This is a genomic window from Streptomyces sp. NPDC107498 (genome assembly GCF_055582805.1).
In genome coordinates this window covers 341,695-561,375 of the sequence record NZ_JBVJPE010000002.1, presented here as the reverse complement: position 1 = coordinate 561,375, position 219,681 = coordinate 341,695, and the positions used below count along the sequence as shown (strand labels likewise).

194 protein-coding genes and 5 pseudogenes (1 of these 199 only partly in view) are annotated in these 219,681 nt (G+C 71.8%); 87 read left to right on the top strand and 112 right to left on the bottom strand.

Going from position 1 to position 219,681, the window contains the following annotated elements:
- The 6 genes from ACZ66Z_RS05730 to ACZ66Z_RS05705 all read left to right on the top strand — a co-directional run.
- A partial coding sequence (locus ACZ66Z_RS05730; RefSeq protein ID WP_469932725.1) for a molybdopterin cofactor-binding domain-containing protein occupies positions 1–402 on the top strand: 402 nt, incomplete at its 5' end.
- A gap of 146 nt (positions 403–548) precedes the next feature.
- A complete protein-coding gene (locus tag ACZ66Z_RS05725) occupies positions 549–1,061 on the top strand; it encodes a molybdopterin-dependent oxidoreductase (RefSeq protein WP_469932724.1) in 513 nt (170 codons plus the stop codon).
- Between the two features lie 110 nt (positions 1,062–1,171).
- Complete coding sequence (locus tag ACZ66Z_RS05720) at positions 1,172–1,558, top strand: TOBE domain-containing protein (protein ID WP_469932723.1); 387 nt, start codon at positions 1,172–1,174, stop codon at positions 1,556–1,558.
- Positions 1,559–1,656: 98 nt separating this feature from the next.
- Positions 1,657–2,469, top strand: a complete 813-nt coding sequence (gene modA / locus ACZ66Z_RS05715) for a molybdate ABC transporter substrate-binding protein (RefSeq protein ID WP_469932722.1) — start codon at positions 1,657–1,659, stop codon at positions 2,467–2,469.
- A gap of 91 nt (positions 2,470–2,560) precedes the next feature.
- Positions 2,561–4,498 (top strand): ABC transporter permease, encoded by a 1,938-nt coding sequence (locus tag ACZ66Z_RS05710; protein WP_469932721.1) that lies wholly within the window; start codon positions 2,561–2,563, stop codon positions 4,496–4,498.
- A 31-nt stretch (positions 4,499–4,529) separates the two neighbouring features.
- Positions 4,530–5,198, top strand: coding sequence for a pyridoxine/pyridoxamine 5'-phosphate oxidase (locus tag ACZ66Z_RS05705; protein WP_469932720.1), 669 nt, complete (start codon positions 4,530–4,532; stop codon positions 5,196–5,198).
- A 16-nt stretch (positions 5,199–5,214) separates the two neighbouring features.
- On the opposite strand, the gene ACZ66Z_RS05700 is transcribed toward ACZ66Z_RS05705, so the two are convergent.
- The 5 genes from ACZ66Z_RS05700 to ACZ66Z_RS05680 form a co-directional block, all read right to left on the bottom strand.
- Positions 5,215–6,438, bottom strand: coding sequence for a molybdopterin molybdotransferase MoeA (locus ACZ66Z_RS05700; protein ID WP_469932719.1), 1,224 nt, complete (start codon positions 6,436–6,438; stop codon positions 5,215–5,217).
- 168 nt (positions 6,439–6,606) lie between these two features.
- Positions 6,607–7,026, bottom strand: coding sequence for a TOBE domain-containing protein (locus ACZ66Z_RS05695; protein ID WP_469932718.1), 420 nt, complete (start codon positions 7,024–7,026; stop codon positions 6,607–6,609).
- A 333-nt stretch (positions 7,027–7,359) separates the two neighbouring features.
- Positions 7,360–8,367, bottom strand: a complete 1,008-nt coding sequence (locus ACZ66Z_RS05690) for a Dyp-type peroxidase (protein WP_469932717.1) — start codon at positions 8,365–8,367, stop codon at positions 7,360–7,362.
- 220 nt (positions 8,368–8,587) lie between these two features.
- Positions 8,588–9,073, bottom strand: a complete 486-nt coding sequence (locus ACZ66Z_RS05685) for a molybdopterin-dependent oxidoreductase (RefSeq protein ID WP_469932716.1) — start codon at positions 9,071–9,073, stop codon at positions 8,588–8,590.
- 366 nt (positions 9,074–9,439) lie between these two features.
- Entirely contained in the window at positions 9,440–10,057 is a 618-nt protein-coding gene (locus ACZ66Z_RS05680) for a molybdopterin-dependent oxidoreductase (protein ID WP_469932715.1), read from the bottom strand.
- A 395-nt stretch (positions 10,058–10,452) separates the two neighbouring features.
- Here ACZ66Z_RS05680 and ACZ66Z_RS05675 point away from each other — a divergent pair, with 395 nt between their 5' ends.
- From ACZ66Z_RS05675 to ACZ66Z_RS05665, 3 genes are all read left to right on the top strand, one after another.
- A complete protein-coding gene (locus ACZ66Z_RS05675; protein ID WP_469932714.1) occupies positions 10,453–11,607 on the top strand; it encodes a class I SAM-dependent methyltransferase in 1,155 nt (384 codons plus the stop codon).
- A gap of 227 nt (positions 11,608–11,834) precedes the next feature.
- Positions 11,835–12,641 carry a class I SAM-dependent methyltransferase gene (locus ACZ66Z_RS05670; protein WP_469932713.1) on the top strand — a complete coding sequence of 269 codons (807 nt, stop codon included), beginning with the start codon at positions 11,835–11,837 and terminating at the stop codon, positions 12,639–12,641.
- Positions 12,642–12,970: 329 nt separating this feature from the next.
- Positions 12,971–14,722 (top strand): IS1182 family transposase, encoded by a 1,752-nt coding sequence (locus ACZ66Z_RS05665; protein ID WP_469932712.1) that lies wholly within the window; start codon positions 12,971–12,973, stop codon positions 14,720–14,722.
- Positions 14,723–14,757: 35 nt separating this feature from the next.
- On the opposite strand, the gene ACZ66Z_RS05660 is transcribed toward ACZ66Z_RS05665, so the two are convergent.
- The 9 genes from ACZ66Z_RS05660 to ACZ66Z_RS05620 form a co-directional block, all read right to left on the bottom strand.
- Positions 14,758–15,858 carry a hypothetical protein gene (locus ACZ66Z_RS05660; RefSeq protein ID WP_469932711.1) on the bottom strand — a complete coding sequence of 367 codons (1,101 nt, stop codon included), beginning with the start codon at positions 15,856–15,858 and terminating at the stop codon, positions 14,758–14,760.
- A 76-nt stretch (positions 15,859–15,934) separates the two neighbouring features.
- Positions 15,935–18,016, bottom strand: a complete 2,082-nt coding sequence (gene fxlM / locus ACZ66Z_RS05655; protein WP_469932710.1) for a methyltransferase, FxLD system — start codon at positions 18,014–18,016, stop codon at positions 15,935–15,937.
- Positions 18,017–18,032: 16 nt separating this feature from the next.
- Positions 18,033–19,301 carry a lanthionine synthetase C family protein gene (locus tag ACZ66Z_RS05650; RefSeq protein ID WP_469932709.1) on the bottom strand — a complete coding sequence of 423 codons (1,269 nt, stop codon included), beginning with the start codon at positions 19,299–19,301 and terminating at the stop codon, positions 18,033–18,035.
- Positions 19,298–22,327: a lantibiotic dehydratase gene (locus tag ACZ66Z_RS05645; RefSeq protein WP_469932743.1), complete on the bottom strand. Its 3,030-nt coding sequence runs from the start codon at positions 22,325–22,327 to the stop codon at positions 19,298–19,300. The genes ACZ66Z_RS05650 and ACZ66Z_RS05645 overlap by 4 nt, the downstream gene beginning before the upstream one ends.
- A 179-nt stretch (positions 22,328–22,506) precedes the next feature.
- The gene (locus ACZ66Z_RS05640) at positions 22,507–22,680 is read right to left on the bottom strand and encodes an FxLD family lanthipeptide (protein ID WP_399753668.1); all 174 of its coding nucleotides are present in this window, start codon (positions 22,678–22,680) and stop codon (positions 22,507–22,509) included.
- Between the two features lie 140 nt (positions 22,681–22,820).
- Positions 22,821–23,066, bottom strand: coding sequence for a hypothetical protein (locus ACZ66Z_RS05635; protein WP_469932708.1), 246 nt, complete (start codon positions 23,064–23,066; stop codon positions 22,821–22,823).
- A 386-nt stretch (positions 23,067–23,452) separates the two neighbouring features.
- On the bottom strand, positions 23,453–23,614 hold the full coding sequence (locus ACZ66Z_RS05630) for a hypothetical protein (protein WP_469932707.1): 162 nt from the start codon (positions 23,612–23,614) through the stop codon (positions 23,453–23,455).
- A gap of 124 nt (positions 23,615–23,738) precedes the next feature.
- On the bottom strand, positions 23,739–24,128 hold the full coding sequence (locus tag ACZ66Z_RS05625) for a hypothetical protein (protein WP_469932706.1): 390 nt from the start codon (positions 24,126–24,128) through the stop codon (positions 23,739–23,741).
- A gap of 131 nt (positions 24,129–24,259) precedes the next feature.
- Complete coding sequence (locus ACZ66Z_RS05620) at positions 24,260–24,784, bottom strand: ATP-binding protein (protein WP_469932705.1); 525 nt, start codon at positions 24,782–24,784, stop codon at positions 24,260–24,262.
- A gap of 131 nt (positions 24,785–24,915) precedes the next feature.
- On the opposite strand from ACZ66Z_RS05620, the gene ACZ66Z_RS05615 reads away from it, so the two are divergent.
- The gene (locus tag ACZ66Z_RS05615) at positions 24,916–26,160 is read left to right on the top strand and encodes a helix-turn-helix transcriptional regulator (RefSeq protein WP_469932704.1); all 1,245 of its coding nucleotides are present in this window, start codon (positions 24,916–24,918) and stop codon (positions 26,158–26,160) included.
- A gap of 49 nt (positions 26,161–26,209) precedes the next feature.
- Here ACZ66Z_RS05615 and cutA read toward each other — a convergent pair whose 3' ends face one another.
- The 3 genes from cutA to ACZ66Z_RS05600 all read right to left on the bottom strand — a co-directional run bounded on the left by cutA (position 26,210) and on the right by ACZ66Z_RS05600 (position 29,081).
- A complete protein-coding gene (gene cutA, locus ACZ66Z_RS05610) occupies positions 26,210–26,536 on the bottom strand; it encodes a divalent-cation tolerance protein CutA (RefSeq protein ID WP_469932703.1) in 327 nt (108 codons plus the stop codon).
- Positions 26,537–26,719: 183 nt separating this feature from the next.
- The gene (locus ACZ66Z_RS05605) at positions 26,720–27,898 is read right to left on the bottom strand and encodes a cytochrome P450 family protein (protein ID WP_469932702.1); all 1,179 of its coding nucleotides are present in this window, start codon (positions 27,896–27,898) and stop codon (positions 26,720–26,722) included.
- A gap of 4 nt (positions 27,899–27,902) precedes the next feature.
- Entirely contained in the window at positions 27,903–29,081 is a 1,179-nt protein-coding gene (locus tag ACZ66Z_RS05600) for an MAB_1171c family putative transporter (RefSeq protein ID WP_469932701.1), read from the bottom strand.
- A gap of 245 nt (positions 29,082–29,326) precedes the next feature.
- On the opposite strand from ACZ66Z_RS05600, the gene ACZ66Z_RS05595 reads away from it, so the two are divergent.
- Both ACZ66Z_RS05595 and ACZ66Z_RS05590 read left to right on the top strand, forming a co-directional pair.
- Entirely contained in the window at positions 29,327–29,551 is a 225-nt protein-coding gene (locus tag ACZ66Z_RS05595) for a hypothetical protein (RefSeq protein ID WP_469932700.1), read from the top strand.
- Between the two features lie 411 nt (positions 29,552–29,962).
- Entirely contained in the window at positions 29,963–30,808 is an 846-nt protein-coding gene (locus ACZ66Z_RS05590) for a helix-turn-helix domain-containing protein (protein WP_469932699.1), read from the top strand.
- A 47-nt stretch (positions 30,809–30,855) separates the two neighbouring features.
- On the opposite strand, the gene ACZ66Z_RS05585 is transcribed toward ACZ66Z_RS05590, so the two are convergent.
- Positions 30,856–31,299 carry a Secondary metabolite protein gene (locus ACZ66Z_RS05585; RefSeq protein ID WP_381422092.1) on the bottom strand — a complete coding sequence of 148 codons (444 nt, stop codon included), beginning with the start codon at positions 31,297–31,299 and terminating at the stop codon, positions 30,856–30,858.
- A gap of 430 nt (positions 31,300–31,729) precedes the next feature.
- On the opposite strand from ACZ66Z_RS05585, the gene ACZ66Z_RS05580 reads away from it, so the two are divergent.
- The 9 genes from ACZ66Z_RS05580 (at position 31,730) to ACZ66Z_RS05540 (ending at position 38,773) form a co-directional block, all read left to right on the top strand.
- Complete coding sequence (locus ACZ66Z_RS05580; protein WP_389669791.1) at positions 31,730–32,056, top strand: transcriptional regulator; 327 nt, start codon at positions 31,730–31,732, stop codon at positions 32,054–32,056.
- Position 32,057: 1 nt separating this feature from the next.
- Entirely contained in the window at positions 32,058–33,077 is a 1,020-nt protein-coding gene (locus ACZ66Z_RS05575; RefSeq protein ID WP_469932698.1) for a hypothetical protein, read from the top strand.
- Complete coding sequence (locus ACZ66Z_RS05570) at positions 33,077–33,775, top strand: ATP-binding protein (RefSeq protein ID WP_469932697.1); 699 nt, start codon at positions 33,077–33,079, stop codon at positions 33,773–33,775. Before ACZ66Z_RS05575 ends, ACZ66Z_RS05570 begins: the two co-directional genes overlap by 1 nt.
- A gap of 118 nt (positions 33,776–33,893) precedes the next feature.
- A complete protein-coding gene (locus ACZ66Z_RS05565) occupies positions 33,894–34,460 on the top strand; it encodes a WhiB family transcriptional regulator (protein WP_469932696.1) in 567 nt (188 codons plus the stop codon).
- Positions 34,457–35,518 (top strand): DUF2637 domain-containing protein, encoded by a 1,062-nt coding sequence (locus tag ACZ66Z_RS05560; protein WP_469932695.1) that lies wholly within the window; start codon positions 34,457–34,459, stop codon positions 35,516–35,518. Before ACZ66Z_RS05565 ends, ACZ66Z_RS05560 begins: the two co-directional genes overlap by 4 nt.
- Before the next feature lie 101 nt (positions 35,519–35,619).
- Complete coding sequence (locus tag ACZ66Z_RS05555) at positions 35,620–35,844, top strand: hypothetical protein (RefSeq protein ID WP_469932694.1); 225 nt, start codon at positions 35,620–35,622, stop codon at positions 35,842–35,844.
- Positions 35,841–36,506, top strand: a complete 666-nt coding sequence (locus ACZ66Z_RS05550) for a plasmid mobilization protein (protein ID WP_469932693.1) — start codon at positions 35,841–35,843, stop codon at positions 36,504–36,506. The genes ACZ66Z_RS05555 and ACZ66Z_RS05550 overlap by 4 nt, the downstream gene beginning before the upstream one ends.
- Positions 36,506–38,260: a relaxase/mobilization nuclease domain-containing protein gene (locus ACZ66Z_RS05545; RefSeq protein WP_469932692.1), complete on the top strand. Its 1,755-nt coding sequence runs from the start codon at positions 36,506–36,508 to the stop codon at positions 38,258–38,260. The genes ACZ66Z_RS05550 and ACZ66Z_RS05545 overlap by 1 nt, the downstream gene beginning before the upstream one ends.
- A gap of 108 nt (positions 38,261–38,368) precedes the next feature.
- Positions 38,369–38,773 carry a hypothetical protein gene (locus ACZ66Z_RS05540; protein WP_469932691.1) on the top strand — a complete coding sequence of 135 codons (405 nt, stop codon included), beginning with the start codon at positions 38,369–38,371 and terminating at the stop codon, positions 38,771–38,773.
- A gap of 161 nt (positions 38,774–38,934) precedes the next feature.
- On the opposite strand, the gene ACZ66Z_RS05535 is transcribed toward ACZ66Z_RS05540, so the two are convergent.
- Positions 38,935–39,897: a hypothetical protein gene (locus ACZ66Z_RS05535; RefSeq protein WP_469932690.1), complete on the bottom strand. Its 963-nt coding sequence runs from the start codon at positions 39,895–39,897 to the stop codon at positions 38,935–38,937.
- Between the two features lie 251 nt (positions 39,898–40,148).
- Here ACZ66Z_RS05535 and ACZ66Z_RS05530 point away from each other — a divergent pair, with 251 nt between their 5' ends.
- On the top strand, positions 40,149–41,126 hold the full coding sequence (locus ACZ66Z_RS05530) for a hypothetical protein (protein ID WP_469932689.1): 978 nt from the start codon (positions 40,149–40,151) through the stop codon (positions 41,124–41,126).
- A 167-nt stretch (positions 41,127–41,293) separates the two neighbouring features.
- On the opposite strand, the gene ACZ66Z_RS05525 is transcribed toward ACZ66Z_RS05530, so the two are convergent.
- Positions 41,294–41,623 carry an esterase gene (locus tag ACZ66Z_RS05525; protein ID WP_469932688.1) on the bottom strand — a complete coding sequence of 110 codons (330 nt, stop codon included), beginning with the start codon at positions 41,621–41,623 and terminating at the stop codon, positions 41,294–41,296.
- Positions 41,624–41,692: 69 nt separating this feature from the next.
- Positions 41,693–42,436, bottom strand: a complete 744-nt coding sequence (locus ACZ66Z_RS05520) for an SPDY domain-containing protein (protein ID WP_469932687.1) — start codon at positions 42,434–42,436, stop codon at positions 41,693–41,695.
- Between the two features lie 224 nt (positions 42,437–42,660).
- Between ACZ66Z_RS05520 and ACZ66Z_RS05515 the strand changes: the two genes are divergently transcribed.
- Positions 42,661–42,924 carry a hypothetical protein gene (locus ACZ66Z_RS05515; RefSeq protein ID WP_469932686.1) on the top strand — a complete coding sequence of 88 codons (264 nt, stop codon included), beginning with the start codon at positions 42,661–42,663 and terminating at the stop codon, positions 42,922–42,924.
- A 4-nt stretch (positions 42,925–42,928) separates the two neighbouring features.
- On the opposite strand, the gene ACZ66Z_RS05510 is transcribed toward ACZ66Z_RS05515, so the two are convergent.
- From ACZ66Z_RS05510 to ACZ66Z_RS05385, 26 genes and pseudogenes are all read right to left on the bottom strand, one after another.
- Entirely contained in the window at positions 42,929–43,417 is a 489-nt protein-coding gene (locus ACZ66Z_RS05510) for a hypothetical protein (RefSeq protein WP_469932685.1), read from the bottom strand.
- Between the two features lie 56 nt (positions 43,418–43,473).
- The gene (locus tag ACZ66Z_RS05505; RefSeq protein ID WP_469932684.1) at positions 43,474–44,412 is read right to left on the bottom strand and encodes an SPDY domain-containing protein; all 939 of its coding nucleotides are present in this window, start codon (positions 44,410–44,412) and stop codon (positions 43,474–43,476) included.
- Between the two features lie 132 nt (positions 44,413–44,544).
- Positions 44,545–45,396, bottom strand: coding sequence for a winged helix-turn-helix transcriptional regulator (locus ACZ66Z_RS05500; RefSeq protein WP_469932683.1), 852 nt, complete (start codon positions 45,394–45,396; stop codon positions 44,545–44,547).
- Positions 45,393–46,061, bottom strand: coding sequence for a hypothetical protein (locus ACZ66Z_RS05495; RefSeq protein ID WP_469932682.1), 669 nt, complete (start codon positions 46,059–46,061; stop codon positions 45,393–45,395). Before ACZ66Z_RS05495 ends, ACZ66Z_RS05500 begins: the two co-directional genes overlap by 4 nt.
- Positions 46,058–46,534 (bottom strand): hypothetical protein, encoded by a 477-nt coding sequence (locus ACZ66Z_RS05490; protein ID WP_469932681.1) that lies wholly within the window; start codon positions 46,532–46,534, stop codon positions 46,058–46,060. Before ACZ66Z_RS05490 ends, ACZ66Z_RS05495 begins: the two co-directional genes overlap by 4 nt.
- The gene (locus ACZ66Z_RS05485) at positions 46,531–47,325 is read right to left on the bottom strand and encodes a glycosyl hydrolase (RefSeq protein WP_469932680.1); all 795 of its coding nucleotides are present in this window, start codon (positions 47,323–47,325) and stop codon (positions 46,531–46,533) included. The genes ACZ66Z_RS05490 and ACZ66Z_RS05485 overlap by 4 nt, the downstream gene beginning before the upstream one ends.
- Positions 47,322–47,939 (bottom strand): DUF4913 domain-containing protein, encoded by a 618-nt coding sequence (locus tag ACZ66Z_RS05480; RefSeq protein ID WP_469932679.1) that lies wholly within the window; start codon positions 47,937–47,939, stop codon positions 47,322–47,324. The genes ACZ66Z_RS05485 and ACZ66Z_RS05480 overlap by 4 nt, the downstream gene beginning before the upstream one ends.
- Before the next feature lie 93 nt (positions 47,940–48,032).
- A pseudogene (locus ACZ66Z_RS05475) lies at positions 48,033–48,938 on the bottom strand (DNA cytosine methyltransferase); the annotation flags it as partial.
- Between the two features lie 121 nt (positions 48,939–49,059).
- Positions 49,060–49,233 (bottom strand): annotated as a pseudogene (locus ACZ66Z_RS05470) (DNA cytosine methyltransferase); the annotation flags it as partial.
- A gap of 1 nt (position 49,234) precedes the next feature.
- Positions 49,235–49,816 (bottom strand): hypothetical protein, encoded by a 582-nt coding sequence (locus ACZ66Z_RS05465; protein ID WP_469932678.1) that lies wholly within the window; start codon positions 49,814–49,816, stop codon positions 49,235–49,237.
- A gap of 41 nt (positions 49,817–49,857) precedes the next feature.
- Positions 49,858–51,030, bottom strand: a complete 1,173-nt coding sequence (locus tag ACZ66Z_RS05460) for a DnaB-like helicase N-terminal domain-containing protein (protein WP_469932677.1) — start codon at positions 51,028–51,030, stop codon at positions 49,858–49,860.
- The gene (locus ACZ66Z_RS05455; protein ID WP_469932676.1) at positions 51,027–51,257 is read right to left on the bottom strand and encodes a hypothetical protein; all 231 of its coding nucleotides are present in this window, start codon (positions 51,255–51,257) and stop codon (positions 51,027–51,029) included. Before ACZ66Z_RS05455 ends, ACZ66Z_RS05460 begins: the two co-directional genes overlap by 4 nt.
- Positions 51,254–53,042, bottom strand: a pseudogene (locus ACZ66Z_RS05450) (type IV secretory system conjugative DNA transfer family protein). Before ACZ66Z_RS05450 ends, ACZ66Z_RS05455 begins: the two are co-directional and overlap by 4 nt.
- 93 nt (positions 53,043–53,135) lie before the next feature.
- Positions 53,136–54,236 carry a hypothetical protein gene (locus ACZ66Z_RS05445; RefSeq protein ID WP_469932675.1) on the bottom strand — a complete coding sequence of 367 codons (1,101 nt, stop codon included), beginning with the start codon at positions 54,234–54,236 and terminating at the stop codon, positions 53,136–53,138.
- Between the two features lie 252 nt (positions 54,237–54,488).
- Positions 54,489–55,766: a hypothetical protein gene (locus tag ACZ66Z_RS05440; RefSeq protein ID WP_469932674.1), complete on the bottom strand. Its 1,278-nt coding sequence runs from the start codon at positions 55,764–55,766 to the stop codon at positions 54,489–54,491.
- A gap of 183 nt (positions 55,767–55,949) precedes the next feature.
- Positions 55,950–56,447: a hypothetical protein gene (locus ACZ66Z_RS05435; RefSeq protein ID WP_469932673.1), complete on the bottom strand. Its 498-nt coding sequence runs from the start codon at positions 56,445–56,447 to the stop codon at positions 55,950–55,952.
- Between the two features lie 26 nt (positions 56,448–56,473).
- On the bottom strand, positions 56,474–57,238 hold the full coding sequence (locus tag ACZ66Z_RS05430; RefSeq protein ID WP_469932672.1) for a hypothetical protein: 765 nt from the start codon (positions 57,236–57,238) through the stop codon (positions 56,474–56,476).
- Between the two features lie 96 nt (positions 57,239–57,334).
- A complete protein-coding gene (locus tag ACZ66Z_RS05425) occupies positions 57,335–58,225 on the bottom strand; it encodes a hypothetical protein (RefSeq protein WP_469932671.1) in 891 nt (296 codons plus the stop codon).
- Positions 58,226–58,349: 124 nt separating this feature from the next.
- A complete protein-coding gene (locus tag ACZ66Z_RS05420) occupies positions 58,350–59,048 on the bottom strand; it encodes a hypothetical protein (RefSeq protein WP_469932670.1) in 699 nt (232 codons plus the stop codon).
- A 21-nt stretch (positions 59,049–59,069) separates the two neighbouring features.
- The gene (locus ACZ66Z_RS05415; RefSeq protein WP_469932669.1) at positions 59,070–60,575 is read right to left on the bottom strand and encodes an ATP-binding protein; all 1,506 of its coding nucleotides are present in this window, start codon (positions 60,573–60,575) and stop codon (positions 59,070–59,072) included.
- 27 nt (positions 60,576–60,602) lie between these two features.
- Positions 60,603–61,055, bottom strand: a complete 453-nt coding sequence (locus ACZ66Z_RS05410) for a DUF6238 family protein (protein ID WP_469932668.1) — start codon at positions 61,053–61,055, stop codon at positions 60,603–60,605.
- 36 nt (positions 61,056–61,091) lie between these two features.
- The gene (locus tag ACZ66Z_RS05405) at positions 61,092–62,558 is read right to left on the bottom strand and encodes an SCO6880 family protein (protein WP_469932667.1); all 1,467 of its coding nucleotides are present in this window, start codon (positions 62,556–62,558) and stop codon (positions 61,092–61,094) included.
- A gap of 133 nt (positions 62,559–62,691) precedes the next feature.
- Entirely contained in the window at positions 62,692–64,089 is a 1,398-nt protein-coding gene (locus ACZ66Z_RS05400; RefSeq protein ID WP_469932666.1) for an SCO6881 family protein, read from the bottom strand.
- Positions 64,090–64,116: 27 nt separating this feature from the next.
- A complete protein-coding gene (locus ACZ66Z_RS05395) occupies positions 64,117–64,806 on the bottom strand; it encodes a hypothetical protein (RefSeq protein WP_469932665.1) in 690 nt (229 codons plus the stop codon).
- Positions 64,806–65,114: a DUF6112 family protein gene (locus tag ACZ66Z_RS05390; RefSeq protein WP_469932664.1), complete on the bottom strand. Its 309-nt coding sequence runs from the start codon at positions 65,112–65,114 to the stop codon at positions 64,806–64,808. Before ACZ66Z_RS05390 ends, ACZ66Z_RS05395 begins: the two co-directional genes overlap by 1 nt.
- 89 nt (positions 65,115–65,203) lie before the next feature.
- A complete protein-coding gene (locus tag ACZ66Z_RS05385; protein WP_469932663.1) occupies positions 65,204–66,349 on the bottom strand; it encodes a C40 family peptidase in 1,146 nt (381 codons plus the stop codon).
- Positions 66,350–66,927: 578 nt separating this feature from the next.
- Between ACZ66Z_RS05385 and ACZ66Z_RS05380 the strand changes: the two genes are divergently transcribed.
- Positions 66,928–67,674: a DNA-methyltransferase gene (locus ACZ66Z_RS05380; protein ID WP_469932662.1), complete on the top strand. Its 747-nt coding sequence runs from the start codon at positions 66,928–66,930 to the stop codon at positions 67,672–67,674.
- A 98-nt stretch (positions 67,675–67,772) separates the two neighbouring features.
- On the opposite strand, the gene ACZ66Z_RS05375 is transcribed toward ACZ66Z_RS05380, so the two are convergent.
- The 4 genes from ACZ66Z_RS05375 to ACZ66Z_RS05360 all read right to left on the bottom strand — a co-directional run bounded on the left by ACZ66Z_RS05375 (position 67,773) and on the right by ACZ66Z_RS05360 (position 73,057).
- Positions 67,773–68,708 carry a DUF5655 domain-containing protein gene (locus tag ACZ66Z_RS05375; RefSeq protein WP_469932661.1) on the bottom strand — a complete coding sequence of 312 codons (936 nt, stop codon included), beginning with the start codon at positions 68,706–68,708 and terminating at the stop codon, positions 67,773–67,775.
- 281 nt (positions 68,709–68,989) lie between these two features.
- The gene (locus ACZ66Z_RS05370) at positions 68,990–70,480 is read right to left on the bottom strand and encodes a UvrD-helicase domain-containing protein (RefSeq protein WP_469932660.1); all 1,491 of its coding nucleotides are present in this window, start codon (positions 70,478–70,480) and stop codon (positions 68,990–68,992) included.
- Positions 70,473–72,626 (bottom strand): ATP-dependent nuclease, encoded by a 2,154-nt coding sequence (locus tag ACZ66Z_RS05365; protein WP_469932659.1) that lies wholly within the window; start codon positions 72,624–72,626, stop codon positions 70,473–70,475. The genes ACZ66Z_RS05370 and ACZ66Z_RS05365 overlap by 8 nt, the downstream gene beginning before the upstream one ends.
- 191 nt (positions 72,627–72,817) lie before the next feature.
- Positions 72,818–73,057 carry a helix-turn-helix domain-containing protein gene (locus tag ACZ66Z_RS05360; RefSeq protein WP_469932658.1) on the bottom strand — a complete coding sequence of 80 codons (240 nt, stop codon included), beginning with the start codon at positions 73,055–73,057 and terminating at the stop codon, positions 72,818–72,820.
- 508 nt (positions 73,058–73,565) lie between these two features.
- Between ACZ66Z_RS05360 and panD (ACZ66Z_RS05355) the strand changes: the two genes are divergently transcribed.
- Complete coding sequence (panD, locus tag ACZ66Z_RS05355; RefSeq protein ID WP_469932657.1) at positions 73,566–73,991, top strand: aspartate 1-decarboxylase; 426 nt, start codon at positions 73,566–73,568, stop codon at positions 73,989–73,991.
- Between the two features lie 428 nt (positions 73,992–74,419).
- Complete coding sequence (locus tag ACZ66Z_RS05350) at positions 74,420–75,853, top strand: transglycosylase family protein (protein WP_469932656.1); 1,434 nt, start codon at positions 74,420–74,422, stop codon at positions 75,851–75,853.
- Here the strand turns inward: ACZ66Z_RS05350 and ACZ66Z_RS05345 are convergent.
- Entirely contained in the window at positions 75,734–76,714 is a 981-nt protein-coding gene (locus tag ACZ66Z_RS05345) for a DMT family transporter (protein WP_469932655.1), read from the bottom strand. The genes ACZ66Z_RS05350 and ACZ66Z_RS05345 overlap by 120 nt on opposite strands.
- A 238-nt stretch (positions 76,715–76,952) precedes the next feature.
- Between ACZ66Z_RS05345 and ACZ66Z_RS05340 the strand changes: the two genes are divergently transcribed.
- From ACZ66Z_RS05340 to ACZ66Z_RS05330, 3 genes are all read left to right on the top strand, one after another.
- Positions 76,953–77,675: a (2Fe-2S)-binding protein gene (locus ACZ66Z_RS05340; protein WP_469932742.1), complete on the top strand. Its 723-nt coding sequence runs from the start codon at positions 76,953–76,955 to the stop codon at positions 77,673–77,675.
- Between the two features lie 60 nt (positions 77,676–77,735).
- Positions 77,736–79,220: an SDR family NAD(P)-dependent oxidoreductase gene (locus ACZ66Z_RS05335; protein ID WP_469932654.1), complete on the top strand. Its 1,485-nt coding sequence runs from the start codon at positions 77,736–77,738 to the stop codon at positions 79,218–79,220.
- A 328-nt stretch (positions 79,221–79,548) separates the two neighbouring features.
- Positions 79,549–79,719 carry a hypothetical protein gene (locus ACZ66Z_RS05330; protein WP_382868442.1) on the top strand — a complete coding sequence of 57 codons (171 nt, stop codon included), beginning with the start codon at positions 79,549–79,551 and terminating at the stop codon, positions 79,717–79,719.
- An 87-nt stretch (positions 79,720–79,806) separates the two neighbouring features.
- Here ACZ66Z_RS05330 and ACZ66Z_RS05325 read toward each other — a convergent pair whose 3' ends face one another.
- Genes ACZ66Z_RS05325 through ACZ66Z_RS05315 form a run of 3 tightly spaced genes read right to left on the bottom strand, consistent with a single transcriptional unit; the run spans position 79,807 to position 82,686 of the window.
- Entirely contained in the window at positions 79,807–81,234 is a 1,428-nt protein-coding gene (locus ACZ66Z_RS05325) for a lipase maturation factor family protein (protein WP_469932653.1), read from the bottom strand.
- A 22-nt stretch (positions 81,235–81,256) separates the two neighbouring features.
- Positions 81,257–81,808, bottom strand: coding sequence for a DUF1990 family protein (locus tag ACZ66Z_RS05320; protein WP_469932652.1), 552 nt, complete (start codon positions 81,806–81,808; stop codon positions 81,257–81,259).
- Positions 81,805–82,686: a YndJ family protein gene (locus ACZ66Z_RS05315; RefSeq protein WP_469932741.1), complete on the bottom strand. Its 882-nt coding sequence runs from the start codon at positions 82,684–82,686 to the stop codon at positions 81,805–81,807. Before ACZ66Z_RS05315 ends, ACZ66Z_RS05320 begins: the two co-directional genes overlap by 4 nt.
- Before the next feature lie 208 nt (positions 82,687–82,894).
- On the opposite strand from ACZ66Z_RS05315, the gene ACZ66Z_RS05310 reads away from it, so the two are divergent.
- The 3 genes from ACZ66Z_RS05310 (at position 82,895) to ACZ66Z_RS05300 (ending at position 87,834) form a co-directional block, all read left to right on the top strand.
- A complete protein-coding gene (locus tag ACZ66Z_RS05310; protein WP_469932651.1) occupies positions 82,895–84,061 on the top strand; it encodes a DUF6777 domain-containing protein in 1,167 nt (388 codons plus the stop codon).
- Between the two features lie 154 nt (positions 84,062–84,215).
- Entirely contained in the window at positions 84,216–86,195 is a 1,980-nt protein-coding gene (locus ACZ66Z_RS05305; RefSeq protein WP_469932740.1) for a SpoIIE family protein phosphatase, read from the top strand.
- A 247-nt stretch (positions 86,196–86,442) separates the two neighbouring features.
- A complete protein-coding gene (locus ACZ66Z_RS05300) occupies positions 86,443–87,834 on the top strand; it encodes a wax ester/triacylglycerol synthase family O-acyltransferase (RefSeq protein WP_469932650.1) in 1,392 nt (463 codons plus the stop codon).
- Here ACZ66Z_RS05300 and ACZ66Z_RS05295 read toward each other — a convergent pair.
- From ACZ66Z_RS05295 to ACZ66Z_RS05285, 3 genes are all read right to left on the bottom strand, one after another.
- On the bottom strand, positions 87,797–89,488 hold the full coding sequence (locus ACZ66Z_RS05295; protein ID WP_469932649.1) for an alpha/beta hydrolase: 1,692 nt from the start codon (positions 89,486–89,488) through the stop codon (positions 87,797–87,799). The two genes, ACZ66Z_RS05300 and ACZ66Z_RS05295, sit on opposite strands and share 38 nt — an antisense overlap.
- Before the next feature lie 148 nt (positions 89,489–89,636).
- On the bottom strand, positions 89,637–90,950 hold the full coding sequence (locus tag ACZ66Z_RS05290) for a sensor histidine kinase (RefSeq protein WP_469932648.1): 1,314 nt from the start codon (positions 90,948–90,950) through the stop codon (positions 89,637–89,639).
- Entirely contained in the window at positions 90,947–91,624 is a 678-nt protein-coding gene (locus ACZ66Z_RS05285) for a response regulator transcription factor (RefSeq protein WP_469932647.1), read from the bottom strand. The genes ACZ66Z_RS05290 and ACZ66Z_RS05285 overlap by 4 nt, the downstream gene beginning before the upstream one ends.
- Before the next feature lie 204 nt (positions 91,625–91,828).
- On the opposite strand from ACZ66Z_RS05285, the gene ACZ66Z_RS05280 reads away from it, so the two are divergent.
- The 4 genes from ACZ66Z_RS05280 to ACZ66Z_RS05265 all read left to right on the top strand — a co-directional run bounded on the left by ACZ66Z_RS05280 (position 91,829) and on the right by ACZ66Z_RS05265 (position 96,112).
- Positions 91,829–92,620 (top strand): LytR/AlgR family response regulator transcription factor, encoded by a 792-nt coding sequence (locus ACZ66Z_RS05280; protein WP_469932646.1) that lies wholly within the window; start codon positions 91,829–91,831, stop codon positions 92,618–92,620.
- A gap of 70 nt (positions 92,621–92,690) precedes the next feature.
- The gene (locus tag ACZ66Z_RS05275; RefSeq protein WP_469932645.1) at positions 92,691–93,095 is read left to right on the top strand and encodes a hypothetical protein; all 405 of its coding nucleotides are present in this window, start codon (positions 92,691–92,693) and stop codon (positions 93,093–93,095) included.
- Between the two features lie 10 nt (positions 93,096–93,105).
- Positions 93,106–94,851 (top strand): sodium/solute symporter, encoded by a 1,746-nt coding sequence (locus ACZ66Z_RS05270; protein ID WP_469932644.1) that lies wholly within the window; start codon positions 93,106–93,108, stop codon positions 94,849–94,851.
- A 52-nt stretch (positions 94,852–94,903) separates the two neighbouring features.
- Positions 94,904–96,112 (top strand): histidine kinase, encoded by a 1,209-nt coding sequence (locus tag ACZ66Z_RS05265; protein WP_469932643.1) that lies wholly within the window; start codon positions 94,904–94,906, stop codon positions 96,110–96,112.
- A 17-nt stretch (positions 96,113–96,129) separates the two neighbouring features.
- Here ACZ66Z_RS05265 and ACZ66Z_RS05260 read toward each other — a convergent pair whose 3' ends face one another.
- From ACZ66Z_RS05260 to ACZ66Z_RS05250, 3 genes are all read right to left on the bottom strand, one after another.
- Complete coding sequence (locus tag ACZ66Z_RS05260) at positions 96,130–96,627, bottom strand: hypothetical protein (protein WP_469932642.1); 498 nt, start codon at positions 96,625–96,627, stop codon at positions 96,130–96,132.
- 201 nt (positions 96,628–96,828) lie between these two features.
- Positions 96,829–97,269, bottom strand: a complete 441-nt coding sequence (locus tag ACZ66Z_RS05255; protein WP_469932641.1) for a PaaI family thioesterase — start codon at positions 97,267–97,269, stop codon at positions 96,829–96,831.
- A 4-nt stretch (positions 97,270–97,273) separates the two neighbouring features.
- Positions 97,274–97,837: a sigma-70 family RNA polymerase sigma factor gene (locus ACZ66Z_RS05250; RefSeq protein WP_469932640.1), complete on the bottom strand. Its 564-nt coding sequence runs from the start codon at positions 97,835–97,837 to the stop codon at positions 97,274–97,276.
- A gap of 261 nt (positions 97,838–98,098) precedes the next feature.
- On the opposite strand from ACZ66Z_RS05250, the gene ACZ66Z_RS05245 reads away from it, so the two are divergent.
- Positions 98,099–99,316 carry a CapA family protein gene (locus ACZ66Z_RS05245; RefSeq protein ID WP_469932639.1) on the top strand — a complete coding sequence of 406 codons (1,218 nt, stop codon included), beginning with the start codon at positions 98,099–98,101 and terminating at the stop codon, positions 99,314–99,316.
- Between the two features lie 134 nt (positions 99,317–99,450).
- Here ACZ66Z_RS05245 and ACZ66Z_RS05240 read toward each other — a convergent pair whose 3' ends face one another.
- Positions 99,451–99,912 carry a universal stress protein gene (locus ACZ66Z_RS05240; protein WP_469932638.1) on the bottom strand — a complete coding sequence of 154 codons (462 nt, stop codon included), beginning with the start codon at positions 99,910–99,912 and terminating at the stop codon, positions 99,451–99,453.
- 105 nt (positions 99,913–100,017) lie between these two features.
- Here ACZ66Z_RS05240 and ACZ66Z_RS05235 point away from each other — a divergent pair, with 105 nt between their 5' ends.
- Positions 100,018–100,878, top strand: coding sequence for a polysaccharide deacetylase family protein (locus ACZ66Z_RS05235; RefSeq protein WP_469932637.1), 861 nt, complete (start codon positions 100,018–100,020; stop codon positions 100,876–100,878).
- An 84-nt stretch (positions 100,879–100,962) separates the two neighbouring features.
- Here ACZ66Z_RS05235 and ACZ66Z_RS05230 read toward each other — a convergent pair whose 3' ends face one another.
- Complete coding sequence (locus tag ACZ66Z_RS05230) at positions 100,963–101,622, bottom strand: class F sortase (protein ID WP_469932636.1); 660 nt, start codon at positions 101,620–101,622, stop codon at positions 100,963–100,965.
- Positions 101,623–102,012: 390 nt separating this feature from the next.
- Here ACZ66Z_RS05230 and ACZ66Z_RS05225 point away from each other — a divergent pair, with 390 nt between their 5' ends.
- Entirely contained in the window at positions 102,013–102,540 is a 528-nt protein-coding gene (locus tag ACZ66Z_RS05225) for a hypothetical protein (RefSeq protein ID WP_469932635.1), read from the top strand.
- Between the two features lie 101 nt (positions 102,541–102,641).
- On the opposite strand, the gene ACZ66Z_RS05220 is transcribed toward ACZ66Z_RS05225, so the two are convergent.
- The 3 genes from ACZ66Z_RS05220 to ACZ66Z_RS05210 form a co-directional block, all read right to left on the bottom strand.
- Positions 102,642–103,199: a hypothetical protein gene (locus ACZ66Z_RS05220; protein ID WP_469932634.1), complete on the bottom strand. Its 558-nt coding sequence runs from the start codon at positions 103,197–103,199 to the stop codon at positions 102,642–102,644.
- A gap of 163 nt (positions 103,200–103,362) precedes the next feature.
- The gene (locus ACZ66Z_RS05215) at positions 103,363–104,127 is read right to left on the bottom strand and encodes a bestrophin-like domain (RefSeq protein ID WP_469932633.1); all 765 of its coding nucleotides are present in this window, start codon (positions 104,125–104,127) and stop codon (positions 103,363–103,365) included.
- A 121-nt stretch (positions 104,128–104,248) separates the two neighbouring features.
- Complete coding sequence (locus tag ACZ66Z_RS05210; RefSeq protein ID WP_469932632.1) at positions 104,249–104,995, bottom strand: hypothetical protein; 747 nt, start codon at positions 104,993–104,995, stop codon at positions 104,249–104,251.
- Between the two features lie 542 nt (positions 104,996–105,537).
- On the opposite strand from ACZ66Z_RS05210, the gene ACZ66Z_RS05205 reads away from it, so the two are divergent.
- Both ACZ66Z_RS05205 and ACZ66Z_RS05200 read left to right on the top strand, forming a co-directional pair.
- On the top strand, positions 105,538–106,350 hold the full coding sequence (locus tag ACZ66Z_RS05205; RefSeq protein WP_469932631.1) for an SAM-dependent methyltransferase: 813 nt from the start codon (positions 105,538–105,540) through the stop codon (positions 106,348–106,350).
- A complete protein-coding gene (locus tag ACZ66Z_RS05200; protein ID WP_469932630.1) occupies positions 106,347–108,518 on the top strand; it encodes a putative bifunctional diguanylate cyclase/phosphodiesterase in 2,172 nt (723 codons plus the stop codon). The genes ACZ66Z_RS05205 and ACZ66Z_RS05200 overlap by 4 nt, the downstream gene beginning before the upstream one ends.
- A 216-nt stretch (positions 108,519–108,734) precedes the next feature.
- Here the strand turns inward: ACZ66Z_RS05200 and ACZ66Z_RS05195 are convergent, their stop codons facing one another.
- Positions 108,735–109,613, bottom strand: coding sequence for a LysR family transcriptional regulator (locus tag ACZ66Z_RS05195; protein WP_469932629.1), 879 nt, complete (start codon positions 109,611–109,613; stop codon positions 108,735–108,737).
- A gap of 201 nt (positions 109,614–109,814) precedes the next feature.
- Between ACZ66Z_RS05195 and ACZ66Z_RS05190 the strand changes: the two genes are divergently transcribed.
- The 4 genes from ACZ66Z_RS05190 to ACZ66Z_RS05175 all read left to right on the top strand — a co-directional run bounded on the left by ACZ66Z_RS05190 (position 109,815) and on the right by ACZ66Z_RS05175 (position 114,867).
- Positions 109,815–110,441 carry a succinate dehydrogenase gene (locus ACZ66Z_RS05190; RefSeq protein WP_469932739.1) on the top strand — a complete coding sequence of 209 codons (627 nt, stop codon included), beginning with the start codon at positions 109,815–109,817 and terminating at the stop codon, positions 110,439–110,441.
- 1 nt (position 110,442) lies between these two features.
- Positions 110,443–112,389 carry a fumarate reductase/succinate dehydrogenase flavoprotein subunit gene (locus ACZ66Z_RS05185; protein WP_469932628.1) on the top strand — a complete coding sequence of 649 codons (1,947 nt, stop codon included), beginning with the start codon at positions 110,443–110,445 and terminating at the stop codon, positions 112,387–112,389.
- Positions 112,386–113,135, top strand: coding sequence for a succinate dehydrogenase/fumarate reductase iron-sulfur subunit (locus tag ACZ66Z_RS05180; RefSeq protein WP_469932627.1), 750 nt, complete (start codon positions 112,386–112,388; stop codon positions 113,133–113,135). Before ACZ66Z_RS05185 ends, ACZ66Z_RS05180 begins: the two co-directional genes overlap by 4 nt.
- Before the next feature lie 280 nt (positions 113,136–113,415).
- Positions 113,416–114,867: an MFS transporter gene (locus ACZ66Z_RS05175; RefSeq protein WP_469932626.1), complete on the top strand. Its 1,452-nt coding sequence runs from the start codon at positions 113,416–113,418 to the stop codon at positions 114,865–114,867.
- Between the two features lie 73 nt (positions 114,868–114,940).
- On the opposite strand, the gene ACZ66Z_RS05170 is transcribed toward ACZ66Z_RS05175, so the two are convergent.
- Positions 114,941–117,301 carry an ATP-binding cassette domain-containing protein gene (locus tag ACZ66Z_RS05170; protein ID WP_469932625.1) on the bottom strand — a complete coding sequence of 787 codons (2,361 nt, stop codon included), beginning with the start codon at positions 117,299–117,301 and terminating at the stop codon, positions 114,941–114,943.
- Between the two features lie 181 nt (positions 117,302–117,482).
- A complete protein-coding gene (locus ACZ66Z_RS05165) occupies positions 117,483–118,748 on the bottom strand; it encodes an MFS transporter (RefSeq protein ID WP_469932624.1) in 1,266 nt (421 codons plus the stop codon).
- A 631-nt stretch (positions 118,749–119,379) separates the two neighbouring features.
- Here ACZ66Z_RS05165 and ACZ66Z_RS05160 point away from each other — a divergent pair.
- The 17 genes from ACZ66Z_RS05160 (at position 119,380) to ACZ66Z_RS05080 (ending at position 141,221) form a co-directional block, all read left to right on the top strand.
- The gene (locus tag ACZ66Z_RS05160; protein ID WP_469932623.1) at positions 119,380–120,120 is read left to right on the top strand and encodes a TauD/TfdA dioxygenase family protein; all 741 of its coding nucleotides are present in this window, start codon (positions 119,380–119,382) and stop codon (positions 120,118–120,120) included.
- 20 nt (positions 120,121–120,140) lie between these two features.
- Complete coding sequence (gene panD, locus ACZ66Z_RS05155; protein ID WP_469932622.1) at positions 120,141–120,575, top strand: aspartate 1-decarboxylase; 435 nt, start codon at positions 120,141–120,143, stop codon at positions 120,573–120,575.
- Positions 120,572–121,957, top strand: a complete 1,386-nt coding sequence (locus tag ACZ66Z_RS05150; RefSeq protein ID WP_469932621.1) for a DUF6002 family protein — start codon at positions 120,572–120,574, stop codon at positions 121,955–121,957. The genes panD (ACZ66Z_RS05155) and ACZ66Z_RS05150 overlap by 4 nt, the downstream gene beginning before the upstream one ends.
- Before the next feature lie 42 nt (positions 121,958–121,999).
- Positions 122,000–123,244, top strand: coding sequence for a hypothetical protein (locus ACZ66Z_RS05145; protein ID WP_469932620.1), 1,245 nt, complete (start codon positions 122,000–122,002; stop codon positions 123,242–123,244).
- The gene (locus ACZ66Z_RS05140) at positions 123,241–124,386 is read left to right on the top strand and encodes a hypothetical protein (RefSeq protein ID WP_469932619.1); all 1,146 of its coding nucleotides are present in this window, start codon (positions 123,241–123,243) and stop codon (positions 124,384–124,386) included. The genes ACZ66Z_RS05145 and ACZ66Z_RS05140 overlap by 4 nt, the downstream gene beginning before the upstream one ends.
- A gap of 42 nt (positions 124,387–124,428) precedes the next feature.
- Positions 124,429–125,304, top strand: a complete 876-nt coding sequence (locus ACZ66Z_RS05135; RefSeq protein ID WP_469932618.1) for a methyltransferase domain-containing protein — start codon at positions 124,429–124,431, stop codon at positions 125,302–125,304.
- A gap of 73 nt (positions 125,305–125,377) precedes the next feature.
- Positions 125,378–126,607 (top strand): MFS transporter, encoded by a 1,230-nt coding sequence (locus tag ACZ66Z_RS05130; protein WP_469932617.1) that lies wholly within the window; start codon positions 125,378–125,380, stop codon positions 126,605–126,607.
- A gap of 76 nt (positions 126,608–126,683) precedes the next feature.
- On the top strand, positions 126,684–127,562 hold the full coding sequence (locus ACZ66Z_RS05125; RefSeq protein WP_469932616.1) for an alpha/beta fold hydrolase: 879 nt from the start codon (positions 126,684–126,686) through the stop codon (positions 127,560–127,562).
- A gap of 203 nt (positions 127,563–127,765) precedes the next feature.
- Positions 127,766–127,969: a DUF6229 family protein gene (locus ACZ66Z_RS05120; protein WP_123456731.1), complete on the top strand. Its 204-nt coding sequence runs from the start codon at positions 127,766–127,768 to the stop codon at positions 127,967–127,969.
- 270 nt (positions 127,970–128,239) lie between these two features.
- Complete coding sequence (locus ACZ66Z_RS05115; protein ID WP_469932615.1) at positions 128,240–131,113, top strand: type 2 lanthipeptide synthetase LanM family protein; 2,874 nt, start codon at positions 128,240–128,242, stop codon at positions 131,111–131,113.
- A gap of 153 nt (positions 131,114–131,266) precedes the next feature.
- Positions 131,267–131,689, top strand: a complete 423-nt coding sequence (locus ACZ66Z_RS05110; protein ID WP_469932614.1) for a YjbQ family protein — start codon at positions 131,267–131,269, stop codon at positions 131,687–131,689.
- Positions 131,690–132,098: 409 nt separating this feature from the next.
- Positions 132,099–136,847, top strand: a complete 4,749-nt coding sequence (locus tag ACZ66Z_RS05105) for a DUF6531 domain-containing protein (protein WP_469932613.1) — start codon at positions 132,099–132,101, stop codon at positions 136,845–136,847.
- A 79-nt stretch (positions 136,848–136,926) separates the two neighbouring features.
- Positions 136,927–137,448: an SMI1/KNR4 family protein gene (locus ACZ66Z_RS05100; protein WP_469932612.1), complete on the top strand. Its 522-nt coding sequence runs from the start codon at positions 136,927–136,929 to the stop codon at positions 137,446–137,448.
- A gap of 392 nt (positions 137,449–137,840) precedes the next feature.
- Positions 137,841–138,125, top strand: coding sequence for an ATP-binding protein (locus tag ACZ66Z_RS05095; protein ID WP_469932611.1), 285 nt, complete (start codon positions 137,841–137,843; stop codon positions 138,123–138,125).
- Positions 138,074–138,562, top strand: a complete 489-nt coding sequence (locus tag ACZ66Z_RS05090) for a TetR-like C-terminal domain-containing protein (RefSeq protein ID WP_469932610.1) — start codon at positions 138,074–138,076, stop codon at positions 138,560–138,562. The genes ACZ66Z_RS05095 and ACZ66Z_RS05090 overlap by 52 nt, the downstream gene beginning before the upstream one ends.
- A 522-nt stretch (positions 138,563–139,084) precedes the next feature.
- Positions 139,085–140,461: a nucleobase:cation symporter-2 family protein gene (locus tag ACZ66Z_RS05085; protein WP_469932609.1), complete on the top strand. Its 1,377-nt coding sequence runs from the start codon at positions 139,085–139,087 to the stop codon at positions 140,459–140,461.
- A gap of 61 nt (positions 140,462–140,522) precedes the next feature.
- On the top strand, positions 140,523–141,221 hold the full coding sequence (locus ACZ66Z_RS05080; RefSeq protein ID WP_469932608.1) for a transcriptional regulator: 699 nt from the start codon (positions 140,523–140,525) through the stop codon (positions 141,219–141,221).
- A gap of 69 nt (positions 141,222–141,290) precedes the next feature.
- On the opposite strand, the gene ACZ66Z_RS05075 is transcribed toward ACZ66Z_RS05080, so the two are convergent.
- Complete coding sequence (locus ACZ66Z_RS05075) at positions 141,291–141,953, bottom strand: deoxynucleoside kinase (protein WP_469932607.1); 663 nt, start codon at positions 141,951–141,953, stop codon at positions 141,291–141,293.
- A gap of 365 nt (positions 141,954–142,318) precedes the next feature.
- On the opposite strand from ACZ66Z_RS05075, the gene ACZ66Z_RS05070 reads away from it, so the two are divergent.
- Positions 142,319–142,807: a phosphatase domain-containing protein gene (locus ACZ66Z_RS05070; protein WP_469932606.1), complete on the top strand. Its 489-nt coding sequence runs from the start codon at positions 142,319–142,321 to the stop codon at positions 142,805–142,807.
- A 196-nt stretch (positions 142,808–143,003) separates the two neighbouring features.
- Here ACZ66Z_RS05070 and ACZ66Z_RS05065 read toward each other — a convergent pair whose 3' ends face one another.
- The gene (locus tag ACZ66Z_RS05065; RefSeq protein ID WP_469932605.1) at positions 143,004–143,228 is read right to left on the bottom strand and encodes a dodecin; all 225 of its coding nucleotides are present in this window, start codon (positions 143,226–143,228) and stop codon (positions 143,004–143,006) included.
- Positions 143,229–143,508: 280 nt separating this feature from the next.
- Between ACZ66Z_RS05065 and ACZ66Z_RS05060 the strand changes: the two genes are divergently transcribed.
- The 3 genes from ACZ66Z_RS05060 (at position 143,509) to ACZ66Z_RS05050 (ending at position 146,712) form a co-directional block, all read left to right on the top strand.
- Positions 143,509–144,759 carry an extracellular solute-binding protein gene (locus tag ACZ66Z_RS05060; protein WP_469932604.1) on the top strand — a complete coding sequence of 417 codons (1,251 nt, stop codon included), beginning with the start codon at positions 143,509–143,511 and terminating at the stop codon, positions 144,757–144,759.
- 139 nt (positions 144,760–144,898) lie between these two features.
- A complete protein-coding gene (locus tag ACZ66Z_RS05055; RefSeq protein WP_469932603.1) occupies positions 144,899–145,699 on the top strand; it encodes a GNAT family N-acetyltransferase in 801 nt (266 codons plus the stop codon).
- Positions 145,696–146,712, top strand: a complete 1,017-nt coding sequence (locus tag ACZ66Z_RS05050) for a lysophospholipid acyltransferase family protein (RefSeq protein ID WP_469932602.1) — start codon at positions 145,696–145,698, stop codon at positions 146,710–146,712. Before ACZ66Z_RS05055 ends, ACZ66Z_RS05050 begins: the two co-directional genes overlap by 4 nt.
- Here the strand turns inward: ACZ66Z_RS05050 and egtD are convergent.
- Genes egtD through egtA form a run of 4 tightly spaced genes read right to left on the bottom strand, consistent with a single transcriptional unit; the run spans position 146,607 to position 150,902 of the window.
- A complete protein-coding gene (egtD, locus tag ACZ66Z_RS05045) occupies positions 146,607–147,572 on the bottom strand; it encodes an L-histidine N(alpha)-methyltransferase (protein WP_469932601.1) in 966 nt (321 codons plus the stop codon). The two genes, ACZ66Z_RS05050 and egtD, sit on opposite strands and share 106 nt — an antisense overlap.
- Positions 147,569–148,321, bottom strand: coding sequence for an ergothioneine biosynthesis protein EgtC (gene egtC / locus ACZ66Z_RS05040; protein WP_469932600.1), 753 nt, complete (start codon positions 148,319–148,321; stop codon positions 147,569–147,571). Before egtC ends, egtD begins: the two co-directional genes overlap by 4 nt.
- Positions 148,321–149,646, bottom strand: a complete 1,326-nt coding sequence (gene egtB, locus ACZ66Z_RS05035; RefSeq protein WP_469932599.1) for an ergothioneine biosynthesis protein EgtB — start codon at positions 149,644–149,646, stop codon at positions 148,321–148,323. Before egtB ends, egtC begins: the two co-directional genes overlap by 1 nt.
- Positions 149,643–150,902 (bottom strand): ergothioneine biosynthesis glutamate--cysteine ligase EgtA, encoded by a 1,260-nt coding sequence (gene egtA, locus ACZ66Z_RS05030; RefSeq protein ID WP_469932598.1) that lies wholly within the window; start codon positions 150,900–150,902, stop codon positions 149,643–149,645. The genes egtB and egtA overlap by 4 nt, the downstream gene beginning before the upstream one ends.
- Positions 150,903–151,102: 200 nt before the next feature.
- Between egtA and ACZ66Z_RS05025 the strand changes: the two genes are divergently transcribed.
- Both ACZ66Z_RS05025 and ACZ66Z_RS05020 read left to right on the top strand, forming a co-directional pair.
- Complete coding sequence (locus ACZ66Z_RS05025) at positions 151,103–151,933, top strand: TIGR02452 family protein (RefSeq protein WP_469932597.1); 831 nt, start codon at positions 151,103–151,105, stop codon at positions 151,931–151,933.
- A gap of 76 nt (positions 151,934–152,009) precedes the next feature.
- On the top strand, positions 152,010–152,180 hold the full coding sequence (locus ACZ66Z_RS05020; protein ID WP_469932596.1) for a hypothetical protein: 171 nt from the start codon (positions 152,010–152,012) through the stop codon (positions 152,178–152,180).
- 63 nt (positions 152,181–152,243) lie between these two features.
- On the opposite strand, the gene ACZ66Z_RS05015 is transcribed toward ACZ66Z_RS05020, so the two are convergent.
- The 4 genes from ACZ66Z_RS05015 to ACZ66Z_RS05000 all read right to left on the bottom strand — a co-directional run bounded on the left by ACZ66Z_RS05015 (position 152,244) and on the right by ACZ66Z_RS05000 (position 156,089).
- The gene (locus ACZ66Z_RS05015; protein ID WP_469932595.1) at positions 152,244–153,662 is read right to left on the bottom strand and encodes a flotillin family protein; all 1,419 of its coding nucleotides are present in this window, start codon (positions 153,660–153,662) and stop codon (positions 152,244–152,246) included.
- A gap of 82 nt (positions 153,663–153,744) precedes the next feature.
- Complete coding sequence (locus ACZ66Z_RS05010) at positions 153,745–153,975, bottom strand: hypothetical protein (RefSeq protein WP_469932594.1); 231 nt, start codon at positions 153,973–153,975, stop codon at positions 153,745–153,747.
- 14 nt (positions 153,976–153,989) lie between these two features.
- Positions 153,990–154,697 (bottom strand): alpha/beta fold hydrolase, encoded by a 708-nt coding sequence (locus tag ACZ66Z_RS05005; protein ID WP_469932593.1) that lies wholly within the window; start codon positions 154,695–154,697, stop codon positions 153,990–153,992.
- A gap of 81 nt (positions 154,698–154,778) precedes the next feature.
- On the bottom strand, positions 154,779–156,089 hold the full coding sequence (locus ACZ66Z_RS05000; protein ID WP_469932592.1) for an MFS transporter: 1,311 nt from the start codon (positions 156,087–156,089) through the stop codon (positions 154,779–154,781).
- Positions 156,090–156,244: 155 nt separating this feature from the next.
- On the opposite strand from ACZ66Z_RS05000, the gene ACZ66Z_RS04995 reads away from it, so the two are divergent.
- The 3 genes from ACZ66Z_RS04995 to ACZ66Z_RS04985 all read left to right on the top strand — a co-directional run bounded on the left by ACZ66Z_RS04995 (position 156,245) and on the right by ACZ66Z_RS04985 (position 158,982).
- Positions 156,245–157,279 carry a LacI family DNA-binding transcriptional regulator gene (locus ACZ66Z_RS04995; RefSeq protein WP_469932591.1) on the top strand — a complete coding sequence of 345 codons (1,035 nt, stop codon included), beginning with the start codon at positions 156,245–156,247 and terminating at the stop codon, positions 157,277–157,279.
- 98 nt (positions 157,280–157,377) lie between these two features.
- Positions 157,378–157,647 carry a hypothetical protein gene (locus ACZ66Z_RS04990; RefSeq protein WP_469932590.1) on the top strand — a complete coding sequence of 90 codons (270 nt, stop codon included), beginning with the start codon at positions 157,378–157,380 and terminating at the stop codon, positions 157,645–157,647.
- Between the two features lie 147 nt (positions 157,648–157,794).
- Positions 157,795–158,982: a thiolase family protein gene (locus ACZ66Z_RS04985; protein WP_469932589.1), complete on the top strand. Its 1,188-nt coding sequence runs from the start codon at positions 157,795–157,797 to the stop codon at positions 158,980–158,982.
- 100 nt (positions 158,983–159,082) lie between these two features.
- On the opposite strand, the gene trxA is transcribed toward ACZ66Z_RS04985, so the two are convergent.
- Both trxA and ACZ66Z_RS04975 read right to left on the bottom strand, forming a co-directional pair.
- Positions 159,083–159,448, bottom strand: a complete 366-nt coding sequence (gene trxA, locus ACZ66Z_RS04980; RefSeq protein WP_469932588.1) for a thioredoxin — start codon at positions 159,446–159,448, stop codon at positions 159,083–159,085.
- Between the two features lie 220 nt (positions 159,449–159,668).
- On the bottom strand, positions 159,669–160,856 hold the full coding sequence (locus tag ACZ66Z_RS04975; protein WP_469932587.1) for a spore photoproduct lyase family protein: 1,188 nt from the start codon (positions 160,854–160,856) through the stop codon (positions 159,669–159,671).
- 677 nt (positions 160,857–161,533) lie between these two features.
- Between ACZ66Z_RS04975 and ACZ66Z_RS04970 the strand changes: the two genes are divergently transcribed.
- The gene (locus ACZ66Z_RS04970; RefSeq protein WP_469932586.1) at positions 161,534–162,040 is read left to right on the top strand and encodes a TspO/MBR family protein; all 507 of its coding nucleotides are present in this window, start codon (positions 161,534–161,536) and stop codon (positions 162,038–162,040) included.
- Between the two features lie 122 nt (positions 162,041–162,162).
- On the opposite strand, the gene ACZ66Z_RS04965 is transcribed toward ACZ66Z_RS04970, so the two are convergent.
- Positions 162,163–162,420 carry a DUF6479 family protein gene (locus ACZ66Z_RS04965; protein ID WP_469932585.1) on the bottom strand — a complete coding sequence of 86 codons (258 nt, stop codon included), beginning with the start codon at positions 162,418–162,420 and terminating at the stop codon, positions 162,163–162,165.
- A gap of 161 nt (positions 162,421–162,581) precedes the next feature.
- Here ACZ66Z_RS04965 and ACZ66Z_RS04960 point away from each other — a divergent pair, with 161 nt between their 5' ends.
- Positions 162,582–162,800: a hypothetical protein gene (locus ACZ66Z_RS04960; protein WP_469932584.1), complete on the top strand. Its 219-nt coding sequence runs from the start codon at positions 162,582–162,584 to the stop codon at positions 162,798–162,800.
- Positions 162,801–162,851: 51 nt separating this feature from the next.
- On the opposite strand, the gene ACZ66Z_RS04955 is transcribed toward ACZ66Z_RS04960, so the two are convergent.
- Entirely contained in the window at positions 162,852–164,846 is a 1,995-nt protein-coding gene (locus ACZ66Z_RS04955) for a hypothetical protein (protein ID WP_469932583.1), read from the bottom strand.
- A gap of 209 nt (positions 164,847–165,055) precedes the next feature.
- Complete coding sequence (locus ACZ66Z_RS04950; RefSeq protein WP_469932582.1) at positions 165,056–166,357, bottom strand: NAD(P)/FAD-dependent oxidoreductase; 1,302 nt, start codon at positions 166,355–166,357, stop codon at positions 165,056–165,058.
- 379 nt (positions 166,358–166,736) lie between these two features.
- Between ACZ66Z_RS04950 and ACZ66Z_RS04945 the strand changes: the two genes are divergently transcribed.
- Complete coding sequence (locus tag ACZ66Z_RS04945) at positions 166,737–168,179, top strand: dihydrolipoyl dehydrogenase family protein (protein ID WP_469932581.1); 1,443 nt, start codon at positions 166,737–166,739, stop codon at positions 168,177–168,179.
- A 7-nt stretch (positions 168,180–168,186) separates the two neighbouring features.
- Here the strand turns inward: ACZ66Z_RS04945 and ACZ66Z_RS04940 are convergent, their stop codons facing one another.
- A complete protein-coding gene (locus ACZ66Z_RS04940) occupies positions 168,187–168,813 on the bottom strand; it encodes a TetR/AcrR family transcriptional regulator (protein WP_469932580.1) in 627 nt (208 codons plus the stop codon).
- A gap of 164 nt (positions 168,814–168,977) precedes the next feature.
- On the opposite strand from ACZ66Z_RS04940, the gene ACZ66Z_RS04935 reads away from it, so the two are divergent.
- Together ACZ66Z_RS04935 and ACZ66Z_RS04930 are read left to right on the top strand one after the other, a co-directional pair.
- The gene (locus ACZ66Z_RS04935) at positions 168,978–170,381 is read left to right on the top strand and encodes a purine-cytosine permease family protein (RefSeq protein ID WP_469932579.1); all 1,404 of its coding nucleotides are present in this window, start codon (positions 168,978–168,980) and stop codon (positions 170,379–170,381) included.
- 110 nt (positions 170,382–170,491) lie between these two features.
- Positions 170,492–172,159 carry an amidohydrolase gene (locus ACZ66Z_RS04930; RefSeq protein WP_469932578.1) on the top strand — a complete coding sequence of 556 codons (1,668 nt, stop codon included), beginning with the start codon at positions 170,492–170,494 and terminating at the stop codon, positions 172,157–172,159.
- 238 nt (positions 172,160–172,397) lie between these two features.
- Here the strand turns inward: ACZ66Z_RS04930 and ACZ66Z_RS04925 are convergent, their stop codons facing one another.
- From ACZ66Z_RS04925 to ACZ66Z_RS04915, 3 genes are all read right to left on the bottom strand, one after another.
- A complete protein-coding gene (locus ACZ66Z_RS04925) occupies positions 172,398–173,063 on the bottom strand; it encodes a DUF305 domain-containing protein (RefSeq protein ID WP_469932577.1) in 666 nt (221 codons plus the stop codon).
- 88 nt (positions 173,064–173,151) lie between these two features.
- Positions 173,152–173,550 (bottom strand): DUF6153 family protein, encoded by a 399-nt coding sequence (locus ACZ66Z_RS04920; RefSeq protein WP_469932576.1) that lies wholly within the window; start codon positions 173,548–173,550, stop codon positions 173,152–173,154.
- A 96-nt stretch (positions 173,551–173,646) separates the two neighbouring features.
- Entirely contained in the window at positions 173,647–173,991 is a 345-nt protein-coding gene (locus tag ACZ66Z_RS04915) for a tetratricopeptide repeat protein (protein ID WP_469932575.1), read from the bottom strand.
- Positions 173,992–174,095: 104 nt separating this feature from the next.
- Between ACZ66Z_RS04915 and ACZ66Z_RS04910 the strand changes: the two genes are divergently transcribed.
- Positions 174,096–175,061: a pirin family protein gene (locus ACZ66Z_RS04910; RefSeq protein WP_469932574.1), complete on the top strand. Its 966-nt coding sequence runs from the start codon at positions 174,096–174,098 to the stop codon at positions 175,059–175,061.
- Between the two features lie 24 nt (positions 175,062–175,085).
- Here the strand turns inward: ACZ66Z_RS04910 and ACZ66Z_RS04905 are convergent, their stop codons facing one another.
- Positions 175,086–176,147, bottom strand: coding sequence for a zinc-binding dehydrogenase (locus ACZ66Z_RS04905; RefSeq protein WP_469932573.1), 1,062 nt, complete (start codon positions 176,145–176,147; stop codon positions 175,086–175,088).
- Positions 176,148–176,393: 246 nt separating this feature from the next.
- Here ACZ66Z_RS04905 and ACZ66Z_RS04900 point away from each other — a divergent pair, with 246 nt between their 5' ends.
- Positions 176,394–179,609 carry a bifunctional cytochrome P450/NADPH--P450 reductase gene (locus ACZ66Z_RS04900; protein ID WP_469932572.1) on the top strand — a complete coding sequence of 1,072 codons (3,216 nt, stop codon included), beginning with the start codon at positions 176,394–176,396 and terminating at the stop codon, positions 179,607–179,609.
- Between the two features lie 71 nt (positions 179,610–179,680).
- Here ACZ66Z_RS04900 and ACZ66Z_RS04895 read toward each other — a convergent pair whose 3' ends face one another.
- The 19 genes and pseudogenes from ACZ66Z_RS04895 to ACZ66Z_RS04805 all read right to left on the bottom strand — a co-directional run bounded on the left by ACZ66Z_RS04895 (position 179,681) and on the right by ACZ66Z_RS04805 (position 203,670).
- Positions 179,681–180,307 carry a TetR/AcrR family transcriptional regulator gene (locus ACZ66Z_RS04895; RefSeq protein WP_469932571.1) on the bottom strand — a complete coding sequence of 209 codons (627 nt, stop codon included), beginning with the start codon at positions 180,305–180,307 and terminating at the stop codon, positions 179,681–179,683.
- Between the two features lie 114 nt (positions 180,308–180,421).
- Positions 180,422–182,613, bottom strand: a pseudogene (locus ACZ66Z_RS04890) (ATP-binding SpoIIE family protein phosphatase).
- A 181-nt stretch (positions 182,614–182,794) separates the two neighbouring features.
- The gene (locus ACZ66Z_RS04885) at positions 182,795–183,661 is read right to left on the bottom strand and encodes a phytanoyl-CoA dioxygenase family protein (protein WP_469932570.1); all 867 of its coding nucleotides are present in this window, start codon (positions 183,659–183,661) and stop codon (positions 182,795–182,797) included.
- 46 nt (positions 183,662–183,707) lie between these two features.
- Complete coding sequence (locus ACZ66Z_RS04880) at positions 183,708–185,384, bottom strand: sodium:solute symporter family transporter (protein WP_469932569.1); 1,677 nt, start codon at positions 185,382–185,384, stop codon at positions 183,708–183,710.
- Complete coding sequence (locus ACZ66Z_RS04875; protein ID WP_469932568.1) at positions 185,381–185,605, bottom strand: hypothetical protein; 225 nt, start codon at positions 185,603–185,605, stop codon at positions 185,381–185,383. The genes ACZ66Z_RS04880 and ACZ66Z_RS04875 overlap by 4 nt, the downstream gene beginning before the upstream one ends.
- 387 nt (positions 185,606–185,992) lie before the next feature.
- Entirely contained in the window at positions 185,993–187,357 is a 1,365-nt protein-coding gene (locus tag ACZ66Z_RS04870) for an NAD(P)/FAD-dependent oxidoreductase (RefSeq protein ID WP_469932567.1), read from the bottom strand.
- 52 nt (positions 187,358–187,409) lie between these two features.
- A complete protein-coding gene (locus ACZ66Z_RS04865; RefSeq protein ID WP_469932738.1) occupies positions 187,410–188,459 on the bottom strand; it encodes a dihydrodipicolinate reductase in 1,050 nt (349 codons plus the stop codon).
- Positions 188,460–188,812: 353 nt separating this feature from the next.
- Positions 188,813–189,892 (bottom strand): phosphotransferase family protein, encoded by a 1,080-nt coding sequence (locus tag ACZ66Z_RS04860; protein WP_469932737.1) that lies wholly within the window; start codon positions 189,890–189,892, stop codon positions 188,813–188,815.
- The gene (locus tag ACZ66Z_RS04855) at positions 189,892–191,133 is read right to left on the bottom strand and encodes an acyl-CoA dehydrogenase family protein (RefSeq protein ID WP_469932566.1); all 1,242 of its coding nucleotides are present in this window, start codon (positions 191,131–191,133) and stop codon (positions 189,892–189,894) included. Before ACZ66Z_RS04855 ends, ACZ66Z_RS04860 begins: the two co-directional genes overlap by 1 nt.
- A 29-nt stretch (positions 191,134–191,162) precedes the next feature.
- Positions 191,163–191,945: an SDR family oxidoreductase gene (locus tag ACZ66Z_RS04850; protein ID WP_469932565.1), complete on the bottom strand. Its 783-nt coding sequence runs from the start codon at positions 191,943–191,945 to the stop codon at positions 191,163–191,165.
- A gap of 3 nt (positions 191,946–191,948) precedes the next feature.
- Positions 191,949–193,628 carry a class I adenylate-forming enzyme family protein gene (locus ACZ66Z_RS04845; RefSeq protein ID WP_469932564.1) on the bottom strand — a complete coding sequence of 560 codons (1,680 nt, stop codon included), beginning with the start codon at positions 193,626–193,628 and terminating at the stop codon, positions 191,949–191,951.
- 42 nt (positions 193,629–193,670) lie between these two features.
- Positions 193,671–195,221, bottom strand: a complete 1,551-nt coding sequence (locus ACZ66Z_RS04840; protein WP_469932563.1) for a long-chain-fatty-acid--CoA ligase — start codon at positions 195,219–195,221, stop codon at positions 193,671–193,673.
- 102 nt (positions 195,222–195,323) lie between these two features.
- On the bottom strand, positions 195,324–196,580 hold the full coding sequence (locus ACZ66Z_RS04835; RefSeq protein ID WP_469932562.1) for an aspartate aminotransferase family protein: 1,257 nt from the start codon (positions 196,578–196,580) through the stop codon (positions 195,324–195,326).
- 17 nt (positions 196,581–196,597) lie between these two features.
- Positions 196,598–197,713 carry a Zn-dependent alcohol dehydrogenase gene (locus tag ACZ66Z_RS04830; protein ID WP_469932561.1) on the bottom strand — a complete coding sequence of 372 codons (1,116 nt, stop codon included), beginning with the start codon at positions 197,711–197,713 and terminating at the stop codon, positions 196,598–196,600.
- Between the two features lie 29 nt (positions 197,714–197,742).
- Positions 197,743–199,101: an NAD-dependent succinate-semialdehyde dehydrogenase gene (locus ACZ66Z_RS04825; RefSeq protein WP_469932560.1), complete on the bottom strand. Its 1,359-nt coding sequence runs from the start codon at positions 199,099–199,101 to the stop codon at positions 197,743–197,745.
- Positions 199,102–199,127: 26 nt separating this feature from the next.
- Positions 199,128–199,832, bottom strand: coding sequence for a transporter (locus ACZ66Z_RS04820; protein WP_469932559.1), 705 nt, complete (start codon positions 199,830–199,832; stop codon positions 199,128–199,130).
- A complete protein-coding gene (locus tag ACZ66Z_RS04815; RefSeq protein WP_469932558.1) occupies positions 199,829–201,223 on the bottom strand; it encodes a flavin monoamine oxidase family protein in 1,395 nt (464 codons plus the stop codon). The genes ACZ66Z_RS04820 and ACZ66Z_RS04815 overlap by 4 nt, the downstream gene beginning before the upstream one ends.
- Positions 201,207–202,142: an alpha/beta fold hydrolase gene (locus ACZ66Z_RS04810; protein WP_469932557.1), complete on the bottom strand. Its 936-nt coding sequence runs from the start codon at positions 202,140–202,142 to the stop codon at positions 201,207–201,209. The genes ACZ66Z_RS04815 and ACZ66Z_RS04810 overlap by 17 nt, the downstream gene beginning before the upstream one ends.
- Positions 202,135–203,670: a flavin-containing monooxygenase gene (locus ACZ66Z_RS04805; protein WP_469932556.1), complete on the bottom strand. Its 1,536-nt coding sequence runs from the start codon at positions 203,668–203,670 to the stop codon at positions 202,135–202,137. The genes ACZ66Z_RS04810 and ACZ66Z_RS04805 overlap by 8 nt, the downstream gene beginning before the upstream one ends.
- A 614-nt stretch (positions 203,671–204,284) precedes the next feature.
- On the opposite strand from ACZ66Z_RS04805, the gene ACZ66Z_RS04800 reads away from it, so the two are divergent.
- Positions 204,285–205,733 carry an APC family permease gene (locus ACZ66Z_RS04800; RefSeq protein ID WP_469932555.1) on the top strand — a complete coding sequence of 483 codons (1,449 nt, stop codon included), beginning with the start codon at positions 204,285–204,287 and terminating at the stop codon, positions 205,731–205,733.
- On the opposite strand, the gene ACZ66Z_RS04795 is transcribed toward ACZ66Z_RS04800, so the two are convergent.
- Positions 205,730–206,338 (bottom strand): helix-turn-helix domain-containing protein, encoded by a 609-nt coding sequence (locus ACZ66Z_RS04795; RefSeq protein ID WP_469932554.1) that lies wholly within the window; start codon positions 206,336–206,338, stop codon positions 205,730–205,732. The two genes, ACZ66Z_RS04800 and ACZ66Z_RS04795, sit on opposite strands and share 4 nt — an antisense overlap.
- Before the next feature lie 228 nt (positions 206,339–206,566).
- Between ACZ66Z_RS04795 and ACZ66Z_RS04790 the strand changes: the two genes are divergently transcribed.
- The 3 genes and pseudogenes from ACZ66Z_RS04790 to ACZ66Z_RS04780 form a co-directional block, all read left to right on the top strand.
- Positions 206,567–207,031 (top strand): hypothetical protein, encoded by a 465-nt coding sequence (locus ACZ66Z_RS04790; protein WP_469932553.1) that lies wholly within the window; start codon positions 206,567–206,569, stop codon positions 207,029–207,031.
- A 51-nt stretch (positions 207,032–207,082) separates the two neighbouring features.
- Positions 207,083–208,318, top strand: a complete 1,236-nt coding sequence (locus ACZ66Z_RS04785; RefSeq protein ID WP_469932552.1) for a PucR family transcriptional regulator — start codon at positions 207,083–207,085, stop codon at positions 208,316–208,318.
- Between the two features lie 323 nt (positions 208,319–208,641).
- A pseudogene (locus tag ACZ66Z_RS04780) lies at positions 208,642–208,808 on the top strand (pirin-like C-terminal cupin domain-containing protein); the annotation flags it as partial.
- A 119-nt stretch (positions 208,809–208,927) separates the two neighbouring features.
- Here the strand turns inward: ACZ66Z_RS04780 and ACZ66Z_RS04775 are convergent.
- Positions 208,928–209,389 carry an RrF2 family transcriptional regulator gene (locus ACZ66Z_RS04775; RefSeq protein WP_469932551.1) on the bottom strand — a complete coding sequence of 154 codons (462 nt, stop codon included), beginning with the start codon at positions 209,387–209,389 and terminating at the stop codon, positions 208,928–208,930.
- 221 nt (positions 209,390–209,610) lie between these two features.
- Between ACZ66Z_RS04775 and ACZ66Z_RS04770 the strand changes: the two genes are divergently transcribed.
- Complete coding sequence (locus ACZ66Z_RS04770; RefSeq protein WP_469932736.1) at positions 209,611–212,298, top strand: FAD/NAD(P)-binding protein; 2,688 nt, start codon at positions 209,611–209,613, stop codon at positions 212,296–212,298.
- A gap of 352 nt (positions 212,299–212,650) precedes the next feature.
- Here ACZ66Z_RS04770 and ACZ66Z_RS04765 read toward each other — a convergent pair whose 3' ends face one another.
- Both ACZ66Z_RS04765 and ACZ66Z_RS04760 read right to left on the bottom strand, forming a co-directional pair.
- Entirely contained in the window at positions 212,651–213,277 is a 627-nt protein-coding gene (locus ACZ66Z_RS04765; RefSeq protein ID WP_469932550.1) for an aldehyde dehydrogenase family protein, read from the bottom strand.
- A gap of 95 nt (positions 213,278–213,372) precedes the next feature.
- Positions 213,373–215,109, bottom strand: coding sequence for an amidase (locus tag ACZ66Z_RS04760; RefSeq protein WP_469932549.1), 1,737 nt, complete (start codon positions 215,107–215,109; stop codon positions 213,373–213,375).
- A 173-nt stretch (positions 215,110–215,282) separates the two neighbouring features.
- On the opposite strand from ACZ66Z_RS04760, the gene ACZ66Z_RS04755 reads away from it, so the two are divergent.
- From ACZ66Z_RS04755 to ACZ66Z_RS04740, 4 genes are all read left to right on the top strand, one after another.
- Positions 215,283–216,005, top strand: a complete 723-nt coding sequence (locus ACZ66Z_RS04755) for a TetR/AcrR family transcriptional regulator (protein ID WP_469932548.1) — start codon at positions 215,283–215,285, stop codon at positions 216,003–216,005.
- A gap of 434 nt (positions 216,006–216,439) precedes the next feature.
- Complete coding sequence (locus ACZ66Z_RS04750) at positions 216,440–217,798, top strand: alkaline phosphatase (protein ID WP_469932547.1); 1,359 nt, start codon at positions 216,440–216,442, stop codon at positions 217,796–217,798.
- A 235-nt stretch (positions 217,799–218,033) separates the two neighbouring features.
- Complete coding sequence (locus tag ACZ66Z_RS04745; protein WP_469932546.1) at positions 218,034–219,401, top strand: glutamate decarboxylase; 1,368 nt, start codon at positions 218,034–218,036, stop codon at positions 219,399–219,401.
- Between the two features lie 199 nt (positions 219,402–219,600).
- Positions 219,601–219,681, top strand: partial view of a S8 family serine peptidase gene (locus tag ACZ66Z_RS04740; protein WP_469932545.1) — the 5' portion only. Its footprint extends 3,654 nt past the window's final position; the window shows 81 of its 3,735 coding nt (coding positions 1–81); the start codon lies at positions 219,601–219,603; the stop codon falls past the right edge of the window.

Here is a 219,681-nt window from a genome sequence, read left to right as displayed (position 1 = left end):
CGGATCCTGCGCAGCGTGCACGCGGCCGACGCCGGGAAGGTGATGAACCCGATGCAGTGCCGGGGCCAGGTCGAGGGCGGGGTCGCGCAGGCCCTGGGCGCCACGCTCTTCGAGACCGTCCGGGTCGACGAGCGGGGCGAGGTCACCACCGCCGCCTTCCGCCGCTACCGCCTCCCCCAGTACGCCGACGTGCCGCGCACCGAGGTCCACTTCACCGAGACGTCCGACGCGATCGGCCCGCTCGGCGCCAAGTCGATGAGCGAGAGCCCCTTCAACCCGGTGGCCCCCGCCTTCGCGAACGCCCTGCGCGACGCCACGGGCATCCGCTTCACCGAGCTGCCGGTGACCCGCGACCGCATCTGGCTCGCCCTCGACCGGCAGCGCAGGGGAGTCGGCCGATAGCCCAGGCGATTGTGAGAGATCAGCTCGTAGAAAGGCCACAGATGCGACGAGAATCATAGATTCATGTGGCAATTACGGTTCCCTGATCCGGCGGCCGGGTAGCACTGCGCGCAGCCGCAGCACCGACCGCCGCGAGGGGACCCCCGATGATCCGACCGAGCGCCGCACCTCAGGCCATGCCCGTCACCAGGCCTACACCTCCCGGCTCCTTCGAGCTGTGGGGGGAGGTGCTCCATTCCGTTACGCTCACCGTCGCCGATCTGCGCGAGGGGTGGGACCAGCACCGGGCCGAGGTCGCCTTCGACTGCGCCACGGCAGGGCCGCAGCACCACACCTTCACGGGCCCGCTGCTGCGCGAGGTCATGGCCGTGGCACGCCCCGGCTTCGACCCCGCCCGCCGCAAGGAACGCTCCCGCTTCCTGGTGTCCGTCAGCGGCGGCGACGGGCACCACACCGTCCTGTCCTGGGCGGAGATCGACGCCGACTTCGGCAACGCGCCCGTGCTGCTCGCGACCCGCATGGACGACGAGGATCTCGAGGCCACCGGCACCCAGCTCGTCGTCCCGTCCGACCGCTGTGGCGCCCGGTACGTCAGCGCGGTCACCGGTATCTGGATCGGCTCCCACCGGCTTCCCGGCACCCCTCCGTCCGAGGGCTGAGATCACCGGGCGGCATTCGCCGTTGATTCCTCCAAGTGGAGTCTCATTCGCGATGGAGGGTCCTACGGGTTTGTTGCAGATGAGAGCCATGGAGCCCTACGGTGTCGCATATGCAGTCCTACACCATCGGGCAGGCCGCTCGTCTGCTCGGCGTGAGCCCGGACACCGCGCGACGCTGGGCGGACGCGGGCCGGGTCGCGACCCACCGCGACGAGAGCGGCCGGCGCGTCATCGACGGCAAGTCGCTGGCCGCGTTCTCCGTGGAGATCGCGCAGGGTGACGACGATGCGTCGTACACGACGGCGCGCAACGCGTTCCCGGGCATCGTCACGGCGATCAAGCTCGGTGACATCGCGGCCCAGGTCACCATCCAGGCCGGGCCGCACCGGCTCGTCTCTCTGCTGACTCGTGAGGCCGTGGAGGAGCTGGGACTGGAAGTCGGCATGCAGGCCACCGCCCGCGTGAAGTCGACCAGCGTGCACATCGACCGCACCTGATCCCCTGACCCCTCACGCAGTACCGCAGGAGCTTCGGCCGTCGGCGCGGCCGGCCTCTCACCGCACCTTCCGTTCGTCCCCAAGGAGTCCAGACCCTCATGTCCCTCACCCTCACCAGACGCCGCACCGCTGCCGCCGTCCTCACCGCCGCTCTGCTGGTGCCGCTCGCGGCCTGCTCGTCGAGCGACGACACCAAGAAGGACACCGGCGGCACGACCGCCTCCGGCTCGGTGAGCGCCGCGCCGTCGGCGAACCTGACCGTCCTGGCGGCCGCGTCCCTGACGGACGTGTTCAAGACGGCCGGTACCGCCTACGAGAAGTCCCACCCGGGCACGAAGATCACCTTCTCCTTCGCCGGCTCGCAGGAGCTCGTCGCCCAGGTCGCCCAGGGCTCTCCCGCCGACGTCCTGGTCACCGCCGACACCAAGAGCATGGACAAGGTCAAGGCCGACACGGGCACCCCGGCGGTCATCGCGAAGAACCGGCTCGTCATCGCCACCGGCAAGGGCAACCCCTTCAAGGTCGACGAGCTGAAGGACCTCGCGGACACCAAGCTCAAGGTCGTCCTCGCCGCCCCGGAGGTGCCGGCGGGCAAGTACAGCAAGAAGGTCCTCGACGCCCAGAAGATCACCGTGAAGCCGGTCTCCCAGGAGCCCAACGTCCGCGCGGTGCTCAGCAAGGTCGAGCTGGGCGAGGCCGACGCCGGACTCGTCTACAAGACCGACGCCGAGAGCGCCAAGGACAAGGTCGACGCCGTCGAGATCCCCGACGCCCAGAACGCCGTCGCCCAGTACCCGGCCGCCACCCTGAAAGACTCGAAGAACGCCGAGGCCGCCGCCGCGTTCGTCACCTGGCTGTCCTCGCCCGAGGGGCAGAAGATCCTCCAGGACGCCGGCTTCCAGAAGCCGTAACCGACCGGGATCGCACAGATCGCAAGAGGCTGCCTGTATCGGGGGAACGGGCAGCCTCTCCGCTTTTCTCCTCATGTCTTCGGGACCATCGATGAAACGAGTAGGTGTACGAACCACGGGCGCGCGTCCGCCCCTCACCCTGGCGCTGCCCGCGCTGGCGGCCGTGGCGTTCCTGACCCTCCCGCTGGTCGGCATCCTCGCGCGGACCGAATGGGGCGAGCTCGCCGGCCACCTGAGCTCACCGGGCACCGTCCAGGCGCTGAAGCTCTCGCTGCTCGTCTCGTTCTGGGCGCTCGGCCTCTCCCTTCTGCTCGGCGTCCCGCTGGCCTGGCTCCTCGCCCGGGTGTCCTTCCCCGGCAAGGCCCTCGTCCGCTCGCTGGTGCTGCTGCCGATGGTGCTGCCGCCCACCGTCGGCGGTGTGGCGCTGCTGCTCGCCTTCGGGCGGCGCGGGCTCCTCGGGCCGTGGCTGGAGTCGACGTTCGGCATCACGCTGCCGTTCCACACCTCGGGCGCCGTCCTCGCCGCGACCTTCGTGGCCATGCCGTTCCTGGTCATCAGCCTGGAGGGCGCGCTCGGCGGACTGCGGCCGCGTTACGAGGAGACGGCGGCCTCCCTCGGCGCCTCACCGGTCCGGGTCTTCTTCACCGTCACCCTGCCCATGGTCGCGCCCGGCGTCATCGCGGGCGCCGCCCTGACCTGGGCACGCGCGCTGGGCGAGTTCGGCGCGACGATCACCTTCGCCGGGAACCTGCCCGGCACCACCCAGACCCTTCCCCTCCAGGTCTACCTGCTGCTGCAGGACGCGCCGGAAGCGGCGACCTCCGTCTCGCTGCTGCTGCTCGCCATCGCCATGGCCGTACTCGTCGCCCTGCGCGGACGATGGACCGGCACCCCGAGTGAGCGGGTACGGGCCACGACCACTCTCCCGGACGCCGCGGACCCGACCCCCGACGAGCCGCTGGCAGAGGTCGCCTTTCCCGCCCCCTCCGGCGAACGTTGGTCCCTGCACGCCGAGGTCACCGGCTTCACCCACCTCACTCTCGACGCCGAACCGGGCACCACCATCGCCGTCGTCGGCCCCAACGGCGCCGGCAAGACCACCCTCCTCCGCGCCCTCCTCGGCCTCACTCCCCGCGCCCACGCCGAACTCCGCCTCGGCTCCGTCGACGTCACCGGCCTGCCCCCGCACCGCCGCCGGGTCGCCTGGGTGCCGCAGGACGGCGCCCTCTTCCCCCACCTGACGGCACTCGCCAACACCGCCTACGGCCTGCGCGCCCAGGGCGTCCCGCGCGCCGAGGCCCGGCGCGAGGCCCGGACCTGGCTCGACCGCCTCGGCGTCGGCCACCTGGGGCACAGGAAGCCGGCGCAGCTCTCCGGCGGCCAGGCCCAACGCGTCGCCCTCGCCCGGGCGCTGGCCGCCCGGCCCCGGCTCCTCGTCCTCGACGAACCGCTCGCCGCCCTCGACCAGACCACCCGCGCCCACGTCCGCCACACCCTGCGCACGCACCTCGCGCGCTTCGGCGGCGTCTGCCTCATCGTCACCCACGATCCCGTCGAGGCCGTCTCCCTCGCCGACCGCGTCCTCGTCCTCGACGACGGGCGCGCTCTCCAGGACGACAGCCCCGCCGAAGTCACCCGGCACCCGCGCTCCCCGTGGGTCGCCCGGATGCTGGGCCGCAACGCCTGGCCCGGCAAGGTCACCACGGACGGCCTCGCGCTCGACGCGGGCGGCACCCTGGTGACCGCCGACCCGCTGGAGCCCGGCACCGAAGCCGTGGCCGTCATCGCCCCCGAGGCGGTGTCGGTCCACCGCGAGAAGCCGGCCGGCAGCCCTCGTAACGTCTGGCCCGGCACCGTACGCGAGATCACCACCAGCGGCAGCCGCCTCCGCGTTCTCGTCGTCTCCGACGAGGCCCCCGACCTCATTGCCGAGATCACCCCCCAGGCCGCCGCCGAACTCGGCCTCGCCGACGGCGTCCCCGTCTGGACCAGCGTGAAGGCAACCGAGACGACGGTCGTCGCCCTCTGAACGTCCAGACCCCGGAGATTGCGAGAAGGACATGACGAAAAGCGACGCCCGCTCCGTGCGCGACTGGCTGCGTGCCATCGAGGTCTTCGCCCGGCCACTGCCCGAGTTCGCGCCGGACCAGGCCCCCTCGGAACCCGTGCCGCTGTTCCTGGCATGGCTGAGGGAGGCGGTCGAGGCCGGCGTTCCCGACCCGCACGCCATGACCCTGTCCACGGTCGACGAGACCGGAGACCCCGACGCCCGCGTCCTCATCCTCAAGAACGTCGACGCCTCGGGCTTCCAGTTCGCCATGCACGCCGCAAGCCCGAAGGGCATACAGCTCGCGGGTACGCCGCGCGCCGCGCTCACCTTCTACTGGGCGGAGTTCGGCCGTCAGGTCCGCGTCCGCGGCGCGGTCCGGCCGGAGTCCGCGGGCCGCTCGGCCGCCGACTTCCTCGCCCGCTCGGCCACGGCCAGGGCGGAAGCCCTGCTCGGCCGGCAGAGCCGCTACCTGACCGATCCGGAGGAGCGCGACCGCGCTCTCGAGGAGAGCCTGGCCCGGGTGGAGGCCGACCCCGGTCTCCTCGACCCGGCCTGGACGCTGTGCACCGTCGTCCCGGACGTCGTGGAGTTCTGGCAGGCCGCCGCGACCCGCGTCCACGTCCGGCTGCGCTACGAGCGGGAAGCCGCCGGCTGGCAGCGACGACAGCTCTGGTCCTGAACCGAGGACCTCGGCATCATCCACGGGGCAGCAGCAGCGGTGCCGGACTTCCGTCGGCCCAGTGTGGTCCGATCGCGGCCAGTGCGTCTCCGATCGCGGCGCCGCGCAGGAAGGCGGCGCGATGCCCCGCGGCGATCCGGCAACCCTCGTCGGTCCACGAGACGGGCACGAGACGTGTGTGCCCCGGTGCCACCTTGGCTTTGCCGTGCACAGGCATGAGGGGAAGCCGGGGGAGCGCGCGGCCGGAAAGGCCGGCGACGAGAGGGCCGAGGAGAGTCCGGGCGGCGACCAGTGCCGCGTACGGATTGCCCGGCAGGCCCACCACCCAGCGTTCCCCGGGAAGTTCGGCGAGCAGCATGGGGTGGCCGGGACGGCAGGCGACCGTGTCGACGACCATACGTGCGTCGCTGTGGGCGAGGAGATGCCGTAGCTGGTCGGTGGTGCCGACCGAGGTGGAGCCGGTGACCACGATGACGTCGGCCCCGTCGTGACCGTGGACTTCACGTGCCAGCCGACCGCGGGGGTGGTCGGGCACGTGGCACAACGCGGTCGTCTCGCCCCCGAGTTCGGTGACGAGGTCGGGAAGGAGGGGGCCGAGTGCGTCGCGGACCCGCCCGGGTCCGGGGACACCGGCGTGGTCCAGTTCGTCGCCGGTGACCAGGACGGCGACGTGGGGCCGGGGCCGTGCCGGCAGGGTGTCGTGACCGGCGGCAGCGGCCAGCCCGACGAGTGCTGGCTCGATGCGGGTCCCGGCAGGAGCGAGACGGTCGCCGACCGCAGCGTCCTCACCGGCGCGCCGAATGTGGCGGCCTTCCGAGGGGGCGGAGCCGGACACTTGGCCGCGGGCGATCGTCGCGACCTCCAGTGGCACGACCCCGTGAGCGCCGGGCGGGACGAGAGCTCCCGTGGAGATGCGGACGCACTCGCCGGGTGCGAGGGTCCCCTGCCACGCCGTGCCCGCGCGCGCTGTTCCCCGGATGGTCCAGGGTGGAGGCCCGGACACGGCGTAGCCGTCCATGGCTGCGGTGTCGAAGGCGGGGTGGGGGCTGAGGGCGAGGAGGTCGCCGGCGAGCGTGAGCCCTGTGGCGTCGCCCAGAGGTACGCGGAGCGGGGGCACAGGACGTGCGGCGCGGTGGGCGCGTATACGGGCCTCTTCCCACGGCACCGCTTGCGGATGCTGCGATGCTCCCACGGTGGGCGGGAACGGTTCGGCCACGGCGGAGACGGTTACGGGAGGCATGGTCTCCACACTCCACGGCCGGTGTTTCCGGTCGCGGCCGGCCTCATGTCCCCGACACGCCGATCGGCTCACAGGCCGCGGGGACGGGCCGTGAGCTGCCCGTCTTCCGTACACCGACGAGGGCCGTGTCCCATCCGGGAGCACGGCCCTCGTCGTACAGCGGAAGGATCAGGCGGCGGAGAGGGAGATCTCGGTCGACTTGATCAGGGCGACGACGGACGTGCCGGCGTTCAGGCCGAGGTCCTCGACGGCGTCCTTGGTGATGGCGGCGGTCAGTTCCCCGCCCTCGACGGAGACCTTCACCGAACCCATGGCGCCACCGGTCGAGACCTCGGTGACGGAGCCGGCGAGCTGGTTGCGGATGGAGATGCCCTCGACCGGGCCGGTCGCGAGGGCGACCTCGGTGGACTTCACGAGGGCCTGGACCGCGGAACCCTCGGCCAGACCCAGGTCCTTGACGGCGTCGGCGGTGATGGCCGCGGTGATGTCCTGGCCGCCGGCCAGGCGCACCTTCACCGAGGCCATGGCCTCGCCCGTGGTGACGGCCGTGACGGTGCCGGGAAGCTGGTTACGGATGGACAGGGTCATGGAAACACGCCTCACAAAGCCAGAAAAAGAGCAGGAGTCACTTCCGTGACTTGCGTCGTCTCCATCGACGCTACCGGAAGGAGAAACGACTGCGGTGACCCGCGTCTCATCCACCAGCCGAACGGACGCATTGAGCTTGCTTATTCGATAAATGATCGAAGAAGCGTGCCCCTTCCAGTCATCCCTGCCCCGACCTGCGGATACCTTCTCTGCCGACCTCCCAGGGAGCCTGTGAGGGGGCTTAGGGGAAGCAGCTGCGCCCCTTTCGCATCGTCATTGGTTCCAGCTGCCAGTCGGCATCTGGGATTTCGGCCCAGTTGCGAGGAGGCAAGGTCATTCGTCCAAAAGGGTTTGGGCGATGAACCCACCCGGGCGCACGCCGCCGGGAACGGCGAACACCGCTGACGTCTCGTGCACCACATAGCGCGACAGGGCGTCGCTCCGCGACAGCCGACGCTGGACGGGGATGAAGGCGGTACGTGGGTCCTGCTGCCAGGCGGTGAAGAGCAGCCCGGCGTCCGGAGTGCCGTCCGGCCGGATGCCGTCGTGGTACGACCAGCTGCGGCGGAACATGGCGGCGTCGCCGTGGGCGGCCGGGGCGGCCAGCCGAATGTGAGCGTTGGCGGCGATCACCGGAACGCCGTCGGGCCGGACCGCCACCAGGTCGACGGGGGTGCGTTCGGTGCCGCCGGTCAACGGGGCGCCATCCGCTGCGCGTCGGCCCAGGGCCTGCTCACGGTGGTCCTGGGGCAGGGTGTCCCAGTGGTCGAGCAGCATGCGGATGCGGCGGACGACGACGTACGAGCCGCCCACGAGCCACGGCGGGGCGCCCGCCCCGGAGGGGATCAGGGCGTCGCGCGGGTCGGGGTTGTTGGTGCCGTCGATCTGCCCCATCAGGTTGCGGCGGCCGTCGGCGGCTGTGAAGCCGGTCATCGTCCAGCGCAGGCGGGCCTCGCCGTGGGCGAGGCGTTGGAGCGTGCGCAGGACGTGGGCAGCGACCTGGGCGTCGTCGGAGGCGATCTGGGCCAGGAGGTGTCCGCCGCTGCGCGCGGGCACCAGCTCGTCGCCGGGGAAGGCGGGGAGAGCGGTGAGCGCTTCGGGTCGTGCCGTCTCCAGGCCGGGCCGGTCGAAGAAGCCGGGGCCGAGGCCGATGGCGAGGGTGAGGCCGGCGGGGTCGGTGCCGGCGAGGACCCCCGTCTCGGCCGCCCTCGATCCCGGTGGCTCGTTCTTCGGGTCGGGTGCTTCCCCCTGCGTGAGGCGCTCGGCAGCAGACGTCCAGCGCAGCAGCAGCGCCGCCGCCCGGCCCCGGTCGGTGTCGGCACGGAGGTCGAACGCCGCCATGCGCACATGACGCCGACGGGGTGTCAGGACGCCTGCCTGGTGCGGCCCGTGGAACGGGATCGTCGTGCCACCGGCAGGGTTTCCGCCGCTGCCCCGGAGGGCTGCCGCAGCAGCGCCTCCCGCCGCGAGCGCGGCGCCGGCGGCCGTACCGAACAGCACGCGGCGCGAGACCCCGACGCGGGGAGAGGGGCCGACGCCCGGCCCGCCGTCTCCGCCGGTGTCAGCCGCCGACACGTGCGGACCCGGAGCCGCCGTCGACGAGCGCGTCCACGGTCCCGACCCAGAGCTGGTTCAGCTCGGAGACGTACCGGCCGCCGCGTGTGTCCTGCGGGACCACCAGACGCGGACCTTCCGCCGCGTCGAACGGCTTTCCGTCCTCCGAGACCGCCAGCAGGATGCGGGACTTGGCGAAGCCGGGGTCGAGCTCGGCCCAACCGAAGACGGCCCGGTAGTCGCCGCCGCCGGTCGCCGCGACGACGCCGCGCAGCTGTCCGTTCTTCTTCGACTCGTCGAAGCGCGGCTGCGCGTCCTTGAGGACGTCGTGCAGCAGGACGCCCTGGTAGGTGTGCTTCTGACGGCCCTTCGCGCTGGTGTACTCCACCTGCACGGACACCTGCGGCCGAGACCGCAGGTCGGCGAGGGTGACGGTGTACGGCTTGTCCACCTGACCCGCGATCCGCACCTCGCCGGGAGCCAGTGGGGCCACGGACGCACTGGTACCGGCACTCGGGAGCGTGGTCTGTGGAGCAACCGACCCGGCCTGCTTTGCGGAAGTGCCGTCGGAGCACCCGGCGAGCAACGAGATGGCCATACCGGTACCGACGACATATCCGGCCCATGGCGCGCGACGGTTCATGACGAGACTCCCTCCCCGCGGTTGCACCTGATGCACAGATGCGCCCTCCCTCAGCCCCGTAGGCTGGCGAATACTCGCTGAAAGATACCTATGGAACGGCAGATGTCACCGCCGCGCGAAGGGGTTCTGGGAATCCTCCACACTGGCTTTCCCGGTATCGGAGGAAGCCACATCCATGCGGATCGAACGGTCGGAGGCCTGGTGTGCCTGCCGGTCCTACTCGTCCTCCTGGTACGAGTGACGCTGCTCCGCCCAGGGGTCGGCGACGTTGTGATAACCACGCTCTTCCCAGAAACCACGGCGGTCCTGAGTCATGTACTCGAGACCGCGGAGCCACTTCGGCCCCTTGTAGCCGTAGAGGTGAGGCACGACGAGACGGAGCGGGAAGCCGTGCTCGGCGGTGAGGGGTTCACCGTTGCGATGGGTGGCCAGAAGGGTCCGCTCGGAGGCGAAGTCGTCGAGACGCAGGTTGGCGCTGTAGCCGTACTTGGCCCACGCCATGACATGCGTCACCTCAGGGGCGGGCGGCGCGAGCCCGAGCAGCGCGGAGGCCGGCACGCCGAAGAACTCGTGCCCGAGGGTCGTGGTGCCGGAAGCGCAGTGCAGTTCGGCGGTGATCGTGGTGGTGGGCAGGGCCTTGACCTCGTCGAACGTCCAGACGTGCTTGTCGCCCGTGGCGGTGGCGCCGAAGACCTGAAGATTCCAGCGATCGGCGCGGAACCGGGGGACGGGGCCGTAATGGGACACCGGCCAGCCCTTCACCACGCGCTGTCCGGGAGGCACGGCTTCGTCTTCCATCACGGACCTCGCACTCGTCTCGTTCCGGATCCGCATCGGCGAGATGCGGCCAGCTACTCGCCTTGCAGATGTGCCCCTAGATGGCCCTTTGCCCTCTTGGATGATCCACTGTACCGACGCCCCGCGGGAGGGATGTTTTCTGTGTCTGGATCCAATCGTCTCGGCGGGTCGGCGGCTGCTTGACTGGCTTGCGTCGGCCCCGAGGCGGAGGAGTGGCTCTCGCCGTCTCCGGCCGGTCGGCCAGAAGGGCCCTGCGTGCTGTTCGCGGTGTTCGGCGCGCAGGGGCCCTTTCCGGTTCCCCTGCCGATGTGCCCGGCGCGACGGCCGCAGATCCGGCGCGAGGCACCCTGGCATATGCCTGCTTTCAGGCGCATCCTTGCAACAGATGCCACTGTAAATATCCTGAGTGGCTCGAAAGTGAGGAGAGTGCGATGGCGGTGGTCGTGGTGCGAGACCGGGAGACGGAGGACTCGAAGAGGGTCGATGGAGTCCTCGCCGCAGAGGGTCTGACCATTCGCCACGCCGAGGCCGGTCCGCCGCCGACCATCGACCTGAGTGGCGTCGAAGGCCTGATCGTTCTGTCCGGGCCCGCCTCCCCGGATCTCACCGAAGGGGCCCTGCTCCGGGCCGCCCTCGCGGCGACGGTGCCGGTCCTCGCCCTCGGCCCGGGTGCCCGCCATCTCGCCGACCCGCACGGTCGTGGCACGGAAGGCCCGGCCGCCTCGCCCGCCCGTGGAAGGGTCACGCTGACCACGTCCGCGGACCTCGACCCCCTGTTCACGGGCAGCGGTCCGCTTCCTGAACTCCCTCCCGCAGCAGACCCCTTCGCCGCACCGGCCGATGCCGTCACGCTGGCCGTGTGCGATGGAGCCACACAGCAGGCGTTCCGCCTCGGGAACAGCGCCTGGGGCGTCCGGTTCTTCGCCGCGGCGCTGCTCGACCCCTGGGGCGAGGTCCTCCTGCGCCGGTTCGCGGCGCTCGTGACGGCCCGTGCCGAGCACACCGCCACCCGCGCCTTCTTCACCCACCGCGCGGAGGCCTGGGAGGAGCGCTTCGCCTACCAGGCGCCGGCGTACGAGGCGGCGGTGGCGCGGATGAAGCTGGAACCGGGCGCCCTGGCCCTGGACCTCGGCTGCGGGACAGGGCGAGCCATGCCCGCGCTGCGGAAGCAAGTCGGCCCCGCAGGGCGGGTGGTGGGCATCGACGTCACGCCGGCCATGCTGGCCTCGGCCGCCCGGTACGCCCGTGGCCGCCACGGCCACCTCCTGGCCGCAGACTGCAATCGGCTCCCCCTGCCCGACCGTTCCGTGTGCGGCATCTTCTCCGCGGGCCTCCTCGACCACCTTCCCGCCCCGCGCACCACACTTCTCGAGTGGGCCCGCGTCGGAACGCCCGGAGCCGTCCTGCTGCTGTTCCACCCCTCGGGCCGCGCCGAACGCGCCGCCCGCCACAACCGCCCCCTCGACCCCGACGACCTGCTCGCGGAGGAAAACCTGCGCCCCGCGCTGGAAGGGACGGGCTGGCAGCTCGACGAGTACGAGGACGCCGCGGGCCACTTCCTGGCCCGCGCCGAGCTGCCTGGATGACCCGCCTCACGCCAGTGGTCGACCGGCACTGTCAAACCTCCTAGCGGCAAATACCCACTGGGACGGACGAACATCCAGGCATTCGTGAGGCCATTGTGCGATTCAGGCCGCAGATGCAGGATGGGAGATGCGGGCGTCGGCGCGGAGGCGCCCGCACAAGCCGCCCCAGGTCGGCCCACCCCGCCCTCCGCATCCGCTGTTCCTGCTCACGAGGCGAGGTCAGACAGATGACGACACGTACCCACGACGGCAGTGCCGGTGACGTCGACTACGGCACCATCGGCTCCGGCTACTCCACCTATCGCCGCCCGGACGGGCGCATCGCCCGCTTCATCGCCAGAGCCCTGGGAGGCGGCCGAACCGTCCTCAACGTCGGCGCCGGCGCCGGCTCGTACGAGAACATCGGCGGCACGGTGACCGCCGTCGAGCCGTCGGCCTCCATGCGGGCCCAGCGCCCGACCGGGCTCCCCCCGGCCGTGGATGCCGTCGCCGAGAACCTGCCCTTCGCCGACGGTTCCTTCGACGCCGCGATGACGCTGTTCAGCGTCCACCAGTGGAGCGACGTCACGGCAGGTCTGCGGGAGATGCGCCGCGTCACCAGCGGCCCCGTGGTGATCCTGACCTGCGACCCGACCCTCGTCCGGGACTTCTGGCTGTACGAGTACGCGCCCGAGGTCCTCGACACCGAAGCCCGCCGCTACCCGTCCGTCGACGAGATCGTGGCCGCTCTGGGCGGCGACGCCACCATCGAGGCCGTGCCCATCCCGCTCGACTGCACCGACGGATTCAACGAGGCGTACTACGGACGCCCCGAAATGCTCCTCGACCCCGCCGCCAGGCAGGCGTGCTCGGCCTGGAGCTTCGTCGACGACAACGCCCGCGAACACTTCGACCGCACACTCCGCCGCGACCTCGAAGCGGGAGTCTGGGACGAACGCTTCGGCCACCTGCGCACTCGCCCGACCTACGAAGGCTCACTCGTCGTCATCCGTGCCACTCCAGAGGGGCGACCGACCGTGCTGTCGGAGGGCTGAAGCCGTCGCTCTGGCAGGTGGGAGAACCAGCCAACTTCGCAAACAGCGAGCATCTCAGAAAAGGGTGAAGGGAGGCGGCCGCGGGTGAGATAGAGCTCATCGATGAGGAGGGCCGGCCAACGCTGCTTAAACCGTGTTCCATGTGGTGAGGCCCGCTGGCTCAACCACCGCTACGAGCTTCATCCCCGCGACTCCCTGGCGTTTCTCGGTCTCGCCGAAGCCGTCTGCTGCTACAAACGGCTCCTCAAACTGACCATGCAGGACATGGTCTCAGCTTGACTCTGTCGGGGATCTTGGAGTTGCCCGGTGCGTCGGCGTGATTGGTGGGCATGCTCGGGGTGTTCCGAGAGCCTATGCAGTTGTCGAGGTGCCTGTTGTCGCTCCGTCCTCGTTCGGGTGAGCAAGTTCCGCTTCTGACCGCACAGATCGCGCGGGCGAGCAACCCGGGCGGTACGGCGGCGATGTGGGTGAGAGACCGCCTGGACGGGCTGTGGCGTGACGAGGACTTCGCTGACGGGTATCCGCGTGACGGGCGTCCGGGTCTCTCGCCTGCCCAGCTGGCCACTGTCTGTGTGCTGCAGTTCGTGCTCGGTCTGTCGGACCGGCAGGCCGCCGAGGCGGTGCGCTGTCGCATCGATTTCAAGTACGCCATGGCCATGGAGCTGGACGATCCCGGCTTCCACCACAGTGTGCTGGCCGACTTCCGCGACCGTCTCACCGAGGGCGATCGCGCCGACCGCCTCCTCGACGTCGCGCTGGCCCGCCTGAAGGAGGCCGGTCTGGTCCGCGAACGCACCACACAGCGCACCGACTCCACCCACGTCCTGGCCGCGGTGCGCGACCTGACCCGGCTGGAGATGGTCACCGAGGCGGTCCGCGCCGCACTGGAAGAAGTCGCCGGCACCATCCCCCATATGCTGGACGAGCTGGTCGACGAAGACTGGGGGCGCCGCTACGGCCGCCCGGTCCGCCTGGGCAAGAACCCCACCAAGCCCAAGACCAGGATCCTTGCCACGGGAAACGACGCCGTCCGGCTCCTGGAACACCTCTACCGGCACAGTGCGGACCGCGCGTCGGGCCCTCGTGTCCAGGCCCTGCGCCAGATCATGGTGCAGAACTATCACCTCGACGCCGCGGGCCACCTGCGCTGGCGCACCGCCGTGACCGAAGCCGGACCCGGGCTGCCGCCCTCGTCCCGGGCGATCGTCTCCCCATACGACACCTCGGCCCGCTATGCCCGCCACGGGCACATCATCAACTGGAAGGGGTTCTCCGCCCATCTGACCGAGACCTGTGCTCCCGACGGCCCCAACGTGATCACGGACGTGGCCACCACCGCGTCCACCACCCACGACAGCAACGTCCTGCCCGGCATCCACGCTCGCCTGCACCGCCGCGGCCTGCTGCCCGCCGAGCACCTGGTCGACAGCGGCTACACCTCCCTGCCCCACTTGGAACAAGCCGCACGCGACCACCAGGTCACCGTCTCCGGGCCGCTGCGGGGTAATCCCACCCGGCAACACCGCCAAGGCGAGGGCTTCGCCCGGGACGACTTCCACATCGACTACGACCATCAGCAGGTCACCTGCCCCCAGGGGCAGGTCAGCCAGGGCTGGCACGGCCCCTACCCGACATCCTCGCCCACCGCGGCCCCGCTGATCGTGGCCAGGTTCACCAAGAGCCAGTGCCAGCCCTGCCCGGCCCGCGCACAGTGCACCACCTCCCGCGAAAGCACCCGCACCGTCGGCTTTCCCCCGCGAGAACTCCGCGACCTGCAACTCCGTATCCGTGCCGAGCAACAGACACCCGAGTGGAAGACCCGCTACGCGGTCCGCTCCGGAGTGGAAGGCACGGTCAACGAGTTCGCCCACGGCCACGGTATGCGCCGCTGCCGCTACCGAGGACAGAGCAAAACCCACGTCCAGCACGTCCTGACCGCCATCGCCATCAACATCGAGCGCCTGAGCGGTCTCTCACCGACCGAGGAAGCGCCCCCTCCCCGCCGGCCGACCGCCTTCCAGAGTTACCTCGACCAGCGTGAGATCCCCCGGCCAAAATCCTGGCGCACCCTGGGCACCTGACCTCGGCAACTCCAAGATCCCCGACAGAGTCAAGCTCAGTGCGGTCGAGCCACGCTCCTCCGGATCACTCTGTTGCTGACCCGGAGAGCTCGCCCCAGTCGGGCAGCCGAGGACGTGGGCAGTTCACCGCTCTCCAATGCACACGCGTGAAGAAGATCGCGCGCATGTCCCTCCTTCTCGGGGGACACCAGAGCCATGAAGCGGGCGTTCGTCAGACACTCGCGGGCGGCGTATCCGTCGGCGGAGTGGATGGTTCGGCTGTACAGCTCCTCGGTGACACGGTGCGCCGCGCGGCTGTCGGGTTGGGCGCAGAGGTCCAGGACGGTCAGCCCGAGCCGAGTATCGAAGACGGTCATGCCGATCTCGGGTTCGCGCTGTGTGTAGGTGTCCACCAGCTCGGCGAGCAGGCCGTCGACGGGACGGCGTACGGCTCGGTGACACATCACTGTCAGGCAGGAGGTGATGGCGTTCTCCCAGGGCTCGCCGGGAGCCGTCTGGGCCAAGAGGCCGACGGCGTGGCCGGGATCGCTGCCAAGAGCGGCGAGTACGGCGACCTGTCGACCGTCCAGCATCCGCAGTCCGATGCCGCTGTGCTTTTCGATGTGGGCCAGGGCTTCGGTCCAGCGGCCGGCGGCGGTGAGGGTGCGGGTGCCGTCGGCCAGGATCACCCGCCACAGCCAGGCGCGTACCTCGTCGCGATCGGCGTTGCCGGTGGTCAGGGCGGCAGGGATGTGGATGCCCTCGAACTGGGCGGCGGTGGCGTTGCTGACGGCGTCGAAGAGGGCGAGGAGGCGGTGGCGGCCGTCGTCGGTGTTGCCAGCGCGGATCTGGAGGCGGGCGAGGTTGACCACCGGTTCCAGGGCCCGGATGGCGGTCATGCCGGGGAGGGGCGCGGCGTGGAGGTAGGCGGCGGCGTGCTGGTGACACCACTCCCGTGCGAGATCGGGGAGGCCGAGGTCGGAGGCGAGGAGCGCCGCCTGGTTGTAGACCGCGGACGCCAGGCCCTGGTCCGCCTTTGCTTCTGCTGTGGTGGAGAGTTCGACCAGGGCGCGGATGCGCTGAGGGAGGGGCAGACAGGCGGGGCGGAAGCGGGAGATGAGGGGGAAGCGCCGGGTTATGGGGTCGTACGGATCCATGAGGTCTCCCTGAGAGGGAACGGTACGAGGGAGCATGGCGGGGCCCGCCGCCGGGTGGCGGGCCCCGCATCGCGGTCTACTGCCAGGCGACGAGGACGCGGTTCAGCGGCGTGTCGAGGACGAACACGTCGGGCCGCTGCTCGACCGGGGGCGCGTCGAGCGGAAGGAGTTCGAACGTGGCTTCCCGGTCGCGGTACTCGCGGTCCCAGGTACGGATGGCGTCGGCCACCTTGGAGGTCAGCTTGTCGCTGCCGGGGCCGTGGCCGATGACGCCGAACTCCCAGAGCTTGTCGCCCTCGGGCGTCTTCTCGTCCAGCAGGCGCCGGGCCAGGTAGGTGAGCGCGCCCCTGTCCACGGCGGCCGTGGCCGACGGGTAGGGGTCGTCGGTGAGGACGGTGCCCTTGGCGTTCTGCGGGAACAGCATCCGGATCAGGCCGGAGGGCACGGAGCAGGAGACGAACAGCTCCATCCACTCCGGGCTCTCCATGGCGCGGACCTTCATCCCGGTCCACTCCTCGATCCGGGGCTGTTCCAGGACGCCGACGAGGGCGTCGGCGTCGATCTGCTGTCCGGCGGGGGCCTGGAGGCGCACGGTGCTCTGCGTGGAGAGGGGGATGAGGCGGCGGTCGTCGTCGGCGATGCCGCGCCGCAGCGGCATGAAGGTGTTCATTTGCGAGCCGGACGAGATCCAGCGGCCGTCGCGCTCCTCGTAGACGATGGAGCGCGAGACGCTGCCCTTGAGCCGCTGCGGGGTGACGAGCCGGCCGCCGGGGGCGAGTTGGTCGAGCCAGGCGGGCGGGATGCCGTGCGCGCCGACCGTGGCGATGATCCGGTCGTACGGTGCTCCCTCGGCGTGGCCGAGGGCTCCGTCACGGGTCAGGGCCTCGACGTTGGTGAAGCCGGCGTCGGCGAGGTGGGTGCGGGCGCCTTCGACCAGGTCGTCGTCGACGTCGAGGGTGGTGACGTGCCCGTCGGGGCCGACGAGGTGGCCGATGAGGGCGGCGTTGTAGCCGGTGCCGGCGCCGAGTTCGAGGATGCGCTCGCCGGGCTGGGCCTGGAGCTGGTCCAGCATGAGGGCGACGACGCTGGGCTGGGAGGCGCAGGAGATCGACGTGCCGTCGGAGTCGTACTTGATGTTCACCGGCGCGTTGGCGTAGGCGTCGGTGAGTGGCGCGTCGGGGACGAACCGGTGCCTTGGGACGGTACGCAGGGCGTTTTCGACCTCGGGGGTTCGGGCGTGGCTCTCGGCCTTGATCTGGTCGACCAGGGCGTTGCGCAGGCGCGCGGCCTCGGCGTCGGGTGTGGTGAGTGTGTCGGTGTTCACCGCGCTGACGCTATCGGCGGCGGAACTGTTCGCCTGGGTGGACGCGGTGTTGTCACTCGATCCCATGACTGCCTCTCGTGCGATGTGGAACAGGGTGTGCTGGTCTGCGGAGGGCAGGCCGGCGCGGTTGGCGTGAAAGATCACGTGGTGGGCCATGACGGCGCGCAGTCCGCGGGTCAACTCGCCCTGCGCGGCGAGGTAGGTGAGGGTCGTGCCCGCCCGTTCGAACGCGGCGATCCACTCCGCGTGGCCGTCGAGCGGACCGCCTGCGCGGCACAGGCTGCGCGCCTCGGTGGACATCAGCTTCCGCATCGCTGGCAGCAGGACGGCAGACCGCTCGGGGGCCGGCCCGCCGGGGAGAGGGCGCAGCTCGGCGGCCTTGCTCCACACGTCGCCTTGCTCGAACCAGTCGAGATTGGCGGCGCGCATCATGCTGCTCATCAGCAGGATGCTCGTCTCGGCCCGTCCCAGGCGCCCGGGGCCGGGCTGATGGGTGAGGAGGTGGCGGCTGTCCTCGTGGAAGAGGTTGTGTGCGGCCGTCATGGCGGCCTGGCCTCCGAAGGCGTCTGTCTCCGGCTCGTAGATCCCGGTCGTCCAGGAGCTCGCGATGCCGTCGGCGACCAGGTCGTCCAGCAGCTTCTCTACGGCAGGCACCGGGCGTTCGGCCAGGTAACGGAGCGGCCAAGGCTGCTTATTCATGTACCACCAGCCGCTGAGCTGCCGGTCGGCCTCCGCCTCGTGCATCGCGGGGGCGAGGCGTTCGGCGATGGCGGCTCGCGCCCTCTCCCGGTCGGGGAAGGTGATCTGGTGCTGTTGCCAGTGGTCGGCGGGCATCCGGGTCCTCTCGGGGTCAGGCGATGAGCAGGAAGGCGTCCCAGCCGGTGCGGGGCGGCGTGGTGCCGGAGGCGGCGAGGGCTCCCAGCGCGGTGCCGGCGGCGCCGTCCAGGAGTCCGGGACCGGTAGCGCTGTTCACGAGGGTGGCGCTCGCTTCCTTGATGGCTGCGCCTGGCGGCAGCAGCGTGGAGAGCAGGGCGGGCAGAGTGGCGCGAAGCTGTGTGGCGGTCTCGGGGGTGGCGTCGGCGGCCGTACGGGCGGTGAGGTGGGCGAGCCCGGCGAAGCCGTGGCAGAGACCGGTGTCCGTGGTGGCCCGCAGTTGTGCAGGGTCGGTGAGGGAGTCCAGGAAGGCGCTCTCGGCGGCCGCCCGCCGGGTGGAGTCCCCGAGTGCCAGGGCGGCGAGCTGCTGGGCGCGCGCCAGACCTGCGGTGCCGTAGCACCAGGAGGGACGCCGGGGCGCCGTGGGGGCGAGGCGACCGGTGCGTAGCTCGTCGCGGGTGACCCAGTACGGCCATCTCCGGCTCTGCGGGGTGTTCGTCTCCCAGCGGTCGAGCCAGGACAGGATGGTGCGCATGGCCTCGTGGTGGCCGTTCACGGTGGTGCCGCGGCAGGCGGAGAGCGAGAGCAGGGCCAGGACGGAACCGATGCCGTGGGCCATGCCTGTGTTGCCGTGGCCGCCGGGGAAGCGTTCGTCCCGCCGCCCGGAAGGTCCGGTGAGCGTCCACCATCCCGGGAGGACATCCCCGTCGTGGGTGATGGGTTCGACCAGGCGCACGCAGTACTCGAGGACCAATCGCAGCGTCGGGCCTACGGGGTCGCGGCGCAGGAGGTAGCGACCGAAGCCGGCCAGTCCGCGGATGGCGTCGAACTCGGCGAGCGCCGGGAACTGCCCGGCGTCGATCCTGCGGTGCGCGGCGTCCAGGCGCACGCGGACGTCGGCGAGCACCTGCCGGTCCAGCAGGTCGAGATCGCGCTCGTAGGCGCCGGGGAGGCCTTCGGCGGTGCAGGCCAGGACGTGAGCGAGTGCGGGAGCGCCGTAGAAGGGGTGGCTGTCAGCGCCGCTGGTGAACGGCCGACGGGCGGCGGCCGCCAGCCAGTCGTGGGCGCGCTGCCAGGGACCGAGGCCGTGCGCGGCCCGCTCGATGTGGAGCAGGGCGATGCCGATCGGGCCGAGGGCCAGATGCTGCCGGGTTCCTTCGGCGGTCACAGCGGCAGGTGCGGTGTCGGGGTGGGCCAGGAGGTCCGCGATGCCCGTGGACAGTGCCAGAGCCGTGGGGTCGTTCACTGCGGCCTCCCCGACCGGGCCTTGAAGGCCAGAGCGGCGGCGCGGGCGAGGTAGAGACAGATCTCCTCCTCGGGGAAGTTCACCGCCACGTGCCGTACGAAGTGGGTGTGCAGTAGCGAGGTCAGGGCATCGTCCAGGGCGACGCCTTCGGTGTGCGGGCCCGGCAGGTGGGCCCGGTAATCGGTAAGAGCGGCAGCGCGGTCGGCCCATCCCGCCACGATCGCCGCGCCGCCAGGGACGGCGCGGAGCGCCGCCCAGTCGCCGTGCGGGTCGGCGAGGCGGACGGCTTCGGCGAACTGCGGCCGGGGGATCGGCTCCGGTGCCCGGTGCGGAATGTGGTCGATCAGCCAGCGCGCGCCGGCCTCCGCGCTGCCGAGGAACGCCGAGGTGATCGCGAACGTGTGCGCAGCCACCAGCGTGCGCTGCTGTGGGCGCCGGGGCTGGAAGAGCTGGGCGACCACGGCGCGCGAGTCCGCCTGGAACACCTTCTCGGCGGCGTCCCACGCCGGCCCGGAGCCCCAGCGGCCCATCTCCCGGTAGGAGGTGGGGTACCGCAGGTCCGCCAGCAGTCCGGCCGCCTGCAGTTCGGCGGCCCAGGTGCTCACCGTGCGGGCAGTGTCGGCGAAGTCGCCCGGGCCCGCCAACGCGATGCGCAGGCGAAGGTGCTGGTCGGGGTCGCGGAAGCGGACGAACCACCACGGCGGCGCGCCGAGTCGGCGGATGAGGTCGGGGACGTGCCGGGCCAGGATGGTGTCCTGGCGGCGCAGGTCCCCGTACAAGGAGGCCAGCAGCACCGAGGACGTCCCTGGCATCTGCGTCTGGGCATGCGAGAGCGTGCGGGCTGGGTTGGGCTGGGGCAGTGACGGCCACGTGGTGGGCCGGGTTGCCTTGAGGGGGACGACGATGTCATGGGCCCGCCCCTGGCTCCAGCCGTACGCCTCCGGCTGGGGCGCTTCAGTGAGCACCGCGGCGGAAGTGCGGTCGAGATGCTGGCGCAGCAGACTCCGGTGGGAGGGCTGGGCGAGATCGAGGGGGAGCAGCCGGTCGTCCTGAACGATCTGTACGTGCTGGGGCAGGCGCCAGCGGTTGCGCCACCCGACCAGGGCGAGGCTCCATTCCGCGGTGGGACGGTCCCGGCCGGGCAGGTCGGCCGCATTCAGCTGCCACCGGGCCGGGGCGATCACGGTTCGGCCGTAGCGCAGGCGCGGGAGGAACGGCATGGCAGCGGCGGCGCCCCAGTCGAAGACCGTGACCTGGGCGCACTGGGCGCGGGAGATCTCGGTGAGCAGCCGGGCCAGGGGCGGGGTGTGCTCGGTGAGGTTCAGCGCGTGCATCCCCACGGCCTCGATGCGGCGGCCGAGACCGGGGGCGGCCAGGTACATCCGGCGGCCGTCGCAGCCCACCGCGAGGTCGGCCGGGGTGAGCACGCCGGGAGCGGGTTCCCGGTGCTCTTGGAGGCTAATGAGGAGCGGCAGGACGCGAGGGGTCCGGGTGACGTGCGCGGTGTCGGGCAGGAGCGGGGGGAAGGAGAGCTGGGCGGGATCGGTACCGGCATCGGCCGTGGGCAGATCGGCCAGTTCTGCGCACAGCGCCTCTCGTGCGGAGGGGGCAAGGACGCTGGCGAAGCGGCCGGTGCCCACCCCGACCCCGCGGGACACGCTCATGACCTCCAGGGTGAATCGGCCGCTTCGCGCCTCCTCGACGCTCCTCGCGTGCAGCCGCACGCCGACCTCCAGGTGCGGCGGCACCCGCGGTTCCTCCGGCCCTGCGTCCAGGGCGGTCACCAGCTCGTCGGTGAGCACCACTTCGTCGCGTCCATCCAGCGCGGCGGTCTGGACGAGCCGGACCAGCACGTCGTCGCGGGAAGAGATACGCCGGCGGCGGGCACCCGCCGGGGTGCCCGGATACCCGTCGGGATAGCCGATCCCGCTGTCGGCGACCACATCGAGCAGCGGCACCAACGTGCCGATGCCGTAACGCTCGTAGAACCGCTGGTGATACTCCCCCCACCCCCGGGTTCCATACGGGCGGGCGCTGAGACGCGTGAGCACGGTCGCGGCACGCTCGACTTCGCGCGCCACCTCGTCCGGAAGCCGAAGCTGCGCATCGAGGCGGAGGTCGAGCGCCAGGGGGTGCCGACGAAGGCCCGGCACCATCTCCCGCATCCGGGCCGCTACCGCTTCTCGGTCGGCCGCAGAGTTGCACTGCCGCAGCCCCGCATGGACGGCGTGCAGGTCCCGGATCGCCTGGGTCAGTGGGGCGAGGGCATCGCCCTGGGCCTCGTCGAGCTGCGCAAGGACGTGCGCCAGGGCATCGGTCTCGGTGGCCGGCGCCTGGAGGTTGGTGATGAGCGCGTCTCGCCGGATGAGCCCTGCCAGTAGCCCGTGTACCCGCTCGGGCATCACGCCGGGGAACTCCGCCTCAAGCTTCTCGGCCAGGGCCTCGAACCTGATCGGCGCTTCCGCTGCGGCGAGGACACTGCGTACCGGGGCAGACAGCTCGATCGCCGCCTCCACCGCCCGGCGCCGACCGGGCCGCCCGTCGTGCTGGTACGGGACGATCAGGTGGCCGTCCCGTACGAAGGCTGTGCTGTTGACCACGACGGACAGGAGCGGCAGCAGCTCCCCGCTCTTCTCCAGCTGCTCGACCAGCCGGGACAGCCACTCGGCGCCGGCTCGCGCGACGACCACATGGTCCTTGCCCCAGACGGCATCCGTCCGATCGCCGAAGGTGGTGGTGGTGACGCCGGCAAACAGACCGAACGGGGTGGGCCTGCGCCCTGCTCGAAGGAGGTAGCGGGCCAGGGAGAGCCCGATGCGCCGTACCTCGCGCCCGGAGGGCGCCGTGGCCGTGCACAGTGCCTCGACCTGGGCGCCCAGGTCCGGGCTGGCGTGCTGCACGGCCTCGGCCAGAGCGGACTCGCTCCAGACGGTGCGCACCCAGGCGAGACGGTCAGCCGTGGTCTCTTCCTCCCCGGCAGCGGTGAGGGAACGGTCGTCGAAGCTCGGGAAGAAGAGCTCGGCCATGGCCGGCCGCGCGACGGCGCGAACGACAGCGATCGCGCTCGCCCGGAATGCCGGTGGTGCGGTCACGGGTACCTCCTTGAGCCGGACAGGGGAAGGGGCGGCTGGGGCCGCCACGCCATCGACGTGACGGCCTCAGCCAGTCAGGCCGGGCGGCCAGATTCAGGCCGGGCGGCAGTGGATCAGGCGACACCCGTGGTGCAGGCACCGCAGGTGCTGCCGCAGTTGTCGTCGGTCAGGTTGGTCAGCCCGGCGGCGTCGGACACCTCCAGCAGGCCGACGTTCAGGGTGAACCCGTCCTCCTGGGGTGCGGCCTCCTGGGCCTGAGTGGTGCTCTGGGCGACGTTGCGCGTCATGACAACTTCTCCTTTTGTGGCGACTGTTCGGACTTGCAGTTGCTGCCAGGGTTCTGACCGGCGGAGCGGAGACGAAGGGCTACGCGGCCGCTCAGGACCTGGCCGACCCGACGCGGAGTCGCGTCGGGAAGCTCTGGCTCCTAGCTGGAGTTCGGTAAGACGATCGCGGGCGGCGATGCATGGGGGATGGTGGTCGTGTCGATCTCGTAGTCGACGAGCTCACGCACAAGCTGTTGAACCACCATCTGATGGACGCACGGGTCTCTGAGCAGCGCGAAGTGCTGGTCGAGCAGGATGCGGCCGGACTGGGAGTAGAGGGTGCCGCGCACCCCGACGAGCGGGGCCTCGCGGACCCGCAGGACGGTGGCGGCCCCACGCAAGGGCACGCAGCTGGAGAGTGCGCGGCCGGCATCCGTCACGCACATCGGAGGAACCGTCGTCCGAATCGGCTCCCCTCGGTGGGCGCTCAGCACGTCGGGCCGCGTGTTGAGGACCCACAGGGTGCCTCGATCATCGGTGTCGGGTGCCTGGCCGCAACCTGCGCACCGCATCGGTTCGGACATGGTGTGGATCTGGCGAGGAGAGTGGTGGTCGCCCCAGATCACGGGGCCCGTACGGTGGCCACTCCACCGCTCGATCAGGAGGCCCGTGGCCGTCCGGTCCTCAGGCGTCTCGCCGGTGTATCCGATCCGGCCGTCGCCGTCGAAGACGACTTCGACCGCAGCCGGAAGCTCACCGTCGCACGGAGCCACGAAGACGCCGCCATGTACTGTCACGACGTGCGTCCCTCGTCCGAGGTGACCACGGCGACGGGATTGGTGTCCGACGGTGCGTGCGAGCGCACCCTGCCGCGGGCGACGCGCTCGCCGGCCACGACGAGGACCGCGATGGAGATAACGATCGCGGCGGTGAGCACACTCTCGAAGAGCGACATGTGCAGTTTCCTCGGTGTCTGGGGAGTGGTGGGAAACGAGGCTGGCGTCCAGTTCGGCGCCGCTGCCATTCCCTGAGGTGGGTCGCCTGGCGGTGCCGTACTGGAGAGTGAGCCCCGCCCCGGGCTACGTGTACGGTCCACGCGGGGAGCACGGCCCGGCAGCAGACCGAGGGCGGGAGTGAGGAGTGGCTGTGTCGGTCACGTCCAACGCAGCCAGCAGGTCAGCGGCCGCCATCGCCAGATGCCGCAGGTGTGCACGATCGGTGATGAAATCGCCGACGGGGATCCCGCGCTGCTTTCTGACCGCCTCGGCGAGAGCGACGGCGTCCGCGATGTCCGGGTACGGCGGCAGCCACTCGCGCCTCTTGGCGATGGAGATCAGACGGGCAACCATCCGGTCCAGACGCGTGACGGCACGGCCAATCTCGGTCACCTCGCGAGATGCCGGTCCCGGTGAGCGGCGGCGCATGAATCCGAGCAGCCTGTTCCCCCGCCGTCTAGTGGTCAGGTTCACCGGGCCAGACGGTGCACCGAGAACCTCGTCCAGGTCATTCGCCAAGTCTTCGTCGTGGAGGAAACGAGTCTCCAGCGAGGTGATAACGTCTCGCGCCCCGGCTGCGAATGCGGTTGGTGTTAATCCTGTGCTCATGCCGCCACCGACCTGTCGTCCCCCGGCTCGTACCGAAGGACGCACCAGGTCATCCCGACGGCGATGCCCCACGTGTCCGCCAGCGTGGCCACAAGGAACATCCCGCGCCCGGACTCATCGTCCAGGCCGGCCTCCCGGACGACCGCTCGCGCTTTGCTCTCGGTGGAGACCGCGATCGCGACCCGGTCGTTCGTCGCCACAGCGCGGAGAGAGACCTCGCCGCGCCCGTGGGTCACGGCGTTGGTGACCAGCTCCGAGACAAGAAGAACCACGTCGTCAACCGTCTGGTCGGGAACACCCGACGTCCGAAGGAAGGCCGCCGCCGACTGTCGGATGCCCGACACCCGCTCCGGCGCCGGGAGGAACGTTGCCTGGAAGGTGCTGGGCGTCGCAGACAGAGCACCGCGAGCGTTTGCGCCCCGGCGCTTGTCCTGCGCCGAAGCCACCGTCGCCGCACGGGTCGCGGCCTTGGAGCTATCCATGTCCCCGCCGAACGGGGGTGTCTCCTGGAGCCTGGTCATGTCCCCTATCGCACCGCGGTGAGAAGGCGTCCACCAGGGGAAACTGACGGGGGAAAAATCTGTCAAGGGGGGAAAGCGAAGGGGGAGATGGGGCCATGATTGGCTTCCGTCCCCGGACAGAGGTCACACTCATGCGAGTAGATCCGTTTGCCTTACGGCTCCGTCAGCTCCGCAAGAAGGCTGGCCTGACCCAGGACCAGGAGGCTGATGCGATCAACGCTGCCTCTGGCCGACCCACTGTGACCCGCCGCGAGATCAGCCGCTGGGAGCAGTCCGAGAACATCCCTACGAACCACACGCTCGGACACATTGCGATGGTCTGTGGTGTCCCCTTCGAGGAGCTGCAGCGGGAGGCCAAGGCCGCCCGTGCTCGGCGGAGGAAGGCACGCCGCCATGACGAAGAGGATCCGGATGACATGAAGCGCCGCACAGTGCTGGAGGGCGCCCTCATCGGCGCGAGCGCGGCTGCCGAACCCTGGCAGCGGCTGGCCGCTGTTCTCCAGCGAGGAAGCAGAGTCGACGAGGCGTCCGCGGCCACTTTGATCGACCGTGCCGCCGACCTGCATCTCCAGGAGCTCAACCTGAGCCCACGCCACCTCCAGTACAAGGTTGAAGCGCACCTCGACGCGATCACCGCGGTCCTCTCCCAAGCCGGCCGGCACGAACGCGCCCTCACCATCGCCGCCGGAGAAACAGCGGCTCTCGCCGGCTGGGTAGCGTGGGACCTGGGTGAGCACGCGAAGGCAGACGCCTACTACAAGGTCACCGAGAAGTGCGCGACAACTGCTGGCCACCCGCCACTGCGCGCCCTGGCCCTCGCGTACGCCAGCTACGGCGATCACGCTCCCGTGAACAAGCTGAGGTACTTGCGTCAGGCAGCTCAAGATGTACGGGGCCGCGGCAACGCCGCTGCCGCCGCGTGGGTACACGGGAGATACGCCGAAGAGGCGGCACAGCTCGGTGATGAGACCCAGGCTCTCCATGCCTTGGGACGGGCGCAGTTTGCTTATGACTTTGCGGACCACACCAGCGAACAGGCGTGGGTCCGTTTCGTAACCCCTTACCGAATGGATTCGTTGGCCCTCTCGGTGTACGGCCAGCTGCAGCGGTCGGAGCTGACCACCACGGCGGACGGCGCACTCGCCCGGCTGGGGGACGACCTGCCGGACGGAGGCGTGGTCGTCCTCGGCGACCTCGCCATGGCTCTATTGCGCGGAGGTGACGTGGACCAAGGGGTCGACGTTGCCAGGAAGTTCGCGGCCGCCGCCCAAGCCAAGTCCACCACCATGGGCAGGGAACGCGCACTCGCCATCGCAGGATCACTCCCCAGCGATCAACGGGAGCTCGCCCACCACCTGCGACAGCTCGCGGCCTGAGCCCTTGGGCCTCGGCACGCCGACAGGCCCAGGGCTCGAACTTCCCTCCTTAAGCCAGCGTGGTCTCCTCGACCACCCAGGACAGGTACGCCTCCGACCCGCCGCTCACGGGGAGGGTGATCCACTCCGGGACCTCGTACGAGTGCTTCTCGGCCACCCACGCGGCTAGCTCGGGGAGCCGGTTCGTCGTCGTCTTGTACGAGATGCGCCACTCCTGAGCGGTCTCGATGCTGCCCTTCCAGCGGTAGACCGCGGTGAAGGCCGGGTCGATGTGCGCGCAGGCGGCCACGCGAGACTCAACGGCCCCCAGCGCCAGGGCCTTCGCCTTCTCCTCGTCGTCGATGGTCGTCTGCGCGATCACGATCTCGGTTGCCATGCGGCTGCTCCTCCTTGGACGGTATGCCTCGACCCTACCCATGCGGTCAGAGACATGATCGGCCTCGGCCAAGGCTTCAAAAGACTTCACCTTGGCCGAGGCCGACCTAGTTGCTGAGCTAAGACAGGAGGAACACGAGAGCTGGTAGGAAAACCGCCATACCCGGAGGCACCCTTCATTGCCTCACACCAGAACAGGCAAAGATTCCAGACCGCGGACCAGTCGGGTCCGTCGCCAGTTCAGCTGATCCACCGGTACGGCAAGACGGATTCCGGGGAATCGAGTCAGCACCGCTCGCAGGGCGATCTCCACCTCGGCCTTGGCCAGGGGAGCACCCACACAGCGGTGGATGCCGTGGCCGAAGACGAGGTGAGCAGCCGCGTCCCGGTCCAGGTCGAGCCGGTCCGGTTCCGGGAACCGCTTCGGGTCTCGGTTGGCCGCCCCAAGGACGATCTGGACCGGGGCGCCGGCCGGGATGTCGGTACCGCCGAGCGTGAGGGCTTCCATGGTGAACCGGAAGGTGGCCGTACTCACCGCGGAGTCGAAGCGGAGCAGTTCGTCCAGCGCGGCAGGGATCTCATCCGAATTCGCCCGAAGGCGATCCAGCTCGCCTGGGTGCTGGAACAGCGCCAGGAAGACGTTGCCCAAGGCGTTGGTGGTGGTCTCGTGTCCGGCTACGAGCAGCAGCACGGCCAGGGAGACGAGTTCCTCCTCGCTCAGGTGGTCGTCTCCGTCACGAGCAGAGATGAGCCGGTCGAGAAGGGAGTTGCCCGGGTTCCGGCGCTTGGCGGCGATGAGCCCCGTCATGTAGTCGGCCACGAAGTGGGAGGCCGCGTCGATGATCTCGGGCTCTCCCGCCGCGAAGAGCTGCGCGGACCAGCGCTGGACATCGGACCGGTCGGCCTGCGGAACTCCGAGCAGCTCGCAGATCACGATGACCGGTAGCGGCGCCGCCAGGCCGGTCACGAAGTCGAACGGTTCTCCGGCCGGCCACTGGTCCAGCAGCTCGTCGGTGAGCCGGGAGATGAACGGGCGCAGCTCCCCGACGGCCCTGGTGGTGAATGCCTTGGTCACCAGCTTGCGCAGCCGGGTGTGCTGGGGCGGGTCGCTGGCCAGCATGGTGTGAGCAACCGCGGGATGCAGACGGCGTCGTGACCCCTTGTCCGCGAAGAACGCAGCCGTGTCCTTCGAGAGCCGAGCGTCGCCGAGAGCTTCTCGGGCTTCCGCGTAGCCGGTGACCAGGTAGCTGGAACGCCCGCCGGAGCCGGCGGGTATGGGCTGTACCGGGCTGGTGGACCGCATGGTCGCATAGGCCGGATAAGGATCCCGGAGGAAGTCGGCGTCCTGAGTCGGGTCGGTCATGACTTCAGGCTCCAACGGGTTCCGGTCGGCCGTCTACGACGACACGCCCGACACGGCCGGCGTAGGCGTCCGCCACGAGGAGGAGCCATTCTGTGTCCGCACGCAGGTCCCTGCGGGAGGCGACCTCCACCGACGGCGGGGCGACATCGTCGGCGACCCGCCCGGCCTTCAGACCGGCGAGCGCCGCCTCCACAACGGCCGCCTCGACTGCCGCGGCGCCTCGCTCCGTTCCGGCGTCGACGGTGCTCTGTGCAGTTTCCTGCACCCCGAGGGGCCGGTACGGCCGCAGAGCGAGAATGCCGTCGCTGATCTCGATGACCCGTCGTTGGAGCAGGAAGTCCGAGTCGGCCGACACGTCATCGACGGGTACGGGCGAGAGGACGATGTGCGGCATCGCGGTCGACAGGTCCTGCCACAGGGGACCGAGCGTCTCGAAGGACCGTACCTCCCAACGTCTGCGGCGGGCCTGGCTGATCGGGTAGGCCACGGCGGGCAAGGTCAGACCGAGGCAGATCAACAGAACGGCGAGCACCGGCGCAGTCACGCTGAAGGCACACCTGCCGACGAGCGATGAGCACTCCGAGCGACTGTCGATGAGGCCCAGCCCCAGGCCCAGGTCGACGAGTCGCGTCGCCTTGTAGGCGACGTAGACCAGAGCGAAGACACAACCCGCCGCTGCCGTCCGAAGACCTATTCGGACACTGCCTCGACGTGTCGAGTTCGACTGCCGTACGGCCTGCACCAGGAAGTCGACGACCGCGAAGCCGAGGCAGGAGACGTAGAGGAACAGGTAGAGCGCGTACACCTGCGGAGAACGGTGGGTCATCTGCTCATAGGCGAACAGGAAGGTCATGCCGAAGATCGCCACGATGAGGGAAGCACAGCGCACTCGGATGCGTCGCCGAGCTTCCGGAGGGTCGAGGTTGAGCTGGAACGACACGGCCAGGACCGCCGTGGCAGCCGCCAACGAAGCGCAGTTGCTCAGCAGCCGGGCGACGTGCGGCACGAGCGCCTCGACAGTGTCCTCGACGAGCGGCGCGTAGGAGGCGAAGGCCAGGGCGAACGAGATGAGAAGCGCGCCCATGCTCCACGTGCCCGTCGGGCGCGGCGTCCCTCGGCCGAGTACCCAGTAGCCGGCAGCCGCAGCGAGCAGGAAAGCCATGCCAAGGAAAACAGCGTTCATCGGCCGAACCGACCTCTCTTGAAGGGTTGGGCGAAGAGGGCGTCCCAGCTGTCCGGTCCCTTTTCAGGCCGGAGCGAAGGAGACTCGCGGTCGAGGTAGATGCGGCGGCGGATGACCGACGCCATCGTCTCTGCCTGACGTTCGTCGGGGGTCGAGTAACTCGTACGTCCAGACATGCGTAGCACCAGGGTGGGGTTCACTCCGAGGGCCCGAGCTGTACCTGTGTCGACCTCCAGGCTTCCTGGGTGATCGCAGTACACGTGGCACAGCTCGTGCGTGAGGATGTGCCGCTGATGGTGGACGGACGTGCCCTCTTCATAGAAGAGGAGGTCGGCCGACGGGGTTTCGAGCCTTATGCCGCAGGGCGCGTCAACTGGGCCGAGCGTGTTCAGAGGCTTCAAGATGATCGGTTTCCCACGGCGGTCGGCTATCGCATCGCACAATTCACGCGTGCTGAAGCGGTGCGGTAGGCGCAGGAGATCGACCTGTTCCTCGCACCAGTTACGCAGTCGACTTTCGTCGACTTGCGGCAAGGGCATGGTGATTCCCCTCGGCCTCGACTGTGAGCCACATTGCTGGTGAACGGCAGCAAGAGGATGCCAAGGGGAAGCAGGAACCCGCGCTTCCCGGAACTACGAGTTCCGATTACGGAAGGTGAGTCGGAGGGGGCCGTGGTGACGTGGAGGATGCGCCTCTTCGTCTTGGCCGATGTGATGTGAGGCCGACCGTCCCGGGCCAACGTGCCGAACCATCAGGTTGATTGAAGAATCGATTACCCGTTATGTCTGACTACGCTGAATGACTGATTCATGATCCTTTGCTGGCGATTCGGGATGTGTTGTGTTGCATGTCACCTTGCTGTGGGACTTAAATTCCTAGCCATGAACTCCCGGGGCGGGCAGGTTGAGGGCGGCGATCCCGACGGTGAATCCCTTCCCGCGTTGCTGCGATCGTGGCGGAGGCGTACGAATCCCCGAGGGATTCCGGGCCTCGCAACCTCGGGGAGAAGGGGTGAGGGGCTGACGCAGCGTGACGTAGCTCGCCTGACGGGGGTGAGTGAACGCTGGTACGGTGCGCTGGAGCGTGGCACCGCAGCCGAATATTCAGCCGACTTTCTCGACCGGCTTTCGTCCGCGCTTCGACTGAGCCCCGCGGAACGCCGTGCTCTGTACCTGAAGGCGGTCGGCCGTCTGCCGGCCCTTGGCCCGCTGCCGGAATCGGGTTCGATGGAAGAGGTGGACAAAGGGCTGCTCCAGCAGTTCTTGGACAATCAAGTCCCCGCTCCCGCCTTCGCGACGGATCTCGCATGGAACGTGATCGGCCACAATCGGCCGCTGCTGGAGTGGTTCCCCTGGGCCACCTGCCGGGCCAACCAGATGAGGTGGACTTTTCTGGATCCGGAGGCTCGTGAGCAGCTCGTGAACTGGGAGCAGGACTGGGCGCGCCCTCTTCTGGGGCAGCTTCGCTATGAGCGGGCCCATCACCCGAAGAACAAGGCGCTGCTGAAGCTGGAGCGGGACATCCTCGCGGGGTCGTCGGCTGCGCGGAAGATGTGGGATCGACGCGAGGTGGTCGCACACTCCCACGGTGCGCTGTGCCGGCTCAGGCTTCCGTGTCACCAGGGGCGAGAGGTCGCTGTTCGCATCGTCGCCTTACGGCCGATGCGCAGCGACCTTCTCCGCGTGATCGTGCTGATGGAAGACCGTCGAGAGGCAGGCGGTGCCTGATCGAGCCACATGGTTGAAGCGTGCCGTGGCTCGGGCGGACGCCGAACTCACTCGTCGTCGAGCAGCCCCGAGTCGTCCGACTCCGACATCCCCTCAAGCCGACGGGCCTGCTCGATCACGGTGCTCAGCATGTTCAAGCTCGATGCGCTGAGTCCATTGGCGCGCAAGGCGACCCGGCGCACGCCTTGGTCGCGCATGGCGGCAACCACCTTGATCTCCGCATCCTGCCGCTCGGTCTCCTCGCCGTCGAGGAAGTAACTCGGCTTCACTCCGAAGAACGCGGCCAGCGCTCGGATGGTGTCCCTCTTCGGGTTCTTGTTGACCCCGGTGCGGAGCTGCTGGATGGCACTCGCGGAGATGGCCGCGCCGGAGGTGTCGCGGATGCCCTGCGAGACCTCCGCGTACGTGTACGGACCACGCCCCTCCGGGTGCACCTCTCGGAAGAGGTGGTCGAGCAGCTCCGCGAAGGTGCGCTCGTCTCTCTCGGTCATCTCCTGCCCTTCGTCATGGCAGCCATCCTATCCACTCCAGTGGTGATCGGGCCTAATGCCCCCTTGCGTGCCGACACTGCGGTTGACGACGGAACGCCACTGCGGTGTACGTTTATCCCGAGAGTCGTCCAGTTTGGTGTTCCGTGCCTGGTTGGAGTGGGTGTGGAGAGGATGGACTTGTGCCGGGGGTGCCCATATGGTTCTGGTCCCCGCGCAACCGGATCGTTTGCCGAGGGCAGAGTGGGAGGGGAGGGGCGATGCACGCACACGGGCCGTGAGCCCGCAGGGGTAAAGGAGACCGGCGCCCGGGAGCTACCAACTCCCAAGCGCCGGGCCGACACCCCGAGAGGTGCCGATTCACATCACGCGGACGGCGGGGCTTTTGCACGAGAACCGCCGTACCGCGCTCCTACGAAAAACGGAGTATTGCATGCTCGCCATGCCGAGCGGAACCTTGGCCTGCCCGAACGCGGATCGCCAGCACCGCCTCGCCGCCCAGCTCACCGACATGATCCCGGGCGCGGCCACCATCCGGGTCAGCCTCAACGACCCGAAACAGAGGTGGCCCCATCTGCACGCCGTCGTCAAAGACGATGCGGGGAAGACCATCGAGGTGAGCCGCACCACCGCCAGGGTCGCGGCTCGTTGGATCCTGCGAGTCTGGCCTGAGGCGGATTGGGCGCGATCACACACCTTCCACTTCGCCGGCGCCACCCTCATCAGCAGCGATCTGACAGTCGCCGGTCGGGGCCGCTGACATGGCGCGGATACGAACCATCAAGCCGGAGGCATTCGTCTCCGAGTCGCTCGCCGAAGTGCGCGTCGAGGCCGAGCGGACCTTCTTCGGACTGCTCACCCAGGCCGACGACCACGGTCGCCACCGCGACAACGCCGCGATCATCGCCGGGCTCCTCTGGCCCCTGCGCGCCGAGCACACCGCGGTCCACGTCGAAGACGACCTCCACCAGCTCGCGACCGCCGGCCTGATCTGCCGGTACACCGGCTGCGACGGCCGCCAGTACCTCCACATCGTGACCTGGTCCGACCACCAGAAGATCGACAAGCCGAGCCAGTCGCGTCTGCCCTCCTGCCCGCAGCACCAGGCCGCCGACCGGTGCGCCCCCTGCAAGGGCTCCTGCACCAAGCCGACCGAGGGTTCGTCCACCACTCCCCGAGGACTCGCCGAGACCTCACCGAACGCTCCCCGAGCCCTCGACCTGCCAGCCAAGACCACATCGACGCCTCCCGGAGACATGGGTGGGGCCTTTGCCGACCGGCAGGAAGCCGCCGACAACGGGGGTGGCGCTCTTAGCCAGGTCGGAACGAAGAGCGCAGGTCAGGAGGCATTCTCCGAGGGCTCCCCGAACCTTCCCCGAAGCGTCGGCGAGGGCTCGGCGCCTGGATCTAGGATCTTGGATCCTGGATCTCTTGTCCCTACGGGGCGCACGGCGCCCGCAGTCGGCGTCTCGGCCAACCAGCTCGTCGGCGAGTACGTCGCCGCCTGCGACGAGCGCCCGCCCAGCGACGTGATCGGACACCTCGGCCGGATCACCAAGAAGCTCCTGGGGGAGGGCATCGCGCCAGAACACATCAGGGCCGGGCTGGCGAACTTCGCGACCAACCCCAAGCACCCGAGCGTGCTGACCAGCATGGTCAACGAGGCCATGAACGCCCGATCCGGCGGCTTGGCACGACCGGGAATCCGGCCTAACGTGCCCGCCCACCAGGCGTGGACCAACCCGTCCAACGCCGCTGCCGCCTACGCCGAGGAGCTGTGATGCGCACCCGTCATCGCGAACCGCAGACCCTCGGTGAGGGAACCCTGGACCGGATGGCCCGGATCCTGGCCGCCCGCAACATCGACCCCGGCGCCGCACCGGCCCAGGAGCCCGAGACCGTCTCCCCGCTGGAGGCGCTGTCGGCCGGGATGCCCCCGCGCTACCGGGCCGCCGTCGCCGACCACCCCCAGGTCCTGGCCTGGGTCCAGGCCGTCGCCGAGGCCGCCGTCGCCCCCAACCAGGGAGCCAGGCGGCAGGTCACCACCGGTCCCAGCCTGCTGATGGCCGGCGTCGTCGGCGCGGGCAAGACGCACCAGGCGTACGGCGCGGTCCGGCGGCTGGTGCAGAGCGGAGTCGGCGTGCGCTGGCGCGCGACGACCGCCGCCGACCTGTACGCCGACCTGAGGCCCCGGCCCGGAGCCGACAGCGAGCGGGAGCTGGCCGCCGTCAGCCGCTGTCCGCTGCTGATCATCGACGACCTCGGCGCGGCCAAGGCCAGCGAGTGGGTCGAGGAAGTGACGTACCGGCTGATCAACCGCCGGTACAACTACGAGCTCCCGACCCTGATCACCACCAACCTGGCGATCAGGGACCTTAGGGCCCACCTCGGCGACCGCGTCATCTCCCGGCTCGCCCAGATGACCACCCGGGTCGAGTTCGAGCAGGTCGACCGCAGACGCCACCGTCTCGCAGCCTGACCCACTCCAGGCCGCCACGCCGGGCCGCGCCTTCCGCGCGCCGCCTCGAGTCCTTCCCCGACCCAGCGCACCTCTCCGCCGACGCCCCTGCGCGCGGAGAGCGATCGGAGCACCCCGCATGACCAGCACGACGCACAGCCCTGTCCGCCACCGGTCGCTCGGCGACCACACCTGGCGGGACCAGGCCGTCTGCCAGAGCACCGAGTACAGCCCGGTGGACCCCGACATCTTCTTCCCGGACCCCGATGAGACCAACAAGATCACCGCAGCGAAGGCGCTGTGCGGCCAGTGCCCGGTCCGCCGCGTCTGCCTGGACGCCGCCCTGGAATCCGGCGACGCCGACGGCATCCGAGGCGGACTGACTGAGGAGGAGCGCGGACCTCTGCACGAGAAGATCGCCCACCGCCTCGATTACAGTCGCGTCAACGACACCATCGCCGGTCGCGACATCCACCTCACCAAGGCCGAGCGCCGCGCGGTCATCCGCGCCGCCTACCGCCACGGGGTGACCGAGCAACGCCTGGCCTGGCTCCTCAAGATCACCGAGGAACACGCCCAGAAGCGGTACCGCGAACTCCGCCGCGCCCTGCGCAACCGAGATCTGAACCAGCCCGAGACGGCCACCGCCTCGTCCGAGGCCGGCGGCGAGCGCCTGGGCCGCGACGACTTCGGGACGGCGGCGTGACCACCAAGACCGCGCCGAAGACGGCGCACATATCCGGCTGGGACCGCGCGGTCGTCATCGCCCTCGGTGGCGCGGGATGCGCGCTGTCGTACGACGCGCTGCAGCAGATGGCCGTCGCCATCCACATCCGAGGCTTCCTCACCTACCTCTTCCCCTTGGTGATCGACGGGTTCATCGCCTACGGCGTCCGGGCGCTCCTGGTCCTCCGCGACGCGCCGCTGCGCGCCCGGCTCTACGTCTGGACGCTCTTCGGCACGGCCACCGCCGCCAGCATCTGGGCCAACGCGCTCCACGCGGTGCGGCTCAACGAGGACGCGGTCGCCCGCACCGGCCTCCGGCTCGGGGACACGGTGGTCGCGGTGCTGTCCACCATCGCCCCGCTCGCCCTGGCCGGAGCGGTCCACCTCTACATCCTCATCGCCCGGGGGCCGGTCAAGGGCAGTGACCGCGAGGACCTCGGTCACCCCGGTCACCCGGGTCAGGGTGACCGGCGCGCCGCCGTCGAGGTCACCCGGACTGACCGGGTCGGTCAGAACCGGTCGGCGGTCGGTCAGGGCAAGGCCGGTCAACCGGTCACCGCCCTGACCGGCCGGCCGCCGCTGGACAAGCAGGCTCCTGCCCTCCGGTCACTGACCGGGGACAGCGCCCCGGTGGGTAGCAGCAACACGGTCACCGATGACCGAGGCCAGTCGCACGAGGCTGCTGACCTGCCCGGACAGTCGGACTCGGCTCGGCCGGTCACTGACCGTCCCGACGCCACCGCCCCGGTCATCGGCGACCAGGACAGCTCGGCGGCGGTCACCACCCCGCCGGTCACGCCGCCGCCGGTCACTGACCGAGAGGCCCGGACACCCGGTGACCGGCGGCCTGACCCGGACACCGAGGAACTGCTGAAGATCGCCCGGTCAGCGGTCAGGGCCGAGGACAAGCTGACCCGCAAGGTGGTCGCCCAGGCGATCCGCGGTCAGCAGATCCCGCTCTCCAGCGACACCCTGACCGCCCTGATGGCCCAGCTCCGCGCCCAGCACGGACAGCCGGTCACCTCCACCCGGAACTGACCGGACACCCAGGGAGCGGGTGACCGAGCCGGTCACCCCAGCCGGTTACCCGCTCCTGATATCCGCCCACACCCCTCCAGAGCAGAAGCGGAGAACACCCGATGCGCACCCACCCGGCCACTCCCGCCGAAGTCGACTCCTGGCTGACCGTCCTTCACCAGCGCGGCCACCTCCACCGTGCCCAGTCCGGCCCCGACACCACCTGGATCGTGCAACGCGAGCAGCACGATCGCCCCTGGACCCTGCACGACCCTGTCCTGGCCATGGACTGGGTCGAGGAACTCGTCCGCGAAATCCAGCAGCAGGACCCGGAGACGAGCCGGTGACCACCGACGACCCGGCGGTGACCACCGCCGGACAGCAGCGTGACCCCACGACGGCTCCTGGCGGAGCAAGCTATCGCGTACGACGGTCCTACGGCCCGTCGTACGCACTTGCCCCCGCCCAGGAGGGCGGGGGAAGCCCGGCTGGTTCCCGAGCGAGGGCGCTCGGGGACCAGCCGGGCAACCGGCACCGGGGGGCGCCGGTCACCGGGGGAGAAGCCGACCGCGACGACCACCGCGAGCAGCCGAGCCCGAGCACGCCCGCCTTCCCCGACCGCAAGCCGCGTCGCCGCAGCCGCAATCCGAGCGAGCGCACCCGCAAGACGACCACCCGCCTCTCCGACGACGAGAAGGCCGAGATCGTCGCCGCCGCCGCGCAGCGCGGCGTCACCGTCGCCCGCTTTCTCGCCGCCGCCGGCCTCGCCGCCGCCCGCGGTTCGACCGCCCTGCACAACAACGAACGACTCGACGCGGACATCGATGAACTCGCCGCCCTGCGTACCGCCCTGGCCCGGATCGGTAACAACATCAACCAGATCGCCTACGTCCACAACGCCGGCGGACAGCCCCGCCCCGGTGAACTCGACCACGCACTGAGCGTTCTGACCCGGTCCCTCGGCCGCCTCGACGACGCGGCGAACGACCTGGTGAACAGGCGGCTGTGATGGTTCCCGACATCGGACGCGGCTCGCGCACCCACGGACTTCTCGTCTACCTCTACGGCCCTGGTAGGCGTGAGGAGCACACCGACGCGCATCTTGTCGGCTCCTGGGACGGGTTCGCCCCCGACCCCGGCCGCGATACCGACCCGCGCGTCACCCTCGCGCGCCTCACCGCCGCCCTCGACCTCCGTGTCAAGCAGGCCGGCGACCGCGCGCCGGCCAAGCACGTGTGGCACTGCTCGGTCCGGACTGCCCCCGGCGACCGGCGGCTTTCCGACGAGGAGTGGAACGCGATCGCCCAGCGCATTGTCCACGCCACTGGCATCGCCCCGGACGGTGATGCTGACGGCTGCCGGTGGATCGCCGTCCGTCACGCAGAAGACCACATCCACATCGTCGCCACCCTGGTCCGCGGTGACCTGCGCAATCCCCGCCTCAACTACGACTTCAATAAGGCCCAGGCCGTTTGCCGGCGCATCGAGGAGGAGATGGGCCTGCGCCGCCTCAACGCCGGCGACGGCACCGCAGCGAAGAACCCCACCAGCGCCGAGAAGTTCAAGGCCGAACGCACCGGCCGCCCCGAGACCTCCCGCGAGACGCTCCGCGAAGCCGTCCGCCAGGCCGTCGCGGGAGCACACGGCGAGAAGGAGTTCTTCACCCGGCTCCGCGAGGCGGGCCTGCGCGTGAAAGTGCGCCACGCCCCGTCCGGTGACGCGCTCGGTTACAACGTGGCCCTGCCCGGCGACCGCAACCGCCACGGCGAACCGGTCTGGTACCCCGGCTCCAAGCTCGCTCCCGACCTGTCCCTTCCGAAGATCCGCCTCCGGCTCGCTGACGGAACCACCGAGCGGGCAACGCCCGCTGCCACCGACGGTCGGGACTGGTCCCCGCCCGCCCGAGGACGACGGAGCGCCACTGGGATCGCCGAGTGTGCCGCCATCCTCCTCGACAGCGACGACGACGAAGCCGCCGCCCAACTCGTCGGCGTCGGAGAACTCCTGGACGCGGTCGCCCAGACCTCCCCGGCCGCCACCCGCGCCGAGCTGGCTGCCGCCGCCCGAGCCTTCGAGCGGGCGACTCGCAGCCACGTCCGAGCAGAGCACGCCGACATCCGGGCGCTCCGTTCGGCCGCACGGGGCATCGTCCAGGCCGGCGGCGCACTTGGCCGGGGCGAGGACGGCGGCACCACCGCCATGCTCGTCTCCACCCTCGTCCTGGTCACCCTCGTCGCCGCCCGCTGGCACTCCGCCCGCGGGCACGCCCAGCAGGCCCACGCCTCCCGACAGGCCGCCGAGCACCTGCGCGCCGCCTACCGTCAGGCCGCCACCACGCCGATGCGGGTGCTGCACGATCAAGGCCGTGCCCTCCCCGAGGCTCAGCGCCGGACACACGAGGCCACCCTCCGCGCGGCTCTGCCGGAGCAGGGCCTACGAGTAGATGGCATGCTGATGAAGACCGACGCCCTGGTCGCCACCCTCGCGCAGGCCGAGCAGGCTGGCCACGACCCCGAGGCCCTCCTGCAACAGGCCATCGACATACGCGAACTCGACACCGCCGAGAACGTGAACGACGTCCTGGTCTGGCGCCTGCGCCGCCTCGCCCAGCTCCCCGCCCACCCGGGCGAAGCCCCCCGTCGCCCACAGGCCGGCACCCGCCCGACCAGGACATCGGCCAACCGCACCAGCGAACGGAACGCACCCACAGCGGCGCCCCGCCCTGCCGTCTCTGACCCACGTAGCCGCCCACCGCGCCGCTGATCAGTCCGTCCGGAAGGCCGGCCACCGGCTGACCGGACTCCACGAAATGCCTGGACAGCCGGTTCCACCTGCTGTTACGGATGAAAACAGGAAGCCCTCGACCGGGAGATGACGCTCGTGCCCAGAACCACCGACCGCACCACGGAGCCGGCACCCGCACTGCCCATCCTTCCCACAGGGGCCGACCCCCTGCTGCAACTTCAGTACGAGATGCACCCGGCCGATGGCCCCGGCGCAACGCGCTGCATCAGCCACGCCCACGAACTCGCCCTCGGCGGCATGCCCGTGATGTGCTCGGCCTGCAGGGCCCGACGCGACTGGCTGCTCATCAGCCACAGCCGCAACGTCTGGATTCGCTGCCGGTGCAGCAACCAGTGGATCGAACCCGAGATCAGCCGCGCCGACTTCGACGCCCTGATCGATGGTCCGGACGGGACGACCTATCCGAGCGTCGAGGAGGGGCTGGTCGCGCTCGGGTTCGACGGGAGTTTCGTTGGCGCTTACCTGAACTAGGGACTGCTCCTCTTGGGCGGAGAGCTGAGGGGTGGCGGAACGGATCTCGCCTCGGCGGAGATGGCCTCGGATCGTGCGAGACGAACACAAGGCCGTTAGCGTCGGATTTCTGCTGGCGGTGTCACCATCTGCCTGGAGAGCCGAGAGATGCGCGGTACCTGTCACCGCCATGACGGCGGTACGGCACGGGCGTTGATCTCGATGAGCCGAAGCGCCACCGTGATGACGAATTGGCGGCAGAAGTCGAATTCGGTTTGATCCGGATCGTAACCGGGCTCCACGGAGTAGTGGGGCTCTTCTCTGGCGGCACCGTAGGTGTAGCCTACGGCGGGTGTGAGCTGGGTGAAGCGCTGGTACTGATGGAAGTCCACACCTAGTGCCATCAGGCGCATGCCCTCTTGCAAGGCCCGGGTCACATCGCGTGTGTGCGTGTATTCCCGAGCGAGGGTTTCTGCGGCGCGGGTGGGTGCTCCCCTTCGCGCTGCGTGATCTGGCTGGTGTAGGACCGCTTGCACTTGGGTGCGTGTTAGGGAGTGCTGGGGCATCCGGTTGCCGAAGCTGTAGGCGGAAAGACCACGAGACGTCCCGGCGTCGTTGAATTGATCGGTCATGAGCTGATCGAAAGCGACAACCAGCGTGCCCATTGCCTCCAGGCGATTTCCTTCTGCGTCAAGCTGGGCTGCCCGTTTCAGGTGTGCGCGGGTCTGGTCGTGCCGGACGACTTCGGCAAGGTCGATGTCGTCGAGAGCAAGGCCGAAGACGCGAGGGGTATTTTCTTCGAAAAAGTGAGAAACATCGGCTTTTACGTTGTTGATGGCCTGGGGGCCTGGGAATCCAGCCGTGTGCTTGAACCCGTTACGTAGATCATTCAGACGTTTTATGCCGTACTGGCCTCGGAGTTCCACTCCGTCAGGGAAAACGCTGGGATGTAGGCCCTCGAAGAACCGTTTGATGAACGGGTCGCGATCCTTTAGTACGGCGCCGAGGTGCTCGGCCGTGACGATGAGGAACATCTCCACGGCGTCGTGAAAGGTCAACACGGAAGTGAAGGAAAGGGGCTCGGGCAAGAGAGACTGTTCAATGCCTTGGCGGTGCAGCAGCCGGATGAAGGCCAGGTTCTTCATGTTCTGAGGCGAGATCGGCTTACTGATGTCAGCGCTCCCTGAAGTTGATACCAGCGTTCCAAGATGATTGTGACCCGCGAGATTGCCTGGTGTCTCAGTTTTTACAGCAGAGCACCTGCGGTCAAGTCCCTTGCTTCGGTGGCGTTCCTGTGCGGCAGAGCCAGGCCGGACTGGCAAGTCAAGCTGCTCGGCTTTGCGGCATCAGGAATGAGGCTGTACCCGGTCAGAGGTGGGCGTGTAGGGTCAGTGGGGTGACCGCAGATGCTGCTCCTGACCCACGTCGTCTCGGGGTTCCTAAGGAAGTTGTGGATGAGGGCGCACGCACCCTGCGCCATGCCTCCAGATCCCTGGGAGAGTTCGTTGAGAGTCTCGCCGAGGGAGAATCAACCGGCGGAATGTCGCTGGCTGATGGCGACTGGGTCAGTTCCTCGCATCACCGATACCGCACGGCGCGCCGCCGACTTTGGGTGTGGGCGGGTTGGCATACGCAGCTCATCCTCGGCAACGTCCTCGACCACGTTCAGGCGATCCAGCGGACACTGGTGGGTGAACCTGTGGCCATATGGTCACTTGTCTCGCTCTCTCGCGTCGTGCAAGAGGGTGTCGTTCGGATGTGCCATCTCTATGAAGCTGCGATAAGCCCGGAACAGCGTGCAGTGCGCATCGCGGCCGCATGGCTTAACGGGGCGCGGCAGCATCAGACTGCGGCCAAAGACGTAGGTGTCGGAGCGATCCCGGAGGCGGACCGAATCTGGGATTTCGCCGAGCGCACTGTCCAACGCGCCGGGATCAGCATCGGTCTGGACCATAAGAACCGTCCGAACTCCGCCGTACTGGGCGCTGTGAAAGCACCGTTCGCGGTGAACCTCACCGACATCGCCACGAAGCGGCCAACCCACCTTCCAGCTTGGTACCGCATATCCTCTGCCGCATCTCACAGCACCGTGTGGATGGTGGCTCAAGCGTCCAGCTTCGATGAGGACGGCCAGCCGGTCATGCGTGCCGATCCGGAGATAGTGACAGCAACGGTTCTGGCCGTTCTGGGAGCGTTCGAAGACCTTGTCGAGACACTGGGGACGTACCACGGCAAGGATCCACAGCAGGCGCTGCATGTCATCCGTCGACGAACGGTCGCCGTCCTTGATCGCCAACGCAGATGGCGACAGAAAGCGGAGGAAGATACCCGGTTCCTCCTCGATGACGGACGCGTCCAACGACCCCGTGCATGAGAAAGTTTGACGTTATTCATGACGACCTGCAGAGGCTCCTAGAGCACGTGGTCGTCGGCCATTGTGTCCTCCTCATTCGCCGGGATGAGCGTACGCAACACGCGGCTGGGCGTACGCCAAGGCCGCCCCTGCCTGATCGGCGAGGGGCGGCCTTCTGAGGTTCTCAGTCAGACCTCGGCAAGGCGGTTCGAGAGGTCGAGGGCGTCGGTCGCGAACGCGAGGGCGGCGCACAGGCCGGTCACTTCGTGGAGGGTCGGGTGGACCAGGCGTGGCCAGTCGTCCGGGGCGGCGGGCCAGGAGGCGAGGTGTACCTCGGTGGTGGCCAGGCCCAGGTGGGCGGTGACGTTCCAACCGGGGCGAGAGGCGGGCTCCCAGCGAAGGCGAATGCGGCCGAAGGAGAGCTTCGGGGTTCTGGCGGCGAGCCACGTGACGTCGAGTGGGCCGTCGTGTCGGGTGGAAACGCGTTGGACCAGTGCGCCGCGTACGCCGTCTGGCATGGGATGTGCGGCGAGGCTGTGTAGCGGGAGGGTGTGCGACGAGATGGAGGCCTCCGGAGAGAAGGGAGATCAGGTCCAGGTGAGGGCGTCGCGTACCGACGTGGGCAGGTAATCCTCTTGGCCGTCGTCGGGGATGAACGCCTTGCCGTCCAGGACGACGACCCTGGTCCCCACGTAGTGGGTGAAGGGAAAGTCGGGGTTGACGGCGAGGCGGATCGGCAGGGCGGGATCGAGGTCCTGGAGCTGGCGGAGCAGGTGGCCGACGGTCAGGTACTGGGGCAAAGAATCCTCCGGAAGCGGTACGGGAAGAGACGGAGAGTCAGGGAGCGTCGAGATGGAGCAGGCCCTGGAGGACCTTCGGCCTGGGCCAGTGAGCGAGGACGGGGCTGGCCGGCCAGGAGGGCAGGACCCGAGAGCAGGTGCCGGTGAGCGGGGCGGACCGAGGGTGCAGCTCGATCGCCGCTTCAGCAGGGGGGAGTGGGCGACGAGGGCGGCTACGAACCCGGCCACCGCCTCGGCGGGGGTGTGGGTACCGAACTCCTGGACCCACGCGTCGCCTTCGGCGGGTTGCACCTGGACCCGCCAGACGATGTCGCGTGTCCAGGCGGCGGGGTCCTCGGGGAGCCAGCCGACGTAAGCGCTGCCGTCTGGGCTCGTCGCGTGGACGTTGGCCTCCGGGGTGTCGACGACCGTCCAGTTGAGGGCGTGGAGGAGTTCGAGGACCGGCGTGGCGCAGTGGTCAGAGGAGAGCCAGTGGCGGACTCCCACGGAGGGGCCGACGACGGCCGGCTGGAGGGTGACGGAGGCGTTCACGGTTGGACGATCCCTTCGTTGACCTGCGGTTTTTCCCGACACCCGTACGTTGACATGGGGCGTGCCGAAGTCCGTAGTCGTTTCCGGAGGTGCCCCGTCTGCCGTGGGCGAACTGATCAGGGGCAGACGCCCAGAACGCCGGCGGCACGGGAATGGAACGACGGCCGAGGTTGTCGTACTCGAGTTACGGCAGCGGGCCGTACGGGACCGAAGGGGGAGCAGGGATGAAGGAGTCGGGCAGACATTGGGACGGGGCCGGGTTGGAGCGCAAGATCCGTGCCGCCGGGCGGCCGTGGACCGTGGGTGACATCTCGATGGTTGCCGACGGCCAGTGGGGCGTCGGCGCGCAGTCCGACAGATGGCCGGACGAGGACACGGTGGTGGAGCGCCGGGTTGCGGAAGGCCGGTACATCGAGCTGACGGTGGAGGAGCTGGCCCGCGTGGTGGGGCCCACCGAGGACGCTCACCACGACGAAGACCTTGCCTGACCGTTCAGCGGCGTGGCCCCCGTGAGGGCGCCGACGGCCCGACGACAGCAGCAGGAACAGGCTGGTCGGGCACGTGGCCCGGGGTATGTGAAGCGAGCTCCGAGCGGGCGACAGCGGCCCGGGACAGGTTCGCCGCCGGCACCCGGTCCGCAGGCGAGGCGGCTTCGCGTGCTTCGACCACACGCCGGATCGCCTGCACGTACGCACCGCTCTCCGCGAGCGCGACGCGAAGGTCGGCCGCCGAGCTGGAGAGCCGGTCCAACTCGTAGAAGGCCAGCACATACCCAGGTCGGGGCATGGCGTGCAGACGATCCTGGTGAACGACCACCGCATTGTCGGTGATGGCCAGAGCCGTACGGATGTGCATGGCCGAGCGCAGGAGCGGGTCGTCGCAGGGGCGACGGACCGCGAGGACTTCCAGGACCTCGGTGGGCTGGTCCCAGGCTTTCTCGATCATGGAAGTGGCCTGGTCGAGCGCGGTGGTGTCGGGCATGAAGGAATTCCTGCTGTCTGGAGGGGCGGGGTGCGTCCGGGAAGGTCCGGCAGGGGTCAGCGGCTGTGCCGGGGAGCCGACGAAGCGGCCGGCGGCCGGGCTGCGGCTGCGGGCGCGAGAGTGCTCGACCGCTTCTGAGCCGAGGACGTGGTGCGGCTCTGGGCCGCCATCACGCGGAGGTCGGTTGCTGTCTGCGGAGTGCGCGCGGCACGGCGTACGGCCTCGGTGACAGCGGTGCGGCGTACGTCGAGCGGAGTCGGAGAGTGAGAGACCCGGGGATCGGCAGCCGCGCCGACTGGCGTCAGCGTGACCAGCGGCTCCATCTCGCGGTGGATCATGCGCCGTTCACGGACCACCGGGGCCGAACTCGCCATGATGGCCGCCGTCGCGGCGATCAGATGGGACGGAGTGCGGGCCGTGAACACCGCCTCCGCCCGCGTACCCCAGCCCCGGGGACCGGCCCACAGCATGACGGTCTCGGCGTCCCGTCCGCCGTGAAGGGTGTCGATCTCGACACCTGCCAGCCCGTCGGGAGCGGTGACCTCGACGGTTCCGTACGTGGCTGCCCCTCGGTGCCAGCCGGCATCGAGCAGCGGCTGGACGGCATCGGCCCAGTACAGCGACGGGTCCGCCAGGAAGCGTCCGTTGTTCTCGTACGGGTCGGATTTGGCGTAGTCGCGGGCCAGGGCGGTGGTGAGGCCGACGACGATCTCGGCCGGGGTGACGTGGTTGAAGGTCGCCGTCCAGCGGGGCGTGGCGACGGCTTCCTCGGCTGCGGTGATCCTCCACAGCTCGAAGTCGTCGCCGAACCAGCCGATCCGGATCCGCTGGTCGGGAGAGGTGACGAAGAGCTGGCAGGGGCCGTCGTCGAGATAGTGGTGCGGCCAGTGGGCCACGGGGGCGAAGCCGGCGTCTCCGGTCCCGTTGGAGCCGGCGAGATACATGGGGCTGACCAGTACCTCTTCGTGGCGGGACGGGTCGGCAAGGGCGGACATGGTCGAAGCTCCAGGCGCGTGTGGGAGGAGGGGAATGCGCCCGCGTGCGCAGCGCGGTGAACGGCCGGAGCACACGCGGACGCGGACGCTGTGGCGATGGCGGGGTGCCTCTGGTTCTCGGCGCCACCCAGATCACCTGACCCGTCCTGGGGCTGACGGAGCGGTCGCGGACGCCGGTACCCGCGATTGAGGCTGGGGAGCATGGCTGAACAGGGCGCTCGGCACGGCAGCGCTCCGGCGCAGGGCTGCTGCGGTCCGCGCGCCGTCCGACCCCAACGGGACGCCGGGGTGGGTCCGCTGGGGCATCGTGACGGAAGCGGGCGGCGACAGGACCCGCTGCGTGGCCAAGGGGGTGCTCCAGTGCTCGACGGTCGCGTAGACGGGACCGAGCGCCTGGCCGGCATTGGTCAGCACGTAGGGGTCGCCGTGGCGCGGGCCCGTGCGGGTGACCAGGCCGTCGGCCTGAAGCCGGCGGAGCCGATGCTGGGTGAAACTGACGTCCAGGCCGACGCCTTCGGCGATGTGGACGAACCGCATCGGGCCGCCCACGTCGAGGACCTGGATCATGGCGGTGGAGTGCCGCAGCCGCAGACGCTGAACGGCGTCCTCCACACGTTCGGCTTCGGCCATCGCGCCGGGCGACAGATAGTGCCGAGACCATTCGGCCAAGGTGCGGTGCACGTGCATCAGGGACTCGCCGAGGGCGCTGAGCCGGTACGGAGCCCCGTGGCGCTTGTCGGTTCGGGTGACCAGTCCGTCGGCGTGCATGGCGGCCAGCCGCTTGCCGACCAGTTGCTCGCTGACGAAGGGGAGCCTGGCGGCGACATCCCGCACCCGCATGGGACGGCCCTCCTGGGCCATGGTCATCACCGACCAGGTCGTCCACTTGGGTCCCATCAGAGAGAACGCGTCCTCGATGCGCTGGGCGTCGAACGAACCGATTGGAAAGGCGGAGGGCCGGTCGGGCGTATCGCGCAGGTTCATTCGGTCGCCTCCATCCGGGCGAGCAGGGAACGGACCAGAGTGGGCAGTCCCCCTGGTTCGCCGCCGGTCCAGATGTGGTCGGCCGCCTCGTCGAGGACGTACGCGGCGTCTTCGAGCAGGCCGCTGGAGATCTCCATGCAGGCATCGGTGATCCGGGAGGCTGCGAGCAGCGACTGGGAGAGCACGTCGACGTAGTCGCCCGGCGGGAGCCCGGCGGCCTCGGCCGCGGTGCGGATCGCCGCCAGCTCCAGCGCGCTGAAGGTGAAGCCGAACCCGTCTTCCTGCTCGGCGTCTTCGGTCGCAGCGAAGGCCAGGTCCCGCGGTTCCGCAGGGATACCCACGCGGGTGCAAATCTGGTCGACGGCGGTGGTCAGCTCGGCGAGGGACTCGGTGAGCCAGCCCAGCGCGGAGGCGTAGGAGGCCAGGGTGAACAGACCCATCGGCGTGGCGGGACGCGGCTCGTCGGCCATGAACTCTTCGAGACGGTCGGTCAGTTCGCCCACCACGTGCGGACCGGCGGACAGCGCGCCCAGTACGGGGTGCAGATAGGAGCGGCCGGCGACCGTCGGGTACTCGGCGGCGAGGATTCCGGAGACGCTCTGCGCGGCCTCGGTGAGGAGGCCGGCCAGATCGGTACGGGACAGCGGGGCGCGGTCGGCGGTCATCGCTGGGGGAACCTTCGGGAGGCGGCGGCTGTGGAGTGGGCCATTACGGGAGGAGCTGCCGCGGAGGCCGTCGGGCGGCCGGCCGCAAGGGAAGAGCGGGACCGAGCGGCCTGGACGCGGGCCTCGTCGGCGGAGGCCGTCTCGGAGACCTGCTGAGGGGCGGTGCGCAGGTGGGCCGATCGGTAGACTGCGTAGTCCTTCCTGCTTCCGGCGGCGACGAGGTAGACCTCGCGCTTGTGGTTCGAGGTCGGTGGGGCCGGGCGGAACTGGATGACTAGCCGATAGGCGACGGAGGGGTCGACGTAGACCTTGTGGAAGCCGGCGAGGCGGCCCTTCAACGGCAGGCAGTCGTCACTTCCGTGGACCAGGTTCTGCAGTTCCAGCAGTGCCAAGTCGCGGATCTCATCGGGAAGTTCCCGAAGGTCGGCGATGGCGTCAGGGTGTGCGGCGAAGGCGAAGCGGGCACGGCTCACAGCAGCCTCCCCTGTACCGGACGACGGGCCGGTCCCGCCGGAGGCGTACGGGGGGCGCCGAGGTCGGCCTTCGGCGCCGCGGAGGCACCGGCCGACCGGGCGAGGGCGATGCGGGCGACGCGGGCCCGGACGACGGCACCGTTGTGATCGCTGTACTCCGGTGGTTCCGGCAGCGGGCCGCTGCGATCGTCCAACCAGGCGCGGGCGGCGCTGATGTCGGTGAAGGCGCCCTCGCGCATCGTGTAGGTGCCAGCGCCGTGGTCCCACTCTTCGTGGAAGACCCGAATCGGTGCGTCGTCGGCGCGGGAGTCGCGCGTCAGCGTCCACGTCTCGCACGGGTCGGAGTCCGAGGTGTGGTTGTCGAGGACCTCGTACCGGGCGCCCGACTCACGGATCTGCCGTTCGACCCACACTGTGAGGTCGTCGGCGGGCTTCAAGGAGCCGCCGTGGATCTTGGCGATCTTCTCGGGCGGGCAGCCGCACTCGACCAGCCACGCTTGGGCGAAGGACACCGTGGCGTGGTGGCTCGTCTCCAGGGTGTACGTGAACCGGGTCAGGTCCCGGGCGACGGCGATCGCCATCACCTGAGGAGCGCCGGGTATTCCCCACGTGGCCGACTGGTCGTGGGCGACGACGAAGCTGTGGGAGCCGTTGGGCGTGGTGTGGTGCTGGGACAGCGCCATCAGGTCACCGGACCAGAACCTCTCCACCGCCTCCTCGGACGCGGCATCGGCGGGGGCGAGCTCGTCGAGATCGAAATCGAAGGCGAAGTCGAAGCTGTCGTTCTTCATGCCGCCACCCCCGACGGCTGAGGGGCGGGGGTGACCAGCACCCGGTGGTTGGGGCGGGTCGGGCTCGTCGTGCACGCGGCGAACGGACCGTCCGGGGCGCGGAGGTGCACCAGCGCCTGGTCCAGGTGGTCGCGGTGCCAGGTCGACGGACCAGCCAGGCCGGCCTCGGTGTCGGTGAGCTGCTGCCACGCGAGCCAGAGGGCGTGCAGCCGGGCCACGGCTTCCGGATGCTCGTGCCACTGCGCGCACCACGGACGCGTCGTGCTGATCTCCCGGCCGTACACCGGCAGGAAGAGGTGGTTCACCCAGTTGCTAAGGGCGGCGAGTTCGACGGCGTATGCCTCGCCGCCCAGCGCGAGGATAAACACCGAGGTGGGGCCGTCGGCCTTCTCGGGGCCGGCCGCCCCGGCTGCCGGAGCGCCGTCCGTCTGCTGGTCGGCAGTGGGTACGGGATCGGGCTCGGAGCCGAGGCGGTCGAGGATGACGCCGTGGCGCCTGACCTCCGCGATGGTCTTGGCGAGGGCGCTGGCGAGATCGTCGAGGTCTTCGTCGGAGACCCGGAACGGCTCGGGACCGGAGCCGGGGGCGGGGGTGGTCGGGCTGGTGTCGGACATGAGAGCGTGCTCCATCTGTGAGACGGCGACATGCCCGAGAGGATGCGGAGAATCCGTGGTTTGGCCCGGCCGGGAAAACCCGGTAGGGAGCCGCTACCCGGTCGCGCAGCGAGGACAGTGCGGGAACGGTGGCGCCAGCAACTGCAGAGCCTCAGCGGCCTGTTGGGGGACGACACCGTTGCCGAGCGCGGTGAGCTGCGCCGGGCGTCCGAGTCCCGGGGTGGCGGTGACCCAGCCGGCGTCGAGGCCCTGCATCCACTCGACGAAGTCGGCACGGATCCGACCGGCCGCGTCCGTGGGCGCCGGCGCGGGGCGGGTGAGTGTCTCCCATCGGGCGATGGCGGCTGCGTACGGTCCCCATCGCCGCTCGCCTCCTCGGCTTCCGGGGATGGCTCCGCCCACAGCGGCAGGACCACCGCCGAAAGGGGAGGGCGCCATCCCTTGCCGGGGCGGCGGCCCGGGGTGCCCGTGTCGCTGGCCCGGGGTGTGGGCAAGAGCGAGGCCGCCGCACTGGGCAGGGTCATGTCCCCGTTGCCGTGCCGCTGGTTGGGCGAGCCCTTGATCCCGTCCGACGCCTTCGGGGTCGGCAGGAGGAGCCACTCGACCTCGTCGGCCAGGTTCGGACCGTGGCCCCCGTTCTTCCTCTTGGCCGGGTGCTGGGAGCCGCCGTTCGTGCCGATGTTGCTGGTCGGCGTCTTGAGCAGGGTCGCCGGCGGGCCAGGCCGTGAGGAAGGTCCGTTCGCGCCGGTGCGGGGCTCCGACGTCGGAGGCGCGAAGCACGAGCCATTTCGCGTCGTACCGGAGGTCGGCCAGGGATCCGAGTACGGCACCGAGTGCCCGCAGAGGAGGCTGACCTGCGGTGTCTCCCAGACACCACGGGCAGGGTTCCACGTCGCCAGGGGAACCGGCGGGGGAGGTGAGGAGGCCGCGCACATTCTCGATCACTACCAAGCAGGGTCGGAGGGCCTCGACCGCACGGGCGACGTGCAGCCATAGCCCCGATCGGGTCTGGGGGTTGAGTCCGGCCCGGCGGCCGGCGACCGAGACGTCTTTGACAGGGGAAGCCGGCCGTCAGGACGCACACGTGGGGGACGGTGGACCAGTCGACGGTCGTGATGTCGCCCAGGTTGGGGACGTCGGGCCAGTGGTGGGCCAGGATGCGCGAGGCGTTCGGATCGACCTCCGCGTGCCAGGCCAGGGTGCCGCCGAGAGCGGACTGCACGCCCAGGTCCAGGCCGCCGTACCCGGAGCAGAGCGACCCGATCAGCGGAGGGCTGGAGCCGATGGCGGGCATGTCACCGGCCCCGTACGGTCCGGGGCGCGAGAGCCGTCGCCGGTGCCGGTGCTGCGGGGGTAGCTGGTATGGCCTCGTACACGGTGGTGGTCCGGCCGAGGGCGGCCCGGAGCCGCCTCGACGGCGGCGAGACCGCCGTCGAGGCGGCGTGCAGGGAGTCGGCCGCCTCCCGCAGGGCTGTGTCCGCCGTCCCGAGCGCCTCGTCGATCACCCGCCCCGCCGCCTCCCGGGCATCCCGGCTGTCGGGCCGGTCGTGCAGGTGCTCGGTCCGTTCCAGGAACGCGAGCTGCTGGGCCACTTCCCCGAGGGCGGACGCCGCTTCACCGGCGGGCCGTACGGCGGCGGAGAAGCTGGAGACGGCCAGTGAAGTGCGCGAACTGTGTTCCCTGTCGGCGGTGCGGAAGAGGACCTCGTCGCCCAGCTCGGTGATCAGTTTGCCGAGTTCGGAGATCTGCTGGGCGACGGCGACGCTGCTGGGGAGGCGGTGAGGGTCGCCGGGGACCGGGAGCTTGCCGCGCTGGGCGTCGAAGGCCGAGGCCGTGGCACGTATGGCCAGGGCGTCGGCGAGAGGGTTCGTAGTCACGATGAATTCCTGTACGTGAGGACGAGCGGTGGACAGGGGTGTCAGCTGTGGTTGCGCGAGGGCGGACGTGCGGCGGTCGGGGTGGGATCGGGGCCGAGCCGGCCCGGTGGAGACGGGGCGGCGCGCGGCGTGCTGCGGGTGAGGGCCGCCTGTACCCGCGCTGCCGACGGCCCGCTCGGGGAAGGAGCGGTGGTTGGCGCCCGTGAAGCCGGCTGGCCGTGCGCGGTCTGCCAACGGGCGCGGACCTCGTCCAGCGGGCCGAGCGCGTGCAGGGCGTGGTTGATGAGCCGCCCGGGGGCCAGGACCTCGTCCTCGGCCAGGGTGCGGACGGCGAGGGCGGAGGCGGCGGCGGTGCGCGTGAGGGAGGAGCGCATCACCTGCTTGCCGAGCCACTCGGCGTCGCCGGCCCCCACGCCGTCGCAGATGGCGGCGAACCGGTCTTCCGACAGCGTGCCGTCGGCGAGTAGGCCGCGCCGCTGGGCCTCCCAGAGCAGGGTGATCCGGTCGATGGGCTCGCCCCGGTGGTGCAGCGCCCCGAGGCACCGGTAGAGCTGCCCGTGGACCGGGTCGGCGAAGTCGCCCGGACGCAGCCAGTCCACCACCTCGCCCATGGCCCCCGGCCGCTCGACGAGGACGGCCAGAAGGAACTCCTCGTCCTCGCTAATCCGATCGGCCTGCGCCGGCGGAAGGGTAGGAGGGTCGGGGGCCTGCGATGTCGCGGGCGCGACAGGGCGCGGTTCGGTGCCCCACCGCCGTGCGAGATCGGTGAGCACCCCCGTCAGGACGTCCGCGTGGTGCAGCGCTCCCTCGACCTCGCCTCGCACAGCGCCCGCGCGAGCCTCCTGGTGAAGGCGGATCGCGTGCTGGGTGACGGTGCGGTGGATCGCTCCCTCCAGCACCATGCGGCCGTACACCGGAGCGTGCGCCGGACGCGGACAGGCCGAGACCAAGAGATGGGCGTACGACGCGGTCAATCCCCGGACATGGAGGTCGGCCTCGGCGACCGTGTCGGTCAACCACGACAGCGGCACCGGTCCCTCGCCGTCTACCGCGGGGTGGCCATCGCCTCGGAGCTTGCGCAGCGCGGCGAACAGCGCCTGGTGGACCGGCCGGTAGAAGTGATCCGGCGCGAGCCACTCCAGGTGCGAGAGCTGGCCCGGGTCGAGCAGCACCGCGCCGAGGACCGCCTGCTCGGCCTTCAGCAGCGGGTTCATCGACGACCTCGCAACTTGGAAGTGGACGGCTCACTCGGCCGGGCACACAGATCGGCGACCGCACGATCGGCAGCGGCTACCGCCTCGGCGAAGCCGTCCAGCACGGTGGCGAAGGAGGGATCGACGACGGGAACCGACCCGGCATCGCCGACCAGCCACCACCGGCCCTCGTGCAGGACGGCCGGTGACTGCGCCAGCCGCGCGGAACGCGGCGTCGGCGCGCTCATGCCGACAGCCCGAAGTCGTCGTGGCCGACGGTCTTCGCCAGGGCCCGCTCGGTGATCGCCTTCGTGGCGCGGGCGGAGGCCGGCCCGACCATCTTGGCAGAGGGCTCCTGGTACCAGGGCCGGATGGAGAGCATAGCGATCCGCAGACCGGTGGCCAGCAGCAGCACCTTGCCCTTGGGCAGGGCGCGGATCGCGTCGGGCGGCAGGATCCGCTCGGTGCGCATGCTCACCGAGGTGGACTTGCCGCTCTCGCTCGTGGAGACCGAGACGGTCTGGACGTCGTGGTCGCCGACCTGGCGGCTGAGGCGGTCGGCGAAGTCGGCGTCGTCGATGCCCGATCCGACGATCTTGACGGTGGCGGCGGACCAGAGGGCGTCCATCCCGGCCTCGCCCCAGCACCGCTGGCCCTGCCGGTAGGACTGCAGGATCGTCATCGGGATGACACCCCGGCTGCCCAAGTGCGAGTACAAGTCCGGGAGGTCGCTGATGCGGCACACGTTCGCCGCCTCGTCGAGGACGCACAGGGCGGGCGGGTCAAGCCGTCCGCCGGAGCGCTCGGCGACCATCACGGCCGCGCGCATCACGGCGTCGGCCGCCGCCGCGATGATCGCCGACGCGCTACCGCCGCCGTCCTTGCTCAGCAGGTACAGCGTGTCGCGGGAGGTGGCGAAGGCGAGGGGCTTGAACTCGGGGAGGTCCTTGCTCGGGGTGACCCAGGCGACGACCTCCGGGTCGAGCAGGCAGCTCGCGTACTGCCGCGCCGTCTCGTAGATGCCGTCGCGGGTCTCGGTAGCGCCGGAGACGGTGCCCTGGAGCTGGGCGGCGACCGCGTCGTGGCCGGCCTCGGTGAGCAGGTCAACCGGGGTCCGGTCGGCGGGGGAGGCGAGCCAGGCCAGCACGTCGGTGATCGGCCGCCGGTGGCTCGCGGCGGCCAGGAACAGGGCGCCGAGCGTGTTGGATGCGGCGGTGGACCAGAAGTCGGAGCCGCTCGACTCGTCCACGCTCGCCGCGACGAAGTGCCCGGCCAATCGCTTGGCCCCGGCAAGGTCGCGGGCGTCGGCGAGGATGTCCCACCACATCTCGCGCGGGTGGTGGGCGATCTGCTGGGGGTCGAGTGTCCAGACCGTGCCGACCTCGGCACGGGCGTCCACCGTGGCGGTGAACGCGTCGTTCGCCGCCTTGTTGGAGGTGAGCAGCACCGGGCCGGGAGCCGCGAGGATCGCTGGGATCGCCAGTCCGGAGGTCTTCCCGCTTCGCGGGGCCATGATCGCGACGATCACGTCCTCCCAGGAAGCGCGGACACCGGCGCGACCGGGGTCAAGAGTGCCGAGCAGGATGCCGCGGTCGGCGGGAGCGACCTCTTTTGCCCTCCCGGCCGCTCAGGGAGGGCCGCAGGCTCTTGGCCTTGGCGGTGATCTCCTTGTCCAGCAGCGGCGCCAGGTCACCCTTGCGGGCGAGACCGGTCTTGGCACCGGAGCACCAGCGCAGCCACAGCACCAGGCCAGTGGTGATCAGTGCCAGGGTGAGTAGGCCGGGCACGACGCGGACGCCGACCAGCAGCGCGGTGGTACTGAGGGCCGGCCACAACACCTCGGGGTGCAGCAGGGAGTCGGTGGCGCGGAACGGGGCCCACGGGCCGCTTCCGACGAGGGAGTTTGTGAGGTTGCCGGTGAGCCAGGCGAGGGAGCCGAAGAGCATGGCGGCGCCGAGGACGCCGAACAGGAGACAGAGGAGCGCGTCGGATCCGGTGGTGGTCGACGGCGCATTGGTGCGCGGGGAAGGCACAGGTGGTTCCTTGGGGTGCGAGCGGGCGGGGCGGGGCGCGCTCGGCTCTCGTGCAGGTCACGGGCCAGCTCCTTGCGGATCGAACGGAACACTTCATCGGGAGCGGGGGGTGGGGTGTGCCGCGGAAGGGGGCGGCGCGGTGGACGGCGGGGCACTGGTGCCGGTGTTGGTCTCAGCCGCCACGGGGGAGACCTGGCGGGCAGCGGCCAGCCGTCGGGCCTCGGGATCGATGGCCTCTCCGATGTAGCCGATGGCCAGGGACGGGTCGATCGCGACGCGGTACCCCAGGTCGGCCAGCATGCTCGCGGCAGAGGTGGGGGCGAGCTGCCGGTCCGGGCCGACGATGTGCGAGGCGAGGCTGTAGGAGGCGGGATCGCCCGGGTCGCCTGGGGCGGCGAACCCATAGGAGCGCAGGATGCGGTGGGCTGATTCGGGCAGGCCGGTCCGGCAGTCGGCCCAGACCAAGTCATCGGCCCAGGGGAAGATTTCGACGTCGGTGCCGTAGGTGTCGGCGAGGTTGGCCATGGAGGGCCCTTCTGGAGAGCGGAGCGGTGGGGTGCGCGCCGGGACTTCTTCGGTGCCGGGCGGCGACGACGGTTGTCGGCGGCCGGTCTGCCGCGTGGCAGCACGGGCGGCATGACGGCGATCGGCGTCCGGATCGCGGGCGGGAGGCTCTGCGGCGACCGGGCCGGTGCCGAGGACGTCGTCGAGCAGTTCCCGGGTCCGCAGGACGTTGACCCTCTCGTGGTTCCGGGGGTCGGTCCGTTCGGCAGGGCACGCGGCGATCCCGTCCTCGGCGGCTGCCAGCTGCGCCTGAACGTCCTGGAGCATGACGTGGGCGGCGGCCAGTCGCGTCCAGGTCTCGAAGACGGGATTGTGGTGCGGGTCGCCGAACGCCAGACGGACACGGGTCCAGTCGGCGGCAGCGGCGACGAGTTCGGTCAGCCGAGGCAGAGCCCCGACCAGCACACCGTTGACCTCCTCGATGATCCCCGCCACCTCTTTGGGCGTTGCGTCCTCGGTGAGACGGGCGATCATCCCGGGGACGGAGTACGGGTCGGCGGAAGCGCTGGGCAGGTGTCCGACCCGCGGCGGCTTGTCGGAGCTGGGTGCCACGCTGCGGTGTGCGAGCCGGATGTTGTGCTGCATCGCGGCGCCGATGGCCTCGCCGATGCTGGAGTAGAACTCGGGCACGGTTCCTCCGTGAGTTGGTGGTGCTGCCTGGCCAGGCCGGGTGGAGCACGTGGCACACGTGCTCCACCCGCAGGAACAGTCCTGAGTCTGGTGCCGGAAGGCAGAGGCGGCGGAGTCACGGCGTCACCGGCAGGGGCAGGCTGTCGGCGAGGGACGAGAGTCGTTCGCGGGCGGCCGGGCTGCCGACGGTGACGCCGCACGAAACGCGTACGCGACAGGCCGGCGGATGTAGCGGACGAGGAGAACACCCGATCACCGCCGATGACCGGAGGCACGCGGCGGGCGAGCAGCCGCACGGGCATCCGTGGACTCGATACCGAAGACCGGGACGACATCGGCCTTGGTCGCCGCAGGCGACACGGCCAACGCCGCGCTCTGGGAAGCAGGCAGATCCGAGGACCGCGTCCGCGTCTCGGCCCGGGACGGGCCGCCGACACGACGCAGCTCGTCCTCCGAGTCGACGAGTTCCGACTGCGCCGAGCTGACGAACTCCGCCGCGAAGCCGAACCGGTCAGCCAGCGCGTACGCCTCGTCGTCGAGGTCGCTGATGTGTTCGCTCGCCGCCTCCAGCGCTTCCCGGACACGTTCCAGGGCCCCGCGCTCGGGGTGAAGGAGCTGGTCGACCGCTTGCCGAAGGTCCGCCCCATTCTCGGCCGACCTGATGCGGTCCGTGATCTGAAGGAGGGCGGCTTCGGCGACGTAGGGCCCAAGGGGAATCGCCCGAGTACTCATCCGGGCCACGTCCAGGGAAGGAGCGAGATCGACTCCGTAACGGGCGGCACGGAGCATCTCGGCCGCGTGGCCGGCGATGGCGACCCGGTCGGCGACCGCAGTGGTGGTGGGAAGCCGGTGGCGCCGTCCGTGCCAGTCCTCGATCTGCCGGAAGCCGGCGTGCTTGAGGATCATCGCGGAAAGATCGTCATTGGCACCCTTCGCCACGACACTGCCGCTGGCCTCGGAGGAGATGGTGATGAGAGGGGCAGGCACAGAAGTCTCCTGGGCACGGAAGGTCGGGAAGGTCGGATGGGGTGCGGTGGGCAGGTGCCCCAGCTCGGCCGCGATGCGGCGGCACTCGGTCTGGAGGCGGAAGGCGTCGCGATAGCCCTGGTGCAGGCCGCCGTCCTCACGGGCGAGGGTGGCCACGACGTGCACCTGACGGGGCTGGTTGCGCAGGGCGATCCACCGGCAGGCATCCGGATCGCCCTCCGGGGCGATCCCGACGGCGGACACCAACCGGCGGGCAACGACGGCCCACTGCGCATCGGTGAGGCCCGGTCGGCGAGGATCGGAACGGACCGAGCAGACCCACGTCGGCCGGACGAGAGCGCGGGCCCCGAGCCGCTCGACCGGAGCGTCGAGCGCATGGGCCAAGTAGGGCAGCGAGCCCGGCCCGGCGAGCAGCTCGATCGGCGCCCCGCGACCGTCGCCCGCGATCAGCCGGGGACTGACGTGGACACCGCGTTCACCCGGCCCGTACAGGTACGCGAGCAGGCCGGCGGTGTCGCTGGCGCGCTGCAAGTGGGCGATCACGGCGTCTACCTCGAGGAAGAAGGAAGAAACGAGGGTCCGGGAGACCGGACCAACAGGGAGAGAATCCGCAGGATTCGGGATTTGGCCCGGCCGGGGATCCCTGATAGATGCCCTGCTCACCCGGCCCCTGACCTTGGCGGGAGAAGAGGCACCGGTGCCCCGCCGCAGCGGGGCACCGGACAGCTAGAAGTAGGGGTTCTCGCTGGGGCGGTCGGCGTCAGTGGCGGCCTGGAGCAGCTCGGTGAGGTCGTCGGGTTCGGAGGAGCGCTGGTCGATCCACCATCCGGCGCGGGTGATAGTGCGAGCGGTCTCCTCGATCTCCTCCCACTCCGGCTCGCTGGTTTCGCCTTCGACGACCAGGGCGGTGTAGGCGGCGGCCAGGATCTGGTGGCGGCAGCGCACACCCCAGGGGACGGCGCGCTCGGTTCCCTCCAGCGGAGGCATCCGGTACTGCTGCGACCAGGTTTCGGACTCGGCCTGCTCTTCGGTGCGTTTGGCCTTCACCCAGGCGACCTTGTCCTGCTCGCTGTTCTCCCTGGAGGCGCGCCAGCAGTCGCTGCACTCCTGGCCGGCGAGCCACTCGGCGAAGCCCGCGCGGCGGTCGGCCGGCCGATTGGAGAGGTCACGGTGGGCCTTGTGGCCGCATGAGTGGTTGATCGGCCAGATGGTCTTCACGGCCATGGGAGCTATTCCTTATGGGAGTTGGGTCAGCGGTCGCGGGTGAACGCGATGCGCGGGTCGAGGGGCCGGGCCGCCGCGACGGAGGTGGCGGGAGCCGACGCCGGGGCCTTGCCGGGGAGACTGGCGAGGGCCGGGCTGGCGGCGAGCGCGGCGGCCACGATCGGAGAACTACGGCCGGCGCCCTGGATACGGTCGTGGGACGAGGTGGGCGCGGGGCGGTGGCGGGCCGCTACGTCCTGGGCGAGGCGGGGCTGCACCGCGACCTGGACGCCGGAACGGTGCAGGGCCAGCGTGGCGTCGGCGACCTTCCCCAGGGCCTCGTCGCGGCTGGTGGCGGTGGACAGTGTGTAGATGTCGAGGCGGTGATCGTGCCGCCAGCCGTGTTCGATCAGGGCGAGTCCGGTGAGTCCGGAGGCGCGGCTGTCGATGGCGGCGACGATGCCGAGCCGTGGATGCTCGGCGAAGGCGACATCGGGCTCGGCGTGCGGAGCCCGGGACGGGACGGGCCCCGCGGTGGGTAGGAGGGAGGGGTTGAACACGGCGTCCGTGTCGACCCGGAAGCCGGCGTTGCGTAGCAGTGCGGCGGCCCGGGTGGCGCGGCCCTGCCCGTCACGTTGCTGGTCGGTCAGGGCGTACAGGGTCGGCTCGCCCAGGACGGGGCGGAAGTCGAGCCGCTCCAGCATCCAGGTGCCGGCGGCGAGGTTCTTGGGGTTCGCGGCGACGATTCCGTAGTCGGGGTGTCGGCCGACGGTGATGTCGGCAAGCAGTTCTTCGGCGGAGGTGGGCAACACGGCTGATCCATCCGGTGGCTCGATGACGGGGGAGGTCGAGGGCCGGAACGGTTCTGCTGGTGAGAGGCATGCGGCGTACTCCGAGACGGGAAGAGGTCAGCGACCAGGGGTGGTGGAGGGACGTGCGGGTGGAAGCACGGGACGTGGGGGAGGAGCCGTCGCCGGCAGCGTGCGGACCGTGCGCGGTCCGGCCGACGGCGAGGGCGCGAGAGCAGCGCTCACCCGTGGCCGAGCAGAGGCCGGCAGGGCGGTCCGGTCTACCGGACTTCGGACTCCCGGATGGGCGGTGTGGCGGTCGCCAAGACGTGCTTCGTCGGGCTGGGCAGGGGAGACGTCGGACGCGAGTAGCGCCGAGTCGCACAGGACGTTGAAGTCCTCGGTCTGCAGCGCGGCGAAGGCCCGGGTCACCGCCCGCCGTTGCTCGGTCGGATCGGTCATGGCCGTGGGCCGCCGGTGGTAGCGCTCCCCGTCGAACGAGACGGCGGCGATGAAACCCGCACGGTGGAGCACGGCGTCGGCGACGCGCTCCCGCGAGGAGCGCTGCTGCTCGGGGCGTGCCGGCACGCCGAGCTGGTCAAGGCGTGCGTCGACGGCGGCGAGCAGACTCGGGACGCTCCCGCCGTACCGGGCGTCAGGGCCGCCGGGTTCCGAGTCGTAGATCTCTTCGTACACCGAGGGCCCGGTGTCCCGGTGGGGGATCGTCGTCCAGCTCTCGGGGAACTTGGGGTCCTCGCCGGGTGGTTCCTGCGGCGGCGAGATGATCAGCGAACTGCCGTCGGGGAGGGCGGCGTGGACGATGTAGTCGCTCAGGCCGTACTCGACGGTGACCTCCAGGCCGCGCTGGCGGAGGGGAGAAGTGAGGTAGCCGTACCCGTGATCCTCTTTCGGATCCTCGGACACAGCGGGCGAGGGGGAGGTGCTGGTCCACGCGGTGATGTGTGGTCCCTCTCGCTCGAAGGTGATCAGGGGGTTGTTGTCCTGGTGCATGGGCTGGGCTTTCTCCGTGGTGGGGTGTTCCGGCGGTCGGCGCCGCGGGCTGCGGGCACGCGGTGGTCTACGAGGATCTGGCGATGGGAAGGTTTGGTCCTGCCGGGACTCGGTGCAACCGGCGTCAGCGGGAGCGACCCGGCACCGGTGGGCCGGGTGCCGGTGGGGGCGGGGACGAAGCGGGCAGGGGCCCGCGCCGGCCGGAGGCGGATCGGGCGAGGGCCACGCGTGCCTGTTCGGTCCGCGAGGACTGTTCGCGGTCCGCTCGGCCGGCCAGGTAGCCGGCGGCCCGTACGAGGGCAGGGCCGCGGATGGACAACTCGTCGGCGTAGTGCCAACCATCGGCGTTGCGGTCCTCCTCCGCCTGGCTCTCATAGAGCTTCCGCGAGCCGGGGAGCGAGGCGTCCATGAGGACCATGATCTGATCCCACTCACGCTGGAGCTGTCCCGCGCGTTCCAGAGAAGTGTCGATCCCGCGCAGCCGGCGGAGGTCTTCGCTGATCGGCCCCTCGACGTAGTCGGCACCACGGGCGGCAGCGCGGACGCCGGCCAGGACCTCGGGACCGTGGGCGAGGAAGACCTCCACGTGTTTCCACGCCTCGGCGTCGCGTTTCACCTTGCCGTCCTCGTATCCCTGCTCGTCGATGGGCCAGCCGTCGCCGTCGCAGAAGGAGTCCGAGACCGCGTCCCAGGCGTCGGACGCCTGCCTGATCCCGGCGGCGGCGGAGGCCAGCGCCGGGATGTGCCTCCGCCACGCCAGGCGGTCGGTGGCCGCCGACGGCCGATTCTCAGCCAGGCCGGGAGAACTGGGAGAAGCAGACATGATCGATCCTCCGAACAGGCCCTATGCCGACATCCGGGCGTCGGTGTCGAACAGTTCGCGTTCGGCCGGGTGCAGGATGTGTTGCGTGATGAAAGACCGGCCCGCGACCTTCCACAGCCCCCGGCCCTTGGTCAGAGCCGACACCGCCTGGGTCTCGACGCCGGTCAGGCCGAGCAGCGACGCGGCGGCGTCGAGCTGGTCGGGTTCCTGGCGGTAGATGATGCGGGTGGAGCAGTCGGCCAGGAGGCCCTCGGCCAGCACCCGGCCGCGTGAACCGGCATCGCCCGCCGAGAGCAGGTCGCTGAGCCGGTGGATGACCATCAAGTTCGCGATGCCGAGACCACGCGAGAGCTTCCACTGGGACTGCATTCGCTCCAGCAGGCCGACGTGCCTCATCAGCCGCCACGCCTCGTCGTAGATCACCCAGCGCCGGCCCCCGTCCGGATCGGACAGAGCGCTCTCCATCCATGCCGAGGCGCAGGTCATGGCCAAGACCAAGGCGGTGTCGTCGCCGGAGCCTCCGAGGCGGGAGAGGTCGATGGACAGCATCGGCGCGGTCGGGTCGAAGGCCACCGTCGAGGGGGCGTCGAACATGCCGCTCAGGTCGCCGTGCACCAGGCGGCGCAGGGCGTGCGCGAGGTCCTGGGCGGCCGACCCGAGGTGTCCGGCCTGGTGGCCGAGGGCCCGGTCGAGGCGTTCGGGCGAGCTGAGGGCGTACGCGATCTCCCCGAGCAGCGGCACCGTGCCCCGGGCGGCGGCCTCGGCGACCACCAGGTCCAGGGCGAGGTCGAGGGCGGTGTGCTCCATCGGCAGCAGGTCGCGCTTGAGGATGGTGCGCGCCAGGCTGGCCAGGAGCAGGAGACGCCGCTTTCGGACCTCGGTCGCCCAGTCGTCCTCGCTGACGGAGGCGGGCCGGGCCGGGGCGTCCAGTGGGTTCAGCCGACCTGGGAGGCCGGGGCCCAGGGCGATGCTGTAGCCGCCGAGGGCCTGTGCGACGCCGGTCCACTCGCCCTTCGGGTCGCAGGGGATGTAGATCCGGTAGCCGTGGGCGATCGACCGGGTGGCGATGGACTTCGCCAGCGCGGACTTGCCCATGCCGATGATGCCGGTGAGGACCGCGTTGGGGTTCGTGAAGCCCTCGATCCGGCCGCTGCTGTACAGCGAGAACGGGTCGAAGCAGAAGGCGGCTTCGGCATGGACGTCGCGGCCGATGAAGATGCCCTCCGCCCCCAGGCCGCCCTCGGCCACGAAGGGGTAGGCCCCCGAAGCGGTGGCGGTGGTCATCCGGTGGGCGGGCAGGCTGAGCTTGCCGCCCCGGGCCGAGGCCGGACCGGGACGACCGGTCGGCGGGTAGGTCGACCGCAGCTCCGGGTCGAGGGCTTCCTCGGCGCGGTGCTTGGGCGGTGTCCCGGCGAGGCGCGCCTGGCGGCGAGCCTCGGCGAATCCAGCTCGGGCGGCCCTCTGCTGGGCCCGCGAAGCCTTGCGCGGCACGTACAGGGGAGAGGCACTGGCGCGCGTACGGGGCATGAACGTGTCTCCAGACAGGTGATGGGGTCAGCGGCGGACGAGGCCGGTGAACGGCGCGTGCAGGTCGGCCGGGGTCGTACGGCGGCGGACCAGGTGCGCGGCGCGCTGGTGGCGCTGGCAGATGGTCAGCTCCGGTGCCCCTTCGGGCAGCCCGGCCTGGCACGCCTCGGATTCGGGCACCTCGCCCGAATCCGGCCGGGGCGCCGCGTGGTAGGCAGCGTGGACGTGGTCGGCGGCCAGCCAGATACGGGTGCGGGCGGCACGAAGCTGGTCGCCCTCGATCGGCACGAGCCGACCGGTACGGGCGGCATGGGCGTCGAGCAGCCCGTGCACCGAGACGAGATGCGCGTGCAGAGCGTCCAGCTCGGCCCGGCTGGTGACGAGCGGGCCACCGGGGAGGTTGAGCGCGCGGTGGAAGTCGAGCGCGGCGGTGGCGAAGGGCACGAAGTCCTGCGCGGTCGGGCTGGCGGTGCGGGACATGGAGGTGCTCTTTCGAAGGGAGGGGATGGGCCGGCGTCAGGCGGAGAGCGCGAGCGGCAGGGCGGCGGCGGTGAACGCTTCGGCCTGCTGCCACGTCAGCGGCCGGACGTCGAGCTGGGCGCCGACGGCGGCGGTCTCCACGACCGCGCAGGCGGAGCGGAGTTCGTCCTCGGAGTCGGCCGAGACGGTCAGCAGCCCGGTCAGGGCGACATCGGCGTGGCCCGCGATGAGCTGGCGCTCGCGGGACTTGATGTCCTGGTACTCGATCGAGTCCGCCTCGGAGTCGACCTGGCCGCGCCGGGCCCGCTCGGCGGCATCGGCGATCACGCTGGCCTTCTTGCGCTGGACATCGCGCAGTGCGGCTTCCAGTCCCTTCGGCTCGTAGGAGAGCGACAGTGTGCGCCGGACGCCGCCGGTGAACAGGAGCTGGTGCAGGAAGCCGGCCGACGTCTCAGTCCTCGGCCAGTTCTCCACCCAGTACGTGGCGTGGACGGCCGAGTCGGTCGCGATGTGGTCCGCCTTCTCGACGACCACGACGGGTCCGGCAGCTGCGGGCTCGGCCTCGGGACGGCCGGCGGTGGACCACCGGTCCAGCGCCGTGAGGGCCTTGGGGTCGTAGGCGGTGCGCACGACAGCTGCGATCTCGCGGGCGGTGAGCCAGCCGGTGGGGTTGAGCCCGGCGGTCCGCGCGGCCTGGCCGAAGGTGGAGGTCAGCTGCGCCAGGACGCTGAAGGACCCGGTCAGGCCACCGCCCGCCTGGTTGATCAGTCGGCGTGCCGCCTTGGTGTCCAGCGCCACCGCGACGTACGCCTCGTGCGGGGCTGCGGCCGGGCCCGCGTTCTGGATCAGTTCGCTGTAGATCGCACCGGCCACCGGGGCGTCGGCCCGGCCGTGTTCCTCCCAGTAGCGGCGCAGGCTGTCGCCGGAGTCCGGGACGGTGCGCTCGATCACCTGGATGCGGGCGATCTGCCCGGTCCGGGCCAGCGCGGCCAGGGCCCGTCCCCAGCCGCTGACGTTGGCGTGCTGGGTACCCGGGTCGAGCAGCGCGTAGGCGCGGGAGGAGACCTTGACCACGGCGGTCAGCGTTCCGCTGTGGGGATCGTGGACCGCACCGTACCTACCGTCGGGCGCGGTGGCCACGCGCAGGCTGGCGGCGGTGCCGGGCAGGTGGAGGAGTCCTTCGCGGGTCGGTCGGCGGGAGGGCCGGGTGAGCCAGACGAGCTGGCCGCGCATCCGGCGCAGGGCGTACCGGGTGACGATCGGCGTCCAGTCCGCCAGGGCACGGCCACGGTGGCGGACGAAGACGAAGAGGGTGATGACGGCCCACAGCGGGATGAGCACGAGAGCGCCGATCACGCCGCGGGTGAGGACGACAACGAGAAGGAGAAGGCCGGTGAGGCCGGCGACGATCAGCTGCGGGGCGGTCAGGCCGAGCAGGATGCCGCGCCTGCTGCGGTGGGGGAACTTCACGGTGGCCGTAGGGGCCTGGTGCTTGCCGGACATGGTGGTTCCAGATGGTGGGAGCGGACGAGGGGCAGGGCGTGCGGCGTTCTTCTGGACGTCATGGCGGGGCTCCTCTGCTGGTCGGTCGGGGTGGGGCGGGCCGTGGTGTACGGCCCGCCCCGGGTGTGATGGGTCAGGAACCCGACGGCGGCTGAGTGGGGAACACCCAGTTCGTCGGCGTCGGAGAACCGGTGGCCGACGGTCCGGCGGGAGACGGCGGCGCAGCCGCGGGGCCGACAGGCGGCAGGGAGGTCATGCTGCCGCCCGGTGCCGACGCGCCGACGAGATAGCCGGAACTGCCGGTGACGCCGTGGACGAGCGCCTCCGGCCCTTCCGCTTCGTCCGCGCCGGGACGCGTGATCAGCGGTGGGATCCCGGGCCGCTGGATCAGGGCCCGGCCCTTGTCGCCGGTCGCGTTCGGGTCCTCGCCGTACCGGAAGCGGGGCTGCTGCCTGGGCGGACCGGCGTCGATGCCCTCCTTGCTCAGGTTGCCGCCGGCGGGATTGATGCCGGAGGCGACGCCATCGGCGCCCGCACCGGGGACCTTGCTCGGGCCCTGGGGAGCGGGAGCGCCGGTGCTGGCCTGCATCGCCAGGCTGCCCGCGGCCTTCGCTGCCCCGGCGGCGACCGCCATGCCGGCGACGCCGGTGCGGTGCAGGTCGTCGTGACCGCCGCCGTCGCTGGCCCAGTGCACGAACTTGTACGTCGCGTACGGGCAGAGCAGCACGAGGACCATCACGACGATGCCCGCCATCGCGTCGGACAGAGCCGCCATCCCGTCGCCGGCGTCGCTCTTGCCCATGGCGGAAACGCCGATCAGGAAGACCACGGTCATCAGGAGCTTCGAGACGACCAGAGTGGCGGTGGCCTCGATCCAGCCACGCCGCCACCGCTTGGCCACCTCCCAGCCACCGCCGGCACCGGCGAACACGGCGAGCGAGACCATGATCAGGACACCGACCTTGCGCGCGACCATGACACCCCAGTACAGGAAGGCGCCGATCGCGCACCCGAGAGCGACCAGGGCCGGGACACCCCAGCCGAGGCCGTACATCGCCCCCAACTCGTTGACCTTCACCACGCGCCGGATCGCGTCGTCGACGGAGGTGTTGGCCGCTTGGAACAGCCCGTCGGACAGGGCGTCGACCACGGTGATGGCGACGCTGGTGAAAGCGACTGCGCAGAAGCTGAACAGGACGCCGGTCATGGTGCCGAACGCAGCCTGAGCAAGAGCGCGCTCATCGCGTCGCCAGGCCGCGGTCATCAGCTGGATGCAGAAGATGCCGACGGTCAGGGCGAGCCCGATGGGCAGCAGGAGCTCGTAGTTGTCCCGAAACCATCCGGCGTTGAGGTCGATGGCGGTCGTCTCGTTGACGGCCTTCGCGGCGAGATCGGCCGCGCTGGCCGCCAGCTCGCCCATCGACTTCGCGATCCACGCGCCTATGCCGTCGGTCACGGTTCCAGCGGGATTGGTGGCGAAGTCGACGGCGCCGCACACCTTGTCCATCAGCGGGAAGTCGCAGACTCCCATGGCGATACCTCCTTTCTCAGACGGGGATCAGGGCGCGACGGACGGCATGACGCCGACCAGGGCGCAGGGATGGTTGGGCCGGCACTGGACCGCGAGGGTGGTGGCACGGCTCTCCGCACCGCCGTCGGGCGAGCCCTTCCAGGCGATCGACTGCTTGCCGGAGACCGTGACGGCGTAGACGTACGCCTGGGTGATCGCGCCGGGGTCTTCCTGCAGGGCCCGGGTGAACGCGTTCGGGAAGTGCCCCTCGTACACCTTGGCCGTGGCGAACTGGCCGTTGGCGGCCATCTCCTTCCACAGCACCGCCGAGGGAACGACCTTGTCGACCGAGGCCGGATCGGCGTACTTCACCTCCGTGGTCAGCCACCCGCGCAGAGCCATCCGCAGCTCGGGCTGCGCGTACGCACGAGTGTCGTAGGACCACAGCGCTACTGCGGCTGCCTTCCCGTACGCGATCGGGTCATGCGTCTTCGGCGGGACCGGAAGGGCACGAGGACGGGTGTAGAGGGTGGAAGACCCGGACGCCGAAGGGGCCGAAGAGGTGACCGAGGGCGAACTCGGTGGTGGAGCAGGGGCTTCGGATGGGCCCCTGCCGTTGCGGGTGAGATACGCGGCCAGGCCGGCGAGGCCGACGAGCACCGCCAGGACGACGGTGCCGAGCAGCGCCCGGCGGCGCACGCGAGATGCGCCGCCGGGGTGGGTGGAGTGCTGAGCCATCAGTGGACCTGCGTCCCCAGCGTGCTGAAGAACGCGACCACGCCGTTCGCCGCACCGAGCAGAAGGGCCGCGCCGGCGCTCACCAGCACGCCCTTCTTGCCGTTGGCCTCCGCCTGGTGGCCGCCGGAGTGGTGGCCCCAGGCCCACACGCCCGCGCTGACGGCGAGAGCGCCGACCACGGCGATGAGCCCGAACAGGTTGATCGAGCCCATCACCTGCTTGAGGACGGACAGACCCGGCAGACCGCCCTCGTTCGGCTTGATCCCGGGGTCATAGGCGAGCTGCATGACCTGGTCAGCGAGATACATGGAGAACTCCAGTTCGATAACGTGCACGCCAAGGCCCGCTGGGGCGAAGCGGCGGTGCGAGGAAAGGGGGAGAGGGGAAGAAACGCCGGTCAGACGACTCGGCGGGCCGCGAGAATCCGCGGTTTCCAGGAGGCGAGGGTCGTGATGCGGACGACGTCGCCGGTGTGTGGGGCGTGCACGATCAGGCCCTGCCCGATGACCATCCCGACGTGCTCGGGTGTGGCGGCCGTCCCCTCGGTGAAGAGCAGGTCACCCGGCTGAAGGGCGTCGACCGGCACCGCCTTGCCCTCCTTGACCTGTGTGTACGTCGTGCGCGTCAGGGTGACCCCGGCGGCCTTGTACGCCTGCTGCATCAGGGAGGAGCAGTCGCACCGGCCCATGGCGTCCTTGCCGTGGGAGTTCGTGCAGGTCCCGCCCCACTGGTACGGCGTGCCGAGCTGGCCGAGCGCCCACCGGATCGCCGTCTGGACCTGTCGCGGAGCGTCGGCGGGGATCTCGTACTCGGTCGGCAGCGCGCCGGGCGGGATGGTGCCGAAGTCGGTCCCGTCCCCCTCGGCGCTGCAACCGCCCGCGATACCGGGCGCAGGGCTGCCGGTGCCGGCCGAGCCGGATGGCGAAGGGTCCGGTGACGCGCCACCGGCCTTCGGCAGCAGGGGCTTGATGGCCTTCTGCAGGGCGGTGGCCAGCGGCTCCCACTTGGCGTACGCCTCCGGGAAGCCCGACCGCTGCACGGCCTGGGCGGCCTGCGTGACGGACAGGGATTGCCAGCCCGAGACCTTCCGCAGCCCCTTGTAGAACTTGGTCGAGGCGTGTATTGGGTCGAGGATCTGGTTCGCCGTGCCCCAGCCCATCGACGGGCGCTGCTGGAAAAGCCCCAGCGAGTCCCGATCGCCGTAGGTCAGGTTCCGAAGGCCGCTCTCCTGCAGGGCGGTCGCCAGGGCGACGACCTGCCCGCGGGCCGGGATGTTCATCGCGACGCCGGTGGCCTGGATCGTCTTGGCGTTGGGCACCTGCTCGGCCGGGTCGTCGAGGCCCGGCACGGAGATCGAGCCCTTGTCGCCGCCGTCCAGGATGGCCTTCACCTGGGCGGCGACAGCGGCGGTATCCACATCCTGTGCTCCGCCGGTCGAGCAGGTGGCCGAGGCGGTCCCGGCTCCAATGGCGAGAACCGGAACGGCCAGCAGCAGCGGAGCGGTTGCGCAGAGACCGACGACGGCTCCGGTGGACTTCTTCATCGCCGCCGCCGTTCACCGAGGCGGCGGTGCCGGCCGGGTGACGGCGTCGGGTCGGGGCGCGGATGTATCAGGGCATGCTGCATCGCAGTGGCTCCTCGGTGTTCGTAGGAGGCGCGGTGCCGACTTCTCGTGCAAAGCCGTCGGCACCGCGCCGATGTGCATCCGCCGCTCGGGCGGGCCCAGGTCAGAGGAGTTGGTGGCTCCCGGACGCCGGTCTCAGGTCACGCGCGGCAGCCAGCCGCGCTCGTAATCTCAGGCAGTGCACCGAGGCTCCTGACGGCGTGTGGGAAGGAAGGGGACAACGTGCCTCCGATACCGCTCGACTGGACGAGGCGGCACGGAAAAGCACAGGTCAGCGGCGGTGGAGCGAGGCTCCTGCCCGGTGACACGGCGAGACAGTAGACAGAGATTCCGGCCGCACCAAACGACCTCCGAGGCCGGCCCCGAGCCAGCGCCGCCGCGTTAGGTCCGGCCGGAGACAGCCGTTAACCTCCAGCACAACCCCGCCCCGGAAGAACGCCGTTGAGCGCTGCCCGGAGCGGTCTCAGCCCCGCCATGCCCTGAGAAAGGCCCTTCCCATGAGCTACACGCTGCACCGAGGCGACGCCCTGACCGTGCTGAAGTCCCTCCCGGACGAGAGCGTCAACGCCGTGATCACCGACCCGCCGTACAACTCCGGCGGCCGTACGAGCTCGGAACGCACCGGACGGACCGCGCGCGCCAAGTACGTCACCAGCAACAGCGCCCACGCCCTCGCCGACTTCCCAGGAGAGAACCGCGATCAGCGCTCCTACCGCTCTTGGCTGACCGAACTGCTCACCGAGGCGTACCGGGCCTCCACCGAGCACGCGGTGGCCATGGTCTTCACCGACTGGCGCCAGGAACCGACCACGACCGACGCCCTGCAGATGGCCGGCTGGACCTGGAGCGGCACCATCCCGTGGATCAAGCCCGCCAGCCGGCCCCGCAAGGGCGGGCCGAAGCAGGACTCCGAGTTCATCGTCTGGGGCGTCAAGGGATCCCTCGACAACACCCGCGACCTCTACCTGCCCGGCCACTACATCGCCTCCCAGCCCCGCAAGGACCGGGTCCACATCACCCAGAAGCCCGTCGAGATCATGCAGCAGCTCGTACAGGTCTGCCCCGAGGGTGGCACCGTCCTCGACCCGTTCACCGGCAGCGGCTCCACGGGCGTCGCGGCCCTTCGCGAGGGACGTCGCTTCGTGGGCGTCGAGCTGTCCCCGCACTACGCCGACGTGGCCGAGCAGCGGCTCCGCGCAGAGCTGACCAAGGACGACTTCGACCTGGCCGGACCGGAGGCGTGATCATGAGAGCGGAGAGAGCCAGGGGCCGGTGGGCTGCAGACGCCGAAGGGCGGCTGGTGCATCGAATGACCGATGCACCAGCCGCCCTTCTCGTTGCGTCACGCCGCCTGGAACGCCCGCCGGATCAACGGCGCCGCCTTCTCCAGATCGGCCGCCGAGGCGAGGCGCACCTCCAGGTCCCCGGCCCCCAGGTGCCCGATCCCGCGCATGTCCCGGGTGAAGCCCTCCTCCAGCATGACCGAGTCCGGGTCGAGTCTGAGATAGACCAGGATCGCCTCGTGCTTAGGACGGAAGATCACGGACGCGATGTTCACCAGCCGCCGGTAGGCGATGTAGTGCCGCAGCGGCGCCACCTCGACGTCGTCCCACGCCGTGAGCGCCTCGTCCAGCTCCGCGTACAGGTCCCGCAAGCACTCCGGCACGAGGCCGGCACCCGCCGGCGCAGGAGCCACCGGTGCCGCCGGCGCGCTGCCGACCACCGCGTCCCGCTCCCGGCTCCGCCGAGACGAAGCGGCGCTCGCTGAGCCGGGCGAGGAATCGACGAGCAGCAGACTCAGCAGGCCGCCCTCGAAGATCCGGTAGCGCACCAGGTCGATCCGCTCGGGCAGCCACTGCACGGCCACCCGGTCGTGGTGGGAGAAGCCGGCCGCGATGCAGACCATCCGCGGACGCCGCCAGTCGATCGACCTTTCTGCCTCCGCGCCCAGCACCTTCCGGACCAGCGCCTCGAACTCGTGCTGCGCCGAACGCAACCAGGACAGATACGAGACCGCCTGCGACAGCACCCCGCTGTCGGAGCCCCTCTTGAACTCGATCACCACCGGGCTGCCGTTCTCGTCCAGGCCCAGGGTGTCGATCCGCCCCCGGTGCCACGGACCGGTCGCGTATTCCGACGCCACGAACCGGATGCCGAGCATCTGCTCCAGCCCGGCCTCGACCCGCCGTTGCAGCTCCACCTCCAGCGCCACCGTCGAACCGGACAGCTCGACATCCCGCCCGTCCGCGTCCCGCCGGAACAGCATCAGCTCGGCCACCAGCGCCCCCTCCCGTGATCTTCGTACGAAGACCAATCGTCGGAGAGCTCGCGGTATTCCACATTTAGGAACCGAGACGGCGGGTCGTTTAGCCGCGTGTCTGCCACGTTGTCCAGAAGAAGGGTGCGGCCGCAGAGGATGTCCGATGAGACGCTGCTCGTCGTGATCGTCTACGTCTTGGGCAGTGGACGCGTCTGGCAGGCCCTACCGCCGGTCACACCTCCGTGCGGCGCGGAGAGGCGAACACGGCTGGTCGGAGGAGACAACGGGCTCAAGAGCCCTCACACCATGACGCTGAGGTGTCGTGCTCTGGTGAGTGCGACGTAGAGCGCGCGGTGAGCCTCGTCGCCGGGGTCGAGGCCCTTGCGGAGCGCGGCCGCGTCGGACTCCTCCAGCCGCACTCCGACCCTGTCCCATTCCCTGCCCTTCGCCTGATGACAGGTCAGACCGAGTACCAGGCGTTCGTGCTGAACGTTCAGGCGCATGCGCAGGTGGCCGAGAGCCTTGCGCGGTGTCCGTTTGTGCCCCTCCGAAGGCTCGACGCGGGTCGTAGCGACCACGGTACGCACCAAGGCGGTCCAGACCTCGGAGAGTTCGTCCTGGTCTGCCAGGCGTTGGAGCGTGCTCTGCAGGTCCGGACGCAGCTTCTCGAACGTCTCGGCCTCCTTGATGCCCAGGGTGGTCCAGGCCTCCGGGAGGAACAAGGCAGGCAGGCCGAGGGCCGTCTGAGTGAGTTCGTTCAGAAGCAAGGTGCACAAGGATTTCTGGAGCGCCCCCATCTTCCACCTGGCGGTGGCCAGGGGGAGAACCTGAGGGGCGCAGTCCCACAGCGACTGCCACTTCCGCGCGAGCACGACATTGACGGCTTTCGTCGCTCCCGCGGGCAGGATCGTGCTTTCCCCGCGGCGCAGTCCCTGTGTCAGTGACGTCTGGGTCACGCTGTCGCGCCATCGGAAGGTGGTCCGGAGTTCGCCGCGTTCGAACTCCAGCAGTCCGAGGAGCCGGCGCACACTCTCCGGGCGGGCGCCGCGAAAGGCGTAGAGGGCCTGCCAGGGGTCTCCCACCAGGGTGACAGCCAGTCCCGCGTCCGCCGCCACGCGGATGATCTCCACGTCCAAGTCGTTCGCGTCGTAGACCTCGTCGACGAGCAGGGACCTGATCGCCATGGTGAAGTAGGCCGTCACCTGGGCACGTACGCCCTCAGTGTCGAGGGCGTCGCGCAGGACCTCACGAACGTTCTCATGGGTGCACCGCCCATCGCCCACTGCTGCGGAGAAGTCCGCTGGCTTTATGTGGTACCCCGGTTCGTCCTCCTGTTGGTAGGTGGTGATGACATGGGTGCCCACGAGGCGGAGAACCGGTTTCGCTTTCGTGCGCATGGTGGGCAGGTGGGTCGGCCACGTGTCCAGCACCTCCAATTCCTCGTGGCTGCCCGGCCACTGGAGGACCCGGGAGCGTAGGAGGTGAGTGAGCAGGTCGTTGAGGACGGTGTCGAGCGTGACGATGCGATGGGGCCAGGTCAGGGCTGAAGGGCCCCACTGTCGGGACACGCGGCTGCGTATCTCCTCGGTGGCCGAGCGGGTGAAGCTGACCGCCACGACCGCCCGGTGGTCGGTCGTGCGCGCGAAGCGGTGCAGGCCGAAGCGTTGGTGCGAGACGGTCGTCTTCCCCGAACCCGGGAACGCCTCTATGTAGAGGAGGCGATGAGGGCTGGCGGCGACAAGGAGCTGTTCCCGGGTGAGGACGGGGTTTTCAGGTCGGCGACTACTCATCGGTGTTCGTCATTCGATGTGCGGCTGTGGGCCAGGCGCCCCTGGGGGAGGGGAACCGAGGCAGGAGTTCTTCCCAGGGTGGCGCATCCGGCTCCGGCGCGCCGGTGAACGGTTCGTCCCTAGCTGCTTCCGCCCAGTAGCTTTCCTCCTCCTCCTCCTCGTCCAGCCAGCGGAAGCCCTCCACATCTGTGGCGTACTGCTCGTCCATGCCCTGTTCGCCCTCCACCGCGAGCCAGTCCGGCTCGATGAGGGGACCGAGGGAGGTGTTCTCTGACCCGGCATAACTTTCGTCGGCTGGGGCGGGCGCGTACAGGAATTCGAACAGCTGCCGCATGTGCTCGGGCACGACCGGAAGGAACCAAGCCTGCTCGGGGTCTGTTTCGTTGGCCTCCGCGAGGAGACCGGCGAAGGCCAGCGCGAAGTCGCCCTTCTTACGCCGGCTGCCGCGGAACAGCTCGTACACCGCCTGGGGCGTCACCTCTGCCAGGTGCAGACCGACCTCGTGTAGGGCGTCCTCGACCATGTCCTCATTGCCTTCGGTGATGGACGGCTCCAAGGTCGGGTGACTGACGAAGGCGTCGACGACCGACGGGTCATGATCGGAGAGCCATCCCGGCTTCTTTCGCTCCTCGCTGTCGAAGGGCAGGTCGTTGTCGACGAGGATCGCCAGCCTGGTGCACAGCTCGCTGCCTCGGGTTGCCAGAAGGTGCACCGGCCACTGTCCGACCTTCCAACCCATGTGCACGATGCTGAGCGCGTCGATGAACGCGTGCTTGTGTGCGTCCGTGCTGGCCCAGGTCCTGCCGAACTCCCGCACGACAGCGGCGTCAGTGACGCCCTCGACCAGCAGGAGGCGTTCGGCGAACAGTGCGGCGGATCGGCTGGCGTCCAGATGGAGCCGTGTCTTCCGCAGTGTGACGTCGCGGTGCTCGGCCGGTACGACGTCGGCGACGGTACGGCAGACCCTTCCCCGTGCCGTCCGGCGGACGACGACGAGCTCCTCCGGGGCGCAGGACGTGATGATGTCTGTCGCGTGAGTGGAGAGGACGACCTGTAGCTCCGGTCGCTTCTTGACGGTCCTGCGCAGGTAGCGGACCAGAGCCTGCTGCAACTGCGGATGGAGGTGGGCCTCGGGCTCCTCGATGACGACCGTCGCGTGGAATGGCTTCGTACCGAAGAAGGAGTCCTCCTCCGCGTCGGCGTCCGCCTGTGCCTGTTCGAGGTTCAGGGTCGCCTCCCGGATTTGCTCCTCCTCGGTGAGGGGCGGCTGATCTGAAGTGTCCGAGGGGGGCCAGACGCTTGCCTGCGGGGGTTCGGTGGAGTCTGGTATCGCCGCCAGTGTCACGGCGATGTGCAGCAGGTTGACGTATCCCAGCCCGGATACTTCGAGCGGCCGGGCAAACTTCCGCCCCTCCATGACGGCAAGCATGACTTCCAGGACGCGGGCCAAGTAGGTGTCGTCGATGACCTGGCCGCGTATGTATGGCCACTGGTGGTCCACTCCGGCCGACAGATCCGTGAGATATCCGCCGATCCGCTTCTCGACGGCGTCGATGATGCTCTCCTTGGCCAGCTCCTCGAGCAGCTGGGAGGCGCGCGCCCGAAGCCCCACCAGGTTCCGGGTACCGTTCAGGCGCTGTTGCTCGGCACGGAGCAGCTCGACCAGGATCCGCGCCTCGCGACGCGCCAGCTCGTCGAGCGGATGGCGCCAGGCCGGCAGATAGATCAACTTGTACGGGTCCAGGTCCAAGGACCTGCCGTGCGCGCTCTCGATCTTCGTGGCGACGCTTCCGAGCCGACGGCTCAGCGTGACGCCCCAGTTCTGGGCGATGTGGCCGAGGGGCCGGTGGTCGACCTCGTGTAACTGGCGTCCGAGACGCCCTTCCTCGGCGAGGCTGTCGCCCAGTTTGTAGGCAACCTCGATGCTGCGGGCGGACCTTTCGGGTGCGAGCGTGGCGGATCCGTACCTCGGCAGGACCGGAAAACGGCTGGTGGGATGCGCCAGGTAGAGGGCGTCCGTGAGTGTCGTCTTCCCGGCGCCGTTGGCTCCGATCAGCACACTGAAACGACCGGGAAGATCACAGGCCATCTCCTCCTCTGCGCTTGCCCGGAAGCCGCTGACAGCAATACGACTCAGGTGCACCATGTCCCCCCACAGGCCAATCAGTACGGGTGGACATCGTCACCCATGCCACTGACAATCCCTGAAGGGGGCGGTTGCTTGCGAGTATCTGTCGGGTTTTTCCAGAATCCCCTTTGCTTCGGCAGGTGTTCGACGGCCACCTAGCCAAGTGGTCCAGTGTGACGCTCCGTTCGATGGGGGCGGTGAAGATCGAGCTAGTGGATCTTCTGTTGCTCCAGCCACTTGAAGACCTCAGTCCTCTTGTAGAGGACCTTGGCGTTCTTGCCTCGGCCGAGTTTGTACCCCTTCAAGCCCAGTTTCGACGCTTCCCTGTAGACCCAGCTCGTGGACATGCTGAGCATCGCGGCGACCTCGGAGGTCTCCATGAGGACGGGCTCGACGGGCTGGCGCCTGCGAGGTCGGCCGTTTTCGGAGGGGTGCGGCTGCGGTTCCATGGGTGAGACGGCTCCTCGAGGCTGCTCTGGGGCTGATCGCAGTGCCGGGTCGCACTCTGCTCTGGCCGGATTCCGGGGATTCTCGGTGGTCGCCCTGTGGCACTGCTAAGGGTCACCGGGCGGACTGTGGCCATGGTCATGAGAATCGTCGGCTTCGCCGACCCGGGATTCACTGCTAGGTTGCCGCGCCGTTTCGAGGGTTCCTGTGATGGCGGGGCCTCGCGGATGCGGGGATCGGAGGTCGTCGCCGATCCGTCGGGGTGACGGCGATCACGGGGGCTCATGGGCGAGAGCTGCGTAGGCTTGTGAAGTCGTCGCGGTCGGTCCTGAGGGGCGGGTGAAGCCCCCAGCATTGCCTGATGATGCGTCAGGAAAGTCAGCAAGTGGTCAGCATGAGTCCTGAAAAACCTGGGGACAGCTGCCCGAACTTGCGACTCGTTGTAGGGTGTGGAAACAGCCTTTGACCTGCAAAAACGCAGGCAGGGAGCCTATGTCCAGGAGTACCTCAGTGATACGAACGATATTCAAGTCCAAGATCCACCGCGCCACCGTGACCCAGGCCGATCTGCACTACGTCGGTTCGGTCACCGTCGACGCGGAGTTGATGGAGGCGGCCGATCTGCTGCCCGGTGAGCTGGTCCACATCGTCGACATCGACAACGGGGCCCGCCTGGAGACCTACGTCATCGAGGGCGAGCGCGGCTCCGGCGTCATCGGGATCAACGGTGCCGCCGCCCACCTCGTCCACCCCGGCGACCTGGTGATCCTCATCAGCTACGGGCAGATGGAGGACGCGGAGGCGCGGACCTTCGTGCCGCGCGTCGTGCACGTCGACGGCGACAACCGCATCGTGGAGCTGGGCGCCGACGCGTCCGCCCCCGTCCCCGGCAGCGACACGGTGCGCCCCCCGCACGCCGTGCCCGCCTCCGTCTGAGGGGAACTCCGCCGGTCACCCGGTCCTCTCCGCGAGGGGCCCGGGTGCCCCGAAGGGCGGGGTCCGGCGGGCGCGGCCGGGGCGGCGGAGCGACCCTGGAGAGGGGGGACCCCGTGCAGGAGAGCCCGTCGACCGAGAGGTCCGTGATGACCCACCCCTTCCCCGACCCGCTGCCCCCGTCGCCGATCCCGCCGCCCGGGCCCCCGCCGAACCCGGTGCCGGCCCCGCCGGAGCCCGCGCCTCCGCCGACTCCCCAGCCGGGCGGCCCCGTACCGGACCCCGAGCCCCGGCCCGAACCCGGGCCCGCCGGCGGGCCGCCGGAGCCGACGTGGAGGTGACGGAAGGAGACCGAGCTTCCGCGCGACCCTTGTCACGGAGCGTGCGCCACCCCTAACTTGGACGGCTGTTGCTGTGTTCAAGGGGGGCCCATGGCCGTACGCGGACGTCACCGCCGCCACCAGCCGAGCCGGATCAACCGTGCCTCGCTCACCGTCACGGCGGGAGGCGCCGGCATGGCGCTGCCGCTGATCGGAGCGGGCGCCGCGCACGCCGCCTCGCTCGACGTCTGGGAGAAGGTCGCGTCCTGCGAGTCCTCCTCCAGTTGGCACATCAACACGGGCAACGGCTACTTCGGCGGCCTCCAGTTCAGCCAGTCCACCTGGGAGCGGTACGGCGGCACGCACTACGCGCCGCGCGCCGACCTCGCCTCCAAGGACCAGCAGATCGCGATCGCCGAACGCGTTCTGAAGGGCCAGGGCCCCGGTGCGTGGCCGTCCTGCGGCCCCGGGGCGGGGCTCGCCCGGGGCGGGGAGGCGCCCCACGTCACCACCCGGCGCGCCACGACGGACGAGCCGACCGGCGGCGGGAACGCGGTCCGCACGGCGTCCCTGCCGGGGCAGCGCGTCTTACCCGAGCGGGCGGCGCACGGCACGAGCCCGACCACCGTGCCCACCGTGCGCGAGATGTACACCGTGACGCCCGGCGACTCCCTGTCGGAGATCGCCCTCGACGAGCACGTCAAGGGCGGCTGGCAGCGCCTGTACGAGGCCAACCGGTCCGTCGTCGGCGACGATCCCGACCTCATCCACCCGGGCCAGCGCCTGACCCTGCGCATCACCGCCCCCAGGAAGGCGGAGAAGGCCGATCCGGCCCCCAGGACCGCCCGACCGGCCAAGGCCGCGCCTCCCAGGACCGTGCCCCCCAAGGCCGCCGCGCCCTCCAAGGCCGCGCCCCCCAAGGCCGCCGCGCCCAAGGCCGTGCTCCCCAAGTCGCCCGACGCCCGCCCCTCCGCGAGGCCGTCCGCCAAGCCCCACGCCCAACCGGTCGCGAAGCCCGTGGCCAAGCCCCACGGCAATCCGAAGCCGAGCCCCAAGCCGCACACCCCCAAGCCGCACCCCAAGCCCCACACCAAGCCGAGCCACAGGCCCGCGCCCAAGCCCGTTTCCCAGCCGGCCGGGCACAGCTACTCCGCGCCCGTCTCCGCGGGCATCGGCACCCGGTACGGCACCCGTGGTTCCTCCTGGTCCAGCGGCTACCACACCGGGGTCGACTTCCCCGTGCCCACCGGCACCTCGGTCAAGGCCGTCGCCGGCGGCCGGGTCGTCTCCGCCGGGTGGGGCGGCGCGTACGGCTACCAGATCGTCCTGCGGCACGACGACGGCCGCTACAGCCAGTACGGGCACCTCTCCGCCCTCACCGTCCGCGAGGGCCAGCGGGTGCACGCCGGTCAGCGCATCGCGCGCTCAGGATCGACCGGCAACAGCTCGGGACCGCACCTCCACTTCGAGATCCGGACGGGCCCCGGGTACGGCTCCGACATCGACCCCCTGGCGTATCTCAGGGCGCGGGGCGTCTCCTTCTGACGCCGGGGAGTCCGTCGCCGACGGCGGCTCGTGCGGGACGGCCATGCGGTCCAGCGTGAGCTGGACGAGGCCGGCCGCCGCGACCGTGCCGCAGACCAGCGCGGCGACGGTGCCCGCCGTGCCGTACCGGAAGCTCTCGCCGAACAGCGTCAGGCCCACCGCCGCCGCGACCACCGGGTTCACCACCGTGACGGTGGCCAGCGGGGCGGCGAGCCCCGCGCCCCGGTACGAGGCCTGGGAGAGCAGGAGGCCGGTCACCGCGAACCCGGAGAGGAGCAGCAGCCCCGTCCACTCGGCGAGCGGGGCCCGGGGCGTCCACTCCTCGGCCACGGCCTTCGTGAGGACGGAGGCGATGCCGAAGGAGACGCCCGCCGCCGCGGCGAGCACGACGCTGCGCAGCACCGACCGGCCCACCAGGCGCGCGGCCGTGAACAGGACGACCACCGCGCCGAAGGTGGCGCCCGCCAGCAGCCACCGCTCCCCGTCGGACAGGGAGCCGGCCTCGGAGCCGCTGGTGAGGCTCAGCAGTCCGGCGAGGCCCGCCGTGGCCATCAGCGCGCCGTGCCAGGCCCGCCGCCCGGCCCGGCGGCCGACGAACAGGGCCGCCATGGGCAGCGCGAAGACGATCGTCAGCGCACCCAGCGGCTGGACCAGGCTGAGTGGCCCGTACGCCAGGGCGGCGACGTGCAGGGTCGCACCGGCGCCGTTCAGCAGGACGGAGACCCACCAGGCGGGGCTGCGCAGCGGCGCGTAGCGCGGACCCGTGGCGGAGGCCGCGACACGCTCCTGCACGATCGCCGCGGCCGCGTAGGCGACCGCGGAGGTCAGGGCCAGGGCGACGGACAGCACGAGTGGACTCATACCTTCCACGATCTCTCTTCCCGGCCGTTCCCGTCGTCGTACCAGGGGACGTCTTCGTGGGTACCACCGACGCAGTACACGGCCCCCGCGTACGCCTCCGGATGTACACCCGCGCAGGTCGGAAGGGGTGCAAAGCGACCTTTACGGTCTCCGTGCGGCGGCTCCGAGGGGGCCTCGGGGGCCTTCGGAGAAGTTACGGTGGGGGCCGACGACAGGACTCCGGGGCGGGGGCGTGCGCATGGGACTCGGCGCGAGCGGCGACAGCGGGGCGCCGGGCGGCTTCTTCGCCCTGCGGACCACCGCCCCCGTGACCGGCGGCGCGCACCGCCCGCTCGCCCGGCTGTACGCGGGGGAGGACGGCCCCCTCACCGCGCGCGTGGACCACGTCACCGCCCGGCTCGGCGTCCCCGAGCGACGCGTCGGCGCCTCCGTCGCCCACCTCGGGCTCGCCGCCCGGCTCTGGTCCGTCGCCCTCGGCCCCGCCGCGCTCCACGGCCGCTTCCCGGCCCTCGACCCCGCCGGGCTCTCCTGGGACGGGGCGCTGACCTCGCCCGACGACCTGTGCTGGACCGGCTCCACGACCCGCCCCGCGACCGTGGCCGAACTGCGCGCGGCCGTCCAGGAGGCCCACCTCGTCCCGCTCCACGAGGCGCTGCGCCGCGACGGGAACGTCTCCCCGCGGCTGTTGTGGGGCAACGCCGGCTCCGCCCTCGCCGGCGCCCTGCGCGAGCTGACCCGCTGGGCGCGTGCCCACGGACGGCCGGAGGCGGCCCGGCGGGCGGCCTCCCTGGTCTCCGGCCTCCTGGACCACCCGGACCTCGCCGGGACGGTCCGCGGCCCCCGGCTGCGGCGCACCAGCTGCTGCCTCTACTACCGCGCACCGGGCGGCGGGCTGTGCGGCGACTGTGTCTTCGACCACGCCCCCCGAACGGGTTTGGAGGCGCGGCCCCCCGCTCCGTAAAGTTGGGCCTTTGAATGCCCGCGAGCGGCGACGTACGAGCGAACGAGGAACCCGAAGGCCATGACGGTGACCGAAGAAAACCAGGAATACGGGCCGGGCATCGACCCCGAGCGCCTGGCCGTCTGCCTGAGCGTCCTCGACGAGCTCGACGGGATCGACGTCGACCACCCGGACGCGATCACCGTCCGGCGCGCCACCGCCGGGATCTACCGGACCGTGAAGCAGCGCCGCCGCCAGGAGCGCCGGGCCGCGAAGACCGCGAACGACAAGGCGGTCACCGAGGCCACGGCGACCGGCTCCGCGCAGCGCATCGACGACGAGACCGAGGGCCTGCTGCCCACCTCCGTCACCGAGGAGGGGCGGATCGCGGGGATACTCCAGCGTCCGCGTTCCTGCTACGTCTGCAAGACGCGGTTCGTCGAGGTCGACTACTTCTACCACCAGCTCTGCCAGCCGTGCGCGGCGCTGAACCGGGCCAAGCGCGACGCCGGCGCCGACCTCACCGGCAAGCGCGCGCTGCTCACCGGCGGCCGGGCCAAGATCGGCATGTACATCGCGCTGCGGCTGCTGCGCGACGGCGCCCACACCACCATCACCACCCGCTTCCCCAAGGACGCCATCCGCCGGTTCAAGGCGATGGAGGACTCCGCGGACTGGATGCACCGCCTGGAGGTCGTCGGCATCGACCTGCGCGACCCCGCCCAGGCCGTGGCCCTCGCGGACCAGGTGGCCGAGGCCGGCCCCCTGGACATCCTCATCAACAACGCGACGCAGACCGTGCGCCGCCTGCCCTCCGCCTACTCCGCCCTCGTCGAGGGCGAGAACGCCCCGCTGCCGGCCGGTGAGCTCCCCGCCCACCACGTCATCGGCGCGTTCAACTCCGGCGCGGTCGGCGAGCTCGTCGGCTCGTCCGAGCTTCCCGCCGGCGTGCGGGACCTGGAGGCCCAGCAGGTCGCCGACCTCGCGCTCGTCGCGGGAAACGCCACCATCGCCAAGCACCTCGACGGCACCGCCATCGACGCCGGCGGCCTGGTGCCGGACGTCGTCGAGAGCAACACGTGGGTGCAGAGCATCGAGCAGATCTCCCCGGTGGAGCTCCTGGAGACCCAGCTCTGCAACTACACGGCCCCGTTCATCCTCATCAGCAAGCTGCGGGCGTCGATGGCCGAGGCCGCGAAGAAGGCCCCCAGCGGGCGCGCCTACGTCGTGAACGTGTCGGCGATGGAGGGCGTCTTCAGCCGCGGCTACAAGGGCGCCGGCCACCCGAACACCAACGCCGCGAAGGCCGCGATGAACATGGTGACGCGGACCAGCGGCCAGGAGATGTTCGAGACCGACGGCATCCTCATGACCTCGGTCGACACCGGCTGGATCACCGACGAGCGTCCCCACTTCGACAAGCTGCGCCTCGCCGAGGCCGGTTTCCACGCCCCGCTCGACCTCGTCGACGGCGCGGCCCGGGTGTACGACCCCGTCGTGCGCGGCGAGGCGGGCGAGGACCTCTACGGCTGCTTCCTGAAGGACTACGCCCCTGCCAACTGGTAGACCGCCCGGACCACCGCCCCCCTGCGGACGGTGGATCCGGAGGCCGTCCGCAGGGACGGCCCCGCGGTCCCGGCACGAGCGCCCCATCGGCCTGATGGGGCGCTTTTCCGTTTCGCTTCACCCGATTGCGTCACACTTTGGAGCCCGGTAGAGCGCGGGGGTGCTCATTTGGTTAGTCTGATGCCCACGGTCGGCCACCGAGGACACACACCGTCCTCACGGCCTTCCCGGGACAGGCCTGCCACCAAGGCCGCGGTCCCGCCACGAACGGCGCCACCGCGACCGACCGGCACTTGTCCCACAGGTACGCGACACAAAGGAGTGCGCGGTGACACCCGAACTGACGAAGCAGGAACCGCGACCGGCCGAACGCAACGACCGGCCGCGCCGGAAGGGCGAGCTGGGAAGCCTCGACGTGTGGGCCCATGCGGCCCCGATCCGGCTCGCGGGCTACGAGGAGGACCTCGCCGAGCCCCACATCCTGCCGGGCATCGACTGATCCCCTCGCTTCACCCCGGGTGCCCCCGGCCGTTCGCGGCCGGGGGCACCGGTGCGTTCGGCGGGCCGTGTCCGGACTCCGGGGCGTTCAGCGGGTGGTGTCCCCGGATGCCCGCAGCCGGGTCGGCGGCAGGTACTCCCTCACCAGGGTCCGGTGCCACCAGGCCCCGGTGGCGCGGAGCTCGCGCCAGGTCGTGTAGCGGTAGCGGTACAACCGGGCGCGGACGAAGGCCGGCGGGGCGTCCGGGAAGGGGTTGTGGGCGAGCAGCCGCAGGGTGTCCCGGTCGCCGTCGAGCAGCCGCTCGACGAAGGGCCCGAACCACGCGCGCGCGTACCCGGGGGAGAGCGCGGCGAACCACATCAGCCAGTCGAGCCGCAGGTGGTACGGGGCGAACTGCCGGGGCAGCCGGCGGGGGTCGCCCGGCTTGCCCTTGAAGCCGTACTCGCGCCACACCGTGTCCGGGTGCGGCTCCGGGTCCTCGGTGCCCTCGACGACGATCTCGTCCCGGACCCGCCCGACGGTGCCGAACGCGCCGTAGCTGTTGACCAGGTGGTACGGGTCGTAGGAGCGGTTCATCGCCTGGTGCCGGGAGAGCAGGTTGCGCGCGGGGCGGTAGCTCCGGACCAGGACGAAGGCGGTCGCCGCGACCACCACGACCACGTACCAGAGCGGCGGATCCGGCTGGGGGTGCCCGCCGGTGAGCGGGGAGGCGTCCACGACCGACAGGGCCAGCACGATCGTGATCCAGTTCAGCCAGGCGAAGTTGCCGGAGAGCACCAGCCACAGCTGGGTCGCCACCATCAGACCGGCCGCCACCGTGGCCACCGGCTGCGGGGCGAAGAGCAGGAACGGCACGATCAGCTGGACGACGTGGTTGGCCGCGACCTCCACCCGGTGCAGCGGCCGGGGCAGGTGGTGGAAGAACCAGCTCAGCGGACCGGGCATCGGCTGGGTCTCGTGGTGGTGGTGGAGGCAGGTCAGGTTCCGCCAGCAGGGGTCGCCGCGGATCTTGATGAGTCCGGCGCCGAACTCGACGCGGAAGAGCAGCCAGCGCAGCAGGAACAGGACGAGGACCGGCGGGCCCGTGTCGTCGTTGCCGAGGAGGACCGCGAGGAACCCGGTCTCCAGGAGCAGGGACTCCCACCCGAAGGAGTACCAGGTCTGGCCCACGTTCACGATGGACAGGTACAGCGCCCAGGGCACCAGCCACAGGAGCATCGAGACCGGCAGCGGCACGGCGTCCCCCGCGCCCGCGACGAGCGCGAGCGCGAGGGCGGCGCCGGACCAGGAGACGGCCGCGAAGAGCCGGTCGGAGTAGCGCCAGTGGAAGAGGGAGGGCGTGTGGCGCGCGCGGGTCAGGCGCACGTACTCCGGCACGGGGAGCATGCCGCGCTCCCCGATCAGCGCCTGGAACTGGAGGGCTGCCGACAGGAACGCCACGCAGTACAGCCCGGCGAGGCCCCGCTGGAAGACGATCCGGCTCAGCCAGTGGTCGGGCGCGGTGAACCACTCCATCCCTTCCAGTATCGGGCCGGGATCACGCTTCGACGAGGCGTCGGAGGGTCCGGCCGAGCAGGCGGGCGTACGCGTGCTGGAGCCGCGGGACCACGGGCCCGGCGAGCCGGGTGTACCAGGTGGCGGGCCTGCTGAAGGCGGTGACCGTGAAGCGGACCGTGCCGTCCGGCTCCAGCTCGACGACGAAGGACTCCTCGCCGCACTCCGCGTGCCCGCTCAGGGTGCCGTAGGCGAAGCCGACGCGGTTCTCCTCGTACGCCGTCCAGATCACCGAGCAGGGGACGCCGATCCGGAGCGGGCCGGCGCCCAGTGACACCACCAGGTGGACGCCAGGCTCGGCGCGGTCGGCGTCGGCGCGGACGCGCGCCCCGGAGGCACGGTGCATCCGCCAGGTGGTGACGGCCGCCCCGGCGGTTTCGAAGGCGGCCCTGCCGTGGCCGACGACCGCGCTGTGCCGCAGGTGGTGGTAGGCGGCGGGGAGCGCCTCCGGGGTGCGGGTGGCGCCGACCTCGCGGTAGGTGAGGGCCGGTCGGCGCGGGGCGGGGCGGGAGAGGTCGTGCGTCAGGCGGGTCATGCCGGAAGCTCCGTTCGGGGCAGGGGCAGGGGCAGGGGCGGGAGGGAGGGGAGGGCGCGGTCCGCCGCGAGGCGGCGCCGGGCGAGGAGCGCGCAGACGGTGAAGCCGAGGGCGTTGCCCAGGCCGTGCGTGGCGGCCGTCCAGGTCAGGGAGAGGTGCGGAAGTCCGGTCGCCTCGCCCAGCGCCCAGCTGAGCGCGAGCAGCATGGTGGCGACGAGGACGAGGGCCGAGACGGCGAGGAGGCCGCGGGTGGGCCGGTCGGCGGCGAGCTCCCGGCGCTCCCGCAGGGTGAGCACGGAGACCGCGGCCATGCCGGCCGTCAGGACGACGGCCCCCGCGAGCTCGGCCCAGTCGTCGACGAAGTAGCCGAGCAGGACGAGCAGGGTGCCGGCGGGGACGCTGAGCGCGGCGAGGCGGGCGGCGGGGCCGTCGGACGTGCGGCTGACGAGTCCGGCGACCAGGGCGGCGGCGAAGCCGGCGAAGTGGAAGTGCGGGACGGTCAGGGCCAGGACGTCCAGGTCGAAGCCGAACAGCGGGTACGAGGCGCGCTCGGCGACGAGCGCCAGGCCGGCGACGGACGGGGCCACCAGGGCGGAGAGGACGGCGATCTCGCTCGCCCGGAGCGAGCGGGTGAGCGTCAACCGGGCCGGGGCCTGGAGCGCGAGCGCCAGGGTGGCGAGGGCGTACACCGCGGCGAGCGCGGCGGCGGCCGTGGAGCGGGGCAGCCAGAGGGCCAGGGCGCCGGGGGCGGCGAGCAGGGGCCAGGCGCGGCGGAGCGGGTCCCAGCCGGGCGGCCGGGGACCGTCGAGGAGCGCGAGCCCCGTCGGCACGACCCAGAACATGCCGATCATCACGACCGATCCCACCAGGACCGACAGCACGGTCATACGGAGCCACCCCCACTTGAACGTGTTCAACCGACAGGTCGAGCGTAGGTCCTTTCTTGAACGCGTTCAAGTGGCCCGTTGCCCCGTCCCGACCCGGTCGGCCGCTCTCCGCTTGCGGGGGCCCGTGCCCTGCGACAGACATGAGGCACTGGCCGGAACCGGGCACCGGGCCCGGCGGAGAGAAAGTCGGGAGAACAAGGTGCGCTCATCCCTCCGCCGGACGCGGCGGATCCGCCCCGCGGCCGCGGGCCTCGTCTCGGCGCTGCTGCTCACGGGCTGCTCCTCCGCGGGGGAGGGCGCCGGCGGCGAGCCGGCCGCGGCCCCCGCCCAGGACGTCCTCCTCCAGCCGCTCGGCGCCCACGGGCCCGACCCCTTCACCGCCTCCACCGTCCGGAACACCGCGCCGCCCACCACCCCCGACCGGCAGCCCGGCGACGGGACGCAGCAGGCCCGGGAGGTCGCCGGCTCCGCCCCCGGCCTCTACGGCGGCACGCGCGCGATCGGCAGCTGCGACGTCGAGCGGCAGGCCGCCCTCCTCGCCGCCGACCGCACCAAGGCGCACGCCTTCGCCGAGGCCGCCGGCATCCCCGAGACCGACGTCGCCGGCTGGCTCCGCGGACTCACCCCGGTCGCCCTGCGCCTCGACACCCGCGTCACCGACCACGGCTACCGCGAGGGCCGCGCCAACCCCTTCCAGGCCGTGCTGCAGACCGGTACGGCGGTCCTCGTCGACCGGTACGGGGCCCCGCGCGTCCGCTGCGCCTGCGGCAACCCGCTCCGCAGCCCCGCCGCCGCCCCGGGCGGCATCCACCGGGGCGACCCGTGGGACGCCTTCGACCCCGACCGCGTGATCACCGTCCGGCCCGCCGCCTCCGTCGTCGCCGGCCTGATCATCGTGAACACCACCGACCGCACCTGGATCGAGCGGCGGACCGGCAGCGACGGGGAGCAGGACAAGGAACCCGCCGTGGAACCGGCCTGCGACCCCGACGCCTGCGCCCTCGCCGGCTCGGGCACGCCCGACCCGAGCACGCCCGGCCGCCCCACCTCCCCGGACCCCAGCGCCCCGGACCCGGCCTCCCCGGACCCCGACCGGCCCGCCCCCACGGTCCCGCTCCCCGACGCCCCCGACCCGTCCGGCACCGGAGGCACGGGCACCGACCCGACGGCGCCGACGCCGCAGGCCCCCGACCCGGACACGGAGCCGGTCCCCGACCCGTACACCGATCCCTACGCCGACCCCTTCCCCGACCCGTTCGCACCGCCCCCCTCCGAGGCGCCCGTCGTCCCGGACGAGCCGTCGCCGCCCGACGAGCTCTTCCCGGCCGGTCCGGTGCCCGACCGGCCGGAGGCCTTCCAGGGGTGAAGGAGATCTCCCTGGTGCGCACCGGCGGTGCTGCGCCTAGCGTGGCCCCATGAACGCGGGCAGCGGCGGCGAGGCGACCGCGCGGCCGGGCCGTGCGCCGGACGAGCCGGGTCCCGGGGCCCGGATCCTCGCCGACCACGGCTCCGCCTTCCGCATGGGCGGCTTCGACTGGGACCTGCTCACCGGAACCATGACCATGGACGACGCCGCCCTCGACGTCTTCGACATGGACCGCGAGGAGTACGACGGCAGACCCGAGAGCCTGGCCCCGCGCGTGCTGCCGGACGAGGGCCGCCAGCTCGACACCCTCGTGGCCCAGGCGCTCAAGGACGGCAGCGAGGAGTACGGCGCGTACTTCCGCATCCGCCGCCGGGACGGCCGCCACCAGTGGACCCACACCCAGGGCCTCGTCCACCGCGACGAGACCGGCCGGCCCGTCCGCATCATCGGCATCCTGCGCGACGCCACCCACGAACTCACCGAGTCCGCCGCCCGGCTCGGCCTCGACGAAGGGCGCCGGAGGCGCGCCGGCGTCGTCGAGGGCACCACGGCGGCCCTCGCCTACGCCCGGACCGTGCAGGACGTCATCGACCTGCTCAACGACTCCCACGCGCTCGAACACTTCGGCGCGGCCAGCCTCGTCGTGGGCCTCCTCGAAGCCGGGCGCATCCACCTCGTCGCCGAGGGGCCCGACGGGGCCTTCGTGCCGGGCACCCGGTTCACCCGGGTGGACGAGCCGTACCCGATGAGCGAGGTCATCCGGACCCTGCGCCCCCGGTTCATCGACTCGACCCGGGACTTCGCCGACTCCTTCCCGGTGCTCTGGCCGCACATCAGCGGGCTCGGCATCACCGCCGCCGCCTATCTGCCGCTCATCGCCCAGGCCCGGCCCATCGGCGCGCTCGGCCTGCTCTACAGCGACAGGACCGGCTTCAGCGAGGACGAGCGGACCCTGCTCGTGGCCCTCAGCAGCAGCATCGCCCAGAGCCTCCAGCGGGCCATGCTCTACGAGCAGGAGCACGACCTCGCCGAAGGGCTCCAGCAGGCGATGCTGCCGCGCCGGATCCCCGAGGTGCCCGGCGCCCAGACGGCGGTCCGCTACCGCTCGGCCCGCCTCGGACGGGACGTCGGCGGCGACTGGTACGACATCATCGCGCTGCCCGGCGGCCGGGTCGGCTGCGTCATCGGCGACGTGCAGGGCCACGACACCCACGCGGCGGCCGTCATGGGCCAGCTGCGGATCGTGCTGCGCGCCTACGCCGCCGAGGGCCACCCCCCGGCCACGGTGATGGCCCGGGCCTCGGTCTTCCTCCACGAGCTCGACACCGAACGCTTCGCCACCTGCACCTATGCGGAGGTCGACCTCGCCACCGGGGTCGTCCAGGTGGTGCGCGCCGGCCACGTCGACCCGCTGGTCAGGGAGATCGACGGCGGCTGCCGCAGACTCCCGGTCGACGGCGGGCTGCCGCTCGGGCTCTCCGCGGAGTTCGGCCGCCTCGACTATCCGGTGACCACCCTGGAGCTGGACCCCGGCCAGACGCTGATGCTCTACACCGACGGGCTCGTGGAGAAGCCCGGGGCCGACCTCGACGAGGGGCTCCAGTGGCTCTCCTCGCTCGTCCGGCGCGGTCCCGCCGACCTCCAGCGGCTCGCCGACCACCTCTGCGACGTCGTCGCCGACCGGGGCGGCGAGGACGACGTCGCGATCCTGATGCTGCGCCGCCACGGCACGTACCACCCGCAGGGCACCGGCCGCTTCCAGCAGCACGTGGCCCAGAACGACCCGGAGGCGCTGAGATCCGCCCGGCACATGATCCGGGCGGCCGTCCGGGCCTGGGGCGCGGGGGAGCGCGCGGACGAGATCGAGCTGGTCGCCGACGAGCTGATGACCAACGCCCTGATGCACACCGACGGCGGAGCGATCGTGACCCTGCGGATCCTGACCGGGCCCCCGCGGCGGCTGCGGGTGGAGGTGGAGGACCGGTCCAGCGCGCTGCCCCGGCGCCGCGAGGCGGGGGACGCGGGGGTGTCCGGGCGGGGACTGCTCCTGGTCGACCGGCTCTCGGACGCGTGGGGCGTGGAGTCGCGGGGCGGCGGCAAGTGCGTGTGGTGCGAGTTCACCGTGGAGCGGTGAACCTGTTGACCGAGCGTGAACTGATCGTACTTGCCCGTAACTGACGGTATGGGATTGACTTCGCTCACCCGCCGCATCGTGCGTGTCGGCACAGGACTCCGCCGGCCTCGGTGGCGCGAACCCCCCAGGACTTTGCAGGACCTTGCAGGACCGGTGCGGGACAAAGGGCGGGGCGAAGCGCAGGATGAAACGCAGGACAACAGGACATCGCAGGACTCCGCAGGACTTCCCAGCACAAGAGGACACCTTGAGCAGCGAGCTACTGGCACCCCTGGACCTGGCCTTCTGGCACCTGGAATCCACCGAGCACCCCCTGCACCTCGGAGCCCTCGCCCACTTCGGCCCTCCGCCCGCCACCGCCGGGCAGGAGCCCGCCGACGTCCTGGAACTGCTCGCCCGGCGCGCCGCCGCCGTCCCCCGGCTCCGGATGCGCGTCCGCGACGTCCTGTTCCCCGTCGGCGGCGCCGCCTGGAGCGCCGACCCCGACTTCGACGTGCGCCGACACGTCCGCGAGATCGCCCTCCTCGGCGCCGACTTCCCCGCCGAGGCCGCCCGGCTCGCCGCCGAACTCATGGAACGACCCGTCGCCCGCGGCCTGCCGCCCTGGGAGATGTACCTGCTCAGCGGCGCCCCCGACGGCTCCTTCGCCGTCCTCGTCAAACTCCACCACGCCCTCGCCGACGGCATGCGGGCCGTCGCCATCGGCGCCGGCATCTTCGACGAGATCGCCGCGGGCCGCCGCCCGGCCCGCCGCCCCCGCCCCCTCCCCCCGCGCTCCTGGCTCCCCGGCCCGGGCCGCCTCCTCGGCATCGCCCGCGACCGCCTCGGCGACCTCGGCCGGGCCGTCGAGGTCGGCGCCTCCGTCGTCGGCTCCTCGGTCGCCCGCGCCGGCCGCCTCGACGGGAGCCCGGCCGCCCCGCTCGCCGCCGACTCCAGCGGCACGCGCCGGATCGCCACCGCCACCCTGCCCCTCGACCGCGTCCACCGGATCCGCCGCACCACCGGCGGCACCGCCAACGACGTCCTCCTCGCCCTCGTCGCCGGCGCCCTGCGCCGCTGGTTCGACGGGCGCGGCCTGCCCCTCCCCGGTGTCGACCCCCGGGCCCTCGTACCGGTCTCCCGGCGCCGCCCCGGCGCCCCGGCCGGACCCGGGAACAGCCTCTCCGGATACCTCCTCGACCTGCCGGTCACCGAACCCGAACCGGCCGCCCGGCTCGCCGCCGTCCGCCACGCCATGGACCGCAACAAGGCCGCCGGGCCCTTCCGCGGAGCGGGCGCCGTCGCCCTCCTCGCCGACCAACTGCACCCCCTCGCCCACCGCTTCGGAGCCCCCCTCGCCGCCGGCGCCGCCCGGCTCCTCTTCGACCTCCTCGTCACCCAGGTGCCGCTGCCCCGCTCCGCGCTCTCCCTCGGCGGCGCCCCGCTGCGCGCGCTCTTTCCGATGGCACCGCTCGCCCGTGGCCAGTCCCTCGCCGTCGCCATGTCCCCGTACGGCGGTCAGGTCCACATCGGCCTCGTCGCCGACGGCGAGGCCGTCCCCGACCTCGACGCGCTGGCCGCCGCGCTCACCGCCGAACTCGACCTGCTGGACCCGGCGGACGCTACGGCGTGCACGTCGTGCCCGGGCGGACCTTCGTGAGGGAGACCAGGTACTCCTCGACCTTCTCGTCGACGCAGGCGTCGCGGCCGTACGCGGTGTGGCCGGGTGCCTCGAAGGACAGCAGCATGCCGCCGGGGAACTGGCGCGCCAGGCTCACCGCCTCGTCGTAGGGCGTCGCGGGGTCGCCCGTCGTGCCCACGACGAGGACCGGCGGGACGCCCGGCGCATGCACCCGGTGCGGTCGCCGGGTGCCGGCCGGCCAGTCCTCGCAGACCAGTTCGCCCGTCACGCCGGACGTGCCGTAGACGCCCGCGGCCCTGTCGGCGGGGGCGAGCGCGTCCCAGTAGGCCCGGGCGTCGCGGGGGTGGGGGACGTCGAGGCAGTCGACCGCGACGAGGGCCGCTTCGGCGTTGTCCTCGGGCACGTCGGAGGCTCCGTCGCCCGCGGTTTCGTCGTCGGAGGCTCCGCCCTTCGCCGGCTCGTCGTCCGAGGCTCCGTCGCCCGAAGCCCCGTCGTCCGCCGGGTCGTCGGAGGCGTCCGCGTCGGCCTCCTCATCGGACTCCCCGTCGTCCGTCGCCAGGGCCGCCAGCTTCGTGCCGTCCCCGCCGTCCGCCGCGCGCAGCGCCTCGGACAGGCCCTCCCACTGCGCCTCCGGCGTGTACATGGACAGGCTGAGGGCGGAGACCAGGCCCGCCGCGTCGAGCCCCTCCTCGGAGCCGTCGACCGGCAGCGGTTCGTGCCGCGTCCGGTCGAACAGCCGGTCCACCAGCACGCGTATCTCCTCGGGCGTCGTGCCGGGACACGCCTCGCCCGCCACGTCGGCGCAGGAGTCGGCGTACTCCTCGACCGCGTCCCGGAAACCGGTCGCCTGGCCGAGCGCGCGCTGCCGCCAGTCCAGGGACGGGTCGACCGCTCCGTCCAGGACCATCGCCCGTACGCGGCGCGGGAACTGCTCTGCGTACGAGGTGCCCAGGCTCGTGCCGTACGACCAGCCGACGTACGTCAGCCTCCGCTCGCCCAGCGCGGCCCTCAGGACGTCCATGTCCCGGGCCGCGTCGTCCGTCCCGACGTGCGGGAGCAACGGACCGCTCGCCTTCCGGCAGGCGGCGGCCGTCTCCCGCGCGTCCGCGAGGACGGTGGCGCGCTCGGCGTCCGTGCGGGGGTGGAGCGGTGCCCCGTCCGCACCGGCGGCCGGGGGCTCCTCGTCCGTCCGGTCCGCGGTGAGGCAGGTCAGGGCCGGCTTGCTCCCGCCGACGCCGCGCGGGTCGAAGGACACGACGTCGAACCGCTCGCGCACGCTCCTGCCGATGTCGTCGGCGACGCCGTCCTCCAGGAGCCGTACGCCGGGCTCGCCCGGTCCGCCGGGGTTCAGGACCAGCGAGCCGACGCGCCTGCCGGGAACCGCGGTCGCCGCCTTCGCCACCGGCAGGGCGAAGGTCCTGCCGTCGCCGGGACGGGTGTAGTCCCTCGGGACGGTGAGCGTCGCGCACCGGAGGTCGCCGCAGGGCCGCCAGACGAGCTTCTGGCCGTAGAAGCGCCGCAGGTCGGGGCGGGCGGCCGGGTCGACGGCGGCCGAGGACCCCGGTCGGCTCCCGTCCCGGCCGGACCCGGCCGTGCAGGCGGCCGGGAACGTGGTGGCGAGGACGGCGAGGGCGAGGACGAGGGCCCGGCGGCGGGCGGTGGTGCGGAACACGAGGATCTCCCCTGGACGGTCGGTCCGGGGAAGGATCACGCACGGATGCTGAGGATTTGCTGAGGACGGCCCAGGGCCCCACGACCCCATGCCCTCGGGGCCCCACGACCCCAGGGACCCACGACCCCGTCGAGGACGGAGGCGTCGGTCAGTCCGCGGTCGGCAGGCGCAGGACGAACCGGGCCCCGCCGCGTTCGCCGCGTCCCGCGGTGAGCGTCCCGCCGTGCGCGCGGGCGACCCAGGAGGCGATGGACAGGCCCAGGCCGGTGGACCCGGATCCGCTGCGGAACCGCTCGAACAGGGCGTCCGCGACCTCCGGGGGCAGGCCGGGGCCCGCGTCCTCGACCGTCGTCACCCCGTCCCGTCCCACCGTGATCAGCACGTCCGCCGGGACGCCCGGCGCGTGGCCGTGCGCGAGCGCGTTGTCCAGCAGATTGCCGACGGCCCGGCGTACGAGCTCGGGGTCGGCGACCACGACGGTGTCCTCGGTCTCGACCCGGACGCGGTGGCCCTCCGGGCGCGCCTCGGCGGCCTCCTGGGCGACCGCCTCCACGAGCTGGTCGAGACGCAGCGGCTGACGCGCGACCGCGGCCGTGCCGGACATGAGGCGGGCCCGGGTGAGGAGCCCGTCGACGAGCCGGCCCATCCCCTCCGCCAGGCGCAGCGTGCGCCGGTGCACGTCGGTGCTGTCCGTCTCGCCGCGCAGCGCCGTCTCGGCGAGCGTCCGCAGCGAGGCGGCCGGGGTCCGCAGGTCGTGCGCGGCGTCCGCGAGGAAGGCCTCCTGCCGGTCGAGCGCGGCGAGCGCGGGCCGGACCGCCCGTCCCGACAGGACGTGTCCGACGGCCGCGGACAGCAGGACGAGCACCGCGCAGCCGCCCGTCACCAGCCACACGAGCCGCCGGTGGTCCTCCCGCTGGGCGGTCGCGTCGGCCACCGTCACGAGCGCGCCCTGCGGCCCCTCGTCGTCCGCCGCCTCCGGCGCGTAGAAGGGCTGGGCGAACACGCGCACCGGCTCGCCGTCCGTCGTGCGCCCGTCGAAGGCCCGGACGCCGTCGGCCCGCACCGCCGCACGGCCCGCCTCCAGGACCACGGACCGGCCCACGGTCAGACACGGCTTCGCCGGCGCGTGCTCGACCGTCAGCGCGCCCCGGTCGTCCCCGTCCACGAGGAGCACCGTCAGCGGCGGGCACGCGGTGTCCACCGAGTCCGCCAGGACGTCCAGGACGAGCCGTCCCTCCTCGTCGGTCTCCAGGAGACCGAGGGCCCAGCTGGTGTCCGCGTCCATCGTGTGGTCGAGCTGCTCCCGCCAGCGGCCGCTGTCGCTGCGCACGGCCAGGACCGCCATCGCGACCAGCCCCACGGCACTGGTCAGCGCGAACAGCAGGCTGATCCGCCGGCGCAGCCGCCGCACCCGGGCCGTCGGGGTGAGGGGGCGCGGGCCGCGGAGACGTGCGGTCCTCACGGGGCGCCGGCGCCGGGTGGTGCGAGCCGGTAGCCGACCCCGCGCACGGTGTGGATCACCGGCGGGTCCCCGAGCTTGCGGCGGAGCTGGGAGACGAGCACCTCGAGGACGTTCGACCGGTGCTCGGCCATCTCGTCCCAGCAGCTCTCGATCAGCTCGGCGCGGGAGACCGTCTGGTCGGAGCGCGCCGCGAGCACCTCCAGGACCGCGAACTCCCGGCCCGTGAGCGTCAACAGCACCCCGGCCCGGCGGACGTGCCGACGGGCGGTGTCGACCTCCAGGTCGCCGACGCGGTGCACCGGGGGACGCACGACCGCGGACCGGCGGCACAGGCTGCGCACCCGGGCGACCAGCTCGGGCACGGCGAACGGCTTGACGAGGTAGTCGTCCCCGCCGCTCGCGAAGCCCTCCACCCGGTCCGCCACCGTGTCGCGCGCGGTCAGGAACAGCACGGGCACGTCACGGCCGGCGCGCCGCAACCCGTCGACGAAGGCCGCGGCGTCCCCGGACGGCAGCATCCGGTCGAAGACCGCGCAGTCGTACGCCGTGACGAACAGGGCCTCGTCGGCCCGGGGCAGATCGGCGGCCTCGTCGACGGCGAGCCCGGCGGCGCGCAGCGCGGCGGCCACCCCGAACCGGAGGTCTTCGTCGTCCTCGACGAGCAGTACACGCACGTCGCACACCCTAGGACAGGCCCCGGGTCCGTCCGGCGCGCGGCCCGTCCCCCCGCCGGACCGACAGGACGATCCTCGCCGACCGCCGACCGCCGACCGCCGACCGCCGACCGCCGACCGCCGACCGCCGACCGCCGACCGCCGACCGCCGACCGCCGACCGCCGACCGCCGTGTGGCCGGGCTCCTCGCATAAACTCCCGCGCATGCTGCGCGTACTGGCCGTCGACGACGAGGAGCCCGCCCTCGGCGAACTGCTCTACCTGCTGCGCGCCGACCCCCGGGTCCGCACCGCCGAGGGAGCGGGGGACGCGGCCGCCGCGCTGCGGAGGATCGGGCGCGCCCTGGACTCCGGGGCCGACGGCGAGGACGCCGTCGACGTCGTCTTCCTCGACATCCACATGCCCGGCCTCACCGGGCTCGACGTCGCCCGGCTCCTCGCCGGGTTCGCCCGGCCGCCGCTCGTCGTCTTCGTCACCGCCCACGAGGGCTTCGCGCTCCAGGCCTTCGACCTCCAGGCGGTCGACTACGTCCTCAAGCCGGTCCGCCGCGAACGCCTCGCCGAGGCCGTCCGCCGCGTCCACGACCTGGTCCGGGCCGCCGCAGCCCCCGCCCCCGTCCCGACCGCGTCGGCCTCGCCCGTCGCCCCCCTCGCGCCCGCGGCCCCCGAGCAGATCCCCGTCGAGCTCGGCGGCGTCACCCGCTTCGTCGCCGTCGACGACATCGCGTACGCCGAGGCACACGGCGACTACGCCCGCCTCCACACCGACCGGGGCAGCCACCTCGTCCGCATCCCCCTCTCCACCCTCGAAGAGCGGTGGGCCGACCGGGGGTTCGTCCGCATCCACCGCAGCCACCTCGTGGCCGTCGACCGGATCACCGAGCTCCGCGTCGACGGCGGTGCCACCTCCGTGCGGCTCGGTGCCACCGACCTCGCGGTCTCCCGTCGGCACGCCCGCCACCTGCGGGATCTCCTGACGCGTCGCGCGGGCGGCTGACCCCTACCGGCCCACGAGTCCTTCCGCTTACACTCCACGGGCCCGTCCGACCGTGAGGGAGCGGACACCGATGTCCGAGCACCAAGCCGCGCGCCGGCCCCGCCGCGAGACCGTCACCTACGCCTCGGCCCTGGGCGACCGGTCCGTGCCCCCGCCGCGCCCGCGTCCCCCGACCCCGCACCCGCCGGCCCGCTCCGAGATCGACGAGCAGACCACCCTCGGCCACACCTACGTGCGCTCCCTGATGCGCAGCCAGTTCCGCGCCGCCCTCACCGCCCTCGGCGCCCTGGCCCTGCTCGTCGGCTCGCTGCCGCTGCTGCTCGCGCTGCCGGCCCCCGAGGCGCTCGTCTGGGCCACCCTCGGCTTCGGCGTGTACCCGGTCGTCTGGGCCGTCGCCCGCTGGTACGTCCACCGCGCCGAGCGCAACGAACGCGACTTCACCGGCCTGGTGGAGACCGGCTCCGCCGAACGGTGAACCGGCCCGCATGAACCAGACCTACGCGGTCGCCGCCGTCACCGCCGTCGTCCTCGCCACCGTCCTCGTCGGCGCCCTCGGCCTGCGGATCTCCCGCACCACCTCCGACTTCTACGTCGCCTCGCGGACCGTCCGGCCGGCCCTCAACGCCGCCGCCATCAGCGGCGAGTACCTCTCCGCCGCCTCCTTCCTCGGCATCGCCGGACTGGTCCTCGTCCAGGGCCCCGCCATGCTCTGGTACCCGGTCGGCTACACCGCCGGACACCTCGTCCTGCTCGTCCTCGTCGCCGCCCCGCTGCGCCGCTCCGGGGCGTACACCCTCTCCGACTTCGCCGAGGCCCGCCTCGAGTCCCGGCGGGCCCGGCGGCTCGCCAGCCTCCTCGTCGTCGGCATCGGCTGGCTGTACCTGCTGCCGCAGCTCCAGGGCGCCGGACTCACCCTGGAGATCCTCACCGGCGCCCCCGACTGGGTCGGCGGACTGCTCGTCGCCCTCGTCGTCACCGGCACCGTCGCCGCGGGAGGCATGCGCAGCATCACCTTCGTCCAGGCCTTCCAGTACTGGCTCAAGCTCACCGCCCTCCTCGTCCCCGCCCTCTTCCTGCTCGCCGCCTGGTACGGGGACGGGGCTCCCCGGGCCCGCTTCGACGCCCCCGCCGTGTTCCGCGCCCACACCGTCGTCCGGATCGCCGACACGGTACGGATCGAACTCGACGCCCCGCTCACGGTCGCCGTCACCGGCAGCGTCGACTCCGTCGCACACGCCGACCGGACCGTCACCCTCGCCCCCGGCAGCCACCGCGTCCTCGGCGGCACCTCGCTCGCCTTCGCGCCGGGGGCGCCGCTGCCCGACCGGGACGTCGGCGGCTCCGACCCCCTCGGCTGGTCCCGGCCGCTCGCCGGGGGCCGCGACGGACACCAGCTGTACGCCACGTACGGACTGATCCTCGCCACCTTCCTCGGCACCATGGGCCTGCCGCACGTCGCCGTCCGCTTCTACACCAGCCCGCACGGCCGCGCCGCCCGCCGCACCACCCTCGTCGTGCTCGGCCTCGTCGGCGCCTTCTACCTGCTGCCGGGCCTGTACGGAGCCCTCGGCCGGATCTACGCCCCCGAACTCGCCCTGACCGGCTCCGCCGACGCCGCCGTCCTCGTCCTGCCCGAACGGATCCTCGGCGGGCTCCCCGGCGACCTCCTCGGGGCACTCCTCGCCGCCGGCGCCTTCGCCGCCTTCCTCTCCACCGCCTCCGGGCTCACCATGTCGGTCGCCGGGGTCCTCACCCAGGACGTGCTGCCCTCCCGGGCGTCCTCCGGGGGCGTACGGCACTTCCGCCTCGCGGCCCCGCTCGCCACCGCCGTCCCGCTCGCCGTCGGGGTGGTCGCCTCCGAGGTCCCGGTCGCCGACGCCGTCGGCCTCGCCTTCGCCGTCTCCGCCTCCTCCTTCTGCCCCCTGCTCGTCCTGGGGATCTGGTGGCGGCGGCTCACCCCGCCCGGTGCCGTGGCCGGGCTCCTGCTCGGCGGCGGCTCCGCCCTCGCGGCCGTGATGGCGACCCGGGCCGGTCTCGCCCCCGGGGGCTGGCCGCACACCCTGATGGCCTGGCCGGCCGTCTGGTCGGTTCCCCTGGGCTTCCTGACGATGGTGCTCGTCTCGCTCGCCACCCCCCGCCGGATCCCGCCCGGCACCCCCGCCATCCTCGCCCGGCTCCACCTGCCGGAGGAGATCGCCGGAGCCGTACCCGCGCAGGAGGTGCGCCGATGAGCGCCGTCGGTCCCGAGCCCGGGGCGCACGTCCGCGACGGCCGGGGACGCCGATGAGCGGGATCGCCCTCGCCGCCGCGGCCGCCGCCGGGGCCGTGCTGCTCGCCGCGGGCTTCGTCCTCGGCCGGTTCGCCGCCCGGCGGGGCGGGCGCGCCGTCGACGCCGACCTCGGCACACCCGTCGAACGGGCCACCTTCCACACCCTGCACACCGCCTCGCTCGCCGCGCCCCCGCTGCGCGCCGGACTCACCGAGGAGACCGCCCGCAAGGCGGCCCGCACGCTCCGCTCGCTGCTCGGCACCGAGGCGCTCTGCCTCACCGACCGGGGCGCGGTCCTGGCCTGGGACGGGCCGGGCGAGGACCACCACCGGGCCCACGTCCCCGAGCAGGCGGCCGCGACCCTGGCGACCGGCCGCAGCCGCTCCGCCCACAGCGGCTGCGCCGACCCGGCGTGCCCGCTGCGCTGGGCGGTGATCGCCCCGCTCACCGGGGAGGACGGCGTCCTCGGCGCGCTCGTCGCCTACGGCTCGCGGGAGTCGGCCGTCCTCGTGCGGGCCGCGACCGAACTGGCCCGCTGGGTCTCCGTCCAGCTGGAACTGGCCGAACTCGACCGCTCGCGCACCCGGATCGTGGAGGCCGAGATCCGCGCCCTGCGCGCCCAGATCTCCCCGCACTTCATCTTCAACTCCCTGGCGGCCATAGCCTCGTTCGTCCGCACCGATCCCGAGCGGGCCCGGGAGCTCCTCCTGGAGTTCGCCGACTTCACCCGGTACTCCTTCCGCAGGCAAGGGGAGTTCGCCCGGCTCGCCGACGAACTGCGTTCCATCGAGCAGTACCTGGCCCTGGCGGGGGCCCGCTTCGGGGACCGGCTGAAGGTGACCCTGCAGATCGCCCCCGAGGTGCTGTCGGTGACCCTGCCGTTCCTCTGCCTCCAACCGCTCGTGGAGAACGCGGTGAAGCACGGCCTCCAGGACCGGGAACGGGGCTGCCGCGTCACGATCGCCGCCCGGGACGCGGGCGCCGAGGCGGTGGTGACGGTCGAGGACGACGGCATCGGGATGGACCCCGAGCTGCTGCGCGCCGTCCTGCGCGGGGAGCACCCGGCGGGCTCCGGCATCGGCCTGTCCAACGTGGACGAGCGGCTGCGCCAGGTGTACGGGGCGGAGCACGGCCTCGTCATCGAGACCGGCGTCGGCGCCGGGATGAAGGTGACGGTACGCGTCCCCAAGTACCGTCCGGGGGTGCATCCTTCGGTGCCCTAGGGGTCGCCCGGGGGCCGTCAGCGCAGGTGCAGCGACAGGTGCGCGAGCGGGAGGCCCAGCTTCCAGGCCGGGAGCCAGATCTGCTCGGCCTCGTCGACCGGGTCCTCGGGGCAGGCCCGGCCGTCGAGGTCGGCGGCGCGGATCCAGGTGTCCCGCAGCCGGGCCCAGGCGGTCCGTGCGAGCGCCAGGTCGGGGCCGTCGCCGCCGGCGGCCCGCCGCGCGGCGAGCCGCTCCTCGACCCAGGGCGGCCAGGGCCGGTCGTACGCGGTGTGCCGAAGCCACTCGTCGGTCCGGTGGCCGGTCCACGCGCCGGTCGGCCCGCCGGGTTCCCCGGAGAGGTGGACGGTGAGGGCCAGCGCCTGGAGGCCGGCCCGGTACTCCAGTGAGCCGGGGGCCACGAGCGCGGCGGCCCGCAGCACCTCGTCGGCCAGGTACTCGGCGCACAGCCAGGCCATCGGGACGGCGAGACCGCCGCCGCTCGTGCCGCCGGCGCCGTTCGTGCTCTCGGGCAGCAACGCTCCCACCTTCTCCCCGGACGTGAGGGCCCCGGACGTCAGGGGCCCGGGGGAGAGCCTCCTCCGTGAAGGGCGCCCGCGGGTCCCGCTTTGCTCAACTCGCCCGTGCGCTTTCGGATACGCCCCCCGGCCGGATCGGTGCGGGTGGGGTTCCTGATGCCGGGCGAGCCGGGAGTGGGGCGGGGGAGTCCGGGGCGGTGCTCAGCCCAGGAGCGCGTAGACGGCGGTCGCGTGGGCCGCGGTCTCCTCCGTGCCCTCGGCCGTCATGGTGATGTCGGCGAAGGCCATCCGCTTGCCCGTCTTGGTGAGCCTGGCCCGCACGAGGACGTCGGCGCCGATCACCGCGCGCTGGAAGCTGATGGACTGCTGGACGGTGGTCATCGGCACGAACCCGCCCCGGGCGGCGGCGACCGCGATGACCGTCGCGGTGTCGGCGGCGGCCATCAGGGCCTGGCCGGAGAGGCCGCCGCCCTCCCGGGCGAGCCGGTCCGACCAGGGGAGCCGGAGCACGGCCTCGTGGCCGTCGGCCGACTCGGCCGAGTCGGCGGATCCGACGGATTCGACGGTGAGCCCCAGGTCGAGCACCCAGGGGGCGAAGTTGTCGGCGAGGACCTTTTCGGCGGCGGCGAGTGTCAGCGTCACGGCGTCATTGTGGGGCCCCGGCGCGGGCCCGGGCAACGGCCGCGCGGCGCGGCCGGTAGCCGGGCAGGGAGCGGCCGAGCTGGCGCAGGGCGTAGTGCGAGCGGGACTTGACGGTCCCGGCGGGGATGCCGAGCTCGACGGCGGCCTCGTTGACGGTGAGGCCGTGGAAGTAGAGCCGGACGAGCACCGCGCGGTGCTCGGGGCTCAGCTCCCGCACCGCCGCGCGCACGTCGAGCGCCGCCTCGGCCGAGGCGGTGGCGTCGGCGGGGTCGGGCGTCACCGCCAGGACGCCGTCGCCGATCTCGGCGGGCCGGGCGAGGCGCGAGCGGCGGGCGTCGATGGCGAGGCGGCGGGCCACGGTGAAGAGCCAGGGACGCATCGAGGCGTAGGGGCCGTCGAAGGCCTCGGGGTGGAGCCAGGCCCGTACCAGGGTCTCCTGCGCGAGGTCCTCGGCCCGCTGCCGGTCCCCGTGGGTCAGGCCGAGCAGGAAGCCGAGCAGTGCCGGACCGTGGTCCCGCTGGAGCTCCTCCAGGGTCCGCTCGTCGGTCCTCGCCGTCGCCGTCGTCATGCTCTGCCCGCCTCTCCCGTGCTCGTCGTCCGGGGCGTATACGAACGCATCCGGACGTCGGGGGACAGGTGACGGACATCGCCCTGCGACGAACGGTCGCACCGAGCGGCGAATGGTACGGCGAACGGTCGGGCGGAGACGGTACGTCCTTTTCAGCGGGGTTCATCACCTGGTGCGGCCTTGACCCTTGACTGCGGCTTTCCCGAAAGGTCAATTCATAAGAACAGATGTTCATCACATGATTTGGGTGGAGTGCCGTACATGACCTCACGCACCAGACCCGCGGGGGTGACGGCGCTCGTCGCGCTCCTGCTCGCGGCGGCGACCGGCTGCGCCGGTGGGAGCGGAACGGCCGCCGACGGCCCCACTCCGCGCGACGCGACCGGGCGGACCGGCACCGGAAGCGCCGCCACCCCGTCCGCCGCGCCCGGCGGGGCCTCCGCGCCCGTCGGCTTCACCCTCGTCGCCTCCGGCGACGTCCTCCCGCACGACTCGATCATCCGGCGGGCCGCCGAGGACGCGGGCGGGACCGGCTACGACTTCGGCCCGATGTTCTCCGGGGCCGGGTCCGTCGTCTCCGGCGCCGACCTGGCCCTCTGTCACATGGAGACCGTGTACGGGGAGAAGGGCGGGCCCTACACCGGCTATCCCGCCTTCAAGTCGCCGCCCGAGATCGCCGTCGCGCTCAAGGCCACCGGCTACGACTCCTGCTCCACCGCCTCCAACCACACCCTCGACGACGGGGCGGCGGGCATCGGCCGCACCCTCGACGCGCTCGACAGGGCCGGCGTCCGGCACGCCGGCTCCGCCCGTACGGCCGAGGAGGCGGCGCGGCCCACCCTGCTCGAGGCCGGCGGCGCCACGGTCGCCCAACTCGCCTACACCTACGACACCAACGGCCACCCGCTGCCCGAGGGGCAGCCCTGGGCCGTCAACGTGCTCGACGGGGACAAGGTGATCGCCGACGCCCGTGCCGCCCGCGCGGCGGGCGCCGACGTGGTCGTCGTCAGCGTCCACTGGGGCAGCGAGTGGCAGACCGAACCCGACGAGCGGCAGCTCTCCCTCGGGCGGGCGCTGACCGCCTCGCGGAGCGGCGGACGCCCGGACGTGGACCTTCTGATCGGCACGCACGCCCATGTGCCCCAGGCCTACGAGAAGGTCAACGGGACATGGATCGTCTACGGGATGGGCGACCAGATCGCCGGCGACATGGTCAACCACGAGGGCGCCTACGATCCGCGCGGCAACCAGAGCAGCATCGGCCGCTTCACCTTCGCCCCGCCCAGGACCTCCGGCGGGCGCTGGGAGGTCACCAGGGCCGAGTTCGTCCCGCAGTGGTTCGACACCGCGCGCGGCCGGATCGTGAACCTCGGCGCGGCGGAAGGCGGGGACGCGCACCAGGACGGGATCCGCGACACCGTCCGACGGGTGGTCCTCGGCAGGGGCGCCGACAAGGACGGCCTGGTGATGGGGAGGTAGGACGATCCGCGGGCCCGCGGGGCCCGCAGGCCGGAGGGCGGGCCCGGTCGGGGGTGGGTCCGGGGTCGTCGGCCGGTCACGGGGTGGGCTTGGGGCGTCGGCCGGTCACGGGGTGGGCTTGGGGCGTCGGCCGGTCACGGCACCACGGTGACCGGCCAGCGGCCCGCCCTCACCAGACGGACGGCGACCGAGCCGACGAAGCGGTGACCCGCCGACTCCGAGGCGCCCACCACCACGGCGTCCGCCGTCAGCTCCTCGGCCGCCCGGACCAGGCCCGCGTAGGCGTCGCCCCGGAAGGTGCGGAACTCCCACCGCACCCGCCACAGGTCCTTGACCCTCTCGGCGGAGGCGCGGATCTCCGCGACGAGGCCCTCGGCGATCTCCTCGGTCGTCCCGGCCACGGGCGCGCCGAGCGCCGCCCCCGCCGGAATCACCGGCTGCACGTACACGAGCGCGAGCAGCGCGTTCTGGCGCCGGGCGAGCCCGGCCGCGTACGCCGCGGCGCGCAGGGAGGAGGCGGAGCCGTCGATCCCCGCCATGATCACTTTCGGGCCGTCGGTGCCGCGCTCGAACCGGTCGGGCTGTTGTTCGCTCACCCTCCGAGGTTATCGGCCCATCGGGTGTTTTCGGACGGGCGGCCGGTGTCGCTGAGCCGCCCGGGCCCTCGCCCGTACGAACCATTGGTCATGAAAAAGGATCAGATGCCCAGTGGGCGGCGGGCGGTGCTGCGGCTCGCCGCCGCCCTCGGGGCCACCGCCACCGTCGGAGCCTTCGCGATGGACCGGTTCGCCACGCCCGACGCGGCCACCGGCGCCGCCTCCACGCCCCGGGGCACCTCCGGCGCGGGCCGCGCGGGCCCGGCCGCGGCCCCCCGGCCGCACTCCGCCCGGCTGGGCCCGTCCGCGTACCGGCTCCAGCCCATGACCGCGTACGCGCCCCCGGCCTTCCGGCGCGCGCTGCCGCCGGTGCGGCAGCGGCCCTTCCTCAGCATGTCCGGGGTCGGCCGGTCGATGGTGCTGACCTTCGACGACGGCCCCGACCCCCGGTACACCCCCGGCATCCTGGAGACCCTGCGCCACTACGACTGCCGGGCGATGTTCTTCGTCTGCGGCGAGATGGCCGTGGAGAACCAGGACCTGTTGCGGGAGATGGCCGAGGACGGCCACGTCGTCGGCAACCACTCCTGGTCCCACCCGCTCATCCCGAAACTGCGGCCCTCCCGGATCCGCGCCGAGCTGGGCTCCACCAGCGAGGTCATCGAGAAGGCCCTGGGCGCGGCCCCGCTCTGGTACCGCGCGCCCTACGGCGCCTGGAACCGGCACTCCTTCGAGATCGGCGCCGAGCTCGGCATGGAGCCGCTCGCCTGGACCGTCGACACCCTGGACTGGACGGAACCGGGCACCGGCACCATCGTCCGCCGCGTCCTCGACGGAGCCGCGCCCGGCGTCGTCGTCCTCTCCCACGACGCAGGCGGCAACCGCTCCCAGAGCGTGGCCGCGCTCCGCCGCTACCTGCCCGAACTCCTCGACGCCGGCTACCACATCACCGTCCCCCGGCGCTGACCGCACCGGGACGGGAAAGGGCCCCGGCACCTCGGGTGCCGGGGCCCTCCGTCGTGCGGGGTGACGCTCCGTCGTGCGCGGGACCTAGCGGGAGCCCACCAGGCGCGCGAAGACGACGACGTTCCCGTCGTAGCCACGTGCCCGCGTGTATCCGCCGCCGCAGGTGATCACCCGCAGCTCCGGCTCGCCGGTGTCGGCGTAGACCTGCACGCCGGGGAAGTTGTCCTTGGCGTACACCTCGACGCCGTAGATCTCGAAGACCGCGACCCGGCCGTCGTACCGCTCGACCTCGACGTGCTGCCCCTTCTGGAGGGAGCCCAGGCCGTAGAAGACCGCCGGGCCCTTCGTGTTGTCCACGTGGCCGACGAGGACGGAGGTGCCGCGCTGTCCGGGGGCGATGCCGTTCTGGTACCAGCCGACGAGGTTGGGGTCCTCCGGGGGCGGGGCCGCCACCCAGCCCTGCGCGTCCAGACCCACGTCCATGATGGGGGCCGCCACCTGGATCGCCGGGATCTTGACCCGGGACGCCGGGGCGTAGGGCAGCGGTTCCAGGCCGGTGCTCGCGGCGGGCGGCGGGGCGACCGGGCGGGCCACCGGCCGGGCCGCCGCGGCGGGTTGCGGCGGCCCGAGGGGGACGTCCACCCCGTTGCGCATCATCGCGAGTCCGGACAGCATGGCGAGGGCCAGGACGCCCCAGGGTTGGCGTCTCCTGCGCTCGAAGACGCGGAAGTCCTTCGGGGGCATGGTTCTCCCTTCTCGGCGTCGTCAGAACGGTAAGGGCGGTCCCGCGGGCCGTCGCGCGGGACGGTGCGAACGGGTGGGGGCCGCCGCCGGACGGGTGCCCCGGCCCCGGCCCGGGGCACGCGGCGGCACGCCCCGGCGGAAGGGGCCGCGGAGGCGGGCGGGTGACGGTCGACTGACCCATCCGAGTAATCGTCAGATAAGCATCCAGAAAGCGGCTGACCTGCGGTTCCGTCGGCTCAGCGGGCCCCGCGCCCGGCGTGTCGCCTCACCGGGGTGGCCCAGTGTCGACATGCACGGCTTGCGACGGTTTGTGATGGTTCGTCATGGAAGGCGTACTCGTCGAAACTCCCGGAGCACCGCTTTGGGGCGTCTTCCACTGGAGGTTCAACCATGCGTGCTGCACGCACTCTGGCGGTGGCCGCCACCGCGCTCGCGGCGGTCGGGCTCGCGGCCCCCCTCGCCACCGCCACCAACGGGCCCAGCAGCGTCTCCGTCAGCCCTCTCCAGGTCGAGCGGGGCGGAGACAACTCCAACGGCGTCACCGTGTCCCCCTTCGCGGTCCACCAGGGCGGGATCCTCACGATCACCGTCCGGGGCTGCGCCGGTGGGACGGTCACGTCCAACGCCTTCGCGACGGTCACGCTCGGCCCCGCCGTCAACGGCGTGTCCACCGCCACCGCCCGCATCTTCAACAACGCCACGCCCGGCCAGTACAACCTGGCCGTCCAGTGCGGCGGCCGTACGCTCACCCAGCCGTTCCGGGTCATCGCCGGACAGGGCGCCGCCGGCGGTCTCGGCGGCTCGCTGGCCCCCAGCTCCACCGAGATGGCCGTCGGCGGCAGCCTCGTCGCCGCGGCCGCGCTCGGCGGAGGGCTCTTCATCGCCCGCCGCCGACGCCTGACCGGCGCGGGAGTCTGACCGGCCGAACCTCCCGGTCGGCCCGCCGTGCCCGTCGCCCCCGGGTCCCTGCCGGGACCCGGGGGCGATCGGCAGGACGCCCGCTGCCACGGCGCCCCCGCTCAGTGACGGCGTCCGGCGCCGGCGCGACGACGGCGCACCACGTAGGCGGTGCCGCAGGCCGCGGCCAGCACCAGCGCGCCGCCGGCCGCCAGTTCGGTCGGGCTCGGGGTCATCGAGCCGCCGAGACCGCCCCGCACCCCGCGCGGGGGCGTGAGGATCGTGGCGCTGATGGTCGGGGTGGCGGTGGCGCCGCCGCTGATCGTCAGGGCGACGGTGTCCTGCACGCCGCCCGTGCAGTTGAACAGCACCGTGTACACGGCGCCGCGCTTGGCGTCGGCGTCCACGGTGGCGGTCACCGTCGCGCCCGGCGCGATGGTCGCGGTGTCGAAGATGCCGGCCGAGGCCGTCGCCGTACTGGCACAGCCGGGGGCGCTCAGCGTCAGCCGCCCGCCGGGGGCGACGATCGAGGGCGACACGACGAAATCGCCCGGCGCCTTGGCCCTGGCGGCCCGCGGCTCGGCGGCGGGCGCGCCGTCCGCCGCGAGGGCGGTGGGGGCGGCCAGGGTGAGGGCGGCCGCTCCCAACAGGGCAGTGGTCGCGGCACGTATCGCGCGCATGGTGAATCCTCCGGGTCCCGAGGGGCAGTCGCGGAAGGGGGTTCCCGCGAGGGGCCGTGCACCTCGATGCCCGAAACGCTAGGAGCGCACTACCACAGCCGCGATTCCAGAGGTGCGAATGGGGCACCGATGTCCCCCGTGTGGCCCATTCGCGCGGGCCCGCTCAGCGGCTGATCTGCGGAAACAGATCGGTGAACGGCGCGGCGGTGGCCGAGATGCCCCGGCCGAACGGCGCGTCGAAGTCCCAGATGAGGAACAGCAGGAAGGCGATCAGCACGCTGAAGAGCCCGGCGAGCAGCAGCTCCCGCCCGGTCCTGCGGATCTGCAGCGTGAAGATCAGGCCGACCGTCACCAGGGCTCCGATGATCAGACCGAACCAGACCACCCCCGGCATCGTCGCCCCCGCGTTCTGCCCGCGCGCGCCCCGGGCGTCGTCGGCGAGGGTCACCTGGTCCACCAGCGGCTGGTACGCCTGCCCCTCGAAGTCGTCGGCCGGCTGGTAGTCGGTGACGCTGCGCCGCACCCGCTCCAGGAGCGCGGTGCCCTCGTCGCTGAGCTCGCCCTTCTCGGCCATGTACGTCCACTCGTCGTGGACCACGTACGAGACGTACGCGTCGACGTCGGCGCGGATCCGGGAACGGACCTCCTGCGGATACACCTCGGCGCGCGCCGAGATCTCGTGCATCGCCTGGGCCTCCTGCCGCACGGTCTCCTGAGCGGCCCCCCGGGCCTCCCAGACGCCGGCGATGGCCAGACCGAGGACGATCGCGTAGATCACGCCGATCATCATCGTCATGTACTCGATGACGTCCGGGGTCTCGCTGGGGTCGTCGTCCTCGGGGATCCGGCGGTTGTTGATGACGACGATGGTGAGCACGACGGCGCAGGCGGCGGCCATCGCGAGAGAGAGAACAAGCCATTCGGACATGGTTCCTCCGGCGGGGTTCAGAGGGTCGGCAGGTGGGTGGGGCGCCCGGACCGCGGGCCGCTCGGACCGCGGGTCGTCCGGCGCGCGGATCGCTCGGGGCACGGGTCGCCCGGACCACGGGTCACTTGGAGCGCGGGCGCAGGATCGCCGTCGCGAGGACGGCCGGGGCGGTGATCATCAGCGTCGCGGTGACCACGGAGGTGCCCCCCTTCTGCTTGGTGTGCGTCACCGGGCGGTAGTGGGGCAGCGCCACGGGGGAGGGGGACGGCGGCCGGGGCCGCGCGGTGGGCGGCGGGGTCGGGGACGGCGGAGGCGCGGCCGCGGGCTCCGGCGGCCTGGCGGTCGGGGGCGCGGGGGACGGAGGCGCGGGGGACGGCGGCTCCGGGCGGGGTGCGGGCGGGGCGGCCGGCGGCTTCGGCACCGGCCGGGGCGGGACCGGCTTGGGCGCGGGCGGCGGAGGCGGCTCGGGCCTGGGCGTCGGCTCCGGGGTCGGCTTCGGGGAGGGCGACGGGGGCTCGGGCTTCGGCGTCGGGGAGGGCGGGGGCGTCGGCTCGGGCGTGGGCGAGGGGCACGGCGGGGGAGGCTCGGGGTCACAGGGCTTCGGGTGGTGGTGATGCCCGTGCCCCTTGCCCTTGCCGTTGCCGTGGTGCTCGTGGCCCTTGCCCTTCCCGTGGCCCTTCCCGCCACCGTTTCCCCGGTCGTCGCCGTCGTGGTGGCCGCCGGCGACCGCCACCGCGATCTGCGAACCACCCGAGTCGGTCGATGCGTAGGCGCAGGCGTCGGCGGCGACGGGTACCGGTGCGGCGAGCAGCCACACGAGACCGAGGGCCGCCAAGGGCCGCGCGAGGAGTGATCCGTACAGAGACACGCCGTCGAGCTTGATCACAGACGGGGCGCGCCGGGGCGGAATCGCGCGGGATTCGCCAGATGGAGGGGATCTCCGGATGTGAGGGCTTGACGTTTCGCCGGGTGTCGGTGACGGATCCGGCGCAATGCCCGTTATTGGTGGTCGTGATGATTGCGGACGAGTGGCCGACACGCTTCGTTCGGGCCTACCGGGAGAGAACTGTCCGGTTGTCGCCCTGTCGGGCGGACCGCCCGACAGGGCATCCTGCACCGGCGGCCGGGCCCCGAGAACGGCAACAGCCGAGGTGCGGGAGGGGCCCGGGGCCCCAGCGGGCGCGGTCGACGGCCTCCCGGGAACCGACGCACGATCATATGCACGTGAATGTGCACGGTCTGAAGGCGTGAAGTCTGCGTTCCGGGAGCACGTGCCAATGGCGTGTGACCAAGAACGGATCGCGAATTTCCGTTTCTACTCGCCCTCCTGGCGGGCGATCAGTAGCCTCACCTCGAACACCGGCCGCGAACACATGGCCGTATCCCCATGGCGACTTGTTGGAGACATCGATGGAGCGTCCCGCCTGGGCCCCGCCCGGTATCGACATTTCGGTACCGAGCGTGTCCCGTATGTACGACTTCTATCTGGGCGGCTCGCACAATTTCGAAGTGGACCGGGAAGCGGCGCGCAAGGCCATGGAGTTCATGCCTGGCCTGCCCAAGGTGATGCAGGCGAACCGCGCCTTCATGCGGCGCGCGGTCCGCCACGCCGTCGACGACGACGTCACCCAGTTCCTCGACATCGGCTCCGGCATACCCACCTTCGGCAACGTGCACGAGGTCGCCCGCGCGGCCGACCCCACCGCCCGCGTCGTCTACGTCGACCACGACCCCGTCGCCGTGGCCCACAGCCGCGCCGTCCTCGGGGACGACGCCGGCGCGGCCGTCGTCGCGGCCGACCTGCGCAAGCCGGCCGACATCCTCCAGAGCCCCGAGGTGACCCGACTCCTCGACCTCGACCGGCCGGTGGCGCTGCTCCTCGTCGCCGTCCTGCACTTCCTGGAGGACGAGGACGAGCCCTACGGGGTGGTCGCCGAGCTGATCGAGGCCCTCGCCCCCGGCAGCCTCGTCGTCCTCACCCACGCCTCGTACGAGGGCATCCCGCTCTCCGAGGAACAGGCCGGCGGCACCGTCGGGGTCTACCGCGACATCCGCAACCCCCTGGTGATGCGGTCGCGCGAGGAGATCGCCCGCTTCTTCGAGGGCACCGAACCGATCGAGCCCGGAATCGTCCCCATGCCGCTCTGGCGGCCGGACGGCCCGGCCGAGGAGGAGGACCCGTACGCCTTCTCCGGGTTCGCAGGGGTGGGGCGCAAGGCGTGAAGGTCCCGTCGCAGCCGTCCGGCGCCGTCGCCGAAGCCGACGGCCCGGAGGACAGACTCAGGCGGTTCGTCACCATCTGGGGCCGGGCGATCTTCCCGGTGACCGCCACCTCGCTGACCCGCGCCGAGTTCGAGGGGCACCTGCTGCCGCTGGCCCGCACCCTGTGCGACGCCCTGCACGCCCGGCCCTTCGACACGGCACCGGCCCAGGGCACCGGCGCGGCCCTCGTCGCCGCCCACTGCACCGACCCGGACGCGCTCGGCCGCAGCCTCGGCGTCGTCGACTCGTACCTGGTGCTCTACTGCGGTGCGGAGTCGGACCTCGCGGCCGAGGAACTGCGCGCCCGCTGCGCCCGGCTCCAGCACGCCATGGCCGCCGGCTACGCCCAGGCCCTGCGCGAGCGGACCCTCGCCGAGCAGGAGGCCATCGCCCGCTCCGCGCTGGCCGCCCGCAGCGCCGCCGAGATCGCCCTGCACGCCACCGAGAGCCGCTTCCGCGCGGTCTTCGACGGGGCGGCCATCGGCATCGGCATCGCCGACCTCGACGGCAACGTCCTGGAGGTCAACGAGACCCTCACCCGCATGTTCGGCGGGATGGAGGGCCAGGTCCGCAGCCGGAACGTCAGCGAGTGGGTCCACCCGGAGGACGGGCCGCACGTCTGGAAGCTGTACGAGGAGCTGGTCCGCGGCGAGCGCGAGCACTACCGCGTCGAGAAGCCCTACTACCGGGGTGACGGAACGGTTCTCTGGACCAACCTCACCGTCTCGCTCCTCCGGGACGCCGAGGGCCGTCCCCAGTACCAGCTGGCCCTCCTGGAGGACACCACCGAACGGCGCCTGCTCCATCTGCGGCTCCGGTACGAGGCCACCCACGACGCGCTCACCGGGCTGCCCAACCGGACGCTGTTCTTCGAACGCCTGGAGAAGGCGCTCGCCCCCACTCCCGACGAGAACGCCCGCTTCGGCCTCTGCTATCTCGACCTCGACGGCTTCAAGGTCATCAACGACAGCCTCGGCCACTCCACCGGCGACCGGCTCCTCGTCGAGGTCGCGGACCGGCTGCAGAGCTGCGCCACCGGGACCAACGAGATGGTGGCCCGGCTCGGCGGCGACGAGTTCGTCGCCCTCACCACCGGCGCCGGCGGCCGGCGGGACGTCACCGAACTCGCCGACCGCATCCTCGCCGCCCTCGCCACCCCCCTGCGCATCGACGGCCGCGAACTGACCGTGCGCGGCAGCCTCGGCGTCGTCGAGGGCCCGGCGGGGGAGCGGACCCCGGCCGAGGTGCTCCGCAGCGCCGACATCACCATGTACCGGGCCAAGTCGGCGGGCGGCAACCGCTTCGAGGTCGCCGACCCGGAGGCCGACGCCCGTGCCATCACCCGGCACGGGCTCACCACCGCCCTGCCGACCGCCCTGGAGCGCGGCGAGTTCTTCATCGAGTACCAGCCGCTCGTCCACCTCGACGACGGCAGCGTGCACGGCGCGGAGGCCCTCGTCCGGTGGTGCCACCCGCAGCACGGGGTACTCGGCCCCGACCGGTTCATCCCGCTCGCCGAGGACACCGGCCTCATCGTGCCGCTCGGCCGCTGGGTGCTCCAGGAGGCCGTGCGCCAGGCCCGCTTCTGGCAGGCCCGGCACTCCGACGGCGGCCCCCTGCGGATCAACGTCAACCTCTCCCCGACGCAGCTCCACCACCCGCGCCTGGTCGCCGACACGGTCGACGTCCTGGAGCGCTCCGGTCTCGACCCGGGCGCGCTCTGCCTGGAGGTCACCGAGTCCGCCCTCATCGGCGCCGACGAGGACCTGCTGAAGCCGCTGCGACAGCTCGCCGAGATGGGCGTGGACATCGCGCTCGACGACTTCGGCACCGGCTACTCGAACCTCGCCAATCTGCGGCGGCTGCCGGTGAGCGTCCTGAAGCTCGACCGCTCCTTCACCCGGGGGATGCAGCAGCACCCGGTGGACCCGGTCGACCTCAAGATCGTCGAAGGGATCGTCTCGCTCGCCCACAGCCTGGAACTCGCCGTCACCGTCGAGGGCGTGGAGACCGGGGCGCAGGCGCGGCAGCTCCGGGACCTCGGCTGCGACACGGCCCAGGGCTGGTACTACGCCCGCCCCGGCGCCCCGGACCGCATCCACTCCCTGCTCCTGGCGGACGCGGTCTAGGGGACGTCCTGCCGGTCGGGCCGGCGGTGACGGGGGCGTGCGGCGCGTGGGGGCCGTGCGGGGTAGACGGGGGCGTGCGGCGCCGTGGGGCCGTGCGGGGTAGACGGGGGCGTGCGGCGCCGTGGGGCCGTGCGGGGGCGACGGGGGGCGTGGGCTCCGTGGGGGCCGGGGGAGGCGGCTCCTCAGGGCCGGAGAGAGCCGAAGCGGACGGGCGGGTCAGGTGCGCCGCAGCAGGAGCTTCTGGAGTTCGCGGGCCGCTCTCGGCGGGGCCACGTCGCTGCGGTGCGCCAGGGCGATGGTGCGGCGCAGGCCCGGCCGGGCGAGGGCCGTCACCCGCAGGTCGCGGCCCGCGCGCGCCGCGACCATCGCCGGCACGACCGCGAGCCCGAGCCCGGCCCGTACGAAACCGAGCACCGCGTCCAGCTCCCCGCCCTCGACGGTGAACGCGGGCTCGAAGCCCTCCGCCCGGCAGGCCGTCACGGTCAGCTCCCGCAGGTCGTAGCCGTGCCGGAACATCACGAGCGGCTGGTCCCGCAGGTCCTTGATCCGTACGGGCCGCCGCGGGGCCGGCTCCGAGGCGGCGGATACCACGACGAGGTCCTCCGTCAGCAGCTCGACCGTCGTCAGGGCGGGCGAGGGGGTGGGCAGCGGCAGCACCACCAGGGCCAGGTCGAGCGCTCCGCGCGCCAGCTCCCGTACGAGATCGTGCGAGCCGCCCTCCTCGATGAGGAGCTCGATCCCCGGGTGCAGCTCGTGATAGGTCCGCAGCACGTCCGGGAGGAGCCCCGTGCACAGGCTCGGCGTCGCGCCGAGCCGCACCCGGCCCCGCTTGAGCCGGGCCAGTTCCTGCACCTCGATGCGGGCCGTCTCGGTGTCGGCGAGGATCCGCCGCGCGAGCGGCAGCAGGGCCTCGCCCGCGTCGGTGAGGGTGATGTTCCCCCGGGCGCGGCTGAACAGCTCCGCGCCCAGTTCCTGCTCCAGGGCCTTGATCTGCTGGGAGAGCGAGGGCTGCGAGACGTGGACGCGTTCGGCGGCCCGGGTGAAGTGCCGGGTCTCGGCCACGGCGACGAAGTAGAGGAGCTGCTGGAACTGCATGGGCCCAGCGTAGAGGACATGAATAGGGACAGCCTATCGAGATGAGCCGGACCATGTCTTGGACCTCTCGGTCCCCTCGGCCCTAGCGTCGAGGACATGGCTCTGGCACCCACGGGGGAGCGGCCGCCCGCCCGCCCGCCGTCCCCCGCACCGACCCCGTCCCGCGGATTCTGGTCGTCGACCCTCGGCAAGAAGACGGTCATGGCCGTCAGCGGGCTGATCATGCTCGGCTACCTCGTCGCCCATGTCGCCGGCAACCTCAAGGTCTTCTTCGGCCCCGAGGAGTTCAACGCCTACGGCCACTGGCTGCGGGTCATGGGCGCCCCCGTCCTGCACCACCACTGGGCCCTCTGGCTCGTCCGGATCGTGCTCCTCGCCGCCGTCGCCGCCCACGCCGTCTCCGCGTACCAGCTCAGCCGGCGCGACCTGAAGGCCCGCCCCACCCCGTACGTCCACCGCCGCAGGCGCGCCTCCTACGCCACCCGCACCATGCGCTGGGGCGGGATCATCCTCGGCCTCTTCATCGTCTGGCACCTCCTCGACCTGACCACCGGCACCGCCCACCCCGGCGGCTTCGAGGAGGGCAAGCCCTACCAGAACGTCGTCGACACCTTCTCCACCTGGTACGGCGACGTCGTCTACATCGTCGCCATGCTCGCCCTCGGCCTCCACGTCCGCCACGGCTTCTGGAGCGCCGCCCAGACCCTGGGCGTCGGCAACGCCCGCCGCGAGCGGCTCCTCAAGGCCCTCGCCAACGCCCTCGCGCTCGTCCTGACCGCGGGCTTCGTCTCCGTCCCCGTCGCCGTCATGACCGGAGTGGTGAGCTGACATGAGCTACCTCGACTACACGACCGGCGAACCCGTCGCCGACACCAAGGCCCCCGCCGGCCCCGTCGCCGACCGCTGGGACACCCGCCGCTTCGAGGCGAGGCTGGTCAACCCCGCCAACCGCCGCAAGCACCGGATCATCGTCGTCGGCACCGGCCTCGCCGGCGGCTCCGCCGGCGCCACCCTCGCCGAACAGGGCTACCAGGTCGTCCAGTTCTGCTTCCAGGACTCCCCGCGCCGCGCCCACTCCATCGCCGCCCAGGGCGGCATCAACGCCGCCAAGAACTACCGCAACGACGGCGACTCCATCCACCGCCTCTTCTACGACACCGTCAAGGGCGGCGACTTCCGGGCCCGCGAGTCCAACGTCCACCGCCTCGCCCAGATCTCCGTCGAGATCATCGACCAGTGCGTCGCCCAGGGCGTCCCCTTCGCCCGCGAGTACGGCGGACTCCTCGACACCCGCTCCTTCGGCGGCGTCCAGGTCTCCCGCACCTTCTACGCCCGCGGCCAGACCGGGCAGCAGCTCCTCCTCGGCGCCTACCAGGCGCTGTCCCGGCAGATCGCCGCCGGCAACGTCGAGATGCACGCCCGTACGGAGATGCTCGACCTGATCGTCGTCGACGGGCGGGCCCGCGGCATCGTCGCCCGCGACCTCGTCACCGGAGCGGTCTCCACCCACTACGCCGACGCGGTCGTCCTCGCCAGCGGCGGCTACGGCAACGTCTTCTACCTGTCGACGAACGCCATGAACTCCAACGCCACCGCCGTCTGGCGGGCGCACCGGCGCGGCGCGTACTTCGCCAACCCCTGCTTCACCCAGATCCACCCCACCTGCATCCCGCGCACCGGCGACCACCAGTCCAAGCTGACCCTCATGAGCGAGTCGCTGCGCAACGACGGCCGCATCTGGGTGCCCAGGGCGCAGGGCGACACCCGCCCCGCCGCCGACATCCCCGAGGACGAGCGCGACTACTACCTGGAGCGGATCTACCCCTCCTTCGGCAACCTCGTCCCCCGCGACATCGCCTCCCGCGCCGCCAAGAACGTCTGCGACGAGGGCAGGGGAGTGGGCCCCGGCGGCCAGGGCGTCTACCTGGACTTCGCCGACGCGATCAGGCGGATGGGCCGCAAGGCCGTCGAGGAGAAGTACGGCAACCTCTTCGACATGTACGAGCGGATCACCGCCGAGAACCCGTACGAGGTCCCCATGCGGATCTACCCCGCCGTGCACTACACGATGGGCGGACTCTGGGTCGACTACGACCTCCAGACCACGGTCCCCGGCCTCTTCGCCATCGGCGAGGCCAACTTCTCCGACCACGGGGCCAACAGGCTCGGCGCCTCCGCCCTCATGCAGGGCCTCGCCGACGGCTACTTCGTCCTCCCCGCCACCATCAACGACTACCTCGCCCGCCACCCGTCGAGCGAACCCCTCGACGACGACCACCCGGTGGTCCGCGACGTCCTCGCCGAGACCGAGGACCGCCTGAACCTCCTCCTCTCCGTCGACGGCGACCGCACCCCCGACTCCTTCCACCGCGAACTCGGCGAACTCATGTGGGAGCACTGCGGCATGGCCCGCACCGAGGAGGGCCTGACCAGGGCCCTGCGTCGCATCCCCGAGATCCGCGAGGAGTTCTGGCGCCGCGTCAAGGTCCCCGGCACCGGCGAGGAGTTCAACCAGTCCCTGGAGAAGGCCAACCGGATCGTCGACTACCTGGAGCTCGCCGAGCTCATGTGCCTCGACGCGCTCCACCGCGCCGAGTCCTGCGGCGGCCACTTCCGCGAGGAGTCCCAGACCCCGGACGGCGAGGCCGCCCGCCGCGACGAGGAGTTCGCGTACGCCGCGGCCTGGGAGTTCACCGGCCCGGGGCGGCCGCCCGCCCTCCACAAGGAGGCCCTCGCCTTCGAGTACGTCCACCCCACCCAGCGGAGCTACGCATGAGGATCGACCTGCGCGTCTGGCGCCAGAAGAACGGCGACACCGAGGGGGCCATGGTCACCTACGCGGTGGACGGCGTCTCACCCGACATGTCCTTCCTCGAGATGCTCGACACCCTCAACGAGGACCTCATCCTGCGCGGCGAGGACCCCGTGGCCTTCGACCACGACTGCCGCGAGGGCATCTGCGGCGCGTGCAGCCTCGTCATCAACGGCGACGCGCACGGGCCGGAGCGCACCACGACCTGCCAGCTCCACATGCGCTCCTTCCGCGACGGCGACACCATCGACGTCGAACCCTGGCGCGCGTCCGCCTTCCCCGTCGTCAAGGACCTCGTCGTCGACCGCTCCGCCTTCGACCGCGTCATCCAGGCCGGCGGCTACGTCACGGCCCCGACGGGCTCGGCCCCCGAAGCCCATGCCACACCGGTCCCGAAGGCCGACGCGGACTCCGCCTTCGAGCACGCCGAGTGCATCGGCTGCGGCGCGTGCGTGGCGGCCTGCCCGAACGGCTCGGCGATGCTCTTCACCTCCGCCAAGGTCAACCACCTGAACGTCCTGCCCCAGGGCTCCCCGGAACGCGAGACCCGGGTCCTCGACATGGTGGCGCAGATGGACGCGGAGGGCTTCGGCGGCTGCACCCTGACGGGCGAATGCGCGACGGCCTGCCCGAAGGGCATCCCGCTCCCGTCGATCGCGGCGATGAACCGGGAGTGGCTGCGGGCGCGGCGCAAGACCGGCCGCGGCTGAGGCGGGACCGAGACGACCGGGCCGGCCAGGACGACCGGGCCGGCCAGGACGACCGGGCCGCCAAGATGACCAGGACGACCGGGCCGACCGGGCCGATCCGACGGCGCGGACTCCGCCGCGCCGTCACGGGGCATTTGCCGACGTCAACGGATGATCCTCACGGAAAGGAGGAATCGGAAGGGGGTGCGCCGGGTACCCGGGCCTTCGCAGGCCGGGAGGCGCACACGGTCCGTGTCGCGCGCCGTCCACCGGGCCGCACCCGAGGGAACGAGGAGGACACGTGACCCGGCAAGAGTCGGCGCAGGCCCCGCACCGGCAGCGGGAGGAACCGGACGCGAACCGGTGGAAGGCGCTCGGCGTCTGCCTCGTGGCGGGGTTCATGACCCTCCTCGACGTGTCGATCGTGAACGTCGCGCTGCCCTCCATCCGCTCCGGGCTCGGCACCTCCGAGTCGGACCTCCAGTGGGTGCTCTCCGGGTACGCGCTCGCCTTCGGCCTCTTCCTCATCCCGGCCGGACGGCTCGGGGACGCGCGCGGCCGGCGGAGCGTCTTCATCATCGGCCTCGCGCTCTTCACGCTCGCCTCGGCCTCCTGCGGAGCGGCGCAGTCGAGCCTCTGGCTGGTGGTCTCGCGGTTGGCGCAGGGAGCGGCCGGAGGCCTCGTCTCACCGCAGATCTCCGCGCTCATCCAGCAGATGTTCCGGGGCGCCGAGCGCGGCAGGGCCTTCGGGATGTTCGGCACCGTCGTCGGGATCTCCACTGCCGTCGGCCCCCTCCTCGGCGGGCTGCTGATCCAGACGGCGGGCCCCGAGGAGGGTTGGCGCTGGGTCTTCTACGTCAACCTCCCGATCGGGATCGTGTGCCTGTTCCTCGCCCGGCGGCTGCTGCCCGACACGCCGGACGCCAAGCCGGTGCGGCTCGGCCGCCTCGACCCGGTCGGCGTGGCGCTCCTCGGCGCCGCGGTCCTCGCCCTGCTGCTGCCCTTCGTCCAGTCCCGCCAGTGGCCCGGGAACGGGAAGTACCTGCTCGTCCTCGGCGCCGCCGTGCTGCTCGCGGTCTTCGTGGCGTGGGAGCGCCACTGCGCGCGGTCGGGCAACGAGCCCCTCATCGACCTGGAACTCTTCCGCGTCCGGTCCTACTGGCTCGGCTCCCTGCTGATCCTGCTCTACTTCGCGGGCTTCACGTCGATCTTCTTCGTCAGCACGCTCTACCTCCAGAACGGGCTGCACTACACCGCGCTCCAGGCCGGACTCACCATCACCCCCTTCGCCCTGGGCTCGGGGATCGCGGCCGGGATCGGCGGCCGGCTCGTGAACCGCTTCGGCCGGCCGCTCGTGGTCCTCGGCCTGGTGATGGTGGCGATCGGCCTGGCCGGGACGGCGTTCGCGGTGCACCAGGTGCCCGGCCGGGGCGCGGGCTGGGCGATGCTCGCCCCGCTGCTCCTCGCGGGGCTCGGCAGCGGCCTGGTGATCTCCCCGAACCAGACCCTCACCCTCTCCGAGGTGCCGGTGCGCCGTGCGGGCAGCGCCGGAGGCACCCTGCAGACCGGCCAGCGGGTCGGCTCGGCGGTCGGCATCGCCGCGGTCGGTTCGGTCTTCTTCGGTCAGGTCGCCCAGGACGGCTGGGCCACCGCCTACGACCACGGCCTCCTCGTCTCGCTCGCCTTCGTCGGGGCCTCGCTCGCCGTGGCCGTCGCCGACGTGCTGGCGGGCCGCTCCGCCGCCCGCGACTGACGCCCGCGCGTCCGTACGGACACGCGGGGCCGACGGGCGACGCCCACGGGTCCGGCCCGCGTGGGGGAGCGCCTCAGGGCCGTCCGGAGAGGGCCCGGGCCAGGTACGGCGCGGTGCGGCTGTCCGCCGCCCGCGCCACCTGCTCCGGGGTTCCCGCCGCCACGATCCGCCCGCCCCGGTCGCCACCGCCCGGGCCGAGGTCGACGACCCAGTCGGCGGTGGCGACGACGTCCATGTCGTGCTCGACGACGATCACCGTGTGCCCGGCGTCCACGAGGCCGTGCAGCTGGCGCATCAGGACCTCGACGTCCGCCGGGTGCAGGCCGGTCGTCGGCTCGTCCAGGACGTAGAGGGTGTGGGCGCGGCGCGGACGCTGGAGCTCGGAGGCGAGCTTGATGCGCTGGGCCTCGCCGCCGGACAGTTCGGTGGCGGGCTGCCCGAGCCGCAGGTATCCGAGGCCGACGTCGAGCAGGGTGCGCAGGCTCCGGGCCGCGCCGGGGACGTCGTCGAAGAAGGCGGCGGCGGACTCGACGGTCAGGTCGAGGACCTCCGCGACGGTGAGGCCGCGCAGCCGCACCTGGAGGGTCTCGGGCCGGTAGCGGGCGCCGTGGCAGTCGGGGCAGGGCGCGTACGTACTGGGCAGGAAGAGCAGTTCCACCGAGACGAAGCCCTCGCCCTGGCAGGTCTCGCAGCGGCCGCCGGGCACGTTGAAGGAGAACCGTCCCGCCTTGTACCCGCGCGCCCTGGCCTCCTCGGTCTCCGTGAAGAGCTTGCGCACGACGTCGAACAGCCCCGTGTACGTGGCGAGGTTGGAGCGCGGAGTCCGGCCGATCGGGCGCTGGTCCACGGTCACCAGGCGTCCCACGCCCTCCACCTCCTCGGTCAGCGCGACGACCAGGGTCGACTTCCCCGAGCCCGAGACGCCGGTGACGGCGGTGAGGACGCCGACCGGGAAGGCGGCGTCCACCGCCCGCAGGTTGTGCCGGGTGACCGGCCCCGGGCGCAGCCAGCCCGCGGGCTCCCGCAGCGTCCGCGCGGGCGCGGGAGCACGGTCGAAGAGGAACCGCCGCGTCGCGGACGCCTCGACGCCGGCCAGCTCCTCCGGCGGGCCGCTGTGCAGCACCCGCCCGCCGTGCACGCCGGCGCGCGGGCCGACGTCCACGAGCCAGTCGGCGTGGCGCACGACGTCGAGGTGGTGCTCGACGACGAAGACCGAGTTCCCGGCGGCCTTGAGCCGGTCGAGGACCACGAGCAGGGCCTCGGTGTCGGCCGGGTGCAGTCCGGCGGAGGGCTCGTCGAGGACGTACACCACGCCGAAGAGGCCCGAACGCAGCTGGGTGGCGAGCCGCAGCCGCTGGAGCTCGCCGTTGGACAGGGTGGGCGTGGCGCGGTCCAGGCTCAGGTAGCCGAGGCCCAGTTCGGTGACCGTGCCGATCCGGGCGACGAGGTCCTCGGTGAGGACGCGCGCGGTCTCCGGGGAGTCCTCCGTCGCCGCCGCCGTCACGAGGAGGCCGGACAGGGCCGTGAGCGGCAGCGCGGCGAGCTCGGCGACGTTCCGGCCGGCGAAGGTGACCGCGAGCGCCTCGGGCCGCAGCCGGCCGCCGCCGCACGCCGGGCAGGGCGCGCTGGTGAGGAAACCCTCCGCCTTCGCGCGCAGGGACGGGCTCTTCGAGTCGGAGAAGGTCCGCAGGACGTAACGGCGGGCACTCGTGTACGTGCCCTGGTACGGGCGCTGGATGCGGTCCGCCTCCCGCACCGGGTGCACGGTGACGACCGGCTGCTCGTCGGTGAAGAGGATCCACTCCCGGTCCTTCGCGTCGAGCTCCCGCCACGGCCGGTCGACGTCGTGGCCGAGGGCGTCGAGCACGTCCCGCAGGTTCTTCCCCTGCCAGGCGCCCGGCCAGGCGGCGATCGCTCCCTGACGGATCGACAGATCCGGCTCGGGCACGAGGAGTTCCTCGCTGGTGTCGTGGACGAGCCCGAGGCCGTGACACGAAGGGCAGGCGCCCGCCGCCGTGTTGGGGGAGAAGGCGTCGGAGTCGAGCCGCTCGGCCCCCTCCGGATAGCGCCCGGCCCGGGAGAGCAGCATCCGCAGGGAGTTGGAGAGGGTGGTCACCGTTCCCACGGAGGACCGGGCGTTCGGCGAGGACCGGCGCTGCTCCAGGGAGACCGCCGGCGGCAGCCCGGTGATCTCGCCCACCGCGGGCGCGCCCACCTGGTGGATCAACCGCCGCGCGTACGGGGCCACCGACTCGAAGTAGCGGCGCTGGGCCTCGGCGTAGATCGTCCCGAAGGCCAGCGACGACTTGCCGGAGCCGGAGACCCCGGTGAACACGACGAGCGCGTCGCGCGGGACGTCGACGTCGACCCCGTCGAGGTTGTGCTCACGGGCGTCCCGGACACGGACGTAGGGATCGTGGGGGGTGTCGTGCATGGAGGCGACCCTATCGAATGGTCCGCGTTTGCCCCGGTGGCTCCCCTGGCGGCCCTCTTTCGGCGGTTCCTCCGGTGGCTCCCGGGGCTCGACGGCTCCTGCGCTCCGCCCGCTCCAGCGCCTCCGCCTCGGGGCGGCCGGAAGGCGGCGCGGTACGTGCCGACGGCCGCTCGCGGCCGCTTCACGTTCCCCGGTCGGCGGACTCCTCGCTCTCGGTGGTCACCCGTGCCCCTCGGAAGAGCACCGGGAGCCACAGGAGACATGCCAGCAGGGGGACCGCGGCGTAGGCGGCCATGCCCAGGCTGGAGCCCAGCCCGTCCATGAGCGTGCCGAGGACGAGATAGCCGGTGCCGATGAGCGCCGACTCCACGAACGCGATCATCGACAGCAGGCTCGCCCGATGGCGCGACGGCACGGCCTCGTTGAACAGGTTGTCCACGAGCACGGCGGTGATCTCGGGAATCCCGACCAGGGCCAGGAACGCGGCGATGGTGACCCAGACGAGGCCCAGGCCGCTCAGGCCGAGTGCCGCGGCGAGCGCCAGGAGGGACACCGGGACGACGACCCGGTGTCCGATGCGCCGGTCCGCGCGGTCCGACAGCAGCGGGGTGAGCCCGCCGGCGAAGAATCCCGCCGATATGACGACGCTGACCAACGCGGTGCCCGCTCCCTGATCGGAGAGGGTCTTCTGCGTGAAGATGATGTACGGCGTCAAGGTCGCATGCATCAATCCCGACACCACGACAAGCGTGACGAGCGCCGGCGTGGCGACCCGGAGCATCGCCCGCCATGCCGTGGCGTCGCCGTGCTCCCCGGCTCCGTCCTGCTCGTCCACCGCGTCCGCGCCGCGGATCTCGGGCACCCGTGCCATCAGCACCACCACGGCCAGGACGAGGCACGACGCCGAACCGACGTAGACGATTCCCCAGGAAAACCGCTGCAGTTGGCCGCCGAGGACGATGGCGGCTCCCGACGTGACCGTTCCGAGCATGGTGAACCGGGACTTGATCCTGACGTAGCCGGCCGTCGCACCACGGCGCACGAGCAGGTCGTACAACAGGGCGGTGTCCGAGCCGGAGACGCACGCCATGCCCACGCCCTGGCCGATGAACAGCGTCAGGAACACCCAGTAGGAGGACGACGTCATCTGGCCGAGCAGGCATCCGGCGATCAGCATCTGGCCGATCACGACGCCCGCACGCCTGCCGATGCGGTCGGCGATGACTCCCGTCGGCAACTCCGCAAGCCCGCTGACCAGGTAGAGCAGCGTCTGCAGGAGGGCCACCTGCCCCGCGGAGAAGCCTCGTTGCTGAAGGAAGAGGACGAACACGCCGCGCTGGAAAAGCGAGTTGGCGAGCACGGCGTACACGAAGAACGGGCGCGTGACACCTCGTGCCGCATCGTCGACCGCGACCGACCCGCCGAGGGACTCCGTGGTGCCGGTCATGCCGCGGGCTCCCTGATGGCTCCGGTGATCATCGCTGTCGGGCCTCCGCCGTCGACCGGACCCTCCCGTGCGTGCTTCGCACAGGGTATCGGCCCGGCGGCCCCCGGGGTGCGTCGGCGTCCGCTGTCGGCCGTCGCCCCCCGCCGTCCTGGAACCGCCCTGAAAAACGCCCGGAACGGACACCGGAGGCCTGGCGCGGACACCCGTCGAAACGCGTCGCCGTCGCGCACGCGAGCGGCACCGGGGAGACGGAAGTCCTTCGCCGTACCGTAGGCGTGAATATCCGGCAGATTTTTGCTCGGATGTGCGGTGACCTCCAATAATTCCGCGTTCCCGGGACGGGGAGGCACAAACAGGGAATCACGCCACGTGACGACGTTCTCGACGGTTTGGCCGATTCACCGCAGTCAGCGGCTGAAACAGCGTGCAAGAGCCCGTGATCCCGCGGAAGTCGGGTGCGCAGGGTAGTCGATGTCCTCGCTTGACATGCGGCCCCCGATTCTCCATACAGTGGGGGTGCTGAAAGATTCCGGCCCGCAACGCCGAGGAACAGTGCGCCCCGAATTCGCATTTTCCCTCGGGTGAGACATCTCCCTGAGGGCTCCTGACTCCCCTGTGGTGTGGAGGAAGCGTGGCCCATTCACCCATCAGTATTCTGTCCCAGGTCGATTTCAACGGGCAGTCATTGTCCGAAGAACTCCTGTCCAGGACGTTCCATCAGCTCATGGACGAGCACGGCTACGTGCTCATGTGCAACGTTCCCGAAGAATTCGACCCCGTGCGGTTCTGCCGGGGACTCGGGAGTTTCGTACCGAACTACACGGGCGCCGTGGTCGGTGACGTCCGACCCGAGCCGGGCATGGACGACGTCTACCACGCGGGCAACACCCGCCCCCTGACCCCGCATTCGGAGGGCTACGACTTCGCGGTCACCCCGCCCCGCTTCATCGCCCTGTGGTGCATCACCCCGGCGTCCGGCCCGGGCGGCGAGACGACCCTGATGGACACCCGGCCCCTGGTGGCCGCCCTCAGCGACGTCGAGCGGAAGCAACTGCTCGAGACGGACTACGCGTGGAAGACCACCGAGGGCGTCCAGCGGCTGGGGCTCGACCTCAAGACCCGCCACCCGATCCTCGAGGAACGCTCCGGACGCGACATCGTCCGGTTCAGCTGCAACAACCTCATCCGTGAGGACGACGATTTCGCGGCCGAACTGCAGACTCGCTGGCACGCCGCGTTCGACCGCGAACACGTCGCCGTCGCCTACCACGAACGGGACATGCTGATCTGGGACAACTGGCGCCTCCTGCACGCCCGCAACGCCTTCAGCGACCGCAGCCGACACCTGCGACGCATCCAGATCGCCGGCTGACCACCTCCAGGAGGAGCCCCATGCACCGCACCATGCTGCACAGCAAGATCCACAGGGCCACGGTCACCCAGGCGGACCTGCACTACGTCGGATCGGTCACCATCGACCGCGCCCTCATGGACGCCGCCGACCTCCTGCCCGGGGAGCAGGTCGACATCGTCGACATCGACAACGGAAACCGGCTCACCACGTACGTGATCGAAGGAGAACGCGACAGCGGCGTCATCGGCATCAACGGCGCGGCCGCCCGGCTGATGTCGCCGGGCGACCTGGTCATCATCATCGGGTACCAGACGGTGGCCGACGAGGACGCCCGCAAGGCGCAGGCACACGTGGTGTTCGTCGACGACCGCAACCGTCCCCTCTCCGTCGGCTCCGATCCGGCCGAGGTACCGGACCTGGCCGAAGCCATCCCCCTGGTCCGGGGCGACGTGGTGGAAGGAGCCCGCCGATGAGCACCACCCTGCCCGCCTCGCAGACCCTCACGACCGCCGACTCCCGGTGCCCGCACGCACTGACCCGTTACGACGCCGAGTTACGCGCCGTCCTCGCCGCCGCGGGGGACGCGCCCGCCTCCGGCGGCACGGACACCGGCGGCTTCGCCCCGGCCTGGGAGCTGCCGGCCCCCGGCGAGGACCTGAAGCGCTTCTTCGCCCCCTCCGGCATCAGCGCCCACGGCCTGGCCGACGCGACGGACGCCGACGGCCACCGGATCGGCCTGCTCAACCTGATGCACAACCCGCGCACCCGGACGACCAAGACGTTCGCCTCCCTGGTGATCGTCGCGCGAGCGGTGGCACACATCCGGCGCACCGGCGAACCCGTCCTGATCGTGACCCCGTCCAGCGCCAACAAGGCCACCGCGCTGCGCGACGCGGTGCTGCGGGCCCACGAGTCCGCACTGGCCACCCCCGAGCAGCTGCGCATCGTCTGCGTGGTCCCGTCCGGCTCGACCGCCAAACTCTGGCACGGCGACCTGGCCCAGGACGAGGCGTCCCGCACGGCGCACCCGCTGGCGGTCCTGCGCACCGACCGGCCCGGTGACGTCAAACGACTCGCCGGCGCGGTGGTCGAGCAGGAGGCGGAGGAGCTGTACAAGGACCGGGGCATCCGCCTGTGGCACTCCCTGGACCTGCGCAACTACATGGTCGCCGACGCCGTCCGCGCGCTGTTCGAGCGCGACTTCCTGCCCGCGGGCGAGCGCACCCACGCGCACTCGGTCTCCAGTGCCTTCGGACTGCTGGGACACTTCCACGGCCAGCAGTGGCACACCGGGAGGCAATGGCCGGACACCGGGGGCCAGTACTTCCTGGTGCAGCACCTGGGGACGCCCGACATGGTGGCCAGTCTCCATCACGGCCGCTTCGACCACCGCCCCACCTGGACCTCCCGCGACGGCCTGTTCCACCAGGACCAGGATCCGCACTTCCCCCGGGTCGCCCACGACCCCGACGAGCAGCTCGACGCCACCTTCTACACGCGCACACCGGCCACGTCCCCGAGGATGAACGAGATCATCCACCGGCAGGGCGGCGGCGGAGTGGTCGTCTCCCTCATGGAGTGCCTGCGGCACTACCCGCGCATCCGCCGGATGCTGGCCCCGTGCGACGTCCACCTCCCCGCCGACCCCCGCGACCTGCGGGAGTGGTCCCTGGTCATGGCCCTCACCGGCGTGCTGAACGGCATCGACCGCGGCCTGATCGGCACCGAGGAGGTCCTCGTCCACGGTTCGGGCTCCTACGGCGCCGCCGACTTCCGCAACGCCGACCCCGGCCACCTGCGACACATCGCCTCCCTGGACGACCTGCGCCAGGTGGTCCGCGCCGCCGCCGTCTGAGATCGCGCGCCGGCGATCCCACCCCATGACCGGGAGTCCTCCGTGTCCGCTGCCTCCGCCCCGACCCAGTCACCCCGTCCCGCCGTCGCCCCGGCCCCGCCCCCCGCGGGAGGCGGCCGGGGCGCCGGACCCGCCGCCGTCCACGCCCGCCTGGCGTACGCGTGGAACAACAGTCCCCGGCCGGCCCTGCGCACACTGCGGGGTCTGCACGACAGCGCCCGCCGGTCCGTCCCCGTGACGGTGTCCCGGGTCGAACCGGGCGCGGACCACCTCAGCATCGCCTACCTGGGGCTTCCCCAGGGCCGGGCGAACATCCTGCAACTCCTCGAACACCAGCGTTCCCGTACGAGTCCGGGCCCCGTGCACCACGAGAGGAGCCACACGCGCCTGCGGGACCTGGCCGCCGGCCACTGGCCCGACGCCGACCTGGTGGTGGTGGGCGCCCAAGCCCGCCGGCTGGGGCGGCTCCCGACCGCCGCGGCCCTGACCGCGCCGTTCCGGGTCCACCTCGTCGTGGACGTGCCGCCGAGCGCCGAAGAACTCGACCGGCGCATATCGCGTCGCGAGCGGTGGGAGTTCCGCCGCAACCAGCGAGAGCACCACTGGGCCCTGGAGGAGGACTCCTCCCCGGAGGCGTTCGACTTCTTCTACCGGACCATGCACGCGCCGACGATGCGCCGCCGCCACGGCGACCGCAGCCGAACGGAGAACCCGGCCGTCGCCCGGCACGCCATCCTGCGCCGGGGGACCCTGATGTTCGTCACCTCTGCCGGAGAACGCGTCGCCGGCGTGCTGTGCCACTGGTCGAAGGACCGCGACACCCTCACCACCCGGCTGCTCGGGGTCCGCGACGGGGACCGGAGACACTACGACGAAGGCGCGTTCAAGGCCGTCTACCACCTGCTGCTGAGGTGGGCCCGTGAACACCACGTCGGCCACGTGGACTTCTTCGGGACGGAGGCGTTCCTCAGCAAGGGCATCTTCCAGTGGAAGCGCAAGTTCGGCCCCCGCGTGGTCCTGCCGCCCAACCACTTCTCCGACAAGCGCATCCGGCTCCACGTCCGCCGGGACACGCCGCGGGTGCGCGACTTCCTCGTCGCCAACCCCCTCCTCGGCCTGGAAGCCGGCCCCGACGGCCCCGTGCTGGTGCCCACCTACTTCACCGACTCCGCCAGGCCACCGCGCACGGACATCAGCGCCCGCTGCCCCGGTCTGCCCGAGCCCCGCCTCATCGACCTGGACGCCTTCCTCACCGGCGTCACCGCGGCACCCCGGGAGCGGACATGAGCCCACCGCTCGTGGCCGTCGCCGGCACCGGCGCGTTCGCGGCCGCCCTGGTCCGTGCGCTGGCCCGCCACCCCCACCCGTCGCGGCTGCACGTCCTGAGCCGGGACGCCGACCGCGCCCGCGACCTGGCCGACCTCGCGGGCGACCACGCCTTCCTCGCCGGTCGCCCCACCCCGTGCACCGCCGACCGGTTGGACCTCCACGACCCGGAAGGGCTGCGCCGCCTCCTGGCGGCGCTGCGTCCCGCCGTCCTGGTGGTGGCCGGATCCGAACAGTCCCCGGCCGAAGGACGCACCCGCCCCTCCGCCTGGACCGACCTGCTGGGCCGGTCCGGATTCGGCCTCACCCTGCCCCTGCAGAGCACCGTGATCGCGACCCTGGCCGCCGCCTGCGCGCAGGCCAGTCCCGACACCACCGTCGTCAACGCCTGTTTTCCCGACGCCGTCAACCCCCTGCTGCACGCCGGGGGACTGCCGGTGGCCTGCGGCCTCGGCAACGTCGCCACCCTGAGCTGCGCCCTGTCCGCCCGACTGGCCCTTCCCGACCAGCGGCGCCTGCACCTGCTCGCCCACCACGCCCACCTGCACGCCCCGTCCGAACCGGACGACGACGCCCGGGGCTGGCTCGACGGGACCCCGATGACGGACCTGCGCTCCCTGCTGGCCCCGGTGCGGTCGAGGCCGCGCCCCCACCTCAACGAGGTCGGTGCCGCCGCCGGCGCCGCCGCCGTCGCCGCCCTGGCCGGGAGCGGCCCTCCCCACATCGGCCACCTCCCGGGACCCCACGGGCTGCCCGGCGGCTATCCGGTGACGGTCGACCGGGCCGAGGTGCGACTGCGCCTGCCCGAAGGGGTCTCACGCGAGCGGGCGGTGGCGTGGAACCTGCGCCGCGCCGCACTCGACGGAGTGGTGGTCGACACCGACGGAACCGTCCGGACCACTCCCGCGGCCCTGACGGCCCTCAGGGACCACTGGCCCGACGCCCCCGACGGCTACGGTCCCGCCGACCTGGAAGCCGTACGCGACCGGCTGCTGCGCCTGCGCGCCCACCTGCGGACCCTGCCCGCCCTCCCACCCGCGGGAAGCACCCGCCGTGATCACCCGCCCACCGCCCCGTCCCACCCCCTCCCCGCCGCCCCGTGACGGCGACGCCCCCTTTGTCCGCAGGCAGCCGAGGAGAACCGCATGACCACCGCAGACAAGTACCTCATGGGAGCCGCCGCCGGCGAGCTCGACCGCATGCTTTTCCAGGGCGAGATGTTCCGGCCGGAGGCCGAACGCCTCCTGGACCGCTGCGGGCCCGGCCCCGGCGGGCGCGCCGTCGACGTGGGCTGCGGGCCCCTGGGCATCCTGGACATGCTCTCGGAGCGGGTCGGGCCCGGTGGCGAAGTGGTGGGACTGGACGTGCAGCCCGAAATGCTCGACCTCGCGCGACGACTCGTCGCCGAACGGAAACTGGACAACGTCCGCCTGGTCGAGGCGGACGCCGCCGCCACCACGGAGGAGGCGGGCCGCTTCGACTTCGTCCACACCCGCCTGGTCCTGATGAACGTCCCGCATTCCGACGCCGTGCTGTCCTCCATGGTGGCCCTGGCCCGCCCCGGCGGCACCGTCGCGGTCCAGGACGTCGACTGGGTCACCCGCGTCTGCGATCCGCCCCACCCCGCCTGGACCGAGGTCGTCGACCTCGTCGCCGAGTTGTGGCGGCTGAACGGCATGGACGTCCACCTCGGCCGCCGCCTGCCGTGCCTCCTGCGCGAGGCGGGGCTCACCGATGTGGCGGTGGACGCCGGGATCCGGGTGTTCCAGTACGACCACCCCTACCAGATGCTCGTCGTGGACCGCGCCGAACTGTGCCGCGACGCCCTCGTCGAGCGCGGCCTGATCAACCACGGCGAACTCGACCGGCTCACCGGCGAGCTGCGCGAACACCTCGCGCGGCCCGACACCGTCGTCGTGCACCCCGTCCTCTTCCAGGCGTGGGGCCGGGTCCCCGGTGGTCCGGAGGAGGTACCCCCGCCGGGAAGTCGATGCGACCGGCGGCCGGCAGGACAGGCATGACGGAGCGGCCGCGCCCGACCCCGGCCGGGGCCACGGCCGCGGGACGCACACATCGCACAGAGGGGGGAACGGAGTGGACGAGCAGCGCATCGTGCGGCGGCTCCTGGCCGGCCAGGGCGTGAACGGATTCGGGGACGGGCTGTGGTTCAGCATCTGGGCCATCTACCTCACCCAGATCCGGCACATCCCGGCAGGGAGCATGGGCTTGGCGATGGGCATCGGCGGTCTCGTGGGACTGCTCGCCGCCGTCCCCATCGGCGTCGCGGCCGAACGCCGCGGCCCGCGCGAGGTGCTGTGCACGGTCATCGTCCTGCGCGGCCTGGTCATGGTCGCGTACGTGTTCGTCGGCGGGTTCTGGTCCCTGCTCGCGGTGACCACCGTGTTCTCCGCCGTGCAGAGCTCCGGCGTCGGCGTCCGCGTCACCCTGGTCCACGGGCTGATGCCCGCCGACGACCGGGTCAGGGTGCTCGCACTGGGCCGCGTGGTCCAGCACATCGCCTACGCCGCCGGAGCGGGCGGTGCCGTGCTCGTCCTGGCCGGCGAGGAACCGGCCGTCTTCGTCACCGCCGTCCTCGTGGACGCCCTCGCCCTCCTCCTCACCGCCGCACTGACGATGACCGTCCCCGCGGTCGCGCCGGTGCCACGGGAACGGCGCCGCTCCGGCACCCAGGCGCTGCGCGACCTGCCGTACGTGGCGATCATGAGCACCACGGCGCTCCTGTCCCTGTGCTGGGCCCTGCTCGCCACCGGCCTCCCCCTGTGGATCGCCCGGGGCACGCGCGCGCCGCTGTGGACGGCCGGCCTGGCGGTGGTGGTCAGCTCCGTGGCCATCGCCCTCTTCCAGGTGCGGGTCAGCCGGCGCGCCGTGAGGATCCCCGAGGCGGTCCGGGCGAGCCGCGTCTCGGCCCTGGCGCTCGCCGCCTGCTGCGCGATCTTCGCGGCCGCCGCCTGGACCAGGTCCCCGTTCCTCGCCACCTGCGTCATCATCGCGGGCATGGGCGCCCACGTGGTGGGGGAGCTCTACTACGTCTCCTCGCGCTGGGGACTTTCCCTAGGGCTGATGGCCAAGAACGCCGAGGGGCAGTACCAGGGGGTCGCGGCCAGCACCGAAGCGGCGGCCGTCGCGATGGGGCCCGCCCTCGTCACCTCGCTGGTCACCGGCCTGAGCCAAGCCGGCTGGATGATCCTGGCCGCCCTGTTCGTCCTCTCCGCGGCGCCGGTGGGAATCCTCGCCCGCAGAGCCGCACGGAACCCCTTCCGCGTCGAGGCGGCCGAACGCCCTCCGCAGGGCGTCATGCCGTGAAGCACCCCTCCACCGGACCGACCGCGTCACCCGTCGGGCGAGATTCCACCTCACGCGATCAGGGAAGGGGCGGCACATGTTCCCCGACTTCACGCTAGAGAACGTCGACATCGGCGAGGTCGAGATCCGCGTCCGCCACGGCGGGCGCGGGCCCGCCGTCCTCCTCGTCCACGGACATCCGCGCACCCACACCACCTGGCACCGGGTGGCACCGCTGCTCGCCCAGGAGTACACGGTCGTCTGTCCCGACCTCCGCGGCTACGGCCAGTCCTCCAAACCCCCCACCGACGACGACCACAAGCCCTACTCCAAGCGACGCATGGCCGCGGACTGCCTCGCACTCATGAGATCCCTGGGACACGAGACGTTCCACGTGGTCGGACACGACCGGGGCGGTTACGTCGCCACCCGCCTGGCACTGGACCACCCGTCGGCCGTCACCCACCTGACCGCACTGGACGTCGTCCCCATCGGCGAGGCCCTCGCCCGCTGCGACGCCAACTTCGCCACCCGGTGGTGGCACTGGTTCTTCCGCGCCCAACCCAGCCCCGGTCCGGAAACGGTCATCGGCAGCAACCTCAGCCAGTGGTACCCGGAGACTCCGGAGGACATGGGACAGGAATCCTGGGAGGACCTCCAGCGCGCGCTCGGCGATCCGCAGACCGTCCACGCCATGTGCGAGGACTATCGGGCCGGCCTGGGCATCGACCGCCGACACGACGACGAGGACCGCGCGGCCGGACGACGCGTGCGGTGTCCCACGCTGATGCTGTGGGGCACGAAGAGCGATCTCCCCCTGCTGTACCGGGACATCGGGGCCGTCTGGCAGAACTGGGCCGGAGGCGGACTGACCGTCAAGGGCATCGAAAGCGATCACCACATCGCCGAGGAGGCTCCCGAGGAACTGGCCGAGGAACTGCGGAAGGCCTGGGCGGAAGTGAGGGCGACGAGTTAGGCGGTGTCCTGCCGGTCGGGCCGCGAGTGCCGGCGCGCCGATCGCCGGACAGGGGGCCGGACGCGGAGCGGCTGCTTCCGGGCCGGGCCGACCACGATCGAACGCCCGGCTGAAGATTGACCGGTTCCGGCAGGTCTCGGACGGACGTCTTCCGGTGGATTCTGTAGCTCCGCGCAATCCCGGCGATTCGTAGGAGGAACCGCATGCCCGTCATGTCCGCCACCCGTACCGACGAGATCGTCACCGCCTGGCTCCAGGGCGCCGAGACGGCCTTCGGCGCCGACAACCCGGCCGGCCCGCTCTACGTGGGCGGCGCGGCCGGAGAGGCCGCGCTGACCGACGCCACCGAGGCGCTGCTCACCGGATGCAGCAGCTGTACCGGTTCGTGGCACAGCTACTGCTGCTGACGCACCGCCGCACGGCACCGCACGCGCCACCCGGGGAGCCCCACGGGCTCCCCGGCCCGTGCCACGCCCCCCGGCTCCGCACGACGCCGCTCCGGCACGGCGCGGCACGTCCGGCTCCGTACGACGCCGCTCCGGCACGGCACGGCACGGCACAGTACGGCCCGGCACGGCACCGCTCCGCGCGACGGCACCCGGACGCGCCCGGCCCGCGGCGACGCGCCACCACCTCAGGCCAGACCACGCGCACCAGCCGTCAGGAGAGGACTCACCATGGTGAAACCGGTGGCAGCGGCCCGCCCGGCCGACGGAGCGCCGCCCGAGGGCTGGTTCGCGGCACCGGTGGACGCCTTCGCGGCCCCGCTGTTCGCGGAGCTGGGAGACCGGATCCCCGGGATCGCCGGACTGGCCGCCGACGAGCGGGCGGTACTGCGCGAGGCGACCCGCGAGGCCCTCGGCCGCACCCTCCAGCTCCGGCTCAACCGGGTGCTCCTGCTGGAACTGAGGGCCGCCGCCCTGGCCGGCGAACTGCCCGGTGCGGACTCGGCCGCCCGCTGGGGCGCCTTCCTCCGGCACGCCTCCGCCCCCGGATTCGCCGAGACCCTGCACCGGCGGTACCCGTCGCTGCGCGAACGGGCCTTCGCCTCCGGGCGCCTCCTGATCGAGGGCGCGCTGGAACTGGGCACACGGCTCGCCGCGGACCGGGAGGCCGTCGCCGGCCTGCTCGGCGGCGATCCGGGCCCCCTGCGCGCCCTGGAGCTCGCCCGCGGGGACACGCACCACGGAGGGCGGGCGGTGGCCCGGGTGCTCTTCGAGACGGGCAGCGTCATGTACAAGCCGCGGCCGGTGGAGGTGGACGCCGCGCTGCGCTCCTTCGTCGCCGCCGTCCCCGGCGCCGAGGACCTGGGCGTGCCGAGGGCGGTGGTCCGGGACGGCTACGGCTGGGCCGAACACCTCGGCCACCGCTACTGCCGGGACGAGGCGGAACTCGCCCGCTTCTACCGCGCCCTGGGCGGATGGCTGGCGGTGATGCGCCTCCTCGGCGGGACCGACCTGCACGCCGAGAACCTGGTGGCCCACGGTCCGGTGCCCGCCGTGGTCGACACCGAGGCCCTGTTCACGCCCGATGTCGAGGTCCCGCCGAGCGGGCGCGGCGACGCCGTGGACCGGGCGGCCCGGACGATCCGCAACACCGTGCTGCGCACCGGCATCCTGCCGCTCCGCACCGACGGCTACGCCCTCGCCGGGGTGGACCTCTCGGCCGCGGGCGGTCTGCCCGGCCAGCAGCCGCAGATCCGGGTCCCGGTCATCGCGGACGGAGGGCTGGACACCGCCCGGATGGAGATCGGCGTGGTGGACCTGCCTCCGGCCCGCAACCACCCCAGCCCCGAGCCGGTGCTGATCCGCCACTGGGACCAGGTGCTGACCGGCTTCGACGGGATCACCGGGGCGCTGGCGGAACTCGACGCGGCCGGTGAACTCGGCACCCTGATGAAGGCCTTCGCCGGGTGCCGGGTCCGCAGGATCCGACGGCCCACGCAGACGTACACGGACGTCGGTCGGATGCTCTGGCACCCGGCCTCGCTGCACGACCCCGACACCGCCCTGGCGCGGGCCCGCGACGTCCTCCGCCGCAACGCCCTCGCCGCCCCGGGCGCGCCCCGCGACCCCGCGGTGATCGACCGGGAGATCGCGGACCTGCTGATCGGTGACGTCCCCGTGTTCGACGACCGGGTGGACGGACAGCGGCCGGCCGCCTTCCTGACCGGGTGGCGGCGGGCGGACCTCACCCGTGAGCGGGACACCATCCGCAGCGCACTGGTCGGTGCCTATCTGAACGAACGGCAGCTCCCCGACCGGGTACGGACGCCCGCCCGGTCTCTGAGCGCCGAGGACCCGGACCGGCGCCGTCGGGCACTGGCGGCCGCGGCCGCGGAGACGATCTGCGCGGCGGCCGTGCGCGGTGCCGACGCCACCGCGACCTGGATCAGCCCGGTGCTCACGGACTACGGCTGGGCTGTCCGCCCGCTCGGCGCGGACCTCTACACCGGTCAGGGCGGCGTCGCCCTCGCCCTCGCGGAGTACCTGCGGGAGCAGCGGGCAGGACGGGCCGACCCGGTGGCCGGCGTCGAGTCCGTGCTGTCCGGTGCGCTGGAGGTGCTGGCCGCCACCGAGGACACCACGCCGACCCGCCGGATCGGCGGATTCACCGGGCTCGCCTCGCAGGTGTGGACCTGGGCGGCCCTCCACCGTGTCCTCGGGACGCCCGGACCGCTCGACCGGGCCCGCGCCAGGGCCGAGCTGCTGACCCCGGAGCTCATCGCCGAGGACCGGGCGCTCGACGTGCTCGGTGGTGCGGCCGGGGTGATCGTCCCCTTGCTCGACCTCGCCGAACTCACCGGCGGGGAACGCTGGATGGAGGTCGCGGCCGACGCAGGACGACGGCTGGAACGGACCGCGGTCGTCGACGACCGCGGAGCACGATGGTCCACGGTGATGTTCCCGGAGGGCATCGGCGGATTCGCCCATGGCGCCACCGGCGCCGGCTGGGCCCTCACCAGGCTCGCCCTCTCCGCCGCCGGGAGCGCGGCCGACCGGCGTCGGTGGTACGAACTGGGCTCGCTGGCCCACGACTTCGAGGAGTCCCTGTACTCGCCCGGGAAACGGGCCTGGGCCGACGCGCGGGTCGGAGGGGAGATCGACCACCCCACCGCGTGGTGTCACGGCAGCACGGGCATAGGCCTGGCCGCCGTCGACCTCCACGAGCGGACCGGCGACCCGCGCCATCTGGACACCGCGCTCCGCTCGGGGCCGGCCGGTCTGCGCGAGGGCTTCGGCTGGAGCCACACCCTCTGCCACGGCGACCTCGGGCTCTGGGAGATCCTCCACCGTCTGCGCGGCCTGAAGGGGTACGAGGGGCCGTCCGCCGCGGAGGCAGCCGCGGAGCTGCTCACCGGCATCGAGCAGCGCGGCCCGGTCGGCGGCCTCGCCAAGGAGGCGTTCGCACCGGGGCTGCTCCCGGGCCTGTCCGGGGTGGTCCACCAGCTCCTGCGGATGCACCCGGAGGCCCGACTGAGCTCTCCGCTCCTCCTGGCCCTCCCCCCAGGGCCGGGCCCGGCCGGCGCTTCCCACGGGAAGCAGCCGTAGGGCGACCGGCGGGCCGCCCCGCGATCGCGCCGCTCGTACGGCTGCCGCTCCCGACCGGCCCGTCTCCTCGTCCCGGACCGTGACGTGGGCCACCCTTCGGATCATCCGCGTGTGAAGTTTGAGCGGAAAGCCCCGCCCGCCCACCATGGGGGCATGAGCCACGGATTCGAGACCCGCACCCTTGACGTCACCACCGGGACATCGGAGACGGTCTACGACCTGACCCGGGAGTGCTCCTCTTTCCTGGCCGAGGTGGCACAGGGCAGAGACGGGCTCCTGAACGTCTTCACGCCGCACGCGACCATGGGTGTGGCGTTGATCGAAACGGGCGCGGGCAGCGACAGCGACCTCCTGGCCGCCCTGCACCAGCTCCTTCCCGCGGACGAACGTTGGCAGCACCGCCACGGAAGCCCGGGGCACGGTCGTGACCACGTGATGCCGGCCCTCGTCCCGCCCCATGCGACGCTCCCCGTGATCGGCGGCGAACTGGCCCTGGGCACCTGGCAGTCGGTGTGCCTGGTGGACACCAATCGGGATAATCCGGAGCGTCAGGTCCGGCTGTCGTTTCTCGGGTAGCGACCGTCGCCGGCGCGAGACCTTGGGCGGGATGTCCGGTCATACCGAGCGCCCTGTGTGAACACCCACCCGGGCAGCCACGTGGCAGAGCGCGTGACAGGTGAGTACGCCTGTACCCGTCACGCCCGCCGCGTCACCGCCACCGAGGCGCACCCCGCAACGTGGACGGTGGGTGCGCCGTCGCCGGCGACGGGGGTGCCGTAACCCTGTCGCGTTCGCGACGCCGTCAACTGCCCGGTGTGCGGTTCCCTTGCCTTCGCAAGCGCTGGGCCTGCGTGTTCATCATGCGGGGGCACAGTTTGCGCCACATATACAGGCGTTGCCAATGCGGATTACACGACGGCCGGACACCGTGGTAGGACTGTTCGAGGTGTTCGATCTATGTCTGCGTCTACGGGGGATACGAGTCGTGGCTGTGACGGTTCCGGACTGGGCGGACACGCTGCTGGACCTGGTGGGGGTGAACTGGCCCAACGTCGACGAGGACGCGTACCGCGACATGGCGGACGCGCTGCGGGAGTTCGCGGACGACCTGGCCGACGACGGCCAGCTGGCCAACAACCACATGGAGCGTCTGCTGTCGTCGGGGCACGGCGAGGCGATGGACGCGCTCAACGAGCACTGGACCAAGGTCAAGGGCAAGCACCTGAAGGACATGGTCTCCGCCGCCCGGACCATCGCGGACGCACTCGACATGGCGGCGGGCGCGATCGAGGTCATGAAGGGGAAGGCGCTCGTCGAGCTGGGGGTGCTGGCCGGTCAGACGGGCCTGGCCATGGCGCTGATACCGGTGACCGGCGGCCTGTCCGCGCTGCTCGGTGCCGGAGCGATCGCGTTCACGAAGAAGCAGCTGTTGAAGCTGATCACGGCCGCGATGGAGGAGGCGGTGGGTCACGTCGTCTCGGTGATGACCGAGCCGGTCGTGGCCGCGCTGGAGAACATGGCGGCGGACCTGGTCGTCCAGGTGAGCATGGACGCGCTGGGCGTCCAGAACGGCGTGGACCTCGACCGGACGAAGCAGGCCGGCAAGGACGGCTTCGACGACGGGGTGCAGGGTGCCAAGGAGGGCCTGAACCTCGCCTCCGCCGGAGGCGGTGGCGGAGGTGGCGGCAAGGGCAAGGGCTTCCACATCGAACACGACGAGCACGAGCAGGCCGGCACGAAGCTGAACGGCGTGAGTGCCGGCATCCACGGCAAGACCGCTGGCAAGCTCACCAAGGCCAAGGGACACCAGCGCCGCAACAAGGGCCGCGACGACATCGCCGACGCCCTGGACCCGGTCATCGAGAAGGCCATGGGCGCCCTCGTGACGTCCGCCAGGACCATGGGCGACCACATCGGTGACACCCTGCCGAAAGCCGTCAAGCGAATATCCACCGACCACAAGAACAACGACGACGCCATTCGCGACCGCCTCGCCCGCCAGCGCAAGGGCGGACACGATGACCGGAATCCGGGTAGGAATCCCGGCGATCGTGGTGGCAGGGACAAGGACGCGCGTCTGAAGCCTGATTCGCTGCGCGAGGTGAAGTCCGATCCGCGTCGGCACGGGATCGAGCTCAACACGAAGAAATGCGTCAACGACCCTGTCGATGTCGCCACCGGCGAGATGATCCTGCCCCAGACCGACCTCCTGCTGCCGGGAACCCTCCCGGTGGTACTGCGGCGCACCCACCTGTCGGAGTACCGCTACGGCCAGTGGTTCGGCCGTAGTTGGGCTTCCACCCTGGATGAGCGACTGGAGATCGACCCCGTCGCCATGGGTGCGATATGGGCCCGCGACGACGGTTCCTTCCTCGTCTACCCCAGCCTGCCCGGGTCTGATGGTGAGCCGGTCTTTCCGCTGGAGGGCCCACGCCTTCCCCTCGTTCACGGCGGGCATCAAGCAGACGAGACGACGTACACGGTCACCGACCCGCAGACAGGCCTGACCCGCTCCTTCACCGGTAGCCCCTACCGTCCCTCGATCGGCTACTGGCTCACCGAGATACAGGATCGCAACACCAACCGTCTCGTCTTCTCCCGCCGCCCTGACGGGGCGCCCACCGCCGTCACGCACAGCGGCGGATACACCGTGCAGGTCACCACAGAGGCGCAGCGCGTCACGGCCGTGGCCGTACGCGGCCCGGAGGGGCCGATACCCGCCCTGTCCTACGGCTACGACGAACGCGGCAACCTCGACGCCGTCACCAACTCCTCCGGCCAGTCCCTGCGGTTCAGCTACGACTCCGAGTGCCGCATCACCTCCTGGACCGACCGCAACGACTCCACGTTCCGCTACGTCTACGATGTCGAGGGACGCGTCGTCGGCACCGTCGGCCCCGACGGAGCACTCTCCTCCACCTTCGCCTACCGCACCCACCCCGACACCGGCGACCGGATCACCCGTTACACCGACTCCCTCGGCGCACCGACGGTGTACCACCTGAACTCCCGTCTTCAGATCATCTCCGAAACGGACCCGCTCGGAGCCACCAGCACATTCACGTACGACGAGCACGACCGGCTGCTGTCGTCGACGGACGCCCTGGGGGCCACCGCACGGCTCGAATACGGGCGGGCGGGTCTTCCCGTCGCCCTGGTCCGCGCCGATGGCCACAGAACGACCGTCACCTACAACGACCTGGGGCTCGTCTCCGCTCTCACCGAGCCCGACGGAGCCATCTGGCACCACGAGTACGACGACAGGGGGAACCGGACGGCTCTGACCTCCCCCGACGGCACCACCACCCGATGGACCTACGATCCACGCGGCGGCCTCGCTTCGGTCACGGACACCACCGGCAGGACCACCCATCTCACCTGCACGGCGACAGGGCTGCCCACGGCAGTGACGGACTCCGCCGGTGGAGTGACCCACCAGAGTTACGACGCCTTCGGGCGGATCACCACCGTGACCGACCGCCTCGGGGACACAACACATCTGTCGTGGACGGCGGAAGGACTTCCGGCCGCCGTCACCGCACCGGACGGCTCGACGGAGAGATGGACGTACGACGGCGAAGGGAACTGCACCAGCCGCACGGATGCTCTGGGGCAGACCACCCGCTACGAGTACACCCACTTCGATCTGCCCTCCGCACGCATCACCCATGACGGAGTCCGGCACACCTTCGTCTACGACACCGAGTTGCGTCTGTCGCAGGTCGTCAACCCGCAGGGGCTCACGTGGACGTATGCGTACAACGCGGCGGGGCTCCTGACCGAGGAGCGCGACTTCGACGGTCACACGGTCACCTACGCCTACGACGCCGTCGGCCGCCTCGCACGACGCACCAACGCGGCGGGGCAGACGGTCGGCTACCGCTACGACGCCGTCGGCGCCCTCGTCGAGAAGTCCGTCGGTGACCGGCTCATCACCTTCGAGAACGACCCGTGCGGCCGCCTGCTCCGCGCCACCGGCCTCGACGGCATCCTCACCTACCGCTACGACCGGCTCGGACGCGTCGTCGAGGAAGCCGTCGACGGCCGTACGCTCACGACGTCCTGCGACGCCGCCGGACGCCGCACCGGGCGCATCACGCCCTCGGGCGTGGCCAGTTCCTACTGCTACGACAGCGCGGGGAACCGAGTGACGGTCGAGACCGCCGGGCGGTCGCTCTCCTTCCGGTACGACGACGCCGGGCGTGAGGTCGAACGCAGTCTGGGCCGGACGTTCCTGCTGTCCCAGGAGCACGATCGCGCCGGGCGCGTCACCGACCAGCTCCTCACCTCGTGGCACTCGCCCCAAGCACTTCAGCGACGCACCTACGCCTACCGCTCCGACGGCCGACCGATCGGCGCGTCCGACATGCGCGGTGGCCACCGCCGCTACGAACTCGACGCCGCCGGCCGGGTCACCCATGTCGACGCGGCCCGGGGCTGGAGTGAGACCTACTCCTACGACGAGGCCGGTAACCAGACACGGGGCGAATGGCCCGAGAGTCTTCCGGGCGCCGACGCCCGCGGCGAGCGCGTTTACGCGGGGACCCTTATCACCCGTGCCGGACGGGTCCGCTACGAGTACGACCAGCAAGGGCGCGTCATCCTGCGTCAGCGCACGCGGCTCTCCCGCAAGCCGGACACCTGGCGCTTCTCCTGGGACGCGGAGGACCGCCTCATATCCGTCGTCACGCCGGACGGCACACCATGGCGCTACCTGTACGACCCCTTGGGCCGCAGGATCGCCAAACAACGCCTGGGAACCGACGGCCGTGTCCTGGAGGACACCCGCTTCACCTGGGACGGCAGCGTCCTCGTCGAGCAGAGCACGTCCTTCGCGGGCACTCCGGAAGTCCTGACGCTGACGTGGGACCACGAGGGACACACGCCTCTGTCCCAGACGGAGAGCAAGGCACTGGCCGACGCTCCGCAGGACCTCATCGACCAACGCTTCTTCGCCATGGTGACGGACCAGCTCGGTACGCCGACGGAACTCATCGACGAGCACGGCGACATCAGCTGGCAGGCACGCGCCACCCTGTGGGGCGCAACGACGTGGAACCGGGACGCGATCGCCTACACCCCTCTGCGTTTCCCCGGTCAGTACTTCGACCGGGAAACCGGGCTCCACCACAATTACTTCCGGCACTACGACCCTGAAACAGCCCGTTACCTCACTCTCGATCCACTCGGCCTGGCCCCCGCACCGAACCCCACCGTCTACGTCGACAATCCACAGGCGCAGACCGATCCGCTCGGTCTCTCCCCGTGCGACGAGACCAACCCGACCTGGGACGGGAGGGTCCAATACGGAAAGCCCGGCCCGCACGGCCGGGCCACCGCCATGCACGCCACCATCACCAAGGACATGCTCGGCGGCAAGACCAACCCCGGAGTCGACCCGGCGGGCTGGGTCAGCGGTCAGGGCTACAACCGCACGCACCTCCTGGCAGCCCAGCTCGGCGGGTCGAACAAGGACCCCCGGAATTTCATCACCATGCACGCGTACGCCAACTCTCCGGTCATGCGCTCCGTCGAGAACCAGGTCAAGAAGGCGGCGAAGGGCGGAGAGATAATCCAGTACAGCGTCACCCCGATCTATGCGGACAGCGGCAGCAAGATCCCGCTCGGAGTCACCATCGAGGCATACGGGAACAACGGGTTCACGTTCACCCCGAGAGGATCCGGCGGGCCGGGCGTCAACATCGTCACCATCATGAACGTGCCCAAACGGTGATTTCCCTCTGTGAGGCTGCCGTCCCTGGCGGACGGACCCCCATCGATAGGATGCGACAGTGAACATGCCACTTGCCCGGTTGACGGAACTCCTGCCCCGTCCCGAAACCGCCCCGCCCGCCAAGGACTGGGAGGCGGTGGAGCGGGAGCTCGGCGTCCGGCTACCTCATGACTACACCTCTCTGATGGCCACGTACGGCGGGGGGTTCATCGACAACTACCTGCTGCTGCTGGAGCCCGGATGCGGCAACTCCGTGTACGACCTGCTTCGCCACGCCGAGGAACGGGACGAGGCGTACGAAGAACTCTGGAAGTACGAGGACAAGCCGGCCGAGATGGAAGAACCCGGAAACCGCCTGATTCCCTGGGCGACCACCGACAACGGCGAGTACCTGTTCTGGCTCGTGCGCCCCGGTCAGAATCCGGACGAATGGACCCTCATGATCAACGAAGAGGGAGGCGAGGAATGGGAAAGGTACACGATGACGGCAACGCAATTCCTGTCCCGGGCCCTCTCGGGCGAACTGCGCTCAGAAGTCCTGTGGAGCCGGTTCCCCGAAGAGGTGCACAGCTTCCGTCCGGCGCTCAGTCTGCAGGACTGAGCGTTCTGCGGGACCGTGCCCGAGGCTGCGGAGACCCCGTGAGCGGGCACCGCTGGACGGTCCACGAGAGGAAGCCACGTGCGCTGAGGGTTGTCCTTGCGGAGGTTGGTGGACACGAACAAGGACAACCCCGACCGTCAGGTGCGACTGAGCTTCCTGGGCTGAGTGAGCCGATCGGGATCATCCTGGGTACGGCAGTCGATCCTCCTTGCGCTCCGGCGAAAGGGGAGAAAGACGCGCGGTACCACCATGGACGAGATCGAGCGGCCGTACGACGGCTGTGGAAAACGCGTGCTCGGAGTACGCCGGCTGTCGCAGGTCAAGGCTGCCACGACCCCTCCGCAGCCCCGGGAGAAGGCCATCGCTGCCCTTCGCAGGAGCTCCGTCGTCCGATGATCAGCGGGCCATCCGCCGCTCTCGGCCTCGTGGATCGCCGGACCGACCGCACTCCCGACCCGACCGGGGAAGCCCGCGCGGTTGTGCGACACGTCCTCAAGGATCTGGGTCTGACCGAGGACGCCATCAGTGACGGGGCCCTGGCCGCCTCGGAACTCGTGGCGAACGCCCACGAGCACGCGTGTGACCCGTACGAGGCGCACGTCCGCTCGGCCGCCGGGAAGTACGTATGCGAGATCCATGGGTCTCGCACCGCTGCATGGAAGAGCTCGGCAGGCTGATGGACCTGAGGCTGTCCTCGGCGGCGGAGAACACCGAACCCTCCCGGTCCCGGACGCGCCTCGACGCCCTCGGAAGGGCATACGTCGAGTTCGCCCGCACCGAGCCGGGCTGGTTCCAGACGGCCTTCTCCGCCACCGGCACACACGCTCCGCCCCTGCCCGAAGCCTCCGAGGCCGTCCCGCACCCCTTTCTTCTGCTCGCGCGGCGCCTCGAGGACCTGACCGAGGCGGGGGCGGTACCGGTCGACCGGCACCATGGCTCCGAGGACGCAGCCTGGTCGGCGGTCCACGGACCGAGCCACCTGCTCGTCGACGGCCCCCTTCGAGGACTTCCCGAACGGGAAGTCCAGCTGGCCCTGAGGGTGATGCTCTCCGTGATCAGTCGCGGACCCCGACGAGCGGTCGGCCGCCGACGGGACGGTGTGGACGGGCCATGAGCAAGTTCCTCCGGATCCAAGGAACTTCGTGGGCTCGACCGTCTGGCCGGTGTCCGGGCCGGCCCGGGCGCACGAGACGACACTGCCGTCCGGGGCGTGGCCGGCGCAGTCCTCGCCCATGATCCTGTCGGGCCCGGCGTCGGTGATGAAGGGCCGACGAGAGGCAACGAAATCCGCACTCGATGGGGCTGATGCCCATGGATTCATAAGTTACTGAGGGGTTTTGGTTAAAAAACCATGGCCTACTGCCTTGCGTGACGCCCTGTCCGTCCGCAAGGATCTGTGCCTGGCCCGGGCCCTCGCCCCGGCTCCTCCACGCCTCCACGTCTGGACGCCTGGCCGCACCGGTGACCCCGTGCCGCCAGTCGGTGAACCGCCTGATCCGCGCGGCCGCCCGGACCCCTCCTTCGAGGCTCCCTGCGCGACCCGGCGTCGCGCCCCCTCTCATTCACCTACCCTCAAGGCAAGGCAGAGATGGCACCACAGGCCTCGCGCCGACGATCCCTCACCACCCCGCACCCGGTGGACGAGGTACTTCCACTCCCCACCCTCGCGCTCTACGGATTCCAGCACGTCCTGGCCTTCTACGCCGGTGCGGTGCTGGTACCGGTGATCCTCGGCAGCAGCCTCGGCCTTTCCGGGCAGGAGCTCGTCTACCTCATCAACGCCGACCTGGTCACTGCCGGGATCGCCACCATCATCCAGGCGTGGGGTTTCTGGCGGATCGGAGCCCGGCTGCCGCTCGTTCAGGGCGCGACCTTCACCGCGGTCTCGCCCATGATCGCCATCGGACAGGGCGCGGGCGGCGGCACCGCCGGCCTGCTCGTGGTGTACGGCGCCGTGATCACGGGCGGAGTCGCGGCCTTCCTCTTCGCCCCCTTCGCCGGGCGACTGACCACGTACTTCCCCCCGATCGTCACCGGCACCCTCCTCACGGTCATCGGCATCGTCCTCATCCCGGTGGCGCTCCAGGACGTCGGCGGCGGCTCGGCGCTCGTGGGCGGACCCCACTACGGGGACCCGGTCAACCTCGCGTACGCGGGTGGGACCCTCTTGTTCATCCTGCTGGTGATGCGGTTCGGCGGTCCGCCCCTGCGCAGCGTCGCGGTCCTGCTCGGCCTGGTGGGAGGTACCGCCGTCGCCTGGCTGCGCGGCGACGCCGACCTCGGGGCGGTCGACCAGGCGGACTGGCTCGACGTCAGCACTCCCTTCCACTACGGTCTGCCGCACTTCTCGGTCTTCCCCATGCTGGCGATGGTCGTCGTCATGCTCATCACCATGGTGGAGACCACGGGAGACGTGTACGCCATGGGCGAGATCACCGGACGGAGGGTCGACGGCGACACGGTCAGCCGTGCGCTGCGCGCCGACGGCGTCGCCACCGTGCTGGGCGGTGTGCTCAACTCCTTCCCGTACGTGGCGTTCGCGGAGAACATCGGTCTGGTGCGCATCTCCCGCGTCACCAGCCGGTTCGTCGTCGTCGCGGCCGGCGTCTTCATGATCCTTCTCGGTCTGGTGCCGAAGGCCGGGGCCTTGGTGGCCACCGTCCCCCACCCGGTGCTCGGCGCGGCGGCCGTCGCGATGTTCGGCATGGTCGCCACCGTCGGCATTCAGATCCTCGGCAAGGTCGACCTGCGGGAGGAACGCAACGCCGTCATCCTGGCCGTCAGCCTCGGCACCGCGATGCTCCCGACGGCCGTCGCGCCCTTCTTCGAGCGCATGCCGACCGAGGTGCGGGCCGTCCTGGGCAGCGGAATCACGCTCGGCACGCTGACGGCGGTCCTGCTGAACCTGTTCTTCCACGTCTTCGAAAGTCGCCGGAAGCGGGAGGACATCGACTGGGACGGCCTCGCCGCGTACGACGACGGGACGGGTGCGCAGACCGCTACGGCCCGCTGACCCCCTTCCCGCTCCGCCGAGCCCGGCGTTCCGCGGAGCCGCTCACCGAGGTGATCTGCACATGCCCACCCCTCCGTTCTCCCCCGCCCAGGCCCGGGCCGCCCGTCTCCGCATCGGCCTGACTCCTGAACAGGTCGTCATCGGCATGGCGCAGTTGGGGGTGCACCGCCCGGTGGAGGCCCTCGTGTCCTGGGAGTCGGGGGCGGTGGCGCCTTCGGAGGCCGAACTCTTCGCGCTGGCCGGCGCGCTGTGGTGCCCCGTGCCGGTGCTCATGGACCTGAAGCCGAGATCTCTACGCGAGCACCGCCTGGCCCGGCAGTTCAGCGCCGAGCGGCTGGCCCTGCGCATCGGCATGGACGTGCGCGACTACGCCCGCGCCGAGAGCGACCACCACTGGAGCGGAACCGACCGGCAGGCCCTGCTGCTCGCGGACGCCCTGGGCCTCGAACCGGGCGAACTGCTGAGTTCCATCGGGCGGGCCGGCGACCTCGACGGTCGGCTCCGCCAGGCCGTCGAAGGCCGATGGAAGCAACACGCCACCCCGCTCGCGCAGCTCGTCGGCGCACCTGAGCGCGCGGTGGTGCGGGCGCTGCGCACCCTGCACCAGGAGTACGCCCGCTTCAACGAGCGCTACATGGGCCATCTCGTAGCGCGCAGTGACGGTGCACGACTGAAGGAGATCGCCACGGAACGGACCGAGTGGCTGCACGCCCTCCCGGACCGTTTCCTCCACCTCGTCGCCCATGACTCCTCGACCTGAGGTCGCGATCCGCGCGGGGGCGGGGCGCGATCGGCGCGGCGGTCGTGGGGCCGGTCGCGGGGCGCGGGCTCAGACGCGGCGGCGACCGGCCGCCAGGGCGTCCTTGACCTCGCGCGCCACGCGGTCCGCGTCGGCAGGGTTGTTCACCACGTCCGTGCGGTTCATGTCGATGACGAGGACCTCGCTGGCCGAGTAGCGCTCGTGGACCCAGTCGTCGTAGCCGGACCACAGCGTCCGGTAGTACTCGACGAGGCCCTCGTCCTGCTCGAAATCGCGTCCCCGCAGCCCGATGCGGTGCAGCACCGTCTCGAAGTCCGCCTTGAGGTAGACCATGAGGTCGGGGGCCTTGCGGTACGGCAGGCCGTCGATCTCGCGCATCATCTCGTCGAGCAGCCCCTCGTACACCCGCATCTCGAGGGAGCTGATCCGGCCCAGGTCGTGGTTGACCTTGGCGAAGTACCAGTCCTCGTAGATGGACCGGTCGAGCACGTTGTCGCCCCGCTTGTACGCCTCCTTGATCGCGGCGAACCGCGTCTGCAGGAAGTACAGCTGGAGGAGGAAGGGGTAGCGCTTCGCCCGGATCTCCTCGGGGCTCGCCGAGTAGAAGAGCGGAAGGATCGGGTTGTCGTCCACGCTCTCGTAGAAGACGTCGCTGCCCAGCTCCTTGGCCAGCAGTTCGGCGACACTCGTCTTGCCGATCCCGATCATGCCTCCGACGCAGATCACCGACATACCTCACTTCTCCCTGGGGCCCTTTTTCTCGTGGGCGGGGGAGCTCCGGCCTCCCGCACCACTGAGACGCACGCCGGCGGTCCCGGGATTCCCGGGATTCTCGTGATCGACGTCATGAGGACCGTCGGGCCCGAAACCTTGCTCCGGACCGGACCGGACTGCTCGCCTCGACCGGCGGACCGACCGTTCCGCGGCCGCCGCGCACGGCGACAGGCCCCGGCCCCGCGACCGCCTTGAATCTTAGGGGACGATTCGCCCCGCGCCGGCCGGTGCGCGGGGGAGGGCGGCCCGAGGAGGTCCCGGCGTGGCGCCCCGCCCCGCCCCCGGCCCGGTCCCCCCGTCGTACGGTTCCTACGCTGGGGCCCGTGACATCGGACAACAGGCCCCTGGCCGTCTTCGACCTCGACAACACCCTCGCCGCGACCGCGCACCGCCAGCACTTCCTGGAGCGCAGGCCCAAGGACTGGGACGGCTTCTTCGCGGCGGCTCCCGACGATCCGCCGCTGGAGGAGGGCATCGCGCTGTGCCTCGAGGCGGCCGGGGAGTGCGAGGTGGTCTACCTCACCGGGCGGCCCGAGCGCTGCCGTCGCGCGACCGTGGAGTGGCTGGCCGGGCACGGCCTGCCGGAGGGGCCCGTCCACATGCGGCGCAACCGTGACTTCCGGCCGGCCAGGGTGACCAAGGTGGAGATCCTGCGCCGTCTCGCCGCCGACCGCGAGGTCAGGGTGCTGGTCGACGACGATCCGGCGGTGTGCGACGCGGCGGAGGCGGCGGGCTTCCGTGTCGTACGGGCCCGCTGGGCGGAGCCCTCCGAGGCACTGAGGGAGGCTCAGGAGGAGGAGGGCCGCACCTGAGGCCACCGCGCCCGCGGCCGGGCCCGGGCGAGGTGCCGGTCGGGCCCGGGGCCGGTCGGGCCCGGGCCGGGCCCCGGCCGTGCGGAGGTCAGGGCGATGCGTTCTCGTCCGGGCCGTGTGGAGGCCGGGACGGTGCGTTCTCGTCCCGGCCGTGCGGAGGCCACGACGGCGCGCCTTCGACCCGGCCGTGCGGGGGTCAGGACAGCGTGTCCTCGCCCTCCAGGCGGAAGCCGACCTTCAGCCCGACCTGGTAGTGCTCGATCGCGCCGTCGACGAGGTGGCCGCGCACCTGCGTGACCTCGAACCAGTCGAGCCCCCTCAGGGTCTGCGAGGCGCGGGTGATGCCGTTGCGGATGGCCTCGTCGACGCCCTCGGTGGAGGTGCCGACGATCTCGGTGACGCGGTAGGTGTGATTCGACATGGGGGCCGAACTCCTCTCGGTGCGGTCCCTCCACGGTGCCCCAGGGTGCGGCGGCGCGCGACACGACGACGGCCGGGCGACTCACGGGTGACCGCCGGGGGCGACGGCGCGGATCGTCCGTCCGGGGGCGCGACGGGCTCGTCAAGGACTTGACCATCCCGTTGGTCCAGACCAGAATCCAGGCCACATACCCGCGCGAACAACCCGTTCGGTCCCCCCATGCCGGGTCAGCCCCCCATGCGCACGACCCCGTGCTGAACCCGAGCAGAAGGTGACCCACGTGAAGAACCGCCATCTCGCCTGCCCCCTGGCCGCCGCCACCGCGCTCGTCCTCGCCGGCTGCGGAATGCTGCCGGGCGGCGACGGGGGGACGAGGACCGTGAACGTCTGGCTCATGCGGGACAGCGTCAGCGAGGACTTCCTGAAGCGCTTCACCGAGGCGTACGAGCAGGAGCACGGAGGAGTCCGGCTCGAGTTCACGATCCAGGAGTGGACCGGCATCGGGAAGAAGGTCACCGAGGCGATCCAGGGCTCCGGCGGCCCCGACGTCATCGAGGTCGGCAACACCCAGGTCGCCCAGTACGCCGACACCGAGAAGCTCTTCGACCTCACCCTGGAGTCGGTCCGCGACCTCGGCAGCGAGGACTGGCTGCCCGGTCTCGCCGAGCCCGGCAGCATCGCCGGAGCCCAGTACGGCATCCCCTGGTACGCGGCCAACCGCATCGTCATCTACAACAAGGACCTGTTCGAGGACGCCGGCATCGACAAGCCGCCGGCCACCCGGGCCGAGTGGCTCGACGACACCGAGAAGCTCAACACGAACGGCACCCAGGGCATCTACCTCGCCGGACAGGACTGGTACACCCTCGCCGGCTTCATCTGGGACGAGGGCGGCGAACTCGCCGTCGACAAGGGCGGCCAGTGGACCGGCGCGCTCGACAGCCCGGCCGCCCGGCGCGGCATGGCCCTCTACAAGCAGCTCCAGGCCCTCGGCTCCGGCCCGAAGGACGCCGACGAGCAGACCCCGCCGCAGGCCGACGTCTTCGCCAAGGGCGACGTCGCCCAGCTCATCGCCACGCCCAGCGCCGTCGCCGCCATCCTCAAGGCCGACCCCGGCCTCAAGGACAGACTCGGCTACTTCCCGATACCCGGCGAGAAGGCCGACCGGCCCTGCGCCGTCTTCACCGGCGGCTCCGACCTCATCATCCCGGAGAACGCCCCCCAGCGCGGCGCCGCCCTCGACGTCGTCAAGGCCCTCGCCGGCGAGAAGTGGCAGACCGAACTCGCGCGCGCCATGGGCTACGTGCCCAACAAGAAGAGCCTCGCCTCCGTCGTCGCCGGCCAGGAGGCCACCGCGGCCATGGCGAAGGGCGCCGCGCGCGGCCGGGCCACCCCCAACTCCCCGCAGTGGGCGGACGTCGAGGCCGACAACCCCATCAAGCCGTACATGACGGCCGTCCTCCAGGGCGAGGACCCCGTCAAGGCGGCGAAGGACGCCTCGACCGCGATCACGGACACCCTCGCCGAATAGCATTCAGCGTTCGCACACCCGCGAGCCCCCGGACGGTCATGTCGAATCCAGCCGGTGACGGAAGAAACAAGGAGCCGGGCCACCGCTCACGCGGCCCGGCCCCGCCCCTTCCCCTTCCGTCCCGCCGGAGGAGCCCGCCATGTCCGCACCGACGCCCACGCTCGCCGTCCCCGCACCCGCACAGCCCCAGGTCCCGGCCGCGCAGCCCGCGCCCCGGTACGTCGTCGGTCTCGCCCGGGACCAGGAGGACGTCCGGGCCGCCCAGCGACTGCGCCACCAGGTCTTCGCCGGGGAGCTGGGCGCCCTGCTCGACGGGCCCGAACCCGGCCTCGACACCGACGCCTTCGACGCGTACTGCGACCACCTCCTGGTACGGGAGGAGAGCACCGGAGAGGTCGTCGGCACCTACCGGATCCTGCCGCCCGAGCGGGCCGTCGCCGCCGGACGCCTCTACTCCGAGAGCGAGTTCGACCTCGCCAGGCTCGCCCCCGTCCGGCACGACCTGGTGGAGGTCGGCCGCTCCTGCGTCCATCCCGCCCACCGCAACGGCGCCGTGATCGCGCTCATCTGGGGCGGCCTCGCCCGCTACATGACCCGCACCGGCCACAACTGGCTCGCCGGCTGCTGCTCGATCCCGCTCGCCGACGGCGGCACCCTCGCCGCCGCCACCTGGGACGCCGTCAAGGCCAAGCACCTCGCACCCGAGGAGTACTGGGTCACCCCGCACAAGCTGTGGAGCCCCGACGGCGTCGCCCGCCCCGAGGGCCGCACCGAGCTCCCGCCGCTGCTCCGCGGTTACCTGCGGCTCGGCGCCTGGGTCTGCGGCGCCCCCGCGCACGACCCCGACTTCGGCGTCGCCGACCTCTACGTGCTGCTCTCGCTGCGCCGCACCAACCCGCGCTACCTCGACCACTTCCTGTCACTGGTCCCGGCGCGGTGAACGGGTCCACGGCCCTCCCGCCGTGGCTCCCCACGGCGCCCTGCACCCCGGACCCCTGCGCGGCCCACCCCGAGACCGGGGCCGGCAGGCCGGACGAACGGGCCGGCCCGGTCCTCGCCGCGGCCCGGCTGGCCGCCGGGACCGGCGCCGTCCTCCTCGGCGTCCTGCTCGCCCCGGCCGCGGGACTGCTCCCGACGGCCGCCCGGCTCGCCCTGGTCCGGGGCTGGGTGCGGGCGGTGGTCCGCGCCTTCGGGGTGCGCGCGCGGTACGAGGGGACGGCCGACGCGGTCACGGGTCCGCTGCTCGTCGTCGCCAACCACGTCTCCTGGCTGGACATCCCCCTCCTCGCGGCCGTGCTGCCCGGCCGGATGGTGGCCAAGGCGGAGGTACGCCGCTGGCCGGTCCTCGGCCCGATCGCCGCGCTCGGCGGCACCCTCTTCATCGAGCGCGACCGGCTCAGGGCCCTGCCCGGCACCGTCCGGGCCATGGCCGCGGCGCTCGCCGGCGGAGGCCGGGTGGTCGTCTTCCCCGAGGGATCGACCTGGTGCGGGCGGGCCCGGGGGCGCTTCCGCCCGGCCGCGTTCCAGGCCGCCCTGGACAGCGGGTGCGCGGTGCTGCCGGTACGGATCGACTACCGGCCCACCGGGGCCGCCGCGTACGTCGGGGACGATCCGCTGGGCGCGTCCCTGTGGCGGGTCGTCACCGCGCGGCGGACGGTCGCCCATGTGCGGATACTGGAGCGAATACCCAGTGCCCGGTATCCAGACCGTCGCGCCCTGGCCGCCGCGGCCCAACGAGCCGTAGCCCAGCCGTCGGTCGCTCCGCCGGCCGTCCTGCCGACCGTCCCGGCCGTCCTGCCGACCGTCCCGGCCGTCGCCCAGCCGCCCCTCCCTTCGCCGGCCGCCCCTCAGCGGACCGTGGCCAGGGACAGCGCGAACCTGTCCTCGTCGTCCGTCCACCAGCGGGCCAGTTCGAGGCCCGCCGCCGCCAGCTCCTCCCGCACACCCGCCTGACGAAACTTCGCCGACACCTCCGTCCGCATCTCCTCGCCCGCCGCGAACGGCACCACGAGATCCAGTTCGGGGATCTTCACGGTCAGCGCGCGGCGGGCCCGCAGCCGCATCTCGATCCACTCCCGCTCGGCGTCCCACACCGCCACGTGGTCGAAGGCGGCCGGATCGGCGTCCGCGCCCAGCTCCCGGTCGATCACGGACAGCACGTTCTTGTTGAACGCGGCCGTCACCCCGGCGGCGTCGTCGTAGGCGGCCACGAGCGTCGCCTCGTCCTTCACCAGGTCCGTGCCGAGCAGCAGCGCGTCGCCCGGCGTGAGCAGGGCGCGGACCGAGCGCAGGAAGGCGCCGCGCTCGGCGGGCAGCAGATTGCCGATCGTGCCGCCGAGGAAGGCCACCAGGCGCGGCCCCGGCGTCCCCGGCAGCGCGAGCCCCCGCGTGAAGTCGGCGACGAGCGCGTGCACCCACAGCTCCGGCCGGTCCGCGAGCAGCGACTCCGCCGCCCCGGTCAGCGCGGACTCGCTCACGTCCACGGGCACGTACGCGTCCAGCCCCGGCAGCAGCGCGTCGATCAGGAACCGCGTCTTCTCGGAGGAACCGGAACCCAGTTCCACCAGGGTCCGCGCCTCCGTCGCGGCGGCGATCTCCGGCGCCCGCGCGACCAGGATCTCCCGCTCCGCGCGCGTGGGGTAGTACTCGGGCAGCCGGGTGATCTCCTCGAAGAGCTCGCTGCCCCGGGCGTCGTAGAACCACTTGGGCGGCAGCTCCTTGGGGGAGCGGGTCAGACCGTTGAGGACGTCGGCGCGCAGATCGGCGCCGGCGGCGTCCGCGGCGAGGGTACGGGTCAGTTGGAACGGGCTCACGCGGACGGCTCCTTGAGCGGGGAGAGGGTGACATCGGCGCGGTCGGCGGTGACGAGCGTGTGCTCGGGCACCTCCCGCCAGCGCGGATCGTCGTCGTACGGTTCGGAGGCCACGGCCACCCGGCCGGGGCCCGCCAGGTACCAGAGGCTGTTGCGCCAGGCGGTCGCGGCGATCCGGTCGCCGTCGGTGAGCAGCAGGTTCAACCGGGAACCCGGCGCCGCCGCCGCGACCTCCCGCACGGTGTCGGCGAGCGCCGCCCCCGGCGCGTCCCCGGCCCGCAGCCGGTGCAGCACGAGCGCCCAGAGCAGCGCCGAGTCGGTGCGCGCCTCCAGGCGCAGCAACTCGCCGGCCGACAGCGTCCCGGCGAGCGCCGTGAGGGCGTCGGGCCAGCCGCCGACCGCGCCGTTGTGGCTGAACAACCAGGGCCCGGCGGTGAACGGCGCCGCCGCGGCCTCCCCGTCGGCGCCGGGGAGCGTGGCCCCCCGGACCGCCCCGAGGAAGCCCCCGGAGCGCACCACCCGGGCGAGGTCGGCGAAGGAGGGGTCGCCCCAGATCGGACCGGTGCGCCGGTACCGCGCGGGCAGCGGGTCCCCCTCGGCGTACCAGCCCACGCCGAACCCGTCGGCGTTCACCACGCCGCTGTCCTGCGTACGGGGTTCCCAGGACTGGCGCAGCAGGGCGTGCGGCGGCCGGACGAGCAGCTCTCCCAGCGCCACCGGCGGCCCGACGTACGCGATGTGACGGCACATCAGTCGAGCTCCGCGCTGCGCGCCGTCCGGAAGCCGGAGAAGATCTGGCGCCGCACCGGCAGGTCCCAGTTGCGGAAGGTGCCCCGGCAGGCGACCGGGTCGACCGCGAACGAACCGCCGCGCAGCACCTTGTGCTCCGGCCCGAAGAACACCTCCGAGTACTCCTTGTACGGGAAGGCCGTGAACCCCGGGTACGGCAGGAAGTCGCTCGCCGTCCACTCCCACACGTCACCGATCAGCTGCCGTACGCCGAGGGGCGAGGCGCCCGCCGGGTAGCTGCCGGCCGCCGCGGGCCGCAGGTGCCGCTGCCCGAGGTTCGCGTGCTCCGGACCCGGCTCGGCGTCGCCCCACGGATAGCGGCGGGAGCGTCCGGTGACCGGGTCGTGGCGGGCCGCCTTCTCCCACTCCGCCTCGGTCGGGAGCCGGCGCCCCGCCCAGCGCGCGTAGGCGTCCGCCTCGTACCAGCTGACGTGCAGGACCGGCTCCTCCTCGGGCACCGGCTCCGTCACCCCGAACCGGCGGCGCAGCCACTGCCCGCCGTCCCGCAGCCAGAACAGCGGCGCCGCGATGCCGTGCTCCCGGATCTGCGCCCAGCCCTCCGGCCGCCACCAGCGCCGGTCGGTGTAGCCGCCGTCGGCCATGAAGGCGAGGTAGGCGCCGTTCGTGACGGGCGTGGTGTCGATGTGGAAGGCGGGGACGAGCCGGGGGTGCGCCGGCCGTTCGTTGTCCAGGGCCCACGGCTCGTCCGACGTGCCCATGGTGAACGGGCCGCCGGGCACCAGGACTTCGGGGGGCAGCGGCCCGGACCGCGGGTCGGGCGGCGGGGGAGCGGTCAGCACGGCGGGCCCCCGGCGCAGCTGATGCGTGATCAGCATCGTCTCGTCGTGCTGCTGTTCGTGCTGCGCGATCATCCCGAACGCGAAGGCGGCGTCCACCAGCGGACGTCCTTCGAGCGGGGTGCTCTCCAGCACGTCGAGGACCCGGATCCGCACGTCGGCGGCGTAGGCCCGCGCCTCGCCGGGCGCGAGCAGCGGCAGCGACGGACGGGAGGCGCGCGAGTGCTGGAAGGCGTCGTACAGCGAGTCGATCTCGGGCCGCAGCGCCTCGCGCCCCGCGACGGCCCGCCACAGCCACTGCTCCTCCTGGTTGCCGATGTGCGCCAGGTCCCAGACCAGCGGTGACATCAAGGGCGAGTGCTGCGCGGTGAGTTCGCCGTCCTCCACGCAGGAGGTGAGGAGCGCGGTGCGGTCCCGTGCGGTGGAGAGGGCGGTGAGGGCCCGCCGCCGCAGGTCCTCGGGGCCGGCCCCGGTGTCGGTCGCGGTCATGGCGTCACCACCTGGAGGTCGTCGGCCGGGCAGCTCCCGGGGATCACGTACCGCTCGTGGAAGGCGGCGACCGCCCGCCGCACCTCCTCGGTCGCCCCGATCCGGGGCAGCGCGTCGAGCGCGGCGGAGAACACCGCGCGGGCGGCGGCGTGCAGCTCGGGGTCGGCGAGACCGTCACGGGCCGCCGCCACCCACAGCGGATTGCGCGGCGCGGGCCCCGGGGCCGCCGACTCCGCGAGGGGCTTCACCGCCCGGTACACGCTCTCCGCCGCCTCCGGGTCGTCGAAGACGGCCGTCGTCACCGCCACCGGCACCATCCAGCCGTCCGGGCCGGACTGCGCGTCCACCATCCGCAGCTCCAGGTGCCCGCGCGGCCGCACCGGCGGGAACAGGGTCGTCATGTGGTAGCGCAGGTCGTCGGCGCCGGCCGGCCGGGGACGGCCCGTCCGCAGCCACTCCCGGAACGTCAGCCCCTCCGGCACCTCCCACGGCCCCTCCTCGGCCCGTACGCACATCACCGGGGTGTCCAGGACGTGCGCCGCCCACTCCGCGCGCGGCTCGCCGTCCGGGGGCGGCGCGAGCGTCCGACGGGGGTCGAGCTCCGTCCACAGCGCCTGCCGCGTCGAGCGCCAGCCGGTCCGGCGACCGCCGTGCACCGGGGAGTTGGCGAAGGCGGCCACCAGCACCGCGCCGAGCAGATGGGCGAGCTGCCAGCGCCGGTGGTAGCCGAGCGGACCGGGCTCCTCCAGGCCGGCGTCCAGGCAGATCTGCACCGAGGCCGACTCGCACATCATCGCCCGCCCGGCCGGACCGGTCCGGCCGAGGGCGACCTCCATCGCGTCGTACCGCGGCTCGTGCAGGATGCGGTCGCGCGGCGCGTGCCAGGGGTCCACCCCGTACCCGTTGAGGGTCAGGCCGAGCGGCCCGAGTGCCGCCCGCACCGCGACCAGGTCCGCGGCGAGCGAGTCGAGGCACTCCATGAGGGAGCCGGCCGGGCGCGAGCTGAGCTCCAGCTGCCCGCCGGGTTCGAACGTGAGGGCCGACACCAGGGGCAGCGCCCGCACGGTGTCCAGCGCGGCCGCGAGCCTCGGCGGCCGTACGGGAAGCCGGGGGTCGCGCAGCTCGTGCACGAGCCACTCCAGCTCCACCCCGACCGTGCGGGGCGGACCGGTCTTGAAGCAGATACATCGCAGCAGCTCCTCCGCCTCCGCCTCGGTGAGAGGGGGGCCGCCACGCGGCATGCCGCTCGGCGACATCCGTGCACCTCCTGGTCCTCGGGGGCCCGGAGGGGCCCGCCCGGTGAGTCGCTGCTTCCACCTAAAGCCACCTCCGACCGGCGTGCAAGAGCGCCTCACGTGCCCCCCACGCGCCCCCTGTGCCCCGGCTCGTCCGAATCCGCCCACCCTCCCGGAAAACCCTTTGCCCCCACCGGCACGAAACGATCATGCTGAGGAACATGAGTGCACGACTGCGCGAGATCGCGCGGCGGACCGAGGAGATCGTCGCGACGGGCCGCTACCGCGCCCCCGACGGGCGAACGGTCTCCCTGGCCGAAGACCTGGCCGCGGCCCTGGACGGAACCCGCCTCCACGGCCCCGGGCCCGTCCCGGTCACCCCGGACACCGACCGCACGCCCACCCTCTCCGTCACCCCCGAGAGCAGCCTGGCGGCGGCCCGCCGGATGACCACGGCCGACCCCACCCGCCCGGTCGCCGTCCTGAACTTCGCCTCGGCCCGCAACCCGGGCGGCGGTTACCTCAACGGCGCCCAGGCCCAGGAAGAGGCCCTGTGCCGCGCCTCCGCCCTCCACGCCACCCTGCTGCGCGCCCCCGGCTACTACGCCCACCACCGCGCCGAGCGGGACCCCTTCTACACCGACCGGGTCATCCACTCGCCCCGGGTCCCGGTCTTCCGCGACGACCGGGGCACCCTGCTCGCCGAGCCCTTCACGGCCGGTTTCCTCACCTCGCCGGCGCCCAACGCGGGCGTCGTCCGCCGCGACGCCCCCGAGCTCGCCGACCGCCTGCCCGGCGTCCTGGCCTCCCGCGCCGAACGCGTCCTGGAGACGGCCGCAGCGGCCGGATACCGACGGCTCGTCCTCGGCGCCTGGGGCTGCGGCGTCTTCCGCAACGACCCGACGGAGGTCGCGAGGACCTTCACGACCCTGCTCACCGGCGAGGGCCGCTTCGCGGGCCACTTCGAGGAGGTCGTCTTCGCCGTCCTGGACCGCGCCTCCGGCACGCCCACCCTGGCCGCCTTCGCCCGGGTCCTCGCTGCGGCCTCCTGACGTGCGGCTTTCCCGTCCCCGTGCCACGCTGAGGGATACGGACCACCGTCCGACACCCGTCACGGGAGGCACGATCGTGGGCAAGAAACAGACCCGGACGAACCGGGGAGCCCGTACCGGCGGCCATGAGCACCGCACCGACGCGGTCGCGAAGGAGAAGAGCGCGCCGACTCCCACGAGAGCGGCGACGATGCCCCTCGTCGAGCACGCGTCCCACCGCAAGGAACGCAGGTTCGGCCACAACTGAGGCCGAGCGGATGGTACGGAAGGGCCCGGCGCCACGACGGCACCGAGCCCTTCCGCACGTGGTTCACCGTCCGTCGCCGACCGGAATCTCCACGCTCTCCGTGCGCTGCGCCGGCGGCGCCGACAGGGCCGCCCCGCCCGGCTTCTCCTGCGCGGCCGGGCTCATCGTGGCGAGGAGCTGCCGGGCGAGCCCGAGACCGGTTCCGCCCATGGTCAGCGCCTTGGCGAAGACGTCCGCCATCCCGTCGGCGCCGTTGAGCAGCACCATCTGATCGACGTTCCCGAAGGCGGAGGCACCCGCGGAGACGATCTCCGGCCACTTCTCGGCCAGCTGCTGCGCGACCACCGCCTCCTGGTTCTCCGCGAGCGCCGCCGCCCGCGCCTTGATGGCCTCGGCCTCCGCCAGGCCCTTCGCGCGCGTGGCCTCGGCGACCGCGAGCCCCTTCGCGTGCTGCGCCGCCGCCTCCGCCTCACCGGTGAGCCGGGTCGCCGTCGCCTTGGCCGCGCTCGCCAGCTCCGTCTCCTTCGCCTCGGCCTCGGCGGCCGAGATCCGGGCGTCACGCTCGGCCGCGGCCAGCGTCCGGGTCTCGTACGCCATCGCGTCGGCCGGCTTGCGGACCTCCGCCTGGAGCTGCTGCTCCTTGCGGTGGCCCTCCAGCTCGGCGACCCGGGTCTCCTGGACGACGACCTCCTGACGCGAGGCGGCGTCGGCGAGCGGACCGGCCTGCCGGGCCCGGGCGGAGGCCTGGTCCCGCTCGGCCTGGTAGCCCGCCTGGAGGATCTCGCTGTCGCGGGTCGCCTCCGACATGCGCGCCGCGGCCTGCTGCTCGGCCTCGGTCGCCCGCCGGTTCGCCTCGGCCTGGGCGATCCGCGCGTCCCGCTGGACGGCGGCCGCGTGCGGGGCGGCCAGGTTCTTGATGTACCCGGTGGGGTCCTCGATCTCGTGGATCTGCAGCGAGTCCACGATCAGACCGAGCTTCTCCATCTCCGTGCCACAGGCCGAACGCGCCTGCCCGGTCAGCTTCTCCCGGTCACGGATCATGTCCTCCACGGTCAACCCGCCGACGATGGCGCGGAGATGACCGGCGAAGACGATGTGCACCCGCTCCGACATCAGCTTCTGCTGGTCGAGGAAGCGGCGCGCGGCGTTGGCGATCGACACGAAGTCGTCACCGACCTTGAAGATCACCACACCGCGGACCTTGAGCGGAATGCCCTGGTGGGTGACGCACTCGACGGACAGCTGCGTCTCGTTGAGGTCCAGCGAGAGCTTCCGCACCGCCTGGACGCCGGGGAGCACGAGGGTGCCGCGGCCGGTGACGATGCGGAACCCCATGCCCGCGCCGAGGCCCTCGTTCTTGTGGTTGGAACCGGAGATGATCAGCGCCTCGTTGGGTTCCGCGACGCGCCACATCATTTTGAACACACCGATCAGAACGGCGATGGCGCCGACGACGACCCCCGCCAGAATGCCGATGCCCATGGACAAGGTCCCCCTTCACCGGAGCCGAGCGGATCCGGTGAGGGGAGTGTGCGCCCGTGAGGGGCGCGGCTCAACGGTTCGGTCAACTGTCGTACGCGGCTGTGACATAGACGGTGCGTGGAGGGAGATGTTCCATGACCGTCACGACCGTACCGACCTCGATCCGCTCCTTCGACGAGGCGGGGTGCGCGAGGAAGTGCTCGGCACCGCCGCGGATCCGGACGATCACCTCGCCGACGAGGCCGGGGCCGACGGTGCCGGTCACACGGCCGAGCAGTCCCACCATCGAGCTGTCCATCGACGTGTCGTCCATGACTGAACGGTACGTCAGATCCAGCCCTCCAGGGCGGACATGAAACCGTCGAAGTCGTCCCGGTGGATCGTGTGCCCCGCCCCCTTCACCGTACGGAGCTCGAATCCGCGGTCCGCCAGCATCCGGGCGTGCTCCGGCCGGACCAGCGTGCTCGGATCGGCGAGGGTGACGAGGGAGGGCACCACGGGCCGCACCGGCCACAGGTCGGCGCCCACGAACTCCGTGAGGCCGTGGGCGCTCCGCTCGTCCCAGTCCCGTACCGACGCCGTCTCGATGTCGACGTCCTCGTCCGACCAGTGCGGGTTGAACCCCCTGATCTGCCCCCGGGTCATCGACTTGCCCCGGACGAAGAGCTCGGCCCGGTAGCCGCAGGGACCGGCCGCCAGGTGCCAGGCCGGGTCGGAGTACACCGCCCGGGCCGGCGCCAGGCGCTCCACCGCCCGGGCCAGGACGAGCCCGCCGAGCGAGTGGCCGATCGCCAACTCCGCGCCGACGGGCAGGGATTCGACGAGGTCGTCGGCGTGGTCCTCCGGCCGGTACGCCTCCGGGCCCGCGGCCCGGTCGCTCGCCCCGTGCCCCCGCAGGTCCACGGCGACCACCCGGTAGCCGCGCTCCGCGAGCGCCGGCCCGACCCGGCGCCAGGTGCGGTGGTCGGCCATGATGCCGTGGACGAGGAGGGCCGTCCGGTCACCGGATCCCCACGTGGTCGTGTGCAGCCGCACGGTGCCGCCTCTCCTGCGGTGTTCGGCGCGCACCGACGGGGCCGGCGCGCCGCGGACGGGTGCGGCGCGTGCCGACGGGAGTCAGCGCACGCTGCGGATGGGGCGCACGGCCAGCGCGCCGAGTACCGACAGTACGGCCGCGACCAGGAAGAGCGCCGTGTATCCGCCACTCAGCGACACGATGAGCGAGGCGACGAAGGGGGCGACGATCTGCGGGCCGGCGTTGGCGACGTTGAGGACGCCCATGTCCCGGGCGGCGTCCTCGGCCTTGGGCAGCACCATGGTCACCAGGGCGGTGTCGACGGCCATGTAGCAGCCGAAGCCGAGGCCGTTGACGACGGAGAAGGCCAGCATCGCGGTCCAGCTCGCCGAGAGGGCCGGGATGAGCAGCGCGAGGGCGGCGAGCGCCGCGGAGGCGCCGACGAAGAGCTTGCGGCGGTCGAACCGGTCCGAGAGCCAGCCGCCGAGGACGGTGGAGACGACCATGGCGACCGAGTTGACCGGCATGAGGATCGCCACGGCCCCCTCGGCGCTCAGCCCGGCGGGCAGGTCGGTGTGGTCCTTGAGGACGTACAGCTGGAAGCCGGCGACGGCGAAGTAGCCGAGGACGAGCAGGGCGCGACCGATGAAGGCCCAGCGGAAGTCGTGGTCCTTCAGGGCGCTGCCGAAGGCCGCGATCTGCTCCTTGAGCGGCGTCGGGGCCTTCGGGGGCATGCGCTCCTCGCGGGCGCAGGCGGTGAACAGCACGGCGGTGGCGGCGACGATCGCGCCGAAGACGAGGTAGCCGGTGCGGTAGTGCCCGGAGAAGGCGGCGCCGACGAGGGCGCCGATCGTGGAGCCGACGGGGAGGCCGAGGCCGACGGCGGCCGAGGCCTTGCCCCGCGCGGCCGGGGGCACCCGGTCGGGGACGACGGAGGTGAGGGCGGCCTGGTAGACGTTCATGACGGCCTGGCCCAGACACCAGGCGATGGCGACCAGCAGGATCGTGTGGACGCTGCCGAGGAGCAGCATCACCGCGAGGGTAAGCAGGCCGCCGGCGAGGATCCAGGGGTTGCGGCGGCCCGAGCGGTCCGAGAGGGCGCCCGCGACCGGGTTGAAGACGGTGGCGAAGATCGCGGACACGCCCGAGACGAGACCGAAGTTCGCCACCTTGCCGGCGGGGTCGACGGCCTCGATCTGGAGCGCGAGGAGCAGGCCGGGGACGCCGATGTACAGCGCGTACATCGCGGTGTTGCCGGTGAGCAGCAGGGGCAGCAGGCCGCGCGTCGGCCGGGGGACCGTGGCGGAGCCGGAGGCAGCCGGGGCGGTGGCGGAGCCGGGGGAGCCGCAGGCGGCGGGGCCGGGGCCGGGGGAGCTCGTGCCGGGGCCGGTCCCGGGGGAGGAAAGGGCCACTTTGCCCTCCTGAGGAGATCGCCCGATGCGGGGGCGAGAAGCGGACGGAACGGGGAGGTGACACGTGTCAGTGACACGTGTGGGCACTGTGTAGCACCCGAATCCGGCCATCCGCCAGACCCCGGACCGGATCGTTCTGGAAAGATGCCGGATCGATGAGCCAGCCAACCGAACAGCCCCCCGAACGCCCCGTCGGCCGCGCGGCCCCGACCAGCGCCGACGTCGCGCGCCTCGCGGGCGTGTCCCGGGCCACCGTCTCGTACGTCCTGAACAACACCTCGGCCGTCCGCATCAGCGAGCCCACCCGGCAGCGGGTGCGCGAGGCGGCCGAGGAGCTGGGCTACGTGCCGCACGCCGCGGCCCGCAGCCTGCGCGCGGGCCACAGCCGCATGGTGCTGATCCCGAGCTCCCACGTCCCCGTCGGGCCGCTCTACAGCCGGTTCTTCCACGACTTCCAGTCGGCCCTGCGCCGCCTCGACTACACGGTCGTGCAGTACGGCAGCGTCGGCCTGGAGGCCGAGGAGGCCGCCCGCGCCTGGGCCGAGCTGCGGCCGGTCGCCGTGGTCTCCCTCGGCGAGGTCGAGCTCACCGGTCAGGGCGTCGAGATCCTCAAGCGGTCCGGGGCCCGGGCCGTGATCACCCTCGGCACCCGGCGCGTGGAGGGCGCCCACGCCCTCGTCCTGGACCAGGGGCGGGTCGGCGAGGCGGCCACCGAGCACCTCCTGGAGACCGGCCGGCGCCGGATCGGCGTCGTCGTGCCCGAGGAGCCGGGCCTCGCGATGTTCTCCGGACCCCGCCTCGAGGGGGCGCGCCGCGCGGCCGAGGGCGCCGGCGCCGACGTCGTGCCCCTGCCGCTGCGGTACGAGGAGGAGTCGGCGGTGGCGCTCGCCGCGCGGTGGCGCGAGCTCGGGCTCGACGGCGTCTTCGCGTACAACGACGAGTACGCGATGCTCCTGGTGCGGGCGCTCCAGGACGCCGGGATCTCCGTGCCGGGGGAGACGGCGGTGGTCGGCGCGGACGACCTGCTCCTCGGGCGGCTGCTGCGGCCCCGGCTCAGCACCGTGCGGATCGACATGGTGCTCGGCCGCGAGCTGGCGGAACTGGTGGACCGCGCGGTAAGGGAACCGGGCGCCCCGGCGGTCTCCCGCTCCCTGCTGGACTCCCGGGTCGTCCGACGGGAGTCCAGCTGAGCGGCCCGACGGCCGGGGGCGTCGCCCGGAACGGACCGGGCCCCGCCTTCGAGGGACGCCGTCCGGCGGGAGTCCGGCCCAGCGCTTAGCTTCGGTGCATGAGCACAGTTCCGAAGCGGTTCGAGATCCTGCTGGTGCCCGAGCACGTCGAGGACCGCGGCGGCGCCGCCGTCGCGGACAGCGCCGTCCGCTCGGCCGTCGTCGAGGCCACCGGACGGCACGGCGAGACGGGCTACCCGATCTACGAGGGACACGGCATCAGGGCCGACATCGACCCCGGCACGCGCACCGTCGAGGCGCTCCTCGTCGACGGCCAGGAGCTCGACTACGGCCTCACGGCCCTGGTCCGCCCCGTCGCACGCGCCTGAACCCGCGCGCTCCCGCCCTCCGGCCCGTCCCGAAACGACCCGTTGACACGAGGGCCCGCCGGGCAGAGACTCTGCGCGCCCGTTGGGGCGAAAATTGTTTCACCAGGCGAACAGAGCCGTTCGCAGGCCACGTGGGAGAGAGAACCGATGAGCATCCGCGACGTCTACATCGTCGACGCCGTCCGCACCCCGATCGGGAAGTTCGGGGGCGCCCTCGCCTCCGTGCGTCCCGACGACCTCGCGGCCCACGTCGTCCGCGCGCTCGTCGACCGTTCGCCCGCGCTCGACCCCGCGCGCGTGGACGACGTCTACTTCGGCGACGCCAACGGCGCGGGCGAGGACAACCGCGACGTCGCGCGCATGGCCGTCCTCCTCGCGGGACTGCCCGTCACCGTCCCCGGCGTCACCGTCAACCGCCTCTGCGGCTCCGGCCTGGAGGCCGTCATACAGGCCGCCCGCGCCATCGCCCTCGGCGACGCCTCCGTGGCGATCGCGGGCGGCGTCGAGTCGATGTCCCGCGCCCCCTGGGTGCTGCAGAAGCCCGAGCGGGCCTTCCCCGCCGGTCACCAGCAGCTCCACTCCACGACCCTCGGCTGGCGCATGACGAACCCGAAGATGCCCGCCGAGTGGACGGTCGCGCTGGGCGAGGGCGCGGAGCTCGTCGCCGACAAGCACGGCATCACCCGCGAGCAGCAGGACGCCTTCGCCCTGGCCAGCCACCGCAAGGCGGCCGAGGCCTGGGCGAAGGGACTGTACGACGACGAGGTCGTCCCTTACCCCGGGGTGGAGCAGACCCGCGACGAGTGCGTCCGCGACAACACGTCCCTGGAGGCCCTCGCCAAGCTGAAGCCCGCGTTCCGCCCCGAGGGCGGCACGGTCACGCCGGGCAACTCCTCGCCGCTCAACGACGGCGCGGCGGCGCTGCTCCTCGTCGACGAGGACGGGCTGCGCGAGACCGGCCGGGAACCCCTCGCCCGGATCCGCACCTCCGCGGTCACCGGGATCGAGCCCCAGCTCTTCGGCCTCGGCCCGGTCGCGGCGGTCCGCCGCGCCCTGGAGAAGGCCGGCCGCTCCTTCGCGGACCTGACGACCTTCGAGCTCAACGAGGCCTTCGCGGCCCAGTCGCTCGGCTGCCTCGCCGAATGGCCGGAACTCGACCCCGAGATCGTGAACCCTCGCGGTGGGGCGGTCGCGCTCGGGCATCCGCTGGGTGCGTCCGGCGCCCGCCTGGCCGGCTCGGTGGCGCACCAGCTCGCCGCGGCCGGCTCCGGCACGGGCCTCGCGGCGCTCTGCATCGGCGTCGGCCAGGGCCTCGCGCTGGTCCTGGAGCGCTGACGGCCCCAGGCGGGCACCGAAGCCGCGAGGAGCGCGGAGCAGGGGCCCGAAGCACGCGAGAGGGGTACGGGAGAGCCTCCCGTACCCCTCTCGCGACGGGTCACTTCTGCTGCGCGTCCGCGATGGACTTGCGGACCTCGTCCATGTCCAGCTTGCGCGCCTGCCCGATGACGTCCTCCAGGGCGGCCTCCGGCAGCGCTCCGGGCTGCGCGAACACGGCCACGTTGTCGCGGACGATCATCAGGGTCGGGATCGAGCGGATCTCGAACGCGGCGGCCAGCTCCTGCTGCGCCTCGGTGTCGACCTTGGCGAAGACGAGGTCCTGGTGCCGCTCGGACGCCGCCTCGAAGACCGGGGCGAACTGACGGCAGGGACCGCACCAGGAAGCCCAGAAGTCGATCAGGACGAAGTCGCCGCCGCTCACGATCTCGTCGAAGTTGTCCTTGGTGAGCTCTACGGTACTCATGCTGTCGGCCTCCGACGTGCGTAAACAATGGAATCCTGGCTGACTCCCGAGCCGGCACGGGAACACGACGGGAACACCAGGGCGTCATGGCGAGCCTAACGCCGGGAACGAACGAAGACGCCGTGGTCACCGGCCATCAAGTGAAATGGCGCATGACCGGTGGTCGGGGGCAGGGCGCCTCCTTCCTGATCAGGACCGGACCGGTGCGGGGTGGGCCGGGTCAGAAGGCGTAGCGCACGCGCAGCCAGGGTGCGCGGGTCTCGATCGTGCGGGAGAGCGCGTCGACGGCCTCGCGTTTGACCGTGTTGCGGTAGCGGACGTTCAGGGCGCCGTTCTGGGACCTCTTGGGCTGCTGGAGGTCCGGCCGCCACAGGAGGTCCTCGGCGCGGGGGTGCCAACCGAGGTTGACCCCGTGCAGGTCCTGGTTGTGGGTGAGCATGATGACCTCCGCGGCGGACTGTTCCTTCACCCGCTGTGGCAGTACGTCGTCCATCATGCGCAGCAGGTCGTCCCAGGCCTGCCGCCAGCCGGGGCGGATCACGACCGGCGAGAGGTTGAAGTGCACCTCGTAGCCCGCCTCCAGGAAGTCGGCGGCCGCCTCGATGCGGGCGAGGACGGGGCTGGTGCGGATGTCGAGGAGGCGGGAGTCGTCCGGCGGCATGAGGGAGAAGCGGATGCGGGTGCGGCCCTGCGGGTCGAGCCGCAGCAGGTCGGGGTTGACCAGCTTGGTCGCGAAGGACGCCTTGGCGGTGGGCCAGCGGCGGAAGGCGTGGACGAGGTCGGCGGTGTTGTCGCTGATCAGGTCGTCCACCGAACAGTCGCCGTTCTCGCCGATGTCGTAGACCCAGGCCCGCTCGTCGCACTGGTTGGGTTCGGTCTTCGGGCCGGTGGCGGCGATGTGGCGGCCGAGGGCGTTCAGGACGCGGTCGACGTTGGTGAACACGGTGACGGGGTTGGCGAACCCCTTGCGGCGCGGGACGTAGCAGTACGCGCAGGCCATGGCGCAGCCGTTGGACAGACCCGGTGCGATCCAGTCGGCGGACCGCCCGTTGGGGCGGACGGCGAACGAGGAGCGTTCGCCGAGGACCAGCGTCTCCCGCTTGATCCCGACCCAGCGCTCGACGTTCCCCTCGTTGCCGTGCAGGTGCGGGATGCGCCAGTGGGAGGGCGTCCGGACGAGCCGGGCGTCGGGGAAGCGCGCGATGATCTGCCGGCCCCGCCAGGACGCTGCGGCGGCCGGTTCCGCGTGGATCTCCGTCACCCGCAGCAGCCTGCGTGCCTCGGGTCCGTCACGGAACGGCCGGTCCTCCCGCGCCCCGGTCGGCGTGGCCGCGGCCACGAGGTCCTCCACGCCGAACAGCCCCTCGGGCTGCCGCTCCGGTTCCCCGGGGCCACGTCGCCCGCCCATGCCACTGCCTCCCGATTCCTCAGTACCGCTCGCTTCCGCTTCCTCGGACCGCGCCCGCCGGGGCCCTCATGGGCGAGGGTCCCGAGGGACGCGCGCGAGGCGTTCCTCCTCGACCTGACCGCCGCGGCCGAGGAGACCGGTCGGTTCGAACGGCGTCCGGGTGAGCAGCCCGGAGAGTCTCCGCCGGAGCCTTGCGGCGCGGGGCGCCGAAACCCGCGGAACGCGGGAATCCATCGTACGGTCCCGCTTCGTCACCGGGGCCCGTGGAACACCTCTCCTCCGGGCGGACGAACCCCCTCGTGTGCGGCCCCTCGGTCTTCCACCGCCGGGCGGTCCTCGGATGCACCGACGGCCACGGGGCGGGTTCGGGCGGAGACCGCGTCGAGGACGACGTGCCGGTGGTGCCGACGAACCAGCCGCCGGGGGCGCCGCGACCGGGCCGGTACCGTTCCCGGCTGCGCCGGGCGGACAGGAAGACCTGCCGGGTGGCGCCCTCGGCGCCGGACGGTCCGGTGCCCGTCCGCAACCGGCGTCCGCCGTCCGGGGACGACGGGATACGGGGCCGGGGCGGGGGTACGGGAGGGGGAGGAAGCGTCTTCGCGCCCCCGTACGGCGGGCCGCGCCGTCCGGACGGCCGGATTGTCCGACGGGGGCGACACCGCAGGAAGGACGTACACATGAGGCTCACCGGCGGCGGCTCGACCCCTCGGCCGACGGGCGCGCCGATACGGCGGTACACGACGGCCGCGATCGCGGTGGCCGCCGCGGCGGCCACCGGCGCTGCCGCCGTCGATCCGGACACCCCCTGGTACCGCTCCCTGAGCAAACCCGCGTGGCAGCCACCCGCGTGGGCTTTCGGCGTGGTGTGGACCCCCCTGTACGCGTCCGTGGCCTTCGCCGGCGGCCATGCGGGAGGCCGCGCCCACGGCCGGGAGCGGCGGCTGCTCGCCGCGAGCCTGGCCGTCAACCTGACGCTCAACGCCGCCTGGAACTGGTTGTTCTTCCGCCTGCGCAGCCCCCGTGCGGGCCTGGTCGGCACCGTGCTGCTCGACCTGAGCAACGCCGAGCTCATCCGCCGTACCGCCCGCACCGATCCGACCGCCGCACGCTCCCTGTGGCCCTACGCGGCCTGGTGTGCCTTCGCCACCGCACTGAACACCTCCCTCGTCCGCCTCAACCGATGAGCGGCTCCGTTCACGAGGACGGGTTCCGGTTCGGACCGCAGACCCGCGCAGCGCCCCCGACGCGGGGGTGAGGCCGTCGCGGGCCGGGTCGGAGGCGCCGCGCACGGGGGCGCCCGCGGGGCCTACTCCTGCGGGGGAGCCGGGGAGGTCTCCGTGCGCGCCCCCAACTGGTACGGACGGAGCCGAAGCGGTCCGCCGGTACGCGGCACCTCGGCCGGCCGACGGTACTCCGACGTCCTTCCCGGCAGCCTGTCCGTGGAGGGACGCAAAGGGTGGGACGAGGGGTGGGGCGGCCCGCTCTCGCCGTCCCGGACCCTGGCTCCGAGGACGAACGCGCCGATGAGCACGGCGACCACGACCACGCCGATCAGAACCTGCATGACTGCCTCCTCGTACGGGGGTGGCTCTGCCTGCCTGATTCCGCTTCCTCCGTCCCCCGTGGATGCGCCCGACGGGAAAGGAACCCGTTCGGACGCACCGTGCATCCGGGCAGCCGCGACCCGGCCAATCAGTGTCGAATCTTCCCTCCCGAGGTGACGAGGTGATCCGTGTGACCTTCCCCGAGAACCACGAACCCGGCGCGTACACGCCGAAGGCCGGTACCTTCGTCTGCGACTGCTCCGGCGCCCACCTCTGGCGCATCGACATCGCCGGCCATCTGTTTCCCGTCTTCCCGCCCGGCTGCTCGGGTCGCTCGTGGCGGGAGCGGGACGCGACCGCAGGGGAGTCGGCGGGTGCCGGGGCGGACCCGCTCCCATGAGGTCGCGCCGGACCCGCCGCGCGGGTCCGGCTCAGCGCACGACCGGCCCGCTCACCCCCCGCCCTCCACCGTGCGGGCCGTCCATCCGGGCAGCGACGAGCCGTCCGCGAGCCGCCCGGTGAGGCCCACCCGTCCTGGCGCTCCCGCGCGCGCGTCGAGCACGGGCCCCCGGGCAACGGCGTTCACGGCGCCGGCGGCGGTCACGCCCACGACCCGCCGGCTGCCCGCGGCCAGGAGGTGGCGTGCCCCGCTCGGCGCGGACCAGACCGTCCCGGCGAGGACGTCCTGACCGAACCGCCCGCAGGCGGCGGTGTTCCGTACCGTCGTGACGGGGACCGGGCGACCGTCCGCCTCCAGGGTGACGTCCGCCCGCCCGCGGCCCTCCCAGGTGTCCGCGCGCGAGCACACCCAGAGAGCCCGTCCCGCGCGCTCCGGAAGCGGCTGGGCGGCGAACTCCCAGCGGTTGACCGAGCGGACACCGCTGTCCCGCAGAGCCGCGAGGGAACACGCCGAACGCGCCCACGCAGCAAGGCCGGAGGGGCCCGTGGCCTCCCGCGGGCGGCGCGCGGAGTCTCCGGGCACCGGCAGGGGCGTCCAGGTCAGATGGGCCGGGACGAGGCCGCCCAGGTCGACGAGGAGGAAGGCGTGGTCCTCCACGATCCGCGTGGAGGACCACAATTGGAGAGCCGGCACCCCGCCGCAGGAGCCGGACGCGGAGTCGGGGCCGGCCACCGGTCCGGGGCCGGCCACCGGTCCGGTGATGCCGTCCGCCGTCACGGACAGGGGCCGTGCGGAGGGACCGGGAGCGCGCAGGTCACGCACCCCGGCCTCCGCGATCCAGGGCGCGAGGAGATAGCGGGTCAGGCGGCCCGTACGGGCGAGGACGACGGCCGCCGCCGTCGTCACGTCGCTGTCGTCGGCCCGCGTCTCCACCAGCGAGGGGCGCCCCCGCCCGGTGCCCGGTTCGGTGTAACGGACCAGGGTGCGGCCCGTGTGCAACAGGACGACGACCGAGCCGTCCACGGCACCGGCGAACAGCAGCGAGGGCCGCCCGGCCCAGGACCCGGCCCCTGGGGGCGTGCCGCGCGTCCACGCGGTGATCGCGCGCCGCAGCAGGGGCCCGTCGGAGGACCGGTCGCCGCGGGCGGGCCAGGCCGTGAAGTCGACGCGTGAGGTGTCGGCCCACCGCTCGGCGGGGACGCGCACCGGTGCCGGCTCCTCGGGAGCCGCGGCCACCGCGGGGCGCGGGGATCCGGGTTCCGGGATCAGCGCGCCTCCGACCGTTGCGGCGAGGAGCGCCAGCGCCCCGGAGAGGGCGGCGACGCGGATGCGCCGACGACGGCGCAGCAGGTCGGTGGGCCGCAGGTGGACCGTGCTGGGATCGAACTCCGGCCGCAGCAACAGCTCGGTCACGTCGGAGGCGGCGGCCGCGCGCAGCCGCTCCGCATCCGCCACGGCCCGGTCCGGATCCGCCACGCGGGCCTCGCGCAGCAAGGAGAGGACGGGCTCCTGGGCCAGGCCCTCCAGAGCCATGAGGGCGAGGGCCGCGCGCGTCGCCGGCGTCGCCGCCGCGAGTGCGCGGTCCAGCGCCAGCTCGTCCGTCCCCCCGGCCCGGGGGAAGACGCGCAGGCCGAGGGCCTTCGGCAGGGCCGCTCCCCACGACACGCGGAGCGGCACCCGCAGGGCGTGGCGGACGACGCGGGCCCGCAGCCAGTCGTGAGCAGACCGCTCGGGTGCCCCTCCGGACCGCGGCGCGGGGAGCCGAAGCGCGTGGCCACCGGAGCCGGGCCCCGCCCCGGCCCTGAGCCCGGGGAGCCGCAGGCCTCCTACGCCGCCTCCGGCGGTGAGGCTGCGCTGTACGACGGCGTGGGCGGCGAGGACCCTCCCGTGACGGCCGAGATCCGGCGGCAGGATCAGGTGCGCCAGCCGTACCAGGGAGGGGTACTGCTCGACGAGGACCGCTTCCGCAACCGTGCGGGAGGGGCTCCGCCGGGCGGGTATGGAGGCCGTGAGGGCGGGTGAGCCGTTCGTCCGAGGGGACCGCATACATGGGAAACGACCCTGCGCGGGTGATGTCACCTCGTATCTTTGACCGGGTCCCGCTCCGCACACCAGCCGTCCCGGGCGGTGTGCGGACCGGTCGCGCGGGACGCGGCGGGCCGGCTGCCCGACGCCACCGTCCACCTCATCGGGACGGTGCTCGTGTCCCGGTGGGCGAGCCCCCGACGATGCCGGTCACCCCGCGCCCCGTGTCCTCACCGGAGGGACGCGGACCCGCGGGGTCCTGACGGAGGCGTCCCTCGGCCCGCGCCCGCCCGCAGGTCGTCCAGGACCGTGCGGGCCGCCCGTGCCCCCGACGCCAGCGCCCCCTGGAGGGATCCGGTCGCCCGGTGGTCCCCGCACACGTACCGGCCCGGGGCCCACCGCACGAACCGGGACAGCGGCATCGGGCCCGGCATCGCGGGCAGGGCGTCGGCGACCGTGACGCGGTGGACGAGCTCCCAACCGGCCGTGTCCACGCCGTACGCCTCGCCCAGGGCCCGCAGGACGGCGTCCGTGCCCGCCGTGTCGGGGGAGCCGAGCACCGAGGTGGACACCAGTGCCCGGCCGTCGGTGGAGAAGCCGGGCTGGACGGCGGTGAGGACACAGGTGTTGAGGAACCTGCGCCGCGAGTCGACGACCAGCACGGGCTCTTCCAGAGGAGGCCGGTCGGCCGCGTGGTACAGCGTCGTGACGGTCCGGCCGTCCGGAACGCGAAGCCCCGGGAGCAGCCGTGCCGCGGCCCGCTGCCCGGTGGCGACGACGACCGCGCCGGACCGCACCTCGCGTCCGTCCGCGAGGACCACGCCCCCGGACGTCACGGCGGAGACGGGGGCCGCGAGCCGCAGCACGTCCTGCGGCAGTCGCGCGGCGAGTTGGGCGGGCACCGCGCCGATCCCCTCGGCCGGCAGGCACAGGGTGCCGCGCAGCATGCTGCGCCACACCAGGTGGAAGAAGCGCGCCGAGGTCTCCAGCCGGTCCTCCAGGAAGACCCCGGACAGGAACGGCCGGAAGAACGTCTCCACCAGCCGCGGCGACACGTGCGCCGCCGACAGGGCGTCGAGCGTGGTCCCGTCGGCGCCGCGCCGCACCAGGGACGCCGGTGCCAGGGCGTCCCTGGCCGACAGGACGGAGAGGGCGAGCAGGTCGCGCCCGGACGCGAGCCGTCCCGGCAGCATGTCCAGGCTCTCCTTCGGGCGCCGGCTGGGGTCGGTGAACCGCAGCAGCCCGCTCTCGGTGTGCACGAGCACGCCGGGCGTGAACGCGCGCAGCCGCAGCGCTTTCAGGTCCACGCGCCGTTTCACCTGCGGGTACGACGTGTTGAAGACCTGGAAGCCCCGGTCGACGGTGAAGCCCGCGACCCGGTCGGTACGCATCCGCCCGCCGACCCCGTCATCGGCCTCCAGGAGCAGCACCCGCAGGCCCGCCCGGCACAGGTCGCCGGCGCAGGCGAGGCCCGCGGCCCCCGCCCCGACGACCACCGCGTCGTACCGCTCGCCGTCCGTGGTCTTCTCCATGCCGTCCTCTTTCCGTGGTGGTCGAGCTCCGTCCGCCGGACACCGGTGCTCCGCGGGGGAGGCCCGCCTCGGACGGGACGTGTCCACCGCGTACCTCTGCTCGGGGAAGGGCCGGGGGAACGGCCTTCCCACCGGCCGCCCCCGCCCCGTCGGCGTCGGCTCCGTGAAGCGCCGGTCGACGGGTGTTCACCCGCGCGCCGCCGGACGGATGCGGCAGGCGGCCCGTTCGACGCGGTGTGCTCCGGCGCCCGGTCACAGCCGGGTCCGTGTCCCCCCGGGAGCACGCCAGGGAGTCGGGCGGGCCGTGTCCCGAGGACTCGCCCGGCACAGCGGCGTATCGAGCCGCGCTGTTCCGGACCGTTGCGCCAGACTGGGACCCATGACACGAACGGTGGAAGACGAACACGCCTACGACGTCGTCGTGATCGGCGCGGGTCCGGTCGGAGAGAACGTCGTCGACCGGGTGCGGGCCGGCGGCCTCACCGCGGCGATCGTCGAGAGCGAGCTGATCGGCGGTGAGTGCTCGTACTGGGCGTGCATGCCCAGCAAGGCGCTTCTCCGCCCCGCGATCGCCCGCTCCGACGCCCGCAAGGTCGCGGGTCTGCGCGAGTCGGTCTACGGCCCCCTGGACGCGATGGAGGTCCTCGCCCACCGGGACGAGGTCGTCGGGCACTGGAAGGACGAGGGGCAGCTCGACTGGCTGGACTCCGTCGGCGTCCGGGTCTTCCGGGGCCACGGACGGCTCCTCGGGCCGCGCCGGGTCGAGGTCGCGGGCCCCGAGGGCGAGCGGCACCTGCTCACCGCCCGGCACGCGGTCGCCGTCTGCACCGGCACCCGCGCCCTCCTGCCGGAGCTGCCGGGACTGCCCGGGGCGCGTCCCTGGACCAGCCGGGAGGCGACCAGCTCCGACCGGGTGCCCGAGCGGCTCGTCGTGGTCGGCGGGGGAGTGGTGGGCGTGGAGATGGCCACCGCCTGGCAGGCCCTCGGGTCGAAGGTGACCCTGCTCGTACGGGGCGGGGGGCTGCTGCCGCGCATGGAGCCGTTCCTCGGCGAGCACGTGGCCGCCGCGCTCGGCGCGCGCGGCGCGGACGTCCGTACCGGCGTGGCGGTGAGCGCGGTGGTGCGCGACGGGGGCAGCGGGCCGGTCACCGTGGTCCTGGAGGGCGGCGACCACGTGGAGGGCGACGAGGTGCTCTTCGCGACCGGCCGGAAACCCCGCACCGAGGACATCGGCCTGGAGACGGTCGGCCTGACGCCGGGCTCCTGGCTCGACGTCGACGACACCCTGCGGGTCGCCGGGAGCGACTGGCTCTACGCCGTCGGCGACGTCAACCACCGTGCGCTCCTGACCCACCAGGGCAAGTACCAGGCCCGTGTCGCGGGCGCCGCGATCGCCGCACGCGCGCGGGGCGACGCCTCCCTGGACACCGGACGGTGGGGCGCGCACGCGGCCACCGCCGACCACGCCGCGGTGCCGCAGGTCGTGTTCAGCGACCCCGAGGCGGCCTCCGTCGGACTCACCCTCGCCGAGGCGGAGCGGGCCGGGCACCGGGTCCGGGCCGTGGACCTCGACATGCGGCAGGTCGCCGGGGCCGGGCTCTACGCCCAGGGGTACCGGGGGCACGCCCGGATGGTCGTCGACCTGGACCGGGAGGTGGTCCTCGGCGCCTCCTTCGTGGGGCCCGGCATCGGGGAGCTCCTCCACTCGGCGACCGTCGCCGTCACGGGCGAGGTGCCGATCGCGCGCCTGTGGCACGCCGTCCCCGCGTATCCGACGCTGAGCGAGGCGTGGTTGCGCCTCCTGGAGGCCTACCGGGGCTGAGGCCCCGTCACCGCCCTCCGTCCGTAAGGGGATACGGGGGGATCAGGGCGCGTGCCGCCGAGCGCGCGGCCTCGAGGACGGGCCGGGGGTCCCGGCCCGACTCCTGGCCGAGGACCGTCCGGGTGCTCAATCCGTCGAGGAGGGCCAGGAGTTCGGAGGCGCGGGCGGCGGCGTCCAGCGGGGCGAAGCGGCGCCGTGCCGCGCCCGCGGTGAGCAGGGCCTCCAGGTCCTCCTGCCAGCCCGTGTCCAGTTCGGTCTGTGCCTCGCGGAGGGCCGTGTTGCCGGGGGTGCGGGCCCAGAGCTCGATCCACAGGGTCCAGCGCGGGTCGCGCGGGCCGCGCGGGAGGTAGAGCCGCAGGAAGAGGTCGAGCTTGCGCTCGGCCGTGATCCGCCGGCCGAGGAGCGCGCGCCGCTCCTCGGCGAGCGCGGCCTCGCTCCACCGGAGGGCGGCGAGCAGCAGCAGGTCCTTGCTGCCGAAGTAGTACAGGATGTGGCCGCCACTGGTGCCGAGCCGCTCGGCGAGCGCCGACATGGTGAGGGAGGCGAGGCCGTCCTCGGCGATCGCCGCCATGGCCTCCTCCAGCATCCGCTCCTGGGTGACGTTCCCGTCCCGCCGTCGTGCCGTGCCTGCCACCGCCGCCGCCCCCCGTCCTGCCGTTCCACCGGTTCCCGTGTCCGGGACCGACCTTAACCGCAACCTCCGAAGGTCTTGACGCGGCCCGAATCCCTCGCGCATCTTGAATGCCGTTCTAAAAATTAGAACGACATTCAAGACGGCATCCACGACAGGAGTGCGGTGTGCTCGAACGCGAGACGGTGCCCGTGACCACGGTCCGGACGGCGACCGACGAGGTGTTCCAGGTCGAGGAGCACGGGATCGACCCCATCCCCGACGCCGAACGGCACGGTGGGGCCAAGGACGTCTTCTGGCTCTGGTTCGGCTCGAACCTCACCTTCACCTACGTCATCAACGGCGCCCTCGCCGTCGCCTTCGGACTCTCCTTCTGGCAGGCCACCGCCGTCGTCGTGCTCGGCGGCCTCTCGTTCCTCGCCATCGGCGCGGCCGGACTCAGCGGCGTGCGCACCGGCACCGCCACCCTCGTCATCTCCCGCGCGGCCTTCGGCCGCCGCGGCAACTGGCCCGCCGGACTGCTCAACTGGGTCGTCAGCATCGGCTACACCATCGTCAACACCGTGGTCGGCACCCTCGCCCTCGAAGCCTTCTTCGGCGACCTCGGCTGGAACGGCGGACACGCCGCCCGCGCCCTGGCGCTCGCCGTCACCCTCGCGCTGACCTTCGCCGTCGCCCTCTGGGGCCACGCCACCGTCCAGTTCGCCGAGCGCTGGATGGCGTACGTCCTCGCCGCCGGCTTCGCCGCCCTGCTCGTCCTCGTCCTGCCCGGCGCCGACACCGCCGCCCCCGCCGCCGCGCCCGGGGCCTCCGGCTGGAGCCTCGCCTTCGTCGTCATGTTCGCCGGCCCCTTCTCCTACCTCCCCATGCCCGCCGACTACACCCGCTACCTGCCCCGCACCACCCGTCTCAAGGCCCTCACCTGGAGCGGCGCCCTCGGTGGCTTCGTCTCCTCCGTCGCACTCGGCGTCGCCGGGGTCGCCGCCGCGACCCAGGCCGACATGACCGACGCCGTCGCGGGCACCGAGAGCCTCCTCCCCGGCTGGTTCCAGCCCCTCTTCCTCGCCCTGGTGCTCGGCGGCTCCGTCACCAACTCGATCATCACGCTCTACTCGTCGAGCCTGAACCTCCAGGTCCTCGGCATCCCCTGGAGCCGGGCCCGGGCCATCGTCATCAGCGCGGCCGTCACCGCCGTCGGCTCCCTCGGCGCCCTCTTCCTCACCGACTTCACCACCTCCCTCCTCTCCTTCCTCTCCCTCCTGATCATCGTCTTCGCCCCCTGGGGCGGGGTCTTCCTCGCCGACATGGTGCTCCGCCGCTGCACCTACGACTCCGCCGCCCTGCACGCGGACGCCGGCGGCGCCTACTGGTACCGCTCCGGCTGGCATCCGGCCGGCCTGACCGCCCTCCTCGCCGGCCTCGCCTTCTCCGCGCTCACCTGCGACTCCGAGCTGTGGACCGGCCCCCTCGTCGCCCCGCTCGGCGGCGCGGACCTCACGCTCCTCGGCGCCGGGGTCTCCGCCCTGGTGTACGTGCTCCTCGCCCGCCGGACGGTGGCCCCCGTCCGGTAACCCCGTCCCGGACCCCTCCCCGCGACTCCTCTCGCCCCTCTCCTCCGGCCCCCTCGCACCCCCTCCCGTCCCTCCGCCACTCCCCTCGTACGACACGGAGCCCCACCCCCATGAACCGCACCGCCCCCGCCCCCGCCGACCTCGTCCTCACCGGCGCCCGCATCCACACCGTCGACCCCGCGCTCCCCGAGGCCGAGGCCCTCGCCGTGCGCGCCGACCGCATCGTCTGGATCGGCGCCGCCGCCGAAGCGGCCGACTGGACGGGCCCCGACACCCGGATCCTCGACGCCGGCGGGCGACTCGTCCTGCCCGGCTTCGTCGACGCCCACAACCACGTCCGCCTCGGCTCCGACGACGCCTGCGTCCAGCTCGCCGGGGCCCGCACCCTCGACGAGATCCACCGGCGCATCCGCACCTGGCACGCCGCCCACCCGGACGCCGGGTGGATCGAGGCCGAGGCCTTCGACTACTCCGCGATCCCCGACGGACGGATGCCCACCGCCGCCGACCTCGACCCGGCCACCGGGGACACCCCGGCCCTCGTCCTCAGCTACGACGTCCACACCGCCTGGCTCAACACCGCGGCCCTCCGCCGCCTCGGCGTCGACCGCGACCGCACCGAACTGCCCTTCGGGCGGGCCGTCACCGACCCCGCCACCGGTGAACCCACCGGGTTCGTCAAGGACTTCGCCGTCAAGGGCCTCTCCCGCGAAGGCCACCGCGCCCTGCGCGAGCTCGGCCTCCCCTGGGCCTCGCCCGACCGGCAGTACGGACGGCTCGCCAAGAGCCTGGACGACGCCATCGGCTACGGCATCACCACCGTCGTCGAACCGCAGAACTCCCTCGACGACCTCGCCCTCTTCGAGCGCGCCCGCTCCGAGGGGCGCCTGCGCTCGCGGATCGTCGCCGCGCTCTTCCACCCGCGCGGGACCACCGAAGCGGACCTGGGCGCCTTCGAGGCGGCGGCCGACGCGTACGCCGACGACCGGCTGCGGGTCGGGCCGCTCAAGCTGTACATCGACGACGTCGTCGAACCCCGCACCGCCGCCCTCCTGGAGCCGTACGCCGGCTGCTCCCACCACCGGGGCGACACCTTCTACCCGCCCGAGGAGTTCGCCGAGCTGCTCACCCGGCTCGACGCGCGCGGCTTCCAGTGCTTCGTCCACGCCACCGGCGACCGGGGCATCCGCACCGTCCTCGACGCCGTCGAGCGGGCCCGCGAGGTCAACGGGCCGCGCGACGCCCGCCACCAGGTCGTCCACGTCGAGTGCCTCGACCCGGCCGACACCCCGCGCTTCGCCGAGCTCGGCGTCGTCGCCTGCATGCAGCCCCGGCACGCCGCCCCCGACATCGCCGGCCCCGGCCAGGACTGGGCCGAGAACGTCGGCCCCGAGCGCTGGCACAAGGCCTGGCCGCTGCGCAGCCTGCACGCGGCCGGCGCGGTCCTCGCCCTCTCCAGCGACTGGAACGTCGCCGAGATGGACCCCATGGTCGGCATCCACGCGGCCGTCACCCGCCGGCCGCCCGGCGGCGGCGAGGCCTGGACGGCCGGCGAGACGATCGACGTCGCCACCGCCGTCGAGGGCTACACGATGGGCTCGGCCCACGCCAACTTCCTGGAGCACGAGCGCGGCTCGCTGACGGTGGGCAAGCTGGCCGACTTCGTCGTCCTGTCCCGCGACATCCTCCGCATCGCCCCCGAGGAGATCCCGGGCACGGTGGCGGAGACGGTCGTGGTGGGCGGCGAGGTGGTCGTGGACCGACGGCCGGGGGCGTGACGGATCCCGTCAGGCGTGACGGGCTGCGCCCCTCAGCCGGCGACCTGCTCCAGGATCTGCTCCAGGACCGGCGCCAGGGCGGACGGCCGCCGGTCCGCGGGCAGTGGCCGGATCGGGCCGCGGGCCAAGAACACGGGAGGCGCGGGGCGCGACGGCGGGGGCGGCCCGTCCGAAGAGGGACGGGCCGCCCCGGCGCCGGGGCGGGGTCAGGGCCGGTCGAGATCGGCGCCGGGCGGGGTCAGAGCCGGTCGAGGATCTTCCGCAGCCGGTCGACCTCGGCGGACTGGGCCCGTACGACGTCGTCGGCGAGCTTCCGGGCCGTGGCGTTGGCGCCGTTCTCCTGCTCGTCCTTCGCCATGGCGACGGCGCCGTCGTGGTGGGCGATCATCAGCTCCGCGAACTTCCGGTCGAAGGCCTTGCCCTTCGTCGCGGCCAGGTCCTTCATGTCCTGCTCGGACATCATCCCGGCCATGCCGTGGCCGGAGCCGTGGCCGGCGGACTCCGGCTTGCCCCAGCCCTTCAGCCAGGCCTTCATCCTCCGGATCTCCGGGTCCTGGGCCTGCTCGATCGCGGCGACCAGCTTCTTGACCTCGGGGTCCTCGGCCCGGCCGTCGGCGAGCTCCGCCATCTCCAGGGCCTGCTCGTGGTGGGGGATCATCATCTGCGCGAACATGACGTCCGCGTCGCCGAAGTCCCCGGGGGCGGAGTCCGCGCCGGCGGCGGGAGCGGAGGCGGTGGCGGAAGGCGTGACGGAGGGGGCGGCCGAGGACGTGGTGGCCGTACCGCCGTGGTCCATCCCGTTCATGCCGTCGTCGGCGCCGCAGGCGGTCAGGAGCAGTCCGGCTCCGGCGAGCGCCCCGACCAGGGCGAGCGTGCGGGTGGTGCGGTGCGTGAAGGTACGCATGGGGATACCTCGTGTGCTGTGTGTACGTACGGGCGGAAGGGGGAGACCGGCGACGCGCGCGGGGCGGCCCGCGCGCCGGGGGTTCGGTCTATATCCGCAGGACGGACAGCTGGGTGAGGTCGGGGGGCCGTGGGGGAGGGCCGTGCGGCCCGACGGCGCGGACGAGCCGCGCGAGGGGGAGGGCGAGCCGGTCGGTGCGGCGTCCGAGCGCGGCCCGGAGGAGCCCGGCGAGCAGCCAGGCGCCGAGGACGGCCACGCAGAGCGTGGTCATGTCCATCCCCGTACCCGGCTCGTGCCGGGCGTCGGAGCTCCCGCCGTCGTGCGACGCGGCGCCGCGCGCGGAGGAGCCGTGGTGCGGGACGGGCGCGGCGTCCACGGCCGTGGACATGCCCGTGTCCGTGCCTCCGCCGGAGCCCTCGGGGTGGCCGACGGCATGCATCAGGAACACCCCGAGCGCGAGCACGACGACGAGCAGGAGGTGCGCCACGGCACCTCCTGCTCGTTCACCGCGTTCCGCTCGGTGTGTGCGCACAGCCAGGACCTCCTGGCGGCGAATATACCGTGCGGGGGTATCGGTCGAGCGTCAGGACGGGGTCTCGCCCGTCATGGCGGCGGCCATCCGCAGGTGCGGCGCGGCCTCGTCCGGACGGCCCTGGCGCTCCAGGGTGCGCCCGAGCATCAGACGGGCGTAGTGCTCGACCGGGTCGCGCTCCAGGACGGCGCGCAGCTCGGTCTCGGCGCGGGAGAGCTGCGCGGAGTGGTAGTAGGCCCGGGCGAGGAGGAGCCGTTGGGCCGTCTGCTCCGGGTGCTCGGCGACGAGGCCGCGCAGGATGCGGACGGCGGTTCCGTACTCCTTCGCGTCGAAGAACAGCCGCGCCCGCTCCCAGCGCTCCCCGGCCGTACCGAACTCGTAGTACGTGTCGCTCACTTGCGCTCCCTTTCCAGAGCTTCGGATCTGCCACCCTGGGAGGTGGTCGACCACGTCAACACCACGGATTAGTTGAACATTCCACCAAGGATGGGTTGAGTGCCATGAGCAATCTCGATCGTCAGGCCTCGCTGACCGTGTGCGGCGGCCGCGGCTTCGTCGTCGCCGAACCGGTGCGGGAGCTGCTCAGCCCCCGCCGCGTCCGGCTCGGCGAGTCGACCGAGGTCCGCAGGCTGCTCCCGAACCTCGGCCGGCGCATGGTCGGCGCCTGGGCCTTCGTCGACCACTACGGCCCCGACGACATCGCCGACGAGCCCGGCATGCAGGTCCCGCCGCACCCGCACATGGGCCTGCAGACCGTCAGCTGGCTCCACGAGGGCGAGGTGCTCCACCGCGACTCCACCGGCAGCCTGCAGACCGTCCGCCCGCGCGAACTGGGCCTCATGACCTCGGGCCGGGCGATCTCCCACTCGGAGGAGAGCCCCCGGCCGCACGCCCGCCACCTGCACGGCGCACAGCTCTGGGTCGCCCTCCCCGACGCCCACCGGCACGTGGAGCCGCATTTCCAGCACCACGCCGACCTGCCCCGGATCACCGCGCCGGGCCTCACCGCCACGGTCATCCTCGGCACCCTCGACGGTGCCGCCTCGCCGGGCACCACGTACACCCCGCTCGTCGGCACGGACCTCGCCCTCACGGCGGGCACCGGGACGAGCCTGCCCCTGGAGCCCGACTTCGAGTACGCGGTCCTCGGCATGTCCGGCGAGGCCCACGTCGACGGCGTCCCCGTCCTGCCCGGCTCCATGCTCTACCTCGGCTGCGGCCGCACGGAGCTCCCCCTCCGCGCCGACTCCGACGCGGGCCTGATGCTCCTCGGCGGGGAACCCTTCGAGGAGGAGATCGTCATGTGGTGGAACTTCGTGGGCCGCACAGACGAGGAGATCCGCCAGGCCCGGGAGGACTGGATGACCGGCTCCCGCTTCGGCGAGGTGAAGGGGTACGACGGCGACAGGCTCGATGCCCCGGAGGTGCCCCCGACCCAGCTGAAGGCCCGGGGCAGAGTGCGCTGAGCTGGGCTCCGCCCCACCCACCGCTCAGGGGACGAGTACGAGGCGGATCGGGTCTCCGATCTTCTTCTCCAGTCGGGCGACGGCGTCTGCGGCTTCGGCCAGGGGGACGTGGGCGCTGACGGAGGGGTCCAGGTCGATCCGTCCGGCTGCGGCCAGTCCGACGAGCTGTTCCACGTGCTCCGGCTCGGAGCCGTAGTGTCCGCAGATCTGCTGGACGTTGAAGCAGAAGCCGATGCTGTCGGCGACGGTGACCGGCTCCGGGGTGAGGCCGGCGAGCACCAGGACGCCGTTCGGGCCGAGGACGGTGGTGGCCTGGGCGCGGGCCGCTCCGACGCCGGCGAAGTCGAAGGCGACGTCGATGCCCCGGCCCGCCGTGGCCTCGTGCACCGCCTCGGAGAAGTCTCCGGCCATGGGGTCGAGCGCGTGGTCGGCGCCGAAGAGGAGGGCGCGCTCGCGGGCGGAGGGCAGCGGGTCGACGGCGATGACGGGGGCGGCGCCGACCAGGCGGGCGAGCCGGATGCCGTGGGCGCCGAGACCCCCGGCTCCCCAGATGCCGACCGCCTGCGCGGGGCGGACGGCGCCGGTGTCCACGATCGCGGCGTACGGGGTGGAGACGGCGTCGGGGATGATCGCGGCCTGGTCGAACGGCAGGTGGTCCGGGATGGGGAGCAGGGTGTCCTCCCGGGCGAGGGCGTACTGCGCCCAGCCCCCGTCGTAGTCCACCCCGCGAGTCCGGGGCTGCCGGCAGAGCGCGTGGCGCAGGCAGTCGGCGCAGTCGCCGCACGCCTGACCGGCCTGCAGCACGACCCGCCGGCCGGGGGTCCAGTCGCCCTTCACGTCGGGACCGACGGTGTGGACGACGCCGGCCACTTCATGGCCGGGGGTGATGGCGCCCGAGTCCTTGACGGCGTCGACGGGGTAGAAGGGGCTCAGGCTGCCGTCGATCAGATGGATGTCGGACAGGCAGACGCCGGCCGCCCGCACCTCGACGAGGACCTCGCCCGGGCCGGGGACCGGGATCGGGACCTCCTCGACGGCGAAGGTACGGGTGTCCAGGCGCAGCCGTCCGGCCAGCATGGTGTTCATGCGGAAACCTCGATGTGCTCGGTGAGAAACGCGCACGCAGCTCATGCGCTTCATGCGCTCGACATGGTCGGCGGATCGTGTCCATCGACAATGTCGGCTGTCAAGCTGCTTCCATCGGACGTTTTCCGAGGTCACCTAGTTCCCTCAATGGACTGTGTCACTCAATACAGTCATCCGACATGTTCACCTGACACAGTCGTGTGTAAGTTGGTCGGCGACTGCTGGAGTGCAACGAAAGGCACGCTCATGACTCAGGTGTCCGTAGGCGCGGCGCGGGCGATCCCCGAGCGCCCCCCGCTGCCCCTCGTAGGCCACGCGTTCAACGTTCCCGCGGGCGCGGACTCCCTGGCCTACCTGCTGAAGGAGTTCAGGGAGTTCGGCCCCGTCTACCGGCTGCGGATCTTCGGGAGGGACACCGTCATGATCGGCGGCCTGGACCTCGTGACCGAGCTGTCGGACGAGACCCGCTTCCGCAAGCACGTCCACGCCGACCTGGTCGAGGTACGAGCTCTGGCCGGGGACGGTCTGTTCACCGCCTACAACCACGAACCGAACTGGCGCAAGGCCCACGACATCTTGATGCCCGCCTTCTCGCTCGGCGCGATGCGCAGCTATCACGCCCCCATGCTCCAGGTCGCCCGCTCACTGATCGGCAAGTGGGACCGGCTGGCCGGGGTGCGGTCGGTGGACGTCCCCGACGAGATGACCCGGCTGACCTTCGACACGATCGGCCTGTGCGGCTTCGGCTACGACTTCCGGTCCTTCCGCCGCGACGACCTGCACCCGTTCGTCGAGGCGATGACCCGGGCCCTCGTCTTCGCCCAGGAGAAGGGCGAGTCCATCCCGGGCTCCGAGCTGTTCAAGAGGAAGAAGGTCGAACAGTTCCGCCAGGACGTCGACCTGATGACGGACCTCGTCGACGACGTGATCAAGGAGCGCCGCGCCTCCGGCGACACCAGCACGGACGACCTGATGGGGCTGATGCTGCACACGAAGGACCCCCTCACCGGCGAGCCGCTGGACGACGTCAACATCCGGCACCAGGTGATCACCTTCCTGATCGCCGGCCACGAGACCACCAGCAGTGCGCTCTCCTTCGCCCTGTACTACCTGACCAAGCATCCGGAGGTGCTCGCCCGGGCCCAGGCCGAGGTGGACGCCCTGTGGGGCGACACCGAGTCCCCCGATCCCCAGTACGGGGACATCGGCAAGCTCACCTACATCCGTCAGATCCTCAACGAGAGCCTGCGCCTGTGGCCGACGGCGCCCGCGTACGCCGTCGAGCCGATCGAGGACACCGTCATCGGCGGCAAGTACCCCGTGCGCAAGGGCGAGTCGCTGATGGTGATCACCTCGGCCCTGCACCGCGACGCGGCCTGGGGGGAGAACGTCGAGCTGTTCGACCCCGAGCGCTTCACCCCCGAGCGGGAGGCGGCCCGCTCGGTCCACGCCTTCAAGCCGTTCGGCAACGGCGAGCGGGCCTGCATCGGCCGCCAGTTCGCGCTGCACGAGGCCACCCTGCTGCTCGGCCTGCTGGTCCACCGCTACCGCCTGATCGACCACACCGACTACCAGATGAAGATCAAGTCGACGCTGACCATCAAGCCCGACGGATTCAGCCTCCGGCTCGCCCGCCGCACCAGCGACGAACGGCGCCTGCCCGCCGCGACGGCGGCGAACCCCATCGCGGGCCGGACCGGGGCCGTGACACGTCGGGCGAGCGACACCGCGCTGACCCTGCTGCACGGCTCCAACCTCGGCACCTGCGCCGGCATCGCCCGCGACCTCGGCACGGACGGCGAGGAGCACGGCTTCACCCCGTCCGTCGCCTCCCTCGACGCGTACACGGAGAGGCTGGCCGGCTCCAAGGGCCCCGTCGTCATCGTCGCCGCCTCCTACAACGGTCGCCCCACCGACGACGCCGCCGAGTTCGTCGCCTGGCTGGAGAACCTCGCCCCCGGCTCGCTCACCGGGCTGCGGTACGCCGTCCTCGGCGTCGGCGACCGCAACTGGGCGGCCACCTACCAGCGGATCCCCACCCTGATCGACGAGCGTCTGACCGCCGCCGGCGCCACTCCGCTCCTGGCACGCGGCAGCGCCGACGCCTCCGGCGACTTCGGCGGAGCGGTCGACCAGTGGACGGAAGACCTGTGGAAGGCGCTCCTGGACGAGTACGGCGAGGCCGTCGCCGGAGAAGCGGCCGGCCCCGCACCGGAGACGGAAGGCGAGGGGCTGTACGAGTTGGAGGACACCTCCGAGTCGGTCCTCGGCGGCCTCGCCGAGCGCCACGGCGTCCGGCCGATGGAGGTCCTCGAAGCGTACGAACTCGTCGACACCGACCACGAACTGGGCCGTTCCAAGCGATTCCTGCGGCTCCGGCTGCCCGAGGGCGTCACCTATCGGACCGCCGACCACCTGGCCGTCCTGCCCGGCAACCCCGAGGTCCTCGTCCAGCGGGTCGCCGACCGCTTCGGCCTCGACCTGGACCGCACCGTCCGGCTGCGCGCCCGCCGTCGGAGCCGGGGCGCCCTGCCCGTCGACCGGCCGCTGACCCTGCGCCGCCTGCTCACCGACTTCGTCGAGCTCCAGGACGCGGCCACCCAGGAGCAGGTCGCCGTGCTCGCCGAGCACACCGCCTGTCCGCCCGAGAAGCAGCCGCTCGCCGCCTTCGCCACCGCCGACCCCGAGACCTTCCGGGAGCAGGTGACCACGGCGGGGCTCAGCGTCCTGGACCTCCTGGAGCGCTACCGCGCGTGCGAGCTGCCCTTCGAGCGCTTCCTGGAGCTGCTTCCGGTACTGCGTCCCCGGCACTACTCGATCTCGTCGTCCGCAGCGGCCCGGCCCGGCGAGGCCGACCTGATGGTGTCGCTGCTCGCCGCGCCCCACCGGTCGGGCGAGGGCACCTTCCGGGGCATCGCCTCGCACTTCCTGCAGACCGTGAACGCGGGCGACGTGATCCAGGCCCGGGTCCTGCCGTGCAGCGAGTCCTTCCGCCTCCCCGAGGACACCTCCCTGCCGGTGATCCTGGTCAGCGCGGGCACCGGCCTCGCGCCCTTCCGCGGCGCGGTCCTCGACCGTCACCACACCGGCTCGACCGGCACCCTGCTCTGCTACTTCGGCTGCGACCATCCCGACGTGGACTTCCTGCACCGGGAGGAGTTCGAGGCGGCCGAGGCGGCCGGAGCCGTCAGCATGCGCCCCACCTTCATGCACGCGCCCGAGAACGGGGCCCGCTTCGTCCAGGAGCGCATCGCCCGCGAGAGCGAGGAGGTGTGGTCGGTCCTGGAGGCCGGCGGCCGCGTCTACATCTGCGGTGACGGCCGCCGTATGGCCCCCGCCGTACGGGAGGCGTTCATGGCGATCCACCGCGAGCGGACCGGTGCGAGCGACGAGCAGGCCGTGACATGGCTCGCGGAGCTCGTCGCGTCCGGACGCTACGTCGAGGACGTCTGGGCGGGCTGAATCACACGAGGAGGCAGAGACGGTTGCGGGCGCACCCGGAAGGGCGCGCCCGCAACCGTCTTCACGCCGTGTCAGGCCGTCGGCACGTCAGGGAGGCCGAGGTTCCCCTTGGCCAGCGCCACGGTCGCGGCCACGAGCGCCCTGAGGCCGGTCCGCTCGGTGGCCTCGTCCGGCAGGGCCACGAGGACCTGCAGGGTGAGTCCGTCGAAGCCGGAGAGGAAGAACCGGGCCACCGTCTCCGGGGACTCGGCCAGTTCCTGCCCCGTCCTCTCCGCCGTCTCGGCGATCACCTGCGCGGTCACCTCTATGACCCGCTGGTAGTGGCCCTGCCGGGCCTCGTTGAGGCCCGGCACACGCAGGGCGAACATGGTCAGCTCACTGAGCAGCTGGTGGTGCGACGTCGGCTCGCGCACGGCGCCCCACAGGACCCCCGCGAAGGCGCCGATGGTCTCCTCGAAGCCCGCGTCCTCCGGCGCCGCCCGCTGCACCTGCGCGACCAGCTCGTCGGTGATGTGGTCCATCACCGCGCGGTAGAGGTCCTCCTTCGTGCCGAAGGTGTAGTGGACGGTGGTCTGCGCGACACCGAGCTCCGCGGCGATGGCGCGGGTGCTCCCCGCGGCCACCCCCTCCCGGGCCATGAGATCGATGGCCGCCTTGATCAACTGGGGGCGGCGCTCCGCCGCGGAAACATGAGCCATGGGCCCACTATATCGACTCAGTCGGTCGACACAGTCGTACCGGTCGACGGCTCGCCCGCAGGCCGGGCGGGCGGTCCGGGCGAACCCGTCCCTCTTCCCGGGGTCCGAACGGGGTCACGTTCCTTCGGTGCTCGGCCCGCTGTCCGCAGGAAGGGCCTGCTCGGCCCAGATGACCTTTCCCTCGCGGTTGTGCCGTGCGCCCCAGCGTTCGGTGAGCTGGGCCACCAGGAGCAGGCCGCGGCCGCCCTCGTCGGAGATCCGGGCGCGGCGCAGATGCGGGGCGGTGCTGCTGGCGTCGGAGACCTCGCAGGTGAGCGTCGTCTGGAGGACCAGCCGCAGTTGGATGGGGCTCTTGCCGTAGCGGATCGCGTTCGTCACCAGTTCGCTGACGACCAGTTCCGTGGTGAAGGACAGTTCCTCCAGCCCCCAGGTCGTCAGGACGTCGGACGCGAAACCGCGGGCCCCGGACACGGCTGCCGGATCGGACGGGAGGTCCAGCGTGGCGACGTGGTCCGGGTCGAGGGCACGGGTCCGGCGACGAGCAGAGCGACGTCATCGGCGGGTCGGCTGGGCAACAGCGCGGCCAGCAGCCGGTCGCAGGTCTCCTCCAACGACTCCGGCGCCGAGGCGAGGACATCGTGCAGCGTGGTGAGCGAGAGGTCCACGTCACGCGTACGGTCGGCGGCGATCAGCCCGTCGGTGTGCAGGACCAGCAGACCGCCCTCCTGCAGTTCGAACTCGGCGGTCTCGAAGGGGAGTCCGCCCAGGCCGAGAGGCGGTCCGATCGGTACCTCGGGCAACTCGACCACGCCGGAGGTCGGGACGGCCCCGCTGGTGGTCGAGGGGGTGACCACGGTCGGCGGGATGTGGCCGGCACTGGCGAGGGAGCACCGGCGGGAGACGGGGTCGTAGATCGCGTACAGGCAGGTGGCGCTGGTCTCGCCCTCGTCCCGCGACTCCTCCCGCTGCATCCGGACGACCACGTCGTCCAGATGGGTGAGGAGTTCGTCGGGCATGAGGTCGATGTCGGCGAAGGCGCGGACCGCTGTGCGGAGCCGGCCCATGGTGGCGGCGGCGTGCAGACCACGACCGACGACGTCGCCGACGACGAGGGCGACGCGGCCCCCGGACAGCGGAATCACGTCGTACCAGTCCCCGCCCACACCCGCGCGGGACCCGGCGGGCAGATAACGCGAGGCCGTCTCGACGGCCGACTGTCGCACCGTGTGCCGCGGCAGCAGGGTGCGCTGGAGGGTGAGCGCGGTGGAACGCTCATGGGCGTACCGACGGGCGTTGTCGAGGGACACCGCTGCCCTGGAGACGATCTCCCGCGCCAGCAGGAGGTCGTCGGCGTCGAAGGGGGCCGAGGTGCGACGGCGCACGAACTGCACCAGGCCCAGGGTGTCCCCGCGGGCGTGCAGGGGCACGAGGAGAACCGAGTGGGGGCCGAGCGCGCGCAGCACTCGGCCGTGGGACTCGGACGGTGCCATCCACGGGGGCATCGCGGTCCCCGCGATGTGGTGCAGGACGGATCGTCCGGTGGTCAGTGCGCGAACCGGTTCCGATCCATCGGGGTAGGAGTGGGCCTCGCCGATGCGGAGCAGGGACTCCGGACAGCCGTCGAGGACGGAGCGCTGGGCGACGCGGCGCTGCGTCAGGGCCTCTGCTGAACCCGTGCCCGTTTCGTCGAGCACGGAGTCGAGGAGGTCGACGGTGACGAGGTCGGCGAAGTCCTCGGTGCAGAACTCCGTCAGCTCCTCCGCGGTCCGGGTGACGTCGAGCGTGGTCCCGATCCGTTTGCTCGCCCTGTTGGTGAGGGCGAGCCGACGCTGCAGCAGACGGTCGCGCTCCTCCTGGTAGGCGGCGACCACCTCTTCCGAGGACCGGTCCACGTAGTCGAAGCCGATCGTGACCAGCCTCATCGAGGCCAGGTGGATCATGTGCCAGTCGTCGGTGAGGCGGGGCGCTTCGGCCTGCAGCAGTTCGAGCAGGCTGAGATGGCCGATCCGGTAGCCACGGAGGAGCCTGCTCACCGGAATCCCTCGCCGGGCGTAGAGGCGACCTCCTTCCAAGGCGATCGGGGGAGCCTTCGACGCGCTCGCATCGGGGTGGGTCTCCAGGAGATCCAGAAAGGCGGCGATGTGCTGGGCCGTCTCCTCCGGGTTCAGAGCCGCGATGTCCGCCTCCTCCGACAGCTCGGGGAGTACGCCGTCCAGGCGCTGGAGCAGCAGGCCGGCCAGCTTCGGCACCTGTGGCCTGAGGCGGCGAGCCAGCTGACCGAGGAACGCATCGACGTCGGTTCCCATAGGGCGAATGTACGGGAGGGCCTTGGCGTGCGCTCCCCGGACAGCCGCGGCGTTCCCGTGGCCTGGTCCGCCACAGCACGATGACGGTCGTCCGGGAAGGGACGCCGCCGGCCCAGGCCCCGTCACCGTGTCGCGACCCGGCGGTCAGGAGTCACGGCACGTGAGCTGATCGGGTCGGCTCTCAGAGGCCGAGGTGGTCGCCGAGGTCGGCGTAGTCCACCTGCCACAGGCCGGGGGAGCCCGTGGGGTACTGGGAGCGGAACCCGAGCATGCGCTGGACGCGCGGCGAGAGCGTTCTGGCGATCTCCATGTCGACCAGGAAGGGGTACGCCTCCTCTCCGGTGAGGAAACCCGGATTGAGGGCGAAGGCCACGGCCCGCCGGTACTCGTCGCCGGTCCGGTTCGCGCCGCCGCCGTGCGCGGTCTTGCCGCTGAACAGAAGGGCGTCTCCGGCGTTCATGATCGCGGGAATCGTCTGCTCCGGAGTCCCGCGGTCCTCGAAGTCGCTCCAGTGGTTGCTCCCGGGGATGACGCGGGTGGCGCCGTTCTCCTCCGTGAAGTCGGTCAGGGCGATCAGGAAGTTGAGGGTGACTTCCGGGCCGTCGGGCCCCATCCCGATGAACGGGAACCAGTTCTCCAGGTCCCGGTGCAGCATCTGCGCCTGGCCGTGGGGACCGATCTCGATCACCTGCGCGGTGGTCATCCAGTACGTGCCCGACTCCGGGAGGAAGATCTGGTCACATACCTCGTGGACCAGGGGGTGTTCGAGGATCTCGTTGCGGAACGTGGCGCTGTGCGTGACCAGGTTCGTGAGCCGCTTGGTGTTGCTGCCGTGGAACGCGGCCACCATTTCGTTCGCGTGGGTCGAGCCCGGGCGAAGAGCCTGCAGCGGCGGCTCGATCTCCGCGTTGAAGCGGCTCATCTGCTCCTTCGTCAGGAAGTTCTTGACGATGACGCCGCCGTCGCGGGTCAGGAGCCGGAGAATCTCGTCCTTCGGCGTGTCAGCCGCCACCGACGGCAGGGTCTGGGACTGCTTCTGTGGTGTCATGCGGTTTCTCTCCTTTGATTCCCGAACGTTCGCAGTCTCGGCGGATCTATCCGGTGACGCGGTCCCGGTCGGAGTCGATGCCCGTCCGAGGGGCGCCACGGTCAGGAGCCGGGGCGCGTCCCTGATCTCCTGCGTCCCCCCATGCCGTGCGCCGGGGTCGTGCGGTCCGCTCCCACGGACGCGCGCTGCCGAGCCATCCGAGGAGGAAGGCTGCCGGGACGGAGACCAGTCCGGGGGTGTGGAGCGGGAACAGGTCGAAGTCCTCGTCCGGCAGCAGCGCGTACGCCGTCCCGGACACGGCGGGCGAGAAGAGGGTCAGCAGGACGCAGAGGGACAGCCCTCCGTAGACGAGCCACAGCAGCCCTCGGCGGTCGAAGCCGGGCCAGAGGAAGGAGTAGACGAGCGCCGGGAACACGCACGAGGCCGCCAGGCTCAGCGAGAGGGCGAGGAGGAACTCGATGGGGTAGCGGTGCACGGCGGTGGTGAGGAAAAGGCTCACGGCGCAGAGCGCGACGACGGACAGCCGCAGGACCGTCGGCTCTCCGATCCCGATCCGGGTACGGCCCTTCTGCCCGACCAGGTCGCGGGTCACGGAGACGGCGGCGGCGAAGGTCACGCTCGCCACGGCGGTGAGGACGGCGAGGAAGGCGACACAGGCCACGAGGGTGATGAGCACGACGCGGCCGGTGGGGTGGTGGGGGAGGACCTCCGAGGCCAGGAGGATCGGGGCGCCCTGCCCCTTCGCGTCGACCGCCCCGATCCGTCCGCTGCCCACCACCGCGGCCGCGGCGAAGCCGGTCGTGATCAGGAGCAGGTAGAAGAGGCCGGTCAGCCCTACGGCGACGCTCAGGGAGCGTCGAGCGGCGGGAACGTCCCGGCTGGCGCTGACGCGCAGGAGCAGGTGGGGCATCATCGCCGTGCCGAGGATGACGACGACGTGGTCACTGAGCGTGCCGAGCGGCCCGAAACCGGCGGAGTTCGCCCACAGTCCGGGGCTGAGGTACTCGTCCGGCGACACGCTCTTGTCCATGGCGGCCGACAGCAGTGATCCAGGACTCCAGTCGAACAGGCGGAGTGCCAGCAGGGTCACCGCGGCGAGCGTCGCCAGGGCTACGGGCACCTTGGCGACCTGCACGAAACTGGTGCCGCGCAGATCGGCCACTCCCGCGAAACACGTGATCAGGAACCCCATCAGCACCGTGCACACCACCTGGGCCCGCTCGCTCGGCATGCCGATCAGAAGGGCGGCGGTGATGCCGCCGGCCCGCAGTTGGACCATGAGCAGGGGCACGGCGATGCACAGGGTCACCACCCCACCGGCGATCCGTGCTCCCGGTCCCTCGGCACGCAGGGAGAACAGCTCGCCCAGGGTGTAGCGGCGGGTCGCGCGAATCCTGGAGGCGAGGAGCAGGAAGACGCCGAGTGCGAGGGCGCTGTCGACGGCGGTCGAGACTCCGTCGTAGCCGAAGAGGGCGATCGCTCCCGGCAGCGAGACCAGAATGACGACCGTGATCTGTTCTCCCGCCATCGCGACGCCGTTGAAGACGGGCGGGAGAGACCGGCCGACGACGTAGAGGCGTTCCGGGTCGTCGTCCTGCGTGGCGAGGATGAAGACCCACAGCAGGCAGAGGCCGACGAAGACGAGGAAGGCGCTGATGACCGCGCCCCTCGCGGCGGTGCCGATGAGATCGGGCGAGCCGACGCTCAGGAGGTGCGTCGTCACCACGCGCCCCCGGCCGAACGGGAGGCGGCAGTCGTCGCCGAGGCCGGTTCGAAGGAGGACGCGACCCGGTTCTCGTACCACCAGGTCCCGCCGACGAGGACGACCAGCTGCGTGAGCGCCCACGTGATGCCGAGGGTGAGACGTCCGTACACGGAGATCTCTCCGAGGGTCGTGGAGCAGGAGAGCAGGACACCGACGGCGAGCGGCAGCGCGTTGACCATGACCAGCATCCGTGTGTCACGGGGGGAATGCCGGGAGGAAACGGAGGGCACGGGACCTCTCTCTGAAGAGAAGGAAGAAGGACACGGCGTGAGCGAGCGTGGGGACGGTCGCAGCCGTTGAGGACGAGCGAGGGGGGCGGGCGGCCGCGCTCCGTACCGGTCGGAACTCCATGTCTGCGACCGCGGGGGTTCGACGGCGGCGCGGCCTCCGTAGAGGAGGTCGCGCCGGCTTTTGTCGGCGAGCAGCGGCCCAGGTTCTGTCGTCACATGTCAGGCCCGCACCAGGAGTGATGCGAGGGCGACGGCTGCTTCGGAGGACTCGGCGGTCCTGTCGGAGTGGGTGGCGATCTCGCACCACGCCGTCGCGATCAGACGCCACCCGACCCTTCAGGAGCCCCCGCGCCTGCGACGACGGAGCGTCCGCCGGGCCAGTGTCTTGCTGCCGTTGAAGAAGTCGTTGAACCGGTCCAGCCCCCAGACGGCCCGGAGGACGAACGGCTGCATCAGCAGCGACATCGACGGCGAGTACTTCGCGGCGTCCGACCAGATGCCGGCGAGGTCCTCCGGCATCTCACCGTCGACGACGTAGTCGGCGAGCTGATGGGCCACGTACGGCACCTGACAGAGGCCGTGGCCGTTGCAGGCCATCGCGTAGAAGACGTTGTCACCCACCTGTCCGGCGATCGACAGCCAGTCCGGGCTGATGCCGATCCAACCGCCCCAGGCCCGCTCGATGGCCACGTCGGACAGCGACGGGAACCGGTTGGCCAGATCCTTCCCCATGTCCTGCACGACACGGGGGTCCGGGACCCGGTCCGGGAGCGGGAAGGCCGCGCCTCGCTGCGCTTGGCGGACCCCGCAGACGATGGTGTTGCGCTCGGTGAGCCGGTAGTGGGTCATCAACTGGTGCTGGGTGATGATGCCGGACCGGCTGGTCCAGCCCAGTGCGGCGAGCCGCTCCGGCGCGATGGGTTCCGACTCGATCTCGATGACGTACAGCGGCGTCGCGAGGTTCTTGGGCCAGATGTCCCACTCGCCGCCGTAGACGTTGGTCGCGAGCACCACCTTGTCGGCCCGCACGGTGCCGTGCGGTGTCGTGAGCTCGACGGTGCCGCCTGTCCGGCGGACATCGCTCACCCGCGACTGCTCGAAGACCTTGGCCGAGGAGGCGAGCAGCGCGCGACGCACACCACGAGCGAGCTTGCCCGGGTTCAGCATCCCGCCGATGGATTCCCGCATACCGCCCACGAAGCCGGCAGGGATGCCGAGTTCCTCCCTGCTGCCGACGGTCCCCCGCCCACCGAAGGCGCGCAGGATCGCCGCCTGGGTGCGCACCCTGAGCATCATGAGGGGTGAGACCGCACCCCACACCAGGCCGTTCGCCACGTAGTCGCAGTCGATGTCGTGCGTCTTGATGAGGTCTTCCACGTAGTGGCCCGCGTGCTCCGCCAGTTTGACCATGACCGGCACCTTCTTCGGGGACTGGAGGCTGAGCATCCGCAGGTCACCCCCCGGCGCCCCGGCGATCTGACCGCCGTTGCGCGAGGCTGAGCCGTATCCGCAGAACTCGGCCTCCAGCAGGACCACGTCCTGATCACGCTCCGCGAGGCGCAGCGCAGCCGCCATGCCGCCCATGCCGCCGCCGATGACGGCGATGTCACAGGTGAGGTCGCCGTCCAGTGCGGGCTGCACGTCGTCCGGCCGGTCGATCCAGCCGGTGAAGCTGCTGTATTTCGTGTCGCTGGTCCTCATCTGTCCCGATCTCCTTCAGGTGGGGGGTGTCTGTTCTGTTTCATGCTTCTCGTCAAGGCCTGCTCGGACCGCCCCGCAAGCCCTCGTTCCCGTCCAGCGGATGGACTCGCCGCTCTCCCTTGGCCGCGACCGAGCGGGCCGGGAGGTCTCCCATCGACACGAGACCGGGTCGTGCCTCGACGACGGCAGCGGCGGAGTTGACCGCCGCTGCGATCGTGCTGAGGAAGGAATCGAAGCCCACGGAGGAACGAAGGTCGACGACCTGCTCCTCTCCGACGATCCGATAGTCGTCGCCCGCGGCCACCTCGTCGGCCGGTTCGAAGAACCCGAACGTGATCTCCAGGTCGATCACCACTTCGCCCTTGAGCACGCCCCGGGCGGCATGAGTGACAGCCGCGACCTGCCCCGGTTCGATACGCAGGTGGTCCCCGACACGCGGCGAAGTCGTCACGACAGCGGGTTCGACCTCTCCCACGTCCACCGAGTCGAGATCCCATCCCAGCCCCGCCGCGAGCGCTCCGATGGCCTGCTCGAAGCCGTAGTGCCCGACGACCTCGCCCCGGCTGCGAGCCGCCTCGAACTCCTCTGTGGTCAGACCGAGGCCGAACTTCGACAGGATCGCGCCGTAGCGTGACATGTTCGTCCGTCGGCGGATGCGCACGCTCTCCACACGCTGGGTCAGCGCGGTCAGCAGGAGAGGAAGGGTGTCCATCAGGATGCCCGGGTTCGCCCCGCTGCCCAGGACGGTCACGCCATGCGCCTTCGCCGTGTCGTCGAGCCGGCGGGCCAGGTCGGGATGGCTGTGCCACGGATAGGCCAGCTCTTCGCAGATGCTCAGGACGTTGTACGAACGCTCCAGCAGCGGCAGCAGGGTGTCGGCCACCCCGTGCAGATCCGAGGTGGTCGCCACGATCGCGAGGTCGGCGGCGGGCAGGTCGGCCGGGTCGCTCACGATGACGACACCGCTCGCGGCGCGACCAAGGAGCACTCCGAGGTCTTGACCGGCCACGCGGGGGTCCCGGTCCACTGCTCCGACGATCTCCACGTCCGTGCGTTGCAGCAAGGAGGAAGCAATGGCCCGGCCAGTGGCACCTAGACCCACCACGACAGTCTGATTACTCAACGTCACTCCCTAGGCGGCCCAGTCGGCACGCCCACGACACGGTGTTCGGCAATGCGAAACTTCGCCTGTGGCGGTTACCTCGTACCTCACTGTCGCCAGCCGCGGCCGCGGTGAGAACGACACTGGGCACCCGCTTCCCCTGGGCACGGTGCACGGTGCACAAGCCGGTCACGCCCGACTCGGGCAGCGAGGAAACGCCATGACGGCTGAGGTGCTGGACGCCACCGAGGAGTTCGATGTGGTGATCGTCGGAGCGGGAGTCTCCGGGCCGGCGAGGTTGCTGAGGAGCCCCGTCCAGGGGAGCGTCGGGTGTCAGCGTCGGCTGGTCGCCGTCAGCCGGCGTAGTGACCGGCCCGCTCCAGCAGACGGGGGACACCCGTTTCGAGCGACGGCCCGAAGGACGTGTCGTGGGGACGCTCACCGCGCTGCCAGCGGGTGTAGATGGCCTCGCAGAAGATCGCCGCCTTCCACAGGGCGAGCGTCTGGTACCAGGGCAGCGGGGTGAGATCGAGGCCGGTGCGGGACTGGTAGCGCTCGGCCAGTTGGCGCCGGGTGAGGTAGCCGGGCGACCGGGTCACCCGGGTGAGTTCGAGCGGGGTGGCGGGGCTGCCCGCCTCGGACCAGGTGGCGGTGAGGTAGCCCAGGTCCGCGAGCGGGTCACCGAGTGTGGCCATCTCCCAGTCCAGGATCGCGAGGATCCTGGCCGGCGCCCGGGGTGCGTACATCAGGTTGCCCATGCGGTAGTCGCCGTGCACCACCGAGGCCGCCTGGCTCGTCGGCAGGTTGCGGTCCAGCCAGTCCCCGATGCGCTCCACGACGGGCAGACTGCGCGTGGTGTTGACCTCCCACAGGTCGCGGAACCGCTCGACCTGGCGCCGGAGATACCCCTCGGGCCGCCCCAGGGAGGCGAGTTCCCCTCCTGAGACGTCGAGGCCGTGCAGGGCGACGAGGGTGTCGACGACCGCCTCGCTGGTGGTCCGGCGCCGTTCGGCGGAGGAGAGGTGCGGCGGGACGGTGTCGGTGATGACCGTGCCGTCGAGCCGGGACATGAGGTAGAACGGCACACCCAGGAGCGAGGTGTCATCGCAGACGGCGATGATCTCCGGTACCGGTACGCCGTGTTCGCCGAGGATCCTCTGGATACGGGCCTCGCGCACCATGTCGTGCGTCGACTTCGGCAGCGGGGGCCGGGGACCGCGACGCAGGACGACGGATTCGCCGCCGCGCTCGATCAGGTAGGTGATGTTGGACTGGCCGTCGCCGATGCGCTGCCACGCGAGCGGGCCGCCGCCGATGCCGTGTGCGTCGAGGAAGCCGGCGACCGCGTCGAGGACCAGGAGCGGAGGGGTGTCGAGGTGACGGGCCCGCTCCCAGCTCTCGACGACCTCCACCCCGTCGGGGACCGTGAGCATCACGCGCCCCCGCCCTGGCCGTCCACGACGGCATCGCCCCTGTACCGTTCCCCGGCCCGGACCTCGGCGCTGCGGCCGGCCGAGGCCCGGCGGGCGATGGCCCACCGGTGGGTCTCGTTGGAGCCGTCGTAGATGCGGAACGGGCGGACCTCGTTGAGGTACTGCGCCAGCGGGAGCCCGTCGGAGACCCCGTCGCCGCCACAGATCTGGACGGCACGGTCGATCACCCGGAAGATCGCCTCCGAGCAGTGCACCTTGGCGACCGAGGACATCGCGGACCCCGCCTTGGGGTCGGTGTGCAGCAGCGCGGCGGTCTTGGTGATGATCGCGTCGGAGGTCTCGATGTCGATGACCGACTCGGCGATTAGGTGCTGGGCCAGGCCGAGGGAGTCGATCGGGCCGCCGAACAGCTGTCTCCTCGCGGCCCGGTCCAGCGCGATGTCCTGCGCCCGACGTGCAAGGCCCAGCCACCGCATGCAGTGGGTGAGACGCGCCGGTCCGAGGCGTACCTGGGCGTAGCGGAAGCCGAGGCCCACCTCGCCGAGGACCGCGTCGTCGGGGACGAAGCAGTTCTCGAGGTACAGGTGGGGGTGGCCGCCGTCGATGGAGCGGTCGACGGTGTGGATCGCCTCGCCGACCCGGATGCCGGGGTTCGTCATGTCGACGAGGAACATGGTGGCTCCCTCGGGGGAGCCGTCGACGGCCGGGGTCCGTGCCATCACGATGCAGAACGCGGCACCGACGGCGCCGCTGGTGAACCGCTTGTGGCCGTCGACGATCCAGCCGCCGTCGGCACGGACGGCCGTGGTCCGCAGCGCCGCCGGGTCGGAGCCCGCCCCCGGGTGGGGCTCGGTCATGCCGAAGCAGGACCGGATCTCGCCCGCGGCCAGGGGCGCGAGGTACCGCTTCTTCTGTTCCTCGGTGGCGATCAGGTTGAGCATGTGCATGTTTCCCTCGTCGGGGGCCATGCAGTTGAGCGCGCTCGGGCCGATCGGCGAGTAGCCGGCCTCCTGGAGGATCGGTGACCAGTGCTCGATGGGCAGACCCTGCCCGCCGTACTCCTTCGGCGCGAGCGGCGCGAAGACGCCGGCCTGCTTCGCCGCGGCCTGCAGCCGGTCGCGGGTGGCCTGGTCGAGACGTCCGCCCGGCGCGGGCTCCGCGTCGATGACGACCTCGCGGACGAACCGGCGCGTGCGCTCACGCAGCTCCGCGATCTCCAGCGGAAGGTGAGGGTAAGTCATGGCTGTCCTTTGTGGGGTGGGCGAGGTCGTTACGCGGTGCCGCCGGCGACCGTGAGGCCTCCGTCGACGGTGAGGATGTGACCGGTGACCCAGGAGGAGTCCTCCGAGGCCAGGTAGGCCACGGCGGAGGCGATGTCCGACGGGACGCCGAGGCGCCCCATGGGGTACTCCGCGGCCACCTCGGCCTCCTTGCCCTCGTACAGGGCTTCGGCGAACCGGGTCTTCACCACCGCGGGCGCCACGGCGTTGACACGGATCTCCGGGCCGAGCTCGACGGCCAGGGTCCTGGTCAGGTGGGACACCGCCGCCTTGCTCACGCCGTACAGGCCGATGCCGGGCGCGGGGGTGTCGCCAGTCACCGAGGAGAGGTTCACGACGGTGCCGCGGCGTTCGGTGAAGCCGAGCTTGGGGTGGGCGACCGCGTCCTGCACCCAGGCGAGGGTGGCGAGGACGTTGACCTCCAGGACCTTGCGGGCGACGTCGAGGTCCAGGCCGACGACGGGGCCGTACGCCGGGTTGATGCCCGCGTTGTTCACGAGGACGTCCAGTCCGCCGAACGCGCGGGCGACGGTGTCGAAGACCTCGCGGCGGTGCTCGGGGTCGTCCGCCCTGCCGGTGACGGTGATGACGCTGCCCCGGGGGAGGGCGGCGGCGGCCTCTTCGAGCGGCCCGGCCTTGCGCGCCGTGAGGCACACGCGCGCCCCTTCGGCGACGAGCCGTTCCGCGACGGCGAGACCGATGCCCCGGCTCGCTCCGGTCACGATGGCGGTGCGGCCCGAGAAACGGCCGCGGTCGGTGTGGTTCTCGTTCATGGATCAGTCCTTCGGGGGCGATACCGGCCCGGTGCCGTCGAGGCCGCGGAGCTCGGCGCGCCGGATCTTGCCGCTCTGGGTCTTGGGCAGGTCGGCGATGAAGTGGATCGTGCGGGGGCACTTGTAGGCGGCCAGCCGGTCGCGGGCGAAGGCGATCAGCTCCTCCGCCGTCGCGTTCAGACCCGCCTTGAGCGAGACGTAGGCGACGACGGTCTCTCCGCGGTACTCGTCCGGCTGCCCGACGACCGCGGCCTCGAGGACCGACGGGTGTTCGTACAGTGCGTCCTCGACCTCGCGCGGCCAGACCTTGTACCCGGACACGTTGATCTGGTCCTTGAGCCGGTCCACCAGGTAGACCCAGCCCTCCTCGTCGATGACGGCGACGTCACCGGTACGGAGCCGGCCCTCCGGCATCGTGTGCCGGGTGGCCTCGGGCTTGCCCCAGTACCCGGGCACCACCTGCGGCCCGCTCAGTTCGAGTTCGCCCTGCTCCCCGCCGGGCACCGGGTCGCCGTGCAGGTCCACGACGCGTGCCGTGAGGCGCGGCAGCGGCTTGCCGACGGACAGCGTCCCGCTCGGCAGATGGACGGGGGCCCTGCTCCCCGGAGGCACGGCGATGACGGCGGACGTCGTCTCCGTCATCCCGTAGCCGTTGTGGAGGTAGACGCCGAACCGCTCCCGAAACCGCTCGACGGTCGTCGGCGGGATCGGCGCGCCCCCGGAGTACAGGGCCTTCACCGACGCGAAGTGCTCCGGCCCGGCCTGCGGGAGCTCGTGGATCGCGTTGTACGCCGTGATGGAGCCGATCGTGTAGGTCACCCCGTGCTCGGCGAAGGCCTCCAGGGCGACCTCGGGGTGGAACCGGCCCGCCAGGACGAGCGTGGTGTCGGTGAGCAGGGAGATCGTCGCGTTGACGACCGCGCCGGTGATGTGGAACAGCGGGGCCACGGCGAGCACGACGTCCCCGTCGCTCACGTCCATCCACGACGCGCAGGTCGTCACCACGCTCAGGACGTTGCCGTGGGTGTTCATGGCGCCCTTCGGCGGCCCCGTCGTTCCCGACGTGTAGGTCAGGAACGCGACGTCGTCGCGGGTCGGCTCCACGGGCGAGGGACCGCGGCCCTCGAACTCGTCGATCAGCGCCACCAGGTCGCCGTCCGGCGCCGGGGCGTGGCGTTGCGTCGTCGCGAAGGCCCGCGGATCGTTCCTCGACTGGTAGTCCAGCGCCGACGTGCTGACCAGCCATCGGACCGTGCTCCCCGCCAGCGTGCCGAGCGTCTCGTGGACGTCCGCGTCCGCGCAGACGACCCCGACCGCCCCGGAGTCGTCGACGATCCGGCGGAGCTCCTGGCGCCGGTACATCGGGTTGAGACCCAGGGCCGTGGCCCCCAGCTTCCACAGGGCCAGCAGCACCAGCGCGTACTGCGGAACGTTCTGCAGGTACACGCCGACGCGATCACCCCGCCCGGTCCCGCGGGCCTCGAACGCGGCGGCCAGGGCGTCGGATGCCGCGTCCACCTCCCGCGCGGACAGGGCGCCGTCGAAGTAACGGAGCGCCGTGCGGTCCGGGTTCCTCGCCACGCGCGCCTTCCAGGCGGCCACGAGCGAGTCGGGGGCCGCATCCGTCCCTTTGCCGAACCCGTCGAGGAACGCGTCCCTCCGCCGACCCTCGTCCACTGTCATCTGCCGTCCTTCCCACCCGTATGCATGCGCTTGTCTTGCCGGTCACGCGAGTTCGCGCTTGAGGATCTTTCCGGTGGACGTCATCGGCAGCGTCGTGACGATCTCCACGACGCGCGGGTACTTGTAGCCGGCCATCTGCTCCTTGCCCCAGGCGATCAGCTCGTCGGGGCAGGCCTCGGCGCCGCGGTCGAGGATGACGAACGCCTTGATCTCCTCGCCGTGGCTCTCGTGCGGCACGCCGACGACCGCGGCCAGGCTGATCGCGGGGTGCGTCATCAGGACCTCCCCGATCTCGCGCGGGTAGACGTTGAAGCCACCGCGGATGATCAGGTCCTTCGCCCGGTCGACGACGTAGTAGAAGCCGTCCTTGTCCCTGCGGGCCAGGTCGCCGGTGCGGAACCAGCCGTCCCTGACCGCGTCGGCGGTGTCCTCGGGGCGGCCGTGGTAGCCCTTCATCACGTTGTGGCCCTTGACCGCGATCTCCCCGACGGCGCTGCCGGTGCCGTCGTCCTCGACCTCCGACCAGTCCGGCTTGACGAGCTTGACCTCGACGCCCCAGATCGGCACGCCGATCGACCCGGGCCGCGGTTCCTGCGCCGGATCGCTGAAGGTCACCACCGGCGAGGTCTCGGAGAGGCCGTAGCCCTCCAGGACCTGGACGCCCAGCCGCTCCCTGACCTGTCTGATGAGCTCCGCGGGGAGCGAGGCGCCGCCGGAGACGCCGACGCGCAGGTTCCTCGCGATCCTTTCGACGTCGACGCTGAGCGCCTGCAGCAGGCCCCACCACATGGTGGGGACGCCCGCGAAGAAGGTGATGTCCTCCCGCTGCATCAGGGACACCGCCTGCCGGGCGTCGAACCGCGGCAGCAGCACCAGTGTGCTCGCCGCCGAGAAACCGGCGTTCATCTGCACGGTCGCGCCGAAGGAGTGGAACAGCGGCAGCACGACCAGATGGGTTTCCAGGGCGGGCCGGTTCTCCAACAGCCGGTTGCACGCGAGGGCGTTGAGGACCAGGTTGGCGTGGGTGAGTACGGCGCCCTTCGCCTGTCCCGTCGTCCCGCTCGTGTAGAGGAGCACGGCCGGGTCGTCCCCCGAGGTCCCGACGCTGTCGAACGTCGTCGCCGTGCCCCGCAGCGCGGCGCCCATGGTCTCGACGCCCTCGATCGGGCTTTCCGCCGCGGGATCGGCGGTGATGAGGAAGAAGTGCTCGCAGCCCGGGGTCTCGCTGAACCCGGCGTGTCCCTCCGCACCCGTCGGCAGACCCGCGTCGCCCTCGAAGCAGAAGTACGCCTTCGCCCCCGAGTCCGCGAGGTGGTAGGCGACCTCCCGGCCCTTGAGCAGGATGTTGAGCGGTACGACGACGGCGCCGGCCTTGAGGATCCCGTAGTAGACGATCGGGAACCAGGGCACGTTCGGACAACTGAGCGCGACCTTGTCGCCGGGCCAGATGCCGCGGTCGACCAGGAGGTTGGCGATCCGGTTGGCGGCGGCCTCGACCTGGGCGTAGGTGAGACGCGTCGGGCCGAGGACCACCGCGTCCCGGTTGGGGTGCGTGCGGGCGGAGTCCTCGAGCAGGACCGAGAGGTTCAGCATGGTGTCTTCCGGGAAGGTGGACCGGGCCAGGCCACGGGGGAACGGGACACGCGGCCTGGACCGGAGCGGGCGGGGGTTACGCGACGCGACGTGGCGCGGGCGTCACGACTGCCGCAGCAGTCGGTCGAGGGCCTCGGCCGTCGCCTCGATGTCGGCGGTGGTGTGCGCCGTGCTGAGGAAGACCTTGCCGGACGGCATGAACAGGAAGCCCTGACGCAGCATCCCTTCGAGGATCACTCTCCAGAGCCCGCTGGTCCCGTGGAGTCCGGTGGCCCCGCCGGCGGGGACGTACTGGAGGAGCGAGCCGACGCGGTTGAAGCGGCCGAAGTCAGCGGATGAACCGAGGACGCCGCCGACGAGGGCTTCGAACTCGGACGATGTCCGTTCGAGTTGCTCGTAGACCGAGGGATCGGCCAGGACGCGCATCGTCGCCGCGACGGCCGCCAAGGCGACCGGGTTGGCGTTGAAGGTCCCGGCATGAACGACGCCGGCCGTCACCTGATCGACCAGTTCGGCCCGGCCGACCACGGCGCTCTGCGTGAAACCGCCGGCCATCGCCTTCCCGAAGACGGACAGGTCGGGCAGCACGCCGTACTTCTCGGCCGCCCCGCCCCGCGCGATCCGGAACCCGGCGATCACCTCGTCGAAGACGAGGACGGCGCCGTGCCGGTCGCAGAGGGTTCGCAGGGTCGACAGGAACTGCGGTGTGGGTGCTTCGACGCCCGCGTTGCTCATCACCGGGTCGACGAGCACGGCCGCGATGTCGCGCTCGACGGCCTCGCTCAGCAGGCGTTCGGCCAGCTGGACGTCGTTGAAGCGCGCCACGACCAGGTCGTCAAGCACGCTCGCCGACTGACCCGGTCCGCCGGGGGAGGCGGGGCGGTCGCAATCGTCCTCGGACATCCCGGCGTACACGGTGTCGTGCCAGCCGTGGTAACTCTTGGCGAACTTGAGGACGCGGCGCCGCCCGGTGGCGGCCCGCGCGAGGCGCAGCGCCACCTGCACCGCTTCGGTCCCCGTGTTGCTCCACAGCAGTCGCTCGCCGTGCGGCACGGCTTCGAGGACCGCTTCCGCCGCGAGGTATTCGAGCGGGTGGCCGGTGCCGACGACCTGCATCTTCGTCGCGACCTCGGACACGGCGGACACCACGCGCGGGTCGCCGTGACCGAGGACGAGCGGGCCCCAGGCCATCACGTAGTCGATGTACCGGTCGCCGTCGAGGTCCCAGACGTACGCGCCTCGCGCCTCGCGCACGAAGAGCGGATGGGGAGGCATCGCGGCGCGCAGGCCCGACCCCACTCCTCCGCCGACGCTGCGGCGGGTTCGCTCGAAGGCCGAGCGTGATGATTCCAGGGCCATGGGATCGCCCCTGCCTTTCAGTACGTGATCACCGAGCGGGTGCCGATGCCGCGCTTCATCTGGTCGAACGCCTCGTTGATGTCCTTCAGACCGATCACGCTCGTCACGAGCGAGTCCAGATCGATGCGGTGGTTCATGTAGTGGTCGATCAGCAGCGGGAAGTCGGAATCCGGCTTGCTGGAGCCGTAGTTGGATCCGATGAGCGACAGTTCCTGGTCGGACATGACGAAGGGGTCGATGGAGATCCTCATGCCGTCCGCCACCTGCCCGGCGACCACCGCCGTGCCGCCCCGGGCCAGGACCTCGTAGGCCGACTCGATGGTGCGGGGCAGCCCGATGGCCTCGATGGCGATCTCCACACCGCGTCCGTCGGTGAGCCGGCGCACCCGGTCGGCGAGGTCCTCGCGGGAGCTGTTGATCAGGTCGGTCGCACCGAAGACGCGTGCCTGCTCGAGCTTCTCGTCGGAGATGTCCGCGGCGATGATCTTCCGCGCGCCGGCGAGCCGGGCCCCCTGGATCGCGTTCAGGCCGACGCCTCCGCAGCCGAGGACCAGCACGGTGTCGCTCGGACGCACCTTGGCGGTGTTGACGGCCGCGCCGACGCCGGTCGTGACGGCGCATCCGACGAGAGCCGACTGCGGGAACGGGGCGTCGTCCCGGATGGCGATCGCGGCCGATTCGGGCACGAGGGTGTACTGGCCGAACGTTCCGAGGCCCGCGAAGCTGTAGATGTCCCCTTCGTCGGCGGACGTGATCCGGGTCCGGCCGTCGAACGACAGGTGGTTCGCCGAGTGCCGGCTGACCATGTCGCACAGGACGGGCCTGCCGCTGATGCAATAGCGGCAGCGGCGACACGAAGGCGTCCAGGACAGCACGACGTGGTCGCCCTTCTTCAGCGTCGTGACGCCTTCGCCGACGCTCTCGACGATCCCGGCCCCTTCATGGCCGAGGATCATCGGCGAAGGCACCTCCCATTCGCCCACGAGCACGTGAAGGTCGCTGTGGCACACCCCGCTCGCCTTGAGCCGCACCAGCACCTCGCCGGGCGGAGGCGTCGAGGGGAGAGTCGCTTTTTCGATGGTCAGTGGTTCGTTCGGCGTCCTGAAGACAGCGGCGTCGAATTCGATGGTCATGGCAGGTTTCCTTCTGTGCGGTGCGGCGATCACGTCCGGGCGGTGCGGATGAGCTTCTTGTTGGCGAACTCGTCGATCCCGGCCCGGCCCAGTTCACGGCCGAAACCGGACCGCTTGACCCCGCCGAAGGGCAGTTCCGCGCCTTCGAGGCCGACGCCGTTGACGAAGACCATGCCGGCGTCGATCCGGTCGGCGACGCGCAGCGCCTGCTCCGCGTCCGTCGTGAACACGTAGGAACCCAGCCCGTACGGGGTCTCGTTCGCCAGCTCGACGGCCTCGTCCTCGGATCCGACCCGATAGACGGTCGCGACGGGACCGAAGAGCTCCTCGGCGGCCGACGGCGAGGTCGGCGAGACGCCCGTCAGAACGCCGGGCGGGAAGTACGCCCCTTCGCGCTGTCGAGCGGAGACGAAGGCCGCCCCGTCAGCGACGGCTCGCTCGACCTGGTCCTCGACGTACTCGGCGGCGGCGACCGAGGAGAGCGGCGCCAGGCCGTCGGTCAGGGCGAGCACCTTCTCGGTGAACGCGTCGAGGAAGGCGTCGTAGATGTCGTCGGCGACGATGAAGCGCTTCCCGGCGTTGCACGCCTGCCCGGCGTTCTCGAAGCGGGCGTCGACCGCCGCCTGGACCGTGGCGTCGAGGTCGTCGGTCGACAGCACCACGAAGGGGTCCGAGCCGCCCAGCTCCAACACCACCTTCTTGAGGTTGCGCCCGGCCTTCTCGGCCACCTCCGCACCGGCCCGCTCCGAACCGGTGAAGGAGACGCCCTGCACCCGGGGGTCGGCGATGGCCCGGGCGATCTGCTCGCCGGTGGCGTGGACGTTGACGTAAGCGCCCTGGGGGAAGCCCGCGTCCGTGAACAGCTGCTGGAGCGCCTCGGACGACTCGGGACACTGCGACGCGTGCTTGAGCACGATGGTGTTGCCCAGCGCGAGGTTGGGCGCGGCGAACCGGGCCACCTGGTAGTACGGGTAGTTCCAGGGCATGATCCCCAGCAGCACGCCGACCGGCTGGCGACGGACGAAGGCCGTGCCCTCCCCCTCCAGGAGCTCGATCGGTTCGTCGGCGAGGAACTTCTCCGCGTTCTCGGCGTAGTACCGGTAGATGGAGGCGCTGAACTCGACCTCCGCGACGGCCTCGTCCACCGGCTTGCCCATCTCCCGGTGGATGATCTCGGCGAGCTGCCCGCTGCGCTCGCTGTGCAGGGCGGCGACGGTGTTCAACAGCTGGGCGCGCTGTTCCACGGAGGTCTGCCTCGACCACTGCGCGTAGGCCTTCGCCGCCGCGTCGACCGCCCCCTCGACGGCCTCGTCCGTCGCGGTGGGGTACTCCTTGACCAACTCGCCGCCGGCGGGGTCCACCACCGCGTACACGTGCCTCTTCGCCATGCTGACTCCTTCTTCGTTTTCGGGGTTCATGCGAGGGTTCCGGTCGCGCGGGCCGGATTCGCGTCCAGGGCCGCGTTGTGGTCGTGCAGTGCGCGGTAGGCGCGGAAGTAGACGAATCCCTGGGTGCCCCACGTCGCGAGCGCGGCGGTGTAGAAGATCGTGCGGTTCGCGTCGTCGAACGGCAGGGGGAAGAAGTCGTAGGTGATCGCGACGGCTGTGCTGGCGGCCGTGACCAGGCCCGTCCAGATCGCGGGCCGCTTCGCGCCCGCGTTCCAGAGCCGCTTGGCGAAGTACCCGAGGAAGACCGCCGTGAGGAGATTGACGACGACGTAGAAGACGGCGACCCAGAACGCGGCGGGGTCGGTGTGGAGGTCCGCGCCGTGGAACTGCCGGAGGAAGAGGCCGGCCACGATCGCGACCCCGAACACGGCGACGTCCACGCCGCGGCTCGGCTTGTAGCGGTGGGTGACCTCCATCAGGCCCATGATCAGGATGAGCGTGATGCCGACCGACCTGGAGAAGGCGTCGAAGAAGTACGCCAGGTCGTACAGGATGCTGCCTCCGTCGGCTCCGGACAGTGACCAGAACAGGAAGTTGCTGCCCGATGTGGCGACGACCATCGCCTCGAGACCGAGGAGGTAGTTGCCGTACCGGCGGATGAACTTCCAGCCGTAGAAGTAGCCGGCGAAGATCATCCACAGGTCGGCCAGCAGGAACAGTACCTCCTTCAACGCGACGCTCCCTCGCGGACGTCGCGGGACAGGAGGGTGACGACGCGCTCGGCGGTGCGCTGTCCCGTCAGGACCGCGCCGTTCATCGTGCCGGCCCATTCACCGGCGGTTTCGGTGCCGGCCCAGTGAACGCGCCCGTGGGGCTCGGTCAGCGCCTTGCCGTAGTTCATGGTCGCGTGCGGGCCGGCGGCAGGGTGGGGGCCGCCCGGGGCGAACGGTTCCGATCCCCAGCAGTGGTCCAGGTAGTCGATCGGGGTGCGGGCCTGCGGGCCGTAGAGGTCGACGAGCTGCTGGATGACCAGGTCGCGTCGGGTCTCGGGGTCGAAGCCGTCGAAGACGCGCGGGTCGCAGAAGGTCATCAGGACGCCCGGTCCGCCGGGGGTGGGGGACACGTCGAAGGTGATGAACACGGTTCCGGTGTCGGTCAGCGCCTCACCGGAGAATCCGTCGGCACGCCAGAACGGCTTCTCGTACGCTACGAAGGCCTTGCTGAGGGCACCCATGCGCCAGGTTCGTGTGAGCCCCTCGGTCTGCTCGGGCAGACCGGGGTCGAACTCGATGGTGGCGCGGTGGGCCGGGGCAGCCGTGACGATCGCGTACCTGGCGTGGATCTCGCCGGAGTCGGTGCGGACGATGACGTCGTTGTCGTCCTGCGTGATGCGGCGTACCGGTGTCTCCAGCCGTACGCGGTCGCCGAGCCGCTCCGCCACCCGCTTGGCGATCTCCTGGGTGGTCTCGACGAACCGGTCCTGGTTGGCTCCGCCCTCGACGTCCAGCATGTGGTGGAGCCCGCCCGCTGCACGGATGTAACGCAGTACGTGCAGCAGGGAGACGTCTCCCGGGGCACAGCCCCACTGCACCTTGCTGACGATGGCCATCAGCGCACGGGTGTTGGGCAGCGTGTTCTTCCGGTCGAGCCACTCGCCGAACGAGACGGCGTCGAGCCGGGCTGCCCCGGGCGTCTTCCACGCGGCGTTCACGTCGATGGTCGCGACCAGCTTGTTCACCGCCATCTGCATGCGGGCCATGTCCACCAGGACCGCGGGGGAGACCTTGGGAATGGTGCCGCTGTAGGTGCGGCGCCGGCCTGCCATCCACAGCACGTTGCGGCCCTGGTCGAACTGCTCGGTCGTGCTGCACCCGACTCGGCTCGCGAGGTCCCGGATGGCAGTGTGGCGTCGTGCCACCCATGTCGCTCCGAGGTCGACCTTCACGCCGGCCACCTCGCCGGAGAGCGAGCGGCCCCCGACCCGGTCGCGGCCTTCCACGACCACGACGGACCGCCCCGTGCTCACCAGGCGCTCGGCAGCGCTCAGGCCGGCGAATCCGGCACCGACGACCACGACGTCGACCGTGGTGTCCTTGGAGGCGGGTTCACGAGATCCGGACATGATTTCCTCCTTCGCCCACGCGGTTCGCGTGCTGGGCGATGTACGTCGTGACGGGTTCGACGAGGGCCTCGGGGATGTGGTGGCCCATGCCGGGAATGACCACGTGCTGCGCCGAGCGGATCGCCCGGACGGTCGCGGCGCCGCCGCTCGGGTCGACCAGCGGGTCCCGGTCGCCGTTGATGACCAGCGTCGGGGCCGTGATCCTGCTCAACTGGGCCGTCCGGTCTCCGGAGCGCTGGATCGCCTGGATCTGGCGCGCCGCGCCGGCCGCCGGATCACCGGCGCTGCGGTCCCATGCGTGAGCCGCCAGGGCGGCCTCGGCCGCGTCGTCGATGGGATATGCCGTTCCCGCGATGTGTCGGGTGATCCGCAGGTGGGCCCGGACCGCCTCGGTCCTGGTCCTCGCCGGCGGGGCGGCGAGGAGCCGGATCGTCGACAGCGCCGGCCGGCCCACCTTCTTGGCTCCGGTGGTCGAGTAGAGGGAGGTCAGCGACAGAACGCGCTCGGGCGCCGTGGCCGCGATCGTCTGGGCGATCATCCCGCCCATCGACCGCCCGACCAGGTGGACCCGCGAGATCCCGAGGTGGTCGAGGACGCCGATGCCGTCCTGGGCCATGTCGGCCAGCGCGTACGCGTCGCAGCGCGGGCGCGCGGCGATCTGCCGCCAGATCCCGGGAGGGGGAGCGGCGGCGAACGTCGACTGGCCGGCATCGCGGTTGTCGACGGCGACGACCCGGAAGCCGCGGGTGACGAGCGAGCCGACGAAGGACTCGGTCCAGAAGGCGAGGTCCTCGCCCAGCCCGGCGATGAGCAGCATCGCCGGGTCGGCCTTGTCGCCGTAGTCCCTGAAGCAGATCGTCATCCCGGACGGCAGGGGCGCGTACTGGTCGGCGCTCTCGGCGCCGCCCGTCTCAGGCATGGGTGGCTCGCCTCCCACCGGGCGACTGCGCGCCGGCCCGCCGGGTGCCGAACTCGAGGTGCTCGTCGGCCACCGGGCCGCGGAGGGCCTTGGCGTCCTCGGGGTAGGACATCGCCATCCGCCAGGGCTTTTCGAGGCCCTGCTGGGGCATGCGCTTCTCGGCCCGCTTGGCGTACCCGGCCTGGAGGTCCATGACGGGCTTCCGCACCGTCCCGGAGGGCGCGACCGGAACCACCGTGTCGTATCCGCGGGTGTCCATGTGCTTGACCAGGTCGATGAAGTAGCGGCACATCAGGCTCACCTTGAGCGTCCAGGACGAGGTGGTGTAGCCGATCGCCATCGCCCAGTTCGGGATCCCGCTCAGCAGCATTCCGCGATAACAGAGCGCGTCCGCGATGTCGACCTGGCGTCCGTCGACCACGATGGGCATGCCGTCGAAGAGCTGCAGGTTCAGCCCCGTCGCGGTGACGATGACGTCGGCTTCCAGTTCCTCGCCCGATGCCAGGACGATTCCGCGCTTGCTGAACCTCGCCACGGCGTCGGTGACGACGGAGGCCTTTCCCTCCTTGATGGCGTCGAAGAAGTCGCCGTCCGGCGCCAGGCACAGCCGCTGGTCCCACGGGTCGTACGGTGGGTTGAAGTGCTTGTCGACGTCGAACCCCTTGGGAAGGCGCTTGATGTTCTCGCGCCGGATCAGCGCCCGCCCGGCCTTGGGAAAGGTCCGCAGACCCTTGACGACGGCACGGTCCGCCCAGATGTTCTTGAACCGCGTCACGGCGTACCCGCGCTCCTGTCCGAGCAGCTTCGTGAGCGCCAGGGCGACCTTGTCGACACGGGGGAGCGCCATGACGTACGTGGGGGTGCGCTGCAGCATCGTCACGTGCCCAGCGGCGCCCGGCCCGGTGGCCATGTTCGGCACCAGCGTGATCGCGGTCGCGCCGCTGCCGATGACGACGACCTTCTTCCCGCTGTAGTCGAGGCCCTCGGGCCAGTGCTGCGGGTGGACGATCTGGCCCTCGAAGTCGTCCCGTCCCGGGAACTCCGGGGAGAACCCCTCGTCGTACCGGTAGTAGCCGGTGGCGGCGAAGACCCATCCCGCCCGGATCGTCTTCGTCCGGGTCTCCCCCGTGACGGCGTCCGACGTCTGGACGGTGAGGGTCCACTTCGAGTCCGCCGAGGACCACTCCGAGCGGACGACCCGGTGGCGGAGCCTGAGGACGTGCCCCAGGCCGTTCTCCCCGACGGTTTCCTGGAGGTACTCCTTGATGAGGGGGGCGTCGGCGATCGCGGCCTCGTGGCGCCACGGTTTGAACTCGTAACCGAACGTGTGCAGGTCGGAGTCCGAGCGGATGCCGGGATAGCGGAACAGGTCCCAAGTGCCCCCGATGTCGTCGCGTGCTTCCAGAACGACGAGCGACTTGTCGGGCAGCTCTCGGCTGAAATAGGTGGCCGCGCCGATCCCGGAGATCCCTGCTCCGACGATCACCACGTCGAACTCCTCGACGGCGTCCAACACCTCAGCTGTCATGACGTTTCCTCGCTGTTCCTGTGGCGGTTGCTTCACTGTCGCCAGCCGGGACCGCGGTGAGAACGACAGTGAGCACCTGCTTCGCCGGGGCCCGGTGCACGATGCACACGCAGGTCGCGCCGATGCGCCCATAGGGTGGCCGCCGGTCGGCCCGTGACCTCGGACGAGGTCGTGCTCGGCCCTTTGAGGGGCGGGGCACCTGGCGGTTTTGCGCGGCGGGCGGTCTTGCCGGAGCCATTGCGGGGGCAAGACCGGCGTGATAGAGGTTTGCCCCCGGTGTTTAGTAGAGCTAAACGCCTCGTTGTGGTCACGCGCAGGGGCCGAACCCGCTGTCGTCACGACCTCGCCGCGCGCCGGGACCCGCATGTGCATCGAGCCGGGTGGATCGCGGCCGTCACGCATGCGGTCGCGGCCGAGAGGGAGCCACGAGCAATCCGGGCCGCACTCGGGTCCAGGGCTTCTCGGGGTTGGGCCGGAGAGACAGGAGCTGGATCTCCTGACCCCGCTGCGCGGGAGCCGCTCCGGTTCGCTTCGCGTGGGCGCACCGCCTTCGCGCACTCATTCATCCATCCCTCACGAGCCGGCACCGGCCCGTGAGCCGAAAGGTGGTCTCGATGACCGACCTCTCCAAGGCAGGGCACGTCGAAGCACCCGGCGGTGAAGCGGGATCGGGCAACCCGCTCAACCGCGGGCTCGGCGTGTCACAGATCGTGTTCATGGTCGTCGCCGCGGCGGCGCCGCTCGGGCTTGTGGCCGGCGGGGTGCCGCTCGCCTTCGCCGTGAGCGGCAGCCCGGGGATGCCGCTGTACTTCGCGCTGTCCACCGTGATGCTGCTGATCTTCGCGGTCGGCTTCACGCTGATGGCCGGACGGATACGCAACGCGGGCGCCTTCTACGCCTACGTCCAGGCGGGACTGGGACGCATCCCCGGTCTCTCGGCCGCGACCCTCGCGCTCTTCTCGTACACGCTGCTTCTCGTCGGGGTGAACGCCTACGTCGGCGTCGCGACGAGCAACGTCATCGAGCGGTACGCCGATGTCAGCTCACCGTGGTGGGCGTGGGCGCTCGTCTCGCTGGGTGTCATCGCCTTCCTCGGTTACCGCGACATCGAGCTGAGCGCCAAGGTGCTCGGTGCCGTGCTGGTGCTGGAAACCGTGCTGCTCCTGGTCATGGACTTCGGCATCGTGGGCCACGGCGGTGCCCATGGCCTGACCGCCGAACCGTTGCTGCCCTCGATCGTGGGGACCGGCTCCCTGGGCCTCGGCGTCATGTTCGCCGTCTTCGGGTTCATCGGCTTCGAGGCGACGGCCGTGTTCCGCAACGAGGCCGAGGACCCCGACGTCACGGTCCCGCGGGCGACGTACGTCGCGGTCCTGGTGATCGGGGTCTTCTACTCGTTCACCGTGTGGGCGATCGTGGTGGGCGTCGGCGTCGACGCGGTGACCGGCGCCGCGACGGCCGACCCCGAGGGGCTGGTCCTCGGGCTGGCGCAGAGCTACGTCGGGTCCGTCTGGGCCGACGTGATGCAGGTGCTCCTGATCACCAGCCAGTTCGCGTGCGTGCTCGCCTTCCACAACGTCGTGACGCGCTATCAGTTCGCGCTGTCCCGCGCCGGCGCGCTTCCGGCGTCGCTGGGCGTCGTGCACCCCCGGCACCGCGCGCCGTCAGCGTCCTCGGCCGTCGCCTCGGCGGTCGCGTTCGTCATCACGCTCGTCGTCGCCACGCTCGGCCTCGACCCGATCGGGGACCTCTACGCCTGGTTCTCCGGCGCCGCCACCCTCGGCATCGTCCTGCTGATGGCGGCCACCAGTCTCGCGGTCATCGGCTTCTTCCGGCGCGCCGATGAGCAGCAGCCGGTGTGGCGTGCGGTCGTGGCTCCGGGCGTGGCCTTCCTCGGCCTGGCCTGTGTGGTCTGCCTGATGGTCGCCAACTTCCCGCTCCTCGTCGGCACCGTCGGGGGAGCCTGGGTGATCGGCGGGTTCGTCGCCCTCTCGGCCGTGGCCGGCGCGGTGCAGGCCCTCGTCCTGCGGGCGCGCCGACCGGCCGTCTACGAGCGGCTCTAGGCGGGGCTTCGCGAGGCGCGCGGCAGGGGAGGTGACAGGACCCAGAGGACCTCGCTCACCGTCGTGCCCGGATTGTCGAACTGGTGGAGCGTCCGACCGGAGAACGAGGTGGACACGCCGGCCGACAGCATCCGGGTCTCGCCCCCGACGATCAGGCGGGTCGAACCGCTCAGCCCCATCGCGAAGATCGTGGTGGTGTCGAGCCGATAGGGACCTCCGGTGCCCCCGCCCGGTTCGATCACGGAACGGAAGACCTGGAACGCCGTGGTGTCGGCGGGCGTGAGCAGATACTCGGCCACGCCTTCACCGCCCATATCGATCCGGCGTCCGCCCTCCACGACCTGATCGTCGGGGTAAGCGAACAGTTCGCCGACCCCGATCCGCAGCACCTCGCAGACGCGCAGCAAGGTTGGAACGGACACGCTGGTGAGCCCACGCTCCAACTGGCTCAGAAAGCCCTTGGTGACCTCTGCCTGCTGCGCCGCCTCCGTCAACGACAACCCGCGGCTGAGCCTGATCCTCCTCAGCTGCGCGCCCGCGGACGCTTCGAGGGCGGCGGAGCCCCTGGCCCCTCCGCCTGCTTTCCCGCCGTCATCCATGGACATCGTGTGCTCACCACCCGTCCCGAGGCCGAGGTCGTGTGCCCGTCGGGTGACAGGCCGACCCGGGCGGGCCCCTCTCCGTGATCCGAGGCTAAGGCATGCCCGCCGCGGGCAACCCGGCGTGCCCCTCCAGAGGGGCGACGGTACCGAACCCCTTGTGACGCCACCGACGGCGTGATAAACCTGCCGCCGTTTAGTGGTACTAAACTCCTCCCCGACTCCTGGAGACCCATGCGCGCGGTCGTGCTCGAAGACCCGGCTCTGCCCGCCGAGGCGGCGGACGCCGACCCCGGCGATCCGCAGGCGGGCGAAGGCGGGATCCGCGTCACCGCGGCGGCCGTGTGTCACCACGCATCCGCTTCCGAATCCGCGCAGAAGGAGGACACCGGCTACGCCCGGGCCGCGAGCTCGTTCACCCGCAACCACCGGCGAGCGACGCGCGCCCCTCGCGAACTGAGCGTCGGAGACGTGCGGATCGACACCCGCCTCCCGTCGGCCGCGGAGATGCCGCAGGGCCGCTCCCGCAAGGCCGGGCACGTCAAAGACCTCTCGATTCGAGCGCCCGGCGACGTCGGGATTCGGCAGCCGCTGTCGCGCGGTGGCGGCCACCCGACGTCTCTCGCTGTCGCCGGCGGATCGACGACCCTCGCCTCCGCCCCCGGCCGTGCTGTCGGCGGGCCTTGTATCTGTCTGTGACACAGCATGTCGGGAGCGTCGGCTCCTCGCGACGAAGAGGACACTGAAGACATGGAAGAGCTGTGGCCCGCGCCCTCCTGCGAGGTCGCTGAGGCGATCAGGTCACTGTGTCAGCGCCTGCTGACGGAAACGGACGCGCTGGTCGACGCCTTCGTGAGGCCCACCCTCGTCGCCCAGAACGATCCCGCCCTCCTCGCGGACGCCTCCCTGATCGAGGAGGACCGCGCGCTCAACCGCTCCGACCTCGTCCAATGGCTGACCGCGAACGTCCAGCATCCGGGGCGTCGGGTGGAGCCCTACGTCGGCCCGCGGGCCACGGCGTACATCAACGATCTCGTCGCCCGGGGCATCGCCCCCGACTTCGCCGTCGCCTGGCGCGTGGCATTGGGGATCGGCTGGCGGCGATGGCTGGAGGAATGCGTGGCGGACTGCGCCGACCCCGACCTCCTCGTGGGGGTCCTGGACGTGACGGCCCAGTCGCTCGTGCAGTACGCCCTCGACTCGGTCGCGGCCCTGCGCCAAGTCGGACTCACCGCGGCGATGGGCAATACGGACGCCGAGGGGATCGCGATGATCCAGCTGATCGCCAGCGGGGCACCGATGGCGGAGGACCTCGCCGAAGGACGCCTTCGCTACCGGATGGCGCGGTGGCACGTAGGCCTCGTCCTGTGGATCGATGACCCTCAGCAGGCCGACGTCCCGGACGAGGCGATCGCCGCCGTGCGCTCCGCCGCCGGGGGCCAGAGCGCACTGGTGGCGCGCGCCAGCGCCACGTCGCGGTGGATCTGGCTCTCGGGGGAAGGCGTCCCGGACCTGCACCATGTGGAGAAGGCCCTCGCGACGACCGACGAGGTCCGCGTGGCGGTGGGCAGGCCGGGACGCGGACTCGAAGGGTTCCGGTCCAGCCACCAAGACGCCCTCGCGGCGCAGGCGCTGGTCATCCGACTCGGGTCCGACCGGCGGTTCACCCCCTACGCCGACGTCGAGCTGATCGACGCCCTCACGAAGGACCGCGCCGGCGCACGTCGCTTCGTCATCAACACCCTCGGCCCTCTGGCCGAAGCCGACACGGCACTGCGCCAAGCCCTTCTCACCTACGTGCAGTGCGGCTTCAACACGACCCGGGCAGCCGCCCACCTCTATGCGCACCGCAACACCGTCGAACGGCGCGTCTCACGTGCCAACGAGCTCTCGGCCGTCAAGGTGGAGGACAACCCGACCCACGTGGCGGCGGCCCTCCTGCTCCTGGACCTCGCGCCCGACATCGGGTCGACCGAGCCGAGCTGAGCTCATATCACGGGGCCACGGTATCGAGCTTTCGCACGGGTGAAGTGCGGGAGAGCGAGCAGGACCGTGAAGGCGCTCCCGGGTCAGGTGATAAGCCAACTCCTCCTGGAGCGCCGTCGTCCCGATGAGTTCAGGGTCTGTCCCAGAACGCGGGTGAGAATCGCAGTCGGCGGCCCCGATATTCCGGCGACGATGCGACCGACTGAGTTCTCCCCATCATTGTCATACGAAGACGATCAGCATCGGCCGGCTCCTGCCGCTTTTGCTGACTTTTGCTGACCTCCGCGCCTTGCAGCCTTGCTGACCTGCGATTATGTGGGTGGATCGTGATGTGGTGGAACTTCGTGGGCCGCACGGACGAGGAGATCCGCCAGGCCCGGGAGGACTGGATGACGGGCTCCCGCTTCGGCGAGGTGAAGGGGTACGACGGCGACCGCCTGGACGCGCCCAGGTCCCGGTGACCCAGTTGAAGGCGCGGGGGCGGGTGCGCCGACCCGGGGTTTCCTCTGTCCAGCCGATGTGGGGTCGGGGATTCTCGATCCCTGCCCGTGGCTGTCGCAGTACCTCCTGCTCGTCGCCGGCGTCGGCATCGCCGGGAGGCCAGGGACGCTACGGGTACGTCCGCACGTCGTCGTTGTAGTTGCGGGCCCGGTCCCGTACCAGCTCGGGCAGCGTGCCCGTCGCCAGATCCGCGAGGGTCGTGCTCTCCAGGACCTGGCGCAGGCTCGTCCGCACGGCACGCCACACATCCGGCAGGGGAGCCGCCGCACCCCGGTACTCGAGACCCGTCAGCTTCAGGTCCCGCACACTGACGAGCGGTCCGTCCATCGCGCGGATGACGTCGGCGAGGGTGATCTCCGCGGACGGCCGGGTGAGGGAGTAACCACCGTCGGGGCCGCGCACACTGCGCACCAGACGTGCCTGCCGCAAGTCGCTCAGCACGACGAAGAGGAAGCGGCCGGGGATGTCCTGGCGTCCGGCGATGTCCTCGGCCTTGAGGGGCCGGTCCGGGGAGCAGGCCAACTCGGCCATGGCCCGGATGGCGTAGTCCGTTCGTGCTGAGATCCTCACGCCATCAATGTCTCACGAGTGGCGGGAACCTGACCTGCGGCGGTACGCACAGGCCGTCGACAACACCCCGGCGCTTCGTTGTTGTCCGGAAGCGGCGTTGCCACTCCACTTTGTTCATCGACATAGTGAACTTTGTCGTGCAGTACCCGCCCTGGCCGGAGGTGTCCGTGGTGCCCGTCGTGTCCTCGCCGTCCGCCGAGGCCGCCCGTCCTCGACCGACCGTGGCAGTCGTCGGCGCGGGCGCGGCCGGTGCGCTCGTCGCCGTCCAACTGTGCGAAGGGGCGGCCCGACGCCGTGTCCCGCTCGATCTGATCCTCGTCGACCCCGCGCCGGAGGCGGGCCGGGGCACCGCGTACGCCACCGAGGTTCCCGAGCACCGGCTCAACGTGCCCGTCGGCGGCATGAGCTGCTACCCGGACGACCCGGGCCACTTCCGGCGCTGGCTCTGTCGGCACGGCGAATCCACCGTCACCGCGGCGGACTTCGCGTCCCGGTACCGCTACGGCTCGTATCTCGCCGACACGCTCGGCCGGGCCGTCATCACGGCCCGCGGCACGGTCTCCGTACGGCGGCTGCGCACCAGGGCGGTGGGGTGTGCCGACGCGCCCGGGGGGCGTCTGGAGCTCAAGCTCGCCGACGGCGGCACGGTGACGGCGGACAGCGTGGTCCTCGCCACCGGGCCCGCGGCGGGCCGGTCCGGCTGGGCCCCGGCCGAGCTGGTCGCCTCCGACCGGTTCGTCCCCCGCCCCTGGGCGCCGGGCGCGCTCGACGCCGTCGGCGAGTCGGACGACGTCCTCCTCGTCGGCACCGGCCTCACCGCCGTCGATCTCGCGCTCGTCCTCGACCGCCCCGGCCGCACGGTGCACGCCGTGTCCCGGGGCGGGCTGCTTCCCCAGCCGCACGCGGTCGCCCCGCTGCCCCCCGCACCGCCGCCGCCGGGCCTCGCCGCTCTCCCGTTCCACCGTCTTCGCAGGGAGCTGACGCGGCATTTCGCCGCCACGCGCCGCACCCACGGCGACTGGCGGCCCGCCCTCGACGGGCTGCGGCCCGAGATCGTACGACTCTGGCAGGGCCTCACCGACGACGAGCGGGCCGAGTTCCTCGGCCGTGACGCCACCCTGTGGAACGTGCACCGGCATCGCATGGCACCCTCCACCGCCGAGACCGTCGCCCGGGCGCGTGCCGCCCGCAGGCTCCGCGTCCACGCCGACCGGGTCGCCTCCGCGGCACCGCAAGAGGACGGCGGCCTGATCGTCTCCCTCGCCGACGGCCGCGAGTTGGGCGTGGCATGGGTGGTGGACTGTACGGGGCCGGGGCTGCGGGCCGACGCCGGCGGCGACTCGCTGTGGAGCGGGCTGCTGTCCGACGGCCTCGCCGTACCCGGACCTCTGGGCATCGGCGTGTGCACCGGCGGCGGCAGGTTGCTCGACGCCCGAGGGCGCCTGGAGCGGCCGCTGTTCACCCTGGGCGCGCCCCGCCGGGGCGAGCTGTGGGAGACGACCGCGATCCCCGAGATCCGTCACCAGGCCAAGGAGGTCGCAGAGGCCGTACTCGCCCCGCTCGCCAGCGCCCCCCGGTCGGTACGCCGCCGGCCCACCGACCAGTTCGGGCTGCCGCTGTCCACCCATGCCGCAGCCGCGGCGTCCTTCCGCTGTGGACTCGCCCGGGTGATCACCGTACGGGCGAAGGCGGCCGAGCCGTTCGCGCGCGCCACCGAACTGGACCCCGGGTTCGCGCTGGGGCACGCCGCTCTCGCCCTGCTCGGCCACGAGTGCGGAGCGGACGTCGACGTCGCCCGGGAGCTTGCGGACGCCCAGCGCAGCGTGCAGGAACGCGGCGACGAACGGGAGCGGTCGTTCGTCGACGTCGTCACCCGCCGCATCAGGGAGCACGAAGCCCCCGCGGGCGCCGCGGGCGACGGAAGGGGCGACGGTGACACGGCGCTCGTCGACCACCTCGGCCGCTTCCCCGCCGACGCGTTCGCGCTCGGCGTCGCCGTCCCCACCATCGCCTTCTCCGGCGTCGCGGATCTCGACGGCACGCTGGCCCTCGGTCTGGTGGAACGGACCGCGGCCGCCTACGAAGGGCACTGGTTCCACACCTCGCTCCTCTCCTTCGTCCGGCAGGAGCAGGGAAGGATCGAGGAGGCCGGTGAGCTCGCTCAGGCAGCACTCGCCGCACAACCCGCCTCCGGCCACGCCGTGCACGCCCTCGCCCACGTCCACTACGAGTCCGGTGCGCACCGCACCGGCCGGGACTGGCTCGACGGCTGGATCGGCGGCCAGGGGCGGGGCGCCGTGCACCGGGCGCACTTCTCCTGGCACGTGGCGCTCCACGAACTGGCCCTCGACGACTCCGCGGCGGTGCGCCGCCGCTGGTTCGCTCAGCTCGCCCCGGCCCGGGTGAACGGGGTGCGGGCCCTCGTCGACTCCGGCTCCCTGCTGTGGCGGGCCCGCATGTCCCGGAACTGGACCGGTCGCGTCCCCGTCGACGGCGTGCTCGACGCGGTCGCCCGCGATCTGGTCGAACGTCCCTCGACCGCGTTCACGGCCCTGCACGGCGCCGTCGCCCTCGCCGCCGCCGGCGACCTCCCCGCACTCCGTCGCCTGCGCACACACGCGGCCGGCGCGGACCCGGTGCAGCGGGAGGTCGTCGTCCCGCTGTGCAGCGCGCTGGAAGCGGTCCTGGAGGAGGAGTGGGCCACCGCGGTGCGGGAACTGCGCGGACTGCTGCCCTCGCTGCGCCGCGTGGGAGGCAGCGCGGCACAGCGCGAGGTCGTCGAGGAGACCCTGCTGTACGCGCTGGTGGAGGCGGGACACAGCGACACCGCCCGCCACCTCCTCGAACAACGCCTCGATCGTCGCGCGTCCCCGCTCGACCGGCGCAGACTGGCCGGACTGAGCCTCTGACGGACGGGAAAGGAAGCGGGTCCCGCGCTTCCCCGACGGGCGGTGGCGGCCATCGCTGTGGAGTGCGTGAAGTCGGCGCCGGGGGAGTGGTCAGGGGGCTCGTGACTACGTGGCGTGCCCATGGCCGAGGTCGTGGTGCCCGGTGTCCGCGGCTCGTCGGAGCGCGTCGGTACGGCCGACGGTGCCGTGGGGCAGGTGGCCGGACCGGACGCGCAGCAGCCGCCGGCCCGGCGTCAGTGCGCCGGCCGCGACCGGTCGCCCGCACGACTGCCGTCCCTCCACGATCTTTCCGGTCGGTCCGCGGCACGCTGTCGACGCGCTGGGACACCTCCGCAGGGGAGGTGACCAGGGCTCAGATCATCACGTGCTCGGGCCGGGTGTGGTCGAGGAGGCCGGAGAGGGACAGGTCGCTGCCGTAGCCGGAGCGCTCGACCCCGCCGTGCGACATCTCGGGGACCGTGGTGCCGTGGGCGTTCACCCACACGATCCCGGTGTGCAGGGCCCTGGCCGCCCGCATCGTCCGGTCGTGGTCCCTGGTCCACACGCTCGCGGCGAGCCCGAAGCGGACGTCGTCGGTCGGCTGCAGGGCCTCGGTCTCGTCGGTGAACGGCTGCACGGTCACGACGGGTCCGAAGATCTCCTCCTGGACGATCTCGTCGTCCTGGCGTGCCCCGGCGACGGCGGTGGGGGCGTGGAAGAAGCCGGAACGGGCAGGCTGTGTCCCACCCGCGACGATCCGGGCGTGATCGGGCAGCCGGTCGAGCAGGGCGCGGACCGGGGCGAGCCGGGCGGCGTTGTCGAGCGGACCGAGGTCGGTGCCGGGCGCAGTGCGCGGGCGGCGTCGGCGAGGGCGTCCAGAAAGGCGTCGTGGACGCGGACGTGGACCAGGAAGCGGGTGGGGCGGTGCAGTCCTGGCCCGCGTCGTCGAAGGCGACCCGGGCCAGGGAGGCGGCCCGGCCGCCGCCCGTCCCGCCGACACCCCGGCGGAACCGCCCCGCGTGATCGGCGAGCACTGGTCCGACCGCGGGGAGGGCGAGGGGGCGGGGCCGAACGCCGCACCCCCGGTCCCTCAGGTCACTCCGCCGGCAGGCGCGGCGTGCGCGGCGGTGTCGTGCGCCGGTCGCCGGTCTTCTCGAAGGCCGCCGCGAGGGTCAGCAGGGCGTTGTCGTCGTAGGCGCGGCCGGCGAAGGTCAGCCCGACGGGCATGCCGGTGTCCGTCATGGTGCCCATGGGCACGGTCACGGTCGGGATGCCGAGGTGGCGGGGGACCAGGTTGCCGTTGGCGACCCAGACGCCGTTGCGCCAGCCGAGGTCGGCGGAGGCCACGTTCACGTCCATGTCCGCGGGGCCCACGTCGGCCACCGCGGGGAAGACCACCGCATCCAGGCCCAGCCCGTCCATCCACAGCTCCAGGTCGACGCGGCGCGTCTCCTCGAGGCCGCGCAGCCCCTCCTCCAGGAGCGGCATGTCGGCGAGGGAGGCGTACGGGCGTTCGCGCACGAAGCGGGGGTAGTCGCCGATCGTGTCGTCGAAGCCCTCGTACCGGTCGGGCAGTTCGCCCTCCTGCTTGGGCCAGATGCGGTCGCCGTCGACGTCGGCCAGGGTGGAGAGCGCCGGGTCGCCGTTGGCACGCAGGAAGTCGTCCCAGGCCCAGGCGGACAGGTCCTCGATCTCGAAGGCGAGGTACTCGCGGCTGACCAGACCGCGGGTGAGCAGCGACGGGGCTCCGGGGCGGTCGGACTCGTAGTTCGAGACCACGGGGAAGTCGACCTCGACCACCTCGGCGCCGGCGGCCTCCAGATCGCGGCGTGCGGCTTCCCACAGGGTGATCACCGAGGGGCGCGTGTCGATGCGCTGCCCGGTCTGGCCGCCGATGCCTCCGTCGGGGTTCGTTCCGGCGGCGGGGTCGGCGTTGATGTACATCCGGGGGACGCCCACACGCTTCCCGGCGAGCGCGGAGGCGGCGGCCCCGGCGTCGGCGGGCGCGAGGGCCGGGTAGGAGGCGGGACGCACCTGCGAGGCCGGGGGCAGCTCCACCCACGGCTGCGCGCGCCACAGGTCCCCGCGCGTGTGCGGGTCGTCGGCGACGATGACGTCGAGCAGTTCGAGCAGGTCGGCCATGGTGCGGGTGTGCGGGACCACGACGTCCATCGTCGGCACGAGCGGCCAGTTGCCGCGTACCGAGATCACGCCGCGGCTGGGGGTGTAGGCGCACAGCGCGTTGTTCGAGGCGGGGGCGCGGCCCGAGGACCAGGTCTCCTCGCCGAGGCCGAACGCGCCGAAGGACGCCGCCGTCGCGGTGCCGGAGCCGTTGGAGGAGCCGGAGCCGTAGGCGCTGGTGAGCCAGTCGGCGCTGTACGGGCTCTCCGCGCGGCCGTACACGCCGCGCTGCATGCCGCCGTTCGCCATCGGCGGCATGTTGGTCAGGCCGATGAGGACCGCGCCGCCCGCGCGCAGCCGCTCGATGGCGAAGGCGTCGCGCTGGGCGACGAGGTGCTCGAACGCCGGGGAGCCGGAGGCGGCGGTGAGCCCCTCGGCGAGGTAGCTGTCCTTGGCGGTGTACGGGATGCCGTCCAGCGGGCCCAGCGTCTCGCCGCGGGCGCGGCGGGCGTCGGACGCCTCCGCCTCCTCGCGGGCGCGCGGGTTCATCACGACCATCGCGTTCAGGGCGGTGGCCGTACCGGGCCGGTCGTACGCCTCGATCCGCGCGAGGTAGGCGTCGAGCAGATCGACCGCGGTCGTCTCGCCCTTCTCCAGCGCCGCGCGCAGGTCGGCGATACGGGTCTCCACGACATCGAATCCGCACGTCATGTGGGTGTCTCCTGAGTAAGGGGTGGGGCAGGCGGTCCCGCCGACCGTCGAGGGCGACCGTGCACGGTCGGCCGTCACACCCTCGCACGGACTAGATTTTCAGTCTAGATTAAGAATCTAGATTCTTGGAATCTAGACTGGTCACCCGTGCTTCCGGAACTGAGAGAGGGTTCATGCCGACGTCCGAGACGGGGCCCGCGCCGTCCGACCCCCTCCTCCCGCCGAGGGGCGCGACCGGAGCGGCGGGCCCGAAGACCGGCGCCGCCTCCCGACCCGCGGCCCGGGTCCCGATCGACAGGAAACGTCAGCCCAGTGGGGACGAGGCGCGGGGGCGGGCCATGCGGGCCGCCATCAGCGTCATCGCCGAGAAGGGCACGGCGGGCCTGCGGATGTCGGACATCGCCGCGCGGGCCGGCATGAGCACCGGGCACATCCTGTACCACTTCGGCAAGAAGGACCGGCTCCTGCTCGAAGTCCTCGCCTGGAGCCAGGCGGACCTCTGGGACCGGTTCCAGCGGGCCGTCGACCGGGCCGGGTCACCCGCCGAGAAACTGGACCTGTTCGTCCGCTTCTACCTGCCCCGCGACCAGGACGACGAACGCTACGCGCTGTGGACGCAGGTGCTGGCCCAGCGCCACGACGAAGCGGGCCGGAAGGTCCTCACCGAGCTGCTGGACGGCTGGGACGAACGCCTGGAGGCCATCGTCCGTGAGGGCCGGGACCTGGGACACTTCGCCGACGTGGACCTCCCCGAGTTCACCGTCCGGGCCGTGGCCATGCTGAGCGGGCTCTCCGAGGACGTGATGTTCGGACGCTCCCGCTGGCGGCACACCTCCGCACATGCGTTCGCCCTGGCCGCCCTCGAACGCGAACTGCGTCCTGCCGACCGGCACTGACGACGGACGGAGCCGCCGGTCCCACGGCCATGGGACGGACCGCGCCCGACAGCATGACCGCCGGCTTCGTCCACGGGAACCCGGCAGCGGACGGTGACCGCACTCCACCTCGACCGGGCACCCCCTCCAGGGGCCCGCGGCCCAGGACTCCGGAGCGCCGCCCCGGATCCGGTACCCGTCCGGGTCGCGCAGGGCGACGACGGCGGTGAGACGCAAGCCGGAGACCAGGGCCGGCTGGTGTCGGACGTCCAGGTGGTTCGTGGGTTCGTCGAGGAGCGGCTCGCGGGGTTCCCGGGCGAGGGTGCGGGCGATCTGGACGCGTTCGGTAAACGCATGTTCGACTCGCCGTTCACCTCCTCTTCGCCTGCGCCTGATGCTCTGGCCCCACGCCGGTCACCGCATCGGCAGTTCCTTGCATCGAGAATGAGGTTTCCATGCCCAAGCCCACCCGCCGTCAGCTCGCTGTCGCCACCGCCCTGGTCGCCGCGACCGTCGCGGCCGTGGCCGTCACGTCGACCGCCGGGGCGTTCGACAGCGCTCAGCAGGCGAGGGCGGCGATCAAGGGCGGCAAGGCGAAGAACGTCATCCTGCTCATCGGCGACGGCATGGGCGACTCGGAGATCACCCTCGCCCGTGACTACACGGTCGGCGCCGACGGCCGCCTGAACATGGACAAGTTCCCGCTCACCGGCTCGTACACCACCTACGCGGTGCACGAGGACGGCACCCCGGACTACGTCACCGACTCCGCCGCCAGCGGCAGCGGCTGGGCCACCGGCGTGAAGACGGTCAACGGCCGCATCTCCAAGACGCCCGGCACCGACAAGGCCGTCCCCACCCTCCTGGAGCTCGCCCAGAAGAAGGGGTACGCCACCGGCAGCGTCACCACCGCCGAGCTGACCGACGCCACCCCGGCCGTGCTCGCCTCCCACGCCACCGACCGCTCCTGCCAGGGCCCGGCCGACATGGCCAAGTGCCCGACCGACACCATCGCGGCCGGCGGCCCCGGCTCCATCGCCGAGCAGTCGGTCGATCACAGGGTCGACGTCCTCTTCGGCGGCGGCAAGAAGCGCTTCGACCAGAAGGTCACCGACGGCGCCTACAAGGGCCTCACCGTCACCGAGCAGGCGCAGAAGCTCGGCTACCAGGTCGTCACCGACGACGCCGGCCTGCGGGGCCTGAAGCCCGGCCGGCCGGTGCTCGGCCTCTTCGCGCCCGGCAACGTGCCGGTCGAGTGGACCGGCAAGCCCGCCGCCGTCGGCGGCACCGACCCGCAGCGCTGCGCCACCACCAACCCGAACCGCCCGGCGACCACCCCGAGCCTCGTGGACTCCGCCGCCAAGGCGATCCAGCTCCTGGAGGCCAAGCAGAAGCGCTCCGAGCAGGGCTTCTTCCTCCAGATCGAGGGCGCCTCGATCGACAAGCAGGACCACGCCGCCGACCCCTGCGGCCAGATCGGCGAGACGGCCGCCTTCGACCGCGCGGTGAAGCTCGCCCGCGACTACGCGGCCAAGCACCCCGACACCCTCGTCGTCACCACCGCCGACCACGGCCACACCAGCCAGATCGTCCCGCTGGAGGCCACCCCGCCCGGCCTGTCCTCCACGCTGGTCACCGACGAGGGCCAGCAGCTGAAGGTCAACTACTCGACCAACACCCCGGGTCAGTCCCAGGAGCACACCGGCGTGCAGGTCCGCATCGCCGCGCAGGGCCCGAAGGCGTACCGCGTCCTCGGCGTCACCAACCAGACCGACCTCTTCACCACCATCAGCGAGGCGCTCCGCCTGCGCTGAATCCGTCGAACCCGGGAGGGAGGGGGAGTCCGGCCACCGGGCTCCCCCTCCCTCGTGTCCGGTCCGCCGGGGCGGATCCAGGTGCCGAGGGCCGCGCCCGGACCGACGCGCTCCCCGCGTCGATCGCGAACACGGTGGAGGACCACGGCGGCCGGCCCGACGAGTCGTGGTGACGGCGGTTGCGTCCCGGCGTGTCCTCGGCGGGGGCGGGAATCCGCGCTGTTTGAATCGTTGCATGACAAAGCGTGATGACGCGGTTCTTTTCGGCAACCGATTCCTGACCGCACCCGCTCCCTCGGACAAGTTCCCCGAGGGCGGCATGACCGCGACGGACGCGATGAGGCTCGTGGACGTGGACCTCGCCATGGAGGGCGACCCGCAGCGCAATCTCGCCACGTTCGTCACCACGTGGATGGAGCCGGAGGCGCAGCGGCTGATCGCCGAGAACCTCCACCGCAATTTCATCGACCACGCGGAGTACCCCATCTCCGCCGAGATCGAGCAGCGCTGTGTGCGCATGCTCGCCGATCTCTTCCACGCGCCGGGCGGGACGGCCACCGGGTGCCGGACCCAGGGCTCGTCCGAGGCGATCATGCTCGGAGCGCTGTCGCTGAAGTGGAAGTGGCGCGAGCGCCGCGAGGCCGCCGGTCTGTCGGCCGACCGGCCCAACCTGATCTTCGGCGGGGACGTCCACGTGGTGTGGGAGAAGTTCTGCCGCTACTTCGACGTCGAGCCGCGGATCGTACCGCTCGCGGAGGGCAAGTACACGATCGGCCCGGAGGACGTGGAACCCCACCTCGACGAGAACACGATCGGTGTCGTCGCCGTCCTCGGCACCACGTTCACCGGCCACAAGGACGACGTCGTCGGCATCGACAAGCTCCTGCGGGAAATCCGCCAGGAACGGGACCTCGACATTCCGATCCACGTCGACGGCGCCAGCGGCGCGTTCGTGTGGCCCTTCCTCTACCCGGACTCCCCATGGGACTTCCGTCTCGAGCAGGTCCGTTCGATCAACGTCTCGGGCCACAAATACGGCCTGGTCTATCCCGGTATCGGATGGCTGATCTTCCGCGAGGAGTCCGACCTGGCCGAGGACCTCGTGTTCTACGAGAACTACCTGGGCAAGACCGACGCCACGTTCACGCTGAACTTCTCCACCGGCGCGTCGATGGTGCTCGCGCAGTACTACAACTTCGTGCGCCTCGGACGCCAGGGCTACACCTACGTCATGAAGATGATGCAGGAGAACGCCCGCGTACTGGCGGACAACCTGCGGAGCAGCGGCCGGTTCGAAGTGATCGGCAGCGACCTCGAACAACTGCCCCTCGTCGCGTTCCGCCTCGCCGGAAAGCACTCCTACGACGAATCCGACATCGCCTGGCAGCTTTCCGCCGAGCGCGGGTGGATGGTGCCGGCGTACACGCTCCCGCCCAACGCGGAGCGGGTGAAGATCATGCGTGCCCTCGTCAAGGAGACCCTGAGCCGCGAACACATCGACCGCCTGAGTCAGGACATCACCGATGCCTGCCGCACCCTGGACGACAAGGGCACGACGCACGACGCCGAGCGGGCCAAGGTCAAGCGCGGCACCGGTTACTGAGGCGCGGCGCCGTTGCGGCGCCGCACCCCGTCGCACGTCGGCGGGACGAGAAGACTCGTTCCGCCCGCGACCCTTCGTGCGAGGGAAAGCTCTTTCTGTCCGGAATCGCACGGTTCGCGGCTGGCAAGCCTTTGCCATGGCGAGGACTTGCCGCCACGGAGTCTTCCTGACGGCGTTCGCCGGTCGATAGACCCTTGGCATGTACTCCCTCCCCCCTTCCTCCGCCGTCCGCCGCAGGCGTCGGCGGTTGCTGTCGGGCGCCGCAGCGGTGCCTCTCGTG

Coding starts and splice junctions, on each gene's coding strand:
- ACZ66Z_RS04815 (WP_469932558.1), bottom strand. CDS start 201,223: ATGTCCGGATCTCGTGAACCCGCCTCCAAGGACACCACGGTCGACGTC.
- ACZ66Z_RS05215 (WP_469932633.1), bottom strand. CDS start 104,127: ATGTCCGAATGGCTTGTTCTCTCTCTCGCGATGGCCGCCGCCTGCGCC.
- ACZ66Z_RS05245 (WP_469932639.1), top strand. CDS start 98,099: ATGACCTCACGCACCAGACCCGCGGGGGTGACGGCGCTCGTCGCGCTC.
- ACZ66Z_RS04930 (WP_469932578.1), top strand. CDS start 170,492: ATGAACCGCACCGCCCCCGCCCCCGCCGACCTCGTCCTCACCGGCGCC.
- egtC (WP_469932600.1), bottom strand. CDS start 148,321: ATGTGCCGTCACATCGCGTACGTCGGGCCGCCGGTGGCGCTGGGAGAG.
- ACZ66Z_RS05400 (WP_469932666.1), bottom strand. CDS start 64,089: ATGGGAGTCTGCGACTTCCCGCTGATGGACAAGGTGTGCGGCGCCGTC.
- ACZ66Z_RS04970 (WP_469932586.1), top strand. CDS start 161,534: ATGAGGCTCACCGGCGGCGGCTCGACCCCTCGGCCGACGGGCGCGCCG.
- egtB (WP_469932599.1), bottom strand. CDS start 149,646: ATGACCGCGACCGACACCGGGGCCGGCCCCGAGGACCTGCGGCGGCGG.
- ACZ66Z_RS04745 (WP_469932546.1), top strand. CDS start 218,034: ATGACAAAGCGTGATGACGCGGTTCTTTTCGGCAACCGATTCCTGACC.
- ACZ66Z_RS05325 (WP_469932653.1), bottom strand. CDS start 81,234: ATGGAGTGGTTCACCGCGCCCGACCACTGGCTGAGCCGGATCGTCTTC.
- ACZ66Z_RS05010 (WP_469932594.1), bottom strand. CDS start 153,975: ATGGACGACACGTCGATGGACAGCTCGATGGTGGGACTGCTCGGCCGT.
- ACZ66Z_RS04750 (WP_469932547.1), top strand. CDS start 216,440: ATGCCCAAGCCCACCCGCCGTCAGCTCGCTGTCGCCACCGCCCTGGTC.
- ACZ66Z_RS05110 (WP_469932614.1), top strand. CDS start 131,267: ATGAGCCACGGATTCGAGACCCGCACCCTTGACGTCACCACCGGGACA.
- ACZ66Z_RS04840 (WP_469932563.1), bottom strand. CDS start 195,221: ATGCTGAACCTCTCGGTCCTGCTCGAGGACTCCGCCCGCACGCACCCC.
- ACZ66Z_RS04850 (WP_469932565.1), bottom strand. CDS start 191,945: ATGAACGAGAACCACACCGACCGCGGCCGTTTCTCGGGCCGCACCGCC.
- ACZ66Z_RS05645 (WP_469932743.1), bottom strand. CDS start 22,327: ATGGCCGAGCTCTTCTTCCCGAGCTTCGACGACCGTTCCCTCACCGCT.
- modA (WP_469932722.1), top strand. CDS start 1,657: ATGTCCCTCACCCTCACCAGACGCCGCACCGCTGCCGCCGTCCTCACC.
- ACZ66Z_RS05405 (WP_469932667.1), bottom strand. CDS start 62,558: ATGTCCGGCAAGCACCAGGCCCCTACGGCCACCGTGAAGTTCCCCCAC.
- ACZ66Z_RS05505 (WP_469932684.1), bottom strand. CDS start 44,412: ATGTCCGCCCTTGCCGACCCGTCCCGCCACGAAGAGGTACTGGTCAGC.
- ACZ66Z_RS05495 (WP_469932682.1), bottom strand. CDS start 46,061: ATGACCGCCGACCGCGCCCCGCTGTCCCGTACCGATCTGGCCGGCCTC.
- trxA (WP_469932588.1), bottom strand. CDS start 159,448: ATGAGTACCGTAGAGCTCACCAAGGACAACTTCGACGAGATCGTGAGC.
- ACZ66Z_RS05605 (WP_469932702.1), bottom strand. CDS start 27,898: ATGACCGACCCGACTCAGGACGCCGACTTCCTCCGGGATCCTTATCCG.
- ACZ66Z_RS05195 (WP_469932629.1), bottom strand. CDS start 109,613: ATGCAGTTCCAGCAGCTCCTCTACTTCGTCGCCGTGGCCGAGACCCGG.
- ACZ66Z_RS05360 (WP_469932658.1), bottom strand. CDS start 73,057: ATGGAACCGCAGCCGCACCCCTCCGAAAACGGCCGACCTCGCAGGCGC.
- ACZ66Z_RS05590 (WP_469932699.1), top strand. CDS start 29,963: ATGAACTCCCGGGGCGGGCAGGTTGAGGGCGGCGATCCCGACGGTGAA.
- ACZ66Z_RS05670 (WP_469932713.1), top strand. CDS start 11,835: ATGACGACACGTACCCACGACGGCAGTGCCGGTGACGTCGACTACGGC.
- ACZ66Z_RS04830 (WP_469932561.1), bottom strand. CDS start 197,713: ATGACCATCGAATTCGACGCCGCTGTCTTCAGGACGCCGAACGAACCA.
- ACZ66Z_RS05150 (WP_469932621.1), top strand. CDS start 120,572: ATGAGCACCACCCTGCCCGCCTCGCAGACCCTCACGACCGCCGACTCC.
- ACZ66Z_RS05335 (WP_469932654.1), top strand. CDS start 77,736: ATGACGGTGACCGAAGAAAACCAGGAATACGGGCCGGGCATCGACCCC.
- ACZ66Z_RS04895 (WP_469932571.1), bottom strand. CDS start 180,307: ATGGCTCATGTTTCCGCGGCGGAGCGCCGCCCCCAGTTGATCAAGGCG.
- ACZ66Z_RS04825 (WP_469932560.1), bottom strand. CDS start 199,101: ATGGCGAAGAGGCACGTGTACGCGGTGGTGGACCCCGCCGGCGGCGAG.
- ACZ66Z_RS05270 (WP_469932644.1), top strand. CDS start 93,106: ATGAACCAGACCTACGCGGTCGCCGCCGTCACCGCCGTCGTCCTCGCC.
- ACZ66Z_RS05180 (WP_469932627.1), top strand. CDS start 112,386: ATGAGGATCGACCTGCGCGTCTGGCGCCAGAAGAACGGCGACACCGAG.
- ACZ66Z_RS05065 (WP_469932605.1), bottom strand. CDS start 143,228: ATGTCGAATCACACCTACCGCGTCACCGAGATCGTCGGCACCTCCACC.
- ACZ66Z_RS04810 (WP_469932557.1), bottom strand. CDS start 202,142: ATGCCTGAGACGGGCGGCGCCGAGAGCGCCGACCAGTACGCGCCCCTG.
- ACZ66Z_RS05385 (WP_469932663.1), bottom strand. CDS start 66,349: ATGAAGAAGTCCACCGGAGCCGTCGTCGGTCTCTGCGCAACCGCTCCG.
- ACZ66Z_RS04995 (WP_469932591.1), top strand. CDS start 156,245: ATGAGCCAGCCAACCGAACAGCCCCCCGAACGCCCCGTCGGCCGCGCG.
- ACZ66Z_RS04790 (WP_469932553.1), top strand. CDS start 206,567: ATGCGCGCGGTCGTGCTCGAAGACCCGGCTCTGCCCGCCGAGGCGGCG.
- ACZ66Z_RS05435 (WP_469932673.1), bottom strand. CDS start 56,447: ATGGCCGTGAAGACCATCTGGCCGATCAACCACTCATGCGGCCACAAG.
- cutA (WP_469932703.1), bottom strand. CDS start 26,536: ATGGCAACCGAGATCGTGATCGCGCAGACGACCATCGACGACGAGGAG.
- ACZ66Z_RS04955 (WP_469932583.1), bottom strand. CDS start 164,846: ATGCGGTCCCCTCGGACGAACGGCTCACCCGCCCTCACGGCCTCCATA.
- ACZ66Z_RS05725 (WP_469932724.1), top strand. CDS start 549: ATGATCCGACCGAGCGCCGCACCTCAGGCCATGCCCGTCACCAGGCCT.
- ACZ66Z_RS05615 (WP_469932704.1), top strand. CDS start 24,916: ATGCGAGTAGATCCGTTTGCCTTACGGCTCCGTCAGCTCCGCAAGAAG.
- ACZ66Z_RS05425 (WP_469932671.1), bottom strand. CDS start 58,225: ATGCACCAGGACAACAACCCCCTGATCACCTTCGAGCGAGAGGGACCA.
- ACZ66Z_RS05485 (WP_469932680.1), bottom strand. CDS start 47,325: ATGAAGAACGACAGCTTCGACTTCGCCTTCGATTTCGATCTCGACGAG.
- ACZ66Z_RS05380 (WP_469932662.1), top strand. CDS start 66,928: ATGAGCTACACGCTGCACCGAGGCGACGCCCTGACCGTGCTGAAGTCC.
- ACZ66Z_RS05395 (WP_469932665.1), bottom strand. CDS start 64,806: ATGGCTCAGCACTCCACCCACCCCGGCGGCGCATCTCGCGTGCGCCGC.
- ACZ66Z_RS05225 (WP_469932635.1), top strand. CDS start 102,013: ATGCGTGCTGCACGCACTCTGGCGGTGGCCGCCACCGCGCTCGCGGCG.
- ACZ66Z_RS05600 (WP_469932701.1), bottom strand. CDS start 29,081: ATGAACGCTGTTTTCCTTGGCATGGCTTTCCTGCTCGCTGCGGCTGCC.
- ACZ66Z_RS05620 (WP_469932705.1), bottom strand. CDS start 24,784: ATGACCAGGCTCCAGGAGACACCCCCGTTCGGCGGGGACATGGATAGC.
- ACZ66Z_RS05090 (WP_469932610.1), top strand. CDS start 138,074: ATGCGAGATCCATGGGTCTCGCACCGCTGCATGGAAGAGCTCGGCAGG.
- ACZ66Z_RS05630 (WP_469932707.1), bottom strand. CDS start 23,614: ATGTCGCTCTTCGAGAGTGTGCTCACCGCCGCGATCGTTATCTCCATC.
- ACZ66Z_RS05390 (WP_469932664.1), bottom strand. CDS start 65,114: ATGTATCTCGCTGACCAGGTCATGCAGCTCGCCTATGACCCCGGGATC.
- ACZ66Z_RS05235 (WP_469932637.1), top strand. CDS start 100,018: ATGCCCAGTGGGCGGCGGGCGGTGCTGCGGCTCGCCGCCGCCCTCGGG.
- ACZ66Z_RS05690 (WP_469932717.1), bottom strand. CDS start 8,367: ATGGCGGCGTTCGACCTCCGTGCCGACACCGACCGGGGCCGGGCGGCG.
- ACZ66Z_RS04785 (WP_469932552.1), top strand. CDS start 207,083: ATGGAAGAGCTGTGGCCCGCGCCCTCCTGCGAGGTCGCTGAGGCGATC.
- ACZ66Z_RS04845 (WP_469932564.1), bottom strand. CDS start 193,628: ATGACAGTGGACGAGGGTCGGCGGAGGGACGCGTTCCTCGACGGGTTC.
- ACZ66Z_RS05275 (WP_469932645.1), top strand. CDS start 92,691: ATGTCCGAGCACCAAGCCGCGCGCCGGCCCCGCCGCGAGACCGTCACC.
- ACZ66Z_RS05535 (WP_469932690.1), bottom strand. CDS start 39,897: ATGAAGAACCTGGCCTTCATCCGGCTGCTGCACCGCCAAGGCATTGAA.
- ACZ66Z_RS05185 (WP_469932628.1), top strand. CDS start 110,443: ATGAGCTACCTCGACTACACGACCGGCGAACCCGTCGCCGACACCAAG.
- ACZ66Z_RS04900 (WP_469932572.1), top strand. CDS start 176,394: ATGACTCAGGTGTCCGTAGGCGCGGCGCGGGCGATCCCCGAGCGCCCC.
- ACZ66Z_RS05480 (WP_469932679.1), bottom strand. CDS start 47,939: ATGTCCGACACCAGCCCGACCACCCCCGCCCCCGGCTCCGGTCCCGAG.
- ACZ66Z_RS05165 (WP_469932624.1), bottom strand. CDS start 118,748: ATGACCGGCACCACGGAGTCCCTCGGCGGGTCGGTCGCGGTCGACGAT.
- ACZ66Z_RS05125 (WP_469932616.1), top strand. CDS start 126,684: ATGTTCCCCGACTTCACGCTAGAGAACGTCGACATCGGCGAGGTCGAG.
- ACZ66Z_RS05510 (WP_469932685.1), bottom strand. CDS start 43,417: ATGCCCGACACCACCGCGCTCGACCAGGCCACTTCCATGATCGAGAAA.
- ACZ66Z_RS05135 (WP_469932618.1), top strand. CDS start 124,429: ATGACCACCGCAGACAAGTACCTCATGGGAGCCGCCGCCGGCGAGCTC.
- ACZ66Z_RS05320 (WP_469932652.1), bottom strand. CDS start 81,808: ATGACCCGCCTGACGCACGACCTCTCCCGCCCCGCCCCGCGCCGACCG.
- ACZ66Z_RS05055 (WP_469932603.1), top strand. CDS start 144,899: ATGTCCGCACCGACGCCCACGCTCGCCGTCCCCGCACCCGCACAGCCC.
- egtA (WP_469932598.1), bottom strand. CDS start 150,902: ATGTCGCCGAGCGGCATGCCGCGTGGCGGCCCCCCTCTCACCGAGGCG.
- ACZ66Z_RS05205 (WP_469932631.1), top strand. CDS start 105,538: ATGGAGCGTCCCGCCTGGGCCCCGCCCGGTATCGACATTTCGGTACCG.
- ACZ66Z_RS05455 (WP_469932676.1), bottom strand. CDS start 51,257: ATGAGCGCGCCGACGCCGCGTTCCGCGCGGCTGGCGCAGTCACCGGCC.
- ACZ66Z_RS04950 (WP_469932582.1), bottom strand. CDS start 166,357: ATGGAGAAGACCACGGACGGCGAGCGGTACGACGCGGTGGTCGTCGGG.
- ACZ66Z_RS04990 (WP_469932590.1), top strand. CDS start 157,378: ATGAGCACAGTTCCGAAGCGGTTCGAGATCCTGCTGGTGCCCGAGCAC.
- ACZ66Z_RS04860 (WP_469932737.1), bottom strand. CDS start 189,892: ATGCTCACGGTCCCCGACGGGGTGGAGGTCGTCGAGAGCTGGGAGCGG.
- ACZ66Z_RS05230 (WP_469932636.1), bottom strand. CDS start 101,622: ATGCCCCCGAAGGACTTCCGCGTCTTCGAGCGCAGGAGACGCCAACCC.
- ACZ66Z_RS05190 (WP_469932739.1), top strand. CDS start 109,815: ATGGCCGTCAGCGGGCTGATCATGCTCGGCTACCTCGTCGCCCATGTC.
- ACZ66Z_RS05370 (WP_469932660.1), bottom strand. CDS start 70,480: ATGAGTAGTCGCCGACCTGAAAACCCCGTCCTCACCCGGGAACAGCTC.
- ACZ66Z_RS04910 (WP_469932574.1), top strand. CDS start 174,096: ATGAGCAATCTCGATCGTCAGGCCTCGCTGACCGTGTGCGGCGGCCGC.
- ACZ66Z_RS04800 (WP_469932555.1), top strand. CDS start 204,285: ATGACCGACCTCTCCAAGGCAGGGCACGTCGAAGCACCCGGCGGTGAA.
- ACZ66Z_RS05545 (WP_469932692.1), top strand. CDS start 36,506: ATGGTTCCCGACATCGGACGCGGCTCGCGCACCCACGGACTTCTCGTC.
- ACZ66Z_RS05660 (WP_469932711.1), bottom strand. CDS start 15,858: ATGGATCCGTACGACCCCATAACCCGGCGCTTCCCCCTCATCTCCCGC.
- ACZ66Z_RS05305 (WP_469932740.1), top strand. CDS start 84,216: ATGGGCGGCTTCGACTGGGACCTGCTCACCGGAACCATGACCATGGAC.
- ACZ66Z_RS05570 (WP_469932697.1), top strand. CDS start 33,077: ATGCGCACCCGTCATCGCGAACCGCAGACCCTCGGTGAGGGAACCCTG.
- ACZ66Z_RS05575 (WP_469932698.1), top strand. CDS start 32,058: ATGGCGCGGATACGAACCATCAAGCCGGAGGCATTCGTCTCCGAGTCG.
- ACZ66Z_RS04985 (WP_469932589.1), top strand. CDS start 157,795: ATGAGCATCCGCGACGTCTACATCGTCGACGCCGTCCGCACCCCGATC.
- ACZ66Z_RS04855 (WP_469932566.1), bottom strand. CDS start 191,133: ATGACTTACCCTCACCTTCCGCTGGAGATCGCGGAGCTGCGTGAGCGC.
- ACZ66Z_RS05350 (WP_469932656.1), top strand. CDS start 74,420: ATGGCCGTACGCGGACGTCACCGCCGCCACCAGCCGAGCCGGATCAAC.
- ACZ66Z_RS04905 (WP_469932573.1), bottom strand. CDS start 176,147: ATGAACACCATGCTGGCCGGACGGCTGCGCCTGGACACCCGTACCTTC.
- ACZ66Z_RS05220 (WP_469932634.1), bottom strand. CDS start 103,199: ATGCGCGCGATACGTGCCGCGACCACTGCCCTGTTGGGAGCGGCCGCC.
- ACZ66Z_RS05665 (WP_469932712.1), top strand. CDS start 12,971: ATGCTCGGGGTGTTCCGAGAGCCTATGCAGTTGTCGAGGTGCCTGTTG.
- ACZ66Z_RS05140 (WP_469932619.1), top strand. CDS start 123,241: ATGAGCCCACCGCTCGTGGCCGTCGCCGGCACCGGCGCGTTCGCGGCC.
- ACZ66Z_RS05460 (WP_469932677.1), bottom strand. CDS start 51,030: ATGAACCCGCTGCTGAAGGCCGAGCAGGCGGTCCTCGGCGCGGTGCTG.
- ACZ66Z_RS05695 (WP_469932718.1), bottom strand. CDS start 7,026: ATGACCCTGTCCATCCGTAACCAGCTTCCCGGCACCGTCACGGCCGTC.
- ACZ66Z_RS05080 (WP_469932608.1), top strand. CDS start 140,523: ATGCCCACCCCTCCGTTCTCCCCCGCCCAGGCCCGGGCCGCCCGTCTC.
- ACZ66Z_RS04870 (WP_469932567.1), bottom strand. CDS start 187,357: ATGAGGACCAGCGACACGAAATACAGCAGCTTCACCGGCTGGATCGAC.
- ACZ66Z_RS05555 (WP_469932694.1), top strand. CDS start 35,620: ATGCGCACCCACCCGGCCACTCCCGCCGAAGTCGACTCCTGGCTGACC.
- ACZ66Z_RS05415 (WP_469932669.1), bottom strand. CDS start 60,575: ATGCCCCGTACGCGCGCCAGTGCCTCTCCCCTGTACGTGCCGCGCAAG.
- ACZ66Z_RS04975 (WP_469932587.1), bottom strand. CDS start 160,856: ATGGGCGGGCGACGTGGCCCCGGGGAACCGGAGCGGCAGCCCGAGGGG.
- ACZ66Z_RS05585 (WP_381422092.1), bottom strand. CDS start 31,299: ATGACCGAGAGAGACGAGCGCACCTTCGCGGAGCTGCTCGACCACCTC.
- ACZ66Z_RS04885 (WP_469932570.1), bottom strand. CDS start 183,661: ATGACACCACAGAAGCAGTCCCAGACCCTGCCGTCGGTGGCGGCTGAC.
- ACZ66Z_RS05170 (WP_469932625.1), bottom strand. CDS start 117,301: ATGCACGACACCCCCCACGATCCCTACGTCCGTGTCCGGGACGCCCGT.
- ACZ66Z_RS05250 (WP_469932640.1), bottom strand. CDS start 97,837: ATGACGACGGCGACGGCGAGGACCGACGAGCGGACCCTGGAGGAGCTC.
- panD (WP_469932622.1), top strand. CDS start 120,141: ATGCACCGCACCATGCTGCACAGCAAGATCCACAGGGCCACGGTCACC.
- ACZ66Z_RS04755 (WP_469932548.1), top strand. CDS start 215,283: ATGCCGACGTCCGAGACGGGGCCCGCGCCGTCCGACCCCCTCCTCCCG.
- ACZ66Z_RS05015 (WP_469932595.1), bottom strand. CDS start 153,662: ATGGGCATCGGCATTCTGGCGGGGGTCGTCGTCGGCGCCATCGCCGTT.
- ACZ66Z_RS05515 (WP_469932686.1), top strand. CDS start 42,661: ATGAAGGAGTCGGGCAGACATTGGGACGGGGCCGGGTTGGAGCGCAAG.
- ACZ66Z_RS05525 (WP_469932688.1), bottom strand. CDS start 41,623: ATGCCAGACGGCGTACGCGGCGCACTGGTCCAACGCGTTTCCACCCGA.
- ACZ66Z_RS05580 (WP_389669791.1), top strand. CDS start 31,730: ATGCTCGCCATGCCGAGCGGAACCTTGGCCTGCCCGAACGCGGATCGC.
- ACZ66Z_RS04925 (WP_469932577.1), bottom strand. CDS start 173,063: ATGCGTACCTTCACGCACCGCACCACCCGCACGCTCGCCCTGGTCGGG.
- ACZ66Z_RS05120 (WP_123456731.1), top strand. CDS start 127,766: ATGCCCGTCATGTCCGCCACCCGTACCGACGAGATCGTCACCGCCTGG.
- fxlM (WP_469932710.1), bottom strand. CDS start 18,016: ATGCCCGCCGACCACTGGCAACAGCACCAGATCACCTTCCCCGACCGG.
- ACZ66Z_RS05675 (WP_469932714.1), top strand. CDS start 10,453: ATGGCGGTGGTCGTGGTGCGAGACCGGGAGACGGAGGACTCGAAGAGG.
- ACZ66Z_RS05115 (WP_469932615.1), top strand. CDS start 128,240: ATGGTGAAACCGGTGGCAGCGGCCCGCCCGGCCGACGGAGCGCCGCCC.
- ACZ66Z_RS05705 (WP_469932720.1), top strand. CDS start 4,530: ATGACGAAAAGCGACGCCCGCTCCGTGCGCGACTGGCTGCGTGCCATC.
- ACZ66Z_RS04875 (WP_469932568.1), bottom strand. CDS start 185,605: ATGGTCAACGCGCTGCCGCTCGCCGTCGGTGTCCTGCTCTCCTGCTCC.
- ACZ66Z_RS05025 (WP_469932597.1), top strand. CDS start 151,103: ATGAGTGCACGACTGCGCGAGATCGCGCGGCGGACCGAGGAGATCGTC.
- ACZ66Z_RS05720 (WP_469932723.1), top strand. CDS start 1,172: ATGCAGTCCTACACCATCGGGCAGGCCGCTCGTCTGCTCGGCGTGAGC.
- ACZ66Z_RS05340 (WP_469932742.1), top strand. CDS start 76,953: ATGGGACTCGGCGCGAGCGGCGACAGCGGGGCGCCGGGCGGCTTCTTC.
- ACZ66Z_RS05075 (WP_469932607.1), bottom strand. CDS start 141,953: ATGTCGGTGATCTGCGTCGGAGGCATGATCGGGATCGGCAAGACGAGT.
- ACZ66Z_RS05365 (WP_469932659.1), bottom strand. CDS start 72,626: ATGGTGCACCTGAGTCGTATTGCTGTCAGCGGCTTCCGGGCAAGCGCA.
- ACZ66Z_RS05565 (WP_469932696.1), top strand. CDS start 33,894: ATGACCAGCACGACGCACAGCCCTGTCCGCCACCGGTCGCTCGGCGAC.
- ACZ66Z_RS05500 (WP_469932683.1), bottom strand. CDS start 45,396: ATGAACCTGCGCGATACGCCCGACCGGCCCTCCGCCTTTCCAATCGGT.
- ACZ66Z_RS05280 (WP_469932646.1), top strand. CDS start 91,829: ATGCTGCGCGTACTGGCCGTCGACGACGAGGAGCCCGCCCTCGGCGAA.
- ACZ66Z_RS05265 (WP_469932643.1), top strand. CDS start 94,904: ATGAGCGGGATCGCCCTCGCCGCCGCGGCCGCCGCCGGGGCCGTGCTG.
- ACZ66Z_RS05420 (WP_469932670.1), bottom strand. CDS start 59,048: ATGTCTGCTTCTCCCAGTTCTCCCGGCCTGGCTGAGAATCGGCCGTCG.
- ACZ66Z_RS05710 (WP_469932721.1), top strand. CDS start 2,561: ATGAAACGAGTAGGTGTACGAACCACGGGCGCGCGTCCGCCCCTCACC.
- ACZ66Z_RS04965 (WP_469932585.1), bottom strand. CDS start 162,420: ATGCAGGTTCTGATCGGCGTGGTCGTGGTCGCCGTGCTCATCGGCGCG.
- ACZ66Z_RS05700 (WP_469932719.1), bottom strand. CDS start 6,438: ATGCCTCCCGTAACCGTCTCCGCCGTGGCCGAACCGTTCCCGCCCACC.
- ACZ66Z_RS05095 (WP_469932611.1), top strand. CDS start 137,841: ATGATCAGCGGGCCATCCGCCGCTCTCGGCCTCGTGGATCGCCGGACC.
- ACZ66Z_RS05540 (WP_469932691.1), top strand. CDS start 38,369: ATGACGCTCGTGCCCAGAACCACCGACCGCACCACGGAGCCGGCACCC.
- ACZ66Z_RS04805 (WP_469932556.1), bottom strand. CDS start 203,670: ATGACAGCTGAGGTGTTGGACGCCGTCGAGGAGTTCGACGTGGTGATC.
- ACZ66Z_RS04945 (WP_469932581.1), top strand. CDS start 166,737: ATGACACGAACGGTGGAAGACGAACACGCCTACGACGTCGTCGTGATC.
- ACZ66Z_RS05640 (WP_399753668.1), bottom strand. CDS start 22,680: ATGACGCGCAACGTCGCCCAGAGCACCACTCAGGCCCAGGAGGCCGCA.
- ACZ66Z_RS05680 (WP_469932715.1), bottom strand. CDS start 10,057: ATGCGGATCCGGAACGAGACGAGTGCGAGGTCCGTGATGGAAGACGAA.
- ACZ66Z_RS04795 (WP_469932554.1), bottom strand. CDS start 206,338: ATGTCCATGGATGACGGCGGGAAAGCAGGCGGAGGGGCCAGGGGCTCC.
- ACZ66Z_RS04760 (WP_469932549.1), bottom strand. CDS start 215,109: ATGACGTGCGGATTCGATGTCGTGGAGACCCGTATCGCCGACCTGCGC.
- ACZ66Z_RS05410 (WP_469932668.1), bottom strand. CDS start 61,055: ATGTCCCGCACCGCCAGCCCGACCGCGCAGGACTTCGTGCCCTTCGCC.
- ACZ66Z_RS05345 (WP_469932655.1), bottom strand. CDS start 76,714: ATGAGTCCACTCGTGCTGTCCGTCGCCCTGGCCCTGACCTCCGCGGTC.
- ACZ66Z_RS04835 (WP_469932562.1), bottom strand. CDS start 196,580: ATGGCCCTGGAATCATCACGCTCGGCCTTCGAGCGAACCCGCCGCAGC.